The 230,123-nt window shown below is 72.0% G+C and carries 188 protein-coding genes, 3 tRNA genes, 1 other RNA gene and 4 pseudogenes (1 of these 196 running past the window's edge); 90 read left to right on the forward strand and 106 right to left on the reverse strand.

The window, feature by feature from the left end:
* Positions 1–103 precede the first annotated feature (103 nt).
* Positions 104–2,269 (reverse strand): molybdopterin oxidoreductase family protein, encoded by a 2,166-nt coding sequence (locus QNO07_RS10705; RefSeq protein WP_283991535.1) that lies wholly within the window; start codon positions 2,267–2,269, stop codon positions 104–106.
* A 160-nt stretch (positions 2,270–2,429) separates the two neighbouring features.
* Between QNO07_RS10705 and QNO07_RS10710 the strand changes: the two genes are divergently transcribed.
* From QNO07_RS10710 to QNO07_RS10725, 4 genes are all read left to right on the forward strand, one after another.
* The gene (locus QNO07_RS10710; RefSeq protein WP_283991536.1) at positions 2,430–2,648 is read left to right on the forward strand and encodes a hypothetical protein; all 219 of its coding nucleotides are present in this window, start codon (positions 2,430–2,432) and stop codon (positions 2,646–2,648) included.
* A 95-nt stretch (positions 2,649–2,743) separates the two neighbouring features.
* Positions 2,744–4,012, forward strand: coding sequence for a deoxyguanosinetriphosphate triphosphohydrolase (locus QNO07_RS10715; RefSeq protein WP_283991537.1), 1,269 nt, complete (start codon positions 2,744–2,746; stop codon positions 4,010–4,012).
* Between the two features lie 340 nt (positions 4,013–4,352).
* On the forward strand, positions 4,353–5,609 hold the full coding sequence (locus QNO07_RS10720; RefSeq protein ID WP_283991538.1) for an NAD(P)/FAD-dependent oxidoreductase: 1,257 nt from the start codon (positions 4,353–4,355) through the stop codon (positions 5,607–5,609).
* Positions 5,610–5,765: 156 nt separating this feature from the next.
* Complete coding sequence (locus QNO07_RS10725) at positions 5,766–7,508, forward strand: pyruvate dehydrogenase (protein WP_283991539.1); 1,743 nt, start codon at positions 5,766–5,768, stop codon at positions 7,506–7,508.
* Positions 7,509–7,591: 83 nt separating this feature from the next.
* Here QNO07_RS10725 and QNO07_RS10730 read toward each other — a convergent pair whose 3' ends face one another.
* Entirely contained in the window at positions 7,592–7,897 is a 306-nt protein-coding gene (locus QNO07_RS10730; RefSeq protein WP_283991540.1) for a YtxH domain-containing protein, read from the reverse strand.
* A 157-nt stretch (positions 7,898–8,054) separates the two neighbouring features.
* Here QNO07_RS10730 and QNO07_RS10735 point away from each other — a divergent pair.
* Both QNO07_RS10735 and QNO07_RS10740 read left to right on the forward strand, forming a co-directional pair.
* A tRNA-Asn gene (locus tag QNO07_RS10735) sits at positions 8,055–8,127 on the forward strand.
* A gap of 199 nt (positions 8,128–8,326) precedes the next feature.
* Positions 8,327–8,403 (forward strand) — tRNA-Ile (locus QNO07_RS10740).
* 331 nt (positions 8,404–8,734) lie between these two features.
* Here QNO07_RS10740 and QNO07_RS10745 read toward each other — a convergent pair.
* The 5 genes from QNO07_RS10745 to QNO07_RS10765 form a co-directional block, all read right to left on the reverse strand.
* Positions 8,735–10,051: an ABC transporter ATP-binding protein gene (locus tag QNO07_RS10745; RefSeq protein ID WP_283991541.1), complete on the reverse strand. Its 1,317-nt coding sequence runs from the start codon at positions 10,049–10,051 to the stop codon at positions 8,735–8,737.
* Positions 10,052–10,101: 50 nt separating this feature from the next.
* Positions 10,102–10,620, reverse strand: coding sequence for a DoxX family membrane protein (locus QNO07_RS10750; protein ID WP_283991542.1), 519 nt, complete (start codon positions 10,618–10,620; stop codon positions 10,102–10,104).
* 154 nt (positions 10,621–10,774) lie between these two features.
* Positions 10,775–11,428 (reverse strand): lytic polysaccharide monooxygenase, encoded by a 654-nt coding sequence (locus QNO07_RS10755; protein ID WP_283991543.1) that lies wholly within the window; start codon positions 11,426–11,428, stop codon positions 10,775–10,777.
* 83 nt (positions 11,429–11,511) lie between these two features.
* Positions 11,512–11,946: a DoxX family protein gene (locus QNO07_RS10760; protein ID WP_283991544.1), complete on the reverse strand. Its 435-nt coding sequence runs from the start codon at positions 11,944–11,946 to the stop codon at positions 11,512–11,514.
* Between the two features lie 79 nt (positions 11,947–12,025).
* On the reverse strand, positions 12,026–14,398 hold the full coding sequence (locus QNO07_RS10765) for a family 49 glycosyl hydrolase (RefSeq protein WP_283991545.1): 2,373 nt from the start codon (positions 14,396–14,398) through the stop codon (positions 12,026–12,028).
* A gap of 744 nt (positions 14,399–15,142) precedes the next feature.
* Between QNO07_RS10765 and QNO07_RS10770 the strand changes: the two genes are divergently transcribed.
* The 5 genes from QNO07_RS10770 (at position 15,143) to QNO07_RS10790 (ending at position 21,440) form a co-directional block, all read left to right on the forward strand.
* Entirely contained in the window at positions 15,143–16,324 is a 1,182-nt protein-coding gene (locus tag QNO07_RS10770) for an ROK family transcriptional regulator (RefSeq protein ID WP_283991546.1), read from the forward strand.
* 83 nt (positions 16,325–16,407) lie between these two features.
* Entirely contained in the window at positions 16,408–18,141 is a 1,734-nt protein-coding gene (locus QNO07_RS10775) for an alpha-glucosidase (RefSeq protein WP_283991547.1), read from the forward strand.
* 71 nt (positions 18,142–18,212) lie between these two features.
* A complete protein-coding gene (locus tag QNO07_RS10780) occupies positions 18,213–19,535 on the forward strand; it encodes an ABC transporter substrate-binding protein (protein ID WP_283991548.1) in 1,323 nt (440 codons plus the stop codon).
* Positions 19,536–19,629: 94 nt separating this feature from the next.
* Positions 19,630–20,523: a carbohydrate ABC transporter permease gene (locus QNO07_RS10785; protein WP_283991549.1), complete on the forward strand. Its 894-nt coding sequence runs from the start codon at positions 19,630–19,632 to the stop codon at positions 20,521–20,523.
* Between the two features lie 2 nt (positions 20,524–20,525).
* Positions 20,526–21,440 carry a carbohydrate ABC transporter permease gene (locus tag QNO07_RS10790; protein ID WP_283991550.1) on the forward strand — a complete coding sequence of 305 codons (915 nt, stop codon included), beginning with the start codon at positions 20,526–20,528 and terminating at the stop codon, positions 21,438–21,440.
* Positions 21,441–22,700: 1,260 nt separating this feature from the next.
* Here QNO07_RS10790 and QNO07_RS10795 read toward each other — a convergent pair.
* Positions 22,701–23,129 carry a type II toxin-antitoxin system HicB family antitoxin gene (locus QNO07_RS10795; protein WP_283991551.1) on the reverse strand — a complete coding sequence of 143 codons (429 nt, stop codon included), beginning with the start codon at positions 23,127–23,129 and terminating at the stop codon, positions 22,701–22,703.
* A gap of 64 nt (positions 23,130–23,193) precedes the next feature.
* The gene (locus tag QNO07_RS10800) at positions 23,194–23,373 is read right to left on the reverse strand and encodes a hypothetical protein (RefSeq protein WP_283991552.1); all 180 of its coding nucleotides are present in this window, start codon (positions 23,371–23,373) and stop codon (positions 23,194–23,196) included.
* Between the two features lie 958 nt (positions 23,374–24,331).
* On the opposite strand from QNO07_RS10800, the pseudogene QNO07_RS10805 reads away from it, so the two are divergent.
* Positions 24,332–24,670 (forward strand): annotated as a pseudogene (locus QNO07_RS10805) (IS701 family transposase); the annotation flags it as partial.
* A gap of 225 nt (positions 24,671–24,895) precedes the next feature.
* On the opposite strand, the gene QNO07_RS10810 reads toward QNO07_RS10805, so the two are convergent.
* On the reverse strand, positions 24,896–27,190 hold the full coding sequence (locus QNO07_RS10810; RefSeq protein WP_283991553.1) for an N-acetylmuramoyl-L-alanine amidase: 2,295 nt from the start codon (positions 27,188–27,190) through the stop codon (positions 24,896–24,898).
* A 508-nt stretch (positions 27,191–27,698) separates the two neighbouring features.
* On the opposite strand from QNO07_RS10810, the gene QNO07_RS10815 reads away from it, so the two are divergent.
* The 3 genes and pseudogenes from QNO07_RS10815 to nqrM form a co-directional block, all read left to right on the forward strand.
* Complete coding sequence (locus tag QNO07_RS10815; RefSeq protein WP_283991554.1) at positions 27,699–33,956, forward strand: DNRLRE domain-containing protein; 6,258 nt, start codon at positions 27,699–27,701, stop codon at positions 33,954–33,956.
* Between the two features lie 87 nt (positions 33,957–34,043).
* A complete protein-coding gene (locus QNO07_RS10820; protein ID WP_283991555.1) occupies positions 34,044–34,268 on the forward strand; it encodes a hypothetical protein in 225 nt (74 codons plus the stop codon).
* Between the two features lie 27 nt (positions 34,269–34,295).
* Positions 34,296–34,412: pseudogene (nqrM, locus tag QNO07_RS27675) on the forward strand ((Na+)-NQR maturation NqrM); the annotation flags it as partial.
* 1,100 nt (positions 34,413–35,512) lie between these two features.
* Here nqrM and QNO07_RS10825 read toward each other — a convergent pair.
* The 10 genes from QNO07_RS10825 to QNO07_RS10875 form a co-directional block, all read right to left on the reverse strand.
* Entirely contained in the window at positions 35,513–36,193 is a 681-nt protein-coding gene (locus QNO07_RS10825; RefSeq protein ID WP_283991556.1) for a hypothetical protein, read from the reverse strand.
* Positions 36,190–36,552 carry a DUF6114 domain-containing protein gene (locus QNO07_RS10830; protein WP_283991557.1) on the reverse strand — a complete coding sequence of 121 codons (363 nt, stop codon included), beginning with the start codon at positions 36,550–36,552 and terminating at the stop codon, positions 36,190–36,192. The genes QNO07_RS10825 and QNO07_RS10830 overlap by 4 nt, the downstream gene beginning before the upstream one ends.
* Entirely contained in the window at positions 36,543–37,088 is a 546-nt protein-coding gene (locus tag QNO07_RS10835; protein ID WP_283991558.1) for a DUF6230 family protein, read from the reverse strand. Before QNO07_RS10835 ends, QNO07_RS10830 begins: the two co-directional genes overlap by 10 nt.
* Positions 37,089–37,411: 323 nt before the next feature.
* Positions 37,412–37,933: a hypothetical protein gene (locus QNO07_RS10840; RefSeq protein ID WP_283991559.1), complete on the reverse strand. Its 522-nt coding sequence runs from the start codon at positions 37,931–37,933 to the stop codon at positions 37,412–37,414.
* Between the two features lie 240 nt (positions 37,934–38,173).
* Positions 38,174–39,400, reverse strand: coding sequence for a beta-ketoacyl-[acyl-carrier-protein] synthase family protein (locus tag QNO07_RS10850; protein ID WP_283991560.1), 1,227 nt, complete (start codon positions 39,398–39,400; stop codon positions 38,174–38,176).
* Positions 39,397–39,657: an acyl carrier protein gene (locus QNO07_RS10855; protein ID WP_283991561.1), complete on the reverse strand. Its 261-nt coding sequence runs from the start codon at positions 39,655–39,657 to the stop codon at positions 39,397–39,399. Before QNO07_RS10855 ends, QNO07_RS10850 begins: the two co-directional genes overlap by 4 nt.
* Complete coding sequence (locus tag QNO07_RS10860) at positions 39,621–40,667, reverse strand: NAD-dependent epimerase/dehydratase family protein (RefSeq protein ID WP_283991562.1); 1,047 nt, start codon at positions 40,665–40,667, stop codon at positions 39,621–39,623. The genes QNO07_RS10855 and QNO07_RS10860 overlap by 37 nt, the downstream gene beginning before the upstream one ends.
* A complete protein-coding gene (locus tag QNO07_RS10865; protein ID WP_283991563.1) occupies positions 40,664–42,241 on the reverse strand; it encodes an AMP-binding protein in 1,578 nt (525 codons plus the stop codon). Before QNO07_RS10865 ends, QNO07_RS10860 begins: the two co-directional genes overlap by 4 nt.
* Positions 42,238–43,194 (reverse strand): alpha/beta fold hydrolase, encoded by a 957-nt coding sequence (locus QNO07_RS10870; RefSeq protein WP_283991564.1) that lies wholly within the window; start codon positions 43,192–43,194, stop codon positions 42,238–42,240. The genes QNO07_RS10865 and QNO07_RS10870 overlap by 4 nt, the downstream gene beginning before the upstream one ends.
* A complete protein-coding gene (locus tag QNO07_RS10875) occupies positions 43,188–44,210 on the reverse strand; it encodes a 3-oxoacyl-ACP synthase III family protein (protein ID WP_283991565.1) in 1,023 nt (340 codons plus the stop codon). Before QNO07_RS10875 ends, QNO07_RS10870 begins: the two co-directional genes overlap by 7 nt.
* A 153-nt stretch (positions 44,211–44,363) precedes the next feature.
* Here QNO07_RS10875 and QNO07_RS10880 point away from each other — a divergent pair, with 153 nt between their 5' ends.
* Complete coding sequence (locus QNO07_RS10880; RefSeq protein ID WP_283991566.1) at positions 44,364–51,770, forward strand: type I polyketide synthase; 7,407 nt, start codon at positions 44,364–44,366, stop codon at positions 51,768–51,770.
* Positions 51,771–52,076: 306 nt separating this feature from the next.
* On the opposite strand, the gene QNO07_RS10885 is transcribed toward QNO07_RS10880, so the two are convergent.
* Positions 52,077–53,381, reverse strand: coding sequence for a glycoside hydrolase family 10 protein (locus QNO07_RS10885; RefSeq protein ID WP_283991567.1), 1,305 nt, complete (start codon positions 53,379–53,381; stop codon positions 52,077–52,079).
* A gap of 639 nt (positions 53,382–54,020) precedes the next feature.
* On the opposite strand from QNO07_RS10885, the gene QNO07_RS10890 reads away from it, so the two are divergent.
* The 3 genes from QNO07_RS10890 (at position 54,021) to QNO07_RS10900 (ending at position 57,532) form a co-directional block, all read left to right on the forward strand.
* Positions 54,021–55,157: a glycoside hydrolase family 12 protein gene (locus QNO07_RS10890; protein ID WP_283991568.1), complete on the forward strand. Its 1,137-nt coding sequence runs from the start codon at positions 54,021–54,023 to the stop codon at positions 55,155–55,157.
* A 104-nt stretch (positions 55,158–55,261) separates the two neighbouring features.
* Positions 55,262–56,338: a lytic polysaccharide monooxygenase auxiliary activity family 9 protein gene (locus tag QNO07_RS10895; RefSeq protein WP_283991569.1), complete on the forward strand. Its 1,077-nt coding sequence runs from the start codon at positions 55,262–55,264 to the stop codon at positions 56,336–56,338.
* Between the two features lie 240 nt (positions 56,339–56,578).
* Positions 56,579–57,532, forward strand: a complete 954-nt coding sequence (locus tag QNO07_RS10900; RefSeq protein WP_283991570.1) for an expansin EXLX1 family cellulose-binding protein — start codon at positions 56,579–56,581, stop codon at positions 57,530–57,532.
* Between the two features lie 22 nt (positions 57,533–57,554).
* Here the strand turns inward: QNO07_RS10900 and QNO07_RS10905 are convergent, their stop codons facing one another.
* The 6 genes from QNO07_RS10905 to QNO07_RS10930 form a co-directional block, all read right to left on the reverse strand.
* A complete protein-coding gene (locus QNO07_RS10905) occupies positions 57,555–58,175 on the reverse strand; it encodes an L-threonylcarbamoyladenylate synthase (protein ID WP_283991571.1) in 621 nt (206 codons plus the stop codon).
* Between the two features lie 60 nt (positions 58,176–58,235).
* Entirely contained in the window at positions 58,236–59,312 is a 1,077-nt protein-coding gene (locus tag QNO07_RS10910; protein WP_283991572.1) for an Acg family FMN-binding oxidoreductase, read from the reverse strand.
* 195 nt (positions 59,313–59,507) lie between these two features.
* Positions 59,508–60,182, reverse strand: coding sequence for a DUF5825 family protein (locus QNO07_RS10915; protein ID WP_283991573.1), 675 nt, complete (start codon positions 60,180–60,182; stop codon positions 59,508–59,510).
* Between the two features lie 75 nt (positions 60,183–60,257).
* Positions 60,258–62,231, reverse strand: coding sequence for a RiPP maturation radical SAM C-methyltransferase (locus QNO07_RS10920; protein WP_283991574.1), 1,974 nt, complete (start codon positions 62,229–62,231; stop codon positions 60,258–60,260).
* A gap of 244 nt (positions 62,232–62,475) precedes the next feature.
* Entirely contained in the window at positions 62,476–64,401 is a 1,926-nt protein-coding gene (locus QNO07_RS10925; RefSeq protein WP_349636827.1) for an alpha/beta fold hydrolase, read from the reverse strand.
* Entirely contained in the window at positions 64,398–65,684 is a 1,287-nt protein-coding gene (locus QNO07_RS10930; RefSeq protein ID WP_283991575.1) for an MFS transporter, read from the reverse strand. The genes QNO07_RS10925 and QNO07_RS10930 overlap by 4 nt, the downstream gene beginning before the upstream one ends.
* Positions 65,685–66,204: 520 nt before the next feature.
* On the opposite strand from QNO07_RS10930, the gene QNO07_RS10935 reads away from it, so the two are divergent.
* The 3 genes from QNO07_RS10935 to QNO07_RS10945 all read left to right on the forward strand — a co-directional run bounded on the left by QNO07_RS10935 (position 66,205) and on the right by QNO07_RS10945 (position 69,161).
* Positions 66,205–66,618 (forward strand): rodlin, encoded by a 414-nt coding sequence (locus QNO07_RS10935; RefSeq protein ID WP_283991576.1) that lies wholly within the window; start codon positions 66,205–66,207, stop codon positions 66,616–66,618.
* A gap of 421 nt (positions 66,619–67,039) precedes the next feature.
* Positions 67,040–67,453, forward strand: coding sequence for a rodlin (locus QNO07_RS10940; protein ID WP_283991577.1), 414 nt, complete (start codon positions 67,040–67,042; stop codon positions 67,451–67,453).
* Positions 67,454–67,709: 256 nt separating this feature from the next.
* Complete coding sequence (locus tag QNO07_RS10945) at positions 67,710–69,161, forward strand: FGGY family carbohydrate kinase (protein WP_283991578.1); 1,452 nt, start codon at positions 67,710–67,712, stop codon at positions 69,159–69,161.
* A gap of 83 nt (positions 69,162–69,244) precedes the next feature.
* On the opposite strand, the gene QNO07_RS10950 is transcribed toward QNO07_RS10945, so the two are convergent.
* From QNO07_RS10950 to pgfA, 12 genes are all read right to left on the reverse strand, one after another.
* Complete coding sequence (locus tag QNO07_RS10950) at positions 69,245–70,489, reverse strand: RNA polymerase sigma factor (RefSeq protein ID WP_502961813.1); 1,245 nt, start codon at positions 70,487–70,489, stop codon at positions 69,245–69,247.
* Between the two features lie 141 nt (positions 70,490–70,630).
* Positions 70,631–72,541 (reverse strand): DNA primase, encoded by a 1,911-nt coding sequence (gene dnaG, locus QNO07_RS10955; RefSeq protein WP_283991580.1) that lies wholly within the window; start codon positions 72,539–72,541, stop codon positions 70,631–70,633.
* Between the two features lie 39 nt (positions 72,542–72,580).
* Complete coding sequence (locus QNO07_RS10960) at positions 72,581–73,048, reverse strand: GNAT family N-acetyltransferase (RefSeq protein ID WP_283991581.1); 468 nt, start codon at positions 73,046–73,048, stop codon at positions 72,581–72,583.
* A gap of 4 nt (positions 73,049–73,052) precedes the next feature.
* Positions 73,053–73,829, reverse strand: coding sequence for an FkbM family methyltransferase (locus QNO07_RS10965; protein ID WP_283991582.1), 777 nt, complete (start codon positions 73,827–73,829; stop codon positions 73,053–73,055).
* Entirely contained in the window at positions 73,826–74,038 is a 213-nt protein-coding gene (locus QNO07_RS10970) for a Trm112 family protein (protein WP_283991583.1), read from the reverse strand. The genes QNO07_RS10965 and QNO07_RS10970 overlap by 4 nt, the downstream gene beginning before the upstream one ends.
* A complete protein-coding gene (locus tag QNO07_RS10975) occupies positions 74,028–75,206 on the reverse strand; it encodes a DMT family transporter (RefSeq protein ID WP_283991584.1) in 1,179 nt (392 codons plus the stop codon). The genes QNO07_RS10970 and QNO07_RS10975 overlap by 11 nt, the downstream gene beginning before the upstream one ends.
* Before the next feature lie 2 nt (positions 75,207–75,208).
* Entirely contained in the window at positions 75,209–75,931 is a 723-nt protein-coding gene (locus QNO07_RS10980; protein WP_283991585.1) for a class I SAM-dependent methyltransferase, read from the reverse strand.
* Positions 75,928–77,268, reverse strand: a complete 1,341-nt coding sequence (locus QNO07_RS10985) for a condensation protein (RefSeq protein ID WP_283991586.1) — start codon at positions 77,266–77,268, stop codon at positions 75,928–75,930. The genes QNO07_RS10980 and QNO07_RS10985 overlap by 4 nt, the downstream gene beginning before the upstream one ends.
* Complete coding sequence (locus QNO07_RS10990; RefSeq protein ID WP_283991587.1) at positions 77,265–81,515, reverse strand: alpha-(1->3)-arabinofuranosyltransferase domain-containing protein; 4,251 nt, start codon at positions 81,513–81,515, stop codon at positions 77,265–77,267. Before QNO07_RS10990 ends, QNO07_RS10985 begins: the two co-directional genes overlap by 4 nt.
* On the reverse strand, positions 81,502–82,239 hold the full coding sequence (locus tag QNO07_RS10995; RefSeq protein ID WP_283991588.1) for a class I SAM-dependent methyltransferase: 738 nt from the start codon (positions 82,237–82,239) through the stop codon (positions 81,502–81,504). Before QNO07_RS10995 ends, QNO07_RS10990 begins: the two co-directional genes overlap by 14 nt.
* 10 nt (positions 82,240–82,249) lie before the next feature.
* Positions 82,250–83,458, reverse strand: a complete 1,209-nt coding sequence (locus QNO07_RS11000) for a glycosyltransferase family 4 protein (protein ID WP_283991589.1) — start codon at positions 83,456–83,458, stop codon at positions 82,250–82,252.
* A gap of 140 nt (positions 83,459–83,598) precedes the next feature.
* Positions 83,599–84,576: a cell envelope lipid trafficking protein PgfA gene (gene pgfA / locus QNO07_RS11005; protein ID WP_283991590.1), complete on the reverse strand. Its 978-nt coding sequence runs from the start codon at positions 84,574–84,576 to the stop codon at positions 83,599–83,601.
* Between the two features lie 189 nt (positions 84,577–84,765).
* Here pgfA and QNO07_RS11010 point away from each other — a divergent pair, with 189 nt between their 5' ends.
* From QNO07_RS11010 to QNO07_RS11025, 4 genes are all read left to right on the forward strand, one after another.
* Complete coding sequence (locus tag QNO07_RS11010; RefSeq protein ID WP_283991591.1) at positions 84,766–84,984, forward strand: hypothetical protein; 219 nt, start codon at positions 84,766–84,768, stop codon at positions 84,982–84,984.
* Between the two features lie 2 nt (positions 84,985–84,986).
* On the forward strand, positions 84,987–86,201 hold the full coding sequence (locus QNO07_RS11015) for a PucR family transcriptional regulator (RefSeq protein WP_283991592.1): 1,215 nt from the start codon (positions 84,987–84,989) through the stop codon (positions 86,199–86,201).
* Between the two features lie 165 nt (positions 86,202–86,366).
* On the forward strand, positions 86,367–87,146 hold the full coding sequence (locus QNO07_RS11020) for an IclR family transcriptional regulator (protein WP_283991593.1): 780 nt from the start codon (positions 86,367–86,369) through the stop codon (positions 87,144–87,146).
* Positions 87,143–88,018 carry an SMP-30/gluconolactonase/LRE family protein gene (locus tag QNO07_RS11025; RefSeq protein ID WP_283991594.1) on the forward strand — a complete coding sequence of 292 codons (876 nt, stop codon included), beginning with the start codon at positions 87,143–87,145 and terminating at the stop codon, positions 88,016–88,018. Before QNO07_RS11020 ends, QNO07_RS11025 begins: the two co-directional genes overlap by 4 nt.
* Before the next feature lie 76 nt (positions 88,019–88,094).
* On the opposite strand, the gene QNO07_RS11030 is transcribed toward QNO07_RS11025, so the two are convergent.
* A complete protein-coding gene (locus tag QNO07_RS11030; protein WP_283991595.1) occupies positions 88,095–88,541 on the reverse strand; it encodes a MarR family winged helix-turn-helix transcriptional regulator in 447 nt (148 codons plus the stop codon).
* 87 nt (positions 88,542–88,628) lie between these two features.
* Here QNO07_RS11030 and QNO07_RS11035 point away from each other — a divergent pair, with 87 nt between their 5' ends.
* Both QNO07_RS11035 and QNO07_RS11040 read left to right on the forward strand, forming a co-directional pair.
* Entirely contained in the window at positions 88,629–89,645 is a 1,017-nt protein-coding gene (locus QNO07_RS11035) for an NADP-dependent oxidoreductase (protein WP_283991596.1), read from the forward strand.
* Between the two features lie 112 nt (positions 89,646–89,757).
* Positions 89,758–90,186 carry an organic hydroperoxide resistance protein gene (locus QNO07_RS11040; RefSeq protein WP_283991597.1) on the forward strand — a complete coding sequence of 143 codons (429 nt, stop codon included), beginning with the start codon at positions 89,758–89,760 and terminating at the stop codon, positions 90,184–90,186.
* 99 nt (positions 90,187–90,285) lie between these two features.
* Here the strand turns inward: QNO07_RS11040 and mmsB are convergent, their stop codons facing one another.
* The 7 genes from mmsB to QNO07_RS11075 all read right to left on the reverse strand — a co-directional run bounded on the left by mmsB (position 90,286) and on the right by QNO07_RS11075 (position 98,176).
* On the reverse strand, positions 90,286–91,524 hold the full coding sequence (gene mmsB / locus QNO07_RS11045; protein WP_283991598.1) for a multiple monosaccharide ABC transporter permease: 1,239 nt from the start codon (positions 91,522–91,524) through the stop codon (positions 90,286–90,288).
* A gap of 4 nt (positions 91,525–91,528) precedes the next feature.
* Positions 91,529–93,115: a multiple monosaccharide ABC transporter ATP-binding protein gene (gene mmsA / locus QNO07_RS11050; protein ID WP_502961814.1), complete on the reverse strand. Its 1,587-nt coding sequence runs from the start codon at positions 93,113–93,115 to the stop codon at positions 91,529–91,531.
* On the reverse strand, positions 93,112–94,206 hold the full coding sequence (gene chvE, locus QNO07_RS11055; protein ID WP_283991599.1) for a multiple monosaccharide ABC transporter substrate-binding protein: 1,095 nt from the start codon (positions 94,204–94,206) through the stop codon (positions 93,112–93,114). The genes mmsA and chvE overlap by 4 nt, the downstream gene beginning before the upstream one ends.
* A gap of 15 nt (positions 94,207–94,221) precedes the next feature.
* Positions 94,222–95,211: a hypothetical protein gene (locus tag QNO07_RS11060; protein ID WP_283991600.1), complete on the reverse strand. Its 990-nt coding sequence runs from the start codon at positions 95,209–95,211 to the stop codon at positions 94,222–94,224.
* 77 nt (positions 95,212–95,288) lie between these two features.
* Positions 95,289–96,308, reverse strand: a complete 1,020-nt coding sequence (locus QNO07_RS11065) for a zinc-dependent alcohol dehydrogenase (RefSeq protein ID WP_283991601.1) — start codon at positions 96,306–96,308, stop codon at positions 95,289–95,291.
* The gene (locus QNO07_RS11070) at positions 96,305–97,465 is read right to left on the reverse strand and encodes a mandelate racemase/muconate lactonizing enzyme family protein (protein ID WP_283991602.1); all 1,161 of its coding nucleotides are present in this window, start codon (positions 97,463–97,465) and stop codon (positions 96,305–96,307) included. The genes QNO07_RS11065 and QNO07_RS11070 overlap by 4 nt, the downstream gene beginning before the upstream one ends.
* A gap of 117 nt (positions 97,466–97,582) precedes the next feature.
* Positions 97,583–98,176, reverse strand: coding sequence for a TetR/AcrR family transcriptional regulator (locus QNO07_RS11075; RefSeq protein WP_283991603.1), 594 nt, complete (start codon positions 98,174–98,176; stop codon positions 97,583–97,585).
* 164 nt (positions 98,177–98,340) lie between these two features.
* Here QNO07_RS11075 and QNO07_RS11080 point away from each other — a divergent pair, with 164 nt between their 5' ends.
* Together QNO07_RS11080 and QNO07_RS11085 are read left to right on the forward strand one after the other, a co-directional pair.
* Positions 98,341–99,606 carry an MFS transporter gene (locus QNO07_RS11080; protein ID WP_283991604.1) on the forward strand — a complete coding sequence of 422 codons (1,266 nt, stop codon included), beginning with the start codon at positions 98,341–98,343 and terminating at the stop codon, positions 99,604–99,606.
* Between the two features lie 161 nt (positions 99,607–99,767).
* Positions 99,768–102,212, forward strand: coding sequence for a glycoside hydrolase family 3 protein (locus QNO07_RS11085; protein WP_502961819.1), 2,445 nt, complete (start codon positions 99,768–99,770; stop codon positions 102,210–102,212).
* 77 nt (positions 102,213–102,289) lie between these two features.
* On the opposite strand, the gene QNO07_RS11090 is transcribed toward QNO07_RS11085, so the two are convergent.
* On the reverse strand, positions 102,290–103,207 hold the full coding sequence (locus tag QNO07_RS11090) for an SGNH/GDSL hydrolase family protein (RefSeq protein ID WP_283991606.1): 918 nt from the start codon (positions 103,205–103,207) through the stop codon (positions 102,290–102,292).
* A 313-nt stretch (positions 103,208–103,520) separates the two neighbouring features.
* Between QNO07_RS11090 and QNO07_RS11095 the strand changes: the two genes are divergently transcribed.
* Positions 103,521–104,015, forward strand: coding sequence for a DUF3145 domain-containing protein (locus tag QNO07_RS11095; protein ID WP_283991607.1), 495 nt, complete (start codon positions 103,521–103,523; stop codon positions 104,013–104,015).
* A 136-nt stretch (positions 104,016–104,151) separates the two neighbouring features.
* On the opposite strand, the gene QNO07_RS11100 is transcribed toward QNO07_RS11095, so the two are convergent.
* The 5 genes from QNO07_RS11100 to QNO07_RS11120 all read right to left on the reverse strand — a co-directional run bounded on the left by QNO07_RS11100 (position 104,152) and on the right by QNO07_RS11120 (position 109,139).
* Positions 104,152–105,432: a beta-ketoacyl-[acyl-carrier-protein] synthase family protein gene (locus QNO07_RS11100; RefSeq protein ID WP_283991608.1), complete on the reverse strand. Its 1,281-nt coding sequence runs from the start codon at positions 105,430–105,432 to the stop codon at positions 104,152–104,154.
* Positions 105,433–105,591: 159 nt separating this feature from the next.
* Positions 105,592–105,840 (reverse strand): acyl carrier protein, encoded by a 249-nt coding sequence (locus QNO07_RS11105; protein WP_283991609.1) that lies wholly within the window; start codon positions 105,838–105,840, stop codon positions 105,592–105,594.
* Positions 105,841–105,893: 53 nt separating this feature from the next.
* The gene (locus QNO07_RS11110; RefSeq protein WP_283991610.1) at positions 105,894–106,898 is read right to left on the reverse strand and encodes a ketoacyl-ACP synthase III; all 1,005 of its coding nucleotides are present in this window, start codon (positions 106,896–106,898) and stop codon (positions 105,894–105,896) included.
* Positions 106,895–107,839: an ACP S-malonyltransferase gene (locus QNO07_RS11115; protein ID WP_283991738.1), complete on the reverse strand. Its 945-nt coding sequence runs from the start codon at positions 107,837–107,839 to the stop codon at positions 106,895–106,897. The genes QNO07_RS11110 and QNO07_RS11115 overlap by 4 nt, the downstream gene beginning before the upstream one ends.
* Positions 107,840–107,933: 94 nt before the next feature.
* Positions 107,934–109,139, reverse strand: coding sequence for a PucR family transcriptional regulator (locus QNO07_RS11120; RefSeq protein ID WP_283991611.1), 1,206 nt, complete (start codon positions 109,137–109,139; stop codon positions 107,934–107,936).
* A 207-nt stretch (positions 109,140–109,346) separates the two neighbouring features.
* Here QNO07_RS11120 and QNO07_RS11125 point away from each other — a divergent pair, with 207 nt between their 5' ends.
* The gene (locus QNO07_RS11125) at positions 109,347–110,018 is read left to right on the forward strand and encodes a pirin family protein (protein WP_283991612.1); all 672 of its coding nucleotides are present in this window, start codon (positions 109,347–109,349) and stop codon (positions 110,016–110,018) included.
* A gap of 66 nt (positions 110,019–110,084) precedes the next feature.
* On the opposite strand, the gene QNO07_RS11130 is transcribed toward QNO07_RS11125, so the two are convergent.
* Positions 110,085–110,909 carry a serine hydrolase domain-containing protein gene (locus QNO07_RS11130; protein ID WP_283991613.1) on the reverse strand — a complete coding sequence of 275 codons (825 nt, stop codon included), beginning with the start codon at positions 110,907–110,909 and terminating at the stop codon, positions 110,085–110,087.
* A 72-nt stretch (positions 110,910–110,981) separates the two neighbouring features.
* Between QNO07_RS11130 and QNO07_RS11135 the strand changes: the two genes are divergently transcribed.
* Positions 110,982–111,509, forward strand: coding sequence for a MerR family transcriptional regulator (locus tag QNO07_RS11135; RefSeq protein WP_283991614.1), 528 nt, complete (start codon positions 110,982–110,984; stop codon positions 111,507–111,509).
* 160 nt (positions 111,510–111,669) lie between these two features.
* On the opposite strand, the gene QNO07_RS11140 is transcribed toward QNO07_RS11135, so the two are convergent.
* From QNO07_RS11140 to QNO07_RS11150, 3 genes are all read right to left on the reverse strand, one after another.
* Positions 111,670–112,572: a DUF4429 domain-containing protein gene (locus tag QNO07_RS11140; RefSeq protein ID WP_283991615.1), complete on the reverse strand. Its 903-nt coding sequence runs from the start codon at positions 112,570–112,572 to the stop codon at positions 111,670–111,672.
* Between the two features lie 56 nt (positions 112,573–112,628).
* Positions 112,629–113,834 (reverse strand): alpha/beta hydrolase, encoded by a 1,206-nt coding sequence (locus QNO07_RS11145; RefSeq protein WP_502961815.1) that lies wholly within the window; start codon positions 113,832–113,834, stop codon positions 112,629–112,631.
* 198 nt (positions 113,835–114,032) lie between these two features.
* Entirely contained in the window at positions 114,033–114,653 is a 621-nt protein-coding gene (locus QNO07_RS11150) for a TetR family transcriptional regulator (protein ID WP_283991616.1), read from the reverse strand.
* A gap of 815 nt (positions 114,654–115,468) precedes the next feature.
* On the opposite strand from QNO07_RS11150, the gene QNO07_RS11155 reads away from it, so the two are divergent.
* Positions 115,469–115,834: a peptidase inhibitor family I36 protein gene (locus QNO07_RS11155; RefSeq protein ID WP_349636829.1), complete on the forward strand. Its 366-nt coding sequence runs from the start codon at positions 115,469–115,471 to the stop codon at positions 115,832–115,834.
* Here the strand turns inward: QNO07_RS11155 and QNO07_RS11160 are convergent.
* Positions 115,765–116,556 carry a potassium channel family protein gene (locus tag QNO07_RS11160; protein ID WP_283991617.1) on the reverse strand — a complete coding sequence of 264 codons (792 nt, stop codon included), beginning with the start codon at positions 116,554–116,556 and terminating at the stop codon, positions 115,765–115,767. The genes QNO07_RS11155 and QNO07_RS11160 overlap by 70 nt on opposite strands.
* A 144-nt stretch (positions 116,557–116,700) precedes the next feature.
* The gene (aceE, locus tag QNO07_RS11165; protein ID WP_283991618.1) at positions 116,701–119,433 is read right to left on the reverse strand and encodes a pyruvate dehydrogenase (acetyl-transferring), homodimeric type; all 2,733 of its coding nucleotides are present in this window, start codon (positions 119,431–119,433) and stop codon (positions 116,701–116,703) included.
* Positions 119,434–119,852: 419 nt separating this feature from the next.
* On the opposite strand from aceE, the gene QNO07_RS11170 reads away from it, so the two are divergent.
* The 6 genes from QNO07_RS11170 to QNO07_RS11195 all read left to right on the forward strand — a co-directional run bounded on the left by QNO07_RS11170 (position 119,853) and on the right by QNO07_RS11195 (position 124,606).
* Positions 119,853–120,293, forward strand: coding sequence for a DUF3052 domain-containing protein (locus QNO07_RS11170; protein ID WP_283991619.1), 441 nt, complete (start codon positions 119,853–119,855; stop codon positions 120,291–120,293).
* A 186-nt stretch (positions 120,294–120,479) separates the two neighbouring features.
* Positions 120,480–121,019, forward strand: a complete 540-nt coding sequence (locus QNO07_RS11175) for a peroxiredoxin (RefSeq protein WP_283991620.1) — start codon at positions 120,480–120,482, stop codon at positions 121,017–121,019.
* Between the two features lie 105 nt (positions 121,020–121,124).
* Positions 121,125–121,700 carry a TerD family protein gene (locus tag QNO07_RS11180; RefSeq protein ID WP_283991621.1) on the forward strand — a complete coding sequence of 192 codons (576 nt, stop codon included), beginning with the start codon at positions 121,125–121,127 and terminating at the stop codon, positions 121,698–121,700.
* A 184-nt stretch (positions 121,701–121,884) separates the two neighbouring features.
* A complete protein-coding gene (locus QNO07_RS11185) occupies positions 121,885–122,460 on the forward strand; it encodes a TerD family protein (protein WP_283991622.1) in 576 nt (191 codons plus the stop codon).
* A gap of 73 nt (positions 122,461–122,533) precedes the next feature.
* Positions 122,534–123,691 carry a DUF475 domain-containing protein gene (locus QNO07_RS11190; protein WP_283991624.1) on the forward strand — a complete coding sequence of 386 codons (1,158 nt, stop codon included), beginning with the start codon at positions 122,534–122,536 and terminating at the stop codon, positions 123,689–123,691.
* 159 nt (positions 123,692–123,850) lie between these two features.
* Positions 123,851–124,606, forward strand: a complete 756-nt coding sequence (locus QNO07_RS11195) for a Tellurium resistance (protein WP_283991625.1) — start codon at positions 123,851–123,853, stop codon at positions 124,604–124,606.
* A gap of 46 nt (positions 124,607–124,652) precedes the next feature.
* Here QNO07_RS11195 and QNO07_RS11200 read toward each other — a convergent pair whose 3' ends face one another.
* On the reverse strand, positions 124,653–125,573 hold the full coding sequence (locus QNO07_RS11200) for a TerD family protein (RefSeq protein WP_283991626.1): 921 nt from the start codon (positions 125,571–125,573) through the stop codon (positions 124,653–124,655).
* Between the two features lie 253 nt (positions 125,574–125,826).
* Here QNO07_RS11200 and QNO07_RS11205 point away from each other — a divergent pair, with 253 nt between their 5' ends.
* From QNO07_RS11205 to QNO07_RS11215, 3 genes are all read left to right on the forward strand, one after another.
* The gene (locus tag QNO07_RS11205; protein ID WP_283991627.1) at positions 125,827–126,999 is read left to right on the forward strand and encodes an HpcH/HpaI aldolase/citrate lyase family protein; all 1,173 of its coding nucleotides are present in this window, start codon (positions 125,827–125,829) and stop codon (positions 126,997–126,999) included.
* A gap of 102 nt (positions 127,000–127,101) precedes the next feature.
* A complete protein-coding gene (locus QNO07_RS11210) occupies positions 127,102–129,495 on the forward strand; it encodes a phosphoribosyltransferase (RefSeq protein ID WP_283991742.1) in 2,394 nt (797 codons plus the stop codon).
* Entirely contained in the window at positions 129,492–130,397 is a 906-nt protein-coding gene (locus QNO07_RS11215; RefSeq protein WP_283991628.1) for an HAD family hydrolase, read from the forward strand. The genes QNO07_RS11210 and QNO07_RS11215 overlap by 4 nt, the downstream gene beginning before the upstream one ends.
* A 67-nt stretch (positions 130,398–130,464) precedes the next feature.
* Here QNO07_RS11215 and QNO07_RS11220 read toward each other — a convergent pair whose 3' ends face one another.
* Both QNO07_RS11220 and QNO07_RS11225 read right to left on the reverse strand, forming a co-directional pair.
* Positions 130,465–130,689: an FmdB family zinc ribbon protein gene (locus QNO07_RS11220; protein ID WP_283991629.1), complete on the reverse strand. Its 225-nt coding sequence runs from the start codon at positions 130,687–130,689 to the stop codon at positions 130,465–130,467.
* Between the two features lie 20 nt (positions 130,690–130,709).
* Complete coding sequence (locus QNO07_RS11225; protein ID WP_283991743.1) at positions 130,710–131,972, reverse strand: hypothetical protein; 1,263 nt, start codon at positions 131,970–131,972, stop codon at positions 130,710–130,712.
* Positions 131,973–132,086: 114 nt separating this feature from the next.
* Here QNO07_RS11225 and QNO07_RS11230 point away from each other — a divergent pair.
* Positions 132,087–132,158 (forward strand) — tRNA-Val (locus QNO07_RS11230).
* Between the two features lie 307 nt (positions 132,159–132,465).
* Here QNO07_RS11230 and QNO07_RS11235 read toward each other — a convergent pair.
* The 3 genes from QNO07_RS11235 to QNO07_RS11245 form a co-directional block, all read right to left on the reverse strand.
* Positions 132,466–132,645, reverse strand: a complete 180-nt coding sequence (locus QNO07_RS11235) for a hypothetical protein (protein ID WP_283991630.1) — start codon at positions 132,643–132,645, stop codon at positions 132,466–132,468.
* The gene (locus tag QNO07_RS11240; protein WP_283991631.1) at positions 132,642–132,884 is read right to left on the reverse strand and encodes a DUF7848 domain-containing protein; all 243 of its coding nucleotides are present in this window, start codon (positions 132,882–132,884) and stop codon (positions 132,642–132,644) included. The genes QNO07_RS11235 and QNO07_RS11240 overlap by 4 nt, the downstream gene beginning before the upstream one ends.
* 679 nt (positions 132,885–133,563) lie before the next feature.
* The gene (locus QNO07_RS11245; RefSeq protein WP_283991632.1) at positions 133,564–134,808 is read right to left on the reverse strand and encodes a helix-turn-helix domain-containing protein; all 1,245 of its coding nucleotides are present in this window, start codon (positions 134,806–134,808) and stop codon (positions 133,564–133,566) included.
* 97 nt (positions 134,809–134,905) lie between these two features.
* On the opposite strand from QNO07_RS11245, the pseudogene QNO07_RS27555 reads away from it, so the two are divergent.
* Positions 134,906–135,211, forward strand: a pseudogene (locus QNO07_RS27555) (HFCD family protein); the annotation flags it as partial.
* Between the two features lie 47 nt (positions 135,212–135,258).
* On the forward strand, positions 135,259–135,441 hold the full coding sequence (locus QNO07_RS27560; protein WP_349636830.1) for a hypothetical protein: 183 nt from the start codon (positions 135,259–135,261) through the stop codon (positions 135,439–135,441).
* A 125-nt stretch (positions 135,442–135,566) separates the two neighbouring features.
* Here the strand turns inward: QNO07_RS27560 and QNO07_RS11255 are convergent, their stop codons facing one another.
* Positions 135,567–136,073, reverse strand: a complete 507-nt coding sequence (locus tag QNO07_RS11255; protein WP_283991633.1) for a DinB family protein — start codon at positions 136,071–136,073, stop codon at positions 135,567–135,569.
* Between the two features lie 181 nt (positions 136,074–136,254).
* Between QNO07_RS11255 and QNO07_RS11260 the strand changes: the two genes are divergently transcribed.
* Together QNO07_RS11260 and QNO07_RS11265 are read left to right on the forward strand one after the other, a co-directional pair.
* On the forward strand, positions 136,255–136,638 hold the full coding sequence (locus QNO07_RS11260) for a VOC family protein (RefSeq protein ID WP_283991634.1): 384 nt from the start codon (positions 136,255–136,257) through the stop codon (positions 136,636–136,638).
* A gap of 57 nt (positions 136,639–136,695) precedes the next feature.
* On the forward strand, positions 136,696–137,232 hold the full coding sequence (locus QNO07_RS11265) for a flavoprotein (RefSeq protein WP_283991635.1): 537 nt from the start codon (positions 136,696–136,698) through the stop codon (positions 137,230–137,232).
* Positions 137,233–137,283: 51 nt separating this feature from the next.
* Here the strand turns inward: QNO07_RS11265 and QNO07_RS11270 are convergent, their stop codons facing one another.
* Entirely contained in the window at positions 137,284–138,168 is an 885-nt protein-coding gene (locus QNO07_RS11270; RefSeq protein ID WP_283991636.1) for an ATP-grasp domain-containing protein, read from the reverse strand.
* Between the two features lie 176 nt (positions 138,169–138,344).
* Between QNO07_RS11270 and QNO07_RS11275 the strand changes: the two genes are divergently transcribed.
* Entirely contained in the window at positions 138,345–139,193 is an 849-nt protein-coding gene (locus QNO07_RS11275; protein ID WP_283991637.1) for an ion transporter, read from the forward strand.
* A gap of 76 nt (positions 139,194–139,269) precedes the next feature.
* On the opposite strand, the gene QNO07_RS11280 is transcribed toward QNO07_RS11275, so the two are convergent.
* Positions 139,270–139,908, reverse strand: coding sequence for a DedA family protein (locus QNO07_RS11280; RefSeq protein ID WP_283991638.1), 639 nt, complete (start codon positions 139,906–139,908; stop codon positions 139,270–139,272).
* Between the two features lie 279 nt (positions 139,909–140,187).
* On the opposite strand from QNO07_RS11280, the gene QNO07_RS11285 reads away from it, so the two are divergent.
* Positions 140,188–140,781 (forward strand): superoxide dismutase family protein, encoded by a 594-nt coding sequence (locus QNO07_RS11285; protein ID WP_283991639.1) that lies wholly within the window; start codon positions 140,188–140,190, stop codon positions 140,779–140,781.
* Positions 140,782–140,921: 140 nt separating this feature from the next.
* Here QNO07_RS11285 and QNO07_RS11290 read toward each other — a convergent pair whose 3' ends face one another.
* Together QNO07_RS11290 and QNO07_RS11295 are read right to left on the reverse strand one after the other, a co-directional pair.
* Entirely contained in the window at positions 140,922–142,880 is a 1,959-nt protein-coding gene (locus QNO07_RS11290; protein ID WP_283991640.1) for an FAD/NAD(P)-binding protein, read from the reverse strand.
* A 142-nt stretch (positions 142,881–143,022) separates the two neighbouring features.
* Positions 143,023–143,700: an HNH endonuclease family protein gene (locus QNO07_RS11295; RefSeq protein WP_283991641.1), complete on the reverse strand. Its 678-nt coding sequence runs from the start codon at positions 143,698–143,700 to the stop codon at positions 143,023–143,025.
* Positions 143,701–144,242: 542 nt separating this feature from the next.
* Here QNO07_RS11295 and QNO07_RS11300 point away from each other — a divergent pair.
* The gene (locus QNO07_RS11300; protein ID WP_283991642.1) at positions 144,243–144,824 is read left to right on the forward strand and encodes a TMEM165/GDT1 family protein; all 582 of its coding nucleotides are present in this window, start codon (positions 144,243–144,245) and stop codon (positions 144,822–144,824) included.
* A 157-nt stretch (positions 144,825–144,981) separates the two neighbouring features.
* Here QNO07_RS11300 and QNO07_RS11305 read toward each other — a convergent pair whose 3' ends face one another.
* The 3 genes from QNO07_RS11305 to QNO07_RS11315 form a co-directional block, all read right to left on the reverse strand.
* Positions 144,982–145,353: a VOC family protein gene (locus QNO07_RS11305; protein WP_283991644.1), complete on the reverse strand. Its 372-nt coding sequence runs from the start codon at positions 145,351–145,353 to the stop codon at positions 144,982–144,984.
* 120 nt (positions 145,354–145,473) lie between these two features.
* Positions 145,474–146,136, reverse strand: coding sequence for an HAD-IA family hydrolase (locus QNO07_RS11310; RefSeq protein ID WP_283991645.1), 663 nt, complete (start codon positions 146,134–146,136; stop codon positions 145,474–145,476).
* Positions 146,137–146,332: 196 nt separating this feature from the next.
* Positions 146,333–147,202, reverse strand: coding sequence for a peptidoglycan-binding domain-containing protein (locus QNO07_RS11315; RefSeq protein WP_283991646.1), 870 nt, complete (start codon positions 147,200–147,202; stop codon positions 146,333–146,335).
* A gap of 106 nt (positions 147,203–147,308) precedes the next feature.
* Here QNO07_RS11315 and QNO07_RS11320 point away from each other — a divergent pair, with 106 nt between their 5' ends.
* Together QNO07_RS11320 and QNO07_RS11325 are read left to right on the forward strand one after the other, a co-directional pair.
* Positions 147,309–149,330 carry an MFS transporter gene (locus QNO07_RS11320; RefSeq protein WP_283991647.1) on the forward strand — a complete coding sequence of 674 codons (2,022 nt, stop codon included), beginning with the start codon at positions 147,309–147,311 and terminating at the stop codon, positions 149,328–149,330.
* Positions 149,331–149,398: 68 nt separating this feature from the next.
* On the forward strand, positions 149,399–150,508 hold the full coding sequence (locus tag QNO07_RS11325) for a choice-of-anchor A family protein (RefSeq protein ID WP_283991649.1): 1,110 nt from the start codon (positions 149,399–149,401) through the stop codon (positions 150,506–150,508).
* 73 nt (positions 150,509–150,581) lie between these two features.
* On the opposite strand, the gene QNO07_RS11330 is transcribed toward QNO07_RS11325, so the two are convergent.
* The 3 genes from QNO07_RS11330 to QNO07_RS11340 form a co-directional block, all read right to left on the reverse strand.
* Positions 150,582–150,905: an antibiotic biosynthesis monooxygenase family protein gene (locus tag QNO07_RS11330; protein WP_283991650.1), complete on the reverse strand. Its 324-nt coding sequence runs from the start codon at positions 150,903–150,905 to the stop codon at positions 150,582–150,584.
* A gap of 109 nt (positions 150,906–151,014) precedes the next feature.
* Positions 151,015–151,485 (reverse strand): NUDIX hydrolase, encoded by a 471-nt coding sequence (locus QNO07_RS11335; protein WP_283991651.1) that lies wholly within the window; start codon positions 151,483–151,485, stop codon positions 151,015–151,017.
* A gap of 4 nt (positions 151,486–151,489) precedes the next feature.
* Complete coding sequence (locus tag QNO07_RS11340; RefSeq protein WP_283991744.1) at positions 151,490–152,203, reverse strand: XRE family transcriptional regulator; 714 nt, start codon at positions 152,201–152,203, stop codon at positions 151,490–151,492.
* 867 nt (positions 152,204–153,070) lie between these two features.
* Between QNO07_RS11340 and QNO07_RS11345 the strand changes: the two genes are divergently transcribed.
* A complete protein-coding gene (locus tag QNO07_RS11345) occupies positions 153,071–155,236 on the forward strand; it encodes a phosphatase PAP2 family protein (protein ID WP_502961816.1) in 2,166 nt (721 codons plus the stop codon).
* A gap of 113 nt (positions 155,237–155,349) precedes the next feature.
* On the opposite strand, the gene QNO07_RS11350 is transcribed toward QNO07_RS11345, so the two are convergent.
* The 8 genes from QNO07_RS11350 to QNO07_RS11385 all read right to left on the reverse strand — a co-directional run bounded on the left by QNO07_RS11350 (position 155,350) and on the right by QNO07_RS11385 (position 164,864).
* Positions 155,350–156,201: an ECF transporter S component gene (locus tag QNO07_RS11350; protein WP_283991652.1), complete on the reverse strand. Its 852-nt coding sequence runs from the start codon at positions 156,199–156,201 to the stop codon at positions 155,350–155,352.
* Complete coding sequence (locus tag QNO07_RS11355) at positions 156,198–157,850, reverse strand: ABC transporter ATP-binding protein (RefSeq protein ID WP_283991653.1); 1,653 nt, start codon at positions 157,848–157,850, stop codon at positions 156,198–156,200. Before QNO07_RS11355 ends, QNO07_RS11350 begins: the two co-directional genes overlap by 4 nt.
* Positions 157,847–159,109 carry an energy-coupling factor transporter transmembrane component T gene (locus tag QNO07_RS11360; protein ID WP_283991654.1) on the reverse strand — a complete coding sequence of 421 codons (1,263 nt, stop codon included), beginning with the start codon at positions 159,107–159,109 and terminating at the stop codon, positions 157,847–157,849. The genes QNO07_RS11355 and QNO07_RS11360 overlap by 4 nt, the downstream gene beginning before the upstream one ends.
* Entirely contained in the window at positions 159,106–159,837 is a 732-nt protein-coding gene (locus QNO07_RS11365; protein ID WP_283991655.1) for an SCO2322 family protein, read from the reverse strand. The genes QNO07_RS11360 and QNO07_RS11365 overlap by 4 nt, the downstream gene beginning before the upstream one ends.
* Entirely contained in the window at positions 159,837–161,144 is a 1,308-nt protein-coding gene (locus tag QNO07_RS11370) for an SCO2321 family membrane protein (RefSeq protein WP_283991656.1), read from the reverse strand. Before QNO07_RS11370 ends, QNO07_RS11365 begins: the two co-directional genes overlap by 1 nt.
* A 379-nt stretch (positions 161,145–161,523) precedes the next feature.
* The gene (locus QNO07_RS11375; protein WP_283991657.1) at positions 161,524–162,615 is read right to left on the reverse strand and encodes a prenyltransferase; all 1,092 of its coding nucleotides are present in this window, start codon (positions 162,613–162,615) and stop codon (positions 161,524–161,526) included.
* Positions 162,612–163,409, reverse strand: a complete 798-nt coding sequence (locus QNO07_RS11380; protein WP_283991658.1) for a class I SAM-dependent methyltransferase — start codon at positions 163,407–163,409, stop codon at positions 162,612–162,614. Before QNO07_RS11380 ends, QNO07_RS11375 begins: the two co-directional genes overlap by 4 nt.
* A gap of 147 nt (positions 163,410–163,556) precedes the next feature.
* Positions 163,557–164,864, reverse strand: coding sequence for a glycosyltransferase family 4 protein (locus QNO07_RS11385; protein WP_283991659.1), 1,308 nt, complete (start codon positions 164,862–164,864; stop codon positions 163,557–163,559).
* A 251-nt stretch (positions 164,865–165,115) separates the two neighbouring features.
* Here QNO07_RS11385 and QNO07_RS11390 point away from each other — a divergent pair, with 251 nt between their 5' ends.
* Positions 165,116–165,730: a TetR family transcriptional regulator gene (locus QNO07_RS11390; protein ID WP_283991660.1), complete on the forward strand. Its 615-nt coding sequence runs from the start codon at positions 165,116–165,118 to the stop codon at positions 165,728–165,730.
* Between the two features lie 55 nt (positions 165,731–165,785).
* On the opposite strand, the gene QNO07_RS11395 is transcribed toward QNO07_RS11390, so the two are convergent.
* Positions 165,786–167,588 (reverse strand): stealth family protein, encoded by a 1,803-nt coding sequence (locus tag QNO07_RS11395; protein ID WP_283991661.1) that lies wholly within the window; start codon positions 167,586–167,588, stop codon positions 165,786–165,788.
* A gap of 450 nt (positions 167,589–168,038) precedes the next feature.
* Here QNO07_RS11395 and QNO07_RS11400 point away from each other — a divergent pair, with 450 nt between their 5' ends.
* From QNO07_RS11400 to QNO07_RS11410, 3 genes are all read left to right on the forward strand, one after another.
* Positions 168,039–168,677: a class I SAM-dependent methyltransferase gene (locus QNO07_RS11400; protein ID WP_283991662.1), complete on the forward strand. Its 639-nt coding sequence runs from the start codon at positions 168,039–168,041 to the stop codon at positions 168,675–168,677.
* Position 168,678: 1 nt separating this feature from the next.
* On the forward strand, positions 168,679–169,599 hold the full coding sequence (locus tag QNO07_RS11405; RefSeq protein WP_283991663.1) for an N-acetylmuramoyl-L-alanine amidase: 921 nt from the start codon (positions 168,679–168,681) through the stop codon (positions 169,597–169,599).
* Positions 169,600–169,727: 128 nt separating this feature from the next.
* On the forward strand, positions 169,728–170,687 hold the full coding sequence (locus QNO07_RS11410) for a DUF5336 domain-containing protein (RefSeq protein ID WP_283991664.1): 960 nt from the start codon (positions 169,728–169,730) through the stop codon (positions 170,685–170,687).
* Between the two features lie 147 nt (positions 170,688–170,834).
* Here the strand turns inward: QNO07_RS11410 and QNO07_RS11415 are convergent, their stop codons facing one another.
* A complete protein-coding gene (locus QNO07_RS11415; protein WP_283991665.1) occupies positions 170,835–172,676 on the reverse strand; it encodes an AMP-dependent synthetase/ligase in 1,842 nt (613 codons plus the stop codon).
* 373 nt (positions 172,677–173,049) lie between these two features.
* On the opposite strand from QNO07_RS11415, the gene QNO07_RS11420 reads away from it, so the two are divergent.
* The 3 genes from QNO07_RS11420 to chsH3 all read left to right on the forward strand — a co-directional run bounded on the left by QNO07_RS11420 (position 173,050) and on the right by chsH3 (position 176,336).
* Positions 173,050–174,492 (forward strand): MFS transporter, encoded by a 1,443-nt coding sequence (locus QNO07_RS11420; RefSeq protein WP_283991666.1) that lies wholly within the window; start codon positions 173,050–173,052, stop codon positions 174,490–174,492.
* Positions 174,485–175,255, forward strand: a complete 771-nt coding sequence (locus QNO07_RS11425; RefSeq protein WP_283991667.1) for an SDR family NAD(P)-dependent oxidoreductase — start codon at positions 174,485–174,487, stop codon at positions 175,253–175,255. Before QNO07_RS11420 ends, QNO07_RS11425 begins: the two co-directional genes overlap by 8 nt.
* Positions 175,256–175,478: 223 nt before the next feature.
* Positions 175,479–176,336, forward strand: coding sequence for an enoyl-CoA hydratase ChsH3 (gene chsH3, locus QNO07_RS11430; protein ID WP_283991669.1), 858 nt, complete (start codon positions 175,479–175,481; stop codon positions 176,334–176,336).
* A 112-nt stretch (positions 176,337–176,448) separates the two neighbouring features.
* Here chsH3 and QNO07_RS11435 read toward each other — a convergent pair whose 3' ends face one another.
* Positions 176,449–177,546 carry a carboxylate-amine ligase gene (locus QNO07_RS11435; RefSeq protein WP_283991670.1) on the reverse strand — a complete coding sequence of 366 codons (1,098 nt, stop codon included), beginning with the start codon at positions 177,544–177,546 and terminating at the stop codon, positions 176,449–176,451.
* Positions 177,547–177,722: 176 nt separating this feature from the next.
* Positions 177,723–178,943, reverse strand: coding sequence for a hypothetical protein (locus tag QNO07_RS11440; protein WP_283991671.1), 1,221 nt, complete (start codon positions 178,941–178,943; stop codon positions 177,723–177,725).
* Positions 178,944–179,162: 219 nt separating this feature from the next.
* On the opposite strand from QNO07_RS11440, the gene QNO07_RS11445 reads away from it, so the two are divergent.
* From QNO07_RS11445 to QNO07_RS11455, 3 genes are read left to right on the forward strand one after another with little or no spacing between them, the layout of a single operon-like run.
* Positions 179,163–180,020: a Nif3-like dinuclear metal center hexameric protein gene (locus tag QNO07_RS11445; protein ID WP_283991672.1), complete on the forward strand. Its 858-nt coding sequence runs from the start codon at positions 179,163–179,165 to the stop codon at positions 180,018–180,020.
* Positions 180,017–180,760: a zinc ribbon domain-containing protein gene (locus QNO07_RS11450; RefSeq protein ID WP_283991746.1), complete on the forward strand. Its 744-nt coding sequence runs from the start codon at positions 180,017–180,019 to the stop codon at positions 180,758–180,760. The genes QNO07_RS11445 and QNO07_RS11450 overlap by 4 nt, the downstream gene beginning before the upstream one ends.
* An 8-nt stretch (positions 180,761–180,768) precedes the next feature.
* Positions 180,769–182,016, forward strand: a complete 1,248-nt coding sequence (locus tag QNO07_RS11455; RefSeq protein ID WP_283991747.1) for a bifunctional RNase H/acid phosphatase — start codon at positions 180,769–180,771, stop codon at positions 182,014–182,016.
* Positions 182,017–182,127: 111 nt separating this feature from the next.
* Here the strand turns inward: QNO07_RS11455 and eda are convergent, their stop codons facing one another.
* Both eda and yaaA read right to left on the reverse strand, forming a co-directional pair.
* Positions 182,128–182,751 (reverse strand): bifunctional 4-hydroxy-2-oxoglutarate aldolase/2-dehydro-3-deoxy-phosphogluconate aldolase, encoded by a 624-nt coding sequence (gene eda, locus QNO07_RS11460; protein WP_283991673.1) that lies wholly within the window; start codon positions 182,749–182,751, stop codon positions 182,128–182,130.
* Positions 182,752–182,839: 88 nt separating this feature from the next.
* Positions 182,840–183,640 carry a peroxide stress protein YaaA gene (yaaA, locus tag QNO07_RS11465; protein WP_283991674.1) on the reverse strand — a complete coding sequence of 267 codons (801 nt, stop codon included), beginning with the start codon at positions 183,638–183,640 and terminating at the stop codon, positions 182,840–182,842.
* Between the two features lie 177 nt (positions 183,641–183,817).
* Here yaaA and rnpB point away from each other — a divergent pair.
* Positions 183,818–184,230, forward strand: an RNA gene (gene rnpB / locus QNO07_RS11470) — RNase P RNA component class A.
* 348 nt (positions 184,231–184,578) lie between these two features.
* On the opposite strand, the gene QNO07_RS11475 is transcribed toward rnpB, so the two are convergent.
* Together QNO07_RS11475 and QNO07_RS11480 are read right to left on the reverse strand one after the other, a co-directional pair.
* Complete coding sequence (locus tag QNO07_RS11475; RefSeq protein ID WP_283991675.1) at positions 184,579–185,157, reverse strand: Fic/DOC family protein; 579 nt, start codon at positions 185,155–185,157, stop codon at positions 184,579–184,581.
* Positions 185,154–185,870 (reverse strand): antitoxin VbhA family protein, encoded by a 717-nt coding sequence (locus QNO07_RS11480; RefSeq protein ID WP_283991676.1) that lies wholly within the window; start codon positions 185,868–185,870, stop codon positions 185,154–185,156. The genes QNO07_RS11475 and QNO07_RS11480 overlap by 4 nt, the downstream gene beginning before the upstream one ends.
* A gap of 548 nt (positions 185,871–186,418) precedes the next feature.
* Between QNO07_RS11480 and QNO07_RS11485 the strand changes: the two genes are divergently transcribed.
* Together QNO07_RS11485 and QNO07_RS11490 are read left to right on the forward strand one after the other, a co-directional pair.
* The gene (locus tag QNO07_RS11485) at positions 186,419–186,658 is read left to right on the forward strand and encodes a hypothetical protein (RefSeq protein ID WP_283991677.1); all 240 of its coding nucleotides are present in this window, start codon (positions 186,419–186,421) and stop codon (positions 186,656–186,658) included.
* 194 nt (positions 186,659–186,852) lie between these two features.
* Positions 186,853–187,758, forward strand: coding sequence for a bile acid:sodium symporter family protein (locus tag QNO07_RS11490; RefSeq protein ID WP_283991678.1), 906 nt, complete (start codon positions 186,853–186,855; stop codon positions 187,756–187,758).
* Between the two features lie 44 nt (positions 187,759–187,802).
* Here the strand turns inward: QNO07_RS11490 and QNO07_RS11495 are convergent, their stop codons facing one another.
* Positions 187,803–188,681, reverse strand: coding sequence for a PhzF family phenazine biosynthesis protein (locus tag QNO07_RS11495; RefSeq protein ID WP_283991679.1), 879 nt, complete (start codon positions 188,679–188,681; stop codon positions 187,803–187,805).
* Positions 188,682–188,737: 56 nt separating this feature from the next.
* On the reverse strand, positions 188,738–189,526 hold the full coding sequence (locus QNO07_RS11500) for an SDR family oxidoreductase (protein ID WP_283991680.1): 789 nt from the start codon (positions 189,524–189,526) through the stop codon (positions 188,738–188,740).
* Positions 189,527–189,637: 111 nt separating this feature from the next.
* On the opposite strand from QNO07_RS11500, the gene QNO07_RS11505 reads away from it, so the two are divergent.
* From QNO07_RS11505 to QNO07_RS11530, 6 genes are all read left to right on the forward strand, one after another.
* On the forward strand, positions 189,638–191,278 hold the full coding sequence (locus QNO07_RS11505) for an alkaline phosphatase D family protein (protein WP_283991681.1): 1,641 nt from the start codon (positions 189,638–189,640) through the stop codon (positions 191,276–191,278).
* 84 nt (positions 191,279–191,362) lie between these two features.
* The gene (locus QNO07_RS11510; protein WP_283991682.1) at positions 191,363–192,715 is read left to right on the forward strand and encodes a multidrug effflux MFS transporter; all 1,353 of its coding nucleotides are present in this window, start codon (positions 191,363–191,365) and stop codon (positions 192,713–192,715) included.
* Positions 192,697–193,779 carry a serine hydrolase domain-containing protein gene (locus QNO07_RS11515; RefSeq protein WP_283991683.1) on the forward strand — a complete coding sequence of 361 codons (1,083 nt, stop codon included), beginning with the start codon at positions 192,697–192,699 and terminating at the stop codon, positions 193,777–193,779. The genes QNO07_RS11510 and QNO07_RS11515 overlap by 19 nt, the downstream gene beginning before the upstream one ends.
* A 340-nt stretch (positions 193,780–194,119) precedes the next feature.
* Positions 194,120–195,184, forward strand: coding sequence for an ATP-binding protein (locus tag QNO07_RS11520; RefSeq protein ID WP_283991684.1), 1,065 nt, complete (start codon positions 194,120–194,122; stop codon positions 195,182–195,184).
* Positions 195,181–196,218, forward strand: a complete 1,038-nt coding sequence (locus tag QNO07_RS11525; RefSeq protein ID WP_283991685.1) for a polyprenyl synthetase family protein — start codon at positions 195,181–195,183, stop codon at positions 196,216–196,218. Before QNO07_RS11520 ends, QNO07_RS11525 begins: the two co-directional genes overlap by 4 nt.
* Positions 196,219–196,499: 281 nt before the next feature.
* Positions 196,500–197,561 (forward strand): small ribosomal subunit Rsm22 family protein, encoded by a 1,062-nt coding sequence (locus QNO07_RS11530; protein ID WP_283991686.1) that lies wholly within the window; start codon positions 196,500–196,502, stop codon positions 197,559–197,561.
* A 6-nt stretch (positions 197,562–197,567) separates the two neighbouring features.
* Here the strand turns inward: QNO07_RS11530 and ddaH are convergent, their stop codons facing one another.
* Positions 197,568–198,413: a dimethylargininase gene (gene ddaH / locus QNO07_RS11535; RefSeq protein WP_349636828.1), complete on the reverse strand. Its 846-nt coding sequence runs from the start codon at positions 198,411–198,413 to the stop codon at positions 197,568–197,570.
* A 55-nt stretch (positions 198,414–198,468) separates the two neighbouring features.
* Positions 198,469–198,642: a DUF6243 family protein gene (locus QNO07_RS11540; protein WP_283991687.1), complete on the reverse strand. Its 174-nt coding sequence runs from the start codon at positions 198,640–198,642 to the stop codon at positions 198,469–198,471.
* Positions 198,643–198,770: 128 nt separating this feature from the next.
* Between QNO07_RS11540 and QNO07_RS11545 the strand changes: the two genes are divergently transcribed.
* Together QNO07_RS11545 and QNO07_RS11550 are read left to right on the forward strand one after the other, a co-directional pair.
* Entirely contained in the window at positions 198,771–199,373 is a 603-nt protein-coding gene (locus tag QNO07_RS11545) for a TetR/AcrR family transcriptional regulator (protein ID WP_283991688.1), read from the forward strand.
* Positions 199,374–199,571: 198 nt separating this feature from the next.
* Positions 199,572–200,291, forward strand: a complete 720-nt coding sequence (locus QNO07_RS11550) for a bifunctional DNA primase/polymerase (protein WP_283991689.1) — start codon at positions 199,572–199,574, stop codon at positions 200,289–200,291.
* A 203-nt stretch (positions 200,292–200,494) separates the two neighbouring features.
* On the opposite strand, the gene QNO07_RS11555 is transcribed toward QNO07_RS11550, so the two are convergent.
* Both QNO07_RS11555 and QNO07_RS11560 read right to left on the reverse strand, forming a co-directional pair.
* Positions 200,495–202,228, reverse strand: a complete 1,734-nt coding sequence (locus QNO07_RS11555; protein ID WP_283991690.1) for an HtaA domain-containing protein — start codon at positions 202,226–202,228, stop codon at positions 200,495–200,497.
* Positions 202,225–203,649, reverse strand: a complete 1,425-nt coding sequence (locus QNO07_RS11560) for an HtaA domain-containing protein (RefSeq protein ID WP_283991691.1) — start codon at positions 203,647–203,649, stop codon at positions 202,225–202,227. Before QNO07_RS11560 ends, QNO07_RS11555 begins: the two co-directional genes overlap by 4 nt.
* 145 nt (positions 203,650–203,794) lie before the next feature.
* Here QNO07_RS11560 and QNO07_RS11565 point away from each other — a divergent pair, with 145 nt between their 5' ends.
* The 4 genes from QNO07_RS11565 (at position 203,795) to QNO07_RS11580 (ending at position 207,985) form a co-directional block, all read left to right on the forward strand.
* A complete protein-coding gene (locus QNO07_RS11565; RefSeq protein WP_502961817.1) occupies positions 203,795–204,829 on the forward strand; it encodes a heme/hemin ABC transporter substrate-binding protein in 1,035 nt (344 codons plus the stop codon).
* On the forward strand, positions 204,826–206,067 hold the full coding sequence (locus QNO07_RS11570; RefSeq protein WP_283991692.1) for a FecCD family ABC transporter permease: 1,242 nt from the start codon (positions 204,826–204,828) through the stop codon (positions 206,065–206,067). The genes QNO07_RS11565 and QNO07_RS11570 overlap by 4 nt, the downstream gene beginning before the upstream one ends.
* On the forward strand, positions 206,064–206,891 hold the full coding sequence (locus QNO07_RS11575; protein WP_283991693.1) for a heme ABC transporter ATP-binding protein: 828 nt from the start codon (positions 206,064–206,066) through the stop codon (positions 206,889–206,891). The genes QNO07_RS11570 and QNO07_RS11575 overlap by 4 nt, the downstream gene beginning before the upstream one ends.
* A 65-nt stretch (positions 206,892–206,956) precedes the next feature.
* On the forward strand, positions 206,957–207,985 hold the full coding sequence (locus QNO07_RS11580; protein WP_283991694.1) for a DUF8094 domain-containing protein: 1,029 nt from the start codon (positions 206,957–206,959) through the stop codon (positions 207,983–207,985).
* 42 nt (positions 207,986–208,027) lie between these two features.
* On the opposite strand, the gene QNO07_RS11585 is transcribed toward QNO07_RS11580, so the two are convergent.
* On the reverse strand, positions 208,028–208,693 hold the full coding sequence (locus QNO07_RS11585) for a biliverdin-producing heme oxygenase (RefSeq protein WP_283991695.1): 666 nt from the start codon (positions 208,691–208,693) through the stop codon (positions 208,028–208,030).
* A gap of 353 nt (positions 208,694–209,046) precedes the next feature.
* On the reverse strand, positions 209,047–209,904 hold the full coding sequence (gene map / locus QNO07_RS11590; protein WP_283991696.1) for a type I methionyl aminopeptidase: 858 nt from the start codon (positions 209,902–209,904) through the stop codon (positions 209,047–209,049).
* A gap of 53 nt (positions 209,905–209,957) precedes the next feature.
* On the opposite strand from map, the pseudogene QNO07_RS11595 reads away from it, so the two are divergent.
* Positions 209,958–210,185 (forward strand): annotated as a pseudogene (locus tag QNO07_RS11595) (hypothetical protein); the annotation flags it as partial.
* A gap of 120 nt (positions 210,186–210,305) precedes the next feature.
* Here the strand turns inward: QNO07_RS11595 and QNO07_RS11600 are convergent.
* Positions 210,306–210,914: a hypothetical protein gene (locus tag QNO07_RS11600; protein WP_283991697.1), complete on the reverse strand. Its 609-nt coding sequence runs from the start codon at positions 210,912–210,914 to the stop codon at positions 210,306–210,308.
* Between the two features lie 158 nt (positions 210,915–211,072).
* On the opposite strand from QNO07_RS11600, the gene npdG reads away from it, so the two are divergent.
* Together npdG and QNO07_RS11610 are read left to right on the forward strand one after the other, a co-directional pair.
* Entirely contained in the window at positions 211,073–211,762 is a 690-nt protein-coding gene (gene npdG / locus QNO07_RS11605; protein ID WP_283991698.1) for an NADPH-dependent F420 reductase, read from the forward strand.
* A gap of 62 nt (positions 211,763–211,824) precedes the next feature.
* Positions 211,825–212,070, forward strand: coding sequence for a hypothetical protein (locus QNO07_RS11610; RefSeq protein ID WP_283991699.1), 246 nt, complete (start codon positions 211,825–211,827; stop codon positions 212,068–212,070).
* Positions 212,071–212,182: 112 nt separating this feature from the next.
* Here QNO07_RS11610 and panB read toward each other — a convergent pair whose 3' ends face one another.
* Positions 212,183–213,034, reverse strand: a complete 852-nt coding sequence (gene panB, locus QNO07_RS11615; RefSeq protein ID WP_283991700.1) for a 3-methyl-2-oxobutanoate hydroxymethyltransferase — start codon at positions 213,032–213,034, stop codon at positions 212,183–212,185.
* A 383-nt stretch (positions 213,035–213,417) separates the two neighbouring features.
* Between panB and QNO07_RS11620 the strand changes: the two genes are divergently transcribed.
* Together QNO07_RS11620 and QNO07_RS11625 are read left to right on the forward strand one after the other, a co-directional pair.
* Positions 213,418–214,446: an endonuclease/exonuclease/phosphatase family protein gene (locus QNO07_RS11620; protein ID WP_283991701.1), complete on the forward strand. Its 1,029-nt coding sequence runs from the start codon at positions 213,418–213,420 to the stop codon at positions 214,444–214,446.
* 124 nt (positions 214,447–214,570) lie between these two features.
* Complete coding sequence (locus QNO07_RS11625) at positions 214,571–215,782, forward strand: MFS transporter (RefSeq protein WP_283991702.1); 1,212 nt, start codon at positions 214,571–214,573, stop codon at positions 215,780–215,782.
* A gap of 109 nt (positions 215,783–215,891) precedes the next feature.
* On the opposite strand, the gene QNO07_RS11630 is transcribed toward QNO07_RS11625, so the two are convergent.
* Positions 215,892–217,664, reverse strand: a complete 1,773-nt coding sequence (locus tag QNO07_RS11630; RefSeq protein ID WP_283991703.1) for an NAD+ synthase — start codon at positions 217,662–217,664, stop codon at positions 215,892–215,894.
* A 219-nt stretch (positions 217,665–217,883) separates the two neighbouring features.
* Between QNO07_RS11630 and glnA2 the strand changes: the two genes are divergently transcribed.
* Positions 217,884–219,245, forward strand: coding sequence for a gamma-glutamylpolyamine synthetase GlnA2 (gene glnA2, locus QNO07_RS11635; protein WP_283991704.1), 1,362 nt, complete (start codon positions 217,884–217,886; stop codon positions 219,243–219,245).
* Positions 219,245–222,295 carry a bifunctional [glutamine synthetase] adenylyltransferase/[glutamine synthetase]-adenylyl-L-tyrosine phosphorylase gene (locus QNO07_RS11640; RefSeq protein ID WP_283991705.1) on the forward strand — a complete coding sequence of 1,017 codons (3,051 nt, stop codon included), beginning with the start codon at positions 219,245–219,247 and terminating at the stop codon, positions 222,293–222,295. The genes glnA2 and QNO07_RS11640 overlap by 1 nt, the downstream gene beginning before the upstream one ends.
* A 34-nt stretch (positions 222,296–222,329) precedes the next feature.
* On the opposite strand, the gene QNO07_RS11645 is transcribed toward QNO07_RS11640, so the two are convergent.
* The 3 genes from QNO07_RS11645 to QNO07_RS11655 form a co-directional block, all read right to left on the reverse strand.
* The gene (locus QNO07_RS11645; RefSeq protein WP_502961818.1) at positions 222,330–223,244 is read right to left on the reverse strand and encodes a phosphatase PAP2 family protein; all 915 of its coding nucleotides are present in this window, start codon (positions 223,242–223,244) and stop codon (positions 222,330–222,332) included.
* Positions 223,245–223,325: 81 nt separating this feature from the next.
* A complete protein-coding gene (locus tag QNO07_RS11650; protein ID WP_283991706.1) occupies positions 223,326–224,366 on the reverse strand; it encodes a LacI family DNA-binding transcriptional regulator in 1,041 nt (346 codons plus the stop codon).
* Positions 224,367–224,414: 48 nt separating this feature from the next.
* Entirely contained in the window at positions 224,415–225,728 is a 1,314-nt protein-coding gene (locus QNO07_RS11655; RefSeq protein WP_283991707.1) for an extracellular solute-binding protein, read from the reverse strand.
* A gap of 226 nt (positions 225,729–225,954) precedes the next feature.
* Here QNO07_RS11655 and QNO07_RS11660 point away from each other — a divergent pair, with 226 nt between their 5' ends.
* The 4 genes from QNO07_RS11660 to QNO07_RS11675 all read left to right on the forward strand — a co-directional run.
* Entirely contained in the window at positions 225,955–227,229 is a 1,275-nt protein-coding gene (locus QNO07_RS11660; RefSeq protein WP_283991708.1) for an extracellular solute-binding protein, read from the forward strand.
* A gap of 52 nt (positions 227,230–227,281) precedes the next feature.
* Positions 227,282–228,304, forward strand: a complete 1,023-nt coding sequence (locus QNO07_RS11665; protein WP_283991709.1) for a carbohydrate ABC transporter permease — start codon at positions 227,282–227,284, stop codon at positions 228,302–228,304.
* Between the two features lie 5 nt (positions 228,305–228,309).
* Positions 228,310–229,221 (forward strand): sugar ABC transporter permease, encoded by a 912-nt coding sequence (locus tag QNO07_RS11670; protein ID WP_283991710.1) that lies wholly within the window; start codon positions 228,310–228,312, stop codon positions 229,219–229,221.
* A gap of 62 nt (positions 229,222–229,283) precedes the next feature.
* Positions 229,284–230,123, forward strand: the 5' portion of a protein-coding gene (locus tag QNO07_RS11675) for a glycoside hydrolase family 13 protein (RefSeq protein ID WP_283991711.1). Its footprint extends 795 nt past the window's final position; 840 of the gene's 1,635 nt are visible here — the first part of the coding sequence; its start codon is at positions 229,284–229,286; its stop codon lies beyond the right edge, outside the window.

The following is a 230,123-nucleotide window of genomic DNA, read 5'->3' on the forward strand; positions in this document are numbered from 1 at the left end:
GCATGGTCACACCACCACTACGACCTCACCGCTTGACATCCAACGTCCAGGGATGTCTGACCCAAGCCCGCCTCGCGCCCGCCCGGCTCACGTCCCGCCGGGCTCACTCCGTGTCGCCGTCCGGCCGTTCCAGCCGCACCGCGCACACCTTGAACTCCGGCATGCGCGACACCGGGTCGAGTGCCGGGTTGGTGAGGGTGTTGGCGCGGCCCTCGCCCGCCCAGTGGAACGGCATGAACACGGTGTCCACCCGGATGCCGGTGGTCAGCCGGGCCGGGGCGACGGCCCGGCCGCGCCGCGACACCACCGCGACCGGGTCGCCCTCGCCGATGCCGTGCTGCCGTGCGAGGCGCGGGTGCATTTCCACGAACGGCCCGGGGGCGGCCGACGCCAGCTCCGGGACGCGGCGCGTCTGCGCCCCCGACTGGTACTGGGCGAGCACCCGCCCCGTCGTCAGCAGCAGCGGGAACGCCGCGTCGGCCTCCTCGGCGGACGGCCGGTCCCCGGCGGGTGAGAAGCGTGCCCGGCCGTCGTCGGTGGCGAACCGGTCCAGGAACAGCCGCGGGGTGCCGGGATGCTGCGGCGCGGAGTGGTCGGCCGACGGGTCGTCGGGGAGGTCCGCGGACGGCTCGGGTGTGTCGGGACACGGCCAGAAGACGCCGTCCTCCTCGGCGATGCGTCGGTAGGTGATACCGGAGTAGTCGGCGCGGCCACCCGCCGAGGCCCGGCGCAGCTCGTCGAACACCTCCTCCGCGTCCTCGGGGAAGCCCTTCTCCCAGCCCCATCGGGCGGCCAGCGAGTGCAGCACCTGGAGGTCGGTGCGCACCCCCTCGGGCGGGTCGAGCGCCCGCCGCCGCAGCAGCACCCGGCCCTCCAGGTTGGTCATGGTGCCGGTCTCCTCCGCCCACTGGGCGACGGGCAGCACCACGTCGGCGAGCGCGGCCGTCTCCGACAGCACCACGTCGCTCACCGCGAGGAAGTCCAGCGCGCGGATGCGCTGCTCGATGTGGGCGGCCCTGGGCGCCGACACCACGGGATTGGACCCGATCAGCAGCAGCGACCGCACGTCCCCGCCCAGCGCGTCCAGCAGTTCGTAGGCGCTGCGTCCCGGACCTGGCAGCACGTCGGGGTCGACCCCCCACACCCGCGCCACGTGCTCCCGCGCCGCCGGGTCGGTGAGCATGCGGTAGCCGGGGAGCTGATCGGCCTTCTGACCGTGCTCCCGGCCGCCCTGCCCGTTGCCCTGGCCGGTCAGGCAGCCGTAACCGGACAGCGGGCGTCCGGCCCGGCCGGTGGCGAGCGTCAGGTTGATCCACGCGCCGACCGTGTCGGTGCCCTTCGCCTGCTGCTCCGGGCCGCGCGCGGTGAGCACCATCGCCGACTCGGCGTCGCAGAAGTAGGCGACGGCCTGCCGCAGTTGCGGCACGGGAACACCGGTGATCCGCTCGACCAGCTCCGGCCAGTGCGCCATCGCCGCCGCCCGGGCGTCCGCCCAGCCGGTCGTCCGGGCGGCGATGTACTCCTCGTCGAGGCGGCCCTCGGCGATGACCAGGTGCAGCAGGCCCAGCGCCAGCGCCAGGTCGGTGCCCGGCCGCGGTGCCAGGTGCAGGTCGGCCTGCTCGGCGGTGCGGGTGCGTCGCGGGTCAACCACCACCAGCCGGCCGCCGCGCTCGCGCATCTCGGTGAAGTAGCGCAGCGCCGGCGGCATCGTCTCCGCCGGGTTGGAGCCGACGAGCAGCACGCAGCCGGTGCGTGCCACGTCCTCCAGCGGGAACGGCAGCCCGCGGTCCAGGCCGAACGCCCGGTTGCCGGCGGCGGCGGCCGAGGACATGCAGAACCGGCCGTTGTAGTCGATCTGGGAGGTGCCCAGCACCAGCCGTGCGAACTTGCCCAGCAGGTACGCCTTCTCGTTGGTCAGCCCGCCGCCGCCGAACACCCCGACGGCGTCCGGACCGTAGACGTCCCGGGTGCCGTCGATGCCGGCGACGACGCGGTCCAGGGCCTCGTCCCAGCCCGCCGGCTCCAGTTCGCCGCCCGGCTCCCGGCGGACCAGCGGGCCGGTCAGCCGGGCACCTGCCCGCAGCACCTCCGGAGCCGTCCGGCCCTTGCCGCACAGCGCCCCGCGGTTGACCGGGAACGCGGGCCGCTCGGCCACCTCCACCCCGCCTGTCGCCGACGGGCGCAGGCCCATGCCGCACTGCAGCGAGCAGTACGGGCAGTGCGTGTCGACCTGCGGTGCGGCGGAGGCGGGCGTCGCTGTCACGTTCATGCAGCCAGCATGAGTCGCGGGTGTTTCCTCGCCCGCCCGCCCGCGTTACGGCCGTGGTAACCCGTGCTCCGGGGCGCGGCCGGCCCGGCGTGAGGCGGCGGGCGGACAGGTTTCACCGGCACGCAACGGCCCCGCAACCGCCGCCGTGCAGACTCGGCCCATGACGGCACCGCAGCGCACGGACCAGGAAAGCTGTCCCACCTCCTTCGACCCCCTCCGTCTCGACAGCGCGGCGCAACTGATGACCCGCCTCACCGCCCAGCTCAGCAGTCAGCTCAGTGCCCTGCGGCCCCCCGTACGGTCTGCCGCCCCGCCGCGCCCGGCCGGGGCCACCGCCAGCGTCACCGCCACCGCCCGGCCCGGCCTCCCGGCCACCTGAAGCGGCGCCCTCCGGCCGCCCCGTGCCGCCAGGCGGTCCGCGTCCGGGAACGTCCGGCGCGCCGCCGGGGGTGCCGCGCCGGATACGGTCGGGACATGCACGGCACTTACGACAGCACCGACATCGAACGATGGGAGCCCGAGCCGGACAAGCGGCCGGGCCGCACCGCCTTCCAGCGCGACCGGGCCCGGGTGCTGCACTCCGCCGCCCTGCGGCGGCTGGCGGGCAAGACGCAGGTGGTGACGCCCGGGTCGAGCGCGCACGCCTGGGACGCTACGCCGCGCACCCGCCTCACCCACTCCCTGGAGTGCGCCCAGGTGGGCAGGGAACTCGGCGCGGCACTGGGCTGCGACGCGGACCTGGTGGAGGTCGCCTGCCTCGCGCACGACCTCGGCCACCCGCCCTTCGGGCACAACGGCGAGCAGGTGCTCGCCGAGATCGCCGAGTCCTGCGGCGGCTTCGAGGGCAACGCCCAGTCCCTGCGCCTGCTCGCCCGACTGGAACCCAAGCGCTTCACCGCCGACGGCCGCCCCGTCGGCCTCAACCTGACGAGGGCGGCCCTGGACGCGGCGACCAAGTACCCGTGGCCGCAGGGCGGGCACCCGAGCGACCCGGAGTCCCCGAAGTTCGGCGTCTACCGGGACGACCTGCCGGTCTTCGACTGGTACCGCAAGGGCGCCCCCGGCGAGCGGCGCTGCTTCGAGGCACAGGTCATGGACTGGTCCGACGACGTCGCCTACTCCGTGCACGACGTGGAGGACGGCCTGCACGCCGGTCACCTCGACCCCAACGTGCTGCTCGCCGACGCCGAACGCGCCGAGATCTTCACCCTCGCCCTGGACCGCTACGCCCCCGGCGACACCGAGCAGGCCGAACTCGCCGAGGCCCTGGACCGGCTGCTGGACGAGGAGTGGTGGCCGCACGGCTACGACGGCACGGCCACCGCCCAGGCCCGGTTGAAGGACGCCGCCAGCCAGCTGATCGGGCGTTTCTGCCTCGCCGCCGAGTCGGCGACCCGGGCCGCGTACGGCCCCGGCCCGCTGACCCGCTACCAGGCGGACCTCGTCGTGCCGCGCCAGGCCCGGCTGGAGTGCGCGGTGCTGAAAGCCGTCGCGCACCGCTACGTCATCCAGCGCGACGACCAGGAACGGCTCCGGGCCGACCAGCGCATCGTGCTGTCGGAGCTGGCCGAGGCGCTCATCCTGCGGGCGCCCGAGGGGCTCGACCCGCAGTTCCGCTCGCTCTACACGCAGGCGGACGACGACGCGGCCCGGGTGCGGGCCGTCGTCGACCACATCTCCAGCCTGACCGACGCCTCCGCCCGCACCCTGCACGCCCGCCTCACCCAGGCCGCACCCCGCTGACCCGCCGGCCTGCTGACCCGCCGGCCTGCTGACCCGCTGACCTGCTGACCCGCCGGCCTGCTGACCCGCCGGCCTGCTGACCCGCCGGCCTGCTGACCCGCCGGCCTGCTGACCGGCTGATCTCCGCGTCCGCTGACCTCCGCTCCCCTCCCGGCCACGGGGGTCCGTCCGCTCGGTCCGTCCCGCCCGGTACCGTCCGAGGCCGGGGGCGGCGCGGGCCGGGGCAGCGGAAGGCCGGGCCGCGCGCGCCTGCGCCCTTCCGGTGATCGGCCGGATGGGGGACGCTCCGTTGATGGACCATTCCGGGGGGCGTACCGGGACGGCAGCGAGGAGGCAGCACGTGGTGGACGCACACCGAACGTTCGTCATCATCGGCGGTGGACTGGCCGGGGCCAAGGCGGCCGAGACCCTGCGGACGGAGGGTTTCACCGGCCGGGTCATCCTGATCGGGGACGAGCGCGACCACCCCTACGAGCGGCCGCCGCTCTCCAAGGGCTACCTCAGCGGCGGCGAGCAGCGCGACCGCGTCTACCTGCATGAACCAGCCTGGTACGCGGGTGCCGAGATCGAGCTGCACCTGGGCCAGCCCGCCGTGCACATCGACCGCGCGGACCGCTCGGTGCGCCTGGGCGACGGCACCGTACTGCCCTACGACGCGCTGCTGCTCGCCACGGGAGCGGAGCCGCGCCGCCTCGACGTGCCCGGCACCGAACTGGCCGAGGTGCACCACCTGCGCCGCCTCTCCCACGCCGACCAGTTGCGCGGCATGGTGGCCCGGCTGGGCAGGGAGAACGGCCATCTGGTGATCGCCGGCGGCGGCTGGATCGGGTTGGAGGTGGCCGCGGCGGCCCGCACCTGGGGCGCGGAGGTCACCGTGATCGAGCAGGAGGCGACACCGCTGCACGCGGTGCTCGGCCCCGAACTGGGCGCCCTCTTCGCAGACCTCCACCGCGAGCACGGCGTCCGCTTCCACTTCGGCGGCCGGATCACCGAGATCGTCGGTGCGGACGGCCAGGTGCTCGCCGTCCGCACCGACGACGGCGAGGAGTTCCCCGCGCACGGGGTGCTGGCCGCGGTCGGTGCGGCCCCGCGCACGGCGCTCGCCGAGGCGGCCGGCCTGGACCTGGACACTGCCAGCGGAGGCATCGCCGTGGACAGCGCGCTGCGCACCAGCGACCCGGCGATCTTCGCGGCGGGCGACGTGGCGGCCGTGCTGCAGCCGTCGGGCGCCCGGCGGCGGGTCGAGCACTGGGCCAACGCGCTGCACGGCGGCCCGGCGGCGGCGCGCGCCATGCTCGGGCAGCAGGTCGTGCACGACCGGGTGCCGTACTTCTTCTCCGACCAGTACGACGTGGCCCTGGAGTACAGCGGATGGGCACCGCCGGGCGACTACGACCAGGTGGTGTGCCGGGGCGACATCGGCAAGCGGGAGTTCGTCGCCTTCTGGCTCCGCGACAACCGGGTGCTGGCGGGCCTGAACGTCAACGTGCCCGAGGTCGCCGAGCAGATCCAGGACCTGATCCGCTCCGGCCACCGCATCGACCCGCACCACCTCGCCGACCCGGCCGTCGCACTCACCGACCTCCGCGCCGGCTGACCTCGCCCCCGCCGTCCCCGCCGGAGTGGGAACGGCGGAGGCGCCGAACGGCGGTCCGGCGGGGTGACGGCACGGGCCGCGCCGGGCGCCTGCGGCACCCTGTCCCGTACAAAAGGGATATTGGGTACACGTCTTCCAGCGAGAGGTGCCTGAGCGATGGCAAAGCAGACCGTGGCCGAACAGTTCGTCGACATCCTCGTCCGATCCGGGGTGCGGCGGCTCTACGGAGTCGTCGGGGACAGCCTCAACCCCGTCGTCGACGCCATCCGCCGCACCCCGGCCATCGACTGGGTCCAGGTCAGGCACGAGGAGACCGCCGCCTTCGCCGCCGGCGCGGAGGCGCAGCTCACCGGGAGGCTGGCCGCCTGCGCCGGCTCCTGCGGGCCGGGCAACCTGCACCTGATCAACGGTCTCTACGACGCGCACCGCTCGATGGCACCGGTGCTCGCCCTCGCCTCGCACATCCCCAGCAGCGAGATCGGCACCGGCTACTTCCAGGAGACCCACCCCGACCGGCTGTTCGGCGAGTGCAGCCACTACAACGAGCTGATCTCCAGCCGCCTCCAGATGCCGCGTGTGCTCCAGACCGCCATCCAGCACGCGGTGGGCCGCAGCGGCGTCAGCGTCGTCGCGCTCCCCGGAGACATCGCATCCCAGGAGGCACCCGAACGCGCCGAGGAGCACGCCCTGGTCACCTCGCGGCCCACCGTGCGGCCTGGCGACGAGGAGATCCGCGCGCTCGCCGCCATGGTCGACGACGCCCGCCGGGTCACGCTGTTCTGCGGCAGCGGCACGGCCGGCGCCCACCGGGAGGTGATGGAGTTCGCGGCCAAGGTGAAGGCACCCGTCGGACACGCGCTGCGCGGCAAGGAGTACATCCAGTACGACAACCCGTTCGACGTCGGCATGAGCGGCCTGCTCGGCTACGGCGCCGCCTACGAGGCGACACACGACTGCGACCTGCTCATCCTGCTCGGCACCGACTTCCCCTACAACGCCTTCCTGCCGGACGACGTACGGATCGTGCAGGTCGACGTCCGGCCCGAGCACCTGGGCCGCCGCTCCAAACTGGACCTCGGCGTGTGGGGCGACGTCCGCGAGACGCTGCGCTGCCTGCTGCCGCAGGTGCGCGAGAAGCAGGACCGCTCGTTCCTGGACCGCATGCTGAAGAAGCACGCCAACGCCCTGGAGGGCGTCGTCAAGGCCTACACCCGCAAGGTGGAGAAGCACACCCCGATCCACCCCGAGTACGTGGCCGCGGTGCTCGACGAGGAGGCCGACGACGACGCCGTCTTCACCGTCGACACCGGGATGTGCAACGTCTGGGCGGCCCGCTACCTCACGCCCAACGGCCGGCGCCGGGTCATCGGCTCGTTCACGCACGGCTCGATGGCGAACGCGGTGCCGCAGGCCATCGGCGCGCAGTTCATCGACCGGCGGCGCCAGGTGGTGTCGATGTCCGGCGACGGCGGCTTCTCCATGCTGATGGGCGACTTCCTCACTCTGGTGCAGTACGACCTGCCGGTGAAGGTGGTGCTCTTCAACAACTCCTCGCTCGGCATGGTCGAACTGGAGATGCTCGTCGCCGGGATGCCCGCGCACGGCACCGCCAACCACAATCCCGACTTCGCCGCCGTCGCCCGGGCCGCCGGGGCGCACGGTGTGCGGGTGGAGAAGCCCAAGGAACTGCGCGGCGCGCTGCGGGACGCCTTCCGGCACAAGGGCCCGGCGCTCGTGGACGTCGTCACCGACCCCAACGCGCTGTCCATCCCGCCGAAGATCCGCGCGGAGATGGTCACCGGCTTCGCCCTGTCCGCGAGCAAGATGGTGCTGGACGGCGGCGTCGGCCGCATGGTCCAGATGGCCCGCTCGAACATCAGGAACATCCCCCGGCCCTGAGCCCGAGGCCGGACAGGACGGAACCCGCCCGGCCCACACTGGGCCGGGCGGGTGAATCCCGCACCCGGGTCACCGGGCGGGGGCTAGGTGTTGGTGGCACCCCAGTCGTCGTCCGCCGGCCGGGACGAGGTGCGCCCGTTGAACGCGCGCACCTTCTCGGAGACCGACTCCGGGAGCCGGTCACCCACCCGGTCGGCGACCGTGTGGGCCGCCTTGGACGCCGCCTGGCGACCGGTGTGTGTGGCCGTCTCCACGGTGTTCCGGACAGCAGGGTTCTCCGAGAGGCGGCGCGCATAGGCGCGCAGCTCCTCGTACCGCTCCCGTCCGGCCCGTGCGCCGATCACATACCCGACCGCGAGGCCCGTGATGAAACTCAATCGGTACCGCATGGGGCACCCCTTCCCTGGGACGTGCTCGGTATGCGCCCGGGGTGGTCGATGGGCGGCTCGGTTACCGATTTCAAACCACCCCCTGGCATGCGCTAATGTATTGCTCGCAGCGAGGGAGTGCCCCGGAACACCGGCGGGGTAACCCCGAGCAGCGCAGTCCCCTGTAGCTCAATTGGCAGAGCAGCCGGCTGTTAACCGGCAGGTTACTGGTTCGAGTCCAGTCGGGGGAGCACACCGCGAAGGGCCCCGACAGGGGCCCTTCGCGCGTTTGCGCCACACTTCACCCACCAGGGTTCCCGGCCGCCGGAACCGGTGCGACCGCGAAGACCGTCCCTACCTGCGCAGAGCCCCGCCCCGTTCGGGCGGCAGATCGTATGAGCGGCTATGCTGCGGCAGACGGCGCGCACATGTGTGCGCGACGCGCCGTACGGGGCGGTAGCTCAGCCGGTTAGAGCAGCGGACTCATAATCCGTCGGCCGTGGGTTCGAGTCCCACCCGCCCCACCACATCCCCAGGGCAGAATCGATCTGACCTGGGGAAACGTGGTTTTCACGGCTGCTTTCCGTGCGGTACTGGCCGCGCGCCGTGCGGTGCTGACCCGCTGCCGCAGCGTGTCAGCGCACTTCGAACGCGTCTGACCTGGCCTTTTGCGGCGATTGCCTGAGAGGGCGTCGTGGCGCGGTCCCACGGCCGATAAGGGAAACGCCCGCACCCGCCAACCTCACAGCACCGCCGGTTCTGAAGTTGCCCCGGCGTCCGGACAGCAGGTGGATGCGCTGCGGGGTGGTCAAGGTAGCCGTAGTAGTCGTGAGGACCTCGAGACGTCCTCACGCGGGGTCATAGCTCAGGTACCTGAGTCGGGTCGGGGCTGAGGCGTTCGCCGCGTCCATCGAAGATGAGCAGGTTGCGTACGTCGATGAGGAGGGGGAGGTTCTGGCCCCTTCGATGGCGGGTGCCTGGTTCGTCGCGTATGACGAGTTCCCCGTTGCCTTTGCGAGTAGGCGACTGCGCTGGAGGCTGTGTGTCTCGGGGGAGTGTGCGGCGGCGGTCGAAGAGTCCGGTGCGGCGGAGGAGGTGGGCCATGAAGGCGGCGGCGCTTTCGCGAACCGGGGGGTGGGGTGCGTGGTCGGGGAGTGGGGCTGGTACGTCGGCCCGTTGCCCGCCGAGTGAGAGGTGTAGAAGCGCTTCGTGACCTTGGAACTCGGTGTGCTCGACGACGCCGGTCATGGCTCGTTCGAAGGCGGTGGCGTGTGTCTGGTCGGCGATGCGGATGGCCTCGGGACGCAGGCCGATGAGAAGAGGCTGTCCCTGGACGACGCGTAGCATCTGGTGGTCATGGGTGAGCGGGTAGGACAGGGCGATCTTCTGGGCTCCGAAGTTGAGTGCCATGACGCCGTCGACGGGGGCGTACACCGTTCCGTGCAGCAGGTTGATCCTCGGTGTGCCGACGAAGGAGGCGACGAAGGCGTTGGCGGGGCGCGCGTAGAGGTTGCGAGGGGTGTCGATCTGCTGGAGTATCCCGTCGCGCATGACTGCCACCCGGTCGCCGAGCGCCATGGCCTCGGCCTGGTCGTGGGTGACGTAGATGGTTGTCGCACCAGTGCTTCGGGTGACCGCGAGCATTTCGGTGCGCATGCGGGCACGCAGGCGGGCGTCGAGGCTGGAGAGCGGTTCGTCCATCAGGAAGACCGACGGGTGCCGGACCACGGCGCGGCCCATGGCGACACGCTGGCGCTCGCCGCCGGAGAGTCGGCCGGGGATCTGGTCCAGGAGGTGGCCGATGCCCAAGGTCCGGGCGACGGACTGCACGCGGGCCGCCACGTGGTCGTGGTCCTGCTTCTGGACCGCCAGAGGAAACCCGATGTTCTGCGCGGTGGTCATGTTGGGGTAGAGCGCGAAGCTCTGGAAGATCATCGCGATGTCGCGTTCGCTCGGCTGGAGATCATTGGCGATCTGTCCGTCGAGGTGCAGTTCGCCCTCGCTGATCGTCTCCAGGCCGGCGATCATGCGCAGCAGGGTGGACTTGCCGCATCCGGAGGGTCCGAGCAGGACGAGGAACTCCCCGTCCTCAACGGTCAAGGACAGCCGGTGCACGGCTCTCTGGCCGTTGGGATAGGTCTTGGCGAGGTCGTGAAGAGTGATGGTGCTGCCCACGGGTGCTCCTGGTACGAGACGCGCTTGGCGGGAAGAAAGTGGGGTGTCGGTCAGGGGGTGAGTTCGTCGGCCGTGAGGTGGAGGCAGGCGGCGACCAGGACGATGTTCTTGATGACGTACTGGCCTTCGAGGGTGGGAACAGCCGCGGTGTGCCAGGCGGCGTCGGGCAGGACCAGGAGCGAGAGGAAGACCCCGGCCATGTGGAGGAAGAACGCTGCCAGCGCCCAGCGGAGCAGCAAGCCGGTCAGGAGCGCGAGTCCGATACTCGTCTCCAGGACTGCGAGCAGGAGCAGGCAGAGCGGGGCGGGGATGAGCCCCATGGTCATGGCGGTCATGGCCGAGGTGGCGAAGTCCTCGGCCGCGCTCAAGGTGGGGAAGAACTTCAGAACGCCGAACCAGCAGAAGACCAGGCCGATGCAGACGCGCAGGACGGCGGAGCTGATCCGCGTGTAGCGGTGGGCGTGGGATACGACGCGCTTCCGCAGGGATTGCCGCGGGCCCGACTGCGAAGCGGGTGCCCGGTCGGTGGGGGCAGGGCGTTCGGCGCGGTGGTGGGAGGTATTGGTCATCGTCGATCCTCTGCTGGAGACGACCTCAAACACAGGGTGCTGGTTCGCCTGGGCTGCGGCGGTTGTTCGCCGGCCCAGGGCCCTGCGGGGTTCGGAGGGGGAAGGGCCCCGCAGGAGTCAGCGCCTCCCGCGGGGCCCGGTCAGCCGGTGTTCGTCAGCCGAAGTTGACGTCGCTGCACAGGAAGTACTTCTGGTCCATGTGCGATGCCTTCCAGACGGTCACCACGACGTGGCGTCCGCTGTAGCCGGAGGTGCTGACGTCCGTGACGTAGTGCGGCTGGTAGGCGTAGCTGCCGGTCTTCTTCACCAGCTCGAGGTCGTCCCACCCGATCAGCTGGTACTCCGGGTTGAAGCCCTGCTTGGTGACGTAGACCTCGAGCCAGTCCGCGCCGTGCCGGGCCTCGTCGTAGATGTCGACGGTGAAGTCGGAGCCGATGTCGGTCATCTTCCACGGGCCCGGGCGGTCGAGGGGCCGGTAGTTCGTCTCGCCCTGGCCGCCGGCGCTGCAGATCTGCCCGTCGGGGATGACCTGCTTGTAGTTGTCGCCGGTGTTGTTGGCGTAGACGGCCTTCCACGCGCCGATGGCGTTGCTGTTCTCGTGGAAGGTGCGGTAGCACATGGGGTCCTGGGACTCGCTGGGCTCGTTGTAGCCCCAGCGCTGCAGGCAGCCGTAGTTGCGGGTCTCAGGGGTGATGACGGTGCCGTGTGCGGAGGCCGCCGGCGCCTGGATGACGCCCAGGAGGGCGGTGGCCAGTACGGCGGAGCTCAGCGCGACGACGCGGGACAGCGTTGCGGGTACGCAGTTCATGGTGCTCTTCCTCCGTGTATGGGGAGATCACAGGCCGATCCCAACCAGTGATTGAGGTGCGCATGACAGCTTGTGGAGCATGTTCAGGCGTTGCTGGGGTCGTTGCTCACCTCCTCTCGTCGGCGGGCGGGCAGGTTCAGCAGGGTGGTCAGGGACCACTGGCCGGGGCCGAGGGCGGCGATGAGTAGGAAGGCCCAGCAGAACAGCGCGGCGCTCTCCCCGCCGTTCTGCAGCGGAAACAACCCGTCGCCCTGGTGGTGGACGAAGTAGGCGTAGGCCATGGAGCCTGAGCACAGGAAGGCTGCCGGGCGGGTGCCGAGCCCGGCCAGCACGAGTGCACCGCCGGTCAGCTGTATCACCGCGGCCCACCAGCCGGGCCACTGCCCGACGCTGGGCACCTCGCCGTGAGGTCCGCCTAGGACGCCGAAGAGAGTGGCGGCTCCGTGGCAGGCGAACAGCACCCCGATCACCATGCGGAAGAGGCTCAGTACGGGTTGTTCGAACCTGGCTGATGGCATGCGCGGGATGCCTTTCTGCGAGCTGGGGACGGGTTCGGTCACCGGTGGCCGCCACGGGCGGCCACCGGTGAAGAGGGGGCTAGGCGGTGAGGTTGAACTTCTGGCTGGCCCACGTGCCGCAGTCCCACAGGTGGAGGCGCGCCCCGTCGGTGGTGCTCTGGCCTTCGACGTCGAGGCAGCGGCCGGACTTGAGGTTCTTCAGCGTGCCGTTGGCCTGGAAAGCCCACTTCTGGCTGTCCCAACCGCCGCAGTCCCACAGGTGGGCCTTGGTGCCGTTGGCGGTGGCGCCGCCGACGACGTCCAGGCACTTGCCGCCGGACTTGAGCTGCTGGCCGTCGAGCGTCCAGGTCATCGAGGCGGTGTTCGCGCAGGACCACTGCTGAATCGCGGTGCCGTTGGCCGTGCCGGCACCGGCACGGTCGACGCACTTGGCGCTGCCGCCGTTGACGATCTGACCGGATCCCGTGCCCGGGTCAGGGTCGGGGTCGCCGCCGCCGGGGCCCCAGGCGTTCCAGTTGTCCCAGTTCTCGGCGTCGAAGCCGAGCCGGCCGGGCTTGTCCGCGCCCCAGTTGGTGCCGGACTTGTTGATAGCGGTGCCGCCGACGGTGTAGTTCTCGAGCTTGAGGCCCTTGTTCTGAGTCGTCTCGTTACCCAGGGTGACCTTCTGTCCGGCGGTGTTGGTGTAGCGCTTGAGGAGGCTGACCTGGCTGCTCGGATCGAGGCCGTTCCAGCTGTCGATCTTCAGGTTCTTGACGTGGATGTTCTCGGTGCTGGAGAGGGCGAAGACGCGGATCGCGCAGTTGGTCTGGCCTTCGACGGTGATGTTCTCGAAGGTCATGTTCTTGACCCAGGTGCTGGGGTCGCCCTTGGTGGTGGATCCCATGTCCTCCCAGTGGGAAGAGGAGTTGAGGATGCAGGTGTTGTACTTGACGTCCTTCCAGTACATCCGGTTGTGGATGACGTGGGTGTTGGTCACCCGGACGTTGTCGATGTTGCGGGGGGTCCAGCCCCACTGGATGACGGGACCGTTCTCGTTCTTCCAGATGACGGTGTTATCGATGGTGACGTCGCTGTGGTACATCTTCAGCACGTCGTCGTTGGCGTTGAAGAACGTGTTCTTCATGGTGCTGCCGCGGTAGAGCTCGATGCCGTCGGTCTGCCAGTACCAGGAACCGACCTGCTTGTAGTTGTCGACGCGCATCTGGAACGTCTGCTCGTCGCCGTACACGACGAACGAGTGGTAGGGCGGCTCGTTGATCGTCACGCCCTGCAGGTCGAGGTACTGCTGGGTGTTCGCGGACTCGAACTGGAGCATCTTCACGCAGGAGGCGTGGCAGTTCGACGCGCCGCTGAGGTGGTCGTAGTTGTTGTTGGTGTCCGCCTCGTAGACGTACTGCTCACCGGACAGCACTCCGTATCCGGTGACCTTGTACAGGCCCTGGTTGTCGTGGAAGAAGCGGAAGGCTCCCTTCACGTAGGCGCCGGGCGCGATGTAGACCCACTTGACGTTCGGCGGGAGCACCGCGTGGTACTTCGAGCCCATGGTGTAGGTGCCGGGGCGGAAGTAGACGATCTCCTTGTCGATGTTGTTGAGGTTGGTGACCTGGCCGGGCTCGGGGTAGTGGATGCTTCCCGATGCGGCGGTGGGGATCAGCCGTTCCTTCTCCGCGCCGGTCGGCGTCGGCTCGGCGAAGATCATCATCGAGTTGCGGGGCTCGGTGTGGATGGCCCGGTTGTTGCCGCCGCCGCTGGTGGTCAGCTTGCCGGCGTCGTTGGCCGGACCGGACATGTCGTTGTAGGCCGTGTAGAGCTGCGGGTCGAACTCGACCGAGAACCGGTAGCCCTTGCTGCTGTAAGGCACCTTGATCCGGATGGTCTTGCTGTTGACGAGCTCCTTGGCGAAGTTCAGGCTGCTCGGCTTGATCTTGACCTGGTCGGCCGAGGAGATGCTCTGGTCGGTACGCAGCGACACGTCGACCCACGCATCGGCCGTGTACTGGAAGGAGGACCAGCTCATGGTGAGGTTCGCCGACGCGGAGAACTCAGCGCCGTCCTCCTTGGTGTAGCCGATCTTCCCCTTGCCGCTGCGGGGGATGCTCATGTACGCGAACGAGTCGTACTTCGTCGTCGGCGCCGCGGCCGTGGCGACCTTCACGTCGTAGAAGGAGGACCGCCGCACCTTGTCACCGCCCACCGGGCTGCTGGTGTTGAACTCGTGGTTGTCGTGCCACCAGGTCTTCAGCTGCTCGCTGTTGGCGGTGTCACCCGCCGCTCCCGCCGCGGGCGCCTGGGCTGCGGCGGCAACGGCGGCTGCGGGGAGGAGCTGCCCTGCCGGAGCGGGGGCGGCCGAGGCCAGGGTGCTGGCGGGTACGACGGCTCCGGCGAGCGCCAGGGCCAAGCCGGCGGCGACAGCCGCCAGCGGGTTGAGCCTTCGCAGTCTTCCTGCGGGCATGATGATGTCCTCTCCTTGATGAATCGGGGCATCGCTCCGAGGCGCCTGCCGGGGCGGGCGCGGGCACCGCTGGGGCAGCTGGGGGCAGCTGCGTGGCGGAGCCGTAGGTGTGTGCGGTCGCCCGTTTCCCGGGCTCGACCGGGGTACTGAGTGCGTGCGGCACTCGTCCTGGCCGGCGGTTCGTCTCTCTTCGGGGGAGCCGGCTGACGGAGTCCACACGTGGATCATTCGCAGGACCAGGAGCACAGGACACCGGTCCTGCGAGCGGAACGACCGGTCCTGCCCGTCTGCGGGGTGAGGGACTGCAGGCGTGGCAGCGGCCTGTGGCCCAACGGGCCCCGGCTCTGCCCCGGTTGCCGGTTAACTTCCCGTCATTTCTTCGCCGTGTCAATGAAATGAACAGGATTTTCCGTCCGTGCGAGCCAGCATGCCCATAACAAGCAGCCCAAAAGGTGCAATGTGGCAACTAAGGCACGCCTGGAGTGGGGCATCACGGTTATGTAACGTGATGTTTTCTTCCTTGACGCACTTAAACGGTGAGGGACACACTCCCGTCATACGCAGTCGACGACGACGCACGCAGGTCGACGGCGTCACAACCGCAGGAGGCGCAATGACGATCTCTGCAACGCTTGGCAGCACCGGTCCCGTTCATACGGGAAGCTCACGCCGCCCGTATCGGGTTCGATGGCGCTGAACCCGATGCAAGGCCCCTGACAGACCACTACCTGGAGGCACCGCGTGATGAGCCCATCCAAGATCCGGTTCTCGGAGCTTGTCAGTGAGCAGACGCGCGCGGAGATCTTCGCGACCGTGCTCACCGCAGGCCCCATCTCGCGCACCCAGCTCGCCCAGCGCCTGGGCCTCGTGCCCTCCTCCGTCACCCGTATGCTGCCGCCGCTGCTCGAGCACGACTACCTGCGCGAGAGTGACGCCGTCCCGCAGGGGCGGGGCAGGCCGCAGAAGATGCTGCACGTCAACCCCGACAAGCACATGGTCGTGGGTATGAAGATCGGCCCCCGGCAGGTTTCCGGCGTCGTGACTGACATGGCAGCCAACGTTCTGGCCCGGGCCGAGGAACCCCTGGCCGACTGCACCCCTGGTACCGCCCTGTCCGCTGCCGCCTCCCTGACCGGCAGGCTCCTCGAAGAGGCGCCCGAAGCGGCGGACAGGGTGCTCGGCCTCGGCGTCGGCGTCAGTGGCCACGTCGACTCGGCAGCCGGGATCTGCCGCTATTCGGCCCTGCTCGACTGGAACAAGGTCGACGTGGCCGGGCCCCTGCGGGAAACGACCGGGCTGTCGGTGGTCGTCAACAATGACGTCAACACCCTGGTCGTCGCCGAACGCTGGTTCGGCGAAGGCCGCGACATCGACTCCTTCGCCGTGGTCACCGTCGGCCCCGGTATCGGCTGCGGCCTGCTCCTGGACGGAGCCCTCTTCTCCGGCGCCACCGGACTCGCGGGCGAACTCGGCCACCTGCCCCTGGACCCCTCCGGGCCCATGTGCAGTTGTGGCCGCCGAGGCTGCCTCGAAGCCCTGGCAGGCGACCGCGCCATCCTGCGCCACCTCGCAGACGGCGGATTCCCCTGCAGCACGATTGCCGAGGCCATCGACCTCGCGCGAGGTGAAGCCGGGGCGGCCCGCACCGTGGCCCGCTCCGCATTCGCCGAAGCCGGCACCGCCCTCGGCAGAGGCATGGCCGGCATGTGCAACCTGCTCAACCTGCAGAAAATCATCATCGCCGGCGAAGGCGCGGTCGCCTACGACCTGTTCGGACCGCACATGGACGCGGCGCTGGAAGCCCAGGCGTTCTCCACCGCGGCAACGGACTGCGGCATCCACGTCGACCCCGCCCGCCACGACCTCTGGGCCCGAGGAGCCGCCTGCCTCGTCATCCGCGACACCGTGGGCGCAGCCATCTCCTGACCGCAGCGCCCCGGGTGCGACAGCGCCTAACCACCCCCAGTGAAGTAACTGCAAGTAATCAAGCGATCACGATGAGGTTTGACGTGCCCGAAATCGAAGCCAACCCCGCCGATTCCTGGTGGAGCGAGGCGGTGGTCTACCAGATCTACCCGCGCAGCTTCGCCGACTCCAACGCGGACGGCATCGGCGACCTGCAAGGCATCATCGAACGGCTCGACTACCTTGTCCAGCTCGGCGTCGACGTCCTATGGCTCTCCCCCGTCTATCCCTCCCCGCACGACGACAACGGGTACGACATCAGCGACTACCAGGACATCGACCCGCTCTTCGGAACCCTGGCCGACTTCGACCGGCTCCTGGGCGCCGTCCACGAGCGCGGCATGAAGCTCGTCATGGACCTGGTCGTCAACCACACCTCCGACGAGCACCCCTGGTTCACCGCCTCCCGCGACGAAGGCCCGCAGGGCAGCAAGAGGGACTGGTACATCTGGCGCACCGCCCGCGAGGGCATGCAGCCGGGCACCCCAGGTGCGGAACCCAACAACTGGGGCTCCTTCTTCTCCGGTCCCACGTGGACCTACGACGAGAAGAGCGGCGAGTACTACCTGCACCTGTTCTCCTGCAAGCAGCCCGATCTCAACTGGGAGAACCCCGTCGTGCGCCAGGCGGTCTACGCCATGATGCGCTGGTGGCTCGACCGGGGTGTCGACGGCTTCCGCATGGACGTCATCAACCTCATCTCCAAGACCGCCGGGCTGCCGGACGGCGTCGTCCACGAAGGTGCCCGGCACGGGGACGGCAGCCCCCACTACATCTGCGGTCCCCGCATTCACGAGTACTTGGCGGAAATGCACCGCGAGGTCTTCGAAGGCCATCCGCGCCGCCTGCTGACCGTCGGCGAGATGCCCGGGGTCACCGTCGAGGATGCCAAGCTCTTCACCGATCCCGCCCGCCGCGAACTCGACATGGTCTTCCAGTTCGAGCACGTCGGCCTCGACCAGGGCCCCGGCGGCAAGTTCGACGTCCGCCCGCTCAAGCTGACCGACCTCAAGGCGAGCCTCGCTCGCTGGCAGACCGGCCTCGGCGACACCGGCTGGAACAGCCTGTACTGGAACAACCACGACCAGCCCCGCGCCGTCTCCCGCTTCGGCGACGACAGCCCCGCATACCGCGACCGCTCCGCCAAACTCCTCGCCACCGTCCTGCACCTGCACCGTGGCACGCCCTACGTCTACCAGGGCGAAGAGCTCGGTATGGCCAACGCCCCCTTCACCTCCATCGAGGACTTCCGCGACATCGAGTCCCTCAACCACCACCGCGAACAGGTCGCTCTCGGTGTCGAGGAGGGACAGGTCCTGGATGGGCTGCGCCACCGCAGCCGGGACAACGCCCGGACCCCGATGCAGTGGGACACCACCCAGAACGCCGGCTTCAGCGCCGGCACCCCGTGGATCGCGGTGAACCCCGACCACACCCGCGTCAACGCCAAGGCCCAGCTCGCCGACCCCGACTCCGTCTTCCACTACTACCGCCGGCTGATCGCCTTGCGGCACACCGAGCCCGCTCTCACCCACGGCGACTTCCACATGCTCCACCCCGACCACGAACAGCTCTACGCCTTCACCCGCCATGACGCGGCCTCCGGCACCGAACTGCTCGTCCTCGCGAATTTCGGCCCGGCCGACCTCACCGTCGACCTGCCCGACGGCTGGGAAGACAGCGAGACGCTCATCGCCAACGTTCCCGCCACCCCACACCTCACGGCACCGCACACCCTGCAGCCCTGGGAAGCCCGCGTCCACCGCCGCAACGCCTGACCACCCCCACTGCCCATCCCGCACCGTCTCCCCCCGCGCCGTCCCGATCCGCGCACACCCAAGGAATCCTCATGACGAACATGCGCTTCCGTGCCACACGACACACCACACGACGAGCCCTCCTCGCCATGTCCGCCCTGGCGCTCGTCGCACCCCTCGCCGCGTGCGGCGGCGGCTCCGACACCGCCGAGGGAGACGGCAAGACCCTGCGCCTGTGGCACTACGAGCAGGAGGACGGCGCCCTCAGCAACGCCTGGGACGCGGCCATCGCCGAGTTCAAGAAGACCAACCCCGACGTGAAGGTCGTCTTCGAACGCAAGACGTTCGAGCAGATCCAGCAGAACGCGGGCATGATCCTCAACTCCGACAAGGCGCCCGACGTCATGGAGTACAACAAGGGCAACGCCACCACTGGCCTGCTCGCCAAGCAGGGCCTGCTCACCGATCTGACCGCCACCGCGAAGGAACGCGGCTGGGACAAGAAGATCAGCGAGAGTGCCTCCGTCACCGCCCGCTACGACGCCAACGGTGAAATGGGCGGCGAAAAGTGGTACGGCGTCCCCAACTACGGCGAGTTCGTCCTGGCGTACTACAACGACGACCTCTTCAAGAAGCACAACATCACCAAGCCCACCGACCTCCAGAGCTTCGAGGCCGCCCTGGCCGACTTCAAGGCCGCCGGGATCACCCCGCTCGCCAACGCCGGCAACGACCACCCCGCCGGCCACTGGCTCTACCTCCTGGCCCTGGCCAAGGCCAATGACGCCTGGGTCGACGACTACCAGCTCTACAAGGGCGAGGTCGACTTCCACGGCCCCGAGTGGACCTACGCGGTCGAGACCTACAAGGACTGGCTCGACAAGGGCTACTTCGAGAAGAAGGACGTCGGCCTCAAGGGCAGCGACATGACCGAGCAGTTCGTCTCGCAGAAGCGGCCGATCATGGTCGGCGGTAACTGGTGGTTCGGCGGCTTGACCACCGACATCACCGACTTCTCCTGGTCCACCGCCCCCTACCCCGGCAGCAAGAAGACCCTCGGCTCCGGCGGCAACCACTGGGTCGTGCCCGCCAAGGCGAAGAACAAGGAGCTCGCCGAGGACTTCATCGACATCACCATGTCGGACAAGATCCAGAAGATCCTCGGCGAAGAGGGCAGCGTCCCGCTCGCGGTGAAGCCGGACTCCATCGAAAACCCCAAGTCCCGCGAGCTCATCACCGCGTTCAACAGCTACCAGGACGGCAACGGGCTCGCCTTCTACCCGGACTGGCCGGCACCCGGCTACTACGACACCTGGATGAGCGCCACCCAGAACCTCATGAACGGCGGCAAGCCCCACGCCGTCCTCGACGAGCTCAAGGCCCCCTACGAGAAGTACACCGCCTCGCGGCGCTGAGGCTGACCCGCCCCCACCCGCGCGTTAGCCCCTCTCCCCGGGGACGGCGGCCCGTCCCGCACCGGGCCGCCGTCCCGCCCCTCTTGGAGCAACAGTGAAAACCACACGTCACCCGCGGCCCACGGGGTACTCCGTCTTCCTGGCCCCCGGCCTGCTGCTGAGCCTGCTCTTCCTCGTCGTCCCGCTGGTGATGACCTTCTACTACAGCCTCACCCAATGGCAGGGCGTGGGAGACCCCACCTGGATCGGCTTCGACAACTACACCCGCCTGTTCAGCGACGCCGACTTCTGGGCCTCGTTCCGCAACATCGCCTTCGTCATCGTCGGCATCGCTGTCGTCCCCACCCTCCTCGGGCTGTTCCTCGCCGCCCTCCTCTTCGACTACATCGGCAAGAAGCACGGAGACGGCTTCGTCAGCCTCTTCCGCTCCGGCCTCTACCTCCCCCAGGTCATCCCCGTCGCCGTCACCGGCCTGATGTGGGGCTGGATCCTCGCCCCCGAAGGCGCCGTCAACAGCGCTCTGGAAAAGATCGGCCTGAACTCCCTGGCCCAGAACTGGCTCGGCGACCCCGACCTCGCCCTGTGGATCGTCCTCGCCGTCCTCGTCTGGATGCAGCTCGGCTACCCCTTGGTGCTGTTCCTCTCCGGGCTCCAGCGCATCGACCCCGAACTGTACGAAGCCGCCTCCCTCGACGGAGCCACCTGGTGGCAGCGCTTCACCCGTATCACCGTGCCCATCCTGCGGCCCGAGGTCTACGTCGTACTCGTCACCACCACCATCGCCGGCCTGAAGGTCTTCGCCCAGATCTTCGTCCTCACCGGCGGCGGCCCCGGCAACGCGACTCTCGTCCCCGCGTACTTCGCCTACCAGAACTTCTTCGAGCGCGCCGACGTCGGATACGGCTCCGCGATCTCCAGCACCATGACCCTGCTCGTGCTGATCATCGCCGGAACGATGCTCACCCGCCAGGCCCGCCAGGACGGATGACCATGACCACTCACACCACCACTCCCACGGCGCCCCCCAGCCACCGGCGCGAAGCGGGCAAGGTCAAAGCGGGCAAGGCCAAAGCCACGGGCAACCGCCGTACCCCCGGCTCCTACGCTGTCCTGGCCGCCGTCGCCGTATTCGTCCTCGCGTTCCTCGCACCCTTCATCGTCATCCTGCTCAACTCGTTCAAGACGAGCGCGGACTTCCGCAGCAACGGGTCGCTCTCCCTGCCCGCCCAGTGGAACTGGAGCATCATCGCCGAAGTCTGGGAACGCGTCGGCTTCACCCAGAAACTCTTCAACAGCATCCAGATCAGCCTCGGCGTCGTCCTCATCGCCGTCCTGCTCGCCCTCTTCAACGCCTACGCGATCGGCATCGGCCGCGTCCGCTGGCGCACTCCCTTCCTCATATTCTTCCTCGGCGTCAACGTCCTGCCGCAAGAGGGCCTCGTCTACCCCATCTACTATCTCTTCAAAGAGATGGGCCTCTACGACGGGAAGCTCGGCTACACCATCCTCGTCGGCATCACGTACAGCGCCTTCGGCACCTACCTGCTCTCCTCCGTCTTCGCCAGCTTCCCCCGCGAACTCATCGAAGCCGCCTCCATGGACGGCGCCGGCCGCTGGACCATTCTGTGGCGCATCGTCCTGCCCATGAGCTGGCCCACCCTCTCGGTGATGTGCGTCTTCTTCTTCGTCTGGAGCTGGAACGAGTTCCTCTACCCACTCGTCCTGCTCATCTCCAACGACAACCAGACCGTCCCCCTCGGCCTGTCCGTCATGCAAGGCCAATACACCAGCGACCCCACCGCCATGAGCGCCGCAGCCCTCCTCGGCATCGTCCCCATGGTCATCTTCTTCCTCATCTTCCAGCGCTCCCTCACCCGAGGTATGACCGCCGGAGCCGTCAAGTAACACCCCCGCAGCACCCCAAAACCACCCCGGATCCGGCACACACCGCCCCGCTGCCGGATCCGGGGTCTTCCTCGCCCAGTGATCAGGCCGGAACGCGCTGGACGGCCTCGGCACCCACATGGCGGCCGGCGCGTTGGGCGCCGGTACGCCTGTGGTCCCGGCGCCGGTCGATACGGAGTGTGACTGCACGGGGCAAGGCTGGGGGTAACGGACTCGGCGGCATGCACTGCGGGTGAGCCGCGCGATTGGCTGTCTGCCAGCGGATGTGCCGGGCAGATCTTCCCCCTCACGCGAAGCACAGGGGGGTCTGAAGCCGTGCGGTACGTACCGCACGGCAATGCGGTTGCCAGGGACCGAGACGGACGCAGCGGGATGCAGCAGGGTGTGAATGTCCGCCTCTGTGGCGTTTCCGCAGGTGAGACGTGTCTCCCTTTTGGGTTCGAGTCCCACCCGCCCCACCACAGCCCCAGGGAAGAATCGATCTGACCTGGGGAAACGTGTTCTCCGGGGACGTTTTCCGTGTAGCGGACGCGGCACGGAGGTGCAGCGAACGTGGCGCTCGAGGGCAGGTGCGACGAGCCCTGCGATGCTGTGAACTGGCCTTTCCCAGTGCCGTGCTCGTAGGAGAGGTTATGAGCGCTCCCACCGCCGTTGGGGCGCCGCGTTCCACTCAACGCGTGTCGATCTTGCACGCGCGCCCGAGCACCGTCATCGGGAAGCTTTGAATGGCTGGCTCTGGGCGGAAGCCTGACGGCCGAGGCGCTGCCTCAACCGGCGGGAGGTGGGGAGGTGGTCGCGTTTGAAGACTTCGTGCTCGCCTCGGAAACTGGCTGACCGCCGGGCGCGGGCAGACCGAGCCGGGCGGTGAGGAAACCTGCCAGTTGCTGAGCGTCGCGCACGCCCCGCGCGGCGAAGCCTCTCGCGCAGGGGGCCCAGACCGGCGTACAGGCGCCGTCGCGCTCATGGGGCCGCGACACCGCGCCCGCGCCGACGACGGGGCGGCGAGGCGGGTGCCGAGTGCAATGAGCGCGTCGAGCACGTGCGACTGCAGCGGGCCAGCCGGACGGCAGCAGCGTGCCGGTGAGGTCTCCTACTCGGGCGGGCACGACGTCATCCGCAGGTCGCGCAGTCGATCTGCGGCGAGATGCCTGCCCCGTCAGCAACCACGGCCACCACTCGCTTTGTATGCAGCCCGGTCTATCAGGAATTCATGACACCCCCGTCGGGCCGTCAGTGGAACCACCACTCACGTCATGCCTGTCAGGCGGCAACGGGCTTCTTTTCGGCGCTCTTTTTCCGTGCCTTGGGTGCGAGCTGGGCGATGCGCTGGTGTGTGACGCCGAGCATGCGTCCTGCTTCGGCCTGCGTCAGTCCGAGGCCGACGAGTGTCTTTGCTGCTCGTGTCATCGCTACGCGGCGGCGCCTCTCTGCCTCTTGTGCGGCAGCGTCGGCTTCTTCGGCTTCCCGAATGACCTCGAACATCGCCGGGTCGGCCGGGATGAGGTCGACGGTGTAGGCAGCCGGATCGTCCTCGATGTCCAGAACGAGGCTGACCAGATCACGCGCGTTGTCGTGGGCCTCGGTCCAGGTGAGGCCCTGCGTGACGTTCTGCTCTCCTTTTGGAAGGCCGTCGATGCTCACGACCCAGAAGCGTCCCTGACGCTCTGCTGTTGCCTTGTGCGTGGTCATTCAGTGCGCCCCTTTTTGCTCAGTTCGATGGTGTGCGGACGGTTGGCCCGGAGGTCGAGGGGGCTTACGCCTCCTCGGCCGTCCGGATGATCGATGCGGCGGTGCCCTCCGCGATCTCGGAGTGCCGGGGGACATGGATCTTGACGGCGCCGATCTTGTACGTCTCGTGCCGACCCCGTCCGCTGCCTTCCGGCCCCGTGAAGTCAACCTCCTTCTCAGCTGCGATCTGCTTCAGCCGTTTCATGGGGTCTCTTCGCTTCACGCCAATGATTCTAGTATCGATTGAGTGCAGACTCAAGTGGGACTAGAATTCTAGGGGCGCATCCGTCTGGAAGCCTCCGACCTGCAGCGGTATGTTCCAGTCGTCGCTGTGAAACGCGGCTGATGTCCCTCCCCCCCCCATGGATCATGTGAGTCCGCGGGTCGCCGCCGACCGGGTGATATCCCGTCCGTGGCGGCGTAGGCCCTCGGTGATGTTGTTCCGCCCTGCCAGGCGGAGCACACCGACGGCGAGCTGATGCAGGGCATCGCCCGCGACGCACTGCCGTTCCGCACCTGCGCGGCATTCTTCCGAACGTCGTACCGCTGGCGACGTCACGATCCGATGCTTTCGCCGTCGGCCAGTCCGCTACGGAAGGTAACCGCGCCCTGGGTTGGTAATGGTGTCAGGGAGTTCACGAAGCTCGCCGCAGCCCGGGGTGATTCGTTGCCCCTCGAATGTGGGGCCGCCTACGCCTCGGTGGCTGTGGTCGCGTTGAAGTGAGGAAGGACTGGTGCAGCGAACGCTGCACGGTCCCCCGTTCCAGCCGGATCGAGGAGGATGCCGCCGGATGGAAACGGGTGGCTATGTGCGTCGTTTCGGCATCGTCGCAGGTGAGAGGCGTCACGCTTATGGGTTCGAGTCCCACCCGCCCCACCACATCCCCAGGGCAGAATCGATCTGACCTGGGGAAACGTGGTTCTCGCGGCTGTTCTCCGTGCGGTACTGGCCGCGCGCCGTGCGGTACCGACCCGCTGTCGCAGCGTGTCAGCACACTTCAGATGCGTCTGACTTGGCTTTTTGTGGCGGTTGCCTGGGAGAGCGTCGTGGGGCGGTCCCACGGCCGTCGCTGCCGTGCCAGATCTGTCAGGAGACTCCGCCTGCATCGGCGGGGCCCGAGTGGCAGGCTCATACTTGCCCGCGTGTGATGCGGCGGCGCACCTACGCGCCCGTCGGCATCGAGATCGCCGAGCTGGCCCGGGTGGCCGGCTCCCGCTGGGCGATCGAGGAGCGCTTCCAGACCGCGAAGAACGAGTGCGGCCCGGACGAGTACGAGGTCCGCCGCCATCCCGGCTGGTATCGGCACATCACCCTGGCGATGCCCGCCCACGCCGTCCGGGTCGCACTCACAGCACAGCCCCAGGCCGGCGGCGAGGCCGGCAAAGGGGCTGCAGAAATGGATCAGTCCTCGTCCCGCTCACCGAGGCAGAGATCCCGCAGATCCTGGACACCCTCCTACTCCACCCGCGAGCCGACCGCGATCCCGTCACCCATGCACTGAAGCGGTCGACTTGGAGAAGACACAAGCCGTCGCCCGCCGCTGCCACTACCGACGACGCAGCTCAGGACGCGAACCGCTGCTGGAGTCTTCCCGCGTGACGCCGAGAGTGAGGCCGTGGTGCGGGGCGGTTCGGCGCGCAGCGCGCCCTGGCCCGACTCTGCGCGGGGTGGTGCCTTCCGTGTCAGCGGAACGCACCACCCCACGCTTGTTCCTGTCACTGTTCGCCTACTTGAGGTAGACGAGCCCGTCGGTGGTGACGGTGGGGCGGTCCTTGGTGCCGACGACGACGATCTTGATGGTGTGCTTGGCGCTGGTGGGCCAGGTCTGGGTCCAAATGGCGTCGCGGTACTTGGTGGTGGCTGATTTCAGGTCGACGGTGGCGGTTTTGGTGCCGTCGACGTAGATGTGGGCCTGACCGGAGGTGGAGCTTCGCGAGACGATCCAGGCGGTGGAGCGGCCGGTGAAGGTCCAGGTGAGGGCGGCGTTCTTGGTGGAGCTGGAGTAGGACTTGCCGCCCAGGTAGCTGGTGGACGAGCGCGTCGCCCAGGTGCCGGACTTGACGCCTGAGGTCTCCTGGAGGATCACCGGGGTGCCGGCCACCGAGGTGGCTGCCGTGTTGCCGGCCTGGTCATGAGCGGTCATCGAGTAGGTGGTGGCCTTGCCCGAGGCGGCGGTGTGGGAGGCACTGGCAGTTGCCGGGAGGTAGGTCTTGGCCACCGGCTGGGTCAGTCGCACCTCCTTCAGGGCCGCGTTGTCGTTGGCCTTCCAACGGAGTGTGACGGGTACGGCGGTGGCGTTTACGGTCCCGGTGCGCAGCGCCAGGTTCGGCTTCGTGGTGAAGGTCGGGGCGGTGGTGTCGGCGATCACGGTGGCGGCGGCGGTGGCGGCGGTCTTGCCTGAGACGTGGATGGCGCGGACGGCGACGGTGTGGGTGCCTGCGGTCAGGGTCGCTGTGGCGGCGGTGGCAGTTCCTGCGGTGGTCGCGACGGTCTTGCCATCGACCAGCAGGTCGTAGCGGGCAATGAGCGAGGCCGGCGTGGTGGCCTTCCAGGCGACGGTGATGCCGGCCTTGGTGTAGTAGGTGGTCCCTGCCTGTCCGGCGCCGGTGATGGAGGTGACCGCCAGGCCGGTCACCGGGCCAGCGGCGCGGGAGCGGACGGTGGCCAACTGGTCGTAGAGCCGGTTGCCGGGGCACTGGGTGTTGTAGCCGTCGCGGTGTCCATGGATGGCGGGAAGCGTCATTTGCGCGCCCTTCGCCCATGTCTTGCCGTAGTAGTTGCGGCCGCTGGCGCCCGCGGTGAGGGTCGCGTTGGTGCTGGCGTCGACGCCGTACTGGCCCAGTTTCCAGGCGGCGATGCGGCTGACGGCGGTGAGGGCCGCGCTGGAGGCGGCAGTGTCGGTGTAGGTGCCGAGAATAGAGATGCCGGTCGTCTCGGAGTTGAAGCCGTAGGCGTGGGCCCCCATGACGGGGCGGTCCACGCCGCCCTTACGGCCCTCGTAGATCTTGCCGCACTTGTCGACCAGGAAGTTGTACCCCATGTCCTTCCAGCCCAGTGTTTGCACGTGGTAGGCGTAGATGCCGCGCACGACCTCGGGGGCCTGGTCGCAGGTGTAGGAGTTCGACTCGGCTGTGTGGTGCACCACCACAGCCTTGACCCGACCGTCGGGCAGGTAGCCGGCCTCTTCCGGAGTGATCGACTCATCCGCACCCCAGCCGGCCCGGTCGGTGATCGGCGGCCTGGGTGCCGTGGACGGCGGCGCGGGCGGGACGGTGCTCGTCGCGCTGGCCGACGGGGACGGAGTCGAGACCGGCGGCGAAGACGGCGCGGTGGGCTCCGGGCTCACCGCCGGCGTGCTCGGGACCGGCGTACTGCCTGTCCCTGACGGCTCGGGCTCCGGCTCGGACGTCGGCTCCCCCTCGGTCGGGGTCGGCTCTGCTGAGACGCTCGGTTCCTCGGGCTGTGAGGGCTCCACGGCGGGATCGTCCACGGTGAACGCGGCAGGCTCCATCCCGGTGACGGTCGCCCTCCCGGGATCGACCATGTCCAGACGCAAGCCCTTCGGCAGCCCGGCCGAAGCCTTACCCCCTGCCTCCACTCGCACCTCGACCGCGTCGGACGGTCCTACCCAGGCCGGCTCCGTGCCACCGCGCCTGGCCCCCCGCTCACCCTGCCCACTGTCGCCGTCCAGGGCCAGCCAGTCGGACCAGTTCTTCGTCCCCACCGCTCGCGTCCGCGCCTGGACCGTACCTACGACGCGGGCCGCCGGATCGGTCCAGGTCACTCCCAGCATGCTGAACGGTGCGACGTCGCGCTGCCCCGAGGCCGCACTCCGTCCGCCCTCGGCCACCTTCAGCGCGGCCGAGCGGACCTCGACCTCCACCGGACGCTTCGCCTGCCCCGCTTTGCCATCGTCGCCGACGCTCCCCCCGGGAGGGCTGCCGATCCCCTGGAACACCAGCACCCCCGACACCCCTGCCGCCACCGCGGCAGCCGTGCCCCATATTCGACGCGATCTCATATCGGCCCTTGATTCTCTTGTGTTGTGGTCGAACGAGACCTGACGCAGCGCCTCATCGGCTCGGACAGTAGCGGATACAGATGGTCGGCAGACTCTGCCCTCCTCGCCACGGGGCTCCGGGACCGGGCACGCCGGTGCCAACACGTCTCCGCTCGTGCGGAGTTGCATGTCAACGCTGTCCGAGAACATCTATTTGACGGTTCTTTGGGTGGGAAGCGAATTACAGGAACCCTGTGTGCTCTTCGGGTGAAAGATGGCTTCACCGAACCGTTGCAAGTGATACACATCACGTTCACTCCTGATCGCTCGGAGCCCACTTGCTGTCCATAAATACGCACTTGGCATCTTTACTCGCTCGATATTTTTCCTCACGGTTAGCTTTCTCTTACAAGAGACAGGAAGTGCTTTGAGCGGTATAGGGGATACGCCTCCCTTTGGGAGACCACGGCGTATCGGGGGATTGGGAAGCAGGCGGGTGCGCTGGACTGCTGGCGGCCTTGCTCTGCTGATGTCCGTCACTCTCGTCGAAGGCGCGAGCGCGGCACCGCCGCAGCAGCCGGTGGTGGAGAAGGAGTCGAAGCCCGCTGCGACGCAGGCGGCCGACATCGCTTCGGCGAAGGTGGCGGCCCGGTTGTCGGGCAAGCGGGTCGAGGCTCTGTCGGAGCGGACGGAGACCTCGACGACATGGGTGAACAAAGACGGCAGCCTGACGACTGAGATGTCGTCAGGGCCGATCCGCTTCCAGCGCGACGGGCAGTGGGTCGACGTCGATGTCGACCTGGTGCGGCGGTCGGACGGCTCGGTCGAGGCCCAGGCACACCCGGCAGGACTGAGCCTGGCAGGCAAGGGAGGTGCGCTGCCGAAGTCACTCGCGGCAGCGGCGAAAGCGCCCGCCCGTGACCTGGTGACACTGGGCAGCGACGACGAGCAGATCACGCTCCAGTGGAGGGGCGGCCTGCCCGCGCCGAAACTGGACGGCACCCGCGCCACCTACCCTGACGCCCTGCCGGACGCTGACGTGGTCGTGGAGGCCACGCGGACCGGCTTCGAGCAGTTCGTCGAAATCAACAAGCGCCCCACCACAGGCGCCTACTCCTACACGCTGCCGCTGGAGACCGAAGGGCTGAAGGTCAAGCAGCTCAAGGACGGCAGCCTGGTGTTCACCGACGCCAAGTCGGGAAAGAAGAAGCGGGCCGTGATGCCCGCACCGGTGATGTGGGACGCCTCGGTGGACAAGGCCTCCGGCGAGCACACCAACCGGGCCGAGGTCGGCCTGAAGGTCGTCAAGACCGACGACGGCGTGGACTTGGTCGTCACCCCCGACGCCGACTTCCTCACCGACCCGAAGACGAAGTACCCCGTCACGGTGGACCCGTCCACCTCGGCACTGTCGAACGTCTTCGACACCTACGTCCAGCAGGGCGAAACCCGCGACTGGTCCACCGACACCGAACTCGACCTGGGCAACCCCGGCACGAAGAACGCCGACGGCACCCCGCGCACCGCCCGCTCCTTCATCACCTGGAACACCGCGCCGATCTCCGACGCCCTGGTGATGGACGCGAAGCTTTCCCTGTGGAACTTCCACTCCAGCAACTACACCGGTACCTCCTGCCCCACCCAGCCGTGGGAGGTGTGGTCCACCGGGGCTGCGTCAACATCCTCACGATGGGCAGCGCCGAACCAGCCGGCCTGGACGGCGCAGAAAGCCACCTCCTCGGAGACCCGAGGCAATCCCTCCTGCTCGACCCAGCCCGCCGGCTGGATCAACGCCAACGTGACCACGCTGGTGCAGGAATGGGCCTCCGCCAAGGCATCCCGGTCCCACATGGGCCTGCGCGCCGCTGACGAGAGCATCACGCGGCAGTGGAAGCGGGTCAACTCCGCGAACGCCGCCGCCAACCCGCCCAAACTGGTCGTCACCTACAACTACCGGCCACGCACCGGGACCAAGCAGGAAGCCGGCCCGCCGTACTTCTCCTACGGCGGCTCCTACACCGTCAACACCACCACCCCCACCCTGCGCGACACCTTCGTCGACGCTGACGGGGACAAGGTCAACGGCACCTTCCAGATCTTCGACAACGCCACCAACGCCCAGGTCGGCAATGTCCTCGTCTCCAAATACGTACCCTCCGGACAAGTCGCCTCCGTGACCGTCCCGGCAGGCGTACTGACCAACGGTAAGACCTACAAATTCCGCACCAACCCCTACGACGGCGCGCACTACAACACCGGCTGGTCAGCCTGGAAGACCTTCACCGTCGACACCGCCGCCCCCTCCGCCCCCACAAAGATCATGTCGACGGACTACCCGACGAACGCGTGGGTTAAGGGAGCGGGTCAGGCCGGCACTTTCACCGTCACGCCGAACGGCACCGACCACAACTGGCTCGAGTGGTCCCTGGACGGCGTGACGTGGACCAAGGTCGGAACATCCGGTTCAACCGCCTCCAAGCCCATCTCCATCACTCCGCCCCAGGACGGAACTCACACCCTGCAGGTGCGGCAAGTCGACAAGGCAGACAACCAGTCCGAGACGACTGATTACACCTTCCACGCGGGACCGGGCGGCTTCGTTCAGCCCTCCGACGGTGAGCGCACTGTGCGCCGCCTTCCGCTCGTCGCTGAGGCTGAGGCGGGCAAGTACGACTCCGTGTCTTTCTTCTGGCGGCGCTCCGAGGCCGACTCGTGGACGAGGATCCCTGCGGGTGACGTGACCTCGGGCGGTACCGCACTGGCCGCGTGGCCCGTGCCGATGAGCGGCGGCAAGAATGCACCGCTGGTGTGGAATGCCACCGATACCGTCGACCCGGACGGCACGGTGCAGGTCAAGGCCGACTTCACCGGCCCCCAATCTGCCAGTGCGAGCACACTGCCGCTGAGCGTGATAGTGGACCGTGACGCGTCCGGCGCCGCCGATAGCGCAGTGGGCCCGGGGTCGGTCAACCTGCTGACGGGTGACTACACACTCTCCGCCACCGACGCGTCCGGCTTCGACCTTTCGGTTTCGCGTACGGCTTCCTCCCGCGTCCCGGACAAGGGTGCCAAGCAGGAAGGCCAGGCACCCATCTTCGGCGAGGAGTGGCTGGTTGGCACTGCGGCGGAGCAGACGGAATCGGATTTCTCCCATATCCGCAAGGTGTCCGATACTGCAGTAGCGGTCATCGACGCAGAGGGTGAGGAGACACACTTCACCGCGAACGCGGCAAAGACAAGTTGGATCCCTGAGCCAGGCGCCGAGGACCTGACACTGAAGGGCAGTACCACCAGCTCTTTCACTCTGTCCGACACTGAGGGCACAGTAACCGCGTTCACCAAGCCTGACACGGCGGCCACCACCTGGCAGGTGTCCAGCACACTGTTGGATGGCCTGACGAACAGCACGACCACCATCGTTTCCGAGACGGTGACCGTCGACAACAAGAAGGTCGCTCGCCCCAAGCAGATCCTTGCTCCGACCGCGGCCGCGACCGCCGCCGCCTGCACGGCCGATCCGGCCACTAGGGGCTGCCGTGTCATGGAGTTCGTTTACGGCGCTTCCACTACCGCCACCGACGCCACCTTCGGCGACGTGGCCGGTCAGGTGAAGGAAATTCGCCTGTGGTCCACCGCCCCAGGCGCTGGCTCGGCGACTGCCAAGTCCGTCCAGATGTATCTCTACGACGGCAGTGGTCGCCTGCGCCAGACGTGGAATCCGCAAATCACCCCGTCGCTGAAGACCGAGTACGATTACGACAGCGCTGGCCGCGTGATCCAGCTGGCCGGGCCAGGCGAGGTGCCGTGGACGTTCACCTATGGCAAGGCCGGCAACGCCGTAACCGCCGGTGAAGGCATGCTCCTCAAGGCATCGCGCCCCGCACTGCAGCAGGGCACAACGGATACCGAGTCCGGGTTTGCTGCCACCAGCGTCGTCTATGACGTACCGCTGACCAGTGCCACTGCCCCCTACAAGATGGGCGCCGCCGATGTGAAGGCATGGGGCCAGACCGACGCCCCCACCGACGCCACTGCCGTCTTCCCGGCCGACGCTGTCCCTGCCTCCCACTCCGGCACCTCCCTTGCTGCCGCCGATTACAAGCGCGCCCAGGTCACCTACCTGGGCGTCTCCGGCCGCCAGGTCAACGCGGTCTCTCCAGGCGGCCATATCTCCGCCACCGAGTACGATCGCTTCGGCAACACCGTCCGCGAGCTGTCGGCCGGCAACCGCGCCATCGCCCTCGGCCTGACCGCTGACGACAGGGCTACCCAGGCAGACCTGGGGATCGGCCAGCTCCCTGCCATCGAGCGTGCCGACCTGCTCGCCACGAAGTCGGTCTACAACGAGACCGGCACACGCGAACTGGAGGAGCTCGGCCCACTGCGGCGGATCGAACTCGCCGCAGACCTGAAGTCCGGAAACGCGACGCTGGTATCTGCCGGCACGTCGGTGACCGCCCGCACCTGGACGGTCAACGAGTACGATGCCGGACGTCCAACCGACGGCACTGCCAAGGTAAAGGACCAAGTCACCAAGGCCACCATCGGTGCCCAGGTCCGGGAGCACTCCGCCGTCCTCGGTGAAGCTCGCGCCACGCAGACTGTCTATGACTGGGCTATGGGCCTCCCGACGAAGACGGTCAAGGATCCCGGTGGCCTGGCGATCGCTGAGGCCACCGAGTACGACGCCCAGGGACGTGTCACCAAGCGGCTCCTTCCCGGAGCCACAGGCACGGACGCGGCCACCAACGTGACCACCTACTGGGCCGCTACGGGCACCGGTGCCTGCCAGGGCCGCCCTGAATGGGCTGACCTGGTCTGTTCCACCGGCCCGGCCGGCACCATCACCGGCGGCGGCGCCAACCCGGCACAGCTGCCGACCACGACCACCGAGTATGACTGGTGGGGTAACCCTGCCAAGGTCACCGAGGCTGCCAACGGCGTTACCCGGACCACGACCACCACCTATGACAACGCCGGACGCGCGACCAAGACCGCGATGACTGGTGGCATCGGTCAGGCAGTTCCGGAGACCTCCACTGAGTACGATCCGGCCACCGGGCAGGCCGTCAAGACGATGTCGTCCACCGGCGGCACGATCATCAGGGTCTACGACAAGCTCGGCCGCCTGATCTCGTACACGGACGTGGACGGGGGAACGACCAAGACCGAATACGATCTGCTCGACCGGCCAGTCAAGGTCACCGACACCGCGCCGTCTACGGTTACCTACAGCTACGACCACACTGTAGAGCCGCGCGGCATGGCCACTAGCACCGCTGACTCTGTCGCGGGCACCTTCCGCGCAGCCTATGACGCTGACGGCTCTGTCAGCAGCGAGAAGCTGCCCGGCGGCTACACGGTCAAGCAGACCGAGGACACCACCGGCTCGGTGCTCGACCGCACCTACACGCGGGACAGCGACGGCACGATCGTCTACTCCGACACGGTGACCGAATCCATCCACAGCCAGGTCACCAGCCACGCCGGCTGGTCCGACCAGACCTACCGCTACGACACCACCGGCCGACTCATCACCGTCGAGGACACCGCGAACACTGTCTGCACCAGGCGGACGTACACCTTCGACAACCGCACCAACCGCAAGACCCGGACTTCCGCGACCGGTACTCCCGGCGCGGACTGCCCCACCACGGGAGGCAGTACCACCAACCACACCTACGACAGCGCCGACCGCCTCGTGGACACCGGCTACGTCTACGACTCCTTCGGCCGCACCACGACTGCCCCGGGCAACGGCACGATTGGCTACTACGCCAACGACCTCGTCCGCCAGCAGACTGCCAACGGCAAGCGCCAGACCTGGCAGCTCGACGCCAACCACCGCTTCCGCTCCTGGAAAGTTGAAGCCGGCAGCGGCGCCACCTGGACTCAGGAGCAGTCCAAGCTGAACCACTACAGCGGTGATGGGGACAATCCCCGCTGGATCGTCGAGGACACCGCCTCCGGCGCTTTGACGCGCAATGTCAACTCGGCATCCGGCGACCTGGCCGCGACTACAGGTAAGACGGGCGACACCGTTCTACAGGTGACGACCATCCACGGAGGCGTGGCTCTTCAGCTCCCGCTCACTGGGGGCAGGGCTCCGATCGCGCTGGACAGCGATGAGTACGGAAACCCCCGTGCCGGGCAGCCAGCGACACGCTACAACTGGCTTGGCGCCAAACAGCGCTCCACCGAGACACTCACCGGTCTCGTCCTCATGGGAGTTCGTCTCTACAACCCAGCCACCGGACGCTTCCTGTCCATCGACCCCGTTTATGGCGGCAACGCCAACGCTTACGAGTACGTCAATGCTGACCCGCTCAACCGGTACGATCTGGACGGCAAGTGGGGTTGGGCCAAGAAGAAGTGGAAGAGCTTCAAGAAGAGTGGTGTAGGCCGGCACATCCGCAGGAATCGTAAGTTCTACGGCTGGGCAGCGGCAGCTGGCATCGGCGTCGCAGGAGCAGCGTGCCTTGCTGCCACCGCAGGAGTCTGCGCCGGAGCTGGCGGACTCTTCATTGGAGCGGCGCTCGGTGCTGCCGGCGGCACGGCGAACTACCGCATTGGAACGGCTAGGAGAAGCCGGTCAGGGTACTACCGAAACGCAGCCTTCGGCGCGGCGACAGCCTTCAGTGGTGGAGCCATAGCACGGTGGCGACAGGCAGGGACCCCTCAGACTGCACGCAGATGGGCAGATGGCTTTCGGAGAGAGAAGAGCTATGGAAAGCATCGCCGTAAGGTGAACCAGCACTGGGGATTCGGAACACGCTGGATCAGGTGACCTGAAACATACTCAAGTGGTCACGGTGCGGGGCCTTTCGCGGCCTGGCCCCGCACCGTGACCCATTGTGTGACACATGGAGAAGGAATGACGAACAAGGAAGATCACCAGCCTGAGTCAAGGGGGATGCGCATTGTACTCCGCGCGGATCGCTTTTCCTCGTCGCATTGGGGGATAATGATTCTCACTCTGCTGATCTTCGTGATGGCCATCACCGTCTCGATACCGGGAATTATTGCAGCGATCGCCATCTTGCTCAGCTGGTCTTCTGTTGCGTTTTTCGCAAAGAGATATGAACAAGGTCATCGATAACTTCGCACTCGCGGCTGCTCAGGCAGCTTTGGTGGTCTGCAGGCTGATGGCTGGGAAGGCGAGTGCAATTGCAAGGGCAAGTGTGATGTCCGGGGTCGGAAGTATCCGGGCACCCAAGAAGCGGTCGTAGTGGCGAACGCCTAGTGCAGGGGCTCCAGGGCAGGTGATCGTCGCCATAGATAGATCATTCGATAGTCTCGCGACGGTATCCACTACTCGAGTGAAAACCCCGTTGTGACTGGCAAGTGCCTTGGACCCGAACTGCTCGATGGGTTAAGCGTCGCGTATGGTGCGGGTCGGGTTCTAGGGTGAGTGGGTATCGCCGTAGGTAGGTAATCCGAGAGGTTGCGGCGGTACCCACTTCCCACTTCCCCGTGGGTCGCCGCAGTCATCGGAAAGGGGAAATTTCCATACGGGCGCCTCGGGGAGAAGGAGGCGAAAACTATGGGCCGACGCTGACTGGATAACACATACGCAGACATCTTCCTTATTGGAGGTGGGCTCGTGGTTGCATTTTCTGCCCCTAATGCAATATCGAGGTTAATGCGGGTCTCTGGGTCATGGGCTGGGTTATCCTTGCAGTTCGGTGTATAGTGCGAGGGCGTATGGGGATAATGGATGCGTGTGACGTAACTGAACCTTTTTCATTCTGTGCTGGAGAGTGCAACAGGCTGGTCAGAGGGCATGGTGTCGCTCTGCTGGCGCAGAGTTGCCTTCCGGCTGTGCGGTACGTACCGCACAGCAATGCGGTTGCCGCGGATCGAGACGGACGCAGCGGGGCGTAGTCGGATGTGAATGTCCGCCTCTGTGACGTTTCCGCAGGTGAGACGCGTCTCCCTTTTAGGTTCGAGTCCCACCCGCCCCACCACAGCCCCAGGGAAGAATCGATCTGACCTGGGGAGGAGTGGTTTTCGGGGGTGTTTCGCGTGCGGCGGACGCCTCGCAGCGGCGTGGCGAACGTGAGGTCTTGCACCCTTCGACGGTGAGCCCTGTGCGGCTTGACCTGAGGTTCTGTGGGGGACGCCTCCGTGGAAGCGTTGTGGAACGGTCCCACGGCCGCTGAGGGGGCATCCCACTCCGTTGAGCCCCACCGCGTCGGCGCGTAACCGCACCGTCGTCGGTGAGGGGGACTGGACATCGGTCGGGCCTTGAGGAGGCCGACGTCCCGTGCGTCGCGGACCGGTGCGACGGCGACGGGAGCAGGTCACAGTGGTGGTCGCAACAGAACCTCAGCACCGTAGCGACTACCGGTGACCCACTTGGAGAGCAGCATCCGAGATGCGCGCCGCCTTCGTGCGCAGGACCAATCCCGAGATCCGTACATCGGTGAGCTCCATCCACTGCACCGTCAATGCCGGAACGAACACGGAGGTGTGGGTCGGGCCGCTCAGCACCACCGGCAGCAGACCCAGCAAACGCCCCTCCACCTGCCGGGCCATCATCTCCACCGGGCCTTCCAACACCATCCGGGACGCCCGCACGCTCCCGGAGGCTCCAGCGACCCCACCAGGAAAGCTCAGGACCGCCTCCTCCACCACGACCCGCTCAGCACGGCAGCGCACCATCGCCTCACCTCGATCGAACGCCCCCTCGACGCGCAGCCCTTCAAGTACCAGACGCCGCGCCGTAAACGATGCCCGCTCAACGCCTGCGTCGTGTGCGTCGGCCGGCCGCAGTTTCACCACCGCGCTCAGACAACGCAGCAACCGATGGGAAGCGTCGAGTGACCGGCCACCCGGCGAACCACCCTGACCGGCTTTTTCGTCGCAGGCAGAAACAGACGTGGCATCTCCGGTGACCCGATCGGGGCTGGAAGCCGTCTGCTCTCCCCTCACGCCTGCGGGATCGTTCCCGGCCGCCACGCCCGTCCAGCACGGCACCAAGGCCATCGCCGTGCCTGCGGCCAATGCCTGCTGCAGCGTCACCCGGCCGCGTCCGGGCGGGGGCGCCGCGCCACGGCGAGGGATCCAGCCGTCAGGCCCAGCAACAGGCCCACGCCCAACCCGCCGAACGTAGCGGTGAACCACGACAGCAACGACACGGCCATGATCCACACCCCGGTTGTGCGGCTGTTCTGCGGCCGCAGCAACAGCCGCACGGCCAGCGTGGCCCACCCCGCGGCGGTCAGTACCGGCAGCATCCCCCAGGTCTGCTGCAGAGCCAGGAACGGGAGGTTCACCAGCGGCACCACCACGACGGTGGCAGCGGCCGCGAGGGCCAGCACCGCTGGGGTCCACGGCCGCGTCAGACCAGGAGCAGGGCGCCGACGGCCGGTCAGAAGCATTCGTGCCGCCCGGCGCTCACCGACAGGCGCATCCCGGTCAGATGGAACATCCCGGCCGTCATCGAACTCGTCTGCTGCCGCAAGTCACGAATGACGAGACCGGAAGCCTGCTGGCTGTAAGCGCCGGCCGGCCCGGCGGCGCTCGGCACCCGACTGTCCGCAGCGTCCCGCCCCAGCTCCAGATCACTGAACGTGATGTCCCCCCGCATCCGTTCGAGATCGATCACCAAGTCGTCGATGCGCACCGGACTCTCCTCCCCGGCTTCGACCCGCAGTGTCACCGCTCCCAAAGGGGTCGGCGTGATCACGGACTGACACAGGTCCCGCAGGGAAGCCGAACGGATCGCAGTGACGGCCACCGGTCGGCCCTTGCCCGACCGGTCTGTGCCAACCGACGCGTACTGCACGAACCCCTCGCCCTCCAGCCGGCTCGCAGACACCTTGAACGCGGTACCGGACACCGCGAACGACATCGGCACACCGGCAGCCGCGCCCGCCCACGCCAAAGACATCGCGCAGATCACCCCGAGTGTCATGCAGCCGGCGAACCCGGTCCAGCTGTAGGCCCCCCGGCGAGCAGATGACCGAGAACGGCGGTGACGCGCGTGCACGAGGGGGCCCTTTCGAGAGAACGCAACCAAGATCCGCTGAGACGCCACCCGGCACCCCCGTGACGGCCGCTCCAGAACGTGCCCTGTCACCGCGGCCTCATCCGTCATCCAGGGCATCGCTGTCCCCGCCTTCGCCTCTCCAGCCGTCATGTCCTTGGCAAGACGGCCGCAGCCCGACGGCACCTGCGAGGAAACCTCGCAGAGCGCCATCTCACAGCGGCCGGCACGGCAGACATCGAGGGTGGTCCCTACCAACCGACCTTCACCGCGTTGTAAGCCTGCTTGCAGTCGGCGTTGGTGGCCTGGTTCTCCAGCTTCTGCATGGACGTGGCCCAGACCTTCTTGGCGACCTTCTCAAGCTCCCGCGTCTCGGCCGGGATGTTGGGTGCGTACTTCTTGATCGTCGCGAGGGCGGACCGGGCGAACTTGTTGCACACCGGACCGGCGGCGTTCCGGTAGCCGGTGTCCAGGTCACCGGCCACCGCCTTGCCGTTCGCGGTGGCCCAGTTGTTCCAGGCGGAGCACGCCGCCTGTGTGAACGCCGCCTGATCAGCCTCGCTCAGGCTGAGTACCTCGACCAGCACGGTGTTCTGGACCTTCTGAGGGACCGTGAAATCCACGACCGGGAACTTGTCGAGCGTTTCGAGCAGGGCCGTCTGACAGGCGGGCGGCAGCTCGGCCGCTTGCGCGGAGGCGGGCGTAGTCAGTACGGAGGCGGACACGATCACCGCGGTGAGAGCGCCGCGCTGGACGATGCGCGAGGAGATCATGGTGGGCGGTTCTCCTTGGGATGAGGTCGATTATCGGCCAGGCACGAGAGACGCCCGGTTACAGAACGATCGCGGCTTCTCCGGGGCACGGCCGATGCGGGGAAGGGCCGGAAGCGCAGACACGCCTCCCGAGCGAAGCCCGGTACGGCTTGTCGATGAGCAGCACGTCGGTGTCATGGATGAGCGCGAGGGCGAGATCGAGCCCCTGCCGTGTACCGCACGGAGCATGGTTCGAGTCGGTCAGGAAGCCCTGGCCAGAGCGAGGACGACGTTGTGGCCGCCGAAGCCGAAGGAATGGCTGACGGCTACTCGGATGTCCTGCTGACGTGGCCGTTTGGTGACGCAGTCGATGTCGAATTCAGGTGCCGGAGCTTGCAGGTTGGCGATCGGTGGCACTGTGCGGTGCTCGACGGCGAGCACGGTCAACGCGGCCTCGACAGCTCCGGCCGCGCCCAGGCTGTGGCCTAGCACGCCCTTGGGTGCGGTGACGCTGGGGCGGTGCGGCAGTACGCGGGTGATCAACGCCGCCTCCCCGGCGTCGTTGAGCGGAGTGGAGGTGCCGTGCGCGTTGACGTGGTCGACGTCCTGTGCGGTCAGACCCGCCTGTGCCAGCGCGGTGCGCAGGGCTGACTCGGCACCGTTGGCTCCTGGGTCCGGGGCGGTGGGGTGGTGGGCATCCGAGGTGCTGCCGCAGCCCACCAGCCGGGCGCGGGAGCGGGCGCCGCGAGCAGCGGCTTGCTCCTCGCGTTCCAGGACGAGGACGCCCGCGCCCTCCCCCATGACAAAACCGTCACGGTCGGCGGCGAAGGGCCGGGATGCCGCGGTGACCGCGTCGGCGCGTTGGGACAGGGCGCCCAGGCGCCAGAAGCCGGTCGTCGTCGTGCGGTTGATCGCCGCTTCCGTGCCTCCGGCCACCGCGACATCGCACTGGCCTGAGACCAGAAGGTCGCGGGCCACGGCGATGGCGGTGGCGCCGGAGGCGCAAGCGGAGGCCGGAGCGAGGCTGGGACCGTGGGCCTTGAGGTCGATGGAGACCTCGCCGGCCGCCATGTTCAGGATGATCTGGGGGACGGTGAGCGCCGAAACCATGTCGGCACCCAGTTCGTCCAGGCGCCTGGCCTGTTCTTCGTATACCGCGCCTGCTCCGAGTCCGCAGCCGATGACGACGGCGACCCGGTCGCCGTTCCAGGTCCCGGGATCGAGACCGGCGTCGTGTACGGCCTCGCGGGCGGCGAGTATCGCGAGTTTCGCGTTCCGCGACATGCGCCAGGCGTCGCGCCCGATGCGCTGGTCCAGGGCGTCGGCCGAGTGAGGGACACGGCAGGAGAAGTCCACGGGCAGGCCGGTGAGCGTCGGGTCGGGGGTCGCGGTGCTCACGCCGTGACAGACCGCTCTCCAGGTGGCGTCGGCGTCTCCTCCAGCCGGGGTGACCAGACCGAGACCGGTGATGGCGACGGGCGCAGTCATGAGGATGTCTCCGTCCTCGGGTTGGCCGCGAGCAGCGCGTCGAGGTGGTCGGCGACCTCGGTGACGGTCCTGCCGAGAGCGGCGTACTCGCTGCTGATCTTGACCGCGAAGCGCTCGTGCAGGATGAGCACCATCTCTGTCAGGGCCATGGAGTCCAGGCCCAGTTGCTCCAGCGTGGCCTCAGAGTGAATGGCATCGTCCGGGACACGGAGGGAGCTGGTCAGGACGGAACGGAGGGCGTCGTAGGTTTCGGGCACGGTGTGTCCTTGCTGTCGTCGAAGGCAGACGGGGCGGTCCGGGTAAGTTCCGCGAGGCCGGCCTCGAATCCGATCGGTGGTTCGAAGGACAGCTCGCGGCGCGCTGCGGTGAGGTCGAAATAGTGTGGTTGCAGCAGCTCCGCCACCAGGAAGCGGCTCAGCGCCAAGGTGCGCGGGCTGCGGACCATGCGCAGGTATGTGTCGCTGACAGCAGCCGTGGCCGTCGCCAGGCGTGGCGGGACGGCGCACCAGCGGGCGCTGATACCCGCGGCCCGCAGGAAGTGGTGGGCGATCTCGCGCAAGGGGCGTGGGTCGTCCTGGCTGATGAAATAGGCGCGGCCGCCGGCCTCGGGTGACCGCTGCAGGTGGTCCAGGGCGAGAAGGTGGGCGTGGGCGGCGGTGCGGAGATGGGTGGTGTCGACGAGGTTGCTGCCGTCGCCAGGCATCAGCAGGCGCCCGGCCCGTACGGCCCGTGCGAGGGCGGGGGCAAAGTGGGGGTCGCCCGGACCCCAGATGATGTGCGGACGCAGCGAGACCGTGGCCAACTCCGGGCTGTTGGCCGCGAGGACCAGGGCCTCGGCCATGGCTTTGGTCTGCGGATAGGCGGCCAAGTGGCGGGCAGGGCGAGGAAGGTCCTCGGTGACGCCCTCCAGACCACCGGGCCGGAAGGCGACGCTCGCGGTCGAGGTGTAGACGAGCGTGCGCACCTGGTGGGCACGGCACTGTTCGATGACGTTGCGGGTGCCGACGACGTTGGTGGCCCGGTAGAGCCGCATCGGACCGCTGACCCCGGCCAGAGCGGCGTTGTGGATGACGGCGTCACACCCGGCGACCGCGCGGGAGACGGCGTCCGCATCGGCGAGATCGCCCAGGTGCTGCGGGACTCCCAGCTGCTCCAGAGCGGGGCTGGGGCGGCGGCTGAGAGAGGACGCGGCGATGCCGCGTGCCGTCAGTTGGCGGCAGATCTCCAGTCCCAGGAATCCGCTTCCTCCGGTGACCAGTACCTTCATCGAGTCCTCCTGCGCAGGCGCTTGGCGGCCCAGCCCGCCAGCCGTAGACGGTCGATCTTGGAGTTGTGCCGGGGATCGGTGGGGAAGCCGGGGTGCAGGAGCAGGACGTCGATGCGGTGCCCTTCCGGATGGCCGTTCAGGGCGGTGCGTACAGCTGCCAGGGCCGCGGCGCGGGGGGTGGTGGGCATGGGCTCCACGCACAGGACGGGCAACTGGCATACGGCCGTGCCGGCGCCGACCAGAGCGGTGCGGCGAATGCCGGGAGCGGTGTCGGCCACGGCCTCGATGTCCTCGGTGGTCATGGTGAAGCCGGTACCGGTGACCAGGTGGGCTTTGCGGCCGAGGAACCAGAGCCGGCCCCGGTCGTCGAGTCGGCCGAGATCTCCGGTGCGGTGCAGTACGCCATCACTGATGACGTCCTTCGTAGCGGCGTCCGCATCAGGACGTGCGTGGTAGGCGGGGCTGACGGTGGGGCCGGCGACGGCGATCTCGCCGAGTCCGGTGGGGTCCGCGTCCAGGATGTGGGGTTGGATGCCGGGCAGCGGCCGGCCCAGACACGTACCGGCCTGCCCGGCGGGTGGCTGGATGTGTGAGGCCCGCAGGTCGTGGTCGCCGATCGCCGAGACGGGCAGGCATTCGGTTGCGCCGTAGACGCTGAGGATCTCGGTGGAGTCCGGCACGGCCTTGCGCAACGCTTCGGCGAGGTGGAGACGCAACGGGGCGCCGAAGGACAGGATCTGCCGGACCGAGGGCAGGGCGATGCCGTGGCGGGCGCAGTGATCGGCGATCAGGGTGAGCACGGCGGGTGAGGCGATGATCTTGGTGACTCGGTGCTGCAGGATCGGCTCGACGAGTTCTCTCGGCGATGTTCGGGCCGGAGACAGGTGGTTCACGGCCGGGACGAGCGTGGTCAGGCCCAGGAGCGGGCCGAGCATCGCGACCGGGAGGAATCCCGCGAGGAGTACGTCTTCGGGCCGGGGGTCCAGCAGCGTGGTGAGCGCGTCGAGTTGTCCCGCCAGGGTGGCGTAGCGGTACTCCGCGCCTTTGGGACGTCCGGTGGAACCGGACGTGAAGGCGATGATGGCCAGCTCGTCGCCGTCGGGCTCCTGCGGTCGCAGGGTCGGGACACTGCCACCCGGCGCCCGGGTCGCCAGGCGCCGGCCGGGAGCGAGCAGCGGCCGGCCGGTGACCAGGGGGATGCGGACGTGGGGGCGGCCCCACCCCAGGATCTGGCGCCCGAGATGGGCCAGCGGTTCGCCGACGAAGACGTCCGGTGCGATGTCCTGCAGACAGCGGCGCACCTCGGCGCGTGGCTCGATCAGGACGGGTACGGCACCGAGGGAGCACAGGGCGTACACGACGGCGGTGAGGTCGTACGCGTCGCGAGTCATCACGACGGCCCTGTGGCCGGGCCGGACACCGGCCTGGTGCAGCGCTTGCATGAGGCTGTGGCACCCCTGCACCAGGTGGCCGCGGTCGGTCGTACGGGAGGTCCCCTTACGGCAGCGGATGAGCGCGATGGCGTCAGGCTGGTCGGCCAGGCGGGCGATGACGCCTGGAGCGGTCGCGGTCATCGGGTTCCTTGCAGGAAGTCACGGATGCGGTCACCGAGTTCGACTGCGGCGTCTTCCATCACGAAATGGCCGGCCTCGGGAAATCGATGGATGGCCGCGTGGGGACAGCGGCGGGCCCACTCCTCCAGCAGCTTCGGGGTGAACACCGGATCGCGCATGCCCCAGCCGATGAGCGTGGGCAGTGCGGTCAGGGCGGCTTCGGCGCCGGGAGGTTCGAGCAGCCGCCATACGGGATCGTCGTTGTCACGCGGGATGGCGCGGACGGCGTCGGTGACGGCCCGTCGCTCGGAGCGCCTGGCATAGGGACGGAGGTAAGCGCGGCGCTCGGCCGGCCTCAGCGGGTGGTGCACTCCGGCGTGCACAGCGGTGCGTGCGAAGCCGTTGGTGAGGTGCACGACGTCGGCCACCAGTGGGTGGTCGCGGATCCAGCGCAGGTAGAACGGCAGCCGGAAGCCGCTGGGCCAAGGAAAGGCCACGGTGTTGCAGATGACCAGACGGGCCACGACCCCGGGGTTCCGCAAGGCCCAGGCGATGCCGAGCGGACCACCCCAGTCGTGCAGGACGAGCGTCCAGCCCTGCTCGGGCAGCCCCTCGTCCTGCACCAGGTGCTGGTAGAGGAGGTCCAGGTGTTCCAGCTGGACACGGTAAGGGTCCGGGACTCCGGCGGTCGGCCTCAGATGCCGGGACAGGCCGAAGCCGGGCAGATCCGGTGCCAGGCAACGGGCATGAGGGGAGAGCCGGTCGACCAGTTTGCGCCACGCGTAGCTCCATGACGGATTGCCGTGCAGGAACAGGGCCGGCTCCCCGGAGCCGAGGTCGACGTAATGCTGTCCGGTGGCCGGCACACGCCGCCAGTGCCGGGGTGCGGGGTAGCCCGGCATCAGCCGTTCCAGCGCTGCGGTGCGGTCCGCCTCCGTGAGTGCCGGGGCACGCCCGGCCTTCGTGGTCACCATCGGACGAGGGCCAGACCGAAACTGAAGCCGCTGGCCACGCCGATCATCGCCACGACGTCCCCGTCCTCGACGCGGTCGGCTTCCCGTGCCTTGACCAACTGCAGAGGGAGTGAGGCCGCCGCGCAGTTGCCGTGCTCGGCCACCGCGGGCATGCACAAGCTCTCGGGCAGGGAGAACGCGTCGAGCATCTGCCGGTATTGCGGCATGGCGATCTGGTGGAAGGCGACGAAGGCGCCGGTGCGTGCTGCGGCGAGTTCGTCGCCGGCAACGGCAAGGATTGCGGGGAGTACATCGAGCAATCCCTGGCGCAGGTCCCCGTTCAGACGCAGCGTGGTGTGGTCGTCATGGACGGAGCGCTGGTGCATGGTTCCCCCGCCGGACACGGTGCAGGCTTCCCAGGCGGCGGAGTTGCTGACGAATCGCATCGCCATGATGCCCGGGCTGTCCTCGCCCGCGGGCCCGGCGGTGAGCACCATCGCGGCGCCGGCGTCCGACGCGGTGTAGCCGGGCAGGGCTCTGAGAAGCGCCTGCCGGTCAGGGACGTTCCAGCGCGTCACCAGGGAGCCGGCCTCCCCGCAGACGATGAGGACGGCGCGGTAGCGGCCGGTCTCGATGAACGAGGCGGCTGTCTCCATGGCGTTGAGAACGCTGTTGCAGGCGTTCTTCACGTCGAAGACCGGGCAGGTGGCGCCCATCTTGGCGGCCACCAGGTGTGACGTGGCGGGCTCGATCAGGTCCGCGGCGGTAGCGGCGAACAACAGCAGGTCGATGTCGTCGATCCGCAGGCCGGCCTCGTCGAGTGCCTTCCGGGCGGCGGCTACGGCAAGGTCCGAGGCGTTCTCCCCGTCTCCTCGCACATGGACACCGCGCACTCCGGTGAGGTCTTCGAGTAGGCCAGGTGGCGGTGTGTAGGCTCCGCTCTTCGCGATCTTCTCGCGGACCTCGTCCATGGTTCGGTAGCGGGCCGGCAAGTGGGCAGCGACGGCTGCGACGCGGGCACGGGCGGGTTCAGGCACCGCGTCACCGTAACGGTGCCCTGTCGCGCGTCGAACCGAAAAACCTCCCGAGAAGCACCCTTCACTCTAAAGAGGGACAGATATTGGCTTTTCAGTTCCGTTGTGCCTTTCAATCCAGGCAAAGCCTGCAATCGGTGTGAAAAGGCGGGGGACATGGCAGAGCAGCAGCGTGAACGGTCCGTAGCGGTAGTGGGGGTCGGTTGCCGGCTTCCCGGCGGAATCACCGACCTGGACGGACTGTGGTCCGCGCTGCGTGACGGGCAGGACATGGTCGGCGAGATGCCCGCCGACCGGCTGCCCAGGGACAGGATGGTCGACCCGGGGGCCGTACGTCCCGGCCGCAGCTACACCGCCGCCGGAGGGTTCCTCACGGACGTCGCCTCCTTCGACGCCCCCTACTTCGGAATCTCACCCGCGGAGGCGCGGCACATCGACCCGCAGCAGCGGCTCCTGTTGGAGATGGCGGCGGAAGCGCTCGACGACGCCGCCATTCCTGCCGAATCGCTGGCGGGGTCGGACACCTGCGTCTACGTGGGGGTCTCCGATCCCGCCTACGGCACGACGCTCACCTTGATGCAGGACCACAAGAGCCCGCACACCATGCCCGGTGCGACGCTCTCCATCGCGGCGAACCGGATGTCGTACGCCTTCGACCTGCGCGGGCCCAGCATGGCCGTCGACACCGCCTGCTCCTCCGCGCTGGTCGCCGTCGACCGCGCCTGCCGCACGCTGCGCGAGGGCTCCAGCCGTGTCGCTCTGGTCGGCGGCGTCAACGTGCTGAGCAGCGCGTACTCCTTCGCCGGATTCTCCTACGCGGGCATGCTGTCGCGGCGCGGACGCTGCTCGGCCTTCTCCGCGGACGCCGACGGTTTCGTCCGCGCGGAAGGTGGCGCGGTGCTCGTCCTCAAGCGGCTCGAGGACGCAGTGGCCGACGGGGACCGCGTCCACGCGGTGCTGGCGGCCACCGGCAACAACACCGACGGCCGCAGCACCGGCATGATCGTGCCCAGCGCCGAGGTCCAGCAGGCTCTGCTGCACGCGGTCTACGCGGAAGCCGGCATCAGCGCGGACGACCTGGTGTACTTCGAGGCCCACGGCACAGGCACCCAGGTCGGGGACCCGGCGGAAGCCGAAGCCATCGGGCGGGCGTTGGCCCGTCACCGGCGCAGCGGCCCCTTGCCGGTCGGGTCGGTGAAGACCAACCTGGGCCACCTGGAGCCCGCATCCGGAATGGCGGGCCTGCTCAAGGCGATCCTGGTCCTGCGCCACCGGGTCGCGCCCGCGTCGTTGCACGCCCTTCCGCTCAACCCCGCGATCGACTTCGACGGCCTCGGACTGTCCCCGACGGTCGAGCCCGTCCGACTTCCCCGGGGACAAGCGGCGGCCGTGGGCGTGAACGCCTTCGGCTTCGGCGGAGCGAACGCCCACGCCGTCCTGACTCCGGCCCCCTCCGTTCCCCAGCCCGACTCGGAGCGGGCCTGGGCCGACCGTCCGCTGCCGCTGGTCGTCTCCGCACGCTCTCCCAAGGCGCTGAAGCAACTGGCCGCCGGGATGGCGGAGCGCCTGCGGGCCACACGGCCCGAGGAGTTCTACGACCTGGCCTACACCAGCACGGTACGGCGCAGCGCCCACCCGCACCGCGCGGCGGTCATGGCCGCCGACCCGCAGGACGCCGCCCGGCAGCTGGACCGGCTGGTGGCCGGGGAGCCCGCCCGCGGAGCGATCGTGCGAAGGAACGAGCAAGGCGGCACCGTCTTCGTGTTCTCCGGGAACGCCTCGCAGTGGCCGGGCATGGCCGCGGACCTGCTGGAGCACGAGACGGCTTTCCGCGCGGCCGTCGAAGAGGTTGACGCCGCCCTCGCCCCGCACCTGGGCTGGTCGGTGGCCAAGGAACTGGCATATCCCTCCCCGCGTTCCTGGCAGCGGACCGAGATCGCCCAGCCCGCCCTGTTCGCCGTGCAGGTCGGCCTGACCGCGCTGCTGGCTTCACACGGGTTGCGGCCGCAGGCGGTGGCCGGGCACAGCGTCGGGGAGGTCGCCGCCGCCCACACCGCCGGAGCCCTGACTCTGGAACAGGCGGCACTGGTCATCGCCGAACGCAGCCGCACCCAGGCCACCACCGCGGGCCGGGGCCGCATGGCCGCCGTCGGAATGGACGAGCAACAGGCCCGCGAGGAACTGCTGCGCTACGGCGGCGCGCTGGAGATCGCGGGAATCAACAGCGACCGTGCCGTGACCGTCGCCGGCTCCGCCAACGAACTGGCTTCATGGGGGCAGGAGTTGGTAGACCGCGGCGTCTTCTTCCGCGAGCTGGATCTGGACTACGCCTTCCACAGCCGTGCCATGGACCCCATCGAGGAACCACTGTGCACAGCTCTCGAAGGGCTGACTCCTGGCACGGCCCGCATCCCCTTCGTCTCCACCGTCACCGGCACACCGCTGAGCGGACCGGAACTGGACGCGCGCTACTGGTGGCGCAACGTCCGCGAGCCGGTCCGCTTCGCCGAGGCCGTCACCCACCTGGTGTCCGAAGGTGCCGGCAGCGTGGTCGAGATCGGCCCGCACCCGGTGCTGCGCCCCTACCTGCGCCACACGGACATCCCCTACGTCGCGACCCTGCACCGGGACGGTGACGGCCTCCGCGAGACCGCGGCGACGGTTGCCGCGCTGCTCGCCGCCGGCACGACCACCGACTGGCAGCGTCACTTCCCCCGTCCCGGCCGTGTGGCCGAGCTGCCCGCCTACCCATGGCAGCACGAACGGTACTGGCACGGCACCGTGCACGACCAGATCACGCACACCAGCGGCTCCGGCGAGCTCGACCACCCGCTGGTGGGCGAACGGATGCCCGCCCCGCACCCCGTGTGGCACGGCACCGTCGAGCCGCAGCTGGTGCCCTGGCTGGGTGACCACAAGATCGGGGACGACGTACTCATGCCGGCCGCCGCCTATGTGGAGATGGCTCTGAGCGCCGGCCTGCGTGCCATGGAGCGCCCGGTCGAAGTACGACACCTGGAGATCAGCCGCCCACTGGCTCTCCCCTGGCCGGATCCGACACCGATCGCCCTGCAGACCGCCGTCACCCCCGACGACGGCGCCCTGGCCATCAGCGTCCGCGAAGAACACGGCGGTGAGTGCCGGCCCGTCGTACGAGCCCAGGTCCGCACCCTGCTCGGTACGGCGCCGTCTCCCCTCGACATCGACGCCCTCCGAGCACGCTGCGGCAACGGCCTCAGCGGTGCGGACTTCTACCGGACGTGCCACCGCATCGGACTGAACTGCGGACCGGCCTTCCAGCTCATCGAGCACCTGGACATCGGCGAGGGGGAGGTCCTGGTCTCCTACCGGCTTCGACACCCCGCCGGCGCCTACACCGCCCACCCGGTACTTCTCGACGCGCCGCTGCAGGCCACCGTGGCCCTGTCCGAACTCACGGCGGAATCCGCCGGCTTCCTGCCGACGGTGTTCGGGTCCGTGCGCGTGTGGCGCGCCCCCGCGACCGCCGGAGTCGTGCATCTGCGCCGTCGCAGCCACAGCACCAACGAGATCTGCTGGGACATCACCTACGCCGACGCCGACGGCACGGTCACCGTCGAGATCGACGGCTGCCGTACCCGCCGCGGCGGCATGACGGAACGCACCCCCCTGGCCGTCCAGCGGACCGTTCTGCGGGCCGCCCCGCGCACAGGCACGCCCGCACCTCCCTCTCCGCTTCCCGCTCCTGCCGAGGTGGCGTGCGCGGCCGAGCCCCGCATCACCGCCGCTCGCGCCGCCCTGGACGAGTGTGGCCACCACCGGTTCATCGCCGCCGCCGAACAGGCCGGGTCCCATTGTTGGGCCAAGACGCTGCACGGCCTTCTCGCCGACCCGACAGCCCCGTTCTCGATGCGTGATCTCGTGAGCGGAGGACTTCAGCCCCAGCACCGCCGCCTGGTGCGGCTGATGATGCCCCTGCTGATCGAGCACGGCCTCGCCCGCCCCGTGGGAGAAACCTGGCAGTTGACCGAAACCGAGGTCCGCCCCGAGAAACTGCTGCGCGGCCTCGTGGAGGACCATCCCGCGTTCGGATCCGACACACTGCTCCTCAACCGGCATCTGCGCCGCCTGGCCGACGTGGTGCGGGGCAGCGTCGACGCACACGATCTCCTGCTGCCAGGAGACAGCGCGTACGACCAACTCCGCGAGACCGGCCCGGCTCACCGCTTCACCCACCGTGCTGTGCAGGCCCTCCTCGGCGACATCGTCACCCGGTGGCCCGCCGACCGTCCGCTGCGCGTCCTGGAGGTCGGTGCGACCACCGGTGCCCTGACGGCCGCCGCGCTGCCCATGCTGCCGGCCGATCGGACCCACTACACCTGCACGGCCGCCACCGCCGCCGGTCTCACCCGCGCCCAACACCGTTTCGCCGGCCACGATTTCGTGGATTACCGCCCCCTGGACCTGAACGCCGACCCGACCGGCCAGGGCCTGCCCCGAGCCGGTTTCGACCTCGTCCTGGCCGGCGACGCCGTGCACGCCACCCACGACGTGGCCGCGACCCTGCGGCATCTGCACGCCCTGTTGGCTCCCGGCGGGCATCTGCTGGCCACCGAACAGCACCACGCTCAGCTACAGGCCTTGCTGTTCGGCACGGTGGAGGACTTCTGGGAGCGTGGCGATCATTCCCTGCGCCCCGTCTCCCGCATCCTCGCCCGCGAACCGTGGGTACCGCTGCTGCGCCGGTGCGGCTTCCCCGACCCGGTGCAGATCGGACCCGAGGACTGTTCCGTGATCCTCGCCGCAGCTCCCCACAGCCATGCCGCCGAGACCGAGGTACCGGCACCGGTTTCTGGCGCATCCTGGGTCATCGCGGTGGAGGACGACACCGAGAAGCAGACCGCGCAGGCCCTGGCAGACCTTCTCGGCGAGGCCACCGTCGTCACCGCGTCCGAGGAGGCCGATGCCTGGGCCGGAGCGCTGACCACCGACCGCGAGCCGCACATCGTCCTGCTGCTGGCCGAACTTCGACCGCAGCAGTCCGTCGTCACCCTGACCACCCGTCGCGCGGCTCTCCTGCGCGCCCTGGCCGCGGCCTGCGACAGCCTCCACGGCCGCACCAGCCCCAAGCTGTGGCTCGTCACCCGCCCAACTGGCCTGTTTCCGGCCCCGGAGCAGCCCACGCATCCGGACGACGCAGCCGTCTGGGCCGCCTGCCGCACACTCGCCAACGAGCGACCCGACCTGCGCGTGCGACGTCTCTCCTGGCAACGCAGCGGTGCGACGGCCGCCGACGCACACCGCCTCGCGGGCGAACTCCTCGCCGCAGACAGCGAGGAGAGCGCTCAGGAGGACGAGATCGTCCTGACCGCGCACGGCCGCTTTGTGCCTCGGCACGTCCAGCACGCGGAAGACGAACCACCCGCCACCCCCGCCGACACGCCGTTCATTCTGGAAGCCCGCGACCCGAGCCTGAGCCGACGGCTGATCTGGCGGCAGACCGATGTCCCCGAACCCGGGCCGGGGGAGGTGGCCCTCGACATGCGGGCCGTGGCTCTGAACTACCGCGACGCCATGCGGGCCAACGGCCTGCTGCCGCCCGAAGCGGCGGAGAACAGCCCCCTCAGCCGGGGTCTGGGTACGGACGGCGCCGGCGTCGTACGCGCCGTGGGACCAGGCGTGGAGGGCCTGGAACCGGGCGACAGGGTCTGTGGCCTCGTGCCCGCGGCCCTTGCCTCCCACGCGACGACCGACGCCGCCGCCGTCGTCCGCATCCCCGAGGGGATGAGCTTCGCGGAAGCGGCGACCTTCCCCGTCGCGTTCCTGACCGTCCATCACACCCTGGTCAACCAGGCATGCCTCAACCGAGGGGAGACCGTACTCGTCCACGGTGGAGCCGGAGCCGTAGGCATGGCCGTCCTGCAATGCGCCCGCAACCAGGGGGCCCGGGTCATCGCCACCGCCGGCACGGAGACCAAACGCGACCTGCTCCGCACGCTCGGCGCTGAACACGTCCTCGACTCCCGCAGCCTGGACTTCGTCCCCCAGGTACGAGAGCTGACCGGCGGCCAGGGCGTCGACGTCGTGGTGAACTCCCTCAGTGGCGAAGCCATCGCCCACAACCTCGACCTGCTGCGCCCCAACGGACGGTTCATCGAACTCGGCAAGAGGGACATCTACCTCAACAACCCGATGACGCTGCGCCCTTTCCACCGCAGCCTCTCCTTCACCGCCTTCAACCTCGACGCCGCCATGGAGTCCCCGGCCCTCCGCTCCCGTCTCGTCTCGGTCTTCGACGAGCAGATCAGCCGCCAGGACTACCGGCCGCTGCCCCACACGACCTACCCCGCCGCCCGCGTCGAGGAGGCCTTCCACCTCCTGCAACACTCCCGGCACACCGGCAAGGTCGTCATCACCTTCGACCCCCTGGACGAACCCGTCCTCGTCGAACCCGCCCCCGGCACCCTCACCCTCGACCATGAGAGCACCTACATGATCACCGGCGGGCTGAGCGGGCTCGGCGCCGCCACGGCCCTCTGGCTGGCCGACCACGGGGCCCGGCACCTGGCCCTGCTCTCACGCCGCGGACCTGACACTCCCGAGGCACCCGCCCTGCTCCGGCAACTCATCGACCGTGGCGTACACGCCACGGCCTACGCCGCCGACGTCACCGACGAGACCGCACTGCGCCGGGTCATCGAAACCGTGGACGCCACAGGACACCCGTTGCGCGGCATCGTGCACGCGGCCATGCACATGGACGACGCACCGCAGTCCGAACTCACCGACGACCGGTTCGCCGCCGTGCTGGCGCCCAAGGCGGCCGGCGCGGCACTGCTGGACCAGCTCACCACGGACCGTAACCTCGACCTCTTCCTCACCTACTCCTCCGTCTCCGCCACCATCGGCAACCCCGGCCAGGCCGCCTATGCGGCAGCCAACGCCTACCTGGAAGCACTTGCACGGGTCCGGCACAGCGTCGGCAAGCCGGGCACGGCGCTGGCCTGGGGCCCCATCGGTGAGATCGGCTACGTCGCCCGCAGCGGTATGGAAACGTCCATGGCTGAACGCGGCCTCGACATCCTCGCTCCCTCAGAGGCCCTGACGACCGCCGGCCACCTTGTCGCCGCCGGCACCGTTGTCGCCGGAGCAGGACGCTATCGCTGGGGAACCGCGCGCCACCTTCTGCCAGTTCTGGCCACCCCGCGGTTCGCCCGCCTGGTGCCGCTCTCCTCCCTGGCTTCCCCTGACGCCCGAGACGAGCTGCTGGGGGCGCTGGCAGACCTGCCGACGGACGAGGCAGTACGAAAGATCACCGACGCGCTCGGACACCTCCTCGCCGGAGTCCTGCAAACCGATCAGGGCGACCTGGACCCCACCCGCCCCGTCACCGACTTCGGACTCGACTCGCTGCTCGGTATGCAGTTCCTCGTCGGCGCCCGTGATCTTTTCGCCGTCCGCCTCGCGCCGGCGGACCTGGCCACCGGACGCACCTTGAGCCACTTCGCCCGCCTGGTCCACCAGCGTCTCGACCTTCCGGGGCACGGGAATCAGCCGGAGCGTGGACCCGACGTCACCCCTTAGCTTGTTCTTGATCTTCCGGCCTCGAACGGCGTCTCGAACCAAGACGTCGTCTCATTTGGACTGTTGGGTAGTCCGGCCTTGTGGGGATCGTTGAACGGCTGGTGCCAGATGAGTTGTGAGAGCTGTTCCAGCGGGTGGTTCCACCATCCTGTGGACCGGGACAAGAAGGGCGCGAAGGTCCGCCTACTCACCGAGCGGGCCGGTTGCGGAACGCGGGTGAGCGGGTGGAAGGCTGACGGCGTGGCGGGGTTCCGGCCGCCACGCCGCACGTGCCCAGGTCACCGACCGGTCGGAGGACCTGCTCTGTCAGGAGACCGAGCAGGCACCGATGGACGGTGCCGTCCAGTTGTTGTTCGCCATGACCGTGAAGCCGAAGCTGGTCGAGGCTCCGGCGGACAGACTGCCGTTGCCGCTGGGCCTCATCGTCATCACGTTTCCGCTGCTGTCCCAGGTGGGGCTGCCGTTCCAGGTGGCGGAGATCCTCTGCGGGGAGTGCACGGTCACGTTCACGCGCCAGCTGCTGATCGCGGAGCTGCCGGCTCGGACCGTCACCCTGCCGTTGAAGCGGTCGCCCCAGCGATCGGTCTGCTCGTAGGAGACGGTGCAGGAGGCATCGCCGCCACCACCGTCCGAACCGCCCAGTGCCGCCAGCACCGCGTGGTAGGCGGGCTTCTTGTTGTAGTTGCCGTCGAACAGCAGCGGAGTGCCGCCGCTGCGCCACGAGTACTTGTCGGTCACGCCCCACACCGTGATGCCGGTGCAGCGGGAGACGGCGAGGCACGCCTCCACGACGCGGCGGTAGTCGTTGGCCTGGGCGGTTCCGGAGCCCTCGATGTCCAGCTCGGTGATCTGTACGTCGACACCGAGGTCCGCGAAGCGCTGCAGGTTCCGCTGGTAGTCGCCGGGGACCGGCGAGTTGCTGTTGAAGTGCGACTGGAATCCGACGCAGTCGATGGGCACGCCGCGCTGCTTGAAGTCGCGCACCATGGTGTACACGGCGTCGCTCTTGGCGTTGACTCCGTCGGTGTTGTAGTCGTTGTAGCAGAGCTTGGCGCCGGGGTCGGCGGCGCGGGCGGTGCGGAACGACTCCTCGATCCAGCCGTTGCCGAGCTTGTCCTGGAACGGAGAGCTGCGCCTGGCGCCGCTGCCGCCGTCCTGGAACGCCTCGTTGACCACGTCCCAGGAGTGGATCTTGCCGCGGTAGTGCCGCATCACGGTGGTGATGTGGTTGTTCATCGCCGAACGCAGGTCGTTCGCACCGAGACTGCCGACCCAGCCGGGCAGTTGGGAGTGCCACACCAGGGTGTGGCCACGGACCGACATGTTCCGGCTGCGTCCGTGATCGACGATCCGGTCGGCGGTGCCGAAGTTGAACGAGTTGCGGGAGGGCTCCAGGGCGTCCCACTTCATCTCGTTCTCGGCCGTGAGGCTGTTGAACTCACCGTTCAGCCTGGACATGTAGTCCGGCTCGTTGAGCTGGCCGGCGGAGACGGCCGCACCGAAGTACCGGCCCTGCTCCGCAGCGGCACCGGCGAGCGTGGAGGCGGCGCTGGCGGTACCGGGCATGGCGACGACGCCGGTCACGCAGAGTGCGCCGACCGTGCCGATCATGAGTGCCTTGCGGCCGAGCGCTCGCCATCTGGGGGGTTTGCGCCCGTCTAAGGCGTCGTTGAACATGGCTGACCCTTCTTTCCAAGGCCGGGACGGAGATCCGGTCCGTCCGGACGTGGTGGGTGCCGTTCGCGGTTCCGCGGGGGAGCGCCCCATCCGGTGGGCGAGCGGCAGCGATCGCTGTGGAGTATTTGCCTGAAGCGGACCGGCGTCAACGCCTCCTTCCGGAATTTTTCCGGTAACTGCCTCCCGCTGTCGCTCACCTGGTTGGCACTTCAATCTGGTTTGATGTGATATCGGAACCGTGAAGGCTCGCTGAGGCCCTTCTGTGGTGGCGAAAGTTCTGGAGCACTTCCGATAGGTGGTGACGCCACCCCTCCTGGTCCCCGGGTGCGCCTCCAACGTCCGTGTCCGGTGAGCCCGTTGCCCAGGGCATAGTCAGCCGGCCCGCTGAACTGCGCCTTCGGAATCCCGTTGAGGAAACTACGTTCACAGGGTTGTCGAGGGCGTCGATGACTCCTACATTCCCGATCGAAACCGATGAGTGGGAGCGCTCCCATCTGCGGGGGAGGGATGGAGCGCTGCCACAACCAGTGCAGCACCCCTGTCGGTTCCGGTCCCCTCGGAGAGAGGCCCCTCATGCGATCGTTGCCGCACCGCCTCCGCACCGTCCGCGCCCTGTCAGGTGCGCTGATCACCGCCCTGGCCACCGTGGCTGCGCTCCTCGTCGCCGCCGCGCCCGCCCGGGCGGACACCACGATCTGCGAACCCTTCGGATCAGCCGTGATCCAGGGCCGCTACGTCGTCCAGAACAACCGCTGGGGCAGCAGCGCCCCCCAGTGCGTCACCGCCACCGACACCGGCTTCCGGGTCACCCAGGCCGACGGCTCGGCGCCCACCGACGGTGCTCCCAAGTCGTACCCGTCGGTCTTCAACGGCTGTCACTACACCAACTGTTCGCCCGGCACCAAGCTGCCCGCGCGCATCAGCGACATCTCCGGTGCGCCCAGCAGCATCTCCTACGGTTACGTTCCGGGCGGTGTGTACAACGCCGCGTACGACATCTGGCTGGACCCGACGCCCCGCACCGACGGCGTCAACCGGACCGAGATCATGATCTGGTTCAACCGGGTCGGCCCGGTCCAGCCGATCGGTTCGCCGGTCGGCACCGCAACCGTCGGCGGACGCACCTGGGAGGTGTGGACCGGCAGCAACGGCTCCAACGACGTCATCTCCTTCGTCGCCCCGTCGGCCATCGCGAGCTGGAGCTTCGACGTCATGGACTTCGTCGACCAGGCCGTCGCCCGGGGCCTGGCCCGGAGCGACTGGTACCTGACGAGCGTCCAGGCCGGCTTCGAACCGTGGCAGGGCGGTGCCGGACTGACGGTGCACTCCTTCTCCTCCGAGGTGAGCACCGGCGGTGGCCCGGGAGGCCCGGGTGATCCGGGTGACCCTGCGGCCGACTGCCAGGTGGCGTACGGCACCAACGTCTGGCAGGGGGGCTTCACCGCCAGCGTGACGGTGAAGAACACCGGATCGAGCGCCGTGGACAACTGGAAGCTCGGCTTCACCCTGCCGTCCGGGCAGCGGGTCACCAACGCCTGGAACGCGACCCTGTCCGCGTCCTCGGGTGCCACGACGGCCGACCCCGTGTCGCACAACGCGCGGATCCCGGCCGGGGGCTCACAGACCTTCGGGTTCCAGGCCACCTACAGCGGCACCTTCGTCACGCCGGCCGGCTTCACCCTGAACGGCACCGCCTGCTCCGTCGCCTGACCCCGCGGTGGCCGGCGCCGCCAAGGGCGTCGTCCCACCCCGCCGGCCTGACCGGCCCGACGACTGACGAGAGAACGACACGACCCCCGACACAGGAGACCCCCATGGCTCGAAGCAAGAGACGACTACTGTCCCTGTTAGCGGTGCTGGCCACCCTGCTCAGCGGGATCGGCCTGGCCCTGGTCAACCAGAACAGCGCGCAGGCGCACGGTGTGACGATGATGCCCGGATCGCGGACCTACCTCTGCTATCTGGACGCCAGGACCAGCACGGGCGCGCTCGACCCGACGAACCCGGCGTGCAGGGCGGCGCTCGCGGAGAGCGGCGCGAACGCGCTGTACAACTGGTTCGCCGTCCTCGACTCCAACGCGGGCGGACGCGGCCAGGGTTACGTCCCGGACGGCAAGCTGTGCAGCGCCGGTGACCGCTCGCCGTACAACTTCACGGGCTACAACGCCGCCCGCGCCGACTGGCCCCGTACGCACCTCACCTCCGGGGCGACGATCAGGATCAAACACAGCAACTGGGCCGCGCACCCCGGTGACTTCAGGGTGTACATGTCCAAGCCCGGCTACTCACCCACGAAGGCGCTGGGGTGGGATGACCTGGAGCTCGTCCAGACCGTCACCGACCCGCCGCAGTCCGGCTCGGTGGGCAGCGAGTCCGGCCACTACTTCTGGGACCTCCAGCTGCCCTCGGGGCGCTCCGGTGACGCGGTGATGTTCATCCAGTGGGTGCGGTCGGACAGTCAGGAGAACTTCTTCTCCTGCTCCGACATCGTCTTCGACGGCGGCAACGGCGAGGTGTCCGGCATCCGCGACTCGGCTCCCACTCCGCCTCCGACCCCGGACCCCACGCCGACCGACCCCCACACCGGGTGTATGGCCCTCTACAAGGTGACCAACTCCTGGAGTGGCGGCTTCCAGGGTTCCGTGGAGGTGATGAACCACCACACCACCGCCCGTGACGGCTGGGCCGTGCGCTGGCAACCGGGCGCCGGCACCGCGATCAACCAGGTCTGGAACGGCACCCTCAGTACCGGCTCCGACGGCACGGTCACGGTCAGGAACGTCGACCACAACCGCACCATTCCGCCGGACGGCACTGTGACGTTCGGCTTCACCGCCACCTCGACCGGGAACCACCTGCCGGTCGGATCGATCAGCTGCGTCAACCCGTAGCACCGGCCACGACGGCGCCGGCTCCCGCATCCGCGGGGGACCGGCGCCGTCGTGCGCGGGGAGCCCCCGACGGCCGCCGGGGGCTCCCCGCGCACGACGGCGCCGGACGTCCTGGACAGGCCGCCGGTGATCCGCGGCAACCTTTTCGGCCCGTGCGGCGACTAGGGGCTGTCCCGCCGGGGGCTGCGGGACAGCCCCCGGGCAGGACACATCCGCTCACCTCTCCGAACGGACGGACACATGCACGAAACACGGCAGGCCGCGCGGCGCCGCAGGCGCAGACGTGTGCTGATGACGGGCACCACGGCGGCGCTGGCAACCGCAGGTCTTCTTGTCTTCCTGGTCATGGCGCTGCAACCCGACCCCAAGGCCGATGCCAGGCCCGTCACGCCCGCTGCCGGCTCCCAGGAGACACTCCCGCCGACACCGCCGGAGCAGGAGCAGCCCACCACGTCCCCGTCCGCCGCCTCTCCGACACCCACGGCCGGCGCGACCACCCCGGAGCCCTCCGCGACGAAGCCGACAGCGCGGGCATCGGCCACCGGCACCCCTCGGGAGACCTCCGCCGCGGTGTCCCTGGCGGGACGGATCCAGCCCGGGTCCACGTACCGGGGGGTCGCCACCGTCTACCAGGCCGGCGACGGCGACGGTGCCTGCCTGTACGGCTCCAGCGACGACATGATGATCGCGGCGATGAACACCACCGACTACGAGACGTCCAAGGCGTGCGGGGCACACGTGCTCGTGCGCGCGGCCAACGGCGCCTCCGTCACGGTCCTGATCACCAACGAGTGTCCGCTGCCCTGCGCTCCCGGGCAACTCGACCTCAGCGAGCAGGCGTTCGCGAAGCTGGCGGCTCCCTCGACCGGCCGGATCGCGGTCACGTGGAGCCTGGTGAGCCCCGGCACGTCCGACACGATATCGATCCGCTACAAGACCGGGTCCAGCAGCCACTGGTGCGCCCTCCAGGCGATCGGCCACCGCAATCCGCTGGCCCGGCTGGAGGTGAGCGCCGGCAGTGGTTGGCGGCAGCTGACCCGAACCGAGTACAACTACTTCCTCTCCGCCGACGGCAGCGGGTGCGGTGGCCCGATAAGGATCACCGACATCCACGGCGAGCGGTTGGTGGTCGACGGGATCGCGTTGCGGCCGGACGCCGCGCAGCAGACCGGGCTCCAGTTCGCCCGGCGCTGACCGCCCCGCCCCGCCGCGCTCGCTACTCGAAGCGCGAGGTGTCGCCCGCGCCGCGGCGGACGATCTCCGCCTCGCCGCTGGAGAAGTCGATGACGGAGGTCGGCTCGGTGCCGCAGTCGCCCGAGTCGAGCACCGCGTCCACGACGTGGTCGAGGCGCTCCTTGATCTCCCAGCCCTGCGTCAGCGGTTCGTCCTCGCCGGGCAGCAGCAGGGTGCTGGACAGGAGCGGTTCACCCAGTTCCGCGAGCAGTGCCTGCACCACGGCGTGGTCGGGGATGCGGACGCCGACCGTCTTCTTCTTCGGGTGCAGCAGCTGACGCGGGACCTCCTTCGTCGCGGGAAGGATGAAGGTGTAGCGGCCCGGGGTCGCCGCCTTGATCAGGCGGAAGACGTTGTTGTCGAGGTGCACGAACTGCCCGAGCTGGGCGAAGTCCTGGCACACCAGGGTGAAGTGGTGCCGGTCGTCGAGGTTGCGGATCGACCGGATCCGGGCGAGCCCGTCGCGGTTGCCCAACTGGCAGCCAAGGGCGAAGCAGGAGTCCGTCGGATACGCGACGAGCGCGCCGGCCCGCAGGTCGTCGGCCACCTTGGAGATGGTGCGGGGCTGGGGGTTCTCGGGGTGCACGTCGAAGTACGTTGCCATCGGCCGAGCGTACGCGACGCGTGGCGGCAGCCGCCCGGCCCGGACCGGCGTCGTGGCCGCTCACGGCTCGATGTCGAGGACCTCGCGCACCGGGCGGCGGGGAGTGCGGGGGCCCTGGGGGCCGTAGCCGAGTCGCAGCACCATCTGCACCGGGCCGGCGCCGGTCATCGGGTCGCGCAGCGGCCAGCGCAGGTCGGTCCACTCCAGTGCCTGGGTGACGAACGACCCGACCAGTCCCTCCTGGGTGGCCACCAGCAGTACCCGCTGCATCGCCTGGCCTGCTCGCAGCCAGTCGGCGGGACGGTCCGTGGGCGTGCTCAGCAGCGCCAGGTGCGGGGTCGGCTCGAAGTCCGCCGTGCCGCGGTCGGCCACCGGGCGGCGTCCGGCGAAGTCGCGGACCGGTGCCTGTCCGGAGCGCTGGTGCGGGCCGAAGGCGTACTCCGGCACCCCGTCGGTCGCCACGTCGGCCGTGGCGGCTCCCAACCTGGTCCAGTGGGACATCTCCTCCCGGCGCTCCCGGCTGTCGGCGTTGCGGACCTCCGCCCGGCGGGCGACCTCCATCACCCAGTCCAGGTGCCAGGCACCGGGGAACTCCAGGGTGGCGCCCTCCTGCTCGGCCGCGGCCACCAGCGCGGTGCGGCAGGTGTCCGGCAGCTCCTCCTCCAGGAACGGGTAGCGGCTGGTGTGCCGGGTGTGCACGGCCGGATACAGCTGGGCCAGCGGCTCGTCCACCTCGCCGCCGGAGTCCGCTTCCACGCCGGAGCCGCCCTCGCCGCCGGCGTGCCCCTCGCGGTCGTGTCCCTCGCCGTCGGAGCCCGCCTTGCCGCCGGAGCCCAGGTCGACCGTGGCCAGCAGTGTCTCGTCGTGCGGGTCGGGCAGCAGGCTCGTGTGGGCGGGCAGCCCGCGGTGGGCGGCGCCCACCCGGAGGTTCAGCAGCGCGGCCCCGCAGGCCAGGTGCAGTCCGCGGGTGTCCGCGTCCTCCTGCGGCAGCGCCCGGGACAGGTCGGCGTACACGGCGAACACGGCGTCGGCACTGCTGTGGCGGAACCGCCACGGCTGGGTGTTGTGCATCGACGGCGCTGCCGCCGCGTCCTCGGCGAGTGCCGTCACCGCGGCTTCCGTCAGCGGTACGGGCATGTCAGCCTCCCCTCGGCAGCGGGTGGCCCGGGAACGAAGGGGCCGCTTCCAGCTTCCCTCCGGCAGCCCGCCGAGGGCAGGGCCGAACGTCCCGTTCGGGACGCCGTTCGGGACCGTGCCCCGACGCTCGCCTCCGTGCCGTGTCCTGAGCCGTGCCGCCACCCGGACCAGGCCGCCGCCGAGCGGGCGCCCGGTTCAGATGGCCATCGCCTCCTGGATCCAGCGCCGGACGCGGTACGGCAGCCACCACACCAGCTCACCGACCTGCCCCACCAGCTGCTCGGCACGGAAGTCCGCCAGCGCCCCCGGCGGGACCGCTGACGCGGGAGCGCCGTAGGACAGCAACCGGACGGCCTCGCGGTACTCCGGTTCGTCGGAGGTGAAGCGGCGCAGCTCGCCCCAGCGCCGGTCGCGGATCTGGAGGAAGCCCGGTCCCTGCCGCCACAGGCACTTGCACAGGTAGTGGCCCTCCCGCCAGGTCCGCAGCGCCTCCTCGGGCGCGGACGTGCCGGTCAGGCGCAGCGGGGGCTGCAGGTGGTTGAGCACCTGCCACGCCTGCTCGTCCCCGCCCAGGTCGAGCCGCCACTCGACGAGCACGGCCTGCGCCGTCAGGTCGCGGACCAGGCACAGGGCCTGCACGGTCCGCGCGGCGTCCTCGGCGTCGGCGGGTGCGCCGAGCCGCACCTCCTCGTGCAGGCGCACCCGGCGCACGCCGCGCTGCCACAGCTGCTGCGCGGCGCCGGCGGCCGGTGAGCCGGCATACGTCTCGCCCAGGCACATGCCGGGGAGGGCGCAGGCGTCCGGGTCGTAGTCCCGCCATGCGGTGACCCGTGGGCCACTGACCGGGCCGGGCGCGGTGATGCTGCTCATCAGTCCTCCTGTTCGGGGTCCGTTCCGGGGGCGGGCGCAGGGTGCGGGGACGGGCCGGGGGCGCCCCGGCCCCGCTCAGGCGGGGACGGCGGCCGGGGGCGCCTGGCCGGCGGACGGCGGCCGCGGCGCGGGCTGCTCGGCCTCGGTCCGGGTGCGCCGCATGAAGTCCAGGCGCAGCAGGTCCTCGTTGACCGCCGCCGGCGCGACGTGCACGTACTGCCCGGCGTCGGTGAAGACCAGCCCGAGCGAGACCCAGCTCTCCAGCAGCTCACCGACCTGCCGCCCGCCGACCTGCCGCCCGCCGCCGTCCGGTCCGCCGCCGGGCTCGTCCAGGCGGCTGCGCAGCTTGCGCAGCAGCGCCTCGGGGGTGTGCGGCTGGTCGAGCAGGCGGAACGCGGCCAGCTCCACGGGGTCGGTCAGTTCCATGGCCCGCCAGTCGAACGCGCGGCGCCGGCTGACCAGCACGATCCGGTCGCCGAGGTCGGCGTGGGTGAGCCGGCTGGTGGGGTAGTGCTTCTTCCACGCGCGCAGCCCCTCGTTGAGCTGGTCCACGGTGCTGCCGCGGATGCCGCGCTCCGGCGCCTCGAAGACGTACGCCAGGTCGTACAGTTCGCTCTCCGGCAGGTCGTAGGTGAAGCGGTAGTGCTCCTCCGGGCGCAGGCCGGTGAAGCCCAGGGCGGGCTGCTCGAAGTACGGGCTGAACCGCTCGATGGCGATGCGGGCGGACAGGTCCACCGGCGGGTTGAGGTGTTCCAGCGCGGGCAGTTGGGCGATGACGGGTTCGTAGTCCTCGTCCCGTTCACCGGGGAAGCCGTGCAGGTAGTTCCAGGAGACGGCGAGCCCCGTCTCCGCGCCGTCCCGCAGCATGCGCACGTTCTGGCAGCCGCTGACGCCCTTGTCCATCAGGTCCAGGACCCGGCTGTTCAGGCTCTCGATGCCGGGCTGGACGTAGATCAGACCCGCGTCGGCGAGGGTCTGGAGCTGGCTGCGTCGCATGTTCGCCTTGATCTCGATGTGCATGCGCAGGTCATGGCCGCTCTCGACGATCCTCGGCAGCACCGTGTTGAGGTAGCCCATGTCGAGGATGTTGTCGACCAGGTACATGTCGAGCACCCGGTGCCGCTCGGCGAGTTCCATGATCTCCCGGTAGAACGTGTCCGGGCTCTTGCTGCGGTACTGCATGAACGAGCCGTTGAGCCCGCAGAACGTGCAGTGGTGCTTCTCGCCCCACCAGCACCCGCGGGCGCCCTCCACGACGAGCTTCGGCTCGACCCAGTGCCGGGCGGCGGACTCGGCCAGTCGCTCGAAGTAGCCGCCGTAGTCGGGCGGCAGGATCGCGGCGGGCGGCAGCGGCGTGCTGCTCATCGGGTTGGCGACCGGTGTGCCGCCCTCGTCCCGCCAGCACAGTCCGGGCACGGTAGCCGGGTCCGCGTCGCCGCCGATCACCGCCAGCGTGCGCGGGAACGCGGCCTCACCCTCGCCGCGGACCACGAAGTCGACGAAGGGGAAGTTGCGGTGGGCGGCCGCGCCCTGCTCGGCGTCGCAGTTGGCGCCGCCCATCACGGTGACGACGTGCGGAGCGAGCCGTTTGATCTGGCGGGCGGCGGCGAGTGCGGCGGTGTTCTGCTGGAACGTCGAGGTGAAGCCGACCACGTCCGGCGCGGCGGCGACCACCGCCTCCGCGGTCTCCCGTACGAACTCCGGTGCGATGGTGTGCAGTTCGTGAGTCATCCGCATCCGGGCCCGGTTCAGCCGGCCGCGCATCGAGGCGGTGAACTCCTCTGTCCGCCACTCGGGGTCGTCGTACAGCGCGGAGGAGAACACCCAGTCGCCGCAGCCCATGAAGTAGGAGGAGAGCGCGTAGTACTCGTAGTCGTCCTTGCCGAACTCCGTCCGCCGGGTGATCCAGTCGGTGAAGTGCAGGTTGGCGTGCACCACCTCGGCCTCCGCGCCGGGCGTGCGCTCGTTGACGCTGCGCTTGAGGATGCCCAGCGCGAGCGAGGGCAGGTCGATCGGTGACCAGGGCATGTTGACCAGCAGCACTCGCATGGCAGCTCCTCCGGGGCAGTGTCGGGTGGGGCGTGGCGGTCGGGCGGCCGTCGCGCCGGGGGGCCGGCCCGGCCGCGCGCGCGGCCGGGCCGGGGCGCTCGGTCAGTCCTCCTCCACTTCCTCCGCGTTGCGGAACGGAATGGTCACAGTGATGCCGATGCTCGGCTTGCGGTTCTCCTCGTCACCCTCGAGCGGGTCGTTGTGGATGATGTCCTTCTGCATGTCGCCACCTCCTCCCTCGGTGTCATGGCTGGTCGTCCCGGCGGCCGGGCAGGGCCGTGGAACGGTCGGCCCTGGGGGTCCCGCCCCGGTCGGGGCGGGCGGTCGGGTGGGCCTGCGGAGGGTCCCGCAGGTGCCGGTGCAGGAACGTCACGGCCCGCCGCAGGGCGGTCACGTGGTCCTCGGCGTGGTAGCCGTCGTGCCCGGAGTCCAGCCACAGCTCCTCGTGCGGCACGGAGGCCGTGCGCAGCGCGGCGAGGTAGCGGCGGACCTGTCCGGGCGGGCACTTGGTGTCGCGGGCACCGGCCACCACCAGCACCGGCGCGCGCACCGCCGCCGCGTAGGTCAGCGGCGAGCTGCGGGCGTACCGGCCGGGCACCTCGTCCGGGGTGCCGCCGTGCAGCTGCTCGTCCAGCGCCCGCAGCGCGGGGGTGCCGGTGCGGTAGGCCTCCACGGAGTCCGCGACGGGTTTCACCGCCACTCCCGCCCGCCACAGCCCCGGCTGCGTGCCGAGCGCCAGGAGCGCCAGGTAGCCGCCCCAGGAGGTGCCCCACAGCCCGACGGCGTCCGGCCGGGCGAGACCGCGGCGGACCAGGTCGGCCCGTACCGCGACGAGGTCGGCGACCTGGGTGAGGCCGACGCCGTCCGCCGACGCGGCCCGCCAGCGCGGCCCGTAGCCGGTGGAGCCGCGGTAGTTGGCCCTGGCCACCGCGAATCCGGAGGCGACCAGGGAGTGCACCATCGGGTCGTAGGCGTCGCGGTCGTGGTCGGCCGGGCCGCCGTGCAGCAGGAGGACCAGCGGCGCGACGTCCCCCGGGGCGTGGTCGGGACGGCTCAGCAGGGTGTGCACAGGGCCCTGCGGCCCGGGCGTCCACAGGTCTTCGTGGTGGCCGGGTACCCGCTCGGGCAGCTCGGCGAGGCCCGGCAGCGGGGTGCCGGCGGTGGAGCACAGGCGGGGCGCGGTGACGGCGTCGGTCCACAGGTAGTGCACGTCGCCGCCCGGCCGGGGCGCGGCGTCCAGCAGGGTGCCGCGCGGAGTGCGTACCGGGCGCAACGTGCCCGTGTCCAGGTCGGCCGTCCACAGGGAGCTGCGGCCCGCCCGGTCCTGGCGGACCAGTGCGGCCCGCGCGTCCGGGTACCAGCGGGCGGAGATCTCGGTGCGGAACCACCAGGGCTGCAGCCGCAGTCCGTTGCCGCGGCTCCAGCACGCCAGCCGGTAGCCGCCCTGGTGCTCGGCGATCAGCAGCAGTTCCGCCTGCGGGGACGACGGAGAGAACCCCAGCGCCCACAACCGGCCGTCGCGTCCCGACAGCTCGGTGACGTGCTGGCCGGCCGAGGTCAGCACGGTCACCGCCCGCACCGAGCCGGCGGCGCCCGCCACCGCCAGCAGGCCGCCGCAGGGCGAGAGGCCGGCGAGGCGGCCGGGACGGCGGCTGCGGTACACCGGGCGCGCCGCCTCACCGCGCCGCCCCAGCCACACCGAGAACCCGGCGGCGCCTCCGACACCGACCGCGGTCCGTCCCCCCGCGCTGGTCGCCAGCCCCAGCGGAGTGCCCAGCGGCACCCCGCACAGGCCGGGGGAGTGCGGGCCGCCGGCGAACTCCTGCACCCGCCAGCGCCCGTGCCCGTCCACCCGTGCCGGGCCGCCGCATGTGCTGCCGTCGTCGTGGACGCCGCCGCCACCGTCGTCGTCCGGCGGGTGCTCGTCGAACCACCACACCCAGCCGTCGGCGTCGATGCTGCCGTGCACCGTGCCGCGCGGCCGGTCGGTGACCTGCCGGCTCCGCCCCGAGGCCGCGTTCCAGGTGAACACCTCGCACCGGCCGCCCGCGTCACCGGCGAGGACCATCAGCCGCGGGTCGCGGGCGCACACCTCGGGCAGCGCCGCCCGGTACATCCGGTAGCCCGGCTCCGGGGCAGGGCCGGCGGGGCGTCCGCCGGGCCCGGTCACGGTGTGCCCTCCGCCAGCGTGCCGCGCGCGGCACGCGCCGTCGTGTGCACGGCCAGTGCCGCGAGCAGCACCGCGCAGCCCAGCGCGGTGGCGGTGGCGCCGGCGAACGCCGCCAGCGTCCCGGCGGCGACCGGGGCGAGCGCCGCCGCGGCGCCCGCCGTCGTCGCCAGCGCGGTGCCGGTACGCGACTGCAACGGAACCGGTGTCACCCGGATCGCCCGCGACTGGAGCACGACGACGGTGACCGGAAGCAGCAGCGACAGGGCGGCGAAAAGCAGGCCGTACACCCACACCCGGTCGCTCACGACCAGCCCCAGGGCCGGCGGCACCAGTAGCCAGGACACCGTCGGCAGCAGCCGGGAGGCGGGCAGCAGCCGGCTCGCGCGCGGCGCGAGCAGCGCGCCCACCAGCCCGGCGGCGCCGCCGGCGGCGAGTACCGCGCCCACCGGTGCGGCGGCCGTTCCGCTGCCGTGCAGCGCGAAGATCGTGCCGTAGCAGAGCGCGCCGAGCAGACCGCTGACGGCCGTGGTCCACAGCAGTACGAACCGCAGGAAGGGCGTCCTGCGCACGAAGGCCAGGCCTGCGGCCAGCTCGGCGCCGAACCCGGCCCACGCCCCGCGGGCCCCGGCCCGCCCGCCGTCCGTCCTGTCCGGCGGCACGGCGGCGTCCGCGGCCGGGTCGAGGTTGCCGCGCATCGCCCGGACACATCCGGCGGCGACCAGGTAGGACGCGGCGTCGGCCAGGAACGGCAGCCAGCGGGCGAGTTGGAACAGCACCCCGCCCAGCAGCGGGCCGGCGACGAGCGCCGCCTGCTCGCCCGCCTGTAATCGTGAGACGGCGCGCGGGTACCCGTCCGGCGGCACGACGACGGCGAGGGTGCCACGTGCGGCGGCCTCGTGGCAGGAGGTGGAGGTCCGCTCCACGGCCACCGCCGCGAACAGGTGCCACAGCGCCGGTTCGCTGCCGGCCGCCGCCACCGCGATCGAGGCCATGGCGCCGGCCGAGACGAGGGCGGAGCCGAGCATCACCGTGCGCCGCGCGCCCCGGTCGGCCAGCACCGCGGCGAACGGTGCCAGCAGCAGACCGCAGGCCGCGGACGCTCCGGCGACCACCCCGACCACGGCGGGGGAGGTGCCCGTCGCGAGCAGGAGCAGCGGCAACGCCAGCCCTGACACCTGGGTGCCCAGCGCGTCGGTGGTGCCGGCCCACCAGAACAGCCGGAAGTCGTGCGGTGCGGCGGCCCCGGGCCGCTGCGAGGTTCCCCCTGCCGGGACGGCGGTCATCAACCCGCCCGCTCACCCGGCCTGTGCGTCTGCCGCGCGGTGGTCGCCGCGCGCTGGCCACGTGCCACGTGCCATCACCCCGTTCACGAACGCCTCGTGAAGATCATCTGAATCGATGGTGCAAGGTGCGGTGGAACTGTGCCGGTCCTGAGTCGGGGTGAGCTTAGCCACGGCCCCCGCAGCCCACAAGGAGAGCGCGGGCGTCCGCTTCGGTGCCCCGCGCCCGCTGTGTGTCGGTCCGCAACGCCCGGCCGAGCCGGGCGTTGCGGCTCCGGCGGTGCCGGCGGCTCCGGCGGCCGGCGGCGGGACGGCGAGCGCCCCCCGCGAGGGGCCCGCGACCGGTCCGATCCGCACAGCTGATCTGGGGAAACGATTCGGTCCGCCGTGCGCCGGGGCGCGCGCCGGACGGATAAGTACACATACTGGGCCGTGCGGGTGAAGGACCAGAACTATTGCGAATCCAGCGAGTTGACCAGTTTGCTCCGGCAGCGGGGCACTCCAGGATTCGGAAGGAACACTCGTGATCAAGAAGACCCTCGCCACGGCTGCTGTGGCGGCTTCTGTTGTCGGCGTGGCCGGTATGGCAGCCACCCCCGCCATGGCGGTTGGTGACCACGGTCACACCACGACCAACGGCAACGGCGCGATGCAGAAGTACGGCAACACGACCACGGGCGGCTACATGAGCCCGAACATGAGCCTGGTCAACGGCTCGCTGAACAAGCCGTGTGTTGTCGTTCTGGGCGACAAGGCCAACGTGGGCAGCCTCGTGGGCCTGGTGCCGATCACCGTTCAGGACATCCTCACCAGCTCCAACGCGCAGAACTGCACCGAGAACTCCAGCCAGATCGACGGCGACGACCCGCTGTCGCACGTTCTGTCGGAGATCTCGCTGCTCTCCGAGAACGGTTCGGGCGCGGTTCGCGGCGGCTGATCAACGCCGCTGGAGCCCGGGCCGCCGAACCTCGTTCGGCGGCCCGGGCTGCCTTTCTCCTTTCTCCCACGCACTTGCCGCTGGGCCGCCTCGGCGGTCCCACCGGTTCCGCTGCCCGACGGGTGGCCCACCCGGCTGCTCCCCGGCACGTCCGGACCAGGGCCGTGCCCGGAGCGGCAGTCGCCCGGGCGCCCCGGCCCTCCCCCGGGCCGTCCGGACGGCGCCGCGGCCTGTGCCGCCGCGTGCCGCCCGGCCCACGGCGGCGAAGCGCAGAGCGGCACAGCGCCGAAGCAGTACCGAGCAGTGCACGGCAGCTCGCAGCAGCACCGCGCAGCACCACGATTCAGCTGTCACTCCGCCGGCCGACCCCCTGCATCCCCACCGGCGGCGGGGAATCAACCATTCGGAAGAAGGACCTCCCGTGATCAAGAAGACCCTCGCCACCGCCGCTGTCGCCGTCTCCGTCGTCGGTGTCGGCGCTGCCGCCGCCACCCCCGCCATGGCGGTCGGTGACCACGGCCACACCACGACCAACGGCAACGAGGCCGTCCAGAAGTACGGCAACACCACCACCGGTGGCTACATGAGCCCGAACATGAGCCTGGTCAACGGCACGGCCAACAAGCTGTGCGCCGTGGTCCTGGGTGACAAGCTCAACGTGGGCAGCCTCGTCGGTGTCGTGCCGGTCACCGTCCAGGACATCGCCACCAGCTCCAACGCGCAGAACTGCTCCGAGAACTCCACCCAGATCGACGGTGACGACCCGCTGTCGCACATCCTGTCGGACATCTCGCTGCTCTCGGAGAACGGCGCCAGCGCGGTCCGCGGCGGCTGATCCTCCCCCTGGCTCGGGCCTCCTGGCTCGCGCATCGGGCCGCCGGCTGACGTGGCGGCGGCCCGGTCCCTGCCGGCGGTGCGGCCCGCGGATTCACCTCCGTCCGCGCGGCGCCCCGCTGGCCGTCCCCCCTTCCGGGCACTCCACGACCGGAAGGGGGGACCTGCCATGTCCGGGTTACCGGCCGGTCAGGTCGGCAAGAGCCGAGGCACCTCACCGTTCGAGGATCGGCCCGGGGTGGGGCATCATCTCCCCCATGGGGATAGTCGCCGGTCTGGACAGCTCGTCTGATTTCACACGTATCGTCATCTGCGACGCCGACACGGGGGCCGTGGTCCGGCAGGGCCATGCCGCGCACCCGCACGCCGCCCCGGATGGCACGGCCCGGCGCACCGAGATCGACCCGCAGGCGTGGCTGATGTCGCTGGGCGAGGCCGCCTCGGGCGGTCTGCTCGAAGGGGTCCAGGCGATCGGAGTCTCCGCCCAGCAGCAGGGAGTGGTGGCGCTGGACCGCGGCGGCAACGCCGTGCGGCCCGCGCTTGTAGGCAACGACCCGCGGGCGCAGACCGCCGCCGCCGACCTGGTGGACGGGCTCGGCAGCAAGGAGGCGTGGGCCCAGGCGGTGGGGTGCGTGCCGCAGGCGGGCCAACCGGTCGCGAAGCTGCGGTGGCTGGCCCGGCAGGAACCCGACGCCGCCGCCCGGGTGGCCGCCGTGCTCCAGCCCCACGACTGGCTCACCTGGCAACTGCTCGGCCGGCCCGCGCGCCGGGTCACCGACCGGGGCGACGCCTCCGGCACCGGCTACTGGTCGGCTGCCACCGGCAGTTGGCGGCCCGACCTGGTGGAACTCGCACTGGGCCACCAGGTCGCGCTGCCCGAGGTGATCGGCCCGGCCGAAGCAGCCGGGCACACGCCCGAGGGCCTGCTGATCTCCGCCGGCACCGGCGAGACCATGGCCGCCGCCTTCGGGCTGGGCATCAGCCCCGGCGACGCGGTGGTCTCCCTCGGGGCCTCCGGCTCGGTCTCCGTCGTGCACCACGAGGCGCTGGTGGACCCCTCCGGCACCATCTCGTCCTACGCGGACGCCACCGGCATGCACATGCCGGTGGTGCGCACGCTCAACGCGGTGCGGGTGCTCCGCGGCACCGCGGAACTGCTCGGCACCGACCTGGCGGGGCTGTCGGAGCTGGCCGCCGACTCCAGCCCCGGTTCCTACGGGCTGGTGCTGCTGCCGTACCTCGAAGGTGAACGCACACCCGACCTGCCGCATACCGCCGGCACCCTGGCGGGCCTTCGCCGGGAGTCGATGAAGCCCGAGCACCTGGCCCGGGCCGCGTTCGAGGGCATGCTGTGCGGGCTGGCCGACGCCCTGGACGTGGTGCGCGAACGCGGAGTGCAGGTGCGGCGGGTCTTCCTGCTCGGTGCGGCGGCGGAACTGCCCGCCGTGCAGCAGATGGCGCCGAGCCTCTTCGGCGCCGGAGTGGTCGTGCCGCAGCCGGCCGACTACACCACCCTCGGCGCCGCCCGGCAGGCCGCGTGGGCGCTGGGAGTATCCCGCGGCACGCTCTCGCCGCACGAGCCGCCCCGCTGGCCGGCGGCGGCCGGCAGCCGGTTCGACCCCGGCGAGGACGGTCCCCTCGGCCACGCGGTGCGCCAGCAGTACATCGCCGTACGGGACCAGGTCCACCCCGGCGCCTTCGGCCGCTGACCCCGGACCGAGCCCCTGGCCCGCACCCGCACCAGCCCGCGCCCGCGCCCGCCCGGAACCGTGGTGGGTGCGGGCGGGCCGGGTCAGTCCAGGTAGCCGCGCAGCTGGTCGGCGTAGGTGTGGTCGCGCAGCTTGCCGAGCGTCTTGGACTCGATCTGCCGGATGCGCTCCCGGGTGACGCCGAAGATCCGGCCGATCTCCTCCAGGGTGCGCGGGCGGCCGTCGGCCAGCCCGTAGCGCAACTGGACGACCTTGCGCTCACGCTCGCCCAGCGTCGACAGCACCGCGTCCAGGTGCTCGCGCAGCAGCAGGAACGCGGCCGACTCCACGGGTGAGGGCAGGTCGCCGTCCTCGATCAGGTCGGCGAGGTGCACGTCGTCCTCCTCGCCGACCGGCGCGTGCAGCGAGATGGGGTCCTGGGCCAGGCGCAGCACCTCGCGGACCCGCTCCGGCGGCAGCCCCAGGTGGGCGCCCACCTCCTGCGGCGTCGGCTCGTAGCCGCGCTCCTGGAGCAGCCGGCGCTGCACCCGGATCACCCGGTTGATCAGCTCGACGACGTGCACCGGCACCCGGATGGTGCGCGCCTGGTCGGCGAGGGCGCGGGACATGGCCTGGCGGATCCACCAGGTGGCGTAGGTGGAGAACTTGTAGCCGCGGGTGTAGTCGAACTTCTCGACCGCCCGGATCAGCCCGAGGTTGCCCTCCTGGACCAGGTCGAGCATGGTCAGGCCCCGCCCGACGTAGCGCTTGGCCACGGACACCACCAGGCGCAGGTTCGCCTCGATGAGGCGGCGCTTGGCCATCCGGCCGCGCACCACGAGCCGGTCGAGGTCGTGGGCGAGGTCGTCGTCGAGGTCGGTGGCCCGGGCCAGCTTCTCCTCCGCGAACAGGCCGGCCTCCACCCGGCGGGCCAGCTCGACCTCCTCGGCGGCGCTGAGCAGTTCGATGCGGCCGATCTCCCGCAGGTACTGCCGGAAGAGGTCGGCCGACGGCGCGCCGCTGTCGGCGCGCGGCCGGCGCACGGCCGCGGGGGACTCGTCGACCGCCGCCTCTGCCGACACCGCCTCACCGGCCGCCGGCTCCCCCTCGCCGAGCAGTGGTACGGCCTCAATGGGCTGCGGCACGGCCTCCCCGGGCAGTGGCACCGTGTCCGGGTGCGCGGACGGGAGGTCGGGGGTGTCGTCCGCGGCGGCGGGGGCCGCACTCGTGAGGGTCCGGGTCTGCACGGGCGACCTCCATGGTGATCGCTGCCTCGGGGGGTGGCGTGCGAAACGGGGAGGAGCGCGGCAGGTTCGCCGCAGTCCGTTCCCGCCGGGGGGTGAGCGCATCCGCAAAGCCGGAAGATCACGCTCCTGGAGACTCAGGCACCGCCCCCAGTGTGGGGTACGACACACTCCGCCCAGTAGAGGGCTGCGCGCAGTTTCTGAGAATTCGCTACCGCGTGCAGCCGGGTCGCTACGGCGTGCGTTTCAGAGCGCGGCGGCGCCGCGCTCGCGCAGGGCCGTGGCGTACTGCTGGAGCACCCACAGCTCCTGCCACACGCCGGCGGACTTCTCGTGCGCCCCCTGGGCGTCCAACCGCCGCGCGGAGCCCTCCAGTTCAGCAGTGCGAGCGCGTACCGCCGCCAGCCGCACGGCCACCAGCTGCTCACCCGCGTACGCCTCGTCCGGGTCGCCGCCGCCGGGGTTGCGCAGCGGCTCCACGGTCAGTTCGGTGACCAGCCGGCGCACCGAGTCGTCCGGCGCGGCCTCCCGCACCCGGGCGACGTACTCGCCGTCCGCGGCTGCCGCCCCGCCCGCGACCTGTACCGTCTCGCGGACCTGCGCGTAGGGCGGTGCGGTGAACTCGTCGGCGCCGTAGGCGTCGAACACCGGGGAGACCAGGTGCGGGTACTGCAGGGCGAGCTTCAGCAGCTCCCGCTCGACCAGGTGTGCCGGGCTGCGCAGGTGCAGCGGGGGGCCGGCGGTGGTGCGGACGCCGGACGGGGCCGTCTGACGGCCCTGCGGCGCGGGCGCGGCGGGTGCCGGACGGCGTCCGCTCTGACCGCCGTCCCGCTTCCAGCGGGCCAGCTGCCCGACCCGGCGCACCACGAACTGCGTGTCCAGGATGCCCAGCAGCCCGGCCAGCCGCACCGCGTACTCGTGCTGCAGCGAGCCGTCCTTGATGCGGGCGACGATCGGCGCCGCCGCCTCCAGGGCCGCCGAGCGGCCCTCGGCCGAGTCGAGGTCGTGCTCGTCCACCACTGAGCGCAGCGCGAACTCGAACAGCCGAGACCGGCCCTCCACCAGCTCACGGACCGCCACGTCGCCCTTGGCCAGGCGCAGTTCGCAGGGATCCATGCCGCCTGGGCTGATCGCGATCGAGGTGCGGGCGGCGAACTTCTGGTCGTCCTCGAAGGCGCGCAGCGCTGCCTTCTGCCCGGCCGCGTCGCCGTCGAAGGTGAAGACCACCTCGGAGCGGGAGTTGTCCATCAGCAGCCGGCGGAGGATCTTGATGTGGCCCTCGCCGAAGGCGGTGCCCGAGGTGGCGATGGCCGTGGTCACGCCCGCCAGGTGGCAGGCCATGACGTCGGTGTAGCCCTCGACGACGACCGCCCGGCCCTCCTTGGCGATGTCCCGCTTCGCGAGGTCGATGCCGTAGAGCACGTGCGACTTCTTGTACAGCGGCGTCTCGGGGGTGTTGAGGTACTTGGGGCCGTTGTCGTCCTCGCGGAGCTTGCGGGCGCCGAACCCGACGACCTCACCGGTGATGTCGCGGATCGGCCACATCAGGCGGCCCCGGAACCGGTCGATCGGGCCGCGCCGGCCGTCCTGGGAGATTCCGGAGAGGATGAGCTCCTTGTCGGTGAAGCCGCGGCCGCGCAGGAAGCGGGTGAGGTGGTCCCAGCCGGCGGGGGAGTAGCCGACGCCGAAGTGCTCGGCGGCGGCCTTGTCGAAGCCGCGCTCGTCGAGGAAGCGCCGGCCGATCTCCGCCTCGGGTGAGTCGAGCTGCTCGGCGTAGTACGCGGCGGCGGCCCGGTGCGCCTCGACCAGCCGGGTGCGCTCGCCCTGCTGGCTGGCCCGGCCGTAGCCGCCCTCCTCGTAGCGCAGCGTGATGCCGGCCTGGGCGGCGAGGCGCTCGACGGCCTCGGAGAAGGACAGGTGGTCGACCTTGCGCACGAAGTCGAGAGTGTCCCCGCCCTCCTGGCAGCCGAAGCAGTGGTAGAAGCCCTTGCTGGGGCTGACGTGGAAGGAGGGCGACTTCTCGTCGTGGAAGGGGCACAGCCCCTTGAGGTTGCCGCCGCCCGCGCTGCGCAGCTGGAGGTACTCCGAGACCACGGCGTCGATCGGGACCGCGTCCCGTACCGCCTTCACGTCCTCGTCATTGATCCTGCCCGCCACGTCAGAAGTGTACGGCGCCGCACCGACACCTCCGAGCGGTCACCCGGCCGCCGCACCCAGCTCCCGGACGAAGACGAAGTGCGGGCCGACGCCCGGTATGACGAACTCGGGACCGAAGGTCCGGTAGCCGTGCCGCCGGTAGAAGCCCCCGGCCTCGGTGCGGCCGTTGCACCACACCACGTCGGCGCCCCGGGCGAGGGCCTGCGCGGTTCCGGCGGCCAGCACCGCCGCGCCGTAGCCCCGGCCGCGGACGTGTGCGGCGCTCGCCATGCCCCGGATGCGGAACCCCGTCCCGCCCGGCCCGCCCGGGTCGGGGAAGCCTTCCGGGTAGAAGCTGCCGCAGGCCAGGACGCGCGGCCGGTCCCCGTCGTAGGCGGCGATGTGGAACGCCCCCGGTTCGGCGTCCTCGGCGAACTCGGCCGAGGCGGCCGGCAGCCCGGGGCGCAGCACCTCCCAGCGCAGCGCGAATATCTCAGGCAGCGGCACCACGGCGGTACGGGTCGTCATGCGGTCACTCTAAGGTCCGTCCACCCGGGGAGCGCTCCTGCGGCAGGAACAGCACCGAGTTCACGTAGCGCACGTGCGGGGCGAGCGTGCGGCGCAGCAGGCCGTGCTCGGCGACGTGCGCGGTCCGCGCCTGGTGCCCGGCGAGGTCGAAGTCGGCGAGCGGGACCCACTCGCGCCGCGGCAGCACCCAGCCGCGGTAGCCGTGGGAGTCCAGCAGGTCCACCACCGGCCCGAACGGCTGGATGCGGGACTCCAGCTCGACGAAGAGCGCCGGCTGCCAGCGCAGCACGGTCCGCTCGGCGCCGTGCAGCACCGCCCGTTCGCTGCCGTCCACGTCGATCTTCAGCAGCCGCACGTCGGTCAGCTCCAGGGAGTCCACCGACAGGCAGGGCACCTCCAGCCGGTCGGCGTGTACCGCGTCCCGGCGCACCAGGGAGGACACGCCGCGGTCGCCGCGTCCGCCCGGCGGCAGCCACAGCGTGGCGCTGCCGGCGTGGTCGGCCGCGGCGGCCTGCAGTACCTCGACGTTGCGCGGCGTCGTGGCGCGCAGCACCCGGGCCAGGTGCGGCACGGGCTCGACGGTGACGACCCGGTCCACGCGCCGGGCCAGGCGGCGGGTCCACGGCCCGTACCAGCCGCCGATGTCGACGGCCGTGCCGCCGGGCGGGCAGAAGTCCGCCAGCCGGCGCAGCTCCGGCTCGAAGCGCGGGTACAGCGCGGCGGCGGTGGTGGCGACCAGCCGGGGCGGGAGGCGGGGCCCGAGCCGGGCGGCGAGCGTCACGGGGTGCCGGCCCGCTCGCTGAAGCGCGCGTGCTCCTCGTCGCTGACCGGTTCGCCGGAGGAGGGCAGGAGCTGGGGGATGCCGTCCACTATCGGGTAGCGGCGGCGCAGCCGCGGGTTGTACAGGGCGTCGCCGTCGTCCAGGAGGGTCAGCGGGCCCTTGTCCAGCGGGCAGGCGAGGATCGTGAGCAGCGGGTCGTCAGGTGACATGGCGGGTGCCTTCCGGGCGGGGGGTGCGAGGTGTCGCGTTGATGGTTCGGCCGGCCCGGGGTCCGGGACCGGCGGGGGGACGGGACGTGCCGCCCACCGGGGGTTCCGGTCTGGACGGCTCCGGCCGCGGGGGGTCGGGGCGCGCGGGGCGGCCCGCCGGGAGGGCGGGCCGGTGGGACGCGGGCGGGGCAGCGGCGGCGGGCGGTGCGGGGGTGTGCCCGTCCGGGACGGGCCGTTCGGCGGGCGGTTCGGAAACGGGCGCGTCGGGTTCGGGCGGTTCGGCGCCGGGCGCCGGCTCGTCGTGGCGGGGCAGCATCAGCAGCACCGACACCGCGAGCAGTGAGCCGCCCAGCCGCAGAGCGAGCCGCAGCGGCTCCTCGGGCAGCGGCTCGGCGAACGCGATCGTGCCGGCGGCGACGGTGAACAGGAACGTCACCGTGGTGCACACCGGGACCACCAGCGACGCGCGGCAGCGCTGCAACGCGGTCTGGGAGAGCACCAGGCCGGTGGAGCCGGTCACCAGCAGCAGGTACGGGTAGGGCGAGGTGAGCGCGGCGGACACCGTGGCCATGACACCCGCCGGGTCCAGCAGGCCCGCGACGCCCTTGATGGCGAGCGAGCTGACGCCGTACAGGAATCCCACCGCCACGCCGTAGGGCACTCCGGCCGTCGGCAGGCGGTGCCGCCGCCGGGAGCGGCGCTCGGCGGCGACGAACAGGCCCAGGCCGGTGGCCAGCGCGGGTATGCAGATGGCGAGCATCACCGGCGCGGGTGCGAGTCGGCTGATCGCCTCCTCGCTGCCGCGCAGCGAGAAGACGATCATGACGAGGGCCGCGATGATCGCCACCATCGACTGGCGCTCGCGTCCGCTGGGCTTCTCCCCGAGGAACACCGAGGACAGCAGCATCAGCATCACCAGGCCGGTGACGAACAGCCCCTGCGCCGCGATCAGCGGCAGCGTGCGGTAGACCACCAGCTGCGCCACGAAGCCCGCGCCGAGCGAGAGCGCGCCGAGAATCCACAGCGGGCTGCGCAGCAGGTGCAGCACCAGCGCGGCCGGACGTCCCGCGGACAGCGGTGGCAGGCCCGTCAGCGCCCGCTTCTCCACCACGAAGCCGATGCTGATGAGGAGATTGGCCAGCAGCGCCGCCGCCACGCCCCACCACATGGTCAGTCGTCCTTCCGCCGCCGGGCGTGCACCAGGAGGATCGACGCCAGCGACGGAGCGTGGCAGGCCAGCCTGTCCAGCGGGCGCAGCGGCCGGGGTACGTCGTGGTACGGGGCGCCGGTGATGCGCACGATGTCGAAGCCCGCCGCGGGCAGCATCGAGCGCAGCGCCCGCGCGGTGTACAGGCGCAGGTGCCCGACCACCTGCGAGCCGGGCCGCCCGTGGATGCCGCGCATCGACACCTCGGAGAAGACCGGCTGCACGCCGGCGAGCAGCAGGCCGCGGTTGTACCAGGCGGCCAGGTTCGGGGTGGACAGCAGCAGGTGGCCGCCGGGTCGCAGCACCCGGCGCAGCTCGTCCAGTGCCGCGTCCGGGTCGACCAGGTGCTCGATGACCTCGCTGAACAGCACCGCGTCGGCCGCGCCGGTGGCGATCGGCAGCCCGGGGTCGGTGAGTTCGCCGCGTACCGCGGTCAGGTGGGCGGACGCCCGGCGCAGCGCGTCCTGCGACCAGTCCACGCCCACCACCCGGTGCGCGGCCAGCACGTCGGCGGCGGTGCCCGCGGCGCTGCCGTCGCCGCAGCCCACGTCGATGATGGTGCTCGGGAGCGGGCCGAGCGCGCGGGCCAGCACGGCCGCCTGGCGGCGGGACCGGTCCGCGCCGGAGGCCACCGGGGTCGCCGGGTTCTCGTACAGCTGCTGGAGGCTGCTGGGCGCGGCGCTCATCGGCCGGCCTCCGGTCCGTCGAGCGCGGTCGAGGTGAGGCACTCGGCGAACAGGGCGGCGAACCGCTCACCCGCCGCGTCGTCCAGCCGGTGCCGCGACCAGCGCAGGGCCAGTTGCAGCCGGCCGCCCACGGAGATGGTGGTGACGCTCACCCCGCGCGGCATCCGGGCGGGTGCGGAGACCCACACCGCGCTCGCCGCACCCGCGTCGCCGAAGTCCAGCGGGTAGGCGAGGCGGCCGAGGTTGGACAGCAGCGTGGTCGACGCCCACGGCCCGGCCGCGCTGCGCAGCAGCCGGGTGCCAGCTGCCCGCAGCCCCACCGGCAGCACCGGTGTGGTCAGCAGGTCGCCGCTGAACCCCAGCTGCGGCCGGGCGGCGGCCTTCCAGGCGCGGGTGCGGGCCGCGGTGGCCCGCAGCAGCTGCTCGACGTCCTCGGGGCGGTGCTCCTCCTTGCCGAAGGTGACCTCCACCAGGCGGGTGCCGTTGCCGATGGGCATCTCGGCGGTCCGCGGCCGGTCGTCCACCGGCATGGTGATGCGCACCGGGTGGGCACGCCGCCCGTGCTGCTCGTTCCACCGGATGCTCGTCAGGCAGGTGGCCACGAGCAGCTGGTCGTTGACGGTGTAGGGGGCGCCGCGCGGGCGGGTCGGCAGCGGCAGCTCGGCGATGTGCATGCCGTTGCCGCCGGTCGGCCCGCGGCGGGCCCCGCCGCGGTCGGCGGCGATCCGCACCGGCCGGGCCCAGTTGGACCCGGCCGGTGGCGGCTCGGCCGCCGATCCCGACGACGGCGAGGTCCCGGCGCGTACCGGGGCGGGGGCCGGCGCGTTGTCCGCGCCCCCGTACAGCTCGGCCGCGGTGGCCAGGACCCGCAGGCACGCGGGTCCGTCCAGCGCGGTGTGGTTGACCGAGACGACCAGCACCGAACCGCCGGCGGCGTGGCCCTCGCCGGGACCGCCGGGGTCGCCGGGGTCGATGGGACCGCCGGGGTCGACGACCTCGATGCGCACCGGAGGCGAACCGGTGAGCGGCGGGATCTCGGAGACGGCCCGCTGGCGGGCCTGGGCGAGGGTGCCGCCGGGGCGCCCGACCGGTTCACGGTCGGGCCCCGCGGTGACCTCCCACGCGTAGCCCCGGTCCCACCACCGGTGCCGGGCCTGCCGGACAAGCACCCGGGGGTGCTTGTCCAGCGCGTCCCGAACGGCCTCGCGCAGGCGGTCGACGTCGATCCGGCCGGGCAGGTGGATCTCGATGTGCACGGTCTCCGGCTCGTCCTCGACGAGGCAGTGCCGGGAGATCTCGTCCACGGTGGGAAACGGGATCCGCTGCACGGTGGTCATCGGTTGGCTTCCTCACCAGGGGGTTGGGACTTGTCCAGACGGGTGCGCGGCTGCGGCACGGTCGCCGGTTCGGGCGCCGCACCGGGCGGCGGCGGGGGCGCCACCGGACGGGTCGCGCCGCGGTGTGCGTGCTGCGGTGCGGACGACTCCTCCCGGACCGGTGCGGTGACCAGGGCCGCCACCAGCGCCACCAGCGCCAGCGCCTGGGCCAGGTGCCCGAAGGCGCCCGTACCCTCGGCGAACCCGGACGTGGCGCCCAGCGCCGCGACCACACCGGCGCCGAGCATGCCGGCCAGTGCGATCGGCGGCAGCAGCGTCGGCCGCCACCAGGCCACCAGGGCCAGCACCGGCACGACCAGGGCGAACGGCCCCGACACCACGATCATGACCGCGGTGAGCGCCACCGTGCCCAGCACCCAGCCAGGCGCGGGCGGCTGCTGCTCACCCATCGGGGTGCCGGAGCGGCGTCCGAGCAGGGCCAGTACGGCCAGCGCGACGATGCCGAGGAGTCCTGCCACCATCCCGCCCTTGTACCAGGTGGCGGGCGTGTACTCCAGAGCCACGGTGCCGCCCGCTCCCTCGGGGATGAGGAAGCCCTGCTGCCAGCCGTCGAGCCGCAGCGAGGTCAGCTCCTTGCCGTCCAGCGTCGCCTTCCAGCCGCGGTTGGCGTTCATGTGGGTCCGCAGGTACGAGGCCTGGCCCTCGCCGACCTGGACCGAGCGGGAGTCGCCGGCCCAGTCGCGGGCGGTGACCGACCGCTTGGCGCCCGTGGCCTGCGGCGCGGTGTCGCCGCGGGTGAGGGTGATGTCGGTGATCGCCAGCGGACCGGCGCCGCCGGCCTCCACGATCTGGTCCCCGGCCTCCAGCTCGACGCTGCCGTTCCGCTCGTCGCCGGCGCACAGCTCGACGTCGACCGGGCGGCGCTCCGTCAGGTCGCGGACCGAGCCCGAGACCTTGGTGGCGTGCATCGTGCCGTTGACCGCGATCGCCGGGCCCTCACCGCAGGCCAGCTCGAAGGTGCGGCCCGCGGGCGGCGGGCCGACCCGGAACTCCTCCAGGGCGGGCAGGTAGATCTCGTTGAGACCGACCGGCAGCTGCAGGTCCTCACCCGCGAGCGGGTTGTGCAGGGTGCGCGGCGCCGTCTTGGTGATGGTGAGCGTCAGCTCGTCCGTCTCCATGGCCTCGAAGCGCGCCCAGCCGTTGTTGTCGACGGCGGTGGTGACCGCGCCGTCCGGCGAGGTGATCTGCACCTCGGCCGGGCGGGCGGAGATGCCGCCGGCGCCGGAGAGCACCATCGAGGAGATCTCGCGCTTCTCCGGCCACTTCAGGTGGATGACGGGCCGGTCCCCGGCGATCCACGCCGTGGTCAGGTCGCCGTCCACCAGGTTGCGGGCGCTCAGCGAGGTCCCGGTGGGGCTGGTGGACTCCGCCGACGCCGTGATGCGGTCCCGCGATCCGGGAGCGACCTGGTCCAGCAGCTCGTCCAGGGCCCGGCCCGGCACCGGCAGCGCGCTGGCGGTCAGCGCGTGCTCGCCGTCGTTGGAGGTGCGGAACTTGCGGTGCAGCCCGGACTCCGCGCCGACCGGCTCCAGACCGCCGGGGTCGGCGGTGCGGTGCAGGGAGTAGACCTCCGCGTCGGTGGCGGTGTCCGGAGCGTCGTTCGGCAGCGTCAGCAGCCGGGTGACCTGCACGTCCGGGATCTCGATCTCGGAGAAGCCGGCGCCGGTGAGTCCGGGCCGCCCCTCCTGGGAGCCGGTGATGGTCAGCTTCAGCCACTTCGCCTCGCCGCGCGGCGCCTTGACGCGCTGCGAGGTGGCCTCGGCCTGGAGCGTGCTCTCGGTGCGGCCCTGGTCGGTCTCGACGCGGACCGAGGTCGGCGCCGGGCGGAGCCCGTCACTGGCCAGCGGGGTGACGTCGATGGTGCCGGGGATGTCCGTCGGCTCGTCGAACTCGATGCGCAGCCACTCGCCGGTGCTGTCGCCCGTGCTGCCCTCGGCCCAGGCCGTGTCGGGGTCGCCGTCGAAGGCGTTGACCGGGTCGAAGCCGGGCAGGTGGAACAGCCAGTTGCCGCTGCTGGAGGCGGTCACCGACTTGGCGCCGCGCAGCGTGGCGACCGTCTGGTGGCGGGTGCCGTCGACGGGCAGGATCTGCTTGGGCTCCGCGCCGGGGTTCTGCGCGCTGCCGGTGTGGTTCCGCTCCTTCGCCGTGTAGGTGTACGAGGTGTTGTTGTTGACCAGCCCGAAGCGGGTGTCCGCCCGGCGCAGGCCGTCCGCGGTGACCCGCAACGGCGGCGCGTCGAGCCCGGGGTGGGCGTCCCCGGTGAGGATCGCGGCGCGCTCCCGGAACGAGGGGTCGGCCGAGAGCTGCAGCAGCGCCTCCGGTCCGCCGCTGACCTGCGCGGTGTCAGCGACGGGCTGCACGGCGACGCTGCCCGGGCGGGCGGCGTTGTCCGGCTCGTAGATCTCCACGGCGCGCTGCCGCGGGTAGAAGCCCTGGATCTCCACGGGCGTGTTGGGGGCGATGCGGCCACCGGTCGTCAGCGGGCCGAAGCCCTCCACCTTCCGGTACCCGGAGGCCTCCAGCGTGCGCTTGACGATCTGCGGCGGCACGTAGCCCAGCTGGTCCGGGTCGAGGTCGTTGCGGACCACGACGTGGTACAGGCCGGCCCGGCCGAGGAAGTCGGCGAGTCCGGGCACCTCCCCGCCGCTCATCAGGGCCTGCTCGACCGCGTCGAGCGCCCGGCGCTCACCGGGAGTGCCGAACGGCACGTAGTCGCGCTGCGCCCAGGGCGAGTCGGCGAGCACGTGCAGCGGCTGGTCGATGGGCGAGCCCCAGGTGTAGATGCCGTGCGCGGTGGCCGGCACGACCAGCGCGCGGGTGCGGGGCGAGTTGTCCGCGAGCCAGTCCGCGGTCTGCTCCCAGTGCTTGGGCAGTGCCTTGAAGGCACCGGGCTGGAGCACCGCGCCGGTGATGTAGGGCAGGGCCAGCGCCGGCAGCACCAGCACCGCGGCGAGCACCGGCACGAAGCGCCGTGCGCGGGCCGGGCCGACGCCGTGCGGGCCGCTGCCTCGGGCCAGCAGGTGCGCCAGGCCGAGGGCCAGCGCCAGGGCCAGTCCGGGCTGGAACTTGTAGATGTTGCGGAACGGCTTCAGCCATCCGTTCAGCCAGCCCTGGAAGCCCTCGGCGAAGGGGGCGCCCAGCGCACCGCCGTAACCGGCGAGCATGACGAGGCTGACGACGAGGGCGGTCAGGACCAGCCAGCGACGCTCGGGCATGTCCCGGCGAGCCAGACCGGCCAGGCCGAGCGCGGCGGCCAGCGCGCTGCCGAGCACCGCGAGTACCGAGGTGGCCATCATCCAGCCGGCGGGCAGCCACGCCTCACCGAAGTTGAGGTACGCCACCCAGTTGCCGGCGCCGCGCAGCATCTCCGCGGCGGACATGGTGCTGGTGGTGTTGATGGCCTGCTCGACGTACGGCATGAAGTCCTCGCCGTACGAGCCGAGCAGCAGCAGCGGGACGACCCACCACAGGGTGGCAAGGATGACGCCCGGCACCCACCACACCAGCAGGCCGGTGCGTCGGGAGCCGGTGCGGCTGAGGATGTAGAGGCCGGCCGGCAGGAGGGCGGCCAGCGTGGAGGCGGCGTTGACGCCGCCCATGAAGGGGATGACGAGGGCCGAGCGGATCGCCGCGGACCGGGCGGACAGCGTCGCCGAGGCGAGCGGCAGCAGCACCCAGGGCAGCACCGCGCCGGGCAGCGCGCCGGCCGAGGTGGAGCCGACGATGATGGTGAAGGTCGGCCACAGCGCGTAGGCCGCCGCACCCAGCAGGCGGGTACCGGGCGAACCGACGCGCAGGCGTTCGGCGAGCCTCAGCGCGCCCCAGAAGGCAGCCGCCACGACGAGCGACACCCACAGGCGCTCGGCCAGCCAGACGGGTATCTGGAGCAGGTCGGCCAGGGCGTAGAACGGCAGCATCGGGAAGACGTAGCCGATGTACTGGTCGGCGATGCCGCCGAAGCCGGCGCCGTCGGACCACAGCTGGCCCAGGTCTCCGAGGAACTTCCACGGGTCGGTGGCGACACCGAGCTTGGTCTCGAAGGTCATGTTGCCGGGAGCGGCGATGACAAAGGCGAGGAGAACCGCGGCGTAGAAGCCGAACAGCCAGCGTCGGCTGCGGGGTTTCTCCTCCGATTCCGGCTCCGGGCCGTCGCCTCTCAGGTGGAGCGTGGAATCAGTCGTCGACATGGGGACACCGCCGGAGAATGAGGAGGAGGTTCCAGGTGGCGATTTCGCGCAGCCCCGGGACACGGGTGATGGCACCGGTCAGGAACGGCCAGTAGCGGGAACGGGCCGAGACGATCTCGACGTCGTCGCGTCCCCTGACGTGGCGCAGTGTGGGACCGATGTGCACGGCGAACAGGTTCTCGCCGAGGGTGTGCTTGGCCTCCTGGCCGTGGCGCCGCCGGTAGCGCGCCCGGGCCCGGTCGTGGCCGAGGTAGTGCCAGGGGGCGGTTTCGTGACCGCCCCAGGGGGAGTACCAGTTGGTGAAGGCGACGTAGATCAGCCCGCCGGGGCGGGTGACACGCACCATCTCGCTGAGGAACGTCTGCGGGTCGGCGACGTGCTCCAGCACGTTGGAGGAGAAGCAGACATCCGCGGCGCCGTCGGCGACGGGCAGCAGGTAGCCGTCGGCGAGCACGGCGCCCTCGGGGCGCCTGCCGCCGGCGTGCAGTTCGCGGAGGTCGGGTTCGAAGAGGTAGCTGTGCGCGCCGCGGCGGCGGAACTCCTCGGTGAAGTGCCCGCTGCCGCCGCCGACGTCGACCACGGTCGCGCCGCGCAGCGGTGTGTACCGCTCGACCTGTGAGGCGGCGTCCCTGGCAAGCATGCCGTAGGCCACCTCGGGGTCGTTCTGCTCGTTGAGAAAGGCCCGGAACAGCGAGACCGATCTGCGGATGGACGGGTCTTTCACGTGCTGCGGTTCACCCCCTGCCCGCTGGACGGGTCGCGGCGGCGAACGCCTCCGCGGCCACCGCGCGGAACCCCTGGACCGTGTTCGACCAGCGGAAGCTCTCCGCGCGAGTGCGGGCCGCGCGGCCCATCGCGCCGCGGCGCTCCGCGGACAGGGCGAGCGTGCACCAGGCGGCGGCGAAGGAACTCTCGCCGCGGGCCAGCAGCCCGGTGGAGCCGTGCTCGATCGAGTCGCGCAGGCCGGGTATGTCGAAGCCGACGGCGGGTGTGCCGCGTGCGGCGGCCTCCATCACCACCAGGCCCCACCCCTCGACCATCGAGGGGTGCAGCAGCAGCCACGCCTCACACAGCAGGCGGTGCTTCTCCGCCTCGCTGACGTGCCCGGCGAAGGTGACGCCGGGTCCGGCCATGGCTTCCAGCCGGGCGCGTTCGGGCCCGTCGCCGACGATGACCAGCCGGCCGCCGGTGACCGGGCGGACCCGCTCCCACAGCCGGAGCAGCAGGTCGATGCGCTTGTACTCCACCAGGCGCCCCATGGCGAGGAACACCGGTTCGGCGGAGGTCGGCGCGAGCTGGCCGGGGTCCTCCACCCCGTTGTGCACGATGCGGATCTGCTCGTCGGGCACGCCGAGGTTGCTCAGCGCGTCCGCGGTCGAGCCGGACACGGCCACCATCAGGTTGCCGCGGTGGGTTCCGGCCAGGGCCCAGTGCTCCAGGCGGCGTCCCAGCCGGGCGGCGGGACCGGGGTAGCGCATGCCCCACAGGTCGGTGTGCACGTGGTTGACGAGGCACAGAGTGGGACCGCGGTGCCACAGCGGCGCCAGGTAGGGCATGCCGTTGCAGACCTCGACCAGCAGGTCGCAGTCCCCGACCTGCCGCGTGAGGGCGCGGCGGGCACGGAGGAAGTGGCCGGCGTCGCCGCCGGCGGAGACCACCCGGTAGTCCCGGTAGGCCGCCGGGCCGCCGCACAGCAGCGTGACCTGGTGGCCGTGGTCGGTGAGACCCGCGGCGATCCGGTCGATGAGCAGTTCGGAGCCGCCGGCGGCCGGATTGCCCAGGTCGCGCCGGGCGAGGAAGACGATCCTGCGCGGCGCGGCCGGGGAGCCGGAGGAGGCGGGGGAATGGTGGAGGACGGACTCGGAGCCGCCGGCCTCGGCGGAGCGCCGCGGCGCCGGAGCAGCCGCTGCACGGGCGGCAACCGGTGGTACGTGCTGGGGCATCGGTGCTCCAACTCGTCTGAGGGTGAGCGGGGTGGGCTGTGTGGCGGAGCGGGAGCCGGGGGCGCGGCTGGTATGGAACGCTCAGTTTTCGCCGCGGTCGACGATCGGGCTACTCACCGAGGTGACAATTTGCCCTCGACTTACTGGCGAGTCTCATCATCGCGGCGAGCTTCCGTGTCGCGGGAGCGTCCCCGGGCGACGAGTACCGCGCCGACTCCGGCCAGAAGCAGACCGGCGATACCACCGGCGGCCGGCACGGTCTCGCCGACCAGCTCCAGCCGCTTGCTGTCCGCCGAGGCCAGGTCCACCTGGGTGCGCTGCGTCTTGGTGTCGAACGACAGTCGCTTGCTCTCCAGCAGCACCACCGCGTCCTTGTCGCTGCCGGGTGCGCGCAGGGTCAGACGCGGGCCGATCGACGCCTTGAGGATGCGGCCGGTGCGCTCGTCGACGATCAGCTCGACGCCGGAGTTCGCGTACCACTCCTCGGCGTTCACCTGGGGGCGGTCCGGCAGGCCGACCAGCCGGCCGGGCACCTGGCGCGAACCGGACCGGGTGGGCTCGACGCTGCCCGTGAAGCGCATGCCCTCGTAGCCCTGGACCTTCGCCCGGTCCTGGTAGCGGAGCGGCACGGTGTCCTTCAGCGTGCCGTCCCACCAGCGGTAACTCTTCTCCTCCACGCCGAAGGGGAACTTCAGGTAGGCGTCGCCCTGGAACCGGCGGGGCGCCTCGTCGCAGCAGTGGACCGGCTTGTTGGTCGCTCGGTCGGTGACCCAGCGCTCGGTGGTCCACAGGAACGACCGGCGCGGGTCCCCGTGCGGCAGCGTCTCGGGGTTGTCGATCGTCGTCGACACGTCCCAGACCGCGACGTCGTTCTTCTCGCTCTCCGAGACGTTGCCCAGGACGCGGCGCGTGATGGTCAGGCTCTGGTCGTCCTTCGTCTCCAGGGCGGCCTGGTCGAAGTACCGGCCCTTGCCGGTGAAGACGGTCGTGGTGTCGATGTCGATGGGTGTGCGTTTGGCTCTGGGTTCCACGTACCAGGCCAGCATCGGGGCCAGGACCAGCAGAAACACGCCGAATCCCAGGAGGATCAGCGACAGTGGAGAGGCGGAACGGCGCATGCGGGTGCTCCCGGGTGATGGTGGTGCGCGTTCATACAACAAATGAAGACAGTCGGTAACACCTGTCTGGGCCGGTGACCGTAGGCGAACTCTTGACAGCACGTCAATGCCCTTCCACACTCAGCAGACGAACTGGTGTCGGGGGCGACTGCTGGTGCCGTGCATCCGTGCAGAGAGGTCCGCAGCACCATGCCCAGACTCCTCGCAGCCGCTCTGACCTGCCTCGCCGCGGCGCTTCTCGCGGTGGGGACGGCGTTCGGGGCGGTCGCTCTCCTCAACGCCTCCCCGGAGCAGCCCAACGTGCCGCTGGTCCACTTCCCCCAGCAGGGGGCGGACGACAGCGTTGACGGTGAAGCCTCCCCGGACGACTCGGCGGGAGGTTCGTCACCCGCCACCGACGAGGAGTGATCATGACCGTCACGGTGGACTCCGCCTGGCGGGACGTCCCGCCGGTCAGGGTGCGGACGTTCACCGAACGGGCCCGGAACGAGATCCCGGTGCTCGCGGAGGACATCCTGCGGGAGATCCGCCGCGAGTACCCCACGCTTCCGGTGATCCTCGACGAGTCGGGCGAGCCGATGTCCCTCGTCGGCATCCGGCGGGCGCTGGAGCACTTCGTCGAGCACCTCGCCACCGGCCTGGGCAGTCCCCACGTTCACCCGCCCGTCTTCCAGGAGTTCGGCCGGGGCGAACTGCTCCAGGGCCGCAGCCTCGACTCCCTCCAGGCCATCTACCGGCTCGGCGTGCGTCTGGCCTGGCGGCGGCTCGCGGAGATCGGGCAGCAGGCGCAGATCCCCGCGCCCGCCATGTACGAGCTGGCCGAGTCGGGGTTCCAGTACCTCGACGGGCTGGTCGCGGAGTCCGTCCGCGGCTACGCGGAGGCCGCCGCCCGGCAGGCGGGCGAGCGGCTGCGCCTCCAGCGGCGGCTGCTGGATCTGCTGCTCACCGAGCAGCACCGCGACGACAGCTCGCTGCAGACGATGCTCGCCGAGCGGGCCGCCCGGATCGGCTGGCCGCTGCCGGAGAGCCTGGCCGTCGCCGTGCTGGTCCGGCCGGCCCGCGAGTCGGTACCCCCCGCGGTGGGCCCCGACGTACTGCTCGACATGGAACGCGAGCAGCCGCTCATGATCGTGCCCGACCCGGACGCGGCCGGCCGCGCCGAACTGCTGCGCCGGGCGACGGCCGGGTGGACGGGCGCCATCGGCCCGCCCGTGCCGCTGTCCGACGCCGCGAAGTCGCTGCGCTGGGCGCAGTGCGCGGTCGCCCTGATGGAACACGGACAGCTGCCCGGCGGCGGCCTGCTGCACTGCACCGAGCACACCGAGGCGCTGGTGCTGCTGCCTCCGGCCGAACTCATCGACGACCTCGGCCGCCGGCTGCTCGCCCCCCTCGCCGACTGCGGCCCCACCCACTCCCGCCGCCTGGCCGAGACCCTGCTGGCCTGGCTGGAGACCCGTGGCGGCGCGCCCGAGGTCGCCAACCGGCTGGGCGTGCACCCGCAGACGGTCCGCTACCGGCTGCGGCAGATCAGGGAGCTGTGGGGCGACGGCATCGACGACCCCGACATGCGCTTCGCCATGGAGCTGGTGCTGCGCGCCAAGCGCCTGCGCGGCGAGCTGGGCTGACCCGGCGCCGAGCCGGGCGTCCCCGCCGTCCCCCGCCCGCACGGCGCCGACCGTTGCCCGTACGTGACCGGCCCGGATACGCTGCGTTCGTCATACCGATCAGCTTTCGAGGTTTCGAACGCGGGGTCGGCCGGAAACGGCCCCCCGACGAGGGGAGGGCCGGCGATGGGGCGTCACGTACCGGCGGTGACCAGAGCGCTGGACATTCTTGAACTCTTCCTGGAGGGCGACGGCACCCGGTCAGCCCCGGAGATCACCCGCTGCCTCCAGCTGCCCCGCACCACCGTGCACGAGCTGGTCACCACGCTCACCGCCCGCTCCTACCTGGCTCCGGAGCCCGGCAGCCCCGGCCGCTACCGGCTGGGGGTGCGCACCTACCAGCTCGGCAGCCGCTACGCCGAGCAGCTGGACCTGGCCCGCGAGGGGCACCAGGTCGCCCGGTCCGTCGCGGACACCTGCGGTGAGACGGTGCACGTCGCCGTCCTGGAGCACGCCGACGTGCTGTACGTCGCCAAGGTCGACAGCACGCACGCCGTGCGCATGGTCTCCGCCGCAGGGCGGCGGCTGCCCGCCCACTGCACGGCGGTGGGCAAGATGCTGCTCGCCTCGCTGCCGCCGCAGGAGCTGGACGCGCGGCTGCCCGGTCCGGACGGACCGCCGCTGACCGCGTTGACCGCGCACTCCCTCACCTCGCCGGAGGAGCTGCGCGAGGCACTGGCGGAGGCGGCGCGGCGCGGCATCGCGGTGGAGGAGCGCGAGTCGAACCCGGACGTGAGCTGCGTCGCGGCCCCGGTCCGGGACGCCACCGGGGAGGTGGTCGCCGCGCTGTCGGTGTCGGTGCCGACCGTGCGCTGGACCGCGCAGCGCCGGAAGGAGCTGGAGGACCTCGTGGTGCGCGGAGCGGGCGAGCTGTCCGAGCGCCTGGGCCACCGGAGCGAGACGTGAGCGCCCGGCGGACACCCGAGGTGGCGGTGCGGGCCGAGGCCGTGCTCGGTGAGGGCCCGACCTGGGACCCGGCGACCGGCCGACTGCTGTGGGTCGACATCCTCTCCTCCCGCGTGCACGGCCTGCACCCCGCCTCTGGCCGCCGCACCGTGCTGGCCACCGAGCAGCCCGTCGGCGCGGCGAAGCCCACCACCGGTGGCGGACTGGTGGTCAACCTGCGCGACGGCGTGGGTGTCTACCCGCGCGAGGGCGGCTTCCGCTGGCTGCACCACGACCCGCAGCCGGGTCGCCGCGGCAACGACGCGGCGGTGGCGCCGGACGGCGCGCTGTGGGCAGGCACGATGCGCGACGACGAGCGGCCCGGCGGCGGCACGCTCGCCCGCCTGGCCCCGGACGGCACCCGCACCACGGTGCTGCCCTCGGTCACGGTCAGCAACGGCACCGGCTGGAGCCCGGACGGGCGGCTCATGTACTACGTCGACAGCCCCACCCGGCGGATCGACGTCTTCGACGTGCACCCGGACGGCGGGCCCGCGGGTGCGGCGGTGTCCGGACGCCGTCCGCTGGCGGTCATCGAGCCCGGGGCGGGCTGGCCGGACGGGCTGACCGTGGATGCCGACGGCTGCGTGTGGGTGGCGCTCTGGGACGGCGGCGCGGTCCGCCGCTACACCCCCGAAGGGCGGCTGGACCGTGTGGTGTCGGTGCCCGCCCCCCGGGTGACGGCCTGCGCCTTCGGCGGACCTGACCTGACCGACATCTACCTCACCACGGCCCGGATCGGCACCGACCCCTCCCGCTGCCCGCTGGCCGGTTCCCTGCTGGTGGTGCCCGGCGCGGGCCAGGGCCTGCCGCAGCCGGCCTTCGCCGGCTGATCCCGCCGCGTCGCATCGCGTCAACCCGCCCCGCCCGCCCTCGTCGCACGGCCCGCCCCGCCCGCCCCGCCCGCCGTCAGGGCGCGGGCGGGGTGCCCAGCATGCGCTGCAGCAGGTCGCGCAGCACGGTGCGCTCGGCCTCGGTGAGGCCTGCCAGCGGCTCCCGGGCGAAGTCGCCCAGTGACTCGCGCAGCCGGGCGCCCGTCTCCAGGCCGGGGTCCGTCGCCGCCGCCAGCTTCACCCGGCGGTCCGCCGTGTCCGGCCGCCGTTCCACCAGGCCGCGGCTCTCCAGCCGGTCCACGATGCCGGTCACGTTGGACGGCTCGCACTTGAGCTGCTCCGCTATCCGGCGCATGGGCGTCGGGCCGGCCAGCAGCAGTGCCAGCACCCGTGCCTGGGCGCCGGTGAGCTGGTAGCCGGCGGCGGCCTCGGCGTACTCCTCGTGGTAGCGGGCGACCACCGTGCCGATGAGCTCGACCACCTCGCGGGTCAGCGGATCGGCGGGGTTCCTGGGCGACGTCATGCACACCAGGATACCCACTTGGTTGACAACATGAAATATTCAGGTGCAGTGTTGTTTCAGAACCTGAAGCAACTGGAGGTGTTCCGCATGAGCCTGCCCACCACGGGACGTGAATGGCAGCTGACCGCCCGCCCCGACGGCTGGCCCACCACGGAGGACTTCGCCCTGAGGGAAGCACCGGTGCGTCCGCCCGGTGAGGGCCAGATCCTGGTCCGCAACCTGTACATGTCCGTCGACCCGTACATGCGGGGCCGGATGAACGACGTCAAGTCCTACGTGCCCCCGTTCAGGCTCGACAAGGCCATGGACGGCGGCGCCGTCGGTGTGGTGGTCGCCTCGGAGGCCGAAGGGTTCGCGCCCGGTGACCACGTGCTGCACCAGCTGGGCTGGCGGGAGTACGCCACGCTCGAAGCGCGGCACGCCACACCGGTCTCCCCCGACCTCGCGCCGCTCAGCGCCTACCTCGGCGTGCTCGGCATGCCGGGCCTCACCGCCTACGCCGGGCTGCTGGAGGTGGCCTCCTTCAAGGAGGGCGACGCGGTGTTCGTCTCCGGCGCGGCCGGGGCCGTCGGCAGCCAGGTCGGCCAGATCGCCCGGCTCAAGGGCGCCTCCCGGGTGATCGGCAGCGCCGGCTCGAAGGAGAAGGTCCAGCTGCTGACCGAGGAGTTCGGCTTCGACGCCGCCTTCAACTACAAGGACGGCCCGGTGGCCGAGCAGCTGGGCCAGGCCGCCCCTGACGGCATCGACGTCTACTTCGACAACGTCGGCGGCGAGCACCTGGAGGCCGCGATCGACAGCCTGCGCGTGCACGGCCGGATCGCCGCCTGCGGCATGATCGCCCAGTACAACGACAGCGAGCCGCCCGCCGCCCCGCGCAACATGGCGCAGATCATCGGGAAGCGGCTGCGGCTCCAGGGGCTGCTCGTCGCCGACCACGCCCCGATCCAGCAGCAGTTCGTCCAGGAGACCGCCGCCTGGATCAACTCCGGTGAGCTGCGGTACCGCGAGACGGTCGTCGACGGCCTGGAGAACGCGGCCGACGCGTTCCTGGGCATGCTGCGCGGCGCCAACACCGGAAAGATGGTCGTCGGCCTCGGCGACTGACCGCCCGCCGGGCAGGGGTGTGCCCCGAGCGGCCCGGCATCTAGACTCACCCCCGACCGGAGGGTCGTGGGCGCGAGCCCCCGGTCACTTCACTCCCCAGGAGGAACTCTTCATGTCCATCCAGCCCGTAGAGGTCGCCTACACCGCCGTCGCCACCGCGCAGGGCGGCCGGGACGGCCGCGTCGCCACTGACGACGGCCGGCTCGACGTGGTCGTCAACCCGCCGAAGGAGATGGGCGGCAGTGGCGAGGGCACCAACCCCGAGCAGCTGTTCGCGGCGGGCTACAGCGCCTGCTTCCAGAGCGCGCTCAGCCTCGTCGCCCGCCGCATGAAGGCGGACGTCACCGGTTCCACCATCACCGCGGAGGTCGGCCTCGGCAAGACGCCGGCCGGCGGCTTCGGCCTGACCGTCAACCTGACGGCCAGCATCCCGAACCTGGACGCCGAGACCACCCGCCAGCTGCTGGAGAAGGCGCACGAGGTGTGCCCCTACTCCGCCGCCACCCGCGGCAACATCGACGTCACGCTCACGGTCGCCTGACCGGCAGCGCTTCGGCGACAGGCCGTCCCCGCCCGTCGGCGGGGGCGGCCTGTCGCCTTGCCGGCGCGCGAGCGCCCGGTCCGCCCGGCGCCGAGGCCGTCAGGTGCCGACCTTGCGCTTGTTCCAGACGTCGAACCCGACCGCGGCCAGCAGCACCAGCCCTTTGATGACCTGCTGGAAGTCGGTGCCCACGCCCACCAGGGACATGCCGTTGTTGAGCACGCCCAGCACCAGCCCGCCGATCACCGCGCCCAGCACGGTGCCCACGCCGCCGGTCATGGAGGCGCCGCCGATGAACGCCGCCGCGATCGCCTCCAGTTCGAACATCAGGCCCGCCTGCGGGGTGCCGGCGTTGAGCCGGGCGGCGTAGACGCAGCCGGCCAGCGCGGCGAGCACGCCCATGTTGACGAACACCAGGAACGTGACGCGCCGGTCCTTCACCCCGGAGAGCTTCGCCGCCGCCTTGTTGCCGCCCAGGGCGTACACGTGCCGGCCCACGACCGCGTTGCGCATCACGAACCCCAGGCCGATCAGCAGGCCGCACATGACCAGCAGCACCACCGGTACCCCGCGGTAGCTGGCCAGCGTCATGGTGAACGCCGCCACCGCCGCGACCACCGCCCCCAGCTTGATCAGCCACAACCTGAACGGCAGCACGTCCAGTTCGTAGGCGACCTGCCTGCGCCGGTCGCGCCACTCCTGGAACAGCACGAACGCCAGCACACCGGCGCCCAGCAGCAGCGTCAGGTTGTGGTAGTTCGTGTGCGGCCCGACCTCCGGCAGGAAGCCCTGCGCCATGTTCTGGAACCCGCGCGGGAACGGCGACAGCGACTGCCCCTCCAGCACGATCTGGGTGGCGCCGCGGAACAGCAGCATGCCGGCCAGCGTCACGATGAACGACGGAATGCCCACATACGCGATCCAGAAGCCCTGCCAGGCCCCCGCGGCGGCTCCGATCAGCAGGCAGGCGCCGAGCGCCACCGGCCAGGGGAACTGGTGGTTGACCATCATCACGGCCGCCATCGCGCCGACGAACGCGCACAGCGAGCCCACCGACAGGTCGATGTGCCCGGCGATGATGACGATCATCATGCCCATCGCGAGGATGAGGATGTAGCCGTTCTGCTGGATCAGGTTGGAGACGTTGCGCGGCGTGAGCAGCGTGCCGTCGGTCCACACCTGGAACAGCAGCACGATCAGCGCGAGGGCGATGAGCATGCCGTACTGCCGCATGTTCGTCCGGACCGCGGTCAGCAGCGGACCGATCAGCCCGCCGCCGGAGGGAGGCGCGGCGGGCGCCTTCGGCCCGTCGGGCCTGGTGGTGGTGACCGGACTCATCAGGTCAGCTCCTGTCCTGGGTCATGTGGCGCATGAGCACCTCCTGGGTGGCCTCGGCCCGCGGTACCTCGGCGGTGAGCCGTCCGGCGGCCATGGTGTAGATCCGGTCGCACATGCCGAGCAGCTCGGGGAGTTCGGAGGAGATGAACACCACCGCCTTGCCGCGGGCGGCCAGCTTGTCGATGACGGTGTAGATCTCGGACTTGGCGCCCACGTCGATGCCGCGGGTCGGCTCGTCGAGGATCAGCACCTCGGGGTCGGCGTGGATCCACCGGCTCAGCACGACCTTCTGCTGGTTGCCGCCGCTGAGCCGGCCGACCTGCTCGAAGACGGACGGCGCCTTGATGTTCATCGACGTGCGGTAGCCCTCGGCGACCCGCCGCTCGGCGTGCTCGTCGACCACGCCGCGCCGGGCGAAGCTGCCGAGCGAGGCCAGCGAGATGTTGCGCCGGATGTCGTCGATCAGGTTGAGGCCGTACTTCTTGCGGTCCTCGGTGACGTAGGCGAGCCCGTGCCCGACGGCCTCCGGAACGCTGCGGGTGCGGACCTCGCGGCCGTCGATCCACACCGTCCCGGAGGCGTAACTGCCGTAGGAGCGGCCGAAGACGCTCATCGCCAGCTCGGTCCGCCCGGCGCCCATCAGCCCGGCCAGCCCCACGATCTCCCCGCACCGCACCTGGAGGGACACGTCGTCGACGACCTTGCGCTGGTGGTCCACCGGGTGGTGCACCGTCCAGCCGCGCACCTCCAGCGCCGTGCGGCCCGCGTCCTCGCCGCGGTAGGGGGTGCGCGGCGGGAAGCGGTGGTCGAGGTCGCGCCCCACCATGCCGCGGATGATGCGCTCCTCCGACACGGAGGCGATGCTGGTCACGTTGCTCACGTTTCCCGCTTCCGTCCCGGGGCCGTCCCGCACGGCGAGTGTCTCGACCGTGCGGCCGTCGCGGAGGATGGTGACGGAGTCGGCGACCCGGCGGATCTCGCCGAGCTTGTGCGAGATGAGGATGCAGGCGATGCCCTGGCCGCGCAGCTCCAGGATGAGGTCGAGCAGCTTGTCGCTGTCCTCGTCGTTGAGCGCCGCCGTCGGCTCGTCGAGGATCAGCAGCCGCACCTCCTTGGCCAGCGCCTTGGCGATCTCGACGAGCTGCTGCCGGCCCACCCCGAGATCGGCGATCCGCGTCTGCGGCCGGTCCGGCAGACCGACCCGCTTCAGCAGCCGGGCGGCGTGCCGGTGCGTCTCGCTCCAGCTGACCACGCCGCGGTGGGCGTGCTCGTTGCCGAGGAAGATGTTCTCCGCGATGGACAGGTGCGGGACGAGGGCGAGTTCCTGGTGGATGATGACGATGCCGCGCCGCTCGCTGGCCCGGATGTCGCGGAACGCCACGGGTTCGCCCTCGAAGAGGATCTCGCCCTGGTAGGAGCCGTGCGGGTGCACGCCGCTGAGCACCTTCATCAGCGTCGACTTGCCGGCGCCGTTCTCGCCGCAGATCGCGTGCACCTCGCCCGCCCCCACGGTGAGGTCGACCCCGGACAGCGCGGTGACCCCCGGGAAGGTCTTGGTGATGTCCCGCATCTGGAGGACGGGGCCGCTCACTTCAGCTGCCCCGCCTCGTAGTAGCCCTCCTCCACGAGCAGGTCGGTGTTGTCGCGGTCGATGCTCACCGGGTCGAGCAGGTACGCCGGCACGGTCTTGACGCCGTTGTCGTACGTCTTCTCGTCGTTGGTCTCGGGCTTGCCCCCGGTCAGCACCGCGTCCGTCATCTGCACCGCCTGCTTGGCGAGCTTGCGGGTGTCCTTGTAGACGGTCTGGGTCTGCTGCCCGGCGATGATCGACTTCACCGAGGCCAGTTCGGCGTCCTGCCCGGTCACGACGGGGTAGTCCTTGCCGGAGCTGCCGTAGCCGACGGACTTCAGCGCCGAGATGACGCCGATGGAGATGCCGTCGTACGGCGACAGCACCGCGTGCACGTCCTCGTCGGCGTAGTGCCGGCTGAGCAGGTCGTCCATGCGCTTCTGCGCGGTGCCGCCGTCCCAGCGCAGGGTGGTGACCTGGTTCATCTTGGTCTGGCCGCTGCGCACCACGAGCTGCTTGCCGTCCAGGTACGGCTTGAGCACCTGCTGGGCGCCCTGCCAGAAGTAGGTGGTGTTGTTGTCGTCGGGCGAGCCGGCGAACATCTCGATGTTGAACTTCTCTTCGGGGTTCTCCTCCAGCTTCAGGGCGTCCACGATGTACTGCGCCTGGAGCTTGCCGACCCGCTCGTTGTCGAAGCTGGCGTAGTAGTCGACGTTCTCGGTGCCGCGGATCAGCCGGTCGTAGGAGATGACGGGGATGCCGGCCTCCTTGGCGCTGCGCAGCACGTCGGTCAGCGAGGACCCGTCGATCGCGGCGACCACGAGGGCGCGGTGGCCCTTGGAGATCATGTTCTCCAGCTGCGAGACCTGGTTCTCGACCCGGTCGTCGCCGTACTGGAGGTCGGTCTTGTAGCCCTTCTCCTCGAACAGTTCGGCCATGTTGCGGCCGTCGGCGATCCAGCGCTCGGAGGACTTGGTCGGCATCGCGATGCCGACGGTCCCGCCCTCGGTGTCCTTGTCCGATCCGCCGCCGCGTCCCTCGCTCTGCCCGCAGGCGGTGAGGGCGAGGCTGAGGACGGCGGTGGCGGCGACTGCGGCTCGGGTGGTGCGCATGGTGGGTTCCTCCTTCTACAGGGCGGGAAAGCGGGTCAACTCGCCCGGCGACCGGGAGCCCAGCGGGGACATCCCGCCGTCACCCCCGAGGCGGGCCAGCAGGTCGAGGGCGAGCCGGCCGCGTCGCACCCGCTCCCGGGCGGAGCCCAGGGCGGCCTCACGCAGCTGGTGGCCGTACGGGTAGAGCGCCGGTGCGCGGCTCAGGCCGAACTTCAGGTAGATCGGCGCGGCGCAGCGGATCAGTTCGGCGACGTCGTACATCCGCACGTAGCCGCCGAGGTCGTCGGGCGCCTCCAGGTAGAAGTCCATCGGCGCGGCGGCGGTGCGCCGCATCTCGGCGAGGTGGTCCAGCGTCAGGTCCGAGGGCACGTTGACGGAGTCCGCGCCGAGCCGCTCGTGCAGCATGAACGAGTAGGGGTTGACCGGGCCGATGAGCGCGGACACCTTCAGGGTGGTGTCGGCTGGCAGCACGCCCTGGGCGCGCAGCCGGTGCAGCAGCCACAGCACACCCTCGTCGGCCACCAGCAGGCAGCGCACGCCCAGTTCGGCGGCCCGCAGGGCGTCCTCCACGCAGCCCGCGACGGCGTCGTGGCCCCTGGCGTGCAGTCCGGCGCCGCCGCTGTCGGTGCGGGTTCCGGCGCCGATGTCCCAGGAGCCGCGCGGCCCGGTGAACAGGCACAGTTCCACCCGGTGCGCGGCGCAGGCCTCCACCATCTCGGTGATCTCGGTGTCGGTCAGCATCCACACGCCGCTGCCCTGGCTGACGCGGTGCAGCGGGACGTCGAGGTCGGCGGCCTCCTTCAGTACGGCGGCCAGCACCTCGGGTCCCTCGACGGACGGGATCTCGGTGCGCCAGGTGCCGCCGTCGGGGAAGGACCGGGCGGACGGGGGAGGCCGGTGGTCGCCGGGCACGGGCAGGCCCAGGCGGGCGAAGGCGGACTCGGCGGGTCGCCGGGCGGGCGGGGAGGACTGGGCGGCGGGCGGGAAGGACTGAGCGGAGGTCACGGTGCTCCCGGTTCGAAATATCGGACAACGTTCGGGCTGGATGGCGAGCGGCGGGCGCGGTCGGCCCGCCGGGCGGTTCAGGGGCGCAGCAGGACCTTTCCCACCTCCGGTCGGCCGCTGCCGACCAGGGCGACGGCCTCGGCGAACTGCGTCAGCGCGAACTCGTGGGTGATCAGCGGTCCGGGGTCAAGCAGCCCTGCCCGGAACGCCCGCACCGCGTGGGTCCACGCGGCGGGCGGCGCACCGAACACCGAGCTGACGGTGAGCTGGCTGACGGACAGGTGGACCGGGTCGATGCCGTGCGCTCCCGCCTCGAACATGCCGGTCAGCACCACCCGCCCGCCGCGGCGGGCCAGCAGGCAGGCGTCCGCGGCGGTGCTGGGAGCCCCGGCCGTCTCCACCACCAGGTCCGCGGCGCCGTGCGCGGCCACCGCGTCCGCCGGGGAGAGCGCGGCCGTCGCCCCCATGGTGAGCGCCTGCTCGGCGCGCCCCACCCGGGGGTCGACCACCAGCAGTTCGGCGGGCGAGGCAGCGGCCAGCAGCTGCACGGCCAGCAGGCCGAGCGTGCCGGCCCCGACCACCGCCACCCGTGCGGCCGTCGCGGGGCCGCCGGCCAGCACCGCGGCGGCGGCGACGGCGGCGGGTTCCAGCAGGGCGGCGGCGGCCGGGTCGGCGTCGTCTCCGAGGGTGTGCAGCAGCCTGGCGGGCAGGGTGAGCACGTCGGCGAACGCGCCGGGCAGGGTGAAGCCGGTCTCCTCGTAGCCGCCGGTGCACAGTGTGGTCGCGCCCTCGCGGCAACGGTCGCAGACCAGGCAGTTGCGGAACCCCTCACCCACCACCCGGCGTCCCACCAGGGCGGCCGGGACGCCCTCGCCGACCGCTTCGACGGTGCCCGACCACTCGTGCCCCGGCACCACCGGGTAGCGCACGTACCCCTCGGCGCGGGTGCCCTCGTAGAGTTCGCGGTCGCTGGCGCAGAGCCCGGCGGCGGCGACCGCCACCCGGGCCTCGCCCGGCGCCGGTTCGGCGGCGGGGCCGGTGACGAGCCGGTGGCTGCCCGGCCGGTCGACCACGACCGCCCGGACCTGCCGGGTCACCGGGCGCTCCCGGTGGGGTCGCGCTTCTCCCAGCCCTCGGCCCACAGGTCGAACCGGGCCTGCTGCTGCGGGAACTCAGCGGCGGCGTCCGCGTCGAACTCCACGCCCAGGCCGGGTGCGTCGGGCAGTGTGAAGTAGCCGTCCACCACCTGCGGCGCGCCCTTGGCCACCGCGCCGACCGCCGCGTCCGCGAAGTCGTTGAAGTGCTCCAGGATCTTGAAGTTCGGTGTGCAGCCGGCAAGTTGCAGGGAGGCCGCGGTGAGCACCGGGCCGCCGACGTTGTGCGGTGCGACCAGCACGTAGTGCGTCTCCGCGGTGGCGGCGAGCTTGCGGGCCTCCAGGATGCCGCCCAGGTGCCCCACGTCCGGCTGGATGACGTCCGCCGCCTGCGACTCGAAGAGCTCCCGGAACTCGATCCGGTCGTGGATGCGCTCGCCGGTGGCGATCGGCAGGTCCACCTTCTCGGCGACCTTGGCCAGCGCCTTGAGGTTCTCCGGCGGAACCGGTTCCTCCAGCCACGCCGGCCGGTAGGGGGCCAGTTCGCCGGCCAGCCGGACGGCCGTCGCAGGACTGAACCGACCGTGCATCTCCACCAGCAGCTCGGTCTCCGGGCCGACGGCGTCGCGGACGGCCTCGACGAGGGCGACGGAGTGCACGGTCTCGGCGTGGTCCAGCTCGGCCCGCCCGGCGCCGAACGGGTCGAGCTTCAGGGCCCGGTAACCGCGTTCGACCACGGTGCGGGCGGCCTGGTGGAACGCCTCCGGGGTGCGTTCGACGGTGTACCAGCCGTTGGCGTACGCCTTCACCCGGTCGGTGACCCGGCCGCCCAGGAGCTGCCACACCGGCACCCCGAGCGCCTTGCCCTTGATGTCCCAGCACGCCATCTCCACGCAGGCGATGCCGGACATCACGATCTCGCCGGCCCGTCCGTAGTCGCCGTACTTCATCCGCCGCACCAGGTCCTCCACCGCGAACGGGTCCGAGCCCCGCACGTGGTTGACCTCGGCCTCGCGCAGGTAGCCGAGCAGCGCGTCGGTGTGCCCCAGCATGCGGGTCTCGCCGACGCCCACCAGCCCCTCGTCCGTGTGGACCTGCACGAAGGTGAGGTTGCGCCAGGGAGTTCCGGCCACATGGGTACTGATCCGGGTGATACGCACACTGACCCCTCGTCGTCACGTTCGAGATATCGACACACGTTCGAAATGCTGGAGTGAACGTAATGACGCCGTGCGCGCGCAGTCAATGGGTCGTACGCGGGTTCTCCGCGCGGTTGTTCAGGCGCCGTGCTCCAGGACCGCCAGCAGGGACCGGAACGCCGCCGGCATGTCCACCGCGTCCGGGTCCAGCAGCCACTGGTACTGCAGCCCGTCCATCACCGCGATGATCAGCGGCGCCGCCTGCTCGGGGGTCAGCCCGCTCGGCAGCCGCTCGCCGAACTCCGCCCGCAGGGTGTCCGCCAGACCCTCCCGCACGTAGGCGTATCGCTCGCGGAAGTAGTCGCGGGCCGGATGCCCCTCAGTGACGCTCTCCCCGAGCAGCGCGGAGAAGGTCTGCACGATGCCGGGCCGCATGGTGTTGTACTCGACGAGCGTCGCGAACCCCGACAGCGGCCACGGCGGATCGCTGCGCTCCCGCCGCCCGGCCGTGCCGCCGGTGTCCCAGGCGTCCCGCTCCTCCAGCACCGCGATGAGCAGCGCCTCCTTCGTCGGGAAGTAGTGCAGCACGCCCTGCTGGGTGAGGCCCACCCGCTCGGCCACCGCCCCCAGCGTCGCGCCGCGGTACCCCCGCTCGGCGATGACCTCCAGTGCGGTCCGCAGGATCTCCGCCCGCCGCTCCTCGCCGCGCACCCCGTGCCTGGCCCGTGCCATCAACGTTCCCTCCCGCGGGAGCCGCGCCTGCCGGGCTGCCTCCGGCGTCCTGCGGCGACCTTACGACACTCCGCAGATAACGCATTCATGACGACACCTACCGCTCTACAGGTGATTGCCGCCACTATGGCGGGCGACACCGGCCCCGCCGAGGAGGTACCGCAGTGCGCAGGACCACCGCCGGGGTTCCCGACCGGCCACCGCTGTCGAAGAACCCGCAGGCCGCACCGCCGGGCTACGTCCCGCTGCTCGGAGCCGCCACCCTGGGGCTGTACACCGCCCTGATGACCCCGGTCGTCCTCACCCTGGCGCTGCGCGTCGCCGAGGTCGCCCCGGACAACAAGGAAGCCGTGCTCGGCCTCGTCCTGGGCGTCGGCGCGGTCTTCGCCCTCGTCGCCAACCCCGCGGCCGGCCGGCTCTCCGACCGCACGCGGTCCCGCTACGGGCGCCGCCGCCCCTGGCTGGTCGGCGGAGTCGCCGGAGGCGTGCTGGGCCTGGCGGTCATCGCCCTCGTGCCCTCGGTGCCCGCGCTCGTCCTGGGCTGGTCGCTGGTGCAGACCTCCTTCAACGCCGTCTACGCCGCGCTGCTGGCGACCATTCCCGACCAGGTGCCGCCCGACGGCCGCGGCAGGGCCTCCGGCGCGGTCGGTGCCGGAGTCACCGCCGCCGTGCTCGTCGGCGCGGGCATCGTCGCCCTCGTGCCCGACCTGCGGGCCCAGCTGCTGCTGCCCGTGGTGCTGACCGTCGTGCTGGTCGGCTGGTTCGCCCGCAGCCTGCGCGACCAGCGGCCCGCAGACGCGCCGCAGCCGTTCTCCGTACGCGAGTTCCTCACCAGCTTCGTCTTCGACCCGCGGCGGCACCCGGACTTCGGCTGGGCCTGGCTCACCAAGTTCCTGGTGGTCTTCGGCGCCGTCGCGCCGATGACGTACCTGGTGTACTACGTGCCGTTCCTCCTGGACTCCACACCCGCCCGCACGGCCGGGACCGTCGCCGGCCTCGTCGCCCTCAACTTCGCACTCCAGGCACTGACCGCCTTCGCCGGCGGCTGGATCTCCGACCGAACGGGCCGCCGCAAACCGTTCGTCATCGCCTCCGGCCTCGTCGTGGCCACCGGCCTGGCGATGCTGGCCGCCGCACCGGACCTCACCTGGCTCGCCGTCGCCCTCGCCGTCACCGGCATCGGCGGCGGACTGTTCTACGCGGTCGACCTCGCACTCATCACCGAAGTGCTGCCCGACCCGGACAACCCGGCCAAGGACCTCGGCGTGGTCAACATCGCCAACGCCCTGCCCCAGTCGCTGATGCCCATGATCGCGCCCGCGGTGCTGCTCACCGGGGGCGGCGACAACTACACGCTGCTGTTCGCGCTGGCAGCCGCCAGCGCGGCACTCGGCTCCCTGCTGGTCACCCGCATCCGCAGCGCACGGTGACGCGCCCTCCGACCGAAAGGCACCCCTTCGTGACTCGCCCCCTCCACCCCACGCCCGACTCCGGCCCCCCGTCCGGCTCGTCCGGCTCCGGTCCCACGTCCGGCACCGAGGCCGGGAAGTGGGCCGCGGCAGCGGCCTCCGCCGTCGAGCAGGCGCTTCGCCTGCTGGACCTGGACACCAAGGCCCGGCTGCTCGCCGGCCAGGACACCTGGACGCTGCCGGCGGTGCCCGGGGCGGGTCTCGCCTCGCTGGTCATGTCCGACGGACCTGTGGGGGTGCGCGGGGTGCGCTGGAGCGCCGACGACCCGTCCGTCGCGCTGCCCTCGCCCACCGCGCTGGCCGCCACCTGGGACCCGGAGCTGGCCCGCCGCGCGGGCCGCCTGCTCGCCCAGGAGGCCCGCCGCAAGGGTGTGCACGTGCTGCTCGCCCCCACCGTCAACCTGCACCGCTCCCCGCTGGGCGGGCGGCACTTCGAGTCCTACAGCGAGGACCCGCTGCTCACCGGCCTGGTCGGCAGCGGGTACGTGGCAGGGGTGCAGGACGGCGGAGTCGCCGCCACCGTCAAGCACTTCGTCGCCAACGACGCCGAGACCGACCGCTTCACCGTGAACAACGTGGTCGGCGAGCGCGCTCTGCGTGAGCTGTACCTGCGGCCGTTCGAGATCATCACCGCGCGGGCGCGGCCCTGGGCGGTGATGAGCGCCTACAACTCCGTCAACGGCCCCACCATGACCGAGCACGACCGGTTGCAGAACGGCGTGCTGCGCGGTGAGTGGGGCTTCGACGGTGTGATCGTCTCCGACTGGCTGGCCGCCCGCGACACCGAGCGCGCCCTGACCGGCGGCCTGGACGTGGCGATGCCGGGCCCGCGGACCGTCTACGGACCGGCCCTGGCCGAGGCCGTGCGTGCGGGACGGGTCGAGGAGGCCCGGGTCGACGACGCGGTGCGCCGGGTGCTGCTGCTGGCCGCCCGGGTGGGCGCTCTCGACACGGTGGCGCCGGCCGTCGACCCCGACGACCTGCCCGCCCCGCTCGACGGCCGCGAGGTGGCGCGGGAGGTCGCCACCCGCTCGTTCGTCCTGGTGCGCAACAGCGGCCCCGGAGGCGCGCCGGTGCTGCCGCTGGCTCCGCGCCCGGCGGGCCGGATCGCGCTCAGCGGAGCCGCGGCCAGGGACGCGCGGGTACTGGGCGGCGGCTCCGCCACCGTCTTCCCCGACCGGATCGTGGCACCGCTGGACGGCCTGCGCGACGCGCTGCCGCAGGGCGCGCTCAGCTACTCGCTCGGCGCCGACCCCAACGACCGCCTGCTCGTCGCGGCGCAGGGCTTCGAACTGCGTACCACCTGCCGGGACGCCGCCGGGAGTGAGTTGGGCGGCGGGCCGCTGCCCACCGGCCAGGTCCAGTGGCTGAGCGAGCTGCCCGACGGTGTGGAGTGGGACGCCCTGCACAGCGTCGAGATCACCGGCACGTTCACGCCCAGGGAGAGCGGCGCCCACGCCTTCGGCACCCGCGGGGTCGGCGAGTTCCGCCTCACGGTGGACGGCCGGGAGCTGTTCGCCGGTACCCAGTCCGCACCCGAGGGCGACCCGTTCGACGTGTTCTTCGGTGCCCCCGAGGACCGGGGCCAGGTGGAACTGACCGCGGGCTCACCCGTGGAGGTCGCCCTGCGGCACACCGTGCGCAAGCCGGCCGACGCGCCGGTGCAGGCCGTCGGCTTTGCCCTGATGCACCTGGACCCGCGTCGGGACCCGGACGAGCTGATCGCCGAGGCGGCCGAGGAAGCCCGGTCGGCCCAGGCCGCGGTGGTGGTGGTCGCCACCACCGACCTGGTGGAGAGCGAGGGCTTCGACCGCACCACCCTGGCCCTGCCCGGCCGCCAGGACGACCTGGTGCGGGCCGTCGCAGCCGCGAACCCGCGCACGGTCGTCGTGGTCAACTCCGGGTCGCCGGTGGAGATGCCGTGGCGTGAGGAGGTCGCGGCGGTGCTGCTCACCTGGTTCCCCGGCCAGGAGGCCGGCGCAGCACTCGCCGACGTGCTGCTGGGCGCGGCCGAACCCGGTGGGCGGCTGCCCACCACCTGGCCGGCCCGGCTCACCGACGCGCCGGTCAGCCGCGTCGTGCCCGAGGACGGCGAACTGGTCTACGAAGAAGGCGTGTTCATCGGCTACCGGGCCTGGCAGCAGGCCGGCACCGAGCCCGCCTACCCCTTCGGCCACGGCCTGGGCTACACGGAGTGGTCCTACGACTCCCTCACCGTCCGCCGAGCCGCGGACGGCGGCCTCCCGCAGGGTGAGGGCGAGGTGCGCCTGCGGGCCACCGTGGTCCTGCGCAACACCGGTGCCCGGCCGGGACGGGAGACGGTCCAGCTGTATGTGGCGCCGCTCGATCCTGGCGGCGCGGAACGCCCCGAGCGGTGGCTGGCCGGGTTCGCCACCGTCACGGCGAACCCGGGGGAGACGGTGGAGGCCGTGGTGGAGGTGCCGCACCGGGCCTTCGAGGTGTGGGACGAGGAGCTGGGCCGCTGGCGTCACCTCGACGGCGGCTACCGTATCGAGGTCGGCCGCAGCCTCACCGACCCCCGCCTCAGCACGACCGTGACCTGCTGAGTCGCCGGTCCGGGGAGCGCCCCGCCGGGGCCAATCCGCACGGCACGCGCCGTGCGGACCGGCCCCGCGCCGGGCGGTCAGGCGGAGGTTACGGCCTCGTACGCCAGCCTGGCCAGCACCCGCTGGCCGTTGCGGCTCGGGTGGAACCAGTCCCAGCCGCTCAACTCCGCGGCCGTGAAGCGGTACTCGTGGACCGCGCCGTCGTCGTGCGTGCAGTGCTCGTCCGCCTCGCAGACCTCCTTCAGCACCGCGTTGTACTCCTTGACGCGCTGCGCCACCGAGTCCCGCCGCTCGTTCGAGGCGGCGTCCGTCGCGAGCGGGTCGCGCAGCATCGACTGGCAGATGCCCATGTCCCACACCTGCCGGGCGGACTCGTTCCCCCGGCCCTGAGTCCACAGCCGCATGAGGTCGGGCACACTCGCGACGAAGATCCGCGTGTCGGGCAGCTGCTTGCGCAGGGTGTCCACGGTCGTGCGGAAGTCCCGCTCGAAGTCCGCCACCGGCGTCATCTTCGCGACGGTGTCGGTGCACGCGTCGTTGCCGCCGATCAGCACCGTCACCAGCCCCGGCTCGTTGGCCACGGCCTTGCGCGCCTGGCCGGGCAGGTCCGCCATCACCGCTCCGGACACGGCGTGGTTCCAGGTGCGGCCGGCCGGGTCGTCGAGCAGCCGCTGGGCCAGGCTGTCGATGCCGTCCTCGGTGCCGGTGGACCAGGAGGCCTCGGGGCAGTCCGCCAGCAGGTCGCAGGTGTCGAAGCCCGTCGTGATGGAGTCCCCGAGCGCGGCCACCGAGTCCGGGCCGTCCGCGGGGGCCGCCGAGGGCTCGGGGGTGGGGCGGGCCGGACCACTGGCGTCCCGCGAGGAGGCGGTGCCGTTGTCCGCGTCGCCGCTGCTGCCGCTGCCGCAGGCGGCGGTGCCCGCGAGCAGGGCGAGCACCAGGCCCGCTCCCGCCGCGGCCCGTGCGCCCCGACGCCGGATGTGTGCGCTGACCGGCATTCAGTTGCTCCTGTCTCACCGGGCGGTGGCTGATCCGCCGTGGTAACGACCGTACGTGACACGCCCGCCGTTCGGGCACGGTAGTTTTGCACCAGGCGGCTCTCACCGGCACGGTGGCACGAACCGAATCTCACCACGCGTCACATGCTGTCCCTTTTGTGGAGGATTGGCGTGCATGGTGTTTACTGTTCGTAACTCAGCGGTTGGTCCTGCGCCGACTGATGGGGCAGAATGTCAGGCGCTATCGGCGCATGGCCGCTAGGGATCCGGGGCCGCCACGCAGGGCGCACCCGGAACCGCACTGGAGGTCCCGGTGACGACTCGTGGAGTCCTGTTCGTCCACTCCGCACCCCGCGCGCTGTGCCCGCACGTAGAGTGGGCCGTCGCGGGCGTCCTGGGTGCCCCCGCGAGCCTGGACTGGATCAAACAGCCCGTCTCGCCCGGCACCTGGCGCGCGGAGCTGTCCTGGCAGGGCGATCCCGGCACCGCCTCGCAGTTGGCCTCGGCGCTGCGCGGCTGGCACCTGCTGCGTTTCGAGGTCACGGCGGAACCCTGCTCGACGGCCGAGGGCGAGCGCTACAGCTCCACCCCGCAGCTGGGCATCTTCCACGCCGTCACCGGCATGCACGGCGACATCCTGATCCCCGAGGACCGGTTGCGCGCGGCCGTACTCAGGGCCGAGCAGGGCGAGAGCGACCTCGCCGCCGAAGTGGCCCGGCTGCTGGGCAAGCCGTGGGACGACGAACTCGAACCCTTCCGCCATGCCGGCGAGGGCGCCCCCGTGCGGTGGCTGCACCAGGTGGTCTGACACCACTGACCACCGCGACAGCGCGTGGTCTGACCACCACGACCGGCACGACCGGCACGACCGGTGCGTGACACGAGACGAGGGAGGGCCGCCCGGGTCACCGGGCGGCCCTCCCTCGTCAGCGTGCGCGGTGCGGTCAGACGGTGCGGAACGCCAGCACCACGTTGTGGCCGCCGAAGCCGAACGAGTTGTTCAGCGCGGCGATGGTGCCCGACGGCAGCTCACGCGGCTCGTCCCGGACGATGTCCGCGTCGACCTCGGGGTCGAGGTCGACGACGTTGATCGTCGGCGGGGCGATCCGGTGCTTCAGCGCGAGAACGGTCGCCACCGTCTCGATGCCGCCGGCCCCGCCCAGCAGGTGACCCGTCATGGACTTGGTCGCGGAGACCGCGACGTGGTCCAGGTCCTCGCCCAGCACCTTGCGCAGTGCCTTGATCTCCGCGATGTCGCCCTGCGGGGTGGACGTGGCGTGCGCGTTGAGGTGCACGACCTGCTCGGGCTTGAGGTCGGTGCCCTCCAGCAGGCTCACCAGGGCGGCGGCGATACCGCGCCCCGACGGCTCGGGCTGCGCGATGTGGTGGCTGTCGGCCGACAGGCCCTGGCCCAGCGCCTCGCAGTACACGCGGGCGCCGCGGCGGCTCGCGTGCTCGGCGGACTCCAGCACCACCACACCGGCACCCTCACCCAGCACGAAGCCGTTGCGGCCGGTGTCGTAGGGGCGGGACGCCTTCTGCGGCTCGTCGTTGTTCTTGGACATCGCCATCATGTTGGCGAAGGCGGCGATGGGCAGCGGGTGCACGGCCGCCTCGGTGCCGCCGGCGACGACCACATCGGCACGTCCGGACCGGATCATCTCCACCGCGTAGCCGATGGCCTCCGCGCCGGAGGCGCAGGCGCTGACCGGGGTGTGCACGCCCGCCTGGGCGTTCACCTCCAGGCCGACGTTCGCCGACGGGCTGTTGGGCATCAGCATCGGCACGGTGTGCGGGGACACCCGCCGGGCGCCCTTCTCCCGCAGCACGTCGTACTGGTCGAGCAGGGTGGTCACACCGCCGATGCCGGAGGCGATGACGGTGCCGAGGCGGGTCGGGTCGACGGCGGCGTCCGAGGAACCCTCGGCCACCTCTCCCGCCTTGCCCTCGAAACCGGCGTCCGCCCATGCCTCACGGGCGGCGATCAGCGCGAACTGCGCCGACCGGTCGAGACGCCTGGCGAGCGGGCGCGGAAGCACCTCGCCCGGCTCCACCGCCACGGTGGCGGCGATGCGGACCGGCAGCTCGGCCGCCCAGTCCTGCTCCAGCACGCCGACGCCGGAACGTCCGGCGGTCAGCCCCTCCCAGGTCGAGGCGCTGTCGCCACCCAGCGGCGTCGTGGCGCCGATACCGGTGACGACCACGGTTCGGTCGTTCGCGGACACCTGAACTCCTTGCCGGGAGGCGGTTGGCCGTCCCTGAGCGTGTGCGTGCAGCGGCTGACCGCCGCGATGGGCTGAGGGGCACCGGCGTCACGCCGGGAGCCGGACGGGCGGAGCCTCGCGGGGGCGGGACCCGGTGCGGGTCCCGCCCGTGCGAGCGGCTCAGCCCTGGTGGTTGAGGATGTAGGTGGCGGCGTCACCGACGGTCTTGAGACCCTTGACGTCGTCGTCCGGGATCTTCACGCCGAAGCGCTCCTCGGCGGCCACCACGACCTCGACCATGGACAGCGAGTCGACGTCCAGGTCGTCGGTGAAGGACTTGTCGAGCTGCACGTCCTCGGTGGGGATACCGGCGATCTCGTTGACGATCTCGGCGAGACCGGTGACGATCTCTTCCTGCGTGGCGGCCATGTTGGCGCTCCTTCTGCTGTGTCTTACAAGGGGTTGGCGTAGTGATTGACGGACTAGGGGAGAGTAACGACCGTCGCCGCGTAGACGAGACCCGCCCCGAAGCCGATGACCAGCGCGGTGTCGCCGCTCCTGGCCTGACCGGTCTCCAGCAGCCGTTCCATGGCGAGCGGGATCGAGGCCGCCGAGGTGTTCCCGGTGTGCTCGATGTCCCGCGCCACGGTGACGTGCTCCGGCAGCTTCAGGGTCTTCACCATCGAGTCGATGATGCGCATGTTGGCCTGGTGCGGCACGAAGACGTCCAGGTCCGCCGAGGTGATGCCGGCCGCGGCCAGTGCCTGCTCGGCGACCTTGGCCATCTCGAACACCGCCCAGCGGAAGACCGTCTGGCCCTCCTGCCGGATCGCCGGGAACTTCTCCACCGTGCCGTTGCGGTAATCGTCCCACGGCACGGTCTGCGTGATCGCGTCGGCCTTGTCGCCCTCCGAGCCCCACACGGTGGGGCCCATCGCGGGCTCCTCCGACGGGCCCACCACGACGGCGCCGGCGCCGTCACCGAAGAGGAACGCGGTGGAGCGGTCCTCCAGGTCGGTCAGGTCGGACAGGCGCTCGACGCCCACCACGAGGGTGTAGGTCGCGCTGCCCTCGACGATCAGGCCCTTGGCGATGGTCAGACCGTAGCCGAAACCCGCGCAGGCGGCGGAGATGTCGAACGCGGCGGCCTTGCCGGTGCCGAGGCGGTGGGCGATCTCGGTGGCGATCGAAGGGGTCTGCTTGAAGTGCGACACCGTGGAGATGATCACCGCGTCGATCTGCGCGGGTGTGATCCCGGCGTGGGCGATCGCCTTGCCCGCAGCCGCGAGCGTCATCTCGGCGACCGTCTCCTCGGGCCCCGCCCAGTGGCGGGTGGCGATGCCGCTGCGCGACCTGATCCACTCGTCGGAGGAGTCGATGTGCTTGAGGATCTCCTCGTTGGGCACCACCCGCGTCGGACGGTAGCCGCCGACGCCGAGCACCCGCGCGTACGGTGAACCCTGTGCGGGCTTGATCTTCGCGGTCATCGACTCGGCTCCTCTTCGGCTGTGCCGTGCTCGGCGACCAGCTCGCGGGCCGCGTCGAGGTCGGCGGGGGACTTCAGCGCCAGCGTCTTCACGCCGGGCAGCGCGCGCTTGGCCAGACCGGTGAGGGTGCCGCCCGGGCACACCTCCACGACGGCCGTCACGCCCAGGTCCCGGAACGTCGCCATGCACAGGTCCCAGCGGACCGGGTTCGCCACCTGGCCGACGAGCCGGCGCACGAACTCCGCACCGTCCTCGACCACCTGGCCGTCCCGGTTCGACACCACGCGCACCCGCGGCGCGCTGACGGCGACGTCCCGCACGGCGTCCTCCAGCGCACTGACCGCCGGGGCCATGTGCCGAGTGTGGAACGCGCCGGCGACCTTCAGCGGGATCACCCGGGCGCCCTCCGGCTTGTCCGCGGACAGCGCCGCGAGCTGCTCGGCGGTGCCGGCGGCGACGATCTGCCCGGCACCGTTGATGTTCGCCGGGGTCAGGCCGAGCTTCTCCAGGTGCGCCACGACGGTGTCGGCGTCCCCACCGAGTACCGCGGCCATGCCCGTGTCGGTGACGGCGGCGGCCTCGGCCATCGCCAGGCCGCGGCGGCGCACGATCGCAAGCGCGTCCTCGTCGCTCAGCACACCGGCGGTGGCGGCGGCCGTCAGCTCGCCGACGCTGTGGCCGGCGACCACCTGCACCGCGTCCGGCGCGACGCCGTCCAGCAGCGCCTGCGTGGAGACCAGACCGGCCGCGACCAGCAGGGGCTGGGCGACGGCGGTGTCACGGATCTCGTCCGCACCGGCCTCGGTGCCGAAGTGGACAAGGTCGAGCCCCGCCACGTCGGACCACGCCTTGAGGCGGTCCGCCACACCGGGGAGTTCGAGCCAGGGAGTCAGGAAGCCGGGCGACTGGGCGCCTTGGCCGGGAGCGACGAGTACGAGCACTCTCACACTCTCTCTTGTCAGCGTCAGTCCCCGCCGGTGGGGACCGAGACGAAGAACGGTCGGGGGAATTGTGGACCCCCCACAAAGCGGCCCGTCAACTCTGGAGCCGCCCGTTGTCATCGGCGAGACGCCCGAGGATCAGCGCGATACGCAGGGTGAACGCCGAGCGTACATCGGAGGGTGACCATCCGGTGACATCCGTCACACGTCGAAGCCGGTAGCGCACGGTATTGGGGTGCACGAACAGCATGCGCGCGGCGCCCTCCAGACTGCTCGCCTGCTCCAGGTAGACGCTCAGAGTCTCCAGCAGCGCCGAGCCCGCCTCCTCCAGCGGTCTGTAGATCTCCTCCACCAGAAGGTCCCGCGCCACCGGGTCACCGGCCATGGCGCGCTCCGGAAGCAGATCGTCTGCCAGCACCGGCCGGGGCGCGTCCGGCCATGCCGCACAGGCCCGCAGTCCGGCCGCCGCGGCCTGCGCCGACCCGGTCGCCGCGAGCAGGTCGCCCACCACGGGGCCGGCCACCACGGGACCCGCGGCGAACGGGCCGATCAGGGACTTGGCTGCCTTCACCGGATCGTCCGAGCCGCCCGCCACCACGACCAGGCGGTTGCCGAGGACCCCGGTGAGCACCTGGAGCTTCGCGTGCCGGGCGGCCCTGCGGATCGCCTCCACGGTCAGCTCGCTGTCGCCGTCGGGAGCCGTGCCCAGCACCACCGCCACGTGCTCGGGCGCGTTCCAGCCCAGCGCCGCGGCCCGGGACACCGCCCCCTCGTCAGCCTCACCGGACAGCACCGCGTTGACGACCAGCGACTCCAGCCGTGCGTCCCACGCCCCGCGGGCCTCCGCCGCCTGGGCGTACACCTGGGCGGTGGCGAAGGCGATCTCCCGGGCGTAGACCAGCAGGGCCTCCCGCAGCACCGACTCGTCGCCGGGCGCGGCGACGTCGTCGATGGCCGACTCCATGACCTCGATCGTGGTGCGGACCATCTCCACGGTCTGCCGCAGCGTGATCGCCCGCGTCAGCTCACGCGGCGCGGTGCCGAACACGTCGGTGCTGATGGCCGTCGGCGCCTCCGGGTGGCGGAACCACTCGGTGAACGCCGCGATGCCCGCCTGCGCGACCAGGCCGATCCAGGACCGGTTCTCCGGAGGCATCGCGCGATACCACGAGAGCTGGTCGTCCATGCGCGCGATGGCCGCGGCGGCGAGCTTGCCGGAGGACTGCTCCAGCCTCCGCAACGTCCCGGGGTGCGGGTGCGGCGGAGTCGGTTTCGGGGAGGTCTCAGCAGGTTCGGGCACGGCACAAGCCTGCCTCATGGAACGGCCTGCCCGGGACACGGGTGCCCGCGCGGGTGACGCGACGAGGCGTGGGGCCTGTGCATGTGGGGTGGCGCGGGCGTGAGATGAGGGCTGTGCGCACGGAGCGTGCGGGCGCGAGGCGAGGGCGACGCCGGTGCGGGTGCGGGGTACGGCGAGCGGGCCGTGGCGCGGCAGTACGGTGGGCGCATGCGAGAAGTGCGGCGGGCGGACCAGCGGTATCCGGGCGGCGACCGGGCAGCCGGCATCCGCACCTGGCACGGATTCTCCTTCTCCGGTTACTACGACCCGGACAACACCGGCTTCGGCCTCCTCGTCGCCTGCAACGAGGAGCAGCTGGAGCCGGGCGCCGGATTCGCCGAGCACCCCCACCGCGACCTGGAGATCGTCACCTGGGTGCTGACCGGCGAACTCACCCACGAGGACTCCACCGGACAGGCCACGGTGATCCGCCCCGGCGACGTGCAGCGCCTCAGCGCGGGCTCCGGCGTCCGCCACAGCGAACGCAACGAGGGCACGGAACCCCTGACGTTCCTCCAGATGTGGCTCGTCCCCGCGGTCTTCGGCGCCGAACCCGCGTACGAGGTGGTGCGCGGCATCGCCGACGGCACTCCCTACGCACTGCCCGGCACGGACGCGGTGCTGCATGTCAGGCGGTTGGCCGACGGCGAGCGCACCGAGGTGCCGCAGGCGCCCTGGGTGCACGTGTCGGTGACCCGGGGCCGGGTGTGCGTGGACGGCGAGACGCTGGACAGCGGCGACGCGCTGCGGACCACCTCACCGGACGGGCTGGCGCTGGCCGCGCACGGCCCGGCGGAATGCCTCATCTGGGAGATGCACGCCGAGCCCCGCTACGGCTGAGCGCGCCTCGCCGCCGCGGCCCGCGCCGCAACCCTCGGCGCAGCACCGCCGCAGTCCTCGGCGAGGTCAGCCGCCGGGGGTGCCGAGTTCGGCGAGCACGGCGTCGGTGAAGGGCGGCCAGGCCTCTACTGCCCAGGGCCCGAAGTCGCGGTCGGCGAGCGCCACACAGGCCGCCCCCGCGTCCGGGTCGACCCAGAGGAACGTGCCGGCCTGGCCGAAGTGGCCGAAGGCGGCGGGGGAGGTGGTCTGCCCGGTCCAGTGCGGCGACTTGCCGTCGCGGATCTCGAAGCCGAGGCCCCAGTCGTTCGGCGACTGGTGGCCGTAACCCGGCAGCACACCCTTCAGGCCCGGGAACGCCACGGAGGTCGCGGTGGCCAGCGTCCCGGCCGACACCAGCCGCGGCGCCTGGAGCTCGGCGGCGAACCTGACCAGGTCGAACAGGGTGGACGTGCCGTCCTTGGCGGGCGAGCCGTTCAGCTCGGTACCCGTCATGCCGAGCGGTTCGAGCACCGCCTGGCGCAGGTACTCGGCGAACGCGATGTCGGTGGCCTTGGTGAGGTGGTCGCCCAACACCTCGAAGCCGGCGTTGGAGTAGAGCCGGCGCTCACCGGGTTCGGCCATCGAACGGTGCTCGTCGAAGGCCAGCCCCGACGTGTGGGCGAGCAGGTGCCGCACGGTGGAACCGGGCGGACCGGCGGGCTCGTCCAGCTCGACCGCACCCTCCTCCACCGCCACCAGCACCGCGTAGGCGGCGAGCGGCTTGGTCACCGAGGCCAGCGCGAAACGCTGCTCGCCGGGGCCGTGGTGGCCGATCGTGCGGCCGTCCGCCGCCACCACGGCGGCAGCGGCGCTGGGCACCGGCCAGTTGTCGATCATCCGCAGGCTCTCCATGGGACCGAGCGTAACGCGACCCCCGACCGGCTCTTGCCTGGAGTGCACTCCAACCGCTTAGCGTGGACAGTCATGACCGTGACGGAGTCCCAGACGCAAGACCCGCCGGAGCTGCCCGCGGCTGACAACCCGCTGGAGCGCTGCGCCGCCGCCCCGCCGAGACATCCCAGGCCGGACGGTGAGGACCGCTACACCATCAGCGAGGTCGCCGCCTGGACCGGGCTGAGCGCCCACACTCTGCGCTGGTACGAACGGATCGGCCTCATGCCGCACATCGACCGCTCGCACACCGGCCAGCGCCGCTTCAGCAACCGCGACCTGGACTGGCTCACCCTGGTGGGCAAGTTGCGGCTCACGGGCATGCCGGTCGCCGACATGGTCCGCTACGCCGAGCTGGTCCGTGCAGGGGAGCACACCTTCGCGGAGCGGCGCCAGTTGCTGGTGCGGACCCGGGCGGACGTGCGGCACCGGATCGCCGAGCTCCAGGACACGCTCTCGGTGCTCGACCTCAAGATCGGCTTCTACTCGGACGCCGCGCCCACTGCTGGTGCCGCACCTACCGATGGTGCCGCTCCCGCTGCCGCTTGCGAGGCGGACTGACGGCTCCGGCGGTCGTCTCGCAGGCGCGCCCGCTGCGTCGGAGGCGTACTTCTCGCCCGTGGCTCATCCGCTGCGGGCTGCCGCGCCCGTGGTGCCTCCTGCGTCTGTGGCGCTGCCTCCTGCGCCCGTGGTGCTCCTGCGCCCGTGGTGTCCTTCCGGGTCACAGTTCGGCGAGCAGGTCCGCCTTCTTCGCCGAGAACTCGCCGTCGGTCAGCAGCCCGGCCTCGTGCAGTTCGCCGAGGTGCCGGATGCGGTCGGCGATGTCCGCGGGGTCCGCGCGCCCGGGGCGGGCGGAAGCCGGCCGGCCCGCGCCAGCCGCTGCCGCCGTCTCCAGCACGGGAGCCGGCTCGGCGTCGCGCACCGCGGCCAGCACGGCCGCGGCCAGCGGCAGGGACTCGTGGACCAGGCCGTAGCCCAACCCGAACACGACAGTCGCCGGGTCCTGGTCGGGCTCGCCGGGCTGCTCGTCCGGCGCGTCCGCGCCGCGGCGCAGCAACCGCAGGTGGCCGCCGAGCGCGTCGGGCGACCGCCACTCCACTCCGGCCAGCTCACCGATGGCGAACCGCTGGTCGCCGGCCTTCCACTTCGCCGACGAGGCGCCCGTCCAGAACCAGCGGAACACCACGGACTTCCCGTCGAACATCGCCTTGCCGTCGTACGCCTTGAACTGCAGAGGCGCCTCCGGGGGTGCGACGAGGTGGGAGGCGGCGGGCTGGCCGGCGTCCGTGCCGAGCATGCTGCTCAGCTCCGTGGCGTAGTACTCGGCCAGGGTCTGCTTGCCGACCGGGAGCAGCAGTCGGTACGGGTCGCAGCTCTCCTTCAGCTGACCGTCCGCGGCGTCGAGCAGCGGGTCGGCTCCGGGCCGGGGCACCGCCCGCAGCGCCACCGTTCCCCGTCGGGAGCCCTCGGACACCTCCACACGGCTCAGCGCCGAGTAGGGGATGCGTCGCTCGCGCAGCACGTGGAACAGCTTCGGCGTGCGTATCCCTCGCTCGTAGCGGATGATCACGGAGTCGGTGTCGAACTCCCAGGTGGAGTGAATTCCAGCCAGTACGTCACCCATATGGCTCATCGTAAGCGGCGGTCGCCCGCCCGTCCCCCCTTGTATCGCTACGCGCGTCACAGACGTGTGGTCAAGGTGTAGTCCCCGGTGCCGATCGCCGCAAGGTTGCGCAGGCTGCCGGATCCGGGTCGGAAGTAGCCCGTGTGCCCTGTGGCGCCCTCGGTGCTCAGCCGCCGGGCGCCGAAGCCGGGTGACACCGGGTCCGTGCCGTGCCCCAGGCCGCCGAACTCCAGATGCGGTACGTCGGCGATCCAGTCGTGCTCGGCGCGCATCGCCCACACCCGGGCCCGTGTGCCCAACTCGGAGACCTGCTCGGCACGCATGCCGGGGCTGCCCGCCACCGCTATGTCGGTCACGCGCGCCGGTGCCTCCCGCCCGGCCACGCCGCAGAGCACCGAGCCGTAACTGTGGCACATCAGCGCGACGGTGGACCCGCCCGGCAGTGCCCGCAGCAGCGCGTTGAGCCGCTGCGCGCCCTGCTCGGCGAGGCCGCCGGTCGCCGCGTCCACACCCACGCCGCGCGGGGCCCGGTAGTCGGCCCAGGCGATGGTCGCGCTGGGCAGTCCCGGTCGCGCGGCGCGCTCGCTGCGGTGCAGGGCCTGGGCCATGCCGACAGGGGCGGAGTACCTCTGCTGCGTCCTCTCGAAGGTGAGCAGCTCGGTGTCCACGCCCGGCACCACGACCGAGACGCGGCGGGCCGTGCCCAGGTCGCCGAACACCTCCGCGGCACGTCCCCGGCCCGACGGGTCGAAGGCGAGGATCTGCCGGCCGTCCCGCAGCATGGACAGGAAACGGTTCATGCGCCGGCCCGCGTCCTGCCGGCCCGTCTCCGACAGCCGCTCGTCGTTCCGGCGGACCCGCTCGACGTGCACCGCCTCGGTCAGTGCGACCCGGTTCGCCCGGTAGCGCAGGGGGAGCGGTGCGCCGTTCATGTTGCCCACGACCAGCGGATGGCGTTCGGCGAGCGTCATCTGCCGGCGCTGGTCGAGCTTGCCGAAGAAGCGGCTCACCGCCCGCGGGTCCGCGTCGGCGGCGGGCAGCGGCCGACCACCGAGTGTGTCCTTCTGCCATGCCGTCAGGGCCACCGCGCGCGGTTCGGGCTTCGCGTGCTGGTTCTGCAGAGCCGTCCACCCCGTGGTGGCCAGCAGCACGAGGACCACCGCCAGCGTGAGCAGGACGCGCCAGGCGGTGGAGCCGGTCAGGTCGGTCTCGGAGAGAGCGCCGCCGGGCAGGGGACTTGCGAGGTCGGACAAGGAATTCACTGGGGACACACCTTAGGAGACGCCGCTCACTCCCCGACGGGAGCGTGAGGTGTCTCACTTTTTCACCGGCGGGAATGCGCGCACGGGGAGAGCGGCGGCGCTTGCTGCGTGCCGCAGGCCGTGGCGGCCACCGGCTCGTTGCGGTCAGGACGGGCGGCGGGCCGGCGGGTCTGCCGGTCCGCGGCCGGGACGGCCTTCTCAGTCCCAGTCGGAGGTGAGCGCAGGGCCGAGCTGCGCCAGGTACTCCTTCGTACGTTCGCGGGCCCCCTGGACGCTCAGGTCCTCGCTGAGTCCCCACCGCCGCACGGCCACGCGCAGCACGCCGGAGAAAGCCGCCACCAGCACCCGGGGACGCGGGTCGGTGTCCGGATCCACGCCGGTCCGCCGTGCGACGGTCTCCGCCAGGAGCTCCTCCATCTCCATGGCCCGCCGCAGATGCACCGCGACCAGGGACGGTGTCGTCTCGATGAGCCGCCACATCCTCAGGTGCAGCTCCAGCGGCACGATCTCCGCGATGGCCTCCCCGATGCCGTCCCAGCCGTCCTCCAGAGCACCGACCAGCGCCGCCATCGGCGGCTCGTGCGGGGGGCGTGCGGCGACGTCCTCCAGGAAGCGCTGCTGGATCATCTCCTGCAGGAAGAGGGCGGCTTCCTCCTTGCCGGCGAAGTAACGGAAGAAGGTGCGCTGGGAGACGTCCACGGCCTCGGCGATCTCGTCGACGGTGGTCCGCTCGTAGCCCTGGGAGACGAAGAGCTCGTGCGCCGCGCGGATCAGCGCGTCCCGGGTGCGCTGCTTCTTGCGTTCGCGCAGACCGGTCACTCCGCATCACCTCCAACTGGTAGCGCCGCCACAGCCTAGCTGTGAGCTGTGAGACAGCCTCTGGCAGAGAACCCAAGTGCAAATTGGCAGTGGCTGACATTATTCTCCTTCCTTGAGTTCCTCCACCGTGCATAGCCAACGGCTGTCTGCTGGCGCTCGCCGTCTCCCTGATCACCGCCGGGAAACTCGGTGACCGCTTCGGGCACCGGCAGGCGATCCTGCTGGGTGTCGTCGGCTACGCCGCAGCCTCGGCCGCCATCGGACCCTCTGACAGGCGGGTCGCACGTCTGTGCGGTCCGCGCCGTGGTGCTGACCGCACCGGCTAGGACTGCGGCGGACGCTACCGGCTGGTCGCGACTGCCCGCTGCGGCCTGTGGACAACTTGGCTTCTGTGCATAACTCCGCCATCCGTGCAGGTGAAACAGCCACTTCGCTCTTGGCGGTTCGCCGAGGAAGCGGTGAGCCTGGGTCGTGTCCGGCGGCGTCGCCCCCGGATCGGCCTTCGCGGGGGAGTGGTGCAGATGACGAAGAAGACGAAGTTCCCAGCTGTTCCGGCAGCCATGGTCCTGGCGGTGCTCAGCGCGGTGGCGCTGCTGCCGCTGATCGCCCCCGGGGCGTCCGCCACGCCGCCACCGGGCGGAGCTTTCACCCCCGCGAGAGCCGCCGCTACCGCGCTTCCGACTGCCGCTCTCCCTGCCGCCGCGGGCCCGCCCGCCGCCGAGCCGGCCGCAGCGCTCCCGGCCGCCGCCGCACGAGCACCTGGGAGAACCGATCGAGCCGGGCAGCGGCAGCGGCAACCCGAGCCGGGAATGGAGATGCCTGTGCGCCGGCTTCCCCCGCAGCCCTCCAGGACGGCGCGCGGCGCTTCACGGGCCGCGCTGCCAAGCGTGGACGCGCCCCGCCTCGGTCCGTGCGAGACGGGACGGCTGTGCCTGTGGACCGGGCGCGGCTTCACCGGTCGACGGCACACCTTCGCACCGCGGAAGGTAGCCGCCGGGGAGTGTGTCACCCTGCCCGCCGCTGCGAGGTCCGCCGCCGTGGCCAACCGCACCGGCCGCCCCGTCACCACCTACCGCAGCGAGTGGTGTGCGGAGACGGCCGACTTCCGCACCTATCCCTCGGGGACATGGGCGCCGGATTCCCCGCACGTGGTGCGGGCCTTCAAGGTGTGGGAACGGTGATCCGCCGACAGCGCGGCCACCTCGGCCCGCAGCAGCCCGACCTCGGCGGTCAGCTGCACCAGCGCCTCGGTCTGCCGCTGCGCCTCGTCGTCGGTCCGGTCGAACCGGGCGATGAACCAGGCCGCGATGTTCGCCGTCACCGTTCCCAGCAGCGCGATGCCGGAGAGCATCAGCCCCACCGCCAGCACCCGACCCAGTCCCGTGGTCGGAGCCGTGTCCCCGTAACCGACCGTGGTCATCGTGGTGAAGGACCACCACACCGCGTCGCCCAGGGACTGGATCGTCGAACCGGGAGCACCCCGTTCCACCTCCAGTACCGCCAGCGAACCGAACATCAGCAGTCCCGCGCAGGTGCCCGCCACGTAGGTCGTCAGCTGGACCTGGGAGGCCATCCTGGCGCGCTGTCCCACGAGCAGCAGCGCCGACACCAGGCGCAGCAACCGGAGCGGCTGCAGCAGCGGCAGTGCCACCGCCGCCAGGGCCAGCGGGTGGCGGCGCACGAACTGCCACCGCTGCTCGGCCAACACCAGGCGGACGGCGTAGTCGACGCCGAAGGCCAGCCACACCGCCCACTCCACCGCGGAACACAGCCGTACCACCCAGGAGTCCGCCCCGGTGGCCACGATCGGCACGGCGTAGGCGACGCCGAAGACAAGCGCGAGCAGCAGCAGCGGGATCTGGGTCCGGCGTTCCCAACGCAGTCGCGCGGCTTCGTTGCGCATGTTCCGCATCTGGTGAGTCCCTTCCGCGACGGCTTCCCCGCACCCCGGCCGGTCGCGCACGGCGCCGGCGTCGTGCGGTCGGGGCTGCACACACCGGTGGCCCCGACCCTGCGGGCCGGGGCCACCTTACGGTGCGCGCGGGACTCAGGCGTCGCCGCCCGCAGGACCGGGGTCCGCGGCCGTGACGTCGGTCAGCTGGTACCGGTCCAGCGCCTGCTTCAGCGCCGAACGCTCGATCAGTCCGTCCTTGGCCAGCTCGGTGAGCACGCCCAGCACGATCGACTGCGCGTCGATGTGGAAGAAGCGGCGGGCCGCCCCCCGGGTGTCGGCGAAGCCGAAGCCGTCCGCACCCAGCGACTGGTAGCGGTTGGGCACCCAGCGGGAGATCTGGTCGGGTACCGCACGCATCCAGTCGGAGACGGCCACGACCGGGCCCTCGCAGTCCTGGAGCTTGCCGGTGACGAACGGCACCCGCTGCTCCTCCTCGGGGTGGAGCAGGTTGTGCCGCTCCACGTCCACGGCGTCGCGCCGCAGTTCGTTCCACGAGGTCGCCGACCACACGTCGGCCTTGACGTCCCAGTCGTCGGCGAGGATCTGCTGCGCCTCCAGCGCCCAGGGCACTGCCACACCGGAGGCGATGATCTGGGCGGCGTGCCGGCCGCGCTCACCGGTCCGGTAGCGGTGGAGGCCCTTGAGGATGCCCTCGACGTCCACGTCCTCCGGCTCGGCGGGCTGCCGCGTCGGCTCGTTGTAGACGGTCAGGTAGTAGAAGACGTCCTCGGCGTTCTCGCCGTACATCCGCCGCAGGCCGTCCCTGACGATGTGCGCGATCTCGAACCCGAACGCCGGGTCGTAGGCCACACACGCGGGGTTCGTCGAAGCGAGCAGCTGCGAGTGGCCGTCGGCGTGCTGCAGGCCCTCACCGGTCAGGGTGGTGCGGCCGGCGGTGGCGCCGAGCACGAACCCGCGGGAGAGCTGGTCGGCCATCTGCCAGAACTGGTCACCGGTGCGCTGGAAACCGAACATCGAGTAGAACACGTAGATCGGGATCAGCGGCTCGCCGTGCGTGGAGTAGGCCGAGCCGGCCGCGATCAGCGAGGCGGTGCAGCCTGCCTCGGAGATGCCGTCGTGCAGCATCTGCCCGTTCGGCGACTCCTTGTACGCCAGCAGCAGCTCGCGGTCCACCGACTCGTAGGTCTGCCCCAGGGGGTTGTAGATCTTCGCCGAGGGGAAGAACGAGTCCATTCCGAACGTGCGGTACTCGTCGGGGGCGATCAGTACGAAGCGCCGCCCGATCTCCTTGTCCCGCATGAGGTCCTTCAGCAGCCGGACGAACGCCATGGTGGTGGCGATCTCCTGCTGGCCGGAGCCCTTCTTGACCGTCGCGTACGTCTTGTCGCCAGGCAGCGCCAGCGGCTTGGACCGGTCGACTCGCGTCGGCACGTAACCGCCCAGCTCCCGCCGGCGGTCGTGCATGTACTGGATCTCCTCGGACTCGCGCCCGGGGTGGTAGTACGGCGGTGCGCCGCTCTCCAGCTCCTTGTCGGAGACGGGGATGTGAAGCCGGTCGCGGAACCGCTTGAGGTCCTCGACGGTCAGCTTCTTCATCTGGTGCGTGGCGTTGCGGCCCTCGAAGTTCGGGCCGAGCGTCCAGCCCTTCACCGTCTGCGCCAGGATCACGGTGGGCTGGCCCTTGTGCTCCTTGGCCGCCTTGTACGCCGCGTACACCTTGCGGTGGTCGTGGCCGCCGCGGCCGAGGTGCAGGATCTGCTCGTCGGTCATGTCCTCGACCATCGAGCGCAGCCGGTGGTCCCCGCCGAAGAAGTGGTCGCGGATGTAGGCGCCCGTCTCGGTGGCGTACGTCTGGAACTGGCCGTCGGGAGTGGTGTTCAGCTTGTTGACCAGCACGCCGTCCCGGTCCTGGGCCAGCAGCGGGTCCCAGGAGCGGTCCCACACCAGCTTGATCACGTTCCAGCCGGCGCCGCGGAACTGCGACTCCAGCTCCTGGATGATCTTGCCGTTGCCGCGGACGGGGCCGTCCAGGCGCTGCAGGTTGCAGTTGACGACGAAGGTGAGGTTGTCCAGGCCCTCGCGCGCGGCCAGGGACAGCTGGCCGAGCGACTCCGGCTCGTCCATCTCACCGTCGCCGAGGAAGGCGTACACCTGCGACTTGGAGGTGTCGGCGATACCGCGCGCCTCCATGTAGCGGTTCATCCGCGCCTGGTAGATCGCGCCGATCGGGCCGAGGCCCATCGAGACGGTCGGGAACTCCCAGAAGTCCGGCATCAGCCGCGGGTGCGGATAGCTGGAGAGACCGTTGGGCGCCTTGGACTTCTCCTGCCGGAAGCCGTCGAGGTGCTCCTCGGTGAGGCGGTCCAGCAGGTAGGCGCGGGCGTAGATACCGGGGGAGGCGTGCCCCTGGAAGAAGATCTGGTCTCCGCCGTCGCCGAAGTCCTTGCCGCGGAAGAAGTGGTTGAAGCCCACGTCGTAGAGCGACGCCGAGGAGGCGAAGGTGGCGATGTGCCCGCCCACGCCGATGCCGGGGCGCTGCGCACGGGAGACCATCACGGCCGCGTTCCAGCGGGTCGCGTTCAGGACCTTGCGCTCGATCTCCTCGTTACCGGGGAAGAACGGCTCGGCCTTGGTCGGGATGGTGTTGACGTAGTCCGTGCTGCGCATCTCCGGCACGGCCACACGCTTCTCGCGGGCGCGCTCGATGAGGCGAAGCATCAGATAGCGGGCACGTTCCCGGCCCCGCTCGTCGACGGCTGCGTCGAGCGAGTCGAGCCATTCCTGGGTCTCCTCGGGATCGAAATCCGGGACCTGGCTGGGAAGGCCGCCAATGATGATCGGGTTGCGATCGGATCCGGAAGCCACGCTGTTCCTTCGCTGGTCGGTCTTGCTCTGCTGATGTCGCGCCGACTCCCATCGTGGACCGCTGTGGCGCTTACGTCATCTCTACCGGGAGGTAACCGCGAACGGTCGTCGCGGGGGACCGCCGAGCACGCTCGGCTCGACGGACGGCCAAACCGCAACCTTACGCCCACCTCCCTCTCAGCCGGTGTACGGCCGTTCGGCCCTGCCCGGCAGCCCCGGAGTGGCGCCGCCCCGGCCCGGGCGGAACACTGTGGTGCGGATCACTGTGGGATGCGCCTTGTAGGGCGAGACGTCAACGTTTGGGCGGGATAGACGGTCGGGTACTTGCGCGATCCGCCCGGCACGTGTGGACTACGCCCAAGTACCTCGCGCCCGCGCGGGGAACCCCCGTACTTTCGAAAGATGTCAGGAGGCAATCCGTGAGCGCGACCGCGGACCACGCGGAGGAGCGGACCAACCCAGCCGCGAGGCTGGGTTTCCAGCCCGGACAGGTGGTCCAGGAGCTCGGCTACGACGACGACACCGAGCAGGCCCTCCGGGAGGGAATCGAGGCCATCACGGGCAGTGAGCTGGTCGACGAGGAATACGACGACCTTGCAGATGCCGTGGTGCTGTGGTTCCGCGATGAGGACGGCGACCTGACGGACGCGCTGGTGGACGCCATCGGCTTGGTCGACGAGGGAGCTCCCCTCTGGCTGATGACGCCCAAGACCGGCCGTGACGGCTACGTGGAACCCAGTGAGATCGGCGAAGCCGCCCAGACCGCCGGACTGCAGCAGACCAAGCCGCTGAACGTCGGCAAGGACTGGACGGGCAGCCGCCTTGTCACCCCGAACACCAGTCGGGCCGGCAGGGGCTGAACCGCACGGCGGCTCGGTCCGCCCGAGAACGATGCGTGCCCCTGGCGGATGTCCGCCGGGGGCACGCCCAGTCGGGGGCTGTCACGGACAGGGCTTCCAGCTCTGCGTGGAAGTCCCCGGCCGATGCGACCCGGCCGGGGCATAGGGTGGCACGGTCATCCTGTGCCCCAACGAAGGGACCGCCGCATGGCACTCGAGGTCGGCAGTGCAGTCGGCACCAGCGCGAGCACGCCAGACGCTGCGGGCGCCGCGAGCCCCGCCGGTTACCCGCCCGTCGCGGTGGGGGACCGGGCCCCGGACTTCGAACTGCGGAGCCAGCACGGAGAGGCCGTGGCGCTCTCCTCCTACCGGGACCGCCGCAACGTCGTCCTGCTCTTCTACCCGTACGCCTTCACCGGTGTCTGCACCGGTGAGCTGACCGCGCTGCGGGACCAGCTGCCCGCCTTCGTCAACGACGAGGTGCAGCTGCTCGCGGTCTCCACAGACTCCCCGTTCGCCCTTCGGGTCTTCGCCGAGCAGGAAGGGCTGGAGTTCCCCCTGCTGTCGGACTTCTGGCCGCACGGCGGGACGGCCAGGGCGTACGGGGTCCTCGATGAGCGCAAGGGCTGCGCGCTGCGCGGCACCTTCGTCATCGACAAGGAGGGCCTGGTGCGCTGGAGCGTGGTCCACGGCATGTCCGACGCCCGCGACCCGCACACGTACGTGCAGGCACTCAAGCAACTGTGACGACGGCTCCGGGAACCGATCACCGGAACCGGCTCGTTGCACAGACGGCATCCATGACACAAGGGGGCACACGGTGCTCCTTGATCAATACCTATTGGAGGACTTGTGGGAGTCAGCCTCAGCAAGGGCGGCAACGTCTCGCTGACCAAGGAAGCCCCGAACCTGACGGCCGTGGTCGTGGCTCTGGGCTGGGACGCCCGGACGACGACGGGCTCCGAGTTCGACCTCGACGCCAGCGCCCTGCTGACGAACGCCGAGGGCCGGGTCGCGGGTGACCAGAACTTCGTGTTCTTCAACAACCTCAAGAGCCCCGACGGCTCGGTCGAGCACACCGGTGACAACCTCACCGGTGAGGGCGAGGGCGACGACGAGGTCATCAAGGTCAACCTCGCGGGTGTGCCCGCCGACGTGCAGAAGATCGTCTTCCCGGTGTCGATCTACGAGGCGGAGGCCCGCCAGCAGAGCTTCGGCCAGGTCCGCAACGCCTACATCCGCGTGGTGAACCAGGCCGACAACAACGAGCTGGCCCGCTACGACCTGACCGAGGACGCCTCCACCGAGACCGCCATGGTCTTCGGTGAGCTGTACCGGCACGGTGCGGAGTGGAAGTTCCGTGCCATCGGCCAGGGCTACGCCTCCGGTCTGCGCGGCATCGCGCAGGACTTCGGGGTCAACGTCTGAGCAGCGGGTCCGCCGGTCCGCCCCTCGCGCGCGGGCCGCTCGGTCGCCGGCGCCGACCGGCCCGGCGTTGACCGGTTCAGTATCCCAACAGTGGTCGGCGCCGCAGACTTCCCGGTACGGAGGTGTGCGGCGCCGACCGGTTGGGCCAGACTTGTCACCACACATCGGGGAGAGGAAACAGCACATGGGTGTCACGCTCGCCAAGGGGGGCAACGTCTCCCTTTCGAAGGCAGCGCCGAACCTCACGCAGGCGCAGGTCGGACTGGGCTGGCAGGCCCGGGCGACCACCGGCGCGGCCTTCGACCTGGACGCCAGCGCGCTCCTGTGCGCGGGTGGCCGGGTCCTCGGTGACGAGTACTTCATCTTCTACAACAACCTCAAGAGCCCCGACGGCTCGGTCGAGCACACCGGCGACGAGCTGGTCGGCGGCACCGGTGGCGACGACGAGACAGTCCTGGTGGACCTGCCGGCCGTCCCCGCCCACGTGGACAAGATCGTCTTCTCGGTGTCGATTCACGACGCCGACGCCAGACGGCAGACGTTCGGTCAGGTCAGCAACGCGTACATCCGCGTGGTGAACCAGGCCGACGGCGTTGAGCTGGCTCGTTACGACCTCACCGAGGACGCCTCCACCGAGACCGCGATGATCTTCGGGGAGTTGTACCGGTACGGCGGCGAGTGGAAGTTCCGTGCAGTGGGTCAGGGGTACGCGTCGGGACTGCGGGGCATCGCTCTAGACTTCGGCGTCAACGTCACGTGAGACGGACCGCGCACCGCGGCCCGGCCGCGCGCCCGGTGCGCGGGGGATCTCCTTGCGAGAGATTGGGTAACCAGTGGTTCTGAGAACCTTCGGCTGGTCCTTCGGCGTCACCGCCGCGGGACTGGCCTTCGCGGCGTACTTCTGGGGGTGGACGGGCTTCGCGGTGGTGGCGATCCTGTCCGTGCTGGAGATCTCGTTGTCCTTCGACAACGCCGTCGTCAACGCCGGTGTGCTGAAGAGGATGAACGCCTTCTGGCAGAAGATCTTCCTCACCATCGGCATCATGATCGCGGTCTTCGGTATGCGGCTGGTGTTCCCCGTCGCGATCGTCGCCGTCACCGCCCAGCTCGGTCCCATCGAGGCCGTCCAGCTGGCCATGCGCGAGCCGCAGGTCTACGAGCAGATCGTCACCGACGCGCACCCGGCGATCGCCGCGTTCGGTGGCATGTTCCTGCTGATGATCTTCCTCAACTTCATCTTCGACGAGCGTGAGCACCATTGGGTGCCGTGGCTGGAGCGCCCGCTGTCCCGACTGGGCCGCATCGACGGCCTCTCGGTCTGCCTGGCGCTGATCATCCTGCTCACCACGGCCACCACCCTGGCGACCGTCGCGCACCAGTACGGCGGTCACGCCGACAAGTCCTCCACGGTGATGCTCGCCGGTATCGCCGGACTCATCACCTACCTCGTGGTGGGTGGTCTCTCCGGGCACTTCGAGAGCAAGCTGGAGGAGGACGAGGAGCGCGAGCACGAGGCCGCGGAGGCCGCCAAGCGGTCCGGCACGCAGCCGACCGCGGTGGGTGTCGCCGGCAAGGCGGCGTTCTTCCTCTTCCTCTACCTCGAGGTGCTGGACGCCTCGTTCTCCTTCGACGGCGTCATCGGTGCCTTCGCCATCACCAACCACATCTTCTGGATGGCGCTGGGCCTGGGCATCGGCGCGATGTACGTCCGGTCGATCACCGTCTACCTGGTGCGGCAGGGCACGCTCGACGAGTACGTCTACCTGGAGCACGGCGCGCACTACGCCATCGGCGCGCTCGCCAGCATCCTGCTCATCACCATCCGCTGGGAGATCCACGAGGTCATCACCGGCTTCATCGGGGTCGCCCTCATCGGACTCTCCTTCTACTCCTCGCTGCGGTACAACCGGCTCAGGGCCGCGGCCGACGACGGGGACGGCGGGGACGGCGGAAACTCGACGAAGCAGTCGAAAGTGACCTCCGGCGTGTGAACGCCGGGTAAAGCGGGTGTCACCGCCCGCTGATTGCGGAACGCTCTCCACGGGGCGGCCGACACGTGCCGTCCGAGGCTCCGGAAGCCTTGGACGGTGCGGCGGGCGGCCGCCCCGTTTCGTCTGTCCGCTGGTGGGCGCTGGGGATTGGGGGCACACGTGGTCTCGTTGTGGGAGCACTTCAGGAGTGGTGGCGGCAGCCGGGGGCCGAGGTTCGACACGGTCGGAGGCGCCTCGACGTACGCGATCGAGCTGACCAAGAGGTACCCGCGGCTTTCGCTCACCGAGCAGGGCGCGGAGAACGGCACCATGCGCATCAACCTGTCGTGGCGGATGCGGGCCGCCGACTTCACCGAGCGCCCGCGCCGCCGCGGGTCGCTGCGGCATCCGCTGCAACTGCTCAAGCCGGAGCCGGTGCACGCCCACACCCAGGGCATGGTGAACGTGGACCTGGACCTGGCCTGCCTGTACGAGCTGGCGGACGGCACCAAGGGCGTGGTCCAGCCGCTGGGCGGGTTCTACGGCGCGATGAACGAGCCGCCCTTCGTGAAGCTGAGCGGCGACGACCGGTTCGGCTCCGGCTCGGGCGAGACGATCTACGTCAACCTCGACCAGAGCGAGCAGATCAAGCGGCTCCTGGTCTTCGTCTACATCTACGACGGCACACCGGCGTTCGACCGGACGCACGCCGTCGTCACCCTGGTGCCCAGCAGCGGCCCGCACGTCGAGGTCGGCCTCGACGAACGGGCCCCGGACGCGCGGTCCTGCGCGGTACTGATGATGGAGCACGAGAAGGGCGAGTTGATCGTGCGCCGCGAGGTGCGGTACGTCTACGGCTTCCAGGCCGACCTGGACCGCCTGTACGGCTGGGGTCTGACCTGGGGGCGGGGCTACAAGTCGACAACCCGCCACTGACCCGGGCAGCCGCCCCGGCCGGTGGGCGGGACAGCGGTTCCGGGCCTCAGCGGTTGACGAACTGCGGGCCCTGCGGGGGCAGGGTGAACGCGGGGTCCGGCTGCGGGTAGCCGTACGCGGGCTGCGCGCCCAGCACGGGCTGCGGGTAGCCGTAGCCCGGCTGCGGGGCGTGTGGCGGGGGGCTGGGGTAGCCGTAGCCGCCGGCGGGCGCCGACGGCACCGTCGGGTGCGGGCTGGGCACGGGGAGCGGCTCGGGCGCGGGGACGGGCTGCGGCTCGGGTTCGGGAACGGGTTCCGGTTGGGGCTGCGGCACCGGATCGGGCTCCGGCATCGGCGGCTCGTCGGGCGGTTCCGGCACGGTCCCGTGGACGGGCTCGCGGGGCTCGGGGACGGTGGGGCCGTCCACGCCGCCGGCCGAGGGCTCCTCGCCGTCCTCCACCAAGACGCCGAACTCGGTGGCCAGGCCGACAAGCCCGCTGGTGTAGCCCTGCCCCAGCGCACGGAACTTCCAGCCCCCGGCCCGCCGGTACAGCTCGCCGCAGATCAGGGCCGTCTCCGCGCCGGTCTCCGGCTCGATGTCGAAGCAGGCCAGGGCTTCGCCGCCGGCCGCGTCGCACAGCAGCAGCCGCAGGCCGCCGGCCACGTCGGCGAACGTGCCGCCGTCCGCCGAGGCGGACAGCAGAACGCGGTCGACCCCCTCGTCCAGAGCGGCGAGGTCGACCTCCACGGTGTCCGCGACTCCGTCCGCGTCCCGGGACTTTGCAAGGTGGCGGACCAGGCCCGAGGGGTGCCGCGGCTGGTTGTAGAAGACGAAGTCCTCGTCGGAACGCACCTGCCCGTGGTCGGCCAGCAGCAGCGCGGAGGCGTCCACGTCGGGGGTGGCCGGCCCCGACGTCCAGCGCAGCACCACACGCACGGCCTCCGCGTGCAGCTGGATGTTCGAGCCCTTCGCCATGGCGTGCGTCATGGCGTCATCCTGCCCTCCGCACGCGGCGGACGACAACGCGGGGGACCGCGCGTCCCGCAGGAACAGGGGCGTTCGTCACGTCGCGCGCCGGGACGTGCACCCGGGGTGCCGGGGTACTTCCGGGACACCTGGGCACAAGGTGCCGGTAACGAGGTCTTCACGAGCGAGGGAACTCGCGCTCGGGGACCGCACGTACGATTGCCGGTCGGGCCCTCATGAGCGAGCCCGGCGAACATCAGCGAAACGGGGGCCCATGCGTCACTTCAGACATCTCACGCGTGATGTCCGGCATGACCTGTTCCATCAGGAACCTGCCGATTTCTGTCCCGACTCGCCCGCCCGCGTCCTCTCCGTCGCTCTCGGAGCCACCCTGTACAGCCCGGCGACCCGGCCGCGGCTCGCCGCGGACATCGTCAAGCAGGCGTCCTGCGGCGTGGTGTCGATGGTGCTGTGCCTGGAGGACTCGATCGCCGACGACGAGGTGGCTGCGGCCGAGGACAACCTCGTGCGGCAGCTCTCCGCCCTGCATGCGGGGGAGGGGGCGTCGCCGGAGGACGTGCCGCTGCTGTTCGTCCGGGTCCGCGAACCGCGGCAGATCACCGACCTCGTCGACCGCCTCGGGCCTGCCGTCGCGGTGCTCTCCGGTTTTGTGCTGCCGAAGTTCACCGAGGACCGCGGCATCCCGTTCCTGGAGGCGCTCACCGTGGCCGAGTCCGCCTGCGGACGGCGGCTGTTCGCGATGCCCGTACTGGAGTCGCCGGAACTGCTGTACCTGGAGACGCGTCCCGGCACGCTCTCCGGCGTGGCACGGGCCGTGGGCAAGTACCGCGACCGGATTCTCGCGATCCGCCTGGGCGTCACCGACTTCTGCTCCTCCTACGGGCTGCGCCGGCCACCGGAGATGACCGCCTACGACGTCAAGCTGATCGCCACCGTCATCGCTGACGTGGTCAACGTGCTGGGCCGGTACGACGGCAGCGGATTCACCGTCACCGGGCCGGTGTGGGAGTACTTCCGCCTCCAGCAGCGCATGTTCAAGCCGCAGCTCCGCCGCAGCCCGTTCGCCGGCCGCGGCGCCGAGGAGCTGCGGGCGGGCCTGATCGAGCACGACATGGACGGGCTGCTGCGGGAGATCCAGCTCGACCGCGTCAACGGTCTCCAGGGCAAGACCTGCATCCACCCCTCCCACGTCGCGCCCGTGCACGCCCTGTCCGTCGTCAGCCACGAGGAGTTCAGCGACGCCAGCGACATACTGCGCCCGGCGTGCAACGGCGGCGGGGTGCTGCGGTCGGCGTACACCAACAAGATGAACGAGGTGAAGCCGCACCGGGCGTGGGCCGAGCGCACGCTGCTGCGGGCCGAGGTGTTCGGGGTCGCCCGCGAGGACGTGGACTTCGTCGACCTGCTGGCGGCCAGCATCAAGTGAACCGCGCGACCGGCACGGCAAGGACGTACGAGCAGTGAGAGCGGTACCGCCCCCGCGCGCAGCGGCGGGACGGACAGGACGAAGGACGGGAACAACAGCGTGGTGTGGACAGGCACATGGGTCGCCGAACGGCTCGGCGTCGAGTTGACCGGTGACGGCACGAAGGACCTGCTGGGGATGGCGCTGCGGCGCAATCCGAAGCGGGCCCACCTGCTGGTCTCCAACGTGCTCGGCAAGCACGTGCCGCAGCAGCCGGCCACCGTGTACGGCACCGCGCTGGGCCTGGGCCACCGCGTGCGGGAACTCCTCGGCGAGGCCGAGTCCGCGCGTGCCGTGGTGCTCGGCTACGCGGAGACGGCGACGGGCCTGGGCCACTGCGTCGCCGACGGCCTCGGGGACGCGCCCTACCTGCACTCGACGCGGCGCCCCGTCCCGGGCCGCCCGCCGGTGGGGGGCTTCGAGGAGGAGCACTCGCACCACACCTCTCACCTGCTGCTGCCGCAGGACCCGCTGCTGCTGACCGGTGACGGCCCGCTCGTGCTGGTGGACGACGAGCTTTCCACCGGCCGCACGATCCGCAACACGCTCTCCGCGCTGCACAGCGCCTTCCCCCGACGCCGGTACGTCGTCGTCACGCTGGTGGACATGCGGTCGGCCGACGACGTGCGCGCCCTGGAGAAGTTCGCCGCCGACCTCGGCGCCCGGATCGACGTGGTGGCGCTCGCCCGCGGCACGGTCGGCCTGCCGGACGACGTCCTGGACCGCGCCGCCGCCCTCGTCGCCGCCCAGCCCCTCCCAGCCGAGCATGAAGCAGACACCGGCGCGCCGCCAGGCGACGTGGTCCGCGCCGAACTTGACTGGCCGTCGGGCGTACCGGACGGCGGCCGGCACGGCTTCAACTCCGTGCACCGGACCCGGCTGGAGGCCGCACTGCCCGCGCTCGCCGAGCAGCTCGCCGCCGCCCTGCCAGCCGGCGCCGCGCGGGTGCTCGTCCTCGGCACCGAGGAGCTGATGTACGTCCCGCTGCGCCTCGCCGACGCGCTCAGCGGCGCGACCGACGCGGAGATCCGCTACTCCACCACCACCCGCTCCCCGGTGCTCCCGGTCGACGATCCCGGCTACGCGATCCGCAGCCGGCTGAGCTTCCCCGCGCACGACGACCCCGCCGACGGCCCCGGACCGCGCTTCGCCTACAACGTGCAGGCCACCGGCCCCTGGGACGCCGTGGTGGTGGTGGCCGACGCGGCCGGCGACACCCCGGCGCTGCACGCGGCGGACGGGCTGCTCGCCCGGCTCGGCGCCCACACGGGCCGCGTGGTGCTCGCGGTGCTCCCCGCCCCGTCGCGGCTGCCGCAGCCGCTGCGCGGCCCCGCCTTCTCCTCCTACCGGGCCGACGAGTGCGGCTGGCTGCTCCAGGACCTCTCCGACGTGCGCCTGGAGGCCCCCACCGAGGAACGTGAGGAGGCCATCCAGAGCGGCGGCGCGCACTACGCCGAGTCGCTGCCGGTCGAGTACCAGCCCAGCGCCGAGTACCAGCAGCTGTTCCACGACGCGCTGGCGGACTCCGCCAAGCGCATCGCGCACGCCGTCGGCACCGTCACCGAGACGGTGCTGAGCGAGCACGCGCGCGAGCGCCCGGGCGCCCGCCCGGTGCTGGTCTCCCTCGCGCGGGCCGGCACTCCCGTCGGGGTGCTGATGCGCCGCTGGGCGCAGCACCGGCACAGCACGGACCTGCCGCACTACGCGGTGTCCATCGTGCGCGGCAGGGGCATCGACACCACCGCGATGCGCTGGCTCGCCGAGCACCACGACCCCGCCGACGTCGTCTTCGTCGACGGCTGGACCGGCAAGGGCGCCATCACCCGCGAACTCACCGACGCCCTGGCGCCCTTCCCCGGCTTCGACCCGTCCCTGGCGGTCCTGGCCGACCCGGGCGGCTGCGTGCGCACCTTCGGCACCCGCGAGGACTTCCTCATCCCCTCCGCGTGCCTCAACTCCACCGTCTCCGGGCTCGTCTCGCGCACGGTGCTGCGCGCGGACCTGGTGGGACCGGACGACTTCCACGGCGCGAAGTTCTACCGGGAGCTGGCCGATGACGACCTCTCCGGCCACTTCCTCACCGCCGTCACCGAGCACTTCCCGGCCGTCGCGGACGAGGCCGCCCAGGCAGCCCGGCAGCTGCTCACCACCGACCGCAGCCCCACCTGGGCGGGCTGGCGCGCGGTGGAACGCATCAGCGAGGAGTACGGCATCGGTGACGTCAACCTGGTGAAGCCCGGCGTGGGCGAGACCACCCGCGTGCTGCTGCGCCGGGTACCGTGGCGCATCCTCGCGCGGCGCGGTGCCGGACGCGACCTCGACCACGTGCGGCTGCTCGCCGATCAGCGCGGCGTGCCCGTCGAGGAGGTCGGCGACCTGCCCTACAGCTGCGTCGGCCTCATCCATCCCCGCTACACCCGCGGGGCGACCGGAACCGACGGAAAGGCCGCCCGATGAGCGCCCCGCAGAGCCCCGCCACGTCCCCCACGTCCGGGGCGCCCGGCACTGCCGGCGCCCCCGCCCGCACCCGACCGATCGGCATCCCCGGCCCGGTCACCCTGTTCGCGAGCGACCTGGACCGCACGCTGGTCTACTCCTCGGCCGCGCTCGCCCTGAGCATGCCCGACGCCGACGCACCCCGGCTGCTGTGCGTGGAGGTCTACCAGTCCAAACCGCTGTCGTACGTCACGGAGGCGGCGGCGGCGCTGCTGCCGCAGGTCGCCGGGCAGACCGTCTTCGTACCGACCACCACCCGCACCCGCGAGCAGTACGGCCGCATCCACCTGCCCGGCCGCGTGCCCCGCTACGCGATCTGCGCCAACGGCGGCCACCTGCTGGTGGACGGCGTGTCCGACGAGGACTGGCAGCGGGACGTCGCCCGGCGGCTCGGCGACGCCTGCGCGCCGCTGGCCGAGGTGCGCGAGCACCTGCGCCGGACGGCCGGACCGGAGTGGCTGCTCAAGGAGCGTGTCGCGGAGGACCTGTTCTGCTACCTGGTGGTGGACCGGGACCGGCTGCCGGTCAGCTGGCCCAAGGAACTGGCCGCCTGGTGCGAGCCGCGCGGCTGGACGGTCTCCGTCCAGGGCCGCAAGATCTACGCCGTGCCCCGCCCGCTGACGAAGAGCGCCGCGGTCGCCGAGGTGGCGCGCCGCACGGGCGCGGGCCGGACCGCTGCGGCGGGCGACTCGCTGCTCGACGCCGACCTGCTGCTGCACGCCGACCTCGGCTGGCGTCCCGGCCACGGCGAACTCGCCGACACCGGCTGGAACGCCCCGCACGTCACGGCCCTGGAGGAACGCGGAGTCGCCGCGGGGGAGCGCATCCTGCAGGAGGCGCTCCGCCTCGTCACCGAGAACTGACGCGCCACCCCTGATCGCTGACGCGCCCGCCCGCGAGAGCTGACGCGCCCGCCCCGCACTCCGGATGTCAGCCGCAGCAGCCGCCACCGCAGCAGCCGCCTCCGCCTCCGCCACTGGGGGCGGGGGCGGACGCGGCGGCCGAGGCGCTTCCGCCGACTGCGACCGTGGACAGCAACTTCACCGTGTCCGGGTGCCCCTCGGGGCAGTTCGCGGGCGCACCGGACTCGGCCATCGGGCGGCTGCGCTCGAAGGTCGTTCCGCACTCCCGGCAGCGATACTCGTATCTGGGCATGTGAGCAGGGTAGCCGCAGGTCAGTGACCTGAACCCAGAGACTGCCGAATGTCCGACACGACGTGCGCGACGGTCTCCTTGATGGCGTCCACCTCGGTCAGGAACTGCCAGTAGTCCGGATGCCGGCCGCCGGCCTCCAGCGCGGCCAGCGCCCGGTCCAGCCGTTCCACCGCGTTGTCCAGCGGGCCCGCGTGCCGAGGGTCGGGCGTGCTGCGCCCGGTCATGGCCAGCCGCTGCGCGTCGCGCAGTGCGAACCTCGCCCGCTCCGTCTCCTGCTCGTGGTTGAACGCGACCTCGTTCAGCCGCTGCAACCGCTCACCCGCGGCGGCCACCGCGTCGTCGGCCGTGTTCAGCAGCGCGCGGACCGACGACAGCAGCGCCGTCGCGTCCGCCCACCTCTGGGCGTCCCGGGCCTGCTGCGCCTGGCGCACCTTGGCCTCGGCCTCGTCGGCGGCCTGCTGCGCCTGCCGGGGAACGTGCTGGAGGTCCTGCCAGCAGGCCGCGCTGAACCGCCGACGCAGCTCGCTGAGGACCGGTTCGACCTTGCCCGCCCGGGTGGACAGCGCCTGCGCCCTGGTCCGCAGCGAGGCCAGCCGCCGGTCGATCTCGGCGGCCCGCTCCGGGAGCCGCCGGGCCTCCTCGCCGATGGCCTCCGCCTTGCGCTGGACCTCCTCGGCCAGCCGGATCGTCTCCCGCACGCCGTGCTGCCCGGCGCCCTGGTTGAGCTTGGTCAGTTCAGGCCCGAGGGCGGCGAGCCGCGCGGCCAGGTCGTCGGCCTGCAGCCCGGCGGCCCGCACCGAGTCCAGCGCCTGGGTCGCCGCCAGCAGCGCCTGCCGGCCCCGCTCGACCGCGGGGGCCAGCTGGGCGAGCTGCGACTCGGCCTTCTCCAGCAGCCCGCCCAGGCTGTGACCGAACCGTTCGAGGTCCGTCCGGGTCTGCTCCAGCAGCCCCTTCACGCGGTTCAGGTCCTGGAGCGCACGTGAGGCGGCGGCGGTGTCGAGGCCCTCGCGGTCGAGGTCGTGCGCGTCGACCACCTTGATGTACTCGTGGCTCGCCTCGTCGATGCGCCGCCCGAACTCGGCGAAGGCGGCGACCGCCCTGCGCCCGGGAGGCGAGCTGTCCACCGCGGTGATCGCCTCGATGGAGATCCGCAGGTCCCGCTGGGCGGTGTCCAACTCGTAGAACGCCGCCGCGGCGGCGTCCTTCGCGGCCTGCGCGTCAGCGCGCACACTCTCGGCACGCCCGCCGCCCCAGCCCCACCGCCGCGTTCCGCCCCCGCTCATCGAAGTCACACAACCCTCTCCCCAGTGCCGCAGCCAGTGGAACGGTGTCCATTGTCCCATCCGACCCGCACGAGGACAGGAGGCCGTTGCGGTAGGCTGACGTCGCATTGCTCCGGGCGCATAGCTCAGCGGTAGAGCGCTTCCCTTACAAGGAAGATGTCACAGGTTCGATCCCTGTTGCGCCCACCCTCGCGGACGCCCGTCCCGTACGCCCGGCACCTCCTCGGAGGGCCGGGCGCACTAGCGTGCAGGGTGGCGGGAACGCCCGTCGGGTGCCTCACGCGCCGGGCGCAGGGCCCGCCGGACCTGGTCGGCCGACACCGTCACGGCGAGCGCCTGGACCAACTCCGCGGTGGCCACCCATCGGTGGCCGAGCGCGTCCCGGTGTGGGGCGTCGTGCCGGCGGGTTCCGCGCACGGCAGCCGTGAGGCGACGAGCGGGGGCGTCTGCAACTCCACCGGCCGCAGCGTTCCGCACAGCTCCGGTGTCCCGCTCACCGTCCGGGCTCCCGCTCGTGCGCGGGTGAGGGTTCGGCGCCCGGTTCCAGCGGTGGCTCCACCGGGCGGGGTGGGGGTGGGACGAGCAGGTACGGGCGGATCATGGCGACCGCGTCGCCGTCGATGGGCTCCGCGTCGCGCGGCCGTCGGCGCGTTCCGCGCCCGGGGCCGGTCACCGGGCGGTCCGTGTCATGACGGCGCGGTAGGGGCGGGTGATGTGCTCCCGGTAGGTGTGATGGGAGGGGTTGTGCCCGGCGTGCGCGAACACCCACTGCTGCCCGTCCCCCGCATCCACCCGAGGCTGCGACCTCGCGCCGCACACCGCACACTCCATCGCGAACGTCACCGCCTCCGCATCCGGCTCCCGATCCGGCCCCACCCGCCACTGCATGAAGCGGACGATGCTGCGGGTCACCGGGCCGCCCTCGCGGCCGTGCGCAGCGCCTCTGTCACGGCCGGCTTGATCGCGTGCCCGTGCGGTAGGCGCAGCGGATTGCCCGTCACCTCATCCCAAGGCGGCGTATCCCACCGAACTCCGTGGGACGGAGGTAGGGCCACCCACCCGGCGGGACCAGACCGAACCTCCACGGGCCGGTCCGGGTATGCGTCGAGCGTGCTGCTGGTACCAGGCTGCACGAGCAGGGTCGCCGTCAGGCTGGTGATGAGACACGGAACCGGTCCACGGCGTTCCAGTCGGACCATCACGGCCATACCGACCGGGCGCGGTAGCACCAACGCGTCGAACGCCACCGTCGGCGCGATGATCGAGGTTCCCGGTGCCTGGGCGAACTGCTCCACCAACTGGTCTGCCCTGGCAGGCACGACCCAACTGGTCAACGGGTGCGCGCCCGGAGTCGGGCAAGGTCCGGCAGGCGGGGCGTCCGCGCAGGTGCAGCCGCCACGCGGCCGATGGCGGTGACCTGGCGCCACCGGCCATCTGAGACGCCTGTCGTAAGCTGCGGCGTAGGCGGCCGGATCTCCAGCAGGCAACACGGCCGCACCGCCCTCTGTGATCGTCTGTGTTCTCAGCGTCATGATGAGGTGAGCGTGGCCTACGTGCGGTCGTGCGACCCCCAGAATTCCTGGGGGCAGTCTCAGCGCAGCAGTTCCATGCGCCTGACCAGGGACGACAGTGCAGACGCCTGCGACGGAACGCCTTCCCGGACGAGTTCGGAGACGAGCGCACGAGCCATCGGGTCCGCGTGGACGTAGTACGGCGCACCAGCCGCAGCGGCCCGCAACGTCGTCACCGCGGCCGGGGCCTTCCCCAACTTCTTCAGAGCCCGCGCCCGGTCGATCTGGTAGTGCGTCCGACGTTCCCTCGAGGGCACTTCCTCCACGGCGGCGTTCGTGACCCGCTTCAGTCCGGTGTCCGGCTGCTCCACCTCCACACCGACCTCAGCGGCGTGCACCGCGACAGTCCCGCGCCCGAACACGGTCTGCTGCTCTAGATCGTGCCACTTCGGGCCGAGCCGGTCGGCGTCCTCCAAGGCTCCGTCGATGCGTGCCCAGGCCTCGACTGCCTGGTGGCCGCGCGCCGCAGCGATCGCGGCCCGGAGCATGAGCGCGCCACGCAGCGAGAGCACCTTCGAGTTCGGAGCCCGGCCGCTCGCAAGCGGTTCCAGATCGGCCAGCGCAGCGTCGGCTACCGCGAGTGCCTCCGGCAGACTCGCCTGGTGCAGGAGTGCGCCGCAGCGGTCCCACGCCACCCCGGCCTTCACCACCGGATCGTCCAGCTCCGTCGCCGCACCGGCAGCGACTTCCGCCGCGACCCAGGCCAGATCGGGGTATCCAAGCTGGTTGAGGCACATTCGGGCCGTCCGGGCCGCGTCTACAAGCAACCTCAGGGTCTCGTGCCGTGCCGGGCCCTCGGTCACCAACAGTGTGCTGTTGAGGTCCTCCACCAGGGGTGGCAGCAGCGCGGCGACCTTCGGTAGGTTTGCTGCCTGTCGGGCCCGGTTGGCTTCCGCAGCCCGTGCTGCGAGCGACCGTGCGTCTGTCACAACTGCTTGAGGGCTCAGTCCCGGATGCCCGGACAGGATCAGTCCAGACCGGCGGAGTCCGGCCCGTAGCGCCGGAATGTAGGTGTGGGCGTGAGGGCCTGCCTGGTCACGCAGGCGGTAGGGCTGGCCGAGCAGCCAGACCACGTCCACGTCGGTCACCTCGGCCACTGCGGTGATCAGGCTGTAGCGGTCCAGCGCCAGGCGGCCGGCCTCGACGTCCTGCACCCAGTGCTCGGACCGGCCGAGCAAGCCGGCCATCTCCGTCTGGGTAAGGCCCGCTGCGTTTCGCGCGATGCGCACCCGCGCGCCGATGTGCTCGTCATTGCCCCGAGGCATGCAGAGTCTCCGTTCCGTGGTCGCACTTGGAAGGTACCGCTACCACCCCTGCCGAACCCCGGTTGAGGATGGAAGCGCGTGCGGTGAACTGGCGTCCATGACTGCCGTCTTGTACCTCGTCGCCTGTGCGGCACCGCCGATCCAGTACCTCGACCGTGCGATCCGCGAGGCGCAGGCCGACGGCTGGGACGTGTGCCTTGGTCTTACCCCGACTGCCGCCGAGTGGAGCGCCGACGACCTCGACAACCTCGCCGCCCTCACCGGCCATCCCGTTCGCTCCACGAAACGCCCACCCGGCGAGGCAACCCCCTGGCCGAAGGCGGACGTGACGGTAGTCGCGCCCGCAACGCTGAACACAATCAACGCGGTTGCTCTCGGACTGACCCCCAACTGGGCGACCGGGCACGCAGTCGACGCGGCTGGCCGTCGGTGGCCGCTGGCGATCATGCCGTGCGTGAACGCAACTACGCGTCGCACCCTCAACTTGACCGGTCAGTCCAGACGCTGCGCGACGCCGGGGTTCGTGTGCCGCTGGGCGAGCCCGACGGCTTCGTACCCAACCCCTCGGGCGAGGGCTCCCCCGAGACGTACCCGTGGCACCTGACGCTTGCCGCCGCGCGTGGCCTCGCGTAGTAACACTGGACTGTCCGTCTGAGCCCACGGAGAAGTTGCCCCATGTTCGATCTGATGGGTCGGGCAGGGTGGCTCTCACCATCGCCTCGATCCGACTCTGGCTCCGCCCGTGATCTCCGCCGGATCTAGTAGCCGGTTGCGCCGTCGAGCATCTCGCGCAGGATGTCCAGGTGGCCGTTGTGGCGGGCCGTCTCCTCGGTGAGGTGGTGCACGATCCAGCGCAAGTCGACGTGGACGCCGTTGCGGATGGTGCGCTGAGCCTGCTTGTCCAGGTCGCTCCCGGCGACCAGTTCGCGGTAGAGGCTGCTCTGTTCGGCGTATTCGTCGAGCAACTGCGTGAGCGGGAAGTCGACGGCAATACGCATCTCGCGGTCGGGGTCCTCATCCGTCATGGGGGCCCGGTCTTCCTCGCCGAGGAAGACCACTTGGAACCAGTAGTACTCGACCCAGCGGAGGTGGTTGATCACACCGCTCATGGTCATCAGCGGTGAGCCCGGCAGGAGGGCCTTGCGCGCGTTCTCCTCAGAGACGCCTTCGCATTTGGCGCGTGCGGTGCCACGCGCGTAGTCGAGAAACGTAGTGAGCTGGGTGCGCTCGTCCCACGCGGGCGGTGTGTCATTGATTCTGGTCATCGCGCGAAGCATCCCCGATCACCACGACTCGTGTCGAGGCATTTCGCGGAGGGCCACTGCCCCACCCACCGTCGGCCGCCCGACATGATCCGCCGGACAGGCCATAGGGACGTTGGACTGGGTCGAGGCGGCCTGGCGTGCTGCGGGTGGACTCGTGGGGTGACTTCGTACACTGGCGGTCATGGCATGCCGCATCAGTGAGCTGGTCATCGACTGCGCCGACCCCGACCGGCTTGCCGGGTTCTGGAGTGAGGTGCTCGGCTACGTCGAACTCGACCGGGAGGACGACAGAAGCATCGAGATCGGGCCTCCCGCCGTCGGTTTCGGCGGACTTCAGCCGACCCTCATCCTCAGCCCCAGCAGCGACCCGCGTGCCGGGAAGCTGCGGCTGCACATCGACGTCAACGCCACCGACCGCGACCAGGACGCCGAGCTGGCGCGGTTGCTGGCGCTCGGCGCCAGGCCCGTCGACGTCGGGCAGACCGGTACGGAGAGCTGGCACGTGCTGGCCGACCCCGAGGGCAACGAGTTCTGCCTCCTGCGCGCCCGTCTCCGGCCCCTCTGACCACAAGCACGCCCCGACCACCGCACAGGAACGGGCGGACTGTGATCGACTGGGGCCATGGCGCAGCGAGTTCTCTACCTGCTGGGATGTGCGGCACCGCCCGTGTGCGACCTCGACCGGCCCGTCCGGGAGGCGCAGGCGGCGGGCTGGGAGGTGTGCGTGGGGCTGACGCCGACCGCCGCCGAGTGGCTGGGCGACCGGGTACGGGCGCTGGAGGAGCTGACCGGGCGGCCGTTGCGCATCGCCAAGCGCCGCCTGGGCGAGACGTCCCCCTGGCCGCCCGCCACCCTGTCGGTGATCGCGCCGGCCACCCTCAACACCGTCAACTCGATCGCACTCGGGCTCACTCCGACCTGGCTGGCCGGTCACGGTGTGGAGGCCGTCGGGAAGCGGTCACCGCTGGTGATCGTGCCGTGCGTGAACTCCTCCGACACGACGCACCCGCAGTTCGAGCGGTCGGTGGCGGTGCTGCGGGGCGCCGGGGTGCGCGTGCTGCACGGGGAGCCGGACGGGAACGAGCCGCACCCCCCGGGTGAGGGCCGCCCCGAGCAGTTCCCCTGGCGGCTGGTGCTGGACGCGGTCCGCACGGCGTAGGCGGCGGTAGCAGGCAGCGGCGGCAGCTGGAAGCCCCGTCGCCGTGACCGGTCAGTCCGGCGCCGCCAGCAGGGTGTGTACGGAGGCGGTCATGGCGGCGACGAACGTGTCCCGGACGTCTGCGGGCAGCGCGTCCAGGGACAGGTAGGGGTTGAGGTCCTCCAACTCGACCAGCAGCAGCTCACCCTCACGGGTACGGCAGGCGTCGACGCGCTGGATGCCGTGGTCGACGGTGTTCCAGTCGACGAAGCGCTGGGCGAATCGCAGGTCCTGCTCGGTCGGCGTGTACGGCACCAGCTCCCAGCGGGCCTCGGGCTCGGGCGCGTGCAGGGCGTACTGGAAGGCGCGGTCGACGAAGAAGAACGACACCTCGTACCGGAAGTCGATCCGCGGCTGGGCCAGCATGCTCCGGTCGGTGGGGAGGGCGGCCAGCCGGTCGGCGGCGACGAACTCCATGCCGTGCGAGTCGGCGCCCAGCTTGGGCTTCAGCACGAAGCCGTCCGACCGGTCCGGCGTGTGTGACGTGTCCACCCCGTCCGGCCCACTGCTTCGGAGCAGCCTGCCGGTGTCGGCCGGGTGGTCGACGGTGGGGATGACGGGGAGTCCCGCGGCCCAGAGGTCCACCAGGTACTGCTTGCCGAGCATGTCGGCCCGGCCGGTCAGCTGGTTGAACACCCGGGTGCCCCGGTGCAGCGCCCGCTCGCGGAACTCCTCGTACGCGGCCCGGTAGTGCAGTACGGGGCCGCTGTTGCGGACCACCACCGCGTCGAATGCGTCCATCAGCGCCACCGCGTCCAGCGGATGGCACAGCGCGAGGTCGAAGCTCTCCCGCAAGCGGGCGCTGAGCGCGATGTCCTCGTCGCAGTAGCGGCGTCCCCGCGCCGGATAGGCGAGATCGGTGACGTAGAGGACGCGGGGCTTGGCGGCGGACGGCATGCTGCTCCTGGTGGTTCGGCCGGTTCCCAACCTATCCGCCACTTCGACCGGGCTCCGGAATCGGGTCGCCGGATGGCCGAGGATCGCCCGGACCGGTCGGTGACGGTCGGTGAAGCGCCGTATGATCCCGTGCAGTTGGGGATTGACCGGGGCGGCGGAGGACGGGTACAGACACGATGGCCGACCGCGTCGGGGTGCCGTTCCGCCGTGTCCTGGCGGAACGCGCGGACCGCCTCACCTCAGCCCGCTGGTTCTCCGCGGTGGTGCTCGCGACGATCCTCGGCAACGCCGTGACCCTCGGCGTCGAGACGTACGCGGGCCTCGCCCAGCGCTGGCACGGCCCGCTGACGACGCTGGAGAACCTGTTCATGGCGGCGTTCGCGCTGGAGGTGGCGCTGCGTGCCGCGGCCCACGCGGACCGGCCGCGGGACTTCTTCCGCGAGCCGTGGAACGTCTTCGACCTGACCGTGCTGCTCGTCGCCCAGATCCCGGCTGTCCAGAGCAACGCCACGGTGCTGCGCCTGCTGCGGCTGGCCCGGATCATCCGGGCTGCCCGCATGCTGCCGCAGCTGCGGGTGCTGATGCTCGCGGTCGGCAAGAGCCTGCCCGGGACGCTGAGCTTCCTGCTGGTGGGCGCCCTGCTGCTGTACCTGTACGCGGTGCTGGGCTGGATCTGCTTCGCCGAGGACGACCCGGAGCGCTACGGCTCCTTGGGCCGGGCCGTGCTGACGCTGCTGCTCCTGATGACGCTGGACGGCCTTGGGCTGGCCGTGCACGACGGGTTGGCCATCTCCCGGTGGACGCTGCTCTACTACGGCTCGTACGTGCTGCTGGCCTCGTTCGTTCTGGTCAACCTGCTGATCGGCGTGGTGATCAACTCCCTGGAGGAGGCACGGGCCACCGAGCGGGAGGAACGCAGGCTGCCCTCCGGGGCGTCCGGTGCCGCCGATGACGAGCAACTGCGGGCCCGGATCGCGGAGGCCCGGCGTGCCCTGGACGAGCTGGAGGCCGGGCTGCGCCGCTGAACGCCCGGCCGGGACGGCCGCGGACGGTCGCAGGCGGTCCGGGAGGGTGGTCGGCGGCGGTCAGGGACGTCCGGGCTCAGGCCGTCGCGGCGGTGGGCCGACGGTGCAGGAGGTACCCGGCCAGGGTGCCCGCGGTGAACAGTGCCAGCACCGACAGCGCGGTGGTGCCCCAGCTGACGCCGAACAGCTGCCCGCCGAAGTAGCCCAGCGACACGCTGTACAGGGCCCACGCCAGACCGGCGACCGCGGACCAGGTGGCGAAGTCCGCCGGGTGGCGGCGGGCCGCACCCGCGGTGAGGCTCATCACCGAGCGTCCGGCGGGGGCGAAGCGCGCCAGCACCATCAACGAGCCGCCGCCGCGCAGAAGGACGGTTTCCAGCCGGTCCTGCGCGCCGGCGATCCGGCGGGACCGGGACAGCAGCCGGTTCAGGCGGGGCCCGCCGTAGCGGGCGAGGTGGAACGCGGCGAGGTCGCCGAGCACCGAGGCCGTGGCGGCGCACAGCACGAGCAGGAACATCTCCGGCAGGTGCGCCCCCGTGGTCGGCGGGGCGGCCACGCCCGCCAGGTCGGCCGCCGTGCCGGCCGCCGCGGTGGCGGCGGCGATGACCAGCACACCGCTGGGCAGCAGCGGCAGGAAGACGTCGAGCAGCACCGACAGGGCGATGAGGACGTAGATCCACGGCGCGTAGACCAGCGTCCCCAGCGTTTCCAGCACCTTGACCCCCGGTGGCTCCCGGCCCGGTGCCTGCGGCCCGGCTTACCGCCGTACAGCGTACGCCGGGGTCACTCGGAGGGCTTTGTGGGGGCCGGGTGGCGCGAATTCGGCTACCGGAAGCGCAAGAGTTGCGCCTGAACGGCCCAGTGGCGGCGCGGGGATGTCACCGAGGTGACAGTTCCGCGGGCGCGGTCCCGACCGGCGACGCGGGCCGGTGCGTGCGGCTCGGCGCACCCGCACCACTGAAGGGCTTCTGTACCACTGAGCGGGAGGCACAACGTGACGGCAGGCAGGACAGCAGCGGTGGCGGCGGCAGTCGTACTGATGGCGGCGCTGCCGGCGGCGGCGGCCCAGGCGGACACCGGCGACCGGTGGATGCGGACCACGGCGTCGTTCGGCACGCCGGGGGAGTTCCTCGCCCCCGACGCCGTGACCCATGACGAGGGCGTGGTCCCGGCGGGTGCCCGGATCACGGTGGCGCAGCGGGTGAAGGACGGCCGGACGGCGGTGGAGCTGTCGGTGCGCGGCATCCAGCCGGACCGGGCCTACGGAGCCCATGTGCACACCGGTACCTGCGGTGTAGCGCCCGAGGCGTCCGGTCCGCACTACCAGCACCGCATCGACCCCGTGCAGCCGTCCGTCGACCCGGCCTACGCCAACCCGCGCAACGAGGCCTGGTTGGACTTCCGCACCGGCCCCGACGGCAGCGGCGGGGCCGTCGCCGAGCAGAAGTGGTCCTTCCGCGCAGGGGAGGCCCGCTCGGTGGTGATCCACGAGCACACCACGCTCACCGGCAAGGGCGAGGCGGGCCAGGCCGGCCGACGGCTGGCGTGCTTCACGGTGCCGTTCGTGCCGGTGGCCGCCGGCAAGTGACGCGGGGCGGTCTGCTGCCGTGCCGTGCCGGTTCGGCGACGGGGCCGGGCGGGCGCCGGACAGTGCCCACCCGGCGCCCACCCGGCGCCCGCCCGGTACCTGCCCCGCCCCCGCCCCGGGCCGGACGCCGCCGCCCGTGGTCAGCGGATGCGCAGGGACGGCTGCGGGACCCCCGCCCGGCGGGCCGGCGGCACGGTCGGCAGGACCGGCCGCACGGCGACGGCCGAGGCCAGTGCGGCACGGGCGACGGCGTCGGTGTCCAGGAGCGTGACCGAGCCGACGCCCGGCCGTGCGCCCGCGGCGGTCACCCAGTGCACGCCCTCGGTGGGCACGCCCACCGCGTACCGGTGCGGGTGCGGGCGACCGGCGGCGTCGACGACGCGGAACGGCGCCGGGGTGACGTCGAGCCCGGTGGTGGCGTAGCCGTCGACGGTGTGCTGCCGGCAGGCGCCGGCCGCCCGCAGCCCGGCGAGCAGCGGGTCGGTGGTGCGCGGCAGGTCAGGCTCGGGCAGACGGGCCTCGATGAGTGCGGTGGTCCGCACCTCCACGCCGGGGACCTGCGGTGACCGGGCGGTGAACGTGCCGGAGTTGTCGGTGGTGAGCCGCAGGTCCGGGCCGAGCACGTCGAGCACGCCGGCCTCGATGAGCGCAACCGTCTCGGCTATGCGCTGCCGTGGCGGGCCGATCGACAGGAACGCGTTCAGTGGGGTGTACCAGCGGTCGAGCCCCTCCCGGCGGGACCGCCCCGTCAGCCCGCCGTGGTCGACCGTCTGCCGCAGCTCGTTGCGCAGGTCGCGGAGTACGTCGAGGGCCGCCTTGACGGGACCGGCGACGTTGCCCAGCCGGGCGTGCTCGACGTCGTCGCGCAGCCGGGTCAGCAGCCAGGCGCGGTGCTCGGCCGCGTCGGTGAAGGTCCGGCCGCCGGTGGGGTGGAGGACGGCGGCCCAGTCCCAGCGCTCGGCGGCGGTGATGCCGAACTCCGCCAGGACGGCGGCCTCTTCGCGGCTGCCACGCGGTGTGGCGAGCAGTGCCGCCCGCAGTCGGCCGAGCTGCACCTCGGGCCGGCCGGCCGTCAGGCGCAGGCGCAGCAGGGCCTGGTAGTAGACGGCCTCCACCTCTCTGGCCACCAGCGGCCAGACGTCGGTGAGGAAGTCGGGCGGGTCACCGGCGTCGGTCCGTTTGCGGAACCGGGCTATGACGTCCTGGGTGAGCAGCAGCGGCAGGTGCCGTCCGTGCGGGCCCTTCTCGTTGTCGCCGCGCGCGTGGTACGGCACGCCGCGACGGGAACCGGCGTACAGGCGGGGTTCACGGCCGGAGGGCTGATACCGCAGGCGTCCGCTGCCGTCGTCCGTGAACCGGCCGCCGCGGCCGGTGGTGAGCAGCGCGAGGTGGTCGAAGAAGGTCAGGCCAAGACCGCGCAGCAGCACCGGCCGGTCCGGTTCCAGTGCGTCGAGGCGGTCGGTTGAGTCCGCCGGGTTGCCCGGCGGCAGGTAGTACAGGCCGTGGTGTCGTGCGTAGGCGCGGAGACGTTCCTGCTCGGCGTCGGCCGCGACGGGCAGGTGGCCCTGGGCCAGCACGACCGCGCAGAGACCGGTGAGCCGGCTGCCGTCGGCTAGGCGCAGCGCCTGGGTGCCGTCCAGGGCGTCGGTCAGTTCCACGGCCCGGTGGGGGTGCACGCGGACCTCGACCTGGGCGGGCGCGACGGCGACGGTGCGGGTGAAGACCCAGCGCAGGTAGCTGCCGTACAGGGCACGGGTCGGGTAGTCGTCCGGGCCGAGCGGTCCGTCACCGGGGCGAGCGTGGTGGCGGTGGTACCAGGTGTGCAGGCTCGGCCCGGGGCGTACCGGTCCTGTGCACTCGACACTGTCGTCGGTGAACAGGGTGACCTGTGAGGCGACGGTGTTCATCAGCAGCTCGCCGGACTGGTCGGTCCGCCAGACCTGGCCGGCGCCGGGCGGGTACGGGTCGACCAGGTGCACAAGCAGCCTTGTCCCGGCGGGCAGCCGGTCGGGGGCGGATGCGCAGAGGCGTTCCAGCACGCTGGTGCCGCGCGGGCCGGCACCGACGATGGCAACGGAACGGGCGGTCGAGACGGCCACGTTGGTGACTCCCCGGGTTGGGTGCGGTGCGGGCAGTCACCATCATGCCGTCCGCTCGTCCCGGCTGAACCCCCGACCGGAATATACACATCCGCTGTGGGCCGGATCACTCCGGTCGGGGGACAGGTTCTCGCCGAATCCGTCAGCAGCCGGCCAACGTGCTGGTGAGGGCGGCCTTTTCCGCCGAATCGACGGTCATGGCGTAGTTGTTCTTGACCCACACCCAGGAACGCGCGTAGGTGCAGTGGTAGGCGGCTCGCGGCATCCAGTTGGCCGGGTCCTTGTCGCCCTTGCTGCGGTTGGAGCTGGCGGACACCGCGATCAGCTGCGCCGCGGTGAGGTTGTTGGCGAAGGACTGCCGCTTGGCGGCCGACCATGTCCGGCCACCGGAGCGCCAGGCCTCGGCCAGCGGCACCATGTGGTCGATGTCCACGTTCGACGCGCTGGTCAGCGTCACGCCGTCGAACTGGGAGAACCAGCTTCCGCTGACGGATCGGCACTGGTCGTCGGTCTGCACGTTGCTGCCGTCGCGCTTGAGCACGACCTCGCGGGTGTTGCAGTTGTCGCCCTGGTTGATCCAGTGCGGGAAGAGGTCGCGGCTGTATCCGTCCATGGACGTCTCCGGCGCCACGGTCAGACCGGCGAGCATGGTGCGTGCCTGGGCGGCGCTCGGCGGGGTGGGGGGAGCGGCCTGGGCGGAGGGCGCCGTCAGCAGCATGCTGCCGGTGAGGCCTGCCAGGGCGGCGGCGGTGGTGAGCAGGGCGCCGGGTCGACGCGCGTAGAAACGTGAGCGGACGTGTGCCTCGCGTATGCCGTGCATACGGACTCCCTCGGGTGGGGGTGTCGCCGGAACGGGATGTGCCGGTCGGAGTGCGGGCCGGTCGGGACGTGACGTGCCCGACGTCCTGCTGGGTGGTGCTGGGCGGTGCTGAGGCCGTACTGGGTGGTGCCTGAGGCGATGCTGGCGCCGCCAGGTTTCGTCCCGGCGGGTCGCAGGTAACAGGTTGGCGACATGCGCACGTCACATCAAGAGGTGTGCGTCAGGTTCCTCGCAGCCGGAGTCATCCGCCGCCCCCTGGCGGTGAGGTGACGCCGTGCCGGGCGGGACGGTGCGGCCGGTGGGGGGGGGGCGCAGGTGGGGAGGCTGCGGGATGGCGTATCGTGGACGCGTCTGAAGGGGAGTAGCTCCTCGCCGGAACGTCGACATACTGGGCGGTCACCCGCCCCGGCGCCCGGAGCGCACCGCAGTGCCGGTGCGCCAGCGAGACCTTCGGCCGCAGTGTCCTGGATACTGCCGTGCCGAAGCGTGCCGTTCTCCCGGTGGGCCCCTCGGTGCGGCCCGACCGAACGAGGAAACGTTCCGTGCTGAGCTTCACCGTTGTCGCCGTCGTCTTCGGCGTCGTCTTCCTGGCCGAGCTGCCCGACAAGACGGCCCTGGCCGGCCTGGTCCTGGGCACCCGCTACCGCGCGTCCTACGTCTTCGCCGGGGTCGCCGCCGCGTTCGTGCTGCACGTCGCCCTGGCGGTGGCCGCAGGCAGTGTGCTGACCCTGCTGCCGCACAGGCTGCTCGCCGCAGTCACCGGCCTGCTGTTCCTGGGCGGTGCCGCGGTGCTGCTCTGGAAGAAGGACCACGGCGAGGAGGAGGTCAGGCAGCCCGCCGACCAGTCGTTCTGGAAGGTCGCAGGCAGCGGCTTCACGCTGATCATGGTCGCCGAGTTCGGCGACCTGACGCAGATCATGACGGCCAACCTCGCCGCCCGCTACGAGGACCCGCTCTCCGTGGGGCTCGGCGCGGTGCTGGCGCTGTGGGCGGTGGCCGGTCTGGGCATCCTGGGCGGCCGGGCCCTGATGCGGCGGGTGCCGCTGCGGCTGATCACCCGCGTCGCGGCGACCCTGATGACGGCGCTCGGCGTCTGGAGCCTCTTCGACGCCGTCACGGGTTGACCGTCCGTCCGCCTGCGTCGGGGCCGGGTGCAGGACGAACTCACGGCCATGCGGGGCATCTCCTGGGCACGGTGGGCCGCCGCGGTGGTACCCCGGACGACGCAGCGGCGGCTCTCTCCCGGACTGGCACGCGGTCGCGGGCTCTGAGCCCGCGTCGTCAGCTGTGACCGGTGTCGATGACGCAGAAGCGGTTGCCCTCGGTGTCGGCGAGTACGACGAAGTCGGCGTCGTCCGGATAGGCGTCCCAGTCGACGCGCTCAGCGCCCAGGGAAACCAGGCGCGCCACTTCGGCCTCCTGGTCGGCGGTGTCGCCGGCATAGAGGTCGAGATGGATTCTCGGGTGCTCCTGCACGGGCGCCGTGCTGAGGTCGAGGGCCAGTACGGCACCGGGGCCGTCGGGCGGCACGAGCACCGCCCAGTCGTCCTTCACCTCGCCGTCGCGGGGGACGTAGCCCAGCGCCCGGCTCCAGAACTCGGTGGCCCGCCGCACGTCAGCGGCCCCCATCACGATCGTTCCGATGCTCAGCATCCGCCGATCGTGGCAGATGCCGACTAACCCACGACGTGCACCACGTCCCCGCGTTCGGGGTGAAGCGCTGCCTGGCTACTGCCGCTCGGCAGGCAGCGGGCGGTGGCGCCCCGCGCGGTGTCAGGCGAGGTGCAGGCGGATGCCCTCGGCGCCGAGGTGCTCCACCCGCAGGCCCTCCAGGGTGAGCACGTGGGCGTCGGGCTGGAAGGCGGCGGCCCGGGGGCCGACGCCGAGCACTCGCATGCCGGCCGCGCGGCCGGCGGTGATGCCCGCCTCGGAGTCCTCGAAGACCAGGCAGTCGGCCGGGTCGACGCCCAGCTCGGCGGCGCCCTTGAGGAAGCCCTCCGGGTCGGGCTTGCTGGCGCTGACCGACTCGGCGGTGATGCGCACGTCCGGCAGGCGCAGCCCCGCGGCGGCCATGCGGGCGTTGCTCAGCGCCACGTCGGCCGAGGTGACCAGGGCGTGCGGTAGGTGCTCGACGGCGCCCAGGAAGGCGCCCGCTCCGGGGATGGGCACGATGCCGTCGGTGTCAGCCGTCTCCAGGGCGAGCAGCCGCCGGTTGTCGGCGTGGTTCAGCTCCATCGGGCGGTCGGGCAGCAGTGCGGCCATGGTGGCGTAGCCCTGGCGGCCGTGCACGACCTTCAGCACCTCGTCGGGATCGAGCGACTGCTCCTCGGCCCATCCGCGCCACACCCGCTCCACCGCGGCGTCCGAGTTGACGAGCGTGCCGTCCATGTCCAGGAGGAGGGCGCGGGCGGTGAGCGTGGTGGAGGCGGTGGCCATGGGTGCGGCTCCAGAGGGGTGTGGGGAAAGCAGCGGTTCCGCCCGCCGGTCAGGGAAACCCGCCGTCAGGTGCGGGAACGGGCGGAACCACTTTGTTCCACCACCTTACAAACCTGGGGCCCGGAACGCCAGTCCGCCCCGGGGAACGCGACATGATCCCGGGGGAAACGTTCCATGCCGGGGTGACGCCGTCCTTTCACCGGGTCCGGCTCTCCAGGGAGCTGCGGGTGTTGGGGCCGTAGACGCCCGGCTCGTCGCCCTGCACGCCGTAGCCTGACTGGTAGCGCAGCACCGCGTACTCCACGCCCCGGTCATAGCGCCCGTCGGCGCGCCGGTCGTACAGGTTCACCTGCCGCAGCCGCCGCTGCAGGTCGGCGACGGCGGGCCCGATGTCGCCGCGCCGCAGCGTCTCGACGGCCGGGGGCTGCGGCTCCTCCGCCCGGTCGTCCGGCTCGTCCGGCTCGCGCACCTCCGGCGCGGCCGGCGCGGGAGCCTCCGGCTCCGCGCCACCGGGCTCCGGCGCGGACTCCGCCACCGACGCCTGCGGGTCCTCCGGGCCCGGCGCCACCGGCGCCTCCACGGACGGCGACGCCGACGGCGAGGATGTCACGGACGAAGACGCCTCGGCGGACGGACTGGCACTGGCGCCCGGCGACGGCTCACTCGACTCCGGCGCGGCCGTCGGCACCGACAGCTGTGTCACCGCGCCGCCGTCCGGCAGCGCCGCCGAGTCGTCACCGTCCCGCACCACCAGGGCACCGGCCAGCAGCGCGCAACCCGCCACCGCCATCGCCGCCACGCCCGCCGCCGCCCAGCGGGCCCGGCCCGGTCGGGCGGGCGGTTCCGGGCCGATGGCCAGCAACTCGTCCTGCCGCCGCCCCGGGCCGTCCGGGGAGAACAGCGCGATGTCCGCCGGGTCGGGGCCCGCGTCCGGCTCCCGCACCACCACCACGGGCGTGTCGCATCGGCACGGCGGCCCCGCCGTCGCGTTCGCCGGACGTGCCGCACCGGCGGTCCGCCCGCCCGAGCCGTCGCACCGCGGGCAGTGCTCCACTCCTCCGCTCACGCTGAGGTCCCCTCCCTGGAAAGCGTGCCAAAGAGTAACGGACCGGCGTGCCGCAGATGGCCGCGCCCGACGGGCCGAGCGCACGCGGCGGGAGCACCATGGATGGATGACGCACGCGCCGCCGACCGGGCCGGGGACCGAACAGCCCAAGCGCACCCTGTACCTGGCGATGGGTGCGCTGCTGATGGGCATGCTGCTGGCCGCCCTCGACCAGACCATCGTCTCCACCGCGCTGCCCACCATCGTCAGCGAACTGGGCGGCCTGGACCACCTCTCCTGGGTGGTGACGGCCTACCTGCTCGCGTCCACCGCCGCGACCCCGCTGTGGGGCAAACTCGGTGACCAGTACGGGCGCAAGAAGCTCTTCCAGAGCGCCATCGTCGTCTTCCTCATCGGGTCAGCGCTGTGCGGCCTGGCGCAGAACATGGCCGAACTCATCGCCTTCCGCGCCCTGCAGGGGCTGGGCGGCGGCGGACTCATGGTGCTGTCCATGGCGATCGTCGGCGACCTGGTGCCGCCGCGCGACCGGGGGCGCTACCAGGGCCTGTTCGGAGCCGTGTTCGGCGCCACCAGCGTGCTCGGACCGCTGCTCGGCGGCCTCTTCGTCGACCACCTCAGCTGGCGCTGGGTGTTCTACGTCAACCTGCCGCTGGGCGCCCTGGCACTGGGCGTCATCGCGGCGGTCCTGCACATCCCCAGCAGCACCGAGAAGCACCGCATCGACTACCTCGGCACGCTCGCCATCGCCACCGTCGCGACCAGCGTCGTGCTTGTCACCTCCCTCGGCGGCAGCACCTGGGCCTGGGACTCGCCGCAGATCACCGGGCTGGCCGTCCTGGGCGTCGTGGCACTCGTGGCGTTCATCCGCGTCGAGCGGGTCGCCGCCGAACCGGTCCTCCCGCTGCGGCTGTTCGCCATCCGCACCTTCACCATCTGCTCGGTCATCGGTTTCGTCGTCGGCTTCGCCATGTTCGGCTCGATGACCTACCTGCCGACGTTCCTCCAGGTCGTGCACGGCATCTCACCGACGATGTCCGGTGTGCACATGCTGCCGATGGTGCTCGGCATCCTCACCACCTCGACTCTGTCGGGGCAGATCATCAGCCGCACCGGCCGCTGGAAGGTCTTCCCCCTGCTGGGCACCGCCGTCACCGTCGTCGGCCTGCTCCTGCTGCACAACCTCGACGAGCGCAGCAGCACCTGGGAGATGAGCGTCTACTTCCTGGTGTTCGGCCTCGGGCTCGGACTGGTCATGCAGGTGCTCATCCTGGTCGTGCAGAACGCCGTCGGCTACCAGGACCTGGGGGTCGCCACCTCCGGAGCCACCTTCTTCCGCTCCATCGGCGCCTCCGTCGGCGTCGCCGTCTTCGGCTCCATCTTCTCCGGACGCCTCGGCCCCCGGCTGCGCGACGCCCTCGAAGGCGAGGACCTGCCCGCAGGCGTCACCGCGCAGACCCTCGCCGAGGACCCCCGGGCGGTCTCCGCGCTCGACCCGGCCGAACGCGCCGGGGCGCTCGCCGCCTACTCCGAGTCCATCACCGACGTCTTCCTGTGGGCCGCCCCCGTCATGCTCGTCGCCTTCCTGCTGGCCTGGTTCCTCAAGGAGACCCCGCTGCGTGCCAGCGTGCAGGCCCCGGACACCAGCCAGACACTGGCGATGAACCCCGTCGAACGCTCCTCACGGGACGAACTGGCCCGCGCACTCACCACCCTGAGCAGCCGCGAGGGACAGAAGGGCCTCTACACCCGCCTCACCGAGGAGGCCGGCCTCGACCTGCGACCCGCCGCGAGCTGGCTGTTGCTGCGCCTGTACCGGTACGGGTCGGTCGAGCCCGCGCTGCTCGCCGAACGGGTCGGCGTGGAGTGGCACATCGTGGCCGCGGGTGCCCGGCAGGTCGAGGAACGCGGCCTCGCCGTCCGCGAGGGGCTGCCCCTGGTCCTCACCGACCGGGGACGGGACGCCGCCGCCCGGCTGGCCGTCGCACGCGAGGCCGCCCTCGCCGAACTGCTCGGCGACTGGTGGACACCCGACCGGCCCCGCGACCTGACCGCACTGGTCCACGAACTCGCCGCCACTCTGGGCGGCTGCCGCAACGAGACCCCGGAGGAGGACCAGGGGCGACCGTGAACCGCCCGGCACCGGGACGGGACCCCAGGGGGTTGACCGTGGGCCGGTGACTGGCGATCATGCGACCCATGCGCCTCCCCCCACGTGTGGCCGCCCTGTGCGCAGGGGCGGTACTGGCGCTGCCCACGCCCGCCGCAGCCGCCGCCCCCCAGCCCCAGGGCAGCCCCGCCCCCGCGTCGCGGTCCGCCGCGCCCTGCGCCGACCGGCTGGGCACCGCCGGGTACTTCGGCGAGTTCGTCGAACGCGACGCCGTGCGCAGCTCCCGCACCGACGGCGCCGTCGCCTTCGGCGGGGACGCCGACCTCAGCGGTGGCCTCAGCGTCGGCGGCCGGACGACCGCCGCGCACAAGTTGCCCGGCGGCGCCTCCCTGCTCGTCGGCGGAACCCTGCGCAACGGCCCCGCGGGCAGCGAGGACTTCACCGTCGTCGAACGCGGCACCGCCGTGTACGGCGGGCTGCGCGGGCGGCCTCCGGTGCTCAAGTCCGGCAGCGGCGCACAGCAGGGACGGCTGCCGGTGGACGTGGCCGCCGAGTTCCGCGAACTGCGCTCTCTGTCATCCGAGTTGAACAGCCTGCCCGCGCGGGGCAGCGTCACCCGCACGACCCGCGGCGGCGAGACCACACTCACCCTGGCCGGAGACCGGGGACTCAACGTCTTCCCCGTCAGCGCCTCGCAGCTCCACGGCGCCAACCACGTCGTGGTGGATACGCCGCCCGGCGCGACCGCGCTGGTCAACGTGGCGGGTGGCTCCTACGACATGCGGACGGCGGCGACCCGCGACATCAGCGGTCCGCGCGGCCTCGCCGCCTCCGTGCTGTGGAACTTCCCCGACGCCACCGCCGTGACCCAGCAGAACGGCACCACCTGGCCCGGCACGCTGCTCGCCCCCCGCGCAGCCGTCCGGCTCAGTCCCGGCGCCCACCTGCGCGGTGCGGTCATCGCCCGCTCCCTCGACGCCGAACGGACCGAGACCCGCCACACCGCGTTCACCGGCTGCCTCGACCCCCGTGCCGCGTCCGGCGCGGTCCCGGCCCCCGCCGCCCCGGCACCCGCCACGGACCTTGCCGAGACCGGCGGCGGGCAGCTCCCCGCGCTGCTCGGCGGCGCGCTGGGCGCGCTCGCCGCCGGCACCGGGCTTGCCTGGTCCGCGCACCGCCGCGCCCGCCGCCGGACCTGAGGGCCGACGCGTCGGGTGCCCCGTCCGGGTGTCCCGCCGAACGGGACACCCGGCGGATGCTCCCGCTCGGACGTCAGCCCTGCTTGGGCGGGGTCTGCTGCACCACCTCGAAGCTCCACAGCGTGGAGCCGGACGCTGCCGGCTTGGGACGCTCCCCGCTGCCGCTGCCCTGGTGGGCGGTCTTCATCGGGCCCTCCATCCACGCCTGGAAGGACGCCTCGTCCCGCCAGCGCGTGTAGACGAGGTACTGGTCGGTGCCCTCGACCGGGCGCAGCAGCTCGAACCACTCGAACCCGTCGGAACTCTCCACGGTGCCCGCGCGTGCGGCGAACCGCTGCTCCAGCACCTCCCGCTGCTCGGCGGGAACAGTCAGAACGTTGATCTTCACGATGCTCATGGGTCCATCGTGCCCCACCCGCCCCGGGACGCCGCGCGCGGATTCCTCCGGGCGGCCGTCAGGATGGCGCCCTGACCCCGACTCTGTGCGCGCAGTCTCCTACATCCGGCTATCCCAGGTACGGAGTTGGGCGCTGCTCCAGGAAGTGGCGGATGCGTAGTCGCTGCGTGTGGTGCATGGGCAGCGCGTCGATCTCGCTGGGGTTCACGAACCGCACCTCCGTGGATTCGTCGGAGACGGTGAGCGAGCCGCCGACTGTGCGCGCCGTGAAGCAGACGTTGAACTGCCGCCGCACCTCCCCGTCGCTGTACGCGATGATGTGACGGGGATCGGTGTAGGTGCCGACGAGGCCCGTGATCTCTACTTCGTAGCCGGTCTCCTCGCGGACCTCGCGCACCGCTGCCCCCGGTAGCGAATCGGCCATGTCCATTCCGCCACCGGGCAGAGCCCACAGGTCGTTGTCCTTCCGGCGCTGTAGCAGGATGCGGCCCTCGTCGTCCGTCACGACGGCTGAGGCAGCGACCACGAGACTGTTCGGTTTCGGCGCGGTGGAGTCGTCGTAGTACTCGGTGCGTGCCATGGGCTCAGCCTTCCACGGGTCTCGCCGTGGCCCACACGGCGTCGAAGCTGTCGGCGTAGGTGTCGAACACCCCGCCGTCCCCATGGCGCCGCAGGTGCCAGAGCGGAGCGCCGTAAGCGTTCACGCCCCACACGTGGGCGTTGACCAAGAGTTGGTCATCCGCCCGGTAAAGGGAGTTGTACAGCGTGCTCCCGTGGGTCCGTACCTCCACTCCCGGGACGCCCAACAGAGGCCGGTAGTGCATGAGCGCCAGCCGGCACCGGGACTCGATGCCATGACCGAACCGCTCTTCCTGGCCGCGCTGCCGGACGTTCGGGCTGTCGGCGTCGCCGAGCGCGATCCTCACCGCGCACCCGTCGGTGGCACACTCCCGCAACACGTCGTTGAGCCGGGGATACGCCTCATGGAGGAACACAGCCGCGTACACCAACACGTCGATGCGCTCCCGGGCCTGACGGAACAGGTCTGCGAATGCGGAAACCGGGAGGTTCGCGCGCTGGTCGTAGAGACCGACCAGTTCCGGGCTCACGGCGCGTGCGGGGCGTGCCTGGCGGAGCGCGGGCCACAGCGCGTGTACGTCTTCCCCCCGGGCCTCCGCCGCGCGCATGGCCGTGGTGCGGCGGGGTGTGCGGCCCAGGTTCAACCACCGTTCCACTGACTTCGGGTCCACCTCCGTCTTCTCTGCCAATGTGGCACACGTCCACCCTCCGGCCGCCATGATGGCGCGCAGCCTCTCGTTCGGCGCCACGATCTCCCCCTCAGGATGCTGGGACGCTCCAAGGGACGTCCTACCCCCGGCGGGACGTCCCGAAGTGGGGAATGTACGCAGTTCCTCCGTCCCAGTGACCGACACGACGATCGGCACATGAGTGAGCCGAAGCAGTACCCCACAACGTCGGTTGAGCTGCCGTCGGAGCGGGAGGCGAGACCTACGACCGGTTGCGACGTGTGCCTTGCGCTGGATTCACAGCGCTCGGCAGCCAGGCGCCGCGGAGACCTTTCGAAGGTCAGGGACCTGGATGCGGAGGTCCGCCGACACGCACACGGGTCATGACCGCATCCGTGACCGAGCGATCGGCCAGCCGCTTGAAGCCCGGTGCCGGACAAGCGGCTGGAGACCGCTCCCGGCCTCTGCGGGACTTCGGGGACCTGTGCGGCTGCTGTGCTGGGTGGCTTGAGATCTGGTGTGACGGCTGTTGCGGCTTCGGCGGCTGCCGGCTCTGCGGCTGGACCGAGAAGCGCCCGTGTCCGTTGTGTGCAGGCGGCGACGCCGAACCCATCCACTGGTGAGGCCCTGTCGAGAGCGCAAGAACCTACAGCCCTGAACCTCCCCCTCATGAGCGATCCCGGTGCTCATGAGCGGGGGTGTCCTATGTGTTTCGTTCGGCACACTCATTGATCTTCACGATGCTCATGGGTCCATCGTGCCCCACCCGCCCCGGGACGCCGCGCGCGGATTCTTCCGGGCGGCCGTCAGGCAGCCGGGGGGTGTACTGCGTCTGACATCCGGAATGATGACCCGAGCAGCAGTGACCGAGGAACGGGGCGGCAGGGCGTGGCGGCGGAGAAGGGCGGGGACAGGCCGATGGCACGGGGTTGGGCGCGGGGGGCGTCCCTGCAGTGGGCCGGGGCAGGCGGGGGACCGGCGGCTGAGGGAGCTACCGGTCGTCGGGCGGGGGAGTTCTGGCTGCCCGTGGCGCTGTGGCTGATCGCGCTGGCGCTGGCCGGCCGGCAGACCTACGCGGTGCTGCGGCTGCCACCCGACCGGCGCCTGACGGACCTGGCCGGCTGGCTGGGCGGCGCCGGCGGGGAGGGTGTGCTGCGGCCCGTCGGCTCCCTCTACGAGGGGGGAACGTTCAGCGGCACGCCGCTGGCCGGGCTGGTGCTGCGGCCGCTGGCCAACGCGGGCCAGCAGGGGCTCGGCGTGGTGTGGACGCTGGGCACGCTGCTGCTGGTGTGCGCGCTGGGCGTGCTCGCGGCCCGGGCCGTGCCGGGGCTGACCTCCCGCCGTGCCCGGCTCGTCGCCGCCCCCGTCGCGATCAGCCTGCTCGTTCTGTCGGTACCGGTCCGCAGCACCTTCTCGCTCGGCCAGACCAGCATCATCCCGGTGCTGCTGGTGCTAGGTGCGGTGCTCCACGGCCGGTCCGCGCCGCGTCCGGCCGGTGTGGTGGCCGGCCTCGCCGCGGCACTGCAGCCGTCGATGCTGCTGTTCGCCCCACTGCTGTGGCTGACGGGCCGCCGCCAAGAGGCAGCGGCGGCCGGTGCCGGATTCGCCGGGTTCACCCTGCTGGCGTGGGCGGCGGCGCCTGCCGACTCCTGGGCGTACTGGGTGCACCACGTCGCGGGGGTCGGTCTCGGGGGCGCGTCGGACGGGCTGTCCAACCAGTCGCTGCACGGTCTGCTGCTGCGCCTGGGTCTGTCCGGACCGCTGGAGATCGCCCTGTTCGCGGTGCTGGCCGCGACGGTCGCGGTGGTCGGGCTGCGCCGGGCGGCGCACTACGCGCGCGACGGCCAGCTCCTGCTGGCCGCGGCCCTCACCGGCTGCGTCGCGGTCGCGGTCGCCCCCGTGGCGTGGCAGCACCAGCAGCTGTGGATTCTGCTGGCCGCCGTCGGCCGGGTCGGCAGCCGCCGCGGCGACCGGTACGTGTGGCCCGTCTTCCTGGTGCTCGTCATGACGCTGAACGCCGACGCGCTGGTCCCCAAGATCGCCTGGCTGGCGCCGCTCGGCGAGAACGCGCCCCTGCTGGCGGCGCTGCTCGCGGCCTGCGTGCTGCCGTTCCTCCGCCGTGACGCCCCCACCTGGGACCGGCCCGAGCCGTCCGGGGTGTTCAGCCGGCCGAACCTGATGCTGGAGCTGCTGCTGATAAGGGTCGGCTACTTCGCCTACTCCTATGTGCGCTCGCTGGCCCCCGACGGGCGCGGCCCGGCCGAGTCGCACGGCAGGCAGATCCTCGCCGTCGAGCAGGCGCTCGGCATCGACATCGAGTACGGACTCAACCAGCTCGTGGCCCGCACGTCCTGGCTCGCGGACGGCATGAACTTCTACTACGGGGCCTTCCACTTCCTGGTGCCCGTGACCCTGCTCGTCGGCCTCTACCTGAGGGCCCCGGCCTCCTACCGGTGGGCGCGCACCTCGCTGTCGTTCGCGACGCTGCTGGGACTGGTCGGTTTCTGGCTCTACCCGCTGGCCCCGCCACGGCTGATGCCGGGCCTGGGCTACGTCGACACCATGCACGGCCCGCAGGACTTCGACGACCCGGACTTCGGCGTGCTCACCGGCATCTCCAACCAGTACGCGGCGATGCCGTCCCTGCACGTCGGCTGGTCGCTGTGGGCGGCGGTGGTGATCATCCGCATCACTCCGAACCTGTGGCTGCGGCTGCTGGGGGCGCTGTATCCGCTGCTCACCACGGTGGTGGTGATGGGTACGGCGAACCACTACCTGCTGGACGCGGTGGGCGGCGCCGCGGTGGTCGCGGCGGGCTTCGCGGTGGCGGCCCTGTGGCACCGCCACGGCCCCGGCAGCGCCGAGCGGGCTGCCACCGGCGGCGGGACCGCCGGTGCCGGGGCCGCCGCAGGAGCGGCCGAGTCGGCGGGCGTGCCCGCGCAGACGGCACGCGCGGTGGCGGCGGAGCAGGCGGACGGCACCCGGCGGCCCGCCGCCGCCTCGGCGGCAGCGGGGCCGGGGACGGGCCGGGAGGCGGAACGCGCGCCGGGGGCGCCGGGCCGGGCCCGGCCGGGCAGCGCCTGAGGCCCCTGACCGCGCCCACGGGACCGCCCGCCGAACCGCCCGGGGAGACCCTCGCCGACCGCCCCGACGACCGCCCCGCCGAACCGCCCGCCCGCCCGGCGAAGGGCGGGCGGTCAGGGGGCGGGGCGCGGGGGGACGGGTCCGGCGAAGACGGCGTCCGCGTCGAAGGCCGCCCGCCGGGTGGCGCGGCGCAGCGCCCGCAGCACGGTCCCGCCGAGGGTGAGCGTGAGCACGACGGTCAGCAGTGCCCTGGGCAGGTCCCAGCCCAGCGAGGTGGCCAGCCAGTACGCGGTGAACCTGGCCAGGTTCTCCGGCAGCGGGTCACCGGGCACGAAGGAGATCCCGGTGCTGAGCCCGGCGATGTACGTCCAGCCCTGGAGGTTCATCACCACCCCGTACAGCACCGAGGCGAGCGCGCCGTAGGCGGCGAGCAGCAGCAGTTCGGCCCGGCCGCGCAGCGCCTGCGCGCCGGGGAGCAGCCCGGCGCCCATGGTGACCCAGCCCATGGCGAGCATCTGGAACGGCATCCACGGCCCGACGCCGCCGGTGAGCAGCGCGGAGGCGAACATCGCCACCGCGCCGAGCACGAACCCGAAGCCGGGCCCCAGGACCCGTCCGGACAGCACCATCAGGAAGAACATCGGCTCCAGCCCGGCGGTGCCGGCGCCGAGCGGGCGCAGCGCGGCCCCGGCGGCGGCGAGCACGCCCAGCATCGCGATCGCCTTGGCGTCGACGCCTGAGTCGGCGACGGTCGCCACCACGACGGCGAGCAGCAGCGGCAGCAGGGCCGCGAACAGCCAGGGCGCGTCCCTGGCGTGGGCCAGTCCGGACGCGGAGTCGGCGAGCAGCGGCCAGCCGAACGCCACCACACCGACCGCCGAAACCAGGGCGAGCGCGGTGGCGGAGCGACGGCCGAGGCGGATCACCGCGGGCCGCCGGGCGGGCGCTTCGGGGATGCCGCTCATGCGGGGGCCTCCAGCGCCCGGCGAACCTGCGGCACGGTGAGCCAGCGCTGCGGGCTGAGGATCTTGGCGATCTGCGGGGCGAACGCGGGGGAGGAGACCACCACCTCCGCGGTGGGGCCGTCGGCCACCACCTCGCCCTGGGCGAGGATCACCACCCGGTGGGCCAGCTCCGCGGCGAGTTCCACGTCGTGGGTGGCCAGCACGATGGCGTGGCCCTCGGCCGCCAGGCCGCGCAGCACGTCCACGAGCCGGGCCTTGGCGGCGTAGTCGAGGCCGCGGGTGGGTTCGTCCAGCAGCACCAGCGGCGGTGCCGCGGTGAGGATCACCGACAGGGCGAGCGCGAGGCGCTGCCCCTCGGACAGGTCCCGGGGGTGGCTGGAGTCGCCGACGCCCGGCAGCAGGGTGCTGACCAGTGCCCGGCAGGTGCCGGGCGCGGCACCCGCGTCGTGGTCGGCCGCGGTGCACTCGGCGCCGACGGTGTCGGCGTAGAGCAGGTCGCGGGGCTCCTGCGGGACGAGTCCGACCTGCCGCAGCAGTTCCGGCGGTCGGGTGCGGTGCGGGGTGAGCCCGCCGACCTCCACCTGCCCGCCGGCGGGTTCGTGGCTGCCGACGAGCGCGCCCATCAGGGTGGACTTTCCGGCGCCGTTGCGTCCCATCAGCGCCACCGTCTCCCCGGCGCGCACGGTCAGGGACACCTCGTGCAGCACGGTGCGGCGACCGCGCCGGACGGTGAGCCGGGTGGTGCGGGCGGCCGGGGTGCGTGCGGCGGGGATGCGCGAGCGGTCCGGCCCGGTGGCGGTGTCCTGCGCCTGCGGGTGCTCGGGCGGCGGGTGCGCGGCCAGATCCTCCCGCAGCCCGGCCGAGCGGCGTCGCGCGTCGCGCACCGACAGCGGCAGCGGCGACCAGCCGGCGAGCCGGCCCAGCGCGACGACCGGCGGGTGCACGGGGGAGACGGCCATCAGCTCCGCCGGGTCGCCCAGTACGGCGGGCTCGCCGGGGCCGGGCAGCAGCAGGACCTGGTCGGCGTACTGCACGACCCGCTCCAGCCGGTGCTCGGCCATCAGCACGGTGGTGCCCAGGTCGTGCACCAGGCGCTGCAGCACGGCCAGCACCTCCTCGGCGGCGGCCGGGTCGAGGGCCGACGTCGGCTCGTCCAGGACCAGCACCGCCGGGTGGGTGGTGAGCACGGAGCCGATCGCCACCCGCTGCTGCTGCCCGCCGGACAGGGTGGCCAGTGGCCGGTCGCGCAGTTCGGCCAGCCCCAGCAGGTCGAGGGTCTCCTCCACGCGGCGGCGCATGGTGGCGGGTGGCAGGCCGAGCGACTCCATGCCGTAGGCGAGTTCGTCCTCGACGGTGTCGGTGACGAAGTGCGCCTGCGGGTCCTGGCCCACGGTGCCGACCACGTCCGCCAGTTCGCGTGGCCGGTGGGTGCGGGTGTCGCGCCCACCGACGGTCACCCTGCCGTGCAGGGTGCCGCCGGTGAAGTGCGGCACCAGGCCGGACACAGTGCCCAGCAGTGTCGACTTGCCGACTCCCGACGGTCCGACGAGCAGGGCGAGTTCGCCCTCCGGGATGCTGAGGTCAACACCCGAGACAGCCGGTGCGGCGGCACCCTCGTACGTCACCGATACCTGTTCGAAACGGATCACCGTGCCGGCTTCCCCTCGTGCTCCCCGTGCTTCCTGGACCGTGCTCCGGACTGCTGTGCTCCGAACTCCCGTGCTCCGGACTCCCGGCCGCCGTGCTTCTCCCCGTGCTCGGCGTCGTGCTCCCCGCTGTTCCGGGCATCGGTGCGCCGCCGTTCCGGCGGCAGCGGTGCGACGACGGCGGGCAGCAGGCCGAGCAGTACGGCCGCGGCCGGCCACCAGGGCAGCACGGGTACGGTGAGCGGCACCGCCGGGGGGTGGAGCGCGGCGGGTTCCCGCACTCCGGCCCAGATCATCGCGGCGGCGACCGCGACGCCCGAGCCCGACACCAGCCAGGCGCGGACGCCCCAGCGGTCCGGCCGGTACCGGGTGCGCACGGCCCGCCGCCCGCCCAGCCACAGCCCGCCCAGTGCCGCCACCAGCCCCAGCAGCAGCACCGGCAGGCCGTACGCCGCGCCCTGCGGCGCGAGCAGCCCGTATGTGCCGGCGCACACGCCCAGCAGCCCGCCCAGGGTCAGCGCGGTGGTGGTGTGCCGCACCGCGGCCGGCACCCGGGCGGTCCGGCCGTAGCCGCGGGCGTCCATGGCGGCGGCCAGCGCCACCGAGCGCTCCAGCGCGCCCTCCAGCACCGGCAGGGCGACCTGGAGCACGGCCCGCACGCCCCGGTCGGCCCGGCCGCGCAGCCGCCGTGCGGCCCGCAACCGGACCACGTCGGCGACCAGGTTCGGCGCGAAGGTCATCGCGACCACCACCGCCACTCCCATCTCGTACAGCGCGCCGGGCAGCGACTTCAGCAGCCGGGCCGGGTTCGCCAGCGCGTTGGCCGCGCCCACGCAGGCCAGCAGCGCGGCCAGCTTCATGCCGTCGTACAGGGCGAACAGCAGCCCCTCGGCCGTCACCCGGCCCCCGAGCCGCACACCCTGCGCCCAGTCGGGCAGCGGCACCTCGGGCAGCGTCAGCAGCACGTGGGTGCCCGGCACCGGCGAGCCCAGCAGTACCGCGAAGACCAGCCGGACCGCGAGCACCAGCAGGCCCAGCTTCAGGAAGGTCAGGTAGCTGCGCGCCCAGGGCGCGTCGGTGCGGCGGGCGGCGACGACGTAGCCGGCCACCGCCACCAGCAGGGCCAGCAGCAGGGGGTTGGTCGTGCGGGACGCGGCGGCGGCCAGCCCCAGCGCCCAGAGCCACCAGGCCCCGGCGTGCAGGGCGGTGGCCCGGTCCGCCTGCGGGGCCCGCAGCACGGCGGTGCGGGTGCCGCCGGTCATTCCCGCCGCCGCCTCGCCTGCCACATCGCGCCGCCGGCCAGCACCGCCACCGTCACCACACCGGCGACCAGCGGCAGCACGCCGCCGCCCGAGTCCTCCTGCCCGTCCCGTCCGTCGCTGCCCTGCCCACCGTCCCGCGCGTCTGCGTCCGGAGCAGGGGTGGTCTCGCCGGCATCCGGCGAGGGGTCGGAGCCGACGCGTTCGCCGCAGCCCGCGGCCGGGTAGCCGGCGATGCCGCACAGCAGCGCGTCGGAGTTGTAGCGCAACGGCTTGGCGACCGCCGCCAGCGCGTCGGCCGCCGTCCCGTCGGAGTCGAGCGACGCACACCCGCTGCGGGGCTTCGGCGGCGACTCCCCGCCGGGCGCGTCACCGGCGGTGCCGGGGTCGACGACCACCGCGACGCGCTTGCCGTCCGCGGGCGCCGGGGCGTCCGCGCACAGCCCGGCGAAGTCGGGGTCCTGCCGGGGCCGTGCGGCGTCGGCGGAGTCCGCGCTGACCGCGAAGCGGAAGCCGACCACCTGGCCGTCGGCGGGCCGCAGGGTGCCCGGCCCCTGGGTGGCGTAGGTCCACTCGCCGCCGCTGCCGGACGTCCAGAACGACCAGTAGCGGTAGCCCTCGGCCTGCGCGGCGGGCGCGCCGAGCAGCAGCAGCGCGGCGGCCGTGGCGGCCGCGAGTGCCGCGGTCACCGCGATCCGCAGACGGGCGGGCAGCCCGGCGCGCCCCCGCATCAGCTGTCCTGCTTCTTCTTGTTGCGCAGGCTGACGAGCAGCCCGACACCCACACCGGCCACCAGTACGGCGCCGACCGTCCACCAGGCGACACCAGAGCCGTCTTCGGAGGAGTCGGACTGCTCGCCGTCGGCGTCGGAATCGGCCGGCTTCCCGCCCGTTCCGCCGGTGCCTTCGGCCGCGGCCGGCTCGGGGCCGGTGGCGTTGAGCCGCTCCACCAGGTCCGCGCCGCCGAACGCGGTCGGGTCGCCGCCGGTGGCGTGCACGCCCAGCACCAGCTGTCCCAGCGCCGCCGGGTCCTCGGTGGCCCTGTCCCAGCCGTCGAGGTTCTTCTCCAGCCAGCCCAGCGGGCCGCGCGCCGCCTCGGGGTACCCGGCCGCGGCCAGCGCGAGCACGGCGAGCGAGGTGGTGCCGTGGTCCGGCTGGTCCTCCGCACCGGCGAAGGACGACATCAGGTGGTCACCGTTCTTTTGCAGCACGCCGTGGAGGTAGGCCGCCGCGGCCGCTGCGGAGTCCTGCTGCCGGTAGCTGTCGCCGTCGTCGCAGGACGGCGCCTCGACGGCTGTGTCCCCGCCGTCCCCGCCGTCGCCGTTCTCGGCGGGCGGCACGACCAGGCCGCGGCCGGCGGCGGCGGTGGTGGCCGCAGCGGTCGCCAGGTCGTTGGCGCTGAGTGTGCCGTCGGCGTCCGGCTGGTGGGCGAAGGCGCCGCGCTTGTCCGCGTCGGCGTCGCAGCCCAGCTGGAGGGCGCGCAGGGCGTCGTAGGGCGACCTGCCGCCCTTGCGTACGTCCGCCGGCTTGTCCCCGGCGGCCACGAGCGCGCCGACGACCAGGGCGGTGGAGTTGGCGTCGGAATCGCCGGCCTCGGGGTCTCCGGGGTGGAAGCCCCAGCCGCCGTCGTCGTTCTGCACGCTCTTCAGCCACTCCACGGCCGGCTCCACCACGTCCGGGTGCCCGCCGGTGGCCGCCAGCGCCTGCACGGCCGCGGCGGTGGCGTTGCTCTCCGGCTTGTCCTTCGCGCCGCACGGGGTGCCGGCGTCGGGACGGTACGCGGGGAACGCGCCGTCCTCGCACTGCTGCCCGGCCAGCCAGTCCAGTGCCTGCTTCGCCGGCGTCACGCCGGCGGCGTCCTGGGCCAGCAGTGCGACCGACTGCCGCAACACGCCGTCGTACTGCGGGTCGCCCTTGCCGTACAGCCCGGCGGGCAGGCCCTTGGGGGAGGGCGACTCGTCGGCTGCGGCCACCGGTGCCGCGACCGCCGCGAGTGCGGCGGTCGCGGTCAGGGCCGCGGCGGTGCGACGGAGGTACATGCGGGTGCCTTTCGGGTGAGCGGGAGCGCAGCCGGGCACCGCCGGCCGGCCGCGCTCACGACGCGGCGGACACCGGGCTCAGCTGCCGTACTCCTCGACGGTGCCGGTCCCCGGGACCGCCTGCGTGCGGCGGCCACCGGCTTCCGGGAGCCTGCGCCCTCCGCTGCGGAGGGCGGGCCCACGCCTGGGCGTTCCGGCTCGCGGGTCCGCACGGCACGGCCGGGCGGGCACCGCTCACGGTTGCGGGTCAGCGCCGGGTTTCCACCGGCTTCCCCCGGGCGAGGGCGGGAACTGCGTCAGCCACTGTATCCGGGCAGGCCGCGGGTCGGGTGGCGGCCCGTCCGGGCCGGCGGCTGAGGCGCCCCGGGTGTCAGGGGCGTCAGGGGGTGGGCGCGCCGGCGGACGGGCAGCAGTCGGGGACCAGCCCCCAGGGCAGCCGCTCGCCGCTGAACACCTGCGTCGTCGCCTCGTCGCCGCCGAGCGCGGCGACCGCCAGCAGCACCGAGGCGGCCGTCCACGCCGTCTTCTCCCTCGGCCACACCGCCTCGTCGTCGAAGACGTACCCGGTCCAGTACATGCCGTCCTCGGTCCGCAGGTGCTGTATCCAGCGCAGGATGTCCAGCGCCTTGTCGGACTCGCCCATCACCCACAGGGCCAGCGCCAGTTCGGCGCTCTCCCCGCCGGTGACCCACGGGTTGGGCGACACGCAGCGCACCCCCAGGCCGGGCACCACGAACTCGTCCCACCCCTCGTCGATGCGTCGCCGGGCGGCGTCGCCGGTGACCGCGCCGCCGAGGATCGGGTAGTACCAGTCCATCGAGTAGCGGGACTTGTCCAGGAAGCGCTCCGGGTGGCAACGCACCGCGTGGCCCAGCCAGCCGGCGGCAAGTTCCCAGTCGGGCTGCGGCTCCTCCTGGTGCTCGGCGACGGCCAGCGCGCAGCGCAGCGCCTGGTGGATCGACGCGGACCCGGTCAGCAGGGCGTCGGTGACCGGGGTGCCGTCGGGCTCCCGCTTCCATCCGATCTGCCCGCCCGGCTGCTGGAGTGCCAGGACGAACTCCACCGCCCGGCTCACCACCGGCCACATGCGGTCCAGGAACGCGTCGTCGCCCGTCGACAGGTAGTGGTGCCACACCCCGACGGCGACGTACGCGCAGAAGTTGGACTCCCGGCTGAGGTCGGTCGGCTCGGACGCGTCCCCGTCGCGGTAGGCCGCGTACCAGGCGCCGTCCGGCAGCTGGTGGTCGGCGAGCCACTGGTAGGCGGCCTCCGCCCGGGTGTGCTCCCCGGCGGTGTCCAGGGCCATCGCCGCCTCGACGTGGTCCCACGGGTCGAGGTGGTGGCCGCGGAACCAGGGGATGGCGCCGTCCGTCCGCTGCACCGCGGCGATGCCGGCGACCGTCGCGGTGGCCTGCCCGGCGGTCAGCACGCCGGGCAGCACGAGCCGTTCGGTGCGCTCGGAGTTCGTCACGCCCGCACCCCGGAGACCGCAGCGGCGGTGTCGGCGCCGGCTGCCGGTTCGGCTTCAGCCGCCGTCTCCGGGGTGTGCGGCTTGGTGGCGTAGGCGACGAAGCTCTTGCCGATCAGCGGGTCGAGCGCGCGTTCCGCCAGGCGGGTGGCGAGCGGGCGCTTCATGATGTCCCAGACCAGCAGCTTGTGGTACGCCCGGACCGGCAGCGCGGCCTCGTCCCCGTCCCGGCGGACGCCGAACGCGCACTTGAGCCACCAGTAGGGCGAGTGCAGGCCGTGCGCGTGGTGGGTGCCGTAGGGCCGCAGGCCCGCCTCCCGCATCCGGCCCAGCAGCTCGTCCGCCCGGTAGATGCGGATGTGCCCGCCCTCCACCTCGTGGTACTCGTCGGACAGCGCCCAGCACACCTTCTCCGGGCCGTAGCGCGGCACGGTCACCGCGATCCGCCCTCCGGGCCGCAGCACCCTGACCATCTCGGCGAGCACACCCTTGTCGTCGGGGATGTGCTCCATCACCTCGGAGATGATGACGACGTCGAAGCTGCTGTCGGGGAACGGCAGGGCCAGCGCGTCACCCTCCATGGCGGTGGCGGTCGCGCCCGCCGGTGCCTCGCCGGCCTCCTTCATGGCGGCGAACCAGGTGGCCACCTCGCGGATCTCGTCGGCGTTGCGATCGAGCGCGACCACGCGGGCTCCGCGGCGGTAGCACTCGAAGGCGTGGCGGCCGGCGCCGCAGCCCAGGTCGAGCACCCGGTCGCCGGGGGCGAGGGGGAACCGGGAAAAATCGACGGTCAGCACGGTGGCTCTGCTTTCGTCCGGGAGAGGAATCTGGGTGGGCGGCGGGAGGTCAGGTGCGGGGCGGCGGGAGGTCAGGTGTGGGGCGGCGGGAGGTCAGGTGTGGGGCGGCGGGCGTGAGGTCGGGTGGGCGGCGGGGGAGCGGCCGGCTCAGACGGGGTGGTGGTGGGCCAGGGCTTCGCGGTAGCGGCGCACGGTACCGATCGCCGCCTGCTCCCAGGTGAAGCGGCCCATCACCCGTTCGCGCCCGGCGGCGCCCAGGCGGCGGCGCAGCGCGTCGTCGCCCAGCAGCCGCCCGAGGGCACCGGCAAGCGCGCCGGCGTCACCGGGCGGCACCGCCAGGCAGGTGTCGCCGTCGGCGCCGGTGACCTCGGGAATGGCCCCGCCGGTGGTGGCGACCAGTGGCGTGCCGGTCGCCATGGCCTCGGCGGCCGGCAGCGAGAAGCCCTCGTACAGCGACGGCACGCAGGCGACCTGGGCGCCGCGCACCAGGTCGGCCAGTTCCCCGTCGCTGATGCCCTTGACGAACTCGACGGCTCGGGACAGTCCGAGACGGTCGATGGCCGCCGCCACCGGGCCGTCGTCGGCCCGCTTGCCGACCACCACCAGGTGCGCGTCCGGGTGCTCGGTGCGGACCTTCGCCAGTGCCTCGACGAGGTGCACCAGGCCCTTCAGCGGCACGTCGGCGCTGGAGGTGGTGACGATGCGGCCGGGTACCTCGGGCACGGACGGGTCGGGGGAGAACACCCGCGCGTCCGCGCCGATGTGGACGACGTGCACCCGGTCCGCGCGCACCCCGAGGTGGTCGACGATCTCCTGCCGGGAGCTGCCGGAGACGGTGAGCACCGACGGCAGCCTGCGGGCCACCCGCTTCTGCATGCGGGTGAAGCCGTACCAGCGGCGCACGGACAGCTGCCTCGTCAGGCCGCGGGCCGCGGCGAGGTCCAGCGCACGGTCCACGGTGATGGGGTGGTGGATGGTGGTGACCAGCGGCGCGCCCAGATCGCGGAGCAGGCCGTATCCCAGCGTCTGGTTGTCGTGCACCACGTCGAAGTCGCCGCGGCGGGCGGCGAGGTGGCGGCGGGCGCGCAGCGAGAAGGTGAGCGGTTCGGGGAAGCCGCCGGTCCACATGGTGCCGACCTCCAGCGCGTCGACCCAGTCCCGGTACTCGCCCGGTCGCGGCGTGCGGAACGGGTCGGGCTGCCGGTACAGGTCCAGGCTGGGCAGTTCGGTCAGCGTGACGCCGTCGTCGACCACCGGGTAGGGCTGGGCGCCGATCACCTCGACGCTGTGGCCGAGGCGCACCAGCTCGCGCGACAGGTGGCGGACGTAGACGCCCTGGCCGCCGCAGAACGGGTTGCCCTTGTAGGTGAGCAGCGCGATCCGCAGCGGGCGGCCCGGGTCGTCCGCGGTATGCGGGGGGCCGGCCACCGTGCCCGGTACGGCTTCTGCGGTCACTCGCGGCCCCCTTCAGGCTGGGCTTTCGCGGGAGCGTAACCGCTCGCGCCGAGGTAGAACAAGTTTCACCGGCGGGCATATCCTGCCCTCGTCCGGCTTTTGAATCTACCGGCCGGTCACCGCGTGAAGCCCGCCGGACCTGGTGATTCGCACCACGACCGGGCGGCCTGCCACGATGCGACGGGCCGAGCGGACCCGTTCGCCCGTCGCAACCTCCCAGCCCACCGAGTCCGGAGCGGCATCACCAGCACATGGCCACACAGCACGGGTCGCAGCCCCCGCCACCGATGACCGAGCGCCAGGAGGAGCGGCGCCGGCGGATTCTCGACGCCTGCGTCCGGCTGGCCCGGCGGGGCGGGTTCGACGCGGTCCAGATGCGGGAGGTCGCCGAGTTGTCGCAGGTGGCGCTCGGCACCCTCTACCGCTACTTCCCGTCGAAGGTGCACCTGCTCGTCGCCACCATGGAGGACCAGCTGCGGCAGCTGCACCGCACCCTGCACCGGCGCCCGCCGACGGAGTCCGACCCGGCGGCCCGGGTGGCGACGACCCTGATGCGGGCCTTCCACGCCATGCAGCGCGAACCGGACCTCGCGGAGGCCATGGTGCGGGCGCTGACGTTCGCCGACCGGTCGGTCAGCGCCGAGGTCGACAGCGTCTCCCGGCTCACCACGGCGATCATCGTCGACGCGATGGGGCCGGCCGCCGCGCCCGGGCCGGGGCAGCTGTCGGCGGTGCGGGTCATCGAGCACACCTGGCACTCCGCGCTGATCACCTGGCTGTCCGGGCGCGCCTCCATCGAGCAGGTCAGGGCCGACATCGAGACGGCCTGCCGGCTCGTCGGCCTCGACGCGGCCGACGCCGGCTGACGCGTCCCCCGAGGGGCGGCCCTCACCGCACCCCGCAGCCGCCTGCCCGCAGCTCTCAGCCGTCGTCGCGCTCGTAGGGGCTGGCGAACGGGAAGTACTCCCGCAGGAAGGGCATCATCACTCCCAGCTGGGTGGCCAGGTCCCGCTCGTCGGAGACGGTGTCGTTGAGGCAGAACACCGTGCGGTTGCGGTGGGCCAGCAGGCGTCCCAGGCGGGCGGGCGTGAAGGGGTGGGCCACGTCGAAGTAGTCGTACCGCAGGCCGCCCGGTACCGCGCGGCCGGTGAGGTAGGCGTAGTAGTGGTGCAGCGACGAGGTGACCGACAGGTCGTCCAGCGAGCGGAAGCGGTTGCCCGCGGTGCTCTTGTGGCGGTCCGCGAACTCCTCCTCGATCTCGCGCAGCACACTGCGCCGCAGTGCGTGCGGTACGTGCTTCATCTTCTGGGTGAGCACCGCGCCGAACCGTTCCTCCAGCAGGGCGCGGTTGTTCTTTCCGGAGACGGTGATCGGTACGTCCTCGGGTGAGGGCAGTCCGAAGGGGACATGGACCTTGGACTGGAAGAAGCGGGTCAGCCCGTTGGAGAGGAAGAAGTCCTGCGGGGTGGTCAACCGGCCGAAGAACACGTCGTCGTTGAGGTAGAGGAAGTGCTCGGCGAGGCCGTCGACGTGGTGCAGCTGGCTCTCGATGGCGTGCGAGTTGAACGTGGGCAGCAGCGAGTGGTCGCGGAAGACGTCCCGGTGGCTCACCACCGTGATGCCGGGGTGCGAGGTGTCCAGCCAGCTCGGCGTCTGGTCGTCCGTCACCAGGTAGACGTGCCGGATCCAGGGCGCGTAGGTGTGCAGGGAGCGCAGCGAGTAGCGCAGCTCGTCGCGGCTGAGGAAGCGCGCCGCGTTGGCCGCCTCCTCGTGGTACGCCTCGCCCGCGTGCTCGGCCCGGCGGCGCAGCCACGCCGGGTCGGCGCCGTCCACCCAGGTGTACACGGCGTCCACCGGGAACGGGACGTCCTCCGGCAGCGGGGCGGCGAACGGGCCGACGGTCCGCACCATGGCGGGCGGCGCCGTGCCGACCGGCAGCAGCTGCGTGAAGTGGTTGAGGGGCACCTCGACGCGCGGCTCGTCCGGCGGCAGTTCCTCGGTGCAGCGGTTGCGGCGCGGTGCCGTCAGGGCGCCCGTCTCGTCGCGGCGCCAGAACTCCACCGTGCAGCCGTAGCGTTCCTCCGTCGCGGCCGTGCCGTGCCGGTCGGTGTGGTACCAGTTCAGCCGGACGAGGTCGGCGCGGCCCAGCCGGCGACGCGCCTGCGCGGAGTCGCCGGGCACGGTGCGCGGGCGCGCCCGGCGCAGCAGCCGCCATCCGCGGTCGTCGAGCAGCGTCACATAGCCCGCCGTCTCACCGCACAGGAGGGTGAGCGCGCGCAGGGCGCGGACACGTTCCGTCTCCGGTACGCCGACCGTGGTACCGGCACCCCCCAGGCCGCGTACGCAGAAATGGTCCACGCCGGCCGCCGTCAGTGTCTCGGTGACGGCGCGCAGAGCGTCCACGTGGGCGTGCAACGGGCTCGGGTGGTCCTGTACCCGGGCCGCCCGGGGCTGCCCGTGCACCAGGACCAGGCGCCGCTCGGCGGGCGTGAAGCGCGCCGGCTCGCTGCGGCGGGCCCAGGCCGCGCGGAGCCTCGCGAGGCGCTCGGAGGGGAGCTGGGCGGAGGTCAGCGAGCGCTTCAGCTCGCTGCGGGCCTCCAGCGAAAGTCTCGCCGCGACGGCTCTGCGGGCGCGCAGCGGGACCACACGTCGGTAGAGCACCACCGGGGGGCTCGCCTCCGGGTTGCGGTGGACCGACGGGGCCTGGTCGGCGGGGGCAGTCATGTGCAGGCAGCTCCCAAGTTAGATATTGCTTTTGTCCGAATTGTCACATGGGCAGCCCGGGAGTGGGAGGGGGCGGGGTGCGCGGCGCCCGGCGCCTTCCGGCCGTCCTGACGCCCCCCGTGGCCTGTCGGCCGCCACCCCCTCGGTCACTCCGCGCTGCGGCCCCCGAGTACCCCGTCTCGTCCGGTCCAGGCGTGGTCCGGGCCGGGATGGCGCAATCCATCTGCTACGGGCGGGAGTTGACTGAAAGCGGTCATACCGCAACCCGGTGAACCGCCTCGGACCGGGCCCTGGCGGGGTGCCGGGCGTGCGGTGTGGTCGAACAGGCGTGCGGCCGCTGTCGCGCGCCCGGAGCGTCACCCGTCCGCCGGGCGCGCCCAGGGGGCGCCCGCAACCGGCGGCGACCACCCCGGCGCCCCGCCGGGGGCGCCGGTGCGGCAGCATGACGCCATGACACCCGCGCCGGAGACCGTTGCCGCCTTCGAGGCGGCCAAGGGCTTCATGCCCCTCGACGAGGGCCTCGCCCTGTACAGCGCCGCCACGGAGGCCGCCCGGCTGGGTCTGCCGCTGCTGGAGATCGGCACCTACTGCGGCCGGTCCACCCTGCTGCTCGCCGACGCGGCCCGCGCCGCAGGCGTGACGGTGCTCACCGTCGACCACCACCGCGGCAGCGAGGAGCAGCAGCCCGGCTGGGAGTACCACGACCCGACGCTGGTGGACCCCGCCGTCGGCCGGATGGACACCCTGCCGACGTTCCGCCGCACCCTGCACGCCGCCGGGCTGGAGGAGCACGTCGTCGCCGTCGTCGGCCGCTCCCCGCAGGTGGCCGCGGTGTGGCAGGGACCGCTCGGCCTGGTCTTCGTCGACGGCGGGCACACCGACGAGCACGCCACCGGCGACTACGTGGGCTGGGTCCCGCACCTCGCCGAGGGCGGCATGCTGGTCGTGCACGACGTCTTCCCCGACCCGGCCGACGGCGGGCAGGCGCCCTACCGGGTGTACTCCAGGGCCCTGGCCAGCGGCGCGTTCACCGAGACGTCGGCCACCGGCTCGCTGCGGGTGCTGCGGCGGACCGGGGCCGGGATCTGACATGTCGGCCGGCAGAAGGCTCCTCGTGGTGCTCGCCGTGCTGGTGCCGCTGGCGCTGGCCGGCGGGCTGGTGTGGCTGGTCACCTCCGGCGACCGGACCTCCGGCCCCGGCGCCCCCTCCGCCTCCGGCGCACCGGCCGACGGCCGGACCCCGTCCGCCGCGCCGCCGTCCGGTCCTGACGCCCCGGCGCCCGGCGGGGACCGCCCGCCCGGCGCCTCCCCGTCCGCCGAACGTCCCCTGGCCGGGCGGGTGGTGGTGCTCGACCCGGGCCACAACCCCGGCAACCGCGACCACACCGCCGAGATCAACCGGCAGGTGGACATCGGCACCGGCCGCAAGGAGTGCGACACCACCGGGACCGCGTCCGACGCGGGCTACCCGGAGGCCGACTTCACGCTCGACCTGGCCCGCCGCACCCGGGCCGTGCTGCGGGAGCAGGGCGCCGAGGTGAGGTTCACCCAGGAGGCCGACGTGCCGTTCGGCCCGTGCATCGACGAGCGCGCCGCGATCGGCAACCGGGCGAACGCCGACGCGGTGGTCTCGCTGCACGCCGACGGCTCCGCGCGGGGCAACCGCGGCTTCCACGTGATCCTGCCCGCCGAGGTGCGGCAGGGCGACGCCGACACCCGGGGCATCACCGCCGGGTCGCGGCGGCTCGGCGAGCACCTCGCGGACCGGTTCGCGGAAGCCACCGGCACCCGGCCGGCCGGATACCTGGGGCCGCAGACCGCCGACAGCGGCCTGGTGGTGCGCGGCGACCTGGGCGGACTCAACCTGTCCCGGGTGCCGAAGGTCTTCCTGGAGTGCGGCAACATGCGCGACCCGCGGGACGCCGCACTGCTGAGCGACCCCGCCTGGCGCCAGAGGGCGGCCCGCGGCGTGGCGGCAGGCGTCACCGCCTACCTGACGGGGAATCAGTAGTCGCGGACGGGTCCGGCGGCCCGGTGCGATCCTCAGGGGCCGTACCCCGGCGCCCCGCGCTGTCCGTACGATGGGGCGCGCCCCCGTGATGACCGGACCATGACGACAAGATCGACGAAGGATCTGATGTGAACAACCGCTCGCTCACTCGAGGCGACGCAGTGGTGATCGGAGCAGCGGTTCTGCTGTTCATCGCCTCATTCCTCGACTTCTACAAGGCCAGCTCCGGGTTCGGCATCTCCGAGGGCCGCAACGGCTGGTCCAACTTCTGGTGGCCGGTCATGCCGTCCGTCTTCCTGGCGGGCTTCTTCGCGGCCGGCCTCATCGCGGCTGCCCGCTTCCTCCCGCAGGAGCGCACGTTCCTGGGCCTGAAGCTGGACCAGTGGGGCCTCACCCTCAGCGTGTTCGCCCTGTGGACGGCGTTCTGGACGCTGCTCAGCAGCACCGGTGACGCCAAGTCGGGCCTCGACGTCGGCATCGGTCAGATCCTGGCGTTCATCGCCGTGCTCGTGCTCGCCGGCGGTGCCATCGCGACGCTGCTGGTACCGGCGCTGCGCGCGCCGCTGCTGCCTGCCGGGCCCCGCCCCGGCCAGCAGCCGCCCTACGGCGGCGGCCAGCCGCCCGCCTACGGCTACCCCGGCCAGCAGCAGCCCGGCCAGCAGCAGGCCGGCTACGGCTACCCGGGCGGCCCGCAGCCCGGCGCGCCCGGTCAGCAGCAGTCATACGGCGGCCAGCCGCAGCCGGCCCAGCAGGGCTACCCGCAGCAGGGTGCGCCCGGCCAGCAGCAGGGCCAGCCGCAGCAGGGCCAGCCGCAGCAGGGCCAGCCGCAGCAGGGTCAGCCGCAGCAGGGTCAGCCCGGCGCCGCGCACGGCCAGCCGGCGGCCGACCCGAACTTCCAGCCGTTCTGGTTCGCCGTGCCGGTGGCCCGGCCGCTGTTCGGTGAGGACGGCTCGCAGACCCCGGTCGCCGAACTCGCCCCCGGCACCTGGTACCTGGCCGTCGAGCAGCGCGGCCAGGCGCTCGTCGCGCAGACCCAGGACGGACGCCGCGGCGTGCTCCAGGACACCTCCGGCATCCAGCGCGGCTGACCGCGGCCGGCCGGCGCCGTCAGCCGGCCCCGCACGACGGAACGGCCCCCCGCCCACCCGGGCAGGGGGCCGTTCCGTCGTGCGGGGTGCGACACGGGACCCACCGGCGGCACGGCCCGATGGACCCGAACGGGCGAGGGCAGCGGGTCAGGCCCGGTAGAGGTCCTCGATGTCGGCGGCGAACGCCTGGACGATGGCGCCGCGCCGCAGCTTCATCGACGGGGTCATCAGCCCTTCCTCCATGCTGAACTCGGAGGGCAGGATGCGGAACGCGCGGATCGACTCGGCCCGCGACACGGCGCTGTTGGCCATCGCCACCGCCCGCCGCACCTCGGCCTGCACGTCGTCGGCCCCCGGCCGCCTCCCGTCACCGGCCGTTTCCGCGCGACCCACCACACGGCCCAGCGACCGGCGGCTCTCCAGGGCGTCCGGGTCCAGCGTCACCAGTGCCGCGATGTAGGGGCGGTTGTCGCCCACGACCAGGCACTGCGAGACGAGCGGGTGGGCGCGTAACCGCTCCTCCAGCAGCAGCGGCGAGACGCTCTTGCCGCCGCTGGTGATGAGCACGTCCTTCTTGCGGCCGGTGATCACCAGATGTCCGTCGTCGTCCAGGTACCCGATGTCGCCGGTGGCCAGCCAGCCGTCGCGCAGCACCGCGGCCGTGGCCACCGGATCGTCCAGGTAGCCGGAGAAGACCACCTCGCCGCGGACCCAGATCTCCCCGTCGCGCGCGATGTGCACCGCGCAGCCCGGCAGCGGCAGGCCCACCGTGCCGAACCGGGGCCGGCCCGCGGGCTGACCGGTCACCGCGGCGGTGGTCTCCGTCAGGCCGTAGCCGTCGTGCACGATGATCCCGGCCCCGGCGAACAGCAGGCCCAGCTCCCGGCTGAGCGTCGACCCGCCGGAGGAGGCGAACCGCACCCGGCCGCCCAGCACCGCCCGCAGCCGGGTGTAGACCATCCGGTCGAACACCGCGTGCGCGGCCCGCAGCATCGGGCCCGGGCCCGGCCCGCCGGTGGTGTACCGGCGCTCGACGGCCTCCCCGTAGCGCACGGCCACGTCCGCCGCCCGCTGGAACAGCTCGCCGCGTCCCGCCTCCTCGGCCGCCCGGCGGGCCGCGGCGACGATGCGCTCGAAGACGTACGGCACCGCGAACAGGTACGTCGGCCGGAACGACGCGAGCGCGGGCAGCAGCTCGGCCGGGGCCAGGTCCGGCTGGTGCCCCAGCCGGACACCGTGCCGCAGGCACACCACGACCACCATCAGCCCGTAGATGTGCGACAGCGGCAGGAAGGCCAGTACGGCAGGCTGCTCGCCCTTCTCCGCCAGCAGTTCCCGCCACCCCTCGTACAGCGTGTCGCACTCGGCGACCAGGTTGGCGTGCGTGATGACGCAGCCCTTGGGGCGGCCGGTGGTGCCGGAGGTGTAGGTGACCGTCGCCACCGACCAGGGCCGCACCGCGGCCCGCATCCGGTGCACCAGCTCAACGGGCACGCAGTGGCCCAGGTTGGTCAGCAACTCGACGCAGCCGGAGTCCAGTTGCCACATGCGGCGGAGCAGCGGCAGCGCGTTGCACACCGCGCCGATCGTCATGGCGTGGTCCTCGTGCTCGACGACGACCGCCACCACCCGGGCGTCGGAGAGGATCCACCGCACCTGCTCCGCCGACGAGGTCGGGTACACCGGCACGATCTGCGCGCCGATCGACCACAGCGCGCAGCCGAACAGCGTCCACTCGTACCGGGTGCGGGACATCACCGCGACGCGGTCGCCGAACCCGATCCCCTCACTCAGCAGGCCCCTGGCCAGTCCCAGAACCTCGTCGCGGAACTCGGCCGCGGTGACCGGCTCCCAGGCGCCGTCGCCCGTCGCGCTGCGCCGGGACAGCTGCACCAGCTTCGGATCGTCCTCGGCGATGCGGTGGACCGAGTCCGCGAGCCCTCCCGAACGAAGCGGCTCCACCAGCGGCGGCAGGCTGAAATCGCGCACACGAACCCCCTCCACGAACCGGTGCCACGCCCCCTCCGACAGGCTTCAGGACGCGCAAGTTACCCGGCCCGGTCGCGGCTGCATAGAGGGGTCGACGGGCTCCGGAACCATGTGCGAACGAACCGTCCGCCCAGCGTGGAGGCGCGTTCTCCCACCGGTGCGCCGACGCGTCCGAGCCCGCGCGGGCCGCCTGCCCGCGCGCCCCCGCGCACGCCCCCGCTCAGCCCGCAGGCGCCCGGCCCGCCGGTCCCGGCCTCCTCCGCGACCCGCCGCACCGCCGCACCCGACCCGCCGCACCCACCCGGCCGCACCCGGGCCGCCGGCTCTCCGGGGTGGCGGGCGGGCGCGGTACGGCGGGTGCGAGCATGGCCGGATGCCCCTGAGACGACACACCCCCGCCCGACGGGCCCCGGACGCCGGTCGGAGCGCGGCGCTGAGCCGCCGGGTCGCGGTGCTCGCGGCCTGCGCGGGCCAGTTCCTGGTGGTGCTCGACGTCTCGGTGATGAACGTGGCCCTGCCGTCGGTGCGGACCGACCTGGGGCTGGGCGAACTGGGCGGCCAGTGGGTCGTGAACACCTACACGCTCACCTTCGCCGGCTTCATGCTGCTCGGCGGGCGGGCCGCCGACCTCTACGGCCGCAAGCGGGTGTTCCTGGCCGGACTGGGCCTGTTCACCGCCGCCAGCCTCGCCGGCGGCCTCGCCCAGGAGCCGTGGCAGCTGCTGGCCGCCCGTTCCGTGCAGGGCTGCGGCGCGGCCGTCCTGGCACCGGCGACACTGACCATCCTCACCTCGGTCTTCCCCCACGGCCGCGCCCGCACCAAGGCGATAGCCGCCTGGAGCGCGGTGGGGGCAGGCGGCGGCGCGGCCGGCGGGCTGGTGGGCGGCCTGCTCACCGACGCCCTGTCCTGGCGGTGGGTCCTGCTGATCAACGTCCCCGTGGGCGTGGTCGTGCTGACGGCCGCGGCCGTGTGGCTGACCGAGCACCGGCAGCCCGGCGGGCGCCGGCTGGACGTGCCCGGCGCCGTGCTCGTCACCTGCGGCCTGGGCGCGCTCGCCTTCGGCGTGGTCCGCACCGAGTCCACCGGCTGGACCGCGCCGGACACCCTCGCCGCCCTGGGCGCCGGCGTGGTGCTGCTGGCCGTGTTCGTCGGTGTCGAGTTCCGGACCCGCTCGCCGCTGATGCCGCCGTCCGTCTTCCGCTCCCGGACGGTGTCGGCGGCCAACGCGGCGGTCTTCACCAACGGCGCCGCGATGTTCTGCATGTGGTACTTCATGTCGCTGTACATGCAGAACGTGCTCGACTACCCGCCGCTGCAGGCCGGACTGGCCTTCCTGCCGCAGTCGCTGAGCGTCATGGCCGGAGCCACCGTCGCGCCGCGCCTGATGCTGCCGCTCGGCGCCCGCAACGTCGCCGTGCTCGGCGCGCTCACCGCCGCCGCCGGCTACCTGTGGCAGAGCGGCATGCACGCGGACGGCGACTACCTCACCACGGTTCTCGGCCCCGGCGTACTCATGGCGCTGGGCGCCGGCCTGGCCGTGACGCCGCTCGCCGCACTGGCCACGGCGGGGGCTGCACCCGGGGACGGCGGGCTGGTCTCGGGCCTGCTCAACACCTCCCGCACGATGGGCGGCGCACTCGGCCTCGCGGTGCTCTCCACCGTCGCAGCCGCCCGCACCGGCGGTTCCGCCGACCCCTCGGCGCTCGCCGAGGGCTACGCGCTGGCGTTCCGCACCGGCGCGGGCATCCTGGTGGCGAGCGTGGTACTCATGATCGTCGCCCTGCCCCGCACCGAGAGGGAAGCCGCCCATGAGTGAGGACCCGACGCAGGGCCGCCGCGTCCTGGTCACCGGTGCGGCACGCGGCCTGGGCCGGGTGCTGGCCGGCGCGTTCGCCGCGGCCGGCGACACGGTGGCCGTGCACTACGGCACCCGCCGGGCGGAGGCCCTGCGCACCGTCGCCGACCTGCCCGGGACCGGGCACACCGCGATCGGCGCCGACCTGGCCGACCCGGCCGGGGCAGCAGCCCTGGTCGAGGAGGCGGTGCAGGCGCTCGGCGGTATCGACGTGCTGGTCAACAACGCCGCGGTCAACACCGCGCACCCGCCCGCCGACACCGGCTTCGAGCAGTGGGTCGCCGCCTGGCAGCAGCACACCGCCGTCAACCTGCTCGGCACCGCCCACGTCAGCCACCAGGCCGCCCGGCACATGATCGCGCAGGGCCGGGGCGGCCGGATCGTCAACATCGGCTCCCGGGGCGCCTTCCGCGGTGAACCCGACCACCCCGCGTACGGCGCCACCAAGGCCGCGGTGCACGCGCTCGGCCAGTCGCTGGCGGTGGCCCTCGCCCCGCACGGCATCGCGGTGGCCTCCGTGGCGCCCGGCTTCTTCCGCACCGAGCGGGTAGCCGAGCGGCTGCACGGCCCGTCCGGTGAGGCGATCCGCGACCAGAGCCCCTTCGGCCGGGTCGCGGAGCCCGAGGAGATCGCCTCCGCCGTGCTGTGGCTGGCCTCCCCGGAGGCCCAGTGGGCCTCCGGCACGGTGCTGGACCTCAACGGCGCCTCCCACCTGCGCACCTGAGCGCGCGGCACCCCCGACGCCGTCGTCCCGCTCCCGCCCCGGCGCCGCCCCGGGCGCGGGAGGGGTTTCCCGCGCGGCGGGCGTGCGTTATACAGAGGCCGTCGACTAGAACATGTTCTCGCCGCGGGTTCGCCGCCCGCCGCCTGACACCCCGTCGTCCGCCGCCCCCTCGTTCGCCGTCCGTCGTCCTGCCCGCGTCACCCGGCCAAGGAGCGCAACGCCCATGCCCATCGACGTACCCCGCGTGCTCGCCGCCGAGCCCACCACCGCAGAACTGGTCTGGAACCACAAGGACGTGCAGCTGTACCACCTCGGGCTGGGCGCGGGACGACCCCCCACCGACCCGGCGGAGCTGCGCTACCTGCTGGAGGACCGGCTCCAGGTGCTGCCCGCCTTCGCAACCGTCGCGGGCGGCGGCATGGCCGCCATGGACGGCCTGTCCGCGCCGGGCGTCGACGTGGACCTGGCCGCGGTACTGCACGGCTCGCAGTCGCTGGTGCTGCACCGGCCGCTGCCGGTCAGCGGCCGGGCGACGCAGACCGCCCGCGTCACCGCCGTGCACGACAAGGGCAAGGCCGCCGTGGTCGTGCTGCGTGCCGAGGTCGCCGACGCCGACGGCCCGCTGTGGACGTCCGACGCGGAGATCTTCGTCCGCGGCGAGGGCGGGTTCGGCGGTGAACGCGGCCCGTCCCGCAGGCTGGACGTGCCCACGAGGGCTCCCGACCTGACGGTGGAGCGGCCCATCCGCGAGGAGCAGGCACTGGTCTACCGGCTCTCCGGCGACTGGAACCCGCTGCACGCCGACCCGGAGTTCGCCGCCCTCGCCGGTTTCGACGCCCCCATCCTGCACGGCCTCTGCTCCTACGGCATGACGCTCAAGGCCGTCGTCGACGCCGAGCTGGACGGCGAAGCGAGCCGCGTCACCGCCTACCGCACCCGGTTCGCCGGAGTCGTCTTCCCCGGCGAGACGCTGCGGATACGCCTGTGGCGCGGGGAACCGGGACGGCTGCAGTTGACCGTGACCGCCGCGGAACGGGACGACGCCCCGGTGCTGGCGGACACCGTCGTCGAACACTGCTGACGCATCAGCCTCGCTGACAGTCCGGCACCGCTGACAGCCCGCCCGCGATAGGCGGTCGGGCCGCCGCTCCCGCCCGCCCGCGCGCCGGTCGGGCGGAAGCCGGGCGGCGCGCTCAGACCTCGACAGTCTCCGAGGTGAGCAGTTCCACCAGTGCCGGCATGCCGCCGCTCTCCATGGCCCGCCGCTGCCTGGCGGCTGCCGTGCCGTCGGTCAGCAACTGCTGTATCAGGCCGCCGACCTGGCGTTCGTCACCGGCCTCGACCAGCGCGGGCTTGATGTGGTCCATCAGCGCCTCCACAACCTCCGAGGCGGGTCGCGAGGCGTTGCCGGCCGGGTCCACCAGCCGGGCGTCGAGACCGTAGCGGGCGGCGTGCCAGCCGGCCCCGACAAGTATCTCGTGCGGCACCGCGGGCGTCGGCGCCCCGGCGCGCTCCTCCTCAACCGCCGTCGCCACGAGCGCCCGGATCAGCCCGCCGAAGAGCACGGCGTCGCGGGAGCGCAGCTGCACGTCCAGCGCCCGCACCTCGACGGTCGGGTACTTCTCCGACAGCCGCGCGTGCCAGTACAGCGCACCCCGGTCGCCCACCACCCCGGCGTTGAGCAGCCCCTCGACGCGGCGCTCGTAGTCCTCCTCGCCGTCGAACAGCGGCGGCTGCCCGCTGACCGGCCAGCGGTTGAAGACGACCGTGCGCCAGCTCGCGAAGCCGGTGTCGTGGCCCTGCCAGATCGGTGAGTTGGCGCCCATCGCGACCAGCACCGGAAGCCAGGGCCGCAGCCGGTTGAGCACCGCCACTCCGGTGGCCCGGTCGGGGACCGCCACGTGCACGTGCATGCCGTTGATCAGCTGCTCGTCCACCAGCTGCGGTGCGGCGTCGAGCAGGGCCCGGTAGCGGGGGCTGTCCGTCACCGGCATCGGGGCGTGCCCGGCGAGCGGCGCCGAGCCGCTGGCGGCCAGCCGGCAGCCCGCGTTCTCCGCCGCACTGCTCAGCGAGTGCCGCAGCCGCAGCAGGTGGCCGCCGGCCTCGTCGAGGGTCTCGCAGACCGGAGTGGCGACCTCGACCTGCACCTGGAGCAGTTCCGGCTGCACCTCGTCGCGGTCGATCGCCGGTTCCAGCCGGATTCCGGCCCGCACCTGGTCGGCGCGCGGCACCGGCAGACCGGTGTCCGGGTCCACGAGCAGGTACTCCTCTTCGATCCCCAAAGTCAACATGTCGCCGCAAGTACCTCGTCCCGGTCACCGTGCAGGGCTTCTCCGTGCACCGCATTTCGTGCTCGGTGAGGTACCCGCAGAACGGCCCGGCACGCCTGCTGATTGTGCCTCCGCCGCCGGTGAGGGCGTCCCCGCGCCGGTGCGGGGGTTCGGCGCCCCGCCGGGCGGGGCCGGCGTCAGTACCGGCCGGCGAGCGGCGCCTGCTGGAGCGGTACCGGGCGGCACACCGCTGCCGCAGACGGCAGCGGCTCCGCCCCGGCGGACGACCCGGCAGGAGGGCCGGCCCCGTCGCCGACCGGGCTGCCGGCCGGTTCGCCGGTGGGCGACTGCGGGCCGGGGAACGCGCCGAAGGTGGCGGGCGCGGGGCCCGCCGAGCAGGCCGCGGAGTCGTCCAGCGGTGCGACGCGGGCCAGCCCGCACGGTGCTGTCGGCGTGGAGTGCGGGAGCCGCAGCTCACCGCCGGGCGTGACCAGCCCCGTGCCCGGCAGCCAGCCGGGCGGCGCGGACAGGTGCCGCAGGTCGCGGTCGCCGGGCCGCCACACCGCGGCCCAGGTGCCGTTGGGCCCGTCCACCCGCAGCGCCACCGCGCAGCACTCCGGGGTGAGTACCTGCCCGGGCTGGACCGCGAACGGGGTGACGCTCACGTCGGAGGGGTGCAGCGCCTCCGGGAAGCGCACCGGCAGTCGGCTGCCGAGCACGCCCCAGCCCACCCGGTCGGTGCCGGGCGCGTCCGAACGCAGCAGCAGCAGGCCGCTGTCCGGGTCGGCCAGCAGGAGCCGGTCGTTGCTCTCCTCGGTGATCTCCAGCAGCGGGTTGACCGCACCACCGCGGCCCAGGTCCACGGCCACCGTCTTCACCTGGCCGTGCGCGTCCTCGCGGTCCAGGGCCAGCAGCCGGCCCTCGCGGTCCAGCCAACCGCCGCCCGAGCAGCGGCCCGGCACCTCCGCCACCGGCTCCGGGCCGAAGGCCCCGCCTGCCAGCAGCCACACCGTGGTCGACAGCGGGCCGCGCACCAGCGCGAAGCAGGACAGGCCGTCGGGTGCGGGCGGCAGCAGCGACAGCTGCTCGCACTCCAGCGCGCCCAGCGGCACCTCGCCGGTGCCGCCGCCGGTCGGGTACAGCAGGACCGGCCGGTAGAGCTGCCCCGTCCGGCGCACCAGTACCACCCGGCCGTCCGCCAGCGGCTGAACCTCGCTGTCCGCCTCCTCCGGCTGGTGGCCGGCGAGCGCCACCGCGTACGGCTCGGGACCGTCGAGGGTCCAGCGCTCCGGGTACCAGCAGCCGCTGCCCGAGGTGGTGAGCCGGGCCGCGTAGGAGCCGTCGGCGGAAATCGTGCACCGTCCGGACTCCCGGGTACCGCCGCTGTCGGCGGGTGTCTCCATCGCACAGGCTGTCATCGTGCGATCACCTCCAGCGACGACGCTAGTTTTCGTACGCGCTGCCGAACAACCGGTGCCGTGACGTTTCATCCGTACGGGTGGCGAAGGACCGTTTCCCCGACCCGGCGGGCCTCGCTCGTGCAAAGCGAGAGCATCGGCGACCGGGGACCGGGGCTCCGGCCGGGAGCGGTCCGGCGGCCGGTCACAGCCGGGCAGGCGGAAGGTAGCCTTTCCCCCGTGCCCGCACTCTCCGACATCATCTCCGCGCTCGACGCCCTCTGGCCCCCCGAGCGGGCCGAGCAGTGGGATGCGGTGGGTCTGGTCTGCGGCGATCCGGACGCCCAGGTGGACCGGGTGCTGTTCGCGGTCGACCCGGTGGCGGAGGTGGTCGAGGAGGCGGTGGCGCTCGGCGCCGGCCTGCTGGTCACCCACCACCCGCTGTACCTGCGCGGCACCACCACCGTGGCCGCCTCCACCTTCAAGGGCAAGGTGGTGCACACGCTGATCCGCCACGGTGTCGCCCTGCACGTGGCACACACCAACGCCGACCGTGCCGACCCCGGCGTCTCCGACGCGCTCGCCGCCGCGCTGGGCCTGCGGGTGCTCGGACCGCTGGTGCCCGACCCCGACGACCCGGGCGGCGCCCGGGGCCTGGGCCGGATCTGCGAACTGGACGCCCCGATGCCGCTGGCCGACTTCGCCCGCCGCGCCGCCGCCTCCCTGCCCGTCACCGCGCAGGGTGTGCGGGCCGCCGGGGACCCGGAGCAGCAGGTGCGGACCGTCGCCGTCTGCGGCGGCTCCGGCGACAGCCTCTTCGACCAGGTGCGTGCTGCCGGAGTGGACGCCTACCTGACCGCGGACCTGCGGCACCACCCGGCGTCCGAAGCCCGGCAGCAGTCCCCGCTGGCGCTGCTGGACGCCGCGCACTTCGCCACCGAGTGGCCGTGGTGCGAGCAGGCCGCCGCCCAGCTCGACGCGCTGTCCGAACGCAACGGCTGGGGCCTGCGCACGCACGTGTCCCGCGCCGTCACCGACCCCTGGACCGCCCACGCGGCGTCCGACCCGCACCCCGATCTCCCAGGAGCCCCCAACTGAACGCCGAGCCCGCCGACCAGATCCGCCTCCTTGACGTCCAGGGACTTGACGTCAGGCTCTCGCAGCTCGCGCACAAGCGCAGCAGCCTTCCCGAGCACGCCGAGATCGAGGCGCTGGAGGGTGAACTCACCCAGCTCCGCGACCTCCTGGTGGCCGCGCGCACCGAGGAGGGCGACACCGCCCGCGAGCAGACCAAGGCCGAGCAGGACGTGGACATGGTCCGCCAGCGCTCCGCCCGCGACCAGCAGCGGCTCGACTCCGGCTCGGTGACCAGCCCGAAGGACCTGGAGAGTCTGCAGAGCGAGATCGCCTCGCTGGCCCGGCGGCAGAACGCGCTGGAGGACATCGTCCTGGAGGTCATGGAGCGCAACGAGGGCGCCGCCGCCCGTGTCGCGGAACTGACCGAGCAGGTCGGGTCCGTCGAGGCCCGCCTCGCCGAGGCGCAGGCCCGCCGCGACGCCGCCGCCGAGCAGATCGACAGCGAGGCCGCGTCGGTGGAGAAGGAGCGGGAGGCCGTCGCCGCTGCGGTGCCCGACCCCCTGCTGGCGCTCTACGGCAAGCTGCGCGGCCAGCACGGCGGCGTCGGTGCGGCAGCGCTGTTCCAGCGCCGCTGCGAGGGCTGCCGCCTGGAGCTGAACATCACCGAGGTCAACGACGTCCGCGCCGCCCCGCCCGAGGAGGTGCTGCGGTGCGAGAACTGCCGCCGCATCCTGGTGCGCACGCCCGAGTCGGGGCTGTGACGCCACCGGTGGGCAGGCGGCTGGTCGTCGAGGCGGACGGCGGATCGCGCGGAAACCCGGGGCCGGCCGGTTACGGCGCGGTGGTGCTGGACGCGGCCACCGGCGAGACGCTGGCGGAGACGGCGGCGTCGGTGGGCCGGGCGACCAACAACGTCGCCGAGTACAAGGGACTCATCGCCGGGCTGCGCGCGGCCCGCGAACTGGACCCGCAGGCGAGTGTGCGGGTGCGGATGGACTCCAAGCTCGTCGTGGAGCAGATGTCGGGGCGCTGGAAGATCAAGCACCCGGACATGCGACCGCTGGCGGAGGAGGCCAGGGGGGTCTTCCCGGCGGGCGCCGTCGCCTACGAGTGGATCCCGCGGGAGCGCAACAAGCACGCCGACCGCCTGGCGAACGAGGCGATGGACGCCGCCAAGCGCGGTGAGCGGTGGGAGCCGTCCCGCTCGACCGCCGACCTGGACACCGGACCGGGCCTGCCGTCCCCGTCCGACCCGCAAGCCGCCGGGCAACTCGCCGGTCAGCCTGCCGGGCAGCCTGCCGGGCAGCCTGCCGGGCAGTCCGGGGGGCACGAGGCGGGGGAGGAGAGCGGTCCGGCGGTCCCACCGCCGGGCTGGTCCGCCGACCTGGGCACGCCCACCACGCTGGTGCTGCTGCGGCACGGTGAGACCGCGCTCACCCCGCAGAAGCGGTTCTCCGGCAGTGGCGGCGACGACCCCGAGCTGTCACCGGCCGGACGGCGGCAGGCCGCGGCCGTCGCCGCGGCACTCGCCGCGCGCGGCACGGTGCAGGCGGTGGTCAGCTCGCCGCTGCGGCGCTGCCAGGAGACCGCGGCAGAGGTGGCCGGCCGGCTCGGGCTGGACGTGCGCACCGACGAGGGGCTGCGCGAGACGGACTTCGGCGCCTGGGAGGGCCTCACCTTCGCCGAGGTGCAGGAGAAGTACCCGCAGGACCTCGCCGCCTGGCTCGCCTCCGCCAAGGCGGCCCCCACCGGCGGCGGGGAGTCGTTCGCCGCGGTGGCCCGCCGGGTGGCCGTGGCCAGGGACAAGATCCTCGCCCGGCACTCCGGCCGCACGGTGCTGCTGGTCACCCATGTCACGCCGGTGAAGACCCTGGTCAGGCTGGCACTGGGCGCGCCGCCCGAGTCGCTGTTCCGGATGGAGCTGGCCGCCGCCTCGCTGTCCGCCGTGTCCTACTACGCGGACGGCAACGCCTCGGTGCGCCTGCTCAACGACACGGCCCACCTGCGCGACCGCTGACGCCCGCGCCCCGTCCCTCGCGCGCGCCGACCCGTTCCCCTCTCCGCCCGCAGCGGACGCCGTTGCCCGTTGGGGGCCGGGTCAGCGCGGCAGGGTTGTGTGCGGGGCCGGTCAGCGCGGCACGGCCAAGGCCGCTGCCTCTGCGGCCAGTTGCTCCACCCGGTTCCAGTCCCCGGCGGCCAGTGCGTCCGGCGGGACCATCCATGTCCCGCCGACGCAGCCGACGTTGGGCAGCGCGAGGTAGTGCGCCGCGGAACGGCGGGTGATGCCCCCGGTGGGGCAGAACCGCACCTGCGGCAGCGGACCCGCGAGCGACTTCAGGTAGGCGGTGCCGCCCGCCGCCTCCGCGGGGAAGAACTTCAGCTCGGTGACGCCGCGTTCGAGCAGCCGCAACGCCTCCGACGCGGTTGAGACCCCTGGCAGGAAGGGCACACCGCAGTCAGCCATGGCGTCCAGCAGGCGGTCCGTCGAGCCGGGGCTCACCAGGAAGCCGGCTCCCGCGTCGACCGCCGCGGCGGCCTGCCCGGCGGTCAGCACCGTCCCGGCGCCCACCTGCGCGTCCGGCACCGCGTCGGCGATGGCGCGGATCGCGGGCAGCGCCGCCCCGGTGCGCAGTGTCACCTCGATCAGCGGCAGTCCGCCGGCGACCAGTGCGCGGGCCAGCGGCACGGCGGTCGCGACGTCGTCGAGCACCACGACAGGAACGACCGGCGCCCGGTCGAGCAGGGAAGTCATGCCGCCATCCTGCCCGCGCACCGGCACTCTGCGAAACAGTCGTTGCGTGCTGCGCAACGACTGTGAGGGTGGGTGCCGGGCAGGGCCCTCAGTGCACGTCGGTGACGATGACGTCGAGCTGCCACGGGCGGCCCGCCCGTGCCGGAGCGACCGTCTCCACCCGGTGGCCGAGGTCCGCCAGGGTCTCGGCCAGCTCGGCCGGAGTGGCCGGCTCGGCGCCGCCGGTCAGCAGCGAGCGGACGATACGCCCCTTCGTGGCCTTGTTGAAGTGGCTCACCACCGAGCGCTTCTCCACGCCGTCGACCAGACGGGCCTGCAGCACCCGCACGGTGGCAGTGCGTTCGGCCAGCTCCCCGGTGGGCTTCCACATCGACGCGTACGCCGACGACCGCAGGTCCAGCACCAGGCCCGCCCCGGCCGCCGCGGGCAGCGCCTCGGCCAGCGGGCCGCGCCAGAACGCGGTGAGCGCGCCGGTTCCCGGCAACCTCACCCCGGCCGAGCAGCGGTAGGACGGGATGCGGTCCGCGACGCCCACCGCGCCCCACAGCGCGGAGAAGACCAGCAGCTGCCGCTCGGCCCGCCGCCGGGCGTGCGCGTCCAGCCCGGCCAGGTCGAGGGCGTCGTAGAGCACTCCGGTGTACACCTCGCCCGCGGGCAGCGCGGGAGCGGACCGCAGGGCGGCGTTCTTGGCGATCTCGCCCCGCAGCCCCGCGCTCAGCCCGAGCACCTCCGCAGCCTTGTCCGCGTCCCCGGAGCACAGCGCCACCAACTCGTCCAGCACCGTGCGGCGCGCCCCGTCCAGTGCGGGCAGCGAAAGGCCGGCCGGGTCCAGCACGGGTCCTGACCCACCGGCGGCCTTGCCCTCCGACGGCGGCAGCAGCACGAGCACGACGTTCTTCCTTTCGCGGATGCGGAACGCCCGGCGGTTCCGCCGGGCGCAGCAGGTACTCCCGAGGGTACGGGCCGCCGGACGCCGGACCGCTCCCGGTGCGGGGCCACGACCGCGCGGGGGTCGGCCGCGGTCCGGGAGGCGCCGGGCGGCGGCGTAGGATGGGCGCACGGCAGACGAGTCGTGCGGGCGGTCGCGTCGGGGTCCTTGAAGGGTCCCGCCGAGGAACGTCCGGACTCCGCAGAGCAGGGTGGTAGGTAACGCCTACCTGGGGCGACCCACGGGACAGTGCCACAGAAAGCAGACCGCCGGGGCCGCGAGGCACCGGTAAGGGTGAAACGGTGGTGTAAGAGACCACCAGCGTCCAGGGTGACCTGGACGGCTCGGTAAACCCCACCCGGAGCAAGGTCAAAAGGGACCGGCCGCCGACGAGGCGACCGGTTCTGCGCGGACGTTCGAGGGCTGCTCGCCCGAGTCCGCGGGTGGACCGCAGGAGGCCGGTGGCGACACCGGTCCCAGATGGATGACCGCCTCCCGCCGACCGCGAGGTCCGGCGGAGACAGAATCCGGCGTACAGCGCGACTCGTCTGCCGCCACCTGCGGTTTTGCCTCGGAAAGGGCATCTGATCCGGGACGGAGGCCCTTTCCGATCTTTCATGGGCTTACCGTTCAGGCGGGAAAAAGCCCCTCGGGAGTCCCCCAGACAGAGCTGAAGATCCCTGGAAAGTCCCTTGAGCGGAGGGTCGGATGACGCCTCTGAGCTGGTCCGGGTCGTGGGACATCACGCTGTCGCTCTGGAACTCAAGGAGTCGGCCTCCCGGGCGGTCCGGGAAGGAACCTGGGACGATCTTGTATGGGACTCGTCGCTTTCGATGACTGAGCTGAGAGGTCGTGACCGGCAGACCGACCTCGGTGACGGCGCCGCCGGCGGACGCCAGTCAGGCGGGACGTACCAGGGCGTCGAGCATCTTCTCCAGTAGGTCGTTGTTCGCGTTGAAGCTGGCCACCGATGCGGCGATGTTCTCCTCTTGGCCCATGTCCTGCCAGGAGATGGTGTATCCGGCTTCGCGGGCGAGTTGGGCGAGTTGGGCGAGGAAGGCGCGCTGGGTGCGGCCGTTGCCTTCCCGGAAGGGGTGGATGGCGTTCACATCGCCGTACAGGTCGGCCAGGGCTCGGACGAACTCCAGGCGGTCCAAGCTGTGCAGATGGTCGTTGTCGGCGAGCTTGTGGAACACGTCCTTTGCGAAGGAGACGATGTGGATCGACGGGCAGAACGATGTGCCCTTGGAGATCTCAATGGTTCGTAGCTCCCCGGCCCACGGGTACACGCTGCCGAAGATCTTCCGGTGGAACGCTTGCAGGTGTGCGAGGTCGTAGCTGCCAGGCAGCGGCTCGGCGTCCAGGATGGCGAGTTCCAGGGCGGCGATGTCCGCTTCGGCCTCGGAGAGCTCGGTTGCGTCGGTGATGCCGAGACTGTTTCGGAGGACGCCGTTGGGCTCGCTGTAGGGGTCGGTCACTCAGCGGCCTTACGGGTGTAGCGGGCGAGGGTGCGGGCGCGCAAGGCTGCGGCGTCGAGTTCTCCGCGTGCGTAGGAGTCGAGGCCGGCGGTGGTGTCTGCGCTGACGCGCAGCCCCTCGGCCTCGGTGGAGCCGATGGCGGAGGCGACCGCCGCTTGGCGACGTTGGGCTTGCTCGTCCTGTTCGCGTCGTCGGTAGGCCTCTAGGGATGCGACGTCCACGCGGCGGTGGGTGCCGACCATGCGGAATTCGATCAGGCCCTTGTCGAGCAGCTTGACCAGGTGCGGCCGGGAGACGCCGAGGGTCTTCGCTGCCTGGATAGTGGACAGCTCCGTACCCTTGGCGATCACCTCGACCGCGCGGCCGGAGGTAATGAGCGCCATGGTCTCCATGAGGACCGCCAGGGCTTCCCGTGGCACCTCCATGGTGACCTTGCCTGCTTCGGCGACGGTGATGTGGAACGTCTCGGCACTGCTGGTGAGGGCGTCACGCAGGCATGGCACGGCCTCCTCGACGCTGCGTTTGCGCTGCTCCTTCCGCGTCCGCTGCGCCTGGGTCCCGCGCAGTGCGGGCGGGTTCTCAGTGGGGCGCTTGCGCGGCACCTTCTTCCGAGTGCGGGAGGTCTCGATCTCGTGGCTGAAGGTCGTCGTACTGTCGTCGGTGGGGTGCTTCTTCTGCTTGGCCGATTTCTGTCCCTGGTGGGTCACGGGCATGGGTGCGTCCTCAGCTTTGAGCGGGTGCTATCACCCTCAACCATATGAAACAAGTGAACCAAGTGCAATATGTGTAACTACTTGGAGTGGCGGCGCTGCCCCTTGCGACACCGGAGGGCAGCAGTCCACGCCTTCGTCCCGCAGGTCGTACGGCCGCAGTGCCATGGACTGTCCGCGCCCGGGTACGGGTCCAGGTCTTCGCCCCAGCCTCGCGCATCCGCTCGGTGGCCTGGAGTTCGTGCAGACGGCGGGGCGGGAAGTACAGGCTGCGAAACGGGCCCGGGGGTGCACGAGGCCTTCTCGCGTACCGCGCGACTCGTCTGCCGCCCGCGCTTCCGGCCCGAGTCGGGGTGGGGCAGCGAGTCAGGGTTGTTGCGACGCCCGGCCCGGTCAGGCCGCCCGTCTCCAGCGTGTTCGCTTCCCCCACAGCACGCCCCTGGCCCCCGGGGGCGCCCCGGGCGCTCCTGCGTCACCCGTTCGGCGGCTGTACAGACCCGGGCGGCGCCTTCCGGGGTGCGGGGGCGGCCTTCCGTGGGCACGCTTGACCCATGGAACGCAAGCGACCGCCCGAGCCGGAGTACCCGGTGGTGGTGGGGTCATTCGGGGACAATTCCCGGTACCGCCTGGTCTGGCTGCGCGGCCTCGGCTGGGAGCCGCTCGCGCGGGAGGAGTTCGAGGACCGGGTGCGCGAGGTCTTCCCGGACATCGACTTCGACGATCCCGAGCAGGTGCACTGGGTAGTCCAGCCCGAAGAGTGGTCCCCCGCCTGGCATCCCGGCGAGCAGTGAGACCGGCGAACCCCGCCGGGCGGGCCGCACCCACCGTGCGGCCCGCCCGGCCTTTCCCGCGCCCGGAGTGTCCGTGCCCCGGCACCCGCGGCGCCGCAGCCACGCACCCGGGTGACAACTCCACCGCCAGGACGGCACGGAACCGCTGACTCCCGGCTCTGGACGTGGCGGTGCGGCGGCCTCAGCCTGAGCGGGTGAACTCCTCCCTCTTCACGGTGCTGCTGCCGGTCGCGCTCGGTGTGGTCATGTTCGGCCTGGGGCTGGGCCTGGCCGTGGCCGACTTCCGCCGGGTGGCCCGCTATCCGCGTCCCGTCGTCGTCGCCCTCGCCTGCCAGGTGCTGCTGCTGCCGCTGCTCTGCTTCGGGCTGGTGGTGGCCTTCGGGCTGCCACCGGCGCTCGCGGTCGGCATGATGCTGCTCGCCGCCTCGCCGGGCGGCACCACCGCCAACCTCTACAGCCACCTCTTCGGCGGGGACGTGGCGTTGAACGTGACGCTGACCGCCATCAACTCGCTCATCTCGGTGGTCACGCTCCCGATCATCGTGAACCTGTCGATGGCGCACTTCTTCGCCGACAGCGCCGGGCTCGGCCTGCGCTTCGACAAGACGGTCCAGGTGTTCGCGATCGTGCTGGTGCCGGTGGGCCTGGGCATGCTGGTGCGTTCGCGTGCCGCGGCGTTCGCGGACCGCTGCCGACGCCCGGTGAAGATCGCCTCGGTGGTGATCCTGGTCGGTGTCATCGTCGCCGCGATCGCGGGGGAGCGGGACCACATCGGCGGCTACCTGGCCGAGGTGGGCCTCATCGCCCTGCTGTTCAGCGTGCTGTCCCTGTCGGTCGGCTACGGCGCCAGCCGCGCCGCGGGTGTGCGCCATCCGCAGGCGGTGGCCGCGTGCATGGAGATCGGCGTGCACAACACCACGCTGGCCCTCGCGGTCGCCCTCAGCCCGGCGCTGCTGGACAACGCGCGCATGGCCGTGCCGTCCGCGGTGTACGGGGTGCTGATGTTCTTCACCGCCGCGCTCGCCGGACTGCTGCTGCGGCGGATCGGCGCCCGTGAGGGCACGTCCGCGCCGCCCGCCGACCGGGCCGCCGCGCCCTGAGGGGCGCGGCCCTCGGCGCCGGCACCCGCCTGCCGCTCCTCTCCTCACCCCATCCGGACGGCGGAGCCGCTGACGTGCACTCGAGGGTCGCCGGCGCGCAGTTCGACGGTCAGCAGGGAGGGTCGGCCCATGTCCTCGCCCTGGTGCAGGGTGAGCACGCTGTCCTCGGGCACCTCGCCGAGTGCCCGCAGGTACCCGCCGAGGGCCGCCGCCGCGGCGCCCGTGGCCGGGTCCTCGACGACACCGCCGACCGGGAACGGGTCGCGGACGTGGAGGACCGTGCCGTTGCCGGGGGCCCGCCAGACCAACTGCACGGTGGTGAGGTCGCGCCGCAGCATCAGGGCCTTGAGCCGGTCGAAGTCGTAGTCCAGCCGGGCCAGCCGCTCCCGGCTGCCCGCCGCGACCACCAGGTGCCGGGCCCCGGCGAAGGCGACGCGCGACGGCAGCGAGGCGTCCAGTTCCTCGGGTTTCCAGCCGAGGGCCGCCAGAGCCTCCGCCAGGTCCTCGGCGGCGACGTCGCTCACCTGAGGCGGCACGGTGGTGAGCGTGGCGCGCAGCTGCTCGGTGACCGTCACCGGCACGTGGCCGACCGGGGTGGCGAACACGAACCCGCCTGCGCCCAGCCGCTCGGCCATCGCCACGGCGGCGGCCACGGTGGCGTGCCCGCAGAACGGCACCTCTGCCAGCGGGCTGAAGTAGCGCACGCCGAAACCGCGGCCGGGCGGCGCGTCGAGCCCGGTGGGCGGAGCGGTGAGGAAGGCGGTCTCGGAGTAGCCGACGTCGGCGGCGACCGCCAGCATGGCCGACCCGTCGAGCCCGTCGGCGTCGGGCACCACCCCTGCCGGGTTGCCGCCCTGCGGATCGGTGGTGAAGGCGGCGTAGCGCAGGACCTCGGGAGCGGTGGAGCCGGGTGTGTGCGTCATACCCGCGCAACGGCGTCCGGCGGCGGCCTATTCCGGCCGCCGCGACGGGTGGTGCGTCAGCCGCGGCCGACGTAGGGCATGGCGGTGGCCAGCACGGTGACGAACTGGACGTTGGCCTCCAGGGGCAGTTGCGCCATGTTCAGCACCGTGCGGGCGACGTCGTCCGCGTCCATCGACGGCTCCGGGACCACCGATCCGTCGGCCTGGAGCACGCCGGTGCGCATCCGGGCGGTCATCTCGGTGGCGGCGTTGCCCACGTCGATCTGCCCGCAGGCGATCCGGTGCGGTCGGCCGTCCAGCGAGAGTGACTTGGTCAGACCCGTCACCGCGTGCTTGGTGGCGGTGTAGGCGATCGAGTGGGGACGCGGCGTGTGTGCGGAGAGCGAGCCGTTGTTGATGATCCGTCCGCCCTGCGGCGACTGCTCCTTCATGGCGCGGAACGCCTCACGCGCGCACAGGAACGCGCCCGTGAGGTTGACGTCCACCACCGCGCGCCACTCCTCGACGCTCACCTCGTCCGGCGGAACGGGCGGGCCGAAGGTGCCGGCGTTGTTGAAGAGCAGGTCGATCCGGCCGCCGAACTCCCCGGCCGTCCCGAAGAGGCGGGCGACCGCCCCGGGGTCGGTGACGTCGGTGGCCACCGCGGTGGTGCGGGCGTCGGGCCCGGCCAACCGGGCCGTCTCGGCGAGCGCTTCGGCGCGCCGGCCGGCCAGTGTCACCGACCAGCCGTCGGCGGCGAGCGCCAGGGCCACGCTCCGTCCGATGCCCGAACCCGCGCCGGTCACCACGGCGCTGCCGCCGCGGTTCGCGGCCTCCCCCGTCATAGCGTGGCTCTCGCTGCTCATGCGCCGCAGCCTACGTGAGCCTCCGTCAAGCTACCGAAGGTCATGAGACCGCCATATGGATGACGCGAACGCGACAACCCCGCGCCGCCCCCGGGCGCTGCACTCGCCGTTATGACGCACACCGGAAGCGCAGAGACCGAGATCCGGGCGGCGGCCAGGCACGTGGGCCGCCGCGGTTTCCTCACCGTCACGGGCGCGGCAGCCGCGCTCGCCTTCACCACCCACCTCCCCTCCACCGCGCACGCCGCCGCAGCGCTGGACCCGCGCGCCGTCACCCGGGACCCGTTCACGCTCGGCGTCGCCTCCGGTGACCCGCTGCCCGACTCCGTCGTGCTGTGGACCCGGCTGGCCCCGGAACCGCTCGCACCCGACGGCGGGTTGCCCGCCCGGCCGGTCCTCGTCCAGTGGGAACTGGCCCTGGACCGGAACTTCCGGCGTGTCGCCGCCCGGGGCCACGCCGACGCCCAGCCCGAGTTCCACCACACGCTGCACATCGAGCCGCGCCGGCTGCGGCCGGCCACCGACTACTGGTACCGCTTCCGTGTCGGCCGCTGGATCAGCCCCGTGGGCCGCACCCGCACCGCGCCCGCCGCCGACGCCGACCCCGCGTCGCTGCGGTTCGGCGTCGCCTCCTGCCAGCGCTACGACCACGGCTACTTCACCGCCTTCGCCCACCTCGCCGCCGAGACCGACCTCGACGCCGTCCTGCACCTGGGCGACTACCTGTACGAGTACCCGGTCGACTCCGCCGGCGGCGCCCGCCGCCACACCGACCGGGTCCTGCCCGAGGCGCTGAACCGGGAGACGACCACACTCGCCGACTACCGGCTGCGCTACGCCCTCTACCGCACCGACCCCGACCTGCGCGACGCCCACGCCGCACATCCGTGGATCGTGACCTGGGACGACCACGAGACGGAGAACAACTACGCCGGTGGCATCCCGGAGACGTCCCCCGACGGGCAGCCGTCGGAGGAGTTCCTGATCCGCCGCGCCGCCGCGTACCGCGCCTACTGGGAGAACATGCCGCTGCGCAGCCCGCAGCGCCCCGAGGGCCCCGACCTGAGGCTCTACCGCCGCCTGCACTACGGGCGGCTGGCCCAGCTCGACGTGCTCGACACCCGCCAGTACCGCGACAACCAGGCGTCCGGTGACGGCTGGAAGCTGCCCACGCCGGAGTCCGCCGACCCGGCGCGCACCATGACCGGCGCCGCCCAGGAGCGCTGGCTGCTGGACGGTTGGCGGTCGTCGCGCGCGGTGTGGAACCTGCTGCCGCAGCAGGTCGTGTTCGCCCACCGCCGCAACCGGGTCGAGGGGCCGTGGCCGCTGTCCATGGACGCCTGGGACGGCTACCCCGCGGCCCGCGAGCGCCTGCTCGAAGGGGCCCGCACCCACGGGGTGCAGAACCTGGTGGTGCTCACCGGCGACACGCACGTCCACTACGGCTTCGACCTGACCCGGGTGCCCGAGGACCCCGCCTCCCAGGTCGTCGGTGTGGAACTCGTCACCACCTCCATAAGCAGCGGCGGCGACGGCGCCGCGCGTCCCGCCAACTGGCAGACGCTGAGGGACGCCAACCCCCGGCTGCGGTTCTACGACGGCCGCCGCGGATACCTGCTGATCAGCCTGGACGAGCGACAGTTGCGTGCCGACTTCCGAACGGTGCCGGCGGTGACCACACCGGGGGCGCCGGTCACCACCGCCGCCTCCTTCGTGACGGAGGCGGGAAGCCCCGGACTGCGCCCGGTGTGACCGAGTCCGCCCGCTGGGAGGGTGGGCCGGGGCCGGTGCGGCTGGGAGAATGTGTCCTCAGTCAACAATCTCCTGGAGAGGTGCATGACCGACCCCGGCTCGCCCACCCCGGCGGCCCCGACCGCTTCCCCGCCCGCCACCGCCTCCCTCCCCGCTACCGCGACACCCCCGGTACCCGTGCCGTCGGCTCAGCGACCCGCCGCCGAGACCGCGCCCGCCGCCGCGTCGCTGAGCCGGCAGCAGAAGGCCGGGCTGCTGCTCACCCTCATCCTCGGCAGCCTCACCGCGCTTCCGGCGCTGTCGATGGACATGTACCTCCCGGCGCTGCCGGAGGTCTCCGGCGCGCTGGACAGCTCCGCCGCGCAGGTCCAGCTCACCCTGACCACCTGCCTGTTGGGGCTGGCCCTCGGGCAGGTCGTCGTCGGCCCGATGAGTGACCAGTTCGGGCGCCGACGCCCGCTGCTGGTCAGCATGACCGGCTACGTCGTGGCCAGCGCCGCCTGCGCCTTCGCACCGACCATCGAGACGCTGACGGTGTTCCGGCTCGTCCAGGGCCTGGCCGGCGCGGCGGGCATCGTCATAGCCCGCGCCGTCGTCCGGGACCTCTTCGACGGCCTCGCCATGGCCCGCTTCTTCTCCACGCTGATGCTCATCTCCGGCGCGGCCCCCGTGCTGGCCCCGGTACTCGGCGGGCAGGTGCTGCGCTTCACCGACTGGCGCGGCGTGTTCCTCATCCTGGCCGCGATGGGACTGCTGCTCACCCTGGTCACGCTGCGCTGGCTGCCGGAGACCCTGGACCCGGCGGACCGGCACAGCGGCGGCATCCCGGTGGCGCTGCGTGCCATGCGGGAACTGCTCGCCGACCGGGTCTTCACCGGCTACCTGCTGGCCGGCGCGCTCACCTTCGCCGCGCTCTTCGCCTACGTCGCCGCCTCACCGTTCGTCGTCCAGGAGATCTACGGCGCCTCACCGCAGACGTTCAGCCTGCTGTTCATGGTCAACTCCATCGGCCTGGTGGCCGTGGGCCAGCTCAACGGCAAGGTCCTCGTCGGCCGGGTCAGCCTGGACCGGGTGCTGGGCATCGGACTGGCCGTCATCGGCGTGGCGGCCGTCGCCCTGCTGCTGCTCACCTCCGGCGTGTTCGGTCCGGTCGGCCTGCTGCCGGTCGCGGCCGGTCTGTTCGTGCTGATGTCCGCGATGGCGCTGGTGCTGCCCAACGCCAACTCGCTCGGCCTGATGCGCGCGCCGCACGCCGCCGGCTCCGCCTCGGCGCTGCTGGGCACCTCGCAGTTCCTCATCGGCGCCATCGCCTCGCCGCTGGTGGGCATCGCCGGGGAGCACACCGCCGTCCCGATGGCGGTGGTGCAGCTGACCACGGTCACGCTGGCCGCCGCCGGATTCCTGCTGCTGTGCCGCCCGTGGCGACCGCGCGACTGACGCCCGGCACCGCCGAACAGGCGGGCCTGGACCCCCGGGAACTGGACGCGCTGGTCCGCGGCGTGGACGCGCTCCCGGGGGCCGGCTGGTGCTCCGGCGCGGTGGTCGCGGCGGGCCGCGGGCCCTGGCTGGTGGTCGAGCACGCCACCGGCCTGGCGGTGCGATGGGCGGCTGCGGGCAGGCCCGCCGCCGAGCCGGTCCCGGCCCGCACCGGCACGCCCTTCGACCTGGCCTCGCTCAGCAAACTGTTCACCGCCCTCGTCGCCGTCCAGCAGCACGAGCGGGGTGTCCTGCGACTGGACGCCGAAGTCGCCTCCTACGTGCCGGAGTTCGCCGCGAACGGCAAGAGCGGCGTGACCGTGCGGCAGCTGCTCACCCACACCTCGGGGCTGCGCCCCGAGCTGCCCTTCCACGACGGGCACGGCCTGGAGCTGCTGTGGGCCGACCCGCTCGCGCACCCGCCGGGCCGCCACTGCTACTCCGACCTCAACTTCGTCGCCCTGCAGCAGGTGCTGGAACGCCGCACCGGCCGGACGCTGGACGTGCTGGTCGCCGAGGACGTCACCGGCCCGCTGGGCATGGCCGGCACCCGCTACGGGCCGGTGCCCGAGGCCGCCGCCACCGAGGACCAGCGCAGGCCCCGGGCGAAGGCCGACCGCGGCATGCTGCGCGGCGCCGTGCACGACGAGAACGCGCACGCGCTCGGCGGCGTCGCGGGCCACGCCGGGCTGTTCGCACCGGCCCGCGACCTGGCGGTGCTGTGCCGTGCCCTGCTCGGCGGCGGGCGCTACGACGGCACCCGGGTGCTCACGCCCGCCTCGGTGGACCTGCTGCTGGGCGGCCTGGGGTTCGCCGTCGACCAGCCCTGGTTCATGGGGGAGCTGGCCGGGCGCGGTGCGGCCGGGCACACCGGCTTCACCGGCACCAGCCTGGTCCTGGACCGGGCCACCGACACCTTCCTGGTGCTGCTCGCCAACACCGTGCACCCCCTCCGCCGCGACCGCCCGGACAGCGCCCCCCGGGCCGAGGCGGCCACTCGGCTGGCACGTGCGGTGCTTGCCTAGGCACCGAACCTCGTCTTGCCCAGGCACCGAACCTCGCAGGTGTCGAGCAGGCCCCCGAGGCGGGCCCCCGCGGGCCGCCGAGAGGCTGGTGCCGCGGGCGCGCGGGACATGTCGTCGTGACGCCCTGAGCGAGGCGACTCCGCAGAAGGCGCGGCGGTACTGAGCTTCCCGGTGCGGCCATCTGCGCCTCACGAGCAACCCCGTTGGCGCACATGGCGTCCTGCCCGGCAACACATGATCCGCCAACCGGAGTTGACTCCGACGATGTATACATGTCATGTATACATTACGTGTATACATGACATGTATAGTCTGCATTCGCACGGACCGAAAGGCACGCATGTACGGCAAGGCGTTCGCCCCCGAATACCAGGGCGCCCTGACCGCCCTGTCCGTCAACTCCTCTCTTCCCGAGGTGCTGGCGGCCGGTACGCGGCAGTTGAAAGAGGCGGAGCGTGCCGGGGAGCACGGCGAGGCGGCGCGCGCCGGACTCGCGGTGGCCGAGGCGTACCGGCGGCTGGGGCAGATCGGGGAGGCCGACCGGGCGTGGAAGGCGAGTTACCGGGCGGCCAGAGTGGTGGGAGACAAGGGGGCGATGGCCTGGGCGCTTTGGAGCGGCGGCACTCTGGCCCGGCAACGGGGCTCGTTCGCGTTGGCCCGACGACTGCTCGGGCTCGCGGCCGGGCTGGGTGAACAGGGAGGTGACGTCGTCGTACGCGGCTACTCCCTCGCGGGACTGGCCGAGACGGGCAGAATCCAGGGCGACTACGAGGCCGTGGCCCGGCTGCACGAGCAGTTGCTGGCCGAGGCCCGGCGGCGCGGTGAGGCGCGGCACACGGTGTGGGCGCTGGAGGGCATCGCGCAGATCCACCGCCAGCGGGGGGCGTACGACAGCGCGTACGTGCTGTTCGAGGAGGCGGCCGGGATAGCCGCTGGCGCCGACGACCGGCGCGGCCACGCCTGGGCGTTGCGCGGGCTCGCCGACATCGTCTCCGCCCGGGACGGGGACGCAGGGCGAGCGCTCGCCCTGCTGCTGGAGGCGGAGGCCCTCTGCCAGGCGATGCGCCTCTCCAGCGCGCTGGCCTACAACCACAAGATGCGTGGCAACGTTCTCTACCGGGCCGGGCGATACGCCGAGGCGCGGGACACGTACGAGCTGGCACTGGCGGAGTTCCGCGAGATGAGCGAGCCGCGCGGACAGGCGCTGGCCCGGCTGGGGCTGGCCAAGTCACTCGCCCGCCTGGGCCGCGACCGCGCCGAGACGGATGCTGAACTGACGGACCTGACGATGGAGTTGAATCGCATCGGGCTACGGCACGCCGGGGAGATGATGGCGCGGGCGCGGGACGAACTCGGTGTGCAGGTCCAGGAGGACTGCGGCGTTCGGACGGAGGCCGCACGGTGACGCCGGTGCCCCCGGCGCTTCAGGCACCGGTCGACGTCCCCCTCGTTTTGGAACGCTGCCGTGAGGTGGTGCGGCCCGCGCTGCTGGAGGCGGTCGGGCGGATGCACCCCTGGATGGGCGAGATGGCCGCGTACTCCTTCGGCTGGTGCGAGGTGGGCGGCGCTCCCGCTGCCGCATCCGGTGGCAAGGGGGTGCGGCAGGCGCTGGCCGTGCTCGGGGCCGAGGCGGTGGGTGCCCCTGGTTCTGCCGGGGTGCCCGCGGCGGTCGCGGTGGAACTGGTGCACGCCTTCTCGCTGCTCCATGACGACGTGATGGACGGCGATCCGGCGCGGCGCCGTCGTCCCACGGTCTGGAAGGCGTACGGCACCGGGCCCGCGGTCCTCGCGGGCGACGCCCTGTTCGCGCTGGCCGTCGAGACGCTCGCCGCCACCGAGGCGGGTGCGTCCGCGTTGCGGATGCTGTCGGCGGCACTGAGTGATCTGGTGCGCGGACAGGCGGACGACCTCCTGTTCGCCGCACGACCTTGGACGGGGCCGGAGCGGGTGCGGTCGGCGGAGTACCGGGCGATGGCCGAGCACAAGACCGGCGCGCTGCTGGGCTGCGCGGCCGCGCTCGGCGCCCTGCTCGGCGGTGGTACGCCATCCGCGGTCGCCGCTCTCGACCGGGCCGGTCGCAGCCTCGGCCTGGCGTTCCAGATCGTCGACGACGTGCTGGGCATCTGGGGTGACCCGGAGGTCACCGGCAAACCCGTTCACGGCGATCTTCGCGAGCGCAAGAAGACCTTCCCCGTACTGGCCGCGCTCGACTCCCCGTCCTCCGAGGCGCGGCGTCTGGCCGCGCTGCTGAAGTCGGGAGCGGACGCACAGGAGACGGTCGTACTCGTCGAGGCGGCGGGCGGCCGCGCGGCGGCGCTGGACGAGGCGCGGGGTCACATCGCGGCGGCGGAGGCCGCGCTGGCGGACGTCTCGCTCCAGGGCACGGCCGGGGACGAGCTGCGGGCGCTGTCGGCCTTCCTCCTGCGACGCGACGTCTAGACCTGGGCCAGCCGTGCAACTCTCGCGAACATCCGCGCCCCGGCACGGGAGTCCCCAGGTCGGGCGCCACACCGCCCGGGCAGGGCCGCACGGTGCCGGGACACCCCCTGTCGTGGCCCGACGGGGCACAGGCCCTGTGTCCGTACAACAAAGGCCAACGGACCTGTGGCACTGTTCGGGAACCGACCGTGGATGTGGCAGTTCCCGCCGGCCCGGCCACCCACGTCTGCGACCCCTGGACTGCTTCCCCGGCCCGTGAGCTGCTTGCCTAGACTGTCCCGGTGACGCTGATCGAGGCACGACTGAGGGAGGCGCTGGCCGTCTCCCTCAACGGCCTGCCACTCCGGCAGGCCATCACCGCGGTGGAGCGCCTGAAGGGCGCCTACCGCGGGACCACCCCCACCCACACGCCGGTGCTGCGCGACCGCTCCGACGTCGTCGCCTACGCCGCGTACCGCATGCCGGCCACGTTCGAGGCGGCGCGCGCGGCCCTGGGTGCGTTCGCCGACCGGGTGCCGGGGTGGGCGCCCGCGCGCCACGTCGACCTCGGCGGCGGGACCGGCGCCGCGACCTGGGCGGTCGCCGACGTCTGGGGCGGCGGCACGGCCAGCACCGTGCTCGACTGGGCGGAACCCGCGCTGGAGCTGGGCCGGGAACTGGCCGCCGACGCGCTGCCGGGCACCGACTGGCGGCGGGACCGCATCACCGGCTCCCTCCAGCTGCCCGAGGCCGACCTGGTCACGCTCTCCTACGTGCTGGGCGAGCTGACCGGCGCGGACCGCGCGGCGGCCGTGGCCGCGGCGGCCCGCGCCGCCGACGCGGTGGCCGTGGTCGAACCCGGCACCCCCGAGGGCTACCTGCGGGTGCTCGCCGCCCGGGACGCGCTGGTCGCCGACGGCTTCCGGGTCGTGGCGCCCTGCCCGCACAGCGGGACCTGCCCGCTGGTGCCGGGGGAGGACTGGTGCCACTTCGCGGCCCGCGTCGCCCGCTCCTCGCTGCACCGCCAGGTCAAGGGCGGCGCCCTGTCGCACGAGGACGAGAAGTTCTCCTACGTCGCCGCGGTCCGCACCCCCGCCCCGGAAGCGGAGTCGGAGGCGGGGAAGGCGTCCGGGCCTGCGTCCGGGCAGGAGGAGCCGGCCGCCGCGCGCATCGTGCGCCGTCCGCAGATCCGCAAGGGCCAGGTGCTGCTTGACCTGTGCGAGCCGGACGGCGTGGTGCGCCGCGCGGTGGTGAGCAAGCGGCACGGCCCCCGCTACCGCGCGGCCCGCGACGCGGACTGGGGCGACGAGTGGATGGCCGGGCCGCCCGACGAGCCGTCCGGCGGGCCGCCCGGCGAGCGCTGAGCGCGGTCAGCGCAGCTCGGCCGTGCAGCACTTGACGCTGCCGCCGCCCTTCAGCAGCTCCGTCAGGTCGATCGGCACCGGTTCGTACCCGCGGTCGCGCAGCGGGCCGAACAGCCCGGCGGCTCCCTGCGGCAGCAGCACGTGGTGGCCGTCGCTGACCGCGTTGAGCCCGAGCGCAAGGGCGTCGGCCTCCTCGGCGAGCAGGGCGTCGGGGAACAGCCGGGCCAGGACGGCCCGGCTGCCGGGGGAGAACGCCGCCGGGTAGTACATGACCTCGTCGGTGGCGTCGTCCAGCACGCACAGCGCGGTGTCCAGGTGGTAGTACCGCGGGTCCACCAGGTCCAGGCCGACCACCGGGCGGCCGAAGAACTCCTGGGCCTCCGGGTGCGACAGCGGGCTGCTGCGGAAGCCGCGCCCGGCCAGCAGCCAGGAGGCGGTGACGGCGAAGTCACCCTCGCCCTCGTTGATGTGCACCGGTTCGTGCAGTTCGGTGTAGCCGTGGCCGAGGTACCAGTCGCGGTGCACGGCGGCCTCACCCGCACGTTCGGGATGGGCGAAGCGGGCGCCGAGCACCCGCCCGTCGACGACGGTCGCCCCGTTGGCGGCGTAGACGAGGTCGGGCAGGCCGGGAACGGGGCCGAGCTCTTCGACGGTGTGCCCGAGCGCGCGGTAGCGGTCGCGCAGGTCCTCCCACTGCGCGACCGCGAGCGGCAGGTCGACGGGTTTGGCCGGGTCCATCCACGGGTTGATGGAGTACGTGACGCGGAAGTGCACCGGTGGGCACATCAGAAAGCGGCGGGCTGCGTACAAAGAGGGCTCCTCACGGGGTCGCCGTGCACGTGGTGAGCACATGGTCCTCCGCGAGGAGCCCGATGGCAGTGATCCGTTCGGGTGGTTCCGCTTCCGGTCAGGTGCGCGACTCGCGGAGTTTCCGCAGAAGTTCGCGTTTCTGTGCCGCCGCGTCGAGTCCCTGGCCGGGACCGTCCGCCCGGCCGGCGCGTCCGCCGTGCATCGCCTTGCGGGGGACGTGCGACCTGGTCCCCCCGACTCCCAGCATTCCGCCTGCCCGTCCCTTGCCCATGGCCGGCTCCTTCCGTCTGTGATGTCCGCCGAGTGCCGGCGCGTTCCCGGCCGGCGTCTCCACGATGAACGAGACGTATCGTCTTGTCAAGACGGATCGTCTCGTCTTTGTCTTGCTAGGCTGCGCACATGACGGCAGCCAAGGCGCCCGACGCCTCCCGACGCAGTGCCCGCTCGCGTGACGCGATCCTCCAGGCCAGCATGGAACTGGTCGGCGATGTCGGGTACAACAAGCTCACCATCGAGGCCATCGCCGCCCGGGCCGGCGTCGGCAAGCAGACCATCTACCGGTGGTGGCCCTCCAAGGCCGCAGTGCTGCTCGACGCCTTCACCCAGGTGGTCGACGACCCCGGCTACCAGGGCGGCATCCCCGACACCGGCGACCTGGCCGCCGACCTCAAGAACGTGCTGCGGGCCACCGTCGACGAGTTCCGCGACGAGGCCTTCGAGGCGCCCTACCGGGCTTTGGCGGTGGCGGGCGCGGCGGACGCCGAACTGTCCCGCCAGTTCGTGGAGCGCCTCACCGAGCCCGGACTCGCGGTCTACGCCAAGCGGCTGCGGGCAGCACAGCAGGCCGGTGAGATCTCGGCGGACATCGACGTGCGCGTCGCCGTCGACATGATCCTCAGCCCGCTCTCGCAGCGCTGGCTCATGCGTTCGGGGGAACTCACCCACGAGTTCGCCGACACCCTGGTCGACCTGGTGCTCAACGGCCTGCGCCCGCGCCCCTGAGCCGCGCCCGCACACCGGCGCCGGGCCGCGCCGGCCGACGGGCGGGGGGACGGCGCCCGACCCCCCGGTTACCCATTCACGACCGAAGAGGCGCACTATGGGGGCAGCCATCCGTCGTCCGCGGGTCCGGGACGGATGCGGCCTCCGGGTTCCCAGCCTGGCGGCGGACCACGACTTCGGTCTGGAGTGAGGCGGTAGATGGAACGCGAAGGCAGGCTCCCCCAATGGCTGCGGCGACGTTCACGGAGCGTCGGCGGCGGCGCGGCGGAGGCCGCCCGCGTTCGGGAGGACCTGCTCCTCGCCTCGGCCGCCGCGGGATTCCCGATGGCCCCGGCCGCGCACCCGGAGGGCTACGGCTGTTCCTGTGACCGCATCGGCTGCCCCACTCCCGGCCGCCATCCCGTCTCGTTCGCCTGGCAGAGCCAGGCCAGCACGGACCCCGAGCAGATCCGGCGCTGGGCGCGCAACCGCCCGGACGCCAACTTCGTCACCGCCACCGGCCTGGGCCACGACGTCCTGGACGTGCCCCACGCGGCGGGCCGGGAGGCCCTGGAGCGGCTGGAGGGCGAAGGCGTCGAGGTCGGGCCCGTCGCGGTCTCCGGCACGGACCGCATGCTCTTCTTCGCCGCGACCCGCGGTACGCCGGAGGACGAGGACGAGTGGTGGCCGTGTGAACTGGACTGCCACCCCGAGACCATGGACGAGCATCCCGGCCTGCGCTGGCACTGCCGCGGCAGCTACGTACTGCTGCCGCCGTCGCGGATACTCGCCGACGGCGTGATGGACGTCGCGTGGGTACGGGCCCCCGAGCGTCCGCTGCCCGATCCGCTGACGCTGCTGGAGGCCCTGACCGACGCCTGCGCCGCGCACGTCGTCACCGACGGGGCGGAGGACGCGACTGCCTGGCCGGTGCGCTGACCCCGGGCCCCTCCGGCACCGGCCCGCCCGGTCCTCACCCGCCCGGCCCGCACGACCCAGCAGCTGCACCCGCCCGGCCCGCACGTCCGAGGCCGTCACGCCCGTCCCCCGTTCCGCCCGTCCGCCGTTGCGCCCTGCGCCGGGCACAGCCGTGCCCGCCGGCGGAGGGGCCGGCGGGCACGGGGCACGGAGAGGCTGGACCGTCAGCTCTCCGTGGAGCGGCGGCGGGCCATGAAGACCGCCCCCGCCCCGATCGTGGCCAGGGCGGCGGCGCCGCCCAGCAGCGCGGCGGAGGGCACACTCGCGCCGGTGGAGGCCAACGCCTCGGTGCCGCCGCCGACGGTGCCGACGCCCGACGTGCCGCCGGTGGTGCTGCCGCCGATGGTGTCGGCGCCGCCGGTCGATCCGTCGGTGGACCCGCCGCTGTTCGACCCGCCGCTGTTCGACCCGCCCGCGGAGGTGCCGCCGGTGGACGGCAGCGTGGCCTTCTTGTCCAGGGACACGGCGAGGTTGACCGGGTCGAGGGACGCGCCCGTCTGGTAGAAGCCGCCGAACGCCTTGGCCCCGGCGCCGGTGAGCACGGCCGGCACGTCGTTCAGTGCGAGAACGCCGTCCTTGGCTGTCAGCGCACCCTTGGAAAGGGCGAGCGTGGCCAGCGTCAGGTCGTCGTAGGCCGTGACCTTGCCGCTCTCGCGGTCCTTGCTGGAGACATCGGCCACCAGAGAGGCCTTGCCCCCCTTCGCCTCGACACGCAGGGCCGACAGCTTCAGGTCGAGGGAGTAGCCGTCACCCTCCTTGTGGGCCAGGAAGCGCACGCCGCCGTCGAAGGCGGCGTCCAACTCGGGTGCGGCGCTGTCGAAGGAGCCGCTTCCACCGGGGAAGCGGTAGCTCTCGGCGTTTGCCGAGGCACCGCCGCTGACCTCGACCTTGCCCTTGCCGATCGGGCCGGTGACGTAGCTGCGGAAGGACTTCTTCACGCCCCAGTCGAGGTTGCCGTCGACGATGGCACCGTCCACCGGGGCCTCCGGCTCGCCGTCGCCGGAGCCCGTGGAGCCCGTGGAGCCCGTGCTGCCGGTGGAGCCCGTGGAGCCGGTCGAGCCGGTGCCGCCCGTGGAGCCGGTCGAGCCGGTGGACCCGGTGCTGCCCGAGGAGCCCGTGGTGCCGCCGGAGTCGGAGCCGCCCGCGCCGCCGGTGGAGCCCTCGCTCGTCGAACCGCCCTCGGAGGAACCGCCGTTGCCGGAACCGCCGCCGTCGGTCGAGCCGCTGTTGCCGGACCCACCGCCGTTGTCCGAGCTGCCGTTGCCGGAGGAGCCGTCGGCGGCGGGCGTCACGGTCAGGGTGGCCGGGTCGAGGGCCGTGCCCTGCTGGTACATGCCGTTGAAGGCCGCGGCACCGTCCGCGGTCATGGTCGCGGGTATGTCGGTGAAGGTCATCGACCCGCCGGCGCCGCTGCCCGGCCTGATGCCGGAGAGGTCCAGGTCGGCCATCGCCACGTCGTCGCGGGTCTCACCGTCGGCGGTGATGTCCGCCACGATGGTGCCGTCGCCGCTGCGCCCGCCGGTCTCCAGCTTGACGTCGGAGATCCGGATGTCGAAGCCGTGCGTCGCCGAGCGGAACCGCACGTCGCCGGGGAAGGAGGTCTTCACCGCGTGGGTGGTCAGGTCGTAGGAGCCGTTGCCGCCGCCGAAGGTGAACGCCCCGTTGCCCGCCGCCTGCTGGGCGCCGCCGCCGGTGGTGATCTCGCCCTTGGCCATGCCCACCACGTAGCTGCGGAAGGACTCCTTCACCCCCCACTGGAGGGTGGCGTCGGACAGGTCGATCGTGCCGGGTGCCTGCTGAACGTTCTCGGCCGCGAGGGCCGGGACCACGAAGGCGGTGGCGGCCAGCACGGTGGCGGTGGCGGCGGCGAGCGCCGCACTGCGTCGGATGGTGTTCATCTGGGCTGGGACTCCTCGGAGTTGTCTGCGGTGAGGGGGGCCGTGCGGCGCCTGCGCACGAACCAGAAGGCAGCGGCCATCACGGCCAGGGAGGCGGCTGCCAGGGAGATCGGCAGTGCCGCGGAAGCGGAGGTGGAGGCGGCCGGCTCGACGTCGTCGGCGGCGGTGACGGCCGGGCTGGGGGAGGAGGAGGGAGAGGGGGCGGCCTCGGTGGGGTCCGAGCCCAGGTCGGGAAGCGGCGGCAGCGTGGCCTTGCCGTCCAGCGCGACGGCCAGGGACACCGGGTCCATGGCCGTGCCCGCCGGGTACAGGCCGTCGAAGAACGCCGCTCCCTGCTTGGTGAGTTCGGCCGGCGCCTCGGTCACCGCGAGCAGGCCGCCGGAGGGCTTGAGGGGCGCGTCGAAGACGGCCAGGGACCGGCCGCCGGCCGAGAGAGTGCCCTTGCCGCCCTTCACCTTCACCGACAGCTCCTCCAGGGTGAGATCGAGGTCCTTGCCGGTGAAGGTGACGCTGCCGCGAAGGTCGGCGGACAGTTCCTTGCCGTCGGCGTTCCAAGTGCCCTTGAGCAGCGGGAAGCGGAACAGCGCGCCGCCGTCCTTCGCCCCGTCCGCGGTCTTCCACTCGCCCGACACCAGGTCGCTGCTCACGTGTTCGCGGAACGTGCGCCGCACACCCCAGTCGAGGGCCGCGCTGTGCACGGCGGCCGACCCGTCCGACGGGCTCTTCGAACTGCCGGTCGCCGCGTCACTCTTCTTCGGTGACGGAGCGGGGGTGGCCGGGGCGCTGGTGGCCGCCGGGGTGCGCACGTCCACGGACAGGCTGACCGGGTCCAGCGGGGTGCCGGCGGCGTAGTAGCCGGCGAAGGCGGTGGCGCCCTCGGCGGTGAGGGTGGCCGGGACCGAGTTGAGGGCGATCGGCGACCCGCCGCCGCGCATGTCCACGCCGCCCAACCGCAGGTTGGCCAGCGGGACCTGGGCGCGGTCGGTGTAGGTGCCGCTGCCCCTGGCCTTGCTGCGCATGTCGGCGTAGAGCGTGCCCGAACCACCGCTGATGCGGACGGTGGGGCGGCTGATGGTGAGGTCGAGTTCCTGGGAGCCGTCGGCCGCGCGGTGGCCGGTGAAGCGCACCCCGCCGCCGAAGGACGCCCGGAACGCGCCGGAGTCGGGGTCGTAGCCGCCGCTGGCGGAGTGGAACCGGAACTGGTTGGCGCCGACCGTGCCGGCCCCGCCGACGAGGCTGAAGCCGCCCTGCGCGATCGGGCCGGTCACGTAGGTCTGGAACGAGGACTTCACCCCCCAGTCCAAACGCCCGCCCGCGACGGTGCGTTCGGCCGCCTGGGCCGGCAGCGCCGGCAGCAGCGCCGCGACGAGCGCGGCAAGGAGTGCTGCGGCGAACGGGCGCCGTAGTCCGAACGAGGGCATGACGGGGTCCTCCCGGGGCGACCTGGGCTAGCGAATGAGGTAAGGCTAACCTAAGCTATCGGCGTCTCCGCGGAAACCCCCGTCCCGACCGAACCGCCGCCCCCTCGAACCGCGCCGCGCACCGGCCCTCGCCGCACGCGGCCCCATGGAAGGCAGCCCGCCCGTGTCCTCACCACCCCGCTCGCTCCGGGCCCTTGCCGCTCTGCCCCTCCTGGCGCTGGCGCTGGTCCTCGCTGCCTGCGGCGGGCCGGACAGCGGCCAGGACCGCGCGCCCGGGGCCGAGGCCACCGCCGACCGGGTCGAACCGCTCTCCGGCCCGGCGCCCCGGGCCGCGCTGCCCGTCACCGTCGACTCAGCAGACGGCCGCCGGGTGACGGTGCGCAGCACCGAACGGGTCGTCCCGCTCACCGGCTCGCTCTCCGAGATCGTCTTCGCCCTCGGGCTGGGGGAGCAGGTGGTGGCCAGGGACATCACCGCCACCTTCGAAGAGGCCGCGGACCTGCCGGTGGTGACGCGGGCCCACGACGTGTCGGCTGAAGGCGTGCTGTCGCTGAAGCCCACCCTGGTGCTCGCCGAGACGACCACCGGACCGGCTGAGGCCGTCGACCAGATACGTGCCGCCGGCATCCCGCTCGTGGTGGTCGAACCGGCCCGCGCGCTCGACGACGTGGCCGACCGCATCACCGCGGTGTCCGGCGCCCTGGGCGTCCCGGACGCCGGGGAGCGGCTGCGCGAGCGCACCGCGGAGCGGATCGACGCCGTGCGCGCCGACATTCCCGACACGGACGAGCGGCCCCGCGTCGCGTTCCTCTACCTGCGCGGCTCGGCCTCGGTCTACCTGCTCGGCGGGGCGGACTCCGGCGCCGGCTCGCTGATCGAGGCGGCCGGTGGAGTGGACGCGGGTACCGAGTCGGGTCTGACCAAGGACTTCACCCCGCTCACCAGTGAGGCGCTCGCCAAGGCCGCGCCCGACGTGATCCTGGTCATGACCAAGGGGCTGGAGTCCGTGGACGGCGTGGACGGGCTGCTGAAGATCCCCGGCGTAGCCGAGACCCCCGCCGGGCTGGACCGCAGGATCGCCAGCATCGACGACGGTCTGCTGCTCAACTACGGCCCGCGCACCGACCGGGTGCTCGCCGACCTCGCCCGCCAGATCCACCGCGACGGCGGCAGCCGATGAGCGCGCCCTCCCGCCCGGACGCCCGCGACGACCTCCCCGCCCCCACCGCCCCGGCAGCCGCCGCCCGGACGCCCGCGACACCCGCGAGGGAGCGGCCTGGTGACGGGCTGTCCGAAGGCGAACCGTCGGGAGGCGAACCGTCCGCGGGTAAGCCGTCCGCGGGCAAGTCGTCCGCACGCGGAGAGTTCACCAACGCCACGCCGCTCCGGCGGCGTTCGCGGACCGCGCTGCTGACGGTGCTGCTCACCGCCGCCCTCGCCGGCGCCGCCCTGCTGTCCGCAGCGGTCGGCGCCTACGGCATCCCGCTCGGCGACGTGCTGGGCTCGCTCGCGCACCGGCTGGGGCTGGGCGGTGCGCCGCTCGACCGGGTCGGGGAGAGCGTGCTGTGGAACGTCCGTCTGCCCCGGGTCGCGCTCGCGCTCCTGGTGGGGGCCTCGCTGGGCTGTGCCGGAGCAATCACCCAGGGCGTGTTCGGCAACCCGCTCGCCGAACCGGGCGTCATCGGCATCTCGGCGGGCGCCGCGGTGGGAGCGGTCGCCTCGATCGCCTTCGGGCTGTCCTTCTTCGGCCCGTGGACGGTGACCGTCTGCGCCTTCGCCGCCGGGCTGATCACCGTGCTGGCCGTCTACGCACTCTCCCGGTCGGGCGGGCGCACCGAGGTGGTGACGCTGATCCTGACCGGCATCGCGGTCAACGCCTTCGCCGGAGCGCTCATCGGCCTGTGCATCTTCTTCGCCGACAACGCCCAGATCACCCAGATCACCTTCTGGCAGCTCGGCTCGGTCTCCCAGGCCACCTGGCCCAAGGTCCTCGCCGTGCTGCCGTGCGCCGTGCTCGGGTTGCTGCTCGCGCCGCTGCACGCCCGCAAGCTCGACCTGCTCGCCCTCGGTGAACGGCCCGCCCGCCACCTGGGCGTTGACGTGGAACGGCTGCGGCTCACCCTCATCCTGGTGGTCGCGCTGCTCACCGCGGCGGCCGTGGCGGTGGCCGGGATCGTCGCCTTCGTCGGGCTGCTCGTGCCCCATCTGCTGCGCATGGCGGCCGGACCGGGACACCGCTTCCTCGTCCCCGGCAGCGCACTGGGCGGCGCGCTGGTCCTGGTCGTCGCCGATCTGGCTGCGCGAACCGTCGCCCAGCCCGCCGAACTGCCGCTCGGCGTGCTCACCGCACTCTTCGGCAGCCCGTTCTTCTTCTGGCTGCTGCGCAGGACCCGACGCAGGCAGGGAGGCTGGGCATGATCCGGTGGAGGCTCCACCCCCGGCAGCGGGCGCTGCCGCCCGTGCCCCGGGCCGGCCAGACCCTGGCCCAGGCCTGCGGACTCGGCGTGCGGCTGGGCGGCCGGGCCGTGCTGGACGGCGTGGACCTCGACGTCACCGCAGGCGAGGTGCTGGCCCTGGTCGGCCCGAACGGCGCCGGCAAGTCGACGCTGCTCGCCTCGCTCGCGGGCGACCTGCCCGCCGACCGCGGCCGGGCCCTGCTCGCGGACCGGGACAACGGCGAGTGGAGCGCCGCCGAACTCGCCCTGCGCCGGGCAGTGCTGCCGCAGGCGGCGACGCTCGCCTTCCCGTTCCCGGTGGAGGAGGTGGTGCGCATGGGCCGCGCCCCCTGGGCGGGCACCCCGGCGGAGGACGAGGACGACGAGGCCGTGGCCGCGGCGATGGCCGCGACCGAGGTCGTGCACTTCGCAGACCGCCCGTTCGGCGCGCTCTCCGGCGGTGAGCGCGCCCGCGTCGCACTCGCCCGGGTCCTGGCGCAGCGCACTCCGCTGCTGTTCCTGGACGAGCCGACGGCGGCCCTGGACCTGCGCCACCAGGAACTGGTGCTGCGGGTCTGCCGGGAGCGGGCGGCGGCCGGGGCGGCGGTGGTGGTCGTGCTGCACGACCTCCAGTCGGCGGCTGCCTACGCGGACCGGGTGGCGGTCCTGCACGACGGCCGGATCGCCGCTGCGGGCAGCCCGGCCGACGTGCTCGGCGCCGAACTGCTGAGCCGGGTCTACCGGCAGCCCGTCGAACTGCTCACGCACCCGCGCACCGGCGCCCGCCTGGTGGTCCCCGTCCGGTAGTCGCGCACCCGCCCGGTAAGGTGCCAACCTGCGAAGCGGACACGGGGGCTCGGGGAGGGCACGCCATGAGAGCGCGAGTGCTGGCTGCTGCGGGGGGCGCGGTGCTGCTGGCGGCGACGTTGTCCGGATGCCTCACCGTGCACGGTGAACGGGCCGTGGTGCCCGCCGTCGACAAGGCGGAGGCCCGCCAGGTGCTCAAGGAGTACGTGCGGGACGTCGACAAGGCCCAGCGGACCTTCGACGCCGACCTGAGCGCCAGGGTCGAACGCGGCGGACTGGGCGAGATCGAACACGCCGCGCTGCGCGCCAGGAAGGCCGTCGCCCCGGACGGCAACCCCGACCACGAGCCGCTGGAGCTGAGCGCGCCGCGCTTCCACATACCCCGTCAGGCGGGCTGGCCCAAGTACTTCCTGGTGGACGCCGCAGCCGGCCCGGACAGCCGGCGGCTGCTTGCGTTCACCCGGGAAGGCGTCGACGAGAAGTGGAAGGCCGCCTACTCCGCACGGCTGGCGCCCGGCGACGTGCCCGAGTTCGCCACCGACGCCGACGGCCACGCCCTGCCGGTCACCGGCAGTGGCGGTTCCGAGGACGGAGACGGCAAGGGTGACGGCGGGGACGGCAAGGGTGACGGCGCCGGTGAGGGCGGCAAGCTGCTCGCCGATCCCGGCGAGCTGAGCGCCGCCTACACCGGTTACCTCCAGGACGGCCGGGGCAGCACCTTCGCCGACGGTCCGCAGACCAGCGAACGACGTGCCACCCGGGCCCGGTCCGCCAACCGGCCCGCCGCCCGCAACGAGTGGGCGGACCTGCCCGCCAGCAGCAAGCAGTACCCGCCGATGGGCCTGTACACCGAGGACGGCTCGGCGCTCGTCTTCTTCACCTCGCACCACCAGACGAAGCAGACCGTCGCCTCCGGCTACACCCCCAAGGTGCGCCCGCTGGTCAAGCCCCTGCTGAAGGGCGAGCCCAAGCAGTGGCTCACGCAGGTCTTCGTGACCGTCCAGGCGGTGGTGGTCCCGCCGGACGACGCGGCCGAGGACCAGGTGCGCTTCCTCGACCAGCGCACCGGCCTGGTCTCCGCCGAGGGCGGCTGAGACCTGGCGGTCGGCACTCGGGCGCTGGGACCCGACGGGCGCTCAGGCGCTGAGCGGGAACTGGGCGCCCAACTCCCGGAACACGGCGGTGTTCAGCGCGAACGCCCGTCGGCACTCCTCGATGATGCGCTGCTTCTCCAGGTCGTCCACCGGTACTGCGTCGAGCAGTTCGCGGTACTCCCGCTTGAACGCCGCCGGGTTCTGGATCCCGTCGAAGACGTAGAACCGGACGCCGTCGCCCTTGCGCTCGAACCCCCAGGTCCGCTCGGCGGTGCCGCGGATGATCTGGCCGCCGGAGAGGTCGCCGAGGTAGCGCGTGTAGTGGTGGGCCAGGTAGCCGCCCGGCCAGTCGAGGGCGAGTTCGGTGACCCGGGTGGCGTAGTCGGCGGTGGCGGGCAGCGGCTTGAGGCCGGCGGCCCAGTCGTCACCGCCGTGCAGGTGGCGCAGGTCCTGCTCCAGCGCGGCGACCCGGAACAGCTCGGGCCGGATGAACGGGCCGGCCACCGGGTCGGACAGCAGGCGCCCGGCTGACTCCTCCAGCGCCCGGTAGACGAACCACAACTGCTCGGTGTACCGGGTGTAGGCCGCCACGCCCAGTCGGCCGCCCAGCAGGTCCCCCATGAAGGAGGAGTTCTCGGCTTCCGTGTGCTGCTCCTGCGAGGCGGTGCGGATCAGCTGGGAGAACGGCGTTGTGTCGGACGCGGCCAAGGCGGGCCTCCGGGACCAGGAGTGATGAGGAATACGGGACGACCTCAGGGAAGCGCGACCGCGCTTGCCTGCACAGATCCTCCTACTTAGGCTTACCTAAGTCAATCCCTTGTCGACGCGCTGTCGGCAAAAGCCATCCTATCCGGCCACCGCGTCGGGGAAACGTGAAGAAGCCGTCCGGCGGCCCGGTCGGGCCGCTGCGCGGCACACGTGCGACCGCCTCCGCCTCCCGCGGCGAGGCGGGTGGCGGAGGCGGCAGGGGCAGTCGGGAGGGCCGGGTCCGGGTGCTCGGGGGCCGAGTCTTCGGGGGCCGGGGGCCGGAGGCCGGGGGTGGAGGTCCGGGAGTCCGGGGGTCAGGGCTCGGTGAGGATCTCCGCGCCGGAGTCCGTCACCACGAGCGTGTGCTCGAACTGCGCGGTGCGCCTGCGGTCCCTGGTGACGACCGTCCAGCCGTCCTCCCACATGTCCCACTCGTGTGTGCCGAGCGTCAGCATCGGCTCGATGGTGAACGTCATGCCCGGCTGCATCACCGTCGTCGCCCGCGGGTCGTCGTAGTGCGGCACGATCAGGCCGGAGTGGAAGGACGTGCTGATGCCGTGCCCGGTGAAGTCGCGCACCACGCCGTAGCCGAAGCGCTTGGCGTAGGACTCGATCACCCGGCCGATGATGTTGATCTGCCGGCCGGGGCGGACCGCCTTGATGGCCCGGTTCAGCGACTCCCGGGTCCGCTCGACGAGCAGCCGGGACTCCTCGTCCACGTCCCCGCACAGGTAGGTGGCGTTGTTGTCGCCGTGCACACCGTGGATGAACGCGGTCACGTCCAGGTTCACGATGTCGCCGTCGCGCAGCACGGTCGTGTCGGGGATGCCGTGGCAGATGACCTCGTTGACCGAGGTGCACAGGGACTTGGGGAAGCGGCGGTAGCCCAGCGTGGACGGGTAGGCGCCGTGGTCGCACATGAAGGTGTGCGCCACCTCGTCGAGCGTGTCGGTCGTGGCCCCGGGGGCGATGTGGCGCGCGGCCTCGGCGAGCGCCTGCGCCGCGATGCGGCCGGCGATCCGCATGCGCTCCAGCGTCTCGGACGTCTGCACCTCGGGGCCGGTGTAGGGGGTGGGCGCGTCCTTGTCGACGTACTCCGGGCGCGGGATGGCAGCGGGCACGGCGCGCCTCGGGGAGAGGGTGCCGGGGACGAGGAGAGACTGGCCAGACATGCGCGTGAGTCTAACGGTGACGTCCCGCGCGCCCGTGGGGCAGCATGAGGAGCATGGCACTCTTCCAGCGCAAGACCGTCGGCAAGCCCGGTGAGTGGTACTACTGCCTCAAGCACCAGAAGGTGGAGGAGGGGCCAGAGTGCCCGGCCAAGGACCGCTTCGGCCCGTACTCCTCCCGCGAGGAGGCGGCGCACGCGATGCAGACCGCCCGCGAGCGCAACCTCCAGTGGCAGAACGACCCCCGCTGGCACGACGCGGACGGCCCCTCGGGCACACCCGACGGCACTCCGGACGGCACTCCCGACGGCGACGGCACCGCGCCGGGCGGAGGCCCCGGCGCCGACGGCCCCCGCGGCTGACCGTCGGCGGGTGCGCGTCGGCGGGTGCGCGTCCGCCGATGCTCACCAGGGGTCGGGCGGCGCTGAGGTGAGGTGGTCGGCGAGCCGGGACAGCCGGTCCCGGAAGCGGCGCCCGGGCCGGGGCCGCGGCGGGCTGTCCTCCCCGGCGGCGGCGCTCACCAGGTGCTGCACGGTGTCCAGGTCCAGGGCGTCGGCGTCGGCGGAGAGCACGTCGTGGGCGAGGCCGCGCAGCTCCGCGGTGTCCGCCAGGCCGGTGTCCATCGTGAACACGCCGCACCCCGCGCGGCGGGCGTCCTGCACCCGCTCCAGCAGTCGTTCCCCGGGCTGGTCGGGCGCCACCACCAGCAGTGTCTCGCCCCGCCGGGCCGCCTCCAGGCGCCCGAGGCCGACCGAGAGGTGGGCCGGCGCCGCTTCGGGCACCCGGTGCCGGACCAGCGTCGGCGACAGCTCCGGCAGCCCCGACCACGCCGCCTCGTCGTCCAGGTGCGCCGCCAGGTGCCAGGGCTCGTACGTCTCCCCGCCCACCAGCAGCAGCCCGCCGCCGTGCGGGCCCACCGACGACCTGACCGACCCGGCGAACCGCCGGGTGGTCCGCAACCACTCCGTTCCCGCGAGCACCTCGCGCAGCAGCGCCACCCGTACGGCGTCCATGTCCGCATCGTGCCGCACGGGGTGGGCCGGGGTGACGTGAACCGGCGGGTAACCCATCGCGAGCCCGCCCGTGCGGCGCCGGGCTCGACGGACGTCCGGGACGCGCCTGTTACTCCCCGGTAGGCGCCGGGGGCGGTGGTGCTGGCAGGATCGGGTCCATGACTTCACCTGCACCCAAGAAGGACCCCTGGGACCTCCCCGACGTCTCCGACCTCGTCGTCGGCGTGCTCGGCGGCACCGGCGACCAGGGCCGCGGACTCGCCTACCGCCTCGCGAAAGCCGGCCAGAAGGTCGTCATCGGGTCCCGGTCCGCCGACCGTGCCGCCGCCGCAGCGGCGGAGCTGGGGCACGGCGTCTCCGGCACCGGCAACGCCGACTGCGCCCGCAGCAGCGACGTGGTGATCGTGGCCGTCCCGTGGGACGGCCACGCCGCCACGCTGGAGAGCCTGCGCGAGGAACTGGCGGGCAAGCTCGTGGTGGACTGCGTCAACCCGCTCGGCTTCGACAAGAAGGGCGCCTACGCGCTCAAGCCGGAGGAGGGCAGCGCCGCCGAGCAGGCCGCCGCCCTGCTGCCCGACTCCCGCGTCACGGCCGCCTTCCACCATCTCTCCGCCGTCCTGCTCCAGGACCCGGCGGTCGAGGAGGTCGAGACCGACGTCATGGTGCTGGGCGAGGTCCGTGCCGACTGCGAGATCGTGCAGGCCCTCGCCGGCCGCATCCCCGGCATGCGGGGCGTGTTCGGCGGCCGACTGCGCAACGCCCACCAGGTCGAGTCGCTGGTGGCCAACCTGATCTCGGTCAACCGCCGCTACACGGCGCACGCCGGGGTGCGCCTCACCGACATCTGAGGCCGCCGGGGCATGGGGGACAATGGCTGGTGTCACCCGCACATCCGTCTGGAGCCACCCCCATGCCCCGCATCGCCCTGTACGCCCTGATCGTCTGCGTGCTCTCGCTGGTCGCCGCCGTGCTGTCCTTCAGCCGGGGCAGTTGGCTGGGCGTCGTGTGGATCCTGATGATGGGCGTCGCCTCGAACATCGCCTACTTCTACTGGGCCCGCGCCCGCATGCAGCGCCGCGCCGCCGAGCGCCGCGCCGCCGAGCAGCGCACCGTAGAGCCGGCCGAGCAGCGCACCGAGGACGTCAGCGACCGCTGACCACCGGCTCTCCCTGCCGGGAGAAGTGCAGGGCGGCGCGGGTCCGTCCGCACCGGAACGGCGGACGGACCCGCGCCGCGGGTCCCCGGCGGCGGGCGCCGGGGACGGTCCTTTAGAAGGTGTGCTCGGGCTGCGGGAAGGTGCCGCCGGTGACGTCCTGGGCGAAGGCCTTCGCGGCGTCGCCGAGCGTCTCGCGCAGCGCCGCGTACTGCTTCACGAAGCGCGGCATGCGGCCACCGGTGAGGCCGGCCATGTCCGTCCAGACCAGGACCTGCGCGTCGCAGTCCGGCCCGGCACCGATGCCCACGGTGGGGATGCTCAGCGACCGCGTCACCTCGGCGGCGAGCGCGGCGGGCACCAGTTCCAGCACGACGGCGAACGCACCGGCGTCCTGGGCCGCCTTGGCGTCCCGCAGCAGGCGGTGGGCGTCCTCGTCGCTGCGGCCCTGCACCCGGTAGCCCATGGTGTTGACGGACTGCGGGGTGAGGCCCAGGTGGGACATGACGGGGACGCCCGCCGACACCAGCAGCTCCGTCTGCGGCAGCGACCGCTCGCCGCCCTCCAGCTTCACCGCGCCCACCCCGGCGTCCTTGACCAGCCGGGTGGCGTTGCGCAGCGCCTGCGTCGGACCCTCCTGGTAGGAGCCGAACGGCAGGTCGCCGACGATCAGCGCCCGCTGCGTGCCACGTACGACGGCGGCGGACAGCATCGTCATCTCGTCCATGGTGACCGGCACGGTGGTGTCGTAGCCGAGGTGGCAGTTCCCCATCGAGTCGCCGACGAGCATCACCGGGATGCCCGCCTCGTCGAACACCGACGCCGTCATCGCGTCGTACGCGGTCAGCATGGGCCACTTCTCGCCGCGCTCCTTGGCGCCGACGAGGTCGCGGACGGTGATGCGTCGGTTCTGCGTTCCGCCGTACAGCGCCTTGCTGCTGTCGGCTGCCGCCTGGGCATGCGTCATGGCACGGGCTCCTGTTGTCGTCTCGAGGCGCCCTCACGGCGTCCCCGGATCTGCTCCCATGGTGACACCGCGACACCGCCGCGCAAAGGGGGGTGCGGCGAGACCTCAACCACCGGGCAGCGCCCCGCGGACTGCCTGCACGGTTCCGGCGTCGGCCCGGCGGCTCGGGGCCTCGGGTGCCGGGCGCGGCGGACTGTCGAATATGCGCGTTCTGTCACATCCGGGCGGCACGCAAGGCAACGTGGAACTGTGATGCTTTCGTGATCGTCCTCGACAGTGCACACGGTTCGCAGGAAACGAACCGGCACGCCGTACGGACACATCCGGCCATCCCCTATGGTTCTTGTCTCGGCGGCCGGTGGTACTCGCAGTGAGGACAGCACATGGCACGGGCGTACATGGCGGAGACCGGCGAAGGCACCGACGGGCGGTCGTCGCGACCCGGTGGTTCCTCCCGGGTCCGCGCCGCGTCCGCCAAGTGGCGCGGTCCCGGCAGCCTGCGGCGCGGCTGGGTGATCGCGGCCCTGGCCGTGCTCACCGGAGTGGTCATGGCCGTGCACTCCAAGATCCCCAACACCATCGGCAACCTCGGCAGCCTGCTGGAGACGTTCCTGCCGTGGTTCGCCGTCCCCGTGGCCGGCCTGCTGCTGCTGGCGCTGCTGCGCCGCTCGGTGGTCGCGCTGGCCGCGCTGCTGGTACCGGTGCTGGTGTGGGCCAACCTCTTCGGCGGCCTGGTCACCGACAAGAAGGGCGCCGGCGGTGACCTGACGGTCGTCGCCCACAACGTCGACGCCGACAACCCCGATCCGGCAGGCACGGCGGCGAAGCTCGCCGACTCCGGCGCGGACGTCATGGCGCTGGAGGAGCTGCCCGGCCGTTCCGTCGGCGTGTACGAGCAGGCACTGGCCGGGACCTACCCGTACCACGCGGTGGAGGGCACGGTCGGGGTGTGGAGCAAGTACCCGCTGACCGACACCCGGCCGGTCGACATCAGGATCGGCTGGACCCGTGCGCTGCGCACCACGGTGGACACGCCCCACGGCGACCTCGCCGTCTACGTGGCGCACCTGCCGTCGGTGCGGGTCAAGTTCCGGGCCGGCTTCACCGCCAACCAGCGCGACGACGCCGCCGAGCAGCTCGGTGAGGCGATCGCCCGGGAGGGCAGCGGACGTGTCGTGCTGCTCGGCGACCTCAACGGCACCATGAACGACCGGGCCCTCGCCCCGGTCACCGCGCAGATGCGCTCCACCCAGGGCGCGGCGGGAGCCGGCTTCGGCTTCAGCTGGCCGGCGTCGTTCCCGATGGCCCGGATCGACCAGATCATGGTCAAGGGCGTGGAGCCGGTGTCGTCCTGGACCCTGCCGGCCACCGGCAGCGACCACCTTCCGGTGGCGGCGTCCGTGAAGATGTAGCCCGCCCGCAACCTTCCGGACGCGTGGGGGAACAGAACGGTCGGCATAATTTGTTCCGCCAGAGAACATATGCTTCGCTGGTGCCTGTCGCGCCGCCCTCCCCGCCCCGAAAGGTCCCCTGCTCATGCCCCTGGCCCTGCTCGCCCTGGCTGTCGCAGCCTTCGGCATAGGCACGACCGAGTTCGTGATGATGGGCCTGCTGCCCAACGTCGCGGACGACCTCGGCACCTCGGTGCCCACTTCGGGGCACCTCGTCTCCGCCTACGCCATCGGCGTGGTCATCGGCGCCCCGCTGCTCACCGCCGTCGGCGTGCGCGTGCCGCGCAAGCCGATGCTGATCGCGTTCATGGCGCTCTTCACCGTCGGCAACCTCGCCTCCGCGCTGGCCCCCGACTTCGGCACGCTGCTCGCCGGACGGGTGCTCGCCGGGCTGCCGCACGGCGCGTTCTTCGGAGTGGGCGCGGTGGTCGCCGCCCGGCTGGTGAGCCCCGAGCGCCGTGCCCGCGCGGTCGCCACCATGTTCCTCGGCCTCACCGTCGCCAACATCGTCGGCGTGCCGGCCGGTACCGCCCTGGGGCAGCAGGTGGGCTGGCGGGCGACGTTCCTGGTGGTCACCGTGATCGGACTGGTCGCCATGGCCGCCCTTGCCGCACTGGTGCCCCGGCTGCCGCTGGAGCGCAGCGGCGGGTTGGGCGGCGAACTGCGCGCGCTGCGGCACCCGCAGGTCGCGCTGGGGCTGCTCACCGCGGTCTTCGGCTTCGCCGGGGTGTTCGCCGTCTACAGCTACCTCGCCTCGATGATGACCGAGGTCACCGGCTTCGCCGAGACGTCCGTCACCTGGGTGCTGGCCCTGTTCGGCATCGGCATGACGCTGGGCGCGCTCGCCGCCGGGCCGCTGACCGACCGGGCGCTGCGCCCGACGCTCTACGGCTCGCTGACCGCGCTCGCCGTCCTCCTGGCCGCCTTCCACTTCACCGTGCACCTGAAGTGGGCGGCGCTCGCCACGGTGGTGCTCATCGGCGCGGTCGGCTTCATGATCACCACACCGCTGCAGGTGCTGGTGATGAACAAGGCGCAGCAGGCCCCGACGCTTGCCTCAGCGTCCAACCACTCGGCGTTCAACCTGGCCAACGCCGGCGGCGCCTGGCTGGGCGGGGTGGCCATCACCGCCGGGTGGGGCTGGAGTTCGCCGACGCTGGTCGGCGCGGTGCTCGCCGTGGTGGGCCTGGGCATCGCGCTCTTCGCCGGGGCGCTGGACCGTCCCGGTGCCGCCGCCGGGGGCTTCTCCCGGGTCGTCGCCCGCGGCCGGGCCCGCATCCGGCAGCCGGTCGGCTGACCGGACGCCGGACGCTGAACACCGCGCCGCCCGCCACACCCGTGTGTGCGGGCGGCGGGCGGCGCGGTGCTGTCGTCCGACGGGCCGGGGCCTGCGAGGCGTGGCGGGTTCAGTTCCCGGCTGCGGCGGCCGTCTCGCGCCAGCGGTTGGTGGTGGGCAGCCGGCGGTCCTTGCCGAAGCCCTTCGCGGAGATCTTGGTGCCCGGCGGGTACTGCCGCCGCTTGTACTCGGCGGTGTCGGTCATGCGCAGCACCCGCGTCACCAGCTCCGCGTCGAAACCGCGGGCGGCGATGTCGGAGGCGCCCATGTCCCGGTCCACGTACAGCTCCAGGACCTGGTCCAGCACGTCGTAGTCCGGCAGCGAGTCGGTGTCCACCTGGCCGGGGCGCAGCTCGGCGCTCGGCGGCTTGGCGATGGTGTTCTCCGGGATCGGCGGCGTCTCGCCGCGCTCGGCGGCGGAGCGGTTGCGCCACTTCGCCAGCCGGAAGACCGTCGTCTTGTAGACGTCCTTGATCGGACCGTAGCCGCCCACCGAGTCGCCGTACAGCGTCGAGTAGCCGCAGGCCAGTTCGGACTTGTTGCCCGGTGCGAGCACCAGGTGGCCCTCCTGGTTGGACAGCCCCATCAGCATCGTGCCGCGCAGCCGCGCCTGGAGGTTCTCCTCCGCCAGGCCGGTCAGCTCCAGGGACTCCATGTAGGCGTCGAACATCGGGGCGATGGAGTGGGTGCGGAAGTTCAGCCCGGTCCGCCTGGCCAGTTCGGCCGCGTCGCCGCGCGAGTGGTCGGAGGAGTACCGGGACGGCATGGAGACGCCGTACACGTTCGCCGGCCCGATCGCGTCGCAGGCGATCGCGGCCACCAGCGCCGAGTCGATGCCGCCCGACAGGCCGATCAGCACCGAACGGAAACCGTTCTTCCGCACATAGGCGCGCAGCCCGGTGACCAGGGCCGTGTAGACCTCCTCGTCGGCGTCGAGGCGCGGCGCCTGGACGGGAGCGGGCAGCGCCGGGGCCTGCGCGGGGGCGTCGGCGGCCGACAGCGTGCGGTGGTCGATGCGCAGCCCGTCGGCGACGGTGCCGGAGGGCGGCTCGGCTCCTGCGGCGGGCAGGTCCAGGTCCAGCATCAGGCACTGCTCGGCGAACTGCGCCGCGCGCGCCACGACCTGTCCGTCCCGGTCCACCACGATGGAGTCGCCGTCGAAGACCAGCTCGTCCTGGCCGCCGTTCATGGCCAGGTAGGCGGTGGTGCAGCCCGCCTCCTGGGCGCGCTTGCGGACCAGTTCCAGGCGGGTGTCGTCCTTGTCCCGCTCGAAGGGCGAGGCGTTGACGGACAGCAGCAGCCCCGCGCCCGCCGCCCGCGCCCCGGGCACCCGGCCGCCGTCCTGCCACAGGTCCTCGCAGATCGCCAGCGCCACGTCCACGCCGCCGACCCGGATCACCGGCAGGGTCTCACCGGGCACGAAGTAGCGGAACTCGTCGAAGACGCCGTAGTTGGGCAGGTGGTGCTTGGCGAAGGTCAGCTTGACCTCGCCCTCGTGCAGCACCGCGGCGGCGTTCTGCGGGGCGCCCGCCGGCTGGCCGTAGCGGGGCTGGGCCTGCTCCACCCGGTCGAGGTACCCGACCACCACCGGCAGGTGGCCGAGTCCTTCCGCCGCCAGCCGGGAGGCCAGCGAACGCAGCGCGTCGCGGCTGGCCTCCACGAAGGACGGACGCAGGGCGAGGTCCTCCACGGGGTAGCCGGTGAGCACCATCTCCGGGAAGGCGGCCAGCTGGGCCCCCTGCTCGGCGGAGTGCCGGGTCCATCGGAGTACCGACTCGGCGTTCGCGGCGAGATCACCGACGGTGGAGTCGATCTGGTTCAGGGCGAGACGTAGATGAGGCACCCCGCCAGCGTAACCGTCAGACTGACGCGATGCCCTGAGGGCCCGCACCGGCCCGTCGTGCCGCCATCGCCCGCGCCCCGCCCGCCTCACCTGCGCTTCAAACCGCCTCAGGCCGCAGCGTAATGTGGCGGTAACGGCTCACCGTGATACTGGTGTGCACAGGGTCGCCCCGCGCGGGCGACCGGGAGAGTCCCGGCCGACCAGCAAGGATGGGTGACCATGGACAAGCAGCAGGAATTCGTGCTCCGGACGCTCGAGGAGCGCGACATCCGGTTCGTGCGACTGTGGTTCACCGACGTGCTGGGCTTCCTGAAGTCGGTCGCGGTGGCACCCGCGGAGCTGGAGCAGGCGTTCGACGAGGGCATCGGTTTCGACGGCTCGGCCATCGAGGGCTTCGCCCGGGTCTACGAGTCCGACATGATCGCCAAGCCCGCGCCCAGCACCTTCCAGATCCTGCCCTGGCGGGCCGAGGCACCCGGTACCGCCCGCATGTTCTGCGACATCCTGATGCCGGACGGCTCGCCCTCCTACGCGGACCCGCGCTACGTGCTCAAGCGCATCCTGTCGCGCACCTCCGACCTGGGTTTCACCTTCTACACCCACCCCGAGATCGAGTTCTTCCTCCTGAAGGACAAGCCTGTCGACGGCACCCGGCCCACCCCGGCCGACGCCTCCGGCTACTTCGACCACACCCCGCAGAACGTCGGCATGGACTTCCGCCGCCAGGCCATCACCATGCTGGAGTCGATGGGCATCTCGGTGGAGTTCTCCCACCACGAGGGCGCCCCCGGCCAGCAGGAGATCGACCTGCGCTACGCCGACGCGCTCACCACCGCCGACAACATCATGACGTTCCGGCTGGTGATGAAGCAGGTCGCGCTGGAGCAGGGCGTCAACGCCACCTTCATGCCCAAGCCGTTCTCGGAGTTCCCCGGCTCCGGCATGCACACCCACCTCTCGCTGTTCGAGGGCGACCGCAACGCCTTCCACGAGTCCGGTGCCGAGTACCAGCTCTCCAAGGTCGGCCGGTCCTTCATCGCCGGACTGATCAAGCACGCCGGTGAGATCTCCGCCGTCACCAACCAGTGGGTCAACTCCTACAAGCGCATCTGGGGCGGCGCGCAGCGCACCGCGGGCGCCGGTGGCGAAGCGCCCTCCTACATCTGCTGGGGCCACAACAACCGGTCCGCGCTGATCCGCGTGCCGATGTACAAGCCCGGCAAGACGGGCTCGACCCGCATCGAGATGCGCTCACTCGACTCCGGCTGCAACCCCTACCTCGCGTACGCGGTCCTGCTCGCCGCGGGGCTCAAGGGCATCGAGGAGGGCTACGAACTTCCCCCGGGGGCGGAGGACGACGTCTGGGCGCTCTCCGACGCCGAGCGCCGCGCCATGGGCATCTCGCCGCTGCCGCAGAACCTCGGTGAGGCCATCGACCTGATGGAACGCAGCGAGCTGGTGGCCGAGACGCTCGGCGAGCACGTCTTCGACTTCTTCCTCCGCAACAAGCGGCAGGAGTGGGAGGAGTACCGCTCCGAGGTCACCGCCTTCGAACTGCGGAAGTCCCTGCCGGTCCTGTGATGGCCGCAGACCGCGAACCCCCCTCCCGCACGGCGCCCGCGGACGCGACCCCGGGCGAGCCGCCCGCAGGGGGGCGGCGCAGCAGCACCTTCACCCGGCTGCTGCGCCTGGGTTTCACCGACCCCGCCACCGCGGGCCGGCTGCTGGACGAGCCCGGCCTGCAGCCGGTGCGCGGCAACACCGTGCTGCTGGAGGCCCTGGGCCGCAGCGCCGATCCCGACCTGGCGCTGCTCAGCCTGGTCCGCCTCCTGGAGGCGCAGCCCGGCGACGGCGCCCGCCAGGAGTTCCTGGACACCCTGCTGTCGGCGAAGCCGCTGCGGGACCGACTGCTCAACGTGCTCGGCGCCTCCGAGGCGCTCGGCGACCACCTGGCCCGGCACCCCGCCGACTGGCGGTGCCTGGTCACCTACGAGGCCGCCGACCTGCACCCGGGCCTGGCGGAGTTCGAGGCGGCACTCGGCGGTGCCGACACCCCCGACACGCTCCGTGCCGCCTACCGCCGCGCGCTGCTGACCATCGCGGCGCGCGACGTGTGCGGCACCACCGACTTCGCGCAGACCGCCGCCGAACTCGCCGACCTGGCCACCGCGACCCTGCGGGCCGCGCTCGCCATCGCCGAGGCCGCGGCGCCCGACGACGCGAAGCTGTGCCGCCTGGCCGTCATCGGCATGGGCAAGTGCGGCGGCCGGGAGCTGAACTACGTCTCCGACGTGGACGTCATCTTCGTCGGCGAGGCCGCCGACGGCTCCGACGAGGGCCGTGCGATCCAGGCGGCGACCCGGCTCGCCGCCCACCTGACGCGGATCTGCTCCGACACCACCGCCGAGGGCACCATCTGGCCCGTCGACGCCAACCTGCGCCCCGAGGGCCGCAACGGGCCGCTGGTGCGCACACTCTCCAGCCACCTGGCGTACTACCAGCGCTGGGCGAAGACCTGGGAGTTCCAGGCGCTGCTGAAGGCCCGGCCGGTGGCCGGCGACCGCGACCTGGGGGAGCAGTACTGCCAGGCCGTCGCCCCCCTGGTGTGGCAGGCCGCCGAGCGGGAGAACTTCGTCACCGACGTGCAGCAGATGCGGCGCCGCGTCGTCGCGGGCATCCCGGCGGCCCAACTCGAACGGGAGCTGAAGCTCGGCCCCGGCGGGCTGCGCGACGTGGAGTTCGCCGTCCAGCTCCTGCAACTCGTCCACGGCCGCACCGACTCCGGGCTGCGCAGCTCCACCACGCTGGACGCACTGGACGCACTGGCCGACGGCGGCTACGTGGGCCGCCAGGACGCAGCCGCGCTCAACGACTCCTACCGCTTCCTGCGGACCATCGAGCACCGCATCCAGCTGTACCGGCTGCGGCGCACCCACCTGATGCCGGACGACGAGGCCGACCTGCGGCGGCTGGGACGCGGCAGCGGCTTCCGCACGTCGCCGGTCGCCGAACTCACCCAGGCGTGGAAGAGGCACGCGGGTGTGGTCCGGCGGCTGCACGAGAAGATCTTCTACCGGCCGCTGCTGGACGCCGTCGCCCAGCTCGACGTGGGTGAGACCCGGCTGTCCACCGCCGCCGCCCGGGAGCGGCTGGAGGCGCTGGGGTACGCCGACCCGGCCGCCGCCCTGCGCCACCTGGAGGCGCTGGCGTCCGGCGTGAGCCGCAAGGCCGCCATCCAGCGGACCCTGCTGCCGGTCCTGCTCGGCTGGTTCGCCGACTCCGCCGACCCGGACGCCGGTCTGCTCGGCTTCCGCAAGGTGTCAGACGCGCTGGGCAAGACTCCCTGGTACCTGCGGCTGCTGCGGGACGAGGGCGCGGCGGCGGAGAACCTGGCCCGGGTGCTCTCCGCCGGCCGCTTCGCCCCCGACCTGCTGATGCGCGCCCCCGAGGCGGTCGCGCTGCTGGGCGGTCCGGAAGGGCTCGCGCCGCGCAGCCGGGAGGCGCTGGTGCAGGAGGTGCTGGCCGCCGTCGGCCGGGCCGACAGCGCCGAGCTGGGCGTGGCCGCAGCCCGCGGCGTGCGCCGCCGGGAGCTGTTCCGCACCGCCGCCGCGGACGTCATCGGCGCCTACGGCACCGAGGGCACCCCGGCCCTGGAGGACCCGGCGGCGGCCGTCGACCGGGTGGGCGAGGCCGTCTCCGACGTCACCGCCGCCACGCTGGCCGGCGCGCTGCGGGCCGCGACCCGCGAGCGCTGGGGGGAGACGCTGCCGACCCGGTTCGCGGTGATCGGCATGGGCCGCTTCGGCGGCCGGGAGCAGGGGTACGGCTCGGACGCCGACGTGCTGTTCGTGCACGAGCCGCGCGAGGGCGTCGACGAGCGGGAGGCCGCCGAGGCCGCCCAGGCCGTGGCCAACGAGATGCGCCGCCTGCTCCAGCTGCCCAGCGCCGATCCGCCGCTGCTGGTCGACGCCGACCTGCGGCCCGAGGGCAGGTCGGGGCCGCTGGTGCGCACGCTCGCCTCGTACGGCGCGTACTACCGGCGCTGGTCGCTGGGCTGGGAGAGCCAGGCACTGCTGCGGGCCGACCCGGTCGCCGGCGACGCCGACCTGGGCCGCCGGTTCGTCGAGCTGGTCGACCCGCTGCGCTACCCGGTGGAAGGGCTCGGGGACGACGCGGTCCTGGAGATCCGGCGGCTGAAGGCCCGGATGGAGGCCGAGCGGCTGCCGCGCGGCGCGGACCCCACCACCCACACCAAGCTCGGCCGGGGCGGCCTCTCCGACGTGGAGTGGACGGTGCAGCTCATCCAGATGCGCCACGCCTGGGTCGAACCGGGGCTGCGCACCACCAGGACGCGCCCGGCGCTGGCCGCCGCCCACGCGGCCGGGCTGCTGGCCACCGAGGACGCCGAGGTGCTGGACGAGGCGTGGCTGCTGGCCACCCGGGTGCGCAACGCGGTGATGCTGGTCCGCGGCCGGCCCGGCGACACGTTCCCCTCCGAGGCCCGCGAGCTGGCGGCCGTCGGCCGGTACCTGGGCTACGAGCCGGGTCACGTCGGTGAGCTGCTGGAGGACTACCGCCGCCTCACCCGCCGTGCCCGTGCCGTGATGGAGCGAGTCTTCTACGAGGGCTGAGCAGCCCGCGCGGCCGTGCCGGTCGGCGGCGCGGTCAGGAGACCTGCGCCACCGGCCGCTCGTTCGCGGCCTCCGGCTCCGCCTGCGCGGGCCCGGTGCTCTGGCGCCGCTGCGCGGCGGCCCGGCGCGGCAGCCGGTGCAGGTGGTCGCCGTACCAGCAGTACGCGACGCCGAAGCCGAAGGCGAGGCAGATCAGGCCGCCGACGGCGTCCAGCCAGAAGTGGTTGGCGGTGGCCACGATGACCACCAGGGTGAGCGTGGGGTAGAGCACGCCCAGGGCCTTCGCCCACCAGGGCCGGGCCAGCAGCACGATGATCACGCCGCACCAGGCCGACCAGCCGATGTGCATGGACGGCATCGCCGCGTACTGGTTGGAGACGTTGGCCATGTTGCCGGACGCCATGGAACCCCAGGTGCCGTGCACCACGACGGTGTCGACGAAGTCACCGCCGGTCATCAGCCGGGGCGGGGCGAGCGGGAAGAAGTAGTAGCCGAGCAGGGCGACGCCGGTGGTCGAGAACAGCGCCGTCCTGGCCGCCGCGTAGCGGCCCGCCTGCCTTCGGTAGAGCCACACCAGGATGCCGATCGTCACCAGGAAGTGCAGCGTCGCGTAGTAGTAGTTCATCGTCACGATGAGCCACGTCACGGAGTTGATCCCGTGGTTCACGGCGTGCTCGAAGGCGAGGCCCATCGACTTCTCGATGTCCCAGATCCAGTGCGCGTTGCGCATGGCGTGGGTCTCGTGCTCGGGAACGGCGTTACGGATGAGCGAGTACACCCAGTAGCTGACCGCGATCAGTCCGATCTCGAACAGGATGCGCGGGCGCCGCGCCGCGCGCATGCGCCGGGCCAGCGGCCGGCGGGCACGGGCTTCCGCCTCGTGTTCATGCAACGGCGTCGCTGTGGCCACCCGGATGTCTTCCTCAGGTCTTCTGGTCGGAGCCCCCATGACGGGTCAGTCTGCCATGCGGTCCCTCCCGGCCGATCATCCTTCCGGTGGGTCTTGGAGGCGCCGTGTCCTCCCCTCGAACTACGCCTGACCCCGACGTCCGTTGAGCTGGTGGGCGGAGGCCGTCGAACCGCGAACGACCAGCTCGGGGAGGAAGACGAACTCGCTGTGCGGGGTGGGTGTGCCCCGTACCTCCTCCAGCAGCGCCCGCACCGCGGCCTGCCCCATGGCGGTGACCGGCTGCCGGATCGTGGTCAGCGGGGGATCGGTGAAGGCGATCAGCGGTGAGTCGTCGAAGCCGATGACGGAGACGTCCGAGGGCACGCCCAGACCGCGCTGCCGGGCGGCCCGGATCGCGCCGAGCGCCATCATGTCGCTGGCGCACACGACCGCCGTGCAACCGCGTTCCAGCAGGGCGGTCGCGGCGGCCTGGCCGCCCTCCAGGGTGTACAGGGAGTGCTGCACGAGCAGCCGCCCCTGCTCCTCGGAGAGCCCCAGCTGCTCGTTGAGCGAGCGCAGGAAGCCCTCTATCTTGCGCTGCACCGGCACGAACCGGGCCGGCCCGAGGGCCAGGCCGATGCGCTGGTGGCCGAGCGAGGCGAGGTGCGTCACCGCCAGCCGCATCGCGGCCCGGTCGTCGGGTGAGACGAACGGCGCCCGCACGTGCGGCGAGAAGCCGTTGATCAGCACGAACGGCACGCCCTGGCCGCGCAGCTTCTCGTACCGCTGCATGTCGGCGGTGGTGTCGGCGTGCAGGCCGGAGACGAAGAGGATGCCGGCGACGCCGCGCTCGACGAGCATCTCGGTCAGCTCGTCCTCGGTGGACCCGCCCGGCGTCTGGGTCGCCAGCACCGGGGTGTACCCCTGCCGGGTCAGCGCCTGGGCGATGACCTGCGCGAACGCGGGGAATATCGGGTTCTCCAGCTCCGGCGTGATCAGCCCCACCAGTCCCGCGCTGCGTTGCCGCAGCCGGGGCGGACGTTCGTAGCCGAGCAGGTCGAGAGCGGCAAGGACGGACTCGCGGGTGGCAGCGGCGACACCGGGTTTGCCGTTCAGGACGCGGCTGACCGTTGCTTCGCTGACCCCCGCCTGGGCTGCGATGTCAGCTAGCCGTGCGGTCACGCCAATGGACTGTACCGGTCGTGTGGCGGACTGCCTACCGCGCGTGGCTCAGCGCTCCACGCGGTACCCCGGCAGGAGGTCGTCCTTCCACTTCTCGGCCGTCTCGGTCAGCCCTTCCTGCGGGGTCTGCTCGCCGCGCAGGATCGCCGTCCAGTGCGGCTCGTAGGCCGCGAACAGCGCCGCGCTCTCCGGGATCGACCGGCGCGGGACGGACTTGGTGTGGGCGAAGTAGAAGGAGTTGCGCACGGGGTCGGAGAGCACGCGCTTGGAGTAGGCGGTCTTGCGGGTCGGCAGCAGGCCGAGTTCCACCGCCGCGCTCTCCTGCTGCTCGGGTGCGGTCATGAAGCCGACGAACACCTGGGCCGCCTCGATGTCGGCGGAGGACTGCGAGACGACGAGGTTGTGGCCGCCGGTCGGTGAGCCGGCCTTGCCGGACGAACCGGCGGGCACCGGGGCGATGCCCAGGTTGCGCTGGTCCTCGAACTCCTTGCCCTCGAAGACGTCCGCGGTCGCCCACGGGCCGTTGATGACCATCGCGACCTCGCCGCGCTTGAACGCCGTCTGCATGGCGCCGTAGGCGTCCTTCTCCGGCGGCTTGCGGGCCGCGCCGGAGGAGACGAGGTCGGCGGCCGTGCTGACCCCGCGCAGCGCGTCGGGGCCGGCGATGGAGATGGTCGACACGTCGGGGTCGATCAGGTCGGTCTGCTCGCCGTGCAGGAACGGCAGCGAGAAGTAGGCGTCGGTGTTGAGCGCCAGGCCGTCGGCGCCGGTCTCCCGCTTGACGGTGAGCGCGGCCTCCTTCAGCTCCTTCCAGGTGGCGGGGACCCGGCTGACACCGGCCTCCTCCAGCAGCCGCTTGTTGTAGAGCAGCGCCAGCGGGTCGGTGACCTGGGGCACGCCGTAGGTGCGGTCGTCGAAGGTGACGCCTGCGGTGGTGGTCTCCAGGAAGTCGTCCTCACCGCCGAGCGCGGGGGTGCCGGTCAGGTCGGCGAGGTGGCCGTCCTCGACGAAGCCGGCCATCCAGCCGACGTCGGCGCGCAGCACGTCGGGCACGCCGGTGCCGGTCTGCACCGCTTTGAGGTAGGCGGCCTGCGCCTCGAAGAAGTCGACGTTGACGTACGTCACGTCGATCTTCGGGTACTTCTTCTCGAACGCGGCCACGAGCTGGTTGAAGAACGGGGCCTCGGCACCGCCGGAGGTGTCCCACCAGGTGACCTTGCCGGAGATCTCCGTCAGGTCGGCGCCCCCGCTCTCGGTGCCGCAGGCGGCGACTCCCAGGGAGGCCGTCACCGCCAGCACCGTGGAAGCCGCCACATGCGATATCCCCGACATGCCCCACATGCCAGATCTGTCGCGTCGCATTCGGTTTCTCCTTGCTGCCGTGCGGTGAGTGCGAGGAACGTAGCAGCGTTGAAACCTCTTGCGGAAGCTCTCGCAAGGTCGCTTGCAGAAAATTACGGCAAGGTCTTTCGGAACGATTGCGTCCCTGTTACGTTCCTCGTCAGCCCGGCGCCGCGACGGCGCGGCCCGTGAGGGACACGTCAGGTACTCCCTCAAATCGGGCAAGTAACCCATGGAGGACTTCATCATGCGGCGTGGCATAGGGACCACCGCACTGGTAGCGGCGCTTGCGCTTGCGGCAACGGCTTGCGGCGGCAGTGACAGCGGGAGCGACAAGAAGGACAGCGGCTCCGGCGAACTCTCCGGCACGGTCACGTTCTGGGACACCTCGAACGACGCCGAGAAGGGCGTCTACAAGAAGATCGCCGAGGACTTCACCAAGAAGCACCCGGACGTGACGGTGAAGCACGTCAGCGTCGACTTCGGCGAGGCGAACAACAAGTTCAAGAACGCCGCCGGCGGTAACTCCGGTGCCCCCGACGTGATGCGCACCGAGGTCGCATGGGTTGCCGACTTCGCCAACCTGGGCTACCTCGCGCCGCTCGACGACACCGCGGCCGTCGACGACAAGGACGACTACCTCGAGTCCGCCTGGGGCAGCACCCAGTTCGACGGCAAGACCTACGCCGTGCCGCAGGTCACCGACACGCTGGCGCTCTTCTACAACAAGCGCATCCTCAAGGAGGCCGGCGTCGAGGTCCCCGAGTCGCTGGAGGACCTCAAGAAGGACGCCGAGAAGGTCAAGGACAAGACCGGCGCCACCTCGCTCTACCTCCGCGGTGACGACCCCTACTGGTTCCTGCCCTACCTCTACGGCGAGGGCGGAGACATGCTCGACGCCGACGCCAAGAAGGTCACCATCGACGACGCCGCCGGTGTGAAGGCGTTCGAAGCGATGAAGGACCTCGTCGACTCCAAGGCGGCGCTGACCGACCTGAGCGACGGCTGGGACAACGGCCAGTCCGCGTTCAAGAACGGCGACGTGGCCATGATGATCAACGGCCCGTGGGCCATCGAGGACTCCCTCGCGGGCAAGGAGTTCAAGGACAAGGACAACCTGGGCGTCGCGGCGGTCCCCGCCGGCAGCAAGGCGCAGGGCGCCCCCCAGGGCGGCTGGAACCTCTCCGTGTACGCCGGTTCGAAGAACCTCGACGCCTCCTACGAGTTCGCCAAGTACATGAGCTCCGCCGAGGTCCAGCAGCGCACCACCGAGGAACTGAGCCTGCTGCCGACCCGCACCTCCGTCTACGACGTCGAGTCGGTCAAGACCAACACGATGGTCGAGTTCTTCAAGCCGGCCGTCGACAAGGCCGTGCAGCGCCCCTGGATCGCCGAGGGCAACTCCCTCTTCGAGCCGATCAAGGTCTCCCAGCAGGAGGTCCTCTCCGGCAAGTCGACCCCGGAGCAGGCCGCGAAGGACACCGGCGACGCCTACCGCAAGATCCTGAAGGACTGGAAGTAAGCGGAACAGGCGCAGGCGGACAACGGGAAGAGTAGGGAAGGACAACCGGCACATGGCCAAGACCATGCAGTCGGTGGTGCCGGCCGCCGGGGACGACAGCGTCGACCCCGGCGGCCCGGGCCGCACCACGACTGGCAAGGACAGGGCGCCCGGGCGGCTGCGCAGGGCGTGGTCCACCCACTGGTACGCCTGGACGATGATCGCCCCCGTGGCCCTGGTCATCGCGGTGATCGTCGGCTACCCGCTGACACGCGGCGTCTTCCTGTCGCTCACCGACGCCAACGAGGCGAACGTCGAGCGCACGATCGGCGTCAACACCATCGAGGCGACCTACGAGTTCGTGGGCCTCGACAACTACACCGCGATCCTCACCGACAGCGTCTTCTGGGACCGGCTGGGCTGGACCGTGCTGTGGACCGTCGCCTGCGTCAGCATCACCTTCACCATCGGCCTCACCCTGGCCAACATGCTCAACCGCAGGGTGAAGGGCCGGGCCCTGTACCGGATCCTGCTGATCCTGCCCTGGGGCATTCCCGCCTTCGTGTCGGTCTTCGCCTGGCGGCTGCTGTTCAACGAGCGCAACGGCCTGTTCAACAAGGTGCTCAGCGGCGGCGGCATCGACTCCATCGCCTGGCTGGGCGACCCGTTCTGGGCGAAGGTCGCCGTCATCGGCGTCAACGTCTGGCTGGGTGTGCCGTTCATGCTGGTGGCCGTGCTCGGCGCGCTGCAGTCCATCCCCGGCGAGCTGTACGAGGCCGCGGAGATGGACGGCGCCGGCCCGTGGCAGCGCTTCGTCAACATCACCCTGCCCGGCATCCGCGCGGTCAGCTCCACCGTGATCCTGCTGAGCACCATCTGGACGTTCAACATGTTCCCGGTGATCTACCTGCTGACCAGAGGCGGGCCGGGTGACTCCTCGGAGATCCTGGTGACCTACGCCTTCCGGGTCGCCTTCCTCAACAGCCCCCGCGACTTCGCCACCTCCGCGGCCTGGGGCGTCATCATCCTGGTGCTGCTGGCGGCGTTCGCCGTGGGCTACCGCCGTGTCCTCCGCAAGCAGGGAGAGGTGTGGTGACGGGCATGTCCGGACAGTCCACGCTCATCAAGAAGACCGCACCCGGCAGGAAGCCCGGGGCCGTGCGCAGGGAGAGCGCCGACTCCGGGCGCCGCCTGCGCCGCTCGCCGCTCGCCTCCGTCGGCCTGCACCTCGGCCTGGGGCTGGCCGCGCTGGTCGCGGTCTTCCCGCCGCTGTGGCTCGTCGTCACCTCGTTCAAGCCGAAGACGGACGCCTTCACGCTGGACCTGGTGAAGAACTTCACATTCGCCAACTACGACCACGTGCTGAACGACACGTACTTCCTCAACTGGTTCGGCAACTCGGTGCTGGTGGTGGTGGGCACCACGTTCCTGGGTGTGTTCATCGCCTCCACCACCGGGTACGCGCTCAGCCGGTTCCGCTTCCCCGGTATGCGACCGTTGATGTGGACCCTGCTGATCACCCAGATGTTCCCGATGGCGGTGCTGATCGTGCCGCTCTACAACCTCATGGCGAAGTTCGGACTCCTCAACCAGCCGGTCGGCCTGATCGTCACCTACCTCACCATCGCGGTGCCCTTCTGCGCCTGGATGATGAAGGGGTTCTTCGACACCATCCCGGTGTCGATCGACGAGTCGGGCCGGGTCGACGGGCTCACGCCCTTCGGCACGTTCTGGCGGCTGATCATGCCGCTGGCCAAGCCGGGCCTCGCGGTGACGGGCTTCTACACCTTCGTCACCGCCTGGGCCGAGGTGGCCTACGCGACCGCCTTCATGACGGGTGAGGAGAACCTCACCCTGGCCGGCGGCCTGCAGACCTTCGTCAACCAGTACTCGGCCGACTGGGGATCGATGACGGCGGCCGCCGTCATCATCGCCGTGCCCGCGGCGCTGGTGTTCGGGTTCGCCCAGCGCTACCTCGTCTCCGGCATGACCGCCGGCGCCGTGAAGTCCTGACCGCCCAGACGCCCGCCCCAGACGTCCCAGCCCCCCTCGAAATCGACACCTCCAGGGATGACATGACCCAGCACCTCGCCGCACCTGCCCCCGCCGCGGCCACCGCCGCCGGCACCCCAGCGCCGGGCAACCGCTCCGGATGGTGGCGCGACGCAGTCATCTACCAGGTCTACCCGCGGTCCTTCGCCGACGGCAACGGGGACGGCATGGGCGACCTGCCCGGCATCCGCGCCCGGCTGCCCTACCTCGCCGAACTCGGCGTGGACGCCGTCTGGCTGAGCCCGTTCTACGCCTCCCCGCAGGCCGACGCGGGATACGACGTCGCCGACTACCGGGCGATCGACCCGATGTTCGGCGACCTGCACGACGCCGACGCCCTGATCCGCGACGCCCACGACCTGGGCCTGCGCATCATCGTCGACCTGGTGCCGAACCACTCCTCCGACCAGCACGAGTGGTTCCAGCGCGCCCTGCGCGAGGGCCCCGGCTCCCCGCTGCGCGACCGCTACCACTTCCGCCCGGGCAAGGGCCCGGGCGGCGAGCAGCCGCCCAACGACTGGGAGTCGATCTTCGGCGGTCCGGCCTGGACCCGCACCAAGAACCCCGACGGCACGCCCGGCGACTGGTACCTGCACCTGTTCGCGCCCGAGCAGCCCGACTTCGACTGGAACCACCCGGCGGTGCAGGACGAGTTCCGCTCGGTGCTGCGCTTCTGGCTCGACATGGGCGTCGACGGCTTCCGTATCGATGTCGCCCACGGCCTGGTCAAGGCCGACGGCCTGCCCGACATGGGCCGCGGCGAGCAGCTGAAGCTGCTCGGCAACCAGGTGCTGCCGTTCTTCGACCAGGACGGCGTGCACGAGATCTACCGCGCCTGGCGCCTGATCCTGGAGGAGTACGGC

It is taken from the genome of Streptomyces sp. 549 (assembly GCF_030124175.1).
In the GTDB taxonomy this organism is placed as follows: Bacteria; Actinomycetota; Actinomycetes; order Streptomycetales; family Streptomycetaceae; genus Streptomyces.

What these genes read in the sequence shown, in the direction of transcription:
- QNO07_RS10705 (WP_283991535.1), bottom strand. Translation starts at nt 2,269, where the DNA reads ATGAACGTGACAGCGACGCCCGCCTCCGCCGCACCGCAGGTCGACACG.
- QNO07_RS10710 (WP_283991536.1), top strand. Translation starts at nt 2,430, where the DNA reads ATGACGGCACCGCAGCGCACGGACCAGGAAAGCTGTCCCACCTCCTTC.
- QNO07_RS10715 (WP_283991537.1), top strand. Translation starts at nt 2,744, where the DNA reads ATGCACGGCACTTACGACAGCACCGACATCGAACGATGGGAGCCCGAG.
- QNO07_RS10725 (WP_283991539.1), top strand. Translation starts at nt 5,766, where the DNA reads ATGGCAAAGCAGACCGTGGCCGAACAGTTCGTCGACATCCTCGTCCGA.
- QNO07_RS10730 (WP_283991540.1), bottom strand. Translation starts at nt 7,897, where the DNA reads ATGCGGTACCGATTGAGTTTCATCACGGGCCTCGCGGTCGGGTATGTG.
- QNO07_RS10750 (WP_283991542.1), bottom strand. Translation starts at nt 10,620, where the DNA reads ATGACCAATACCTCCCACCACCGCGCCGAACGCCCTGCCCCCACCGAC.
- QNO07_RS10755 (WP_283991543.1), bottom strand. Translation starts at nt 11,428, where the DNA reads ATGAACTGCGTACCCGCAACGCTGTCCCGCGTCGTCGCGCTGAGCTCC.
- QNO07_RS10760 (WP_283991544.1), bottom strand. Translation starts at nt 11,946, where the DNA reads ATGCCATCAGCCAGGTTCGAACAACCCGTACTGAGCCTCTTCCGCATG.
- QNO07_RS10765 (WP_283991545.1), bottom strand. Translation starts at nt 14,398, where the DNA reads ATGCCCGCAGGAAGACTGCGAAGGCTCAACCCGCTGGCGGCTGTCGCC.
- QNO07_RS10770 (WP_283991546.1), top strand. Translation starts at nt 15,143, where the DNA reads ATGAGCCCATCCAAGATCCGGTTCTCGGAGCTTGTCAGTGAGCAGACG.
- QNO07_RS10780 (WP_283991548.1), top strand. Translation starts at nt 18,213, where the DNA reads ATGACGAACATGCGCTTCCGTGCCACACGACACACCACACGACGAGCC.
- QNO07_RS10790 (WP_283991550.1), top strand. Translation starts at nt 20,526, where the DNA reads ATGACCACTCACACCACCACTCCCACGGCGCCCCCCAGCCACCGGCGC.
- QNO07_RS10795 (WP_283991551.1), bottom strand. Translation starts at nt 23,129, where the DNA reads ATGACCACGCACAAGGCAACAGCAGAGCGTCAGGGACGCTTCTGGGTC.
- QNO07_RS10800 (WP_283991552.1), bottom strand. Translation starts at nt 23,373, where the DNA reads ATGAAACGGCTGAAGCAGATCGCAGCTGAGAAGGAGGTTGACTTCACG.
- QNO07_RS10810 (WP_283991553.1), bottom strand. Translation starts at nt 27,190, where the DNA reads ATGAGATCGCGTCGAATATGGGGCACGGCTGCCGCGGTGGCGGCAGGG.
- QNO07_RS10815 (WP_283991554.1), top strand. Translation starts at nt 27,699, where the DNA reads ATGTCCGTCACTCTCGTCGAAGGCGCGAGCGCGGCACCGCCGCAGCAG.
- QNO07_RS10820 (WP_283991555.1), top strand. Translation starts at nt 34,044, where the DNA reads ATGACGAACAAGGAAGATCACCAGCCTGAGTCAAGGGGGATGCGCATT.
- QNO07_RS10830 (WP_283991557.1), bottom strand. Translation starts at nt 36,552, where the DNA reads ATGCTTCTGACCGGCCGTCGGCGCCCTGCTCCTGGTCTGACGCGGCCG.
- QNO07_RS10835 (WP_283991558.1), bottom strand. Translation starts at nt 37,088, where the DNA reads ATGACACTCGGGGTGATCTGCGCGATGTCTTTGGCGTGGGCGGGCGCG.
- QNO07_RS10840 (WP_283991559.1), bottom strand. Translation starts at nt 37,933, where the DNA reads ATGATCTCCTCGCGCATCGTCCAGCGCGGCGCTCTCACCGCGGTGATC.
- QNO07_RS10850 (WP_283991560.1), bottom strand. Translation starts at nt 39,400, where the DNA reads ATGACTGCGCCCGTCGCCATCACCGGTCTCGGTCTGGTCACCCCGGCT.
- QNO07_RS10860 (WP_283991562.1), bottom strand. Translation starts at nt 40,667, where the DNA reads ATGAAGGTACTGGTCACCGGAGGAAGCGGATTCCTGGGACTGGAGATC.
- QNO07_RS10865 (WP_283991563.1), bottom strand. Translation starts at nt 42,241, where the DNA reads ATGACCGCGACCGCTCCAGGCGTCATCGCCCGCCTGGCCGACCAGCCT.
- QNO07_RS10870 (WP_283991564.1), bottom strand. Translation starts at nt 43,194, where the DNA reads ATGGTGACCACGAAGGCCGGGCGTGCCCCGGCACTCACGGAGGCGGAC.
- QNO07_RS10880 (WP_283991566.1), top strand. Translation starts at nt 44,364, where the DNA reads ATGGCAGAGCAGCAGCGTGAACGGTCCGTAGCGGTAGTGGGGGTCGGT.
- QNO07_RS10885 (WP_283991567.1), bottom strand. Translation starts at nt 53,381, where the DNA reads ATGATCGGCACGGTCGGCGCACTCTGCGTGACCGGCGTCGTCGCCATG.
- QNO07_RS10890 (WP_283991568.1), top strand. Translation starts at nt 54,021, where the DNA reads ATGCGATCGTTGCCGCACCGCCTCCGCACCGTCCGCGCCCTGTCAGGT.
- QNO07_RS10895 (WP_283991569.1), top strand. Translation starts at nt 55,262, where the DNA reads ATGGCTCGAAGCAAGAGACGACTACTGTCCCTGTTAGCGGTGCTGGCC.
- QNO07_RS10900 (WP_283991570.1), top strand. Translation starts at nt 56,579, where the DNA reads ATGCACGAAACACGGCAGGCCGCGCGGCGCCGCAGGCGCAGACGTGTG.
- QNO07_RS10905 (WP_283991571.1), bottom strand. Translation starts at nt 58,175, where the DNA reads ATGGCAACGTACTTCGACGTGCACCCCGAGAACCCCCAGCCCCGCACC.
- QNO07_RS10910 (WP_283991572.1), bottom strand. Translation starts at nt 59,312, where the DNA reads ATGCCCGTACCGCTGACGGAAGCCGCGGTGACGGCACTCGCCGAGGAC.
- QNO07_RS10915 (WP_283991573.1), bottom strand. Translation starts at nt 60,182, where the DNA reads ATGAGCAGCATCACCGCGCCCGGCCCGGTCAGTGGCCCACGGGTCACC.
- QNO07_RS10920 (WP_283991574.1), bottom strand. Translation starts at nt 62,231, where the DNA reads ATGCGAGTGCTGCTGGTCAACATGCCCTGGTCACCGATCGACCTGCCC.
- QNO07_RS10930 (WP_283991575.1), bottom strand. Translation starts at nt 65,684, where the DNA reads ATGACCGCCGTCCCGGCAGGGGGAACCTCGCAGCGGCCCGGGGCCGCC.
- QNO07_RS10945 (WP_283991578.1), top strand. Translation starts at nt 67,710, where the DNA reads ATGGGGATAGTCGCCGGTCTGGACAGCTCGTCTGATTTCACACGTATC.
- QNO07_RS10950 (WP_502961813.1), bottom strand. Translation starts at nt 70,489, where the DNA reads ATGCGCTCACCCCCCGGCGGGAACGGACTGCGGCGAACCTGCCGCGCT.
- QNO07_RS10960 (WP_283991581.1), bottom strand. Translation starts at nt 73,048, where the DNA reads ATGACGACCCGTACCGCCGTGGTGCCGCTGCCTGAGATATTCGCGCTG.
- QNO07_RS10970 (WP_283991583.1), bottom strand. Translation starts at nt 74,038, where the DNA reads ATGTCACCTGACGACCCGCTGCTCACGATCCTCGCCTGCCCGCTGGAC.
- QNO07_RS10975 (WP_283991584.1), bottom strand. Translation starts at nt 75,206, where the DNA reads ATGTGGTGGGGCGTGGCGGCGGCGCTGCTGGCCAATCTCCTCATCAGC.
- QNO07_RS10980 (WP_283991585.1), bottom strand. Translation starts at nt 75,931, where the DNA reads ATGAGCGCCGCGCCCAGCAGCCTCCAGCAGCTGTACGAGAACCCGGCG.
- QNO07_RS10985 (WP_283991586.1), bottom strand. Translation starts at nt 77,268, where the DNA reads ATGACCACCGTGCAGCGGATCCCGTTTCCCACCGTGGACGAGATCTCC.
- QNO07_RS10990 (WP_283991587.1), bottom strand. Translation starts at nt 81,515, where the DNA reads ATGTCGACGACTGATTCCACGCTCCACCTGAGAGGCGACGGCCCGGAG.
- QNO07_RS11000 (WP_283991589.1), bottom strand. Translation starts at nt 83,458, where the DNA reads ATGCCCCAGCACGTACCACCGGTTGCCGCCCGTGCAGCGGCTGCTCCG.
- pgfA (WP_283991590.1), bottom strand. Translation starts at nt 84,576, where the DNA reads ATGCGCCGTTCCGCCTCTCCACTGTCGCTGATCCTCCTGGGATTCGGC.
- QNO07_RS11010 (WP_283991591.1), top strand. Translation starts at nt 84,766, where the DNA reads ATGCCCAGACTCCTCGCAGCCGCTCTGACCTGCCTCGCCGCGGCGCTT.
- QNO07_RS11015 (WP_283991592.1), top strand. Translation starts at nt 84,987, where the DNA reads ATGACCGTCACGGTGGACTCCGCCTGGCGGGACGTCCCGCCGGTCAGG.
- QNO07_RS11020 (WP_283991593.1), top strand. Translation starts at nt 86,367, where the DNA reads ATGGGGCGTCACGTACCGGCGGTGACCAGAGCGCTGGACATTCTTGAA.
- QNO07_RS11030 (WP_283991595.1), bottom strand. Translation starts at nt 88,541, where the DNA reads ATGACGTCGCCCAGGAACCCCGCCGATCCGCTGACCCGCGAGGTGGTC.
- QNO07_RS11035 (WP_283991596.1), top strand. Translation starts at nt 88,629, where the DNA reads ATGAGCCTGCCCACCACGGGACGTGAATGGCAGCTGACCGCCCGCCCC.
- QNO07_RS11040 (WP_283991597.1), top strand. Translation starts at nt 89,758, where the DNA reads ATGTCCATCCAGCCCGTAGAGGTCGCCTACACCGCCGTCGCCACCGCG.
- mmsB (WP_283991598.1), bottom strand. Translation starts at nt 91,524, where the DNA reads ATGAGTCCGGTCACCACCACCAGGCCCGACGGGCCGAAGGCGCCCGCC.
- chvE (WP_283991599.1), bottom strand. Translation starts at nt 94,206, where the DNA reads ATGCGCACCACCCGAGCCGCAGTCGCCGCCACCGCCGTCCTCAGCCTC.
- QNO07_RS11075 (WP_283991603.1), bottom strand. Translation starts at nt 98,176, where the DNA reads ATGGCACGGGCCAGGCACGGGGTGCGCGGCGAGGAGCGGCGGGCGGAG.
- QNO07_RS11090 (WP_283991606.1), bottom strand. Translation starts at nt 103,207, where the DNA reads ATGCCGGTCAGCGCACACATCCGGCGTCGGGGCGCACGGGCCGCGGCG.
- QNO07_RS11105 (WP_283991609.1), bottom strand. Translation starts at nt 105,840, where the DNA reads ATGGCCGCCACGCAGGAAGAGATCGTCACCGGTCTCGCCGAGATCGTC.
- QNO07_RS11110 (WP_283991610.1), bottom strand. Translation starts at nt 106,898, where the DNA reads ATGACCGCGAAGATCAAGCCCGCACAGGGTTCACCGTACGCGCGGGTG.
- QNO07_RS11125 (WP_283991612.1), top strand. Translation starts at nt 109,347, where the DNA reads ATGCGAGAAGTGCGGCGGGCGGACCAGCGGTATCCGGGCGGCGACCGG.
- QNO07_RS11130 (WP_283991613.1), bottom strand. Translation starts at nt 110,909, where the DNA reads ATGGAGAGCCTGCGGATGATCGACAACTGGCCGGTGCCCAGCGCCGCT.
- QNO07_RS11135 (WP_283991614.1), top strand. Translation starts at nt 110,982, where the DNA reads ATGACCGTGACGGAGTCCCAGACGCAAGACCCGCCGGAGCTGCCCGCG.
- QNO07_RS11140 (WP_283991615.1), bottom strand. Translation starts at nt 112,572, where the DNA reads ATGGGTGACGTACTGGCTGGAATTCACTCCACCTGGGAGTTCGACACC.
- QNO07_RS11155 (WP_349636829.1), top strand. Translation starts at nt 115,469, where the DNA reads ATGCCTGTGCGCCGGCTTCCCCCGCAGCCCTCCAGGACGGCGCGCGGC.
- QNO07_RS11160 (WP_283991617.1), bottom strand. Translation starts at nt 116,556, where the DNA reads ATGCGCAACGAAGCCGCGCGACTGCGTTGGGAACGCCGGACCCAGATC.
- QNO07_RS11175 (WP_283991620.1), top strand. Translation starts at nt 120,480, where the DNA reads ATGGCACTCGAGGTCGGCAGTGCAGTCGGCACCAGCGCGAGCACGCCA.
- QNO07_RS11185 (WP_283991622.1), top strand. Translation starts at nt 121,885, where the DNA reads ATGGGTGTCACGCTCGCCAAGGGGGGCAACGTCTCCCTTTCGAAGGCA.
- QNO07_RS11200 (WP_283991626.1), bottom strand. Translation starts at nt 125,573, where the DNA reads ATGACGCACGCCATGGCGAAGGGCTCGAACATCCAGCTGCACGCGGAG.
- QNO07_RS11205 (WP_283991627.1), top strand. Translation starts at nt 125,827, where the DNA reads ATGCGTCACTTCAGACATCTCACGCGTGATGTCCGGCATGACCTGTTC.
- QNO07_RS11215 (WP_283991628.1), top strand. Translation starts at nt 129,492, where the DNA reads ATGAGCGCCCCGCAGAGCCCCGCCACGTCCCCCACGTCCGGGGCGCCC.
- QNO07_RS11220 (WP_283991629.1), bottom strand. Translation starts at nt 130,689, where the DNA reads ATGCCCAGATACGAGTATCGCTGCCGGGAGTGCGGAACGACCTTCGAG.
- QNO07_RS11225 (WP_283991743.1), bottom strand. Translation starts at nt 131,972, where the DNA reads ATGAGCGGGGGCGGAACGCGGCGGTGGGGCTGGGGCGGCGGGCGTGCC.
- QNO07_RS11245 (WP_283991632.1), bottom strand. Translation starts at nt 134,808, where the DNA reads ATGCCTCGGGGCAATGACGAGCACATCGGCGCGCGGGTGCGCATCGCG.
- QNO07_RS11255 (WP_283991633.1), bottom strand. Translation starts at nt 136,073, where the DNA reads ATGACCAGAATCAATGACACACCGCCCGCGTGGGACGAGCGCACCCAG.
- QNO07_RS11260 (WP_283991634.1), top strand. Translation starts at nt 136,255, where the DNA reads ATGGCATGCCGCATCAGTGAGCTGGTCATCGACTGCGCCGACCCCGAC.
- QNO07_RS11265 (WP_283991635.1), top strand. Translation starts at nt 136,696, where the DNA reads ATGGCGCAGCGAGTTCTCTACCTGCTGGGATGTGCGGCACCGCCCGTG.
- QNO07_RS11270 (WP_283991636.1), bottom strand. Translation starts at nt 138,168, where the DNA reads ATGCCGTCCGCCGCCAAGCCCCGCGTCCTCTACGTCACCGATCTCGCC.
- QNO07_RS11275 (WP_283991637.1), top strand. Translation starts at nt 138,345, where the DNA reads ATGGCCGACCGCGTCGGGGTGCCGTTCCGCCGTGTCCTGGCGGAACGC.
- QNO07_RS11295 (WP_283991641.1), bottom strand. Translation starts at nt 143,700, where the DNA reads ATGCACGGCATACGCGAGGCACACGTCCGCTCACGTTTCTACGCGCGT.
- QNO07_RS11305 (WP_283991644.1), bottom strand. Translation starts at nt 145,353, where the DNA reads ATGCTGAGCATCGGAACGATCGTGATGGGGGCCGCTGACGTGCGGCGG.
- QNO07_RS11310 (WP_283991645.1), bottom strand. Translation starts at nt 146,136, where the DNA reads ATGGCCACCGCCTCCACCACGCTCACCGCCCGCGCCCTCCTCCTGGAC.
- QNO07_RS11320 (WP_283991647.1), top strand. Translation starts at nt 147,309, where the DNA reads ATGACGCACGCGCCGCCGACCGGGCCGGGGACCGAACAGCCCAAGCGC.
- QNO07_RS11325 (WP_283991649.1), top strand. Translation starts at nt 149,399, where the DNA reads ATGCGCCTCCCCCCACGTGTGGCCGCCCTGTGCGCAGGGGCGGTACTG.
- QNO07_RS11330 (WP_283991650.1), bottom strand. Translation starts at nt 150,905, where the DNA reads ATGAGCATCGTGAAGATCAACGTTCTGACTGTTCCCGCCGAGCAGCGG.
- QNO07_RS11335 (WP_283991651.1), bottom strand. Translation starts at nt 151,485, where the DNA reads ATGGCACGCACCGAGTACTACGACGACTCCACCGCGCCGAAACCGAAC.
- QNO07_RS11340 (WP_283991744.1), bottom strand. Translation starts at nt 152,203, where the DNA reads ATGGCGGCCGGAGGGTGGACGTGTGCCACATTGGCAGAGAAGACGGAG.
- QNO07_RS11345 (WP_502961816.1), top strand. Translation starts at nt 153,071, where the DNA reads ATGGCACGGGGTTGGGCGCGGGGGGCGTCCCTGCAGTGGGCCGGGGCA.
- QNO07_RS11350 (WP_283991652.1), bottom strand. Translation starts at nt 156,201, where the DNA reads ATGAGCGGCATCCCCGAAGCGCCCGCCCGGCGGCCCGCGGTGATCCGC.
- QNO07_RS11360 (WP_283991654.1), bottom strand. Translation starts at nt 159,109, where the DNA reads ATGACCGGCGGCACCCGCACCGCCGTGCTGCGGGCCCCGCAGGCGGAC.
- QNO07_RS11365 (WP_283991655.1), bottom strand. Translation starts at nt 159,837, where the DNA reads ATGCGGGGGCGCGCCGGGCTGCCCGCCCGTCTGCGGATCGCGGTGACC.
- QNO07_RS11370 (WP_283991656.1), bottom strand. Translation starts at nt 161,144, where the DNA reads ATGTACCTCCGTCGCACCGCCGCGGCCCTGACCGCGACCGCCGCACTC.
- QNO07_RS11390 (WP_283991660.1), top strand. Translation starts at nt 165,116, where the DNA reads ATGGCCACACAGCACGGGTCGCAGCCCCCGCCACCGATGACCGAGCGC.
- QNO07_RS11395 (WP_283991661.1), bottom strand. Translation starts at nt 167,588, where the DNA reads ATGACTGCCCCCGCCGACCAGGCCCCGTCGGTCCACCGCAACCCGGAG.
- QNO07_RS11400 (WP_283991662.1), top strand. Translation starts at nt 168,039, where the DNA reads ATGACACCCGCGCCGGAGACCGTTGCCGCCTTCGAGGCGGCCAAGGGC.
- QNO07_RS11405 (WP_283991663.1), top strand. Translation starts at nt 168,679, where the DNA reads ATGTCGGCCGGCAGAAGGCTCCTCGTGGTGCTCGCCGTGCTGGTGCCG.
- QNO07_RS11420 (WP_283991666.1), top strand. Translation starts at nt 173,050, where the DNA reads ATGCCCCTGAGACGACACACCCCCGCCCGACGGGCCCCGGACGCCGGT.
- QNO07_RS11425 (WP_283991667.1), top strand. Translation starts at nt 174,485, where the DNA reads ATGAGTGAGGACCCGACGCAGGGCCGCCGCGTCCTGGTCACCGGTGCG.
- chsH3 (WP_283991669.1), top strand. Translation starts at nt 175,479, where the DNA reads ATGCCCATCGACGTACCCCGCGTGCTCGCCGCCGAGCCCACCACCGCA.
- QNO07_RS11435 (WP_283991670.1), bottom strand. Translation starts at nt 177,546, where the DNA reads ATGTTGACTTTGGGGATCGAAGAGGAGTACCTGCTCGTGGACCCGGAC.
- QNO07_RS11440 (WP_283991671.1), bottom strand. Translation starts at nt 178,943, where the DNA reads ATGACAGCCTGTGCGATGGAGACACCCGCCGACAGCGGCGGTACCCGG.
- eda (WP_283991673.1), bottom strand. Translation starts at nt 182,751, where the DNA reads ATGACTTCCCTGCTCGACCGGGCGCCGGTCGTTCCTGTCGTGGTGCTC.
- QNO07_RS11480 (WP_283991676.1), bottom strand. Translation starts at nt 185,870, where the DNA reads ATGCCCGTGACCCACCAGGGACAGAAATCGGCCAAGCAGAAGAAGCAC.
- QNO07_RS11485 (WP_283991677.1), top strand. Translation starts at nt 186,419, where the DNA reads ATGGAACGCAAGCGACCGCCCGAGCCGGAGTACCCGGTGGTGGTGGGG.
- QNO07_RS11495 (WP_283991679.1), bottom strand. Translation starts at nt 188,681, where the DNA reads ATGACGCACACACCCGGCTCCACCGCTCCCGAGGTCCTGCGCTACGCC.
- QNO07_RS11500 (WP_283991680.1), bottom strand. Translation starts at nt 189,526, where the DNA reads ATGAGCAGCGAGAGCCACGCTATGACGGGGGAGGCCGCGAACCGCGGC.
- QNO07_RS11505 (WP_283991681.1), top strand. Translation starts at nt 189,638, where the DNA reads ATGACGCACACCGGAAGCGCAGAGACCGAGATCCGGGCGGCGGCCAGG.
- QNO07_RS11510 (WP_283991682.1), top strand. Translation starts at nt 191,363, where the DNA reads ATGACCGACCCCGGCTCGCCCACCCCGGCGGCCCCGACCGCTTCCCCG.
- QNO07_RS11520 (WP_283991684.1), top strand. Translation starts at nt 194,120, where the DNA reads ATGTACGGCAAGGCGTTCGCCCCCGAATACCAGGGCGCCCTGACCGCC.
- ddaH (WP_349636828.1), bottom strand. Translation starts at nt 198,413, where the DNA reads ATGTGCTCACCACGTGCACGGCGACCCCGTGAGGAGCCCTCTTTGTAC.
- QNO07_RS11540 (WP_283991687.1), bottom strand. Translation starts at nt 198,642, where the DNA reads ATGGGCAAGGGACGGGCAGGCGGAATGCTGGGAGTCGGGGGGACCAGG.
- QNO07_RS11545 (WP_283991688.1), top strand. Translation starts at nt 198,771, where the DNA reads ATGACGGCAGCCAAGGCGCCCGACGCCTCCCGACGCAGTGCCCGCTCG.
- QNO07_RS11550 (WP_283991689.1), top strand. Translation starts at nt 199,572, where the DNA reads ATGGAACGCGAAGGCAGGCTCCCCCAATGGCTGCGGCGACGTTCACGG.
- QNO07_RS11555 (WP_283991690.1), bottom strand. Translation starts at nt 202,228, where the DNA reads ATGAACACCATCCGACGCAGTGCGGCGCTCGCCGCCGCCACCGCCACC.
- QNO07_RS11560 (WP_283991691.1), bottom strand. Translation starts at nt 203,649, where the DNA reads ATGCCCTCGTTCGGACTACGGCGCCCGTTCGCCGCAGCACTCCTTGCC.
- QNO07_RS11565 (WP_502961817.1), top strand. Translation starts at nt 203,795, where the DNA reads ATGGAAGGCAGCCCGCCCGTGTCCTCACCACCCCGCTCGCTCCGGGCC.
- QNO07_RS11570 (WP_283991692.1), top strand. Translation starts at nt 204,826, where the DNA reads ATGAGCGCGCCCTCCCGCCCGGACGCCCGCGACGACCTCCCCGCCCCC.
- QNO07_RS11575 (WP_283991693.1), top strand. Translation starts at nt 206,064, where the DNA reads ATGATCCGGTGGAGGCTCCACCCCCGGCAGCGGGCGCTGCCGCCCGTG.
- QNO07_RS11580 (WP_283991694.1), top strand. Translation starts at nt 206,957, where the DNA reads ATGAGAGCGCGAGTGCTGGCTGCTGCGGGGGGCGCGGTGCTGCTGGCG.
- map (WP_283991696.1), bottom strand. Translation starts at nt 209,904, where the DNA reads ATGTCTGGCCAGTCTCTCCTCGTCCCCGGCACCCTCTCCCCGAGGCGC.
- QNO07_RS11600 (WP_283991697.1), bottom strand. Translation starts at nt 210,914, where the DNA reads ATGGACGCCGTACGGGTGGCGCTGCTGCGCGAGGTGCTCGCGGGAACG.
- npdG (WP_283991698.1), top strand. Translation starts at nt 211,073, where the DNA reads ATGACTTCACCTGCACCCAAGAAGGACCCCTGGGACCTCCCCGACGTC.
- QNO07_RS11610 (WP_283991699.1), top strand. Translation starts at nt 211,825, where the DNA reads ATGCCCCGCATCGCCCTGTACGCCCTGATCGTCTGCGTGCTCTCGCTG.
- panB (WP_283991700.1), bottom strand. Translation starts at nt 213,034, where the DNA reads ATGACGCATGCCCAGGCGGCAGCCGACAGCAGCAAGGCGCTGTACGGC.
- QNO07_RS11620 (WP_283991701.1), top strand. Translation starts at nt 213,418, where the DNA reads ATGGCACGGGCGTACATGGCGGAGACCGGCGAAGGCACCGACGGGCGG.
- QNO07_RS11625 (WP_283991702.1), top strand. Translation starts at nt 214,571, where the DNA reads ATGCCCCTGGCCCTGCTCGCCCTGGCTGTCGCAGCCTTCGGCATAGGC.
- glnA2 (WP_283991704.1), top strand. Translation starts at nt 217,884, where the DNA reads ATGGACAAGCAGCAGGAATTCGTGCTCCGGACGCTCGAGGAGCGCGAC.
- QNO07_RS11640 (WP_283991705.1), top strand. Translation starts at nt 219,245, where the DNA reads ATGGCCGCAGACCGCGAACCCCCCTCCCGCACGGCGCCCGCGGACGCG.
- QNO07_RS11645 (WP_502961818.1), bottom strand. Translation starts at nt 223,244, where the DNA reads ATGGGGGCTCCGACCAGAAGACCTGAGGAAGACATCCGGGTGGCCACA.
- QNO07_RS11655 (WP_283991707.1), bottom strand. Translation starts at nt 225,728, where the DNA reads ATGCGACGCGACAGATCTGGCATGTGGGGCATGTCGGGGATATCGCAT.
- QNO07_RS11660 (WP_283991708.1), top strand. Translation starts at nt 225,955, where the DNA reads ATGCGGCGTGGCATAGGGACCACCGCACTGGTAGCGGCGCTTGCGCTT.
- QNO07_RS11665 (WP_283991709.1), top strand. Translation starts at nt 227,282, where the DNA reads ATGGCCAAGACCATGCAGTCGGTGGTGCCGGCCGCCGGGGACGACAGC.
- QNO07_RS11670 (WP_283991710.1), top strand. Translation starts at nt 228,310, where the DNA reads ATGTCCGGACAGTCCACGCTCATCAAGAAGACCGCACCCGGCAGGAAG.